The sequence below is a fragment of the Rhizobium sp. SG2393 genome, assembly GCF_042610495.1.
In the GTDB taxonomy this organism is placed as follows: domain Bacteria; phylum Pseudomonadota; class Alphaproteobacteria; order Rhizobiales; family Rhizobiaceae; genus RU20A.
The window spans coordinates 1-219,913 of sequence record NZ_JBHGAP010000004.1; the positions used below are offsets into that span (position 1 = coordinate 1).

The window sequence follows — 219,913 nt, forward strand, 5'->3', positions numbered from 1 at the left end:
TGAGAATTCAATCAAGGCCAAATCACGTCATTCTGAATCGACGAGAACTTCCCTCTCGCTATCCAGCGAAAAGGCATTCTCATTTCAAAAGACGTAACCTAACCGTAATCAATCCAGAACCCCGTAAGGTTCCGCAGACCACGCCGGCCACGTCTCTCTTTCTCTCTATCCTAACTTGTCAAAAAACAGACGGAACAAACCGTCAAGTCCAGGCAAAACCAAACCGTCGCCCCAATCATCTCAGGGCCAATCATGTCAGGTTTTCCGTGAAACCTTAGAAACGAAGAAGTCCGTCGCTAGCAGCGCCGCCGCCCTCGTTCTGTGAAGCGGTTTCTACTCACACCCACCCAACCTGTCAACGAAAACATCTCAGAAAAATGACAGAAAATCACAACACATTGTAAGAAAACAAAAAAATCAGGATTTGTCCAAACGGTAAACAAAAGGAAGGGCGAAAACAGCGCCGAAATAGAGGGAAATGGAGGATGCCGTCCCGTCACAGCACCCAGAGCGCCGTCTTTTCTTGTCTGCCGCGTTGCGGCTGCGATATGGCTTTCTCACACCAAGGAGGCGGAAGGTCATTCCCATGTTGTATCTCGACGAAACCAGGACACGCGAGGCACTCGCCTATCGGCCGCTGATCGATGCGCTGGCCCGGATGTTTGCCGGCGGCTGCGTCATGCCCGTGCGGCATCACCATGGTGTCGCGGTTCCAGGAGAAGAGGAAGCGACGCTGCTTCTGATGCCGGCCTGGGTGCCCGGCGCCTATATGGGACTGAAGATGGTCTCTGTCTTTCCGGGGAACGGAAAGCGCGGGCTGCCGGCGGTCGCAGGAACCTATCTCCTGTCGGACGGACGGACCGGGGAATTGCTGGCGATCCTCGACGGGGGAGAACTGACAGCACGCCGGACGGCCGCAGCTTCGGCGCTGGCCGGCCGCTATCTCGTCCGGCCGGGGGCGATGACCATGGTCATGGTCGGCGCGGGTCGCCTCGCGGCGCATCTCGTCGCCGCCCATGCGAGCGAGCACGCGATCACGGACGTCTCGATCTGGGCACGCGATCCCCGCAAGGCTGAGGAGACGGCGCGGACCATCGAGCTGCCCGGGGTGCGGGTCCATGTGGCGCGCGACCTGGAAGCGGCGGTGCGCGAGGCGGACATCGTCAGTGCGGCCACTCTTTCGACGGCGCCCCTCATCCAGGGTGCGTGGCTGAAGCCGGGGGCGCATGTCGATCTGGTCGGCGCCTTCAAGCGGGACATGCGGGAGACGGATGATGCCGCGGTGGCCGCCAGCACGATCTTCGTCGATACGCGCGAGGGGGTGTTGGGCGAAGGAGGCGACATTCTGCAGGCGATCACCAGCGGGGCGATCGATCGCTCGGCCATTGCTGCCGATCTGGCCGATCTTGTGACGACGCGGCATGCAGGACGCCGCGATGATGCGGAGATCACGCTGTTCAAATCCGTGGGTGCAGCGCTGGAGGATCTGGCCGCCGCCATCCTGGCCTATGAGACCGCGAAGGGCTGACGGACGCCAGACAATGTCCATGCAGAGCCATGCCGCCCCTTCCCTGCCCGACTTGCCCGTCAGCGCCGTTCTGGATGCCGTCTCGTCCGCACTCGGCGAACGGGGGCGCGCCGTGCTTTCCGCGCCGCCCGGGGCCGGCAAGACCACGCTGGTGCCGCTTCATCTCCTGCGGTGTGACTGGCTCGGGGATGGCAAGATCATCCTGCTCGAGCCGCGACGACTGGCGGCGCGGGCGGCTGCGGGTCGAATGGCAGCCCTTCTCGGCGAAACGGTCGGCGAAACGGTCGGCTATCGCATGCGGCTGGATACGCGGGTGTCCGCCCGCACGCGCATCGAGGTGGTGACCGAGGGCGTCTTTGCCCGGATGATCCTCTCCGATCCGGAGCTACAGGGCATCGGCGCCGTCATCTTCGACGAGTTTCACGAGCGGTCTCTCGACGGGGATTTCGGGCTGGCGCTCGCACTCGACGTTCAGGGCGCCTTGCGGGAGGACCTGCGCATTCTTGTGATGTCGGCGACGCTCGACGTGGAGCGGGTCTCGGCGCTGCTCGGGCAGCCGCCGGTGATCGAAAGCCAGGGACGAAGCTATCCCATCGATATCCGCTATCAGGACCGAAGCGGACTGGAACGCGTCGAGGACGCAGTGACGAAGGCGATCCTGGATGCGCTGGCGGAAGAAACCGGCTCCATCCTTGCCTTTCTGCCGGGACGGGCGGAAATCGAACGCGTGGCCGAGCGGCTGACCGGGAAGACGCGTCCTCATGAGCATGTGGTGCCGCTTTACGGCAATCTTGACATGAAGGCACAGGACGCGGCCATCCGGCCGACGGCCACGGGCACGCGCAAGGTCGTGCTGGCGACATCGATTGCGGAGACGTCGATTACCATCGACGGTGTGCGCATCGTCATTGATTCCGGCCTGCAGCGCCTGCCGGTCCATGAGCCATCGACCGGCATCACCCGGCTGGAGACCGTGAAAGTGTCGCGCGCCTCTGCCGATCAGCGGGCGGGCCGTGCCGGGCGAACGGAGCCGGGCGTTGCCATCCGCCTCTGGCATGCCGGCCAGACCGCGGCCCTGCCCGCCCATACGCCACCCGAAATCCAGGCGAGCGATCTTTCTACGCTTGCGATGGACCTGGCGGCCTGGGGCGTTACGGATCCGGGACAGCTCTCGTTCATCGATCTTCCGCCATCGGCCGCCTGGAGCGAGGCGCAGGCCTTGCTGCGGTCGCTGGGCGCGCTCGACACGGAGATGATGCTGACTGCGAAAGGCCGCCGGATGCAGGAGCTGTCGCTGCCGCCGCGGCTGGCCGCCATGGTTCTGGCGGCGCCCGCTCCCGCACTGGAAGAGGCCTGTCTGCTGGCGACCGTCATCGGCGAACAGGGGCTTGGCGGCACCAGCCTCGATCTCGACGACCGGCTTCAACGGGCGCGGCGCGATGGCGGAGATCGCGCCGAGAAGGCACGCGGGCTGGCACGGCGCATGGCCGGCGACATTCGTGCGACATCCGGACTGGGGCGCGAAAGCGGACCGCCGGTTGGAGCCGGTGCGCTTCTTCTTCATGCGTTTCCCGATCGCATCGCTCTGCAGCGGGGCGGACGGGGCCGCTTCGTGATGGCAAACGGTCGCGGCGCGGAGATCGATGCGACAGAACGGCTCTCCGGGGCGGAGATGCTCGTCATTGCCGACCTGACCGGACGGGCCGGGCGGCAGCGCATTCTGTCGGCGGCCGAAGTGTCGCGCAGTCTCGTGGAAACGGATCTCGCATCAGCAATCACGACCGATGACGTCGTGGATTTCGACATGGCGAGCCGCAGCGTGCGTGGGCGTCGTCAGCGGCGGCTCGGGGCCATCGTGCTCGATGAGGCGCCCCTGCCACGACCGAAGGGGACGGCGGCGGCTGCAGCGCTGGTCTCGGGCGTGCGCCAGATCGGCCTTGCCGCCCTGCCCTTTTCGCGCGAGGTCGGGCAGTTGCGCGACCGGATCGCCTTTCTTCATCGCGCCCAGCCGGAACTGTGGCCGGATGTATCGGATGCCGCCCTGCTGGACGGGCTGGAACAGTGGCTCGCGCCGTTCCTGCACGACATGACGAGCCTCGGCGATATTGGCGCCGGCACGCTTCGCCAGGCCCTTGTCTCGCTTCTGCCGCACGGGGCGGAGCGCGAACTGGAGCGGCAGGCGCCGACGCATTTCGAAGCGCCGACGGGGCAGAGGCATCCGATCCGCTATGACGGGGAAGAGCCGGTGCTGGCCATTCGCGTGCAGGAACTCTTCGGCCTCACCCGTCATCCCGTCATCGCGGGACGCATTCCGCTGCTGCTCGAACTGCTTTCGCCGGGCCAGCGTCCCATCCAGCTGACCCGCGATCTTCCGGGCTTCTGGGCCGGCTCCTGGAAGGATGTGCGCTCGGAGATGCGGGGCCGCTATCCGAAACATCCTTGGCCTGAGGATCCCGCACAGGCCGCACCAACGCACAGGGCGAAGCCGCGGGGGACGTGAAGACAACGCTCAAGGTGGTGCGACAGCGCGTCCCTTTACGGCCTTTGCGAAATCGCCCATGTCGATATCTTGATCTTTGGCAGTCGGCCGGCATCGGCACGAATGCTCCAGGGCGATACGGAGAGGTTCGGCATGGCGATTTTCCAGACCGGCGGCGGGGCAAGCCGGCACCGCGCGCTGCGCCTTCAGACGCTGATCCGTCTGCGCTGGCTGGCGGTTGCCGGCCAGAGCATCGCGGTTGTCTTCGTGCATGTTTGGCTCGGCTTTCCCCTGCCGCTCAGCGCCGCGGCCCTGCTGATCGGGGCGCTGGTGTGGCTCAACCTGTTCCTCACCTTCCGCTTTCCGTCCGCCCATCGCCTGAAGCCGGGGACGGCCTTTGCCCTGCTCCTCACCGACCTCGCGCAGGTGACGGCGCTGCTCTTCATGACGGGCGGGCTGGCAAATCCCTTTGCCGCGCTGGTCTGCGTGCCCGTCATCATTTCGTCCGCGCTGCAGCCCAAGCCGCACAGTATCGCACTGGCGGTGATCGCCATCATCGGCGTGACGGCGCTCGCCTTCTCGCCCTACCCCCTGCCCTGGTATCCGGGCACTGAGCTGAAGATCCCGCCGGTATTGACGGCGGGTTCCTGGCTTGCCGTGGTCTGCACCACCGGATTTGCGGCCTTCTACACCTACCGCGTCTCGGTGGAGGCAAGCCAGCTGGCGGATGCGCTGGCGGCGACGGAACTGATCCTCGAGCGAGAGAAGCATCTCTCGCAGCTCGACGGGCTGGCGGCGGCAGCGGCGCACGAACTCGGCACGCCGCTCGGCACGATTAGCGTCGTGGCGCGCGAGATGGAGCGCGAACTCGGCGCCGATCCGCGCTACGGCGAAGATGTGCACCTGCTGCGCAGCCAGAGCGAACGCTGCCGCGATATCCTGCGCCGGCTGACGACACTCTCTTCGGAGAGCGAGGACCATATGCGCATCCTGCCGCTTTCCTCGCTGATCGAAGAGGTTCTGGCGCCGCACCGGGAATTCGGGATCGATATCGAGGTTGTCGAACGTGGCGATCGCGCCAACGAGCCGATCGGGCTTCGCAATGCGGGGATTCTCTATGGCCTGGGCAATCTCATAGAGAATGCCGTCGACTACGCCGAATCGGCGGTGACCGTGACGGTGGAGCATGATCGGGAGATGGTGCGAATCACCATCGAGGACGACGGACCCGGCTTTGCGCCCGACATCCTGATCCGCATCGGTGACCCCTACGTAACGAAGCGTCAGAAGGAAGAAAGCGCCGGTGGCCTCGGGCTCGGTCTTTTCATTGCCAAGACGCTGCTGGAGCGATCCGGTGCGCGGCTGGCGTTCGAGAACAAGGCCATGGGTACAGGCGGCGCGCTCGTGCGTGTTCGTTGGCCGCGCGACCTGATGGATGCCGGGCGCGCGCGGCAATCGTGAGGCGGAACATCCCGGCCGGTGCGTCGGTTGCGCAGGGTGACATGCAGGACTAGAATTTTTCGAGCAAGATCAAGAAAGGCCCGCTGCAGCGCAGTGGAAGTCAGCCATGAACGACATTTCCGACACGACCATCCCGACAGGCATACCAGCGGGCGACGACCCGATCGGCGAGGACCGCTCGCTGCTGATCGTTGATGATGACGGTCCGTTCCTCAGGCGTCTTGCCCGTGCCATGGAAACACGCGGCTTCGTGGTCGAGGCCGCGGAATCCGTCAGCGAGGGCATTGCCCGGGCGAAGAACAACCCGCCGCGTCACGCGGTGGTAGACCTGCGGCTTGGCGATGGCAGCGGGCTTGACGTCATCGAAGCCATCCGGGCACGGCGCGATGACACGCGCATCATCATGCTGACCGGCTACGGCAACATCGCTACGGCCGTGAATGCCGTGAAGCTCGGCGCCATCGACTATCTCGCCAAGCCCGCGGACGCCGACGACGTCTACAATGCGCTGCTGCAAAGAACGGGCGAGCGGCCCGAACTGCCGGAAAACCCGATGTCGGCCGACCGCGTGCGGTGGGAGCACATCCAGCGGGTCTATGAAATGTGCGATCGCAACGTCTCGGAAACGGCGCGGCGGCTCAACATGCACCGGCGCACGCTGCAGCGCATCCTCGCCAAGCGGGCCCCCAAGTAAGAGGCGGGGCGGTCAGTCCTTGATCTGGCTGTCCCGATCACCCGACAGGATCGAGGCGAGAGCTGCCCGGTCGTGGTCCGAACGTCCGGCCGCCCACTCCGCCAGCATCAGGCGCTGGGCCGCAACGCGGGCAAACATGGAGATGACCTTCTTGCGGGTCGCGGGTGGCAAGCGGTGTTCGGGCGCGTCGCGCAGCATGTGTGCCTCGTAGCCATCCGAAAGGAAAAGGCCGCAGTCTTCCGGGAAGATCTCGGTGGGAACGCCGGCATGGGTTGCGAAGAACAGCCGGTCGCAATGCAGCCGGTAATCCGGCCATTTGCGATCGGTGCGGAAATCCTCGACTGACGTCTTGATCTCGACAATCCAGATCTCGCCCTTCGCCGACATGGTGATGAGGTCGGCGCGACGACCCGTCGGCAGCGTCAGTTCCGGCAGCAGCGCGTGACGCGATTCGGAGAGCAGACGCTGCACGCCGCGACGCACCATGAGCGCACGCTCGGACTGGCGGCCGTCGTTAAGGGGATTGTCGCTGTGGAAATTAAGGATGGTCACGGCTTTCCCTTGTTGGCCTGGCACAGGGCGCGCAAAAGCTTGCCATCGGTTTGCGGCAACGACCTGAACACTGCAAGGAACGAGGCGCTTGTTGCAAAAAAGCAAGCCCTCATATTTTTGCAGCCCCGGCGATGATCGCGCGCCCCGCAACTTCTTGCGTTCAGGTGGTTAATCGAAAATAAACCATAATCGTCGAAGGTCGGGGCACTCCCGGACAGACTTCATCCTTCTTTAAGAGACTCCCATGCGCTTCCGCAATGCACTGCTCCTGTGCGGCCTGGCGGCCAGCATCTCCCTCGCCGGCTGCTCGACCTCTTCCAATTCGTCTGCTTCCGTGAACGACGGCCAGAAGATCGCGACCAACCAGATTTTCACCAGCAATTATGGCGCTGTTGAGGATCATGGTTACGCCCTTCCGGCGATCCCGATCAGCAAGGTCAACGAGAAGTTCCACCGCCAGATCGTCGATTATGCGACGAGCGAGCGTCCCGGCACGATCATCGTCAACACGCCGAATCGTTTCCTCTACTACGTGCTGCCCGGCGGCAAGGCCGTGCGCTATGGCATCGGCGTCGGCAAGCAGGGCTTTGCCTGGGAAGGTGAGGCCTACATCGCCTGGAAGCAGGAATGGCCGACCTGGCACCCGCCGAAGGAAATGGCAGAGCGCAAGCCCGAAGTCGCCAAGTATGTGGAGAAGGGCATGGAGCCCGGCATCCGCAACCCGCTCGGTGCGCGCGCCATGTATCTCTTCAACGCCGAAGGCAAGGACACGCTGTTCCGCCTGCACGGTACGCCGGAATGGGCTTCCATCGGCACCGCCGCCTCGTCCGGCTGCATCCGCCTGATGAACCAGGATATCATCGACCTCTATTCGCGCGTCCGCCCGGGCCGCAACGCCAAGGTCATTGTCCAGCAGTAAGCTGATTGCATCGCCGACAATCAAAGGCCGCCGGAACCTCTTCCGACGGCCTTTTTATTTGGACATGGCAGGAAAGGCCGGACACGGATCGCGCCGGCCTTTTGCGTGTCAGATCAAGCGGCGTCCCTGGCCTTGCGCTCCAGGCGGCGACGATGCAGGACCGGCTCGGTGTAGCCGTTCGGCTGCTCGCGGCCCTTCAGCACGAGTTCGAGCGCGGCCTCAAAGGCGACCGAGTCTTCGAAATGACCCGCCATGGGGCGGTAGGCGGGGTCGCCGGCATTCTGGCCATCGACGACAGCGGCCATGCGCTTCATGGTCTCGACGATCTGTGCTTCCGTGACGATGCCGTGGTGCAGCCAGTTGGCCATGTGCTGGGCGGAGATGCGCAGCGTGGCGCGGTCTTCCATCAGGCCGACATTGTTGATGTCGGGAACCTTGGAGCAGCCGACCCCCTGATCGATCCAGCGCACGACATAGCCGAGGATGCCCTGGGCATTGTTGTCGAGTTCGCGCTGGACTTCCTCCGGCGTCCAGTTCGGCCGCTCGGCGACCGGGACGGAGAGGATGTCGGCGAGTTTGGCGCGCGGGCGCTTCTTCAGATCCGCCTGGACGGCGGCGACGTTGATCGTGTGGTAGTGCGTGGCATGCAGCGTGGCGGCGGTCGGGGAGGGAACCCAGGCCGTGTTGGCACCCGCCTTGGGGTGGGCCACCTTCTGCTCCAGCATCGCCGCCATCAGGTCGGGCATGGCCCACATGCCCTTGCCGATCTGGGCATGGCCGGACAGGCCGCATTCGAGGCCGATATCGACATTCCAGTTTTCATAGGCCGCGATCCAGGCCGCCTGCTTCATGTCGCCCTTGCGAATCATCGGACCGGCTTCCATCGAGGTGTGGATCTCGTCGCCGGTGCGGTCGAGGAAGCCGGTGTTGATGAAGACGACGCGCGCGCGGGCTTGGCGAATGCATTCCTTGAGGTTGACCGTCGTGCGGCGCTCCTCGTCCATGATGCCCATCTTGATGGTGTTTTCGGCCATGCCGAGGGCCTGCTCTACGCGGGTGAAGATCTCGCAGGCGAAGGCGACCTCCTCCGGACCATGCATCTTCGGCTTGACGACATACATGGAGCCGGCACGCGAGTTCATCCGCCGGCCGTTCGGGCCGATGTCGTGCAGGGCGATCAACGCCGTCACCATGGCGTCCATGATGCCTTCCGGGACATCCTTGCCCGCGGCATCCTGAATGGCCGGATTGGTCATGAGATGTCCGACATTGCGCACCAGCATCAGCGAGCGGCCCGGCAGGGTGACATCCCTGCCATCGGGGCCGGTGAGCGTCGGATCGCCGCTGAGCCTGCGGGTGAAGGTCTTTCCGTTCTTCGTGACCTCTTCCGTCAGGTCGCCCTTCATGAGGCCGAGCCAGTTGCGGTAGACGACGACCTTGTCCTCGGCATCGACGGCGGCGACGGAATCCTCGCAGTCCATGATGGCGGTGATCGCCGATTCCAGCCCGACATCGGCGATGCCGGCCGGATCATCCTTGCCGATCAGGCTGTCGGGATCGATGAAGACGAGCGTGTGCAGGCCATTGGTGCGGAAATAGAGGCGGTAGGCGGTGTCGCTTTCGCGCTTGAAGCCGACATATTGCGCGGGATCGGCAAGGCCGGTGCGGCCGGCGGCGGTATCGATGAAGAGCGCGCCATTCTCGAATTCGAAGCCCGTCGCATCGGCCCATTTGCCGCCGGCGAGCGGCAGGCTCCTGTCGAGGAAGGACTTTGCCCAGCCGACGACGCGGGCGCCGCGGGCGGTGTCGTATCCCTTCCCGGCCGGCAGATCGCCCAGCGCATCCGTGCCGTAGAGCGCATCGTAGAGCGAGCCCCAGCGGGCGTTGGCGGCATTCAGCGCATAGCGCGCATTCATGACGGGAACGACAAGCTGCGGACCGGCGATCGTGGCGATCTCGGCATCGACATTGCCGGTGGAGACGGTGAAATCAGGACCTTCCGGCAGCAGGTAGCCGATCTCCCGCAGGAAGGCCTCATAGGCCTTGAGGTCGTTCGGCGCGCCATTGTCGCGGTGCCAGGCGTCGATCCTGGCCTGCAGCGCATCGCGCCGGGCCAGGAGATCGCGGTTCTTCGGCGCGAGATCCGCGACAAGACGGCCAAAGGCTTCGAAATAGGCTTCGGGATCGACCCCCGTGCCCGGCAGCGCCTCCGAGACGAGGAAATCATGCAGCGCCGCGTCGAAACGCAGACCGTGTTTTTCGATGGTTGCCATGGCGAACTCCCGAGCCAGAATGATGTGGCGCGGAGTGTGTCATGGATCGATGACCAGTCAACCGTGCGAAAATGCGAAAAATTATCTCCGCAATGGAAACAATCAGTCGCGGGCGGCCCGGGGCCGCCCACTGGCGGTCGCGATGAAGCGGGCCTCGACCAGTTTCGGGCGACCTTCGATTTCGGGCGCGTCGATCTCTTCGAGAATATGCACCACCGGTTCCTCGGCGCCGTTGGCGATCGCGGCGGCGAGCGCCTTATGCTCCGCCAGCACGCGCGCGATGTCAAAGGCCTCATCCTGGCGGCTGGCAACCCGGCTTTCGCCGCCGCCATTGATGACGAAGATCCCTTCTTCCGGCGCGGTCACGAAGACGGTGACGGAGACGCGCACCTGTCCGACAACCGCCCCGACGGCATTGGCAACGTCGGCTTCCGGAGGGATCGCCGATTCGGCGCCGAGTTCGGCGGCAATGGCGGGGTAGTAGACGGGGGCGGAGGCCCCAAGGCCAATCAGCGGGCGATCGAGCGCGATCGAGAAGCGCACGATGCCGGGCGTGCGGGCGAGCGCGCGTTCGATGGCCGGGGACTGCGCGGGATCGACGCCGGAGACGCCGTCCTCGCCAAGACAGGAGGCGAGAATGACCTCGCAGGACTGGCGCGTCAGGCGCGCCGCGACGGCGCGGGCCAGTTCCTCCTCGCCTGCCGCGATCGGCTGGCCGCGACCATCCCTGATCCGGGCGAGAAGGCGGGCGCCAAGGCGGGCGGCATCGGCATCCCACTGGTCCTGACGTCCGAGCACATGCATGGCGTCGGATGGCGTGAAGCCAGCGATATGGACGAGACCCCGCGCCACGAGGCGATCGAGCGTCGCCCTTTGCGGCATGGTGGTCAGGAGTTCATCAAGCGGCAGCGGTGCGGTCCCGACCCGCGCATAGAGCCCCTGCTCCTGCGCGTTCAGCCCGGCCGCGACACTGTCCGGCAGACCAGTGCGCACGGCGAAGCGGCCGTCATGACGGCCGGGGAAGGTGGCCCTGATCTGTCGGTCGAGCACCTCGACCACCCCGCCGCCATGCTGGTGCGCCAGAAGACTGAGCGGCAGAAGCCGGCGCGGGCCGAGATCGATCCGCGCCGCAAGGCCACGGGCATCGATTCGCACTTCCGAATCACCGCCGAGCCCGAAGGTGCGCATGGCGACCGCTTCGACCATGGTGCGGAAGCCGCCGACAATCGCGCCCTCGGCATCGAGCCGCGGCAGACCGGCGTCGAGAACGGCGACATCGGTGGTGGTTCCGCCGATGTCGGAGACCACGGCATTGTCGAGGCCGGTGAGGTAGCGTGCCCCGACAAGGCTTGCGGCAGGGCCCGACAGGATCGTCTCGATGGGCCTCAGCCGCGCTTCGGCCGCCGCCATCAGCGCACCGTCGCCGCGCACCACCATCATCGGCGCGACGATGCCGCGGGCGGCCATGAAACCCTCGCAGGCCGCAATCAGCCGGTCGATCATCGAAACGAGACGGGCATTCAGCAGTGTCGTCAGCGCCCGGCGCGGCCCCCCGAGCTTCGAGGAGAGTTCATGACTGCAGGTAACCGGGCGGTGCGAGACCTCCCGGATACGCGCGCGCACCCTCTGCTCGTGAGCGGGATTTCGAACGGCGAAGTAGCCGGCAACCGCGAAGGAGGAGACGGTTTCCGCCAGAGCGGGCAGGGCGGCGTCAAGGGCGGCCATGTCGAGCGGTGTTTCGTGTCCATGCACATTGTGACCGCCGGCGATGAAGAGCACGGGATCGCTACCGAGCGCATCGGACAGACCGTCGCGCGCGAGATCTTCCGGGCCGAAGCCGATCATGATCAGGCCGGCACGCCCGCCCTGGCCTTCGACAAGCGCATTGGTGGCGAGCGTGGTGGAGAGCGACACGAGGCCGATGGCAGAGGGCGCGACCTGGGTGCTGGCCAGCACCGCATCCACCGCACCGGCAATGCCGACGGCGAGATCATGGCGTGTGGTCAGCGCCTTGGCCTTGGCGATCACGCCGCGCGTTTCGCTGAAGAGCACGGCATCGGTATAGGTGCCGCCGGTATCGATGCCGAGAAGAAGCTGTTCGGTCACGTCTCAGTCCACTGGAGCGCCGGCCGCTTTGGAGCCGGGAACGCGAAGATCGGTCCGGCTTTCTGCCGGTCACCGCCGGTGATATGACAGGACCCGAGGAAATGCCATGGCCGGCTGCGGCGTTCGCGTGTCGATTTTCAAGGAGAAGCCCATGCCCCGTCATCATCTTGGCTGGATCGCGGTCGCCGCATGCCTGCTGGCCCCCACAGTCTTCGCGCAGGAAAGCGACGAGGAAGAATACAAGGTTCAGCTGCCGGATGTCTCGATCTACAAGGCGATGCTGGATGCCAACAAGACGACAGGCTGGGTGCAGTTCCGGAATTTCTCCGGCAAGCAACTCGTCTATTTTACTCCATTGCAGACGATGCATTGCAGGCTGTCGGAAATCCGCTACTCGATCAACTCCGATGCGCTGGACAAACGATTTCCGCTCGGGAAATGCAATCCGCACATTCCTTTCTCCATTCCGGAAACCGATACGGTCGATTACGTCTACACCTCTTTTCCGGCGGGCAGCGTGGAGACGATTGCGGTGCAGGCGGTCTGGGATGACGGTGCTGGCAGCGAGATCGTGATCTACAAGCCCTGCGAGGGCGTGGGCGAGGCGACCTGCGCGCAGATCAAGACGATCAAGAAGCCGAAGCGGCCGACGGCCGAACCCGGTGCCGCCGCCTCTCCGGTCGATGCCGTGAATGGCGGCACCGGTGGCCGTGTCACGGCCGGGCCGTCACCTGCAGGAACAGGCCGCCCCTAGGCTGCGTCGTCAGCCGCTGCACCGGCCAGGCTTCCGTTTTCGGCGAGAGATCGAAGCGGAAGCGGTGCATGAGCACGGCAAGCGCGATGACGGCCTCCTGCAAGGCGAAGGTGGCGCCGATGCAGATGCGCGGGCCCGCGCCGAAGGGCAGGTACTGGAAGCGGTGAATGCGCTCGCGGTTCTCCGGCAGGAAGCGCTCGGGACGAAAGACGCGGGGCTCATCCCACAAAAGCGCGTGCCGGTGCAGTGTCCAGGGCATGATCAGCACGTTGACGCCCGCATCGATCTCCACAACCTCGCCATCGGGCGAGACCCAGCGATCGGCGGCAATGGCGGCGCGATTGATCGATGGTGCCGGCGGGTAGAGCCGCAGGGCCTCCTCGAAGGCGGCCCGCGTAATGGGCATGCGCTCCAGCCAGGTGACCGGGGCAGCGCTTTCGGCGAGCACGCCGTCGATCTCGGCCTCCATGCGGTCGCGATAGGCGGGCGTGTTGGCAAGGCAGTAGAGTGTCCAGGCAAGGGCCCGCGCGGTGGTTTCGTGACCCGCGCCGATGAAGGTCAGGATATTGTCGGCGATCTCCTCGCGGGACAGGCCCTGCGGCCCCTCCTGCTGCATCAGGAAGGTCAGGAAATCCTGCGGCGCGCCGGCCGGATCATCGCGCAGGCGCCTGCGGCGCATCTCCATCGTGTCCTCGACGATCCCCTGGAAGCGCTTCATGACGCGCTTACCGCCGATGCGGGTGAAACGCGGCACCCAGGCGGGTGCCAGGAGCACATCCATGGGATCGACGCGCCCCATGCGGTGCAGCAGTTCCTCGATCGCGTCTGCAAAGCCGTCTGTCTCGGTGGCAATTTCGCCCGAAAAGAGGGTTTCGGAGAGGATTTCATAGGTGAGAACCGTCATGTCCTCGGCGATATTGACCTCGAGCGGCCCGCGTTTGGCGTCTTCGTAGCGCGCCAGAAAGTTCTCGCTGCGCTCCAGCATCTGGTCGGCGAAGCCATGGGCGTGGCGCGGCGCGAAGATCGGCGCCATGGCCTTGCGCGATCGCTTCCAGACCTCGCCTTCCGCCGTCAGCAGGCCATCACGAAGGATGGGCCGGAGGATCAGCCGGCGGACGGCCGACATTTCGTAATTGGCGACGTTTTCGACCAGAATGTAGCGGATCAGGCCGGGATCGTTCACGATGATCGTGCGCTGGGTGACGAAGCGGGTGTGGATCCAGGGCAGGGTGTAGGAGGCTTCACCCCACAGTTCCAGGGGGTTTCGCCAGACCGTGCGCAGGATCTCGATGGACGACGGCGGAACGGTGCGCGGAACGGGTGCGGGCGGCTCGAAGGAAAGGCCGGCGGCGTTCGGTGCGGTGCTGGTCATTGCCATGCTGTTCAAGGGCGCTTCTCTTTCCTGCCTTTGGCGCCCTGTCTGACCGGGTCTCAGAGGAGCGCGCGAAGCTCCCGGATGCGGTCATTGACGAGCCAGCCGTAATAATTCTCTTCCGGCCATGCCGGGCTTGCAGCACCGCGATTGCGCGCGGCAAGCGCTGCGGCGCGCTGGTCAGGATTGCCGATATTGTAGAGCGTCGCCGTGATCCCGGGATTGCCGGAAATGTCCATGTGCGCAATGCGTCTGTACGCATCAATGGAACGCCGGATCGACGCCGCCATGTAGGCCAGCGAAATATCGGGATCCATGATCGCGTTGTAGACGTCGGCTGCGTCGTTCTCATCAAGGCGCGGATAGCCGGAGACACGCGCCACATCGTCGGTCATCATCAGAGCGGTCAGCGGATTGATCTGGCCCAGTCCGAAGGTTTGACCAGCAAAGAACGGCTGAAAGAAGACAGCGCTGAACCGGTTGTCCGGGAAGGACTTGCCGCCCACCACGCGACCGCGGAACGTCGTCTCCCAGATACGTTCGCGGCAGCTCCAGAGGAGATAGGAGCCTTTCGCACGGTCGCAATCGGCAAACTGCGGACGATCGACGAATTCGTCGATCTTCTCGCCGTCATAGTCGAAGCGGAAGCTGTCGCCGGCATAGGCGGCCGCCTTCACGTAGTAGGACTGAAGGCGGTCATAGGCATCCACATTGTAGGTGTGCTCGCCCACGATGGCGCCGATGATGTGGATCGGGTCGATGCCGTAGGCACTGGCCGTGGACTTGATCTTCGACATCAGCCGCTTGTCGTTGGCAAGGAGGTCGTGGACCTTGTCGTACTTCGCATCGAAGGTCGTGCGGCCGGCCTTGGTTCGGCGCGTCGAAGCACCGGGAATGGCTGGCTGCTCCACATTGCGGTTTCCATCCGGAACCTTCAGCACACCTTCGGCGGCAGCGCCAAAGGGCAGGAGGCAGACGACAGCGACGGCAATGGCAGCCTTGATGCGATGAAACATGATCTTCCCGTGACCAGTCTGGATGTCTGATGCATCCCCGCACCTCGCCGCGTTTTCGAGCGCGATGCAATCATGCGGCGGGAGGTAGAGCCAAATTCCGGCAAAGTCGAGGAAGGCCCCGTTAAGAATTCCGTGACCGGCGGCGTTTTGGCCGCCGCCGGTCACGGAAATGTCACAGGATGAAGCGCGACAGATCGGTGTTGGCGGCGAGATCGCCGACATGCGCCTTCACATAGGCCGCGTCGATCGTCACTGTCTGGCCCGGCTGGTCCGGGGCAACGAAGGAGATTTCGTCCAGCACCCGCTCCATCACCGTCTGCAGACGCCGGGCGCCGATATTCTCGACATTGGCATTCAACTGCACGGCGACGGCCGCAAGCTCGTCGATCGCATCATCGGTGAAGTCGAGCGTGACTTCCTCGGTTTCCAGAAGCGCCTTGTACTGGCGGATGAGGCTTGCCTCGGTTTCCGTCAGGATGCGGCGGAAATCGTCCTTGGTGAGAGCCTTCAGCTCGACGCGGATCGGCAGGCGGCCCTGAAGTTCCGGCAGCAGGTCCGAAGGCTTCGAGACATGGAATGCGCCCGATGCGATGAAGAGGATGTGATCGGTCTTCACCGGTCCGTATTTCGTCGCGACCGTTGTGCCTTCGACGAGCGGCAGCAGGTCGCGCTGCACGCCTTCACGTGAAACACCGGCACCGACACCCCCGTCGCGGGCGGCGATCTTGTCGATCTCGTCCAGGAAGACGATGCCGTCGTCTTCGGCAGCGCGCACGGCTTCGCGCTGGATCTGCTCATTGTCGAGCAGCTTGTCGGACTCGTCGTTGATGAGTACCTGATAGCTCTCCTTCACGGTGGTCCGCACCTTTCTGGTGCGACCGCCCATGGCCTTGCCGAACATTTCCGAGAGGTTCAGGATGCCGATATTCGCGCCGGGCATGCCGGGGATCTCGAAACCGCCGGCGGGCGAAGCGTTTTCCGCTACCTCGACGTCGATTTCCTTGTCGTCCAGCTCGTTGGCGCGCAGCTTTTTGCGGAAGCTTTCACGCGTTGCCGGGGATGCGGCCGCACCGACCAACGCGTCGAGCACGCGCTCCTCGGCATTCTGGTGCGCCTTCGCCTTCACCTCGGCGCGCTTCTTCTCGCGCACGAGGCCGATGCCGACCTCGACGAGATCGCGCACGATCTGTTCCACGTCACGACCGACATAGCCGACTTCGGTGAACTTGGTCGCCTCGACCTTGATGAAGGGGGCGCCGGCAAGCTTGGCAAGGCGCCGGGAAATCTCGGTCTTGCCCACACCGGTCGGGCCGATCATCAGGATGTTCTTCGGCATCACCTCATCGCGCAGGCTGTCGTCCAGCTGCTGGCGGCGCCAGCGATTGCGCAAGGCAATCGCGACCGCGCGCTTGGCATCCTTCTGGCCGATGATGAAACGGTCCAGCTCGGACACGATCTCGCGGGGGGAAAAATTGCTCATCTCGTTCCTTTCGTCACCATCGGACCCACCTCTCAAAGGCTGGCATCCGATGGCAGAACTCTTATTCGTCGTCCCGCCGCGCCCTCAGGCCGCGTCGAGCACTTCCATCACGATATTGCCGTTGGTGTAGACGCAGATGTCGCCGGCGATCTCCATGGCGCGTCGGGCGATCTCTTCGGCCGACTTGTCCGTGTCCATCAGCGCGCGGGCCGCGGCATAGGCGTAATTGCCGCCCGAACCGATGGCCAGCGTGCCGTGCTCGGGCTCCAGCACATCGCCATTGCCGGTGATGGCCAGCGTGATCGACTTGTCGGCGACCAGCATCATGGCTTCCAGATTGCGCAGGTACTTGTTGGTGCGCCAGTCCTTGGCAAGCTCGACGGCAGCGCGCATCAGCTGGTCGGGGTACTGTTCCAGCTTGGCCTCGAGGCGCTCGAGCAGCGTGAAGGCATCGGCCGTCGCCCCGGCAAAACCGGCGATGACATCGCCCTTGCCGATGCGGCGCACCTTGCGGGCATTGCCCTTCATCACGGTCTGGCCAAGGCTGACCTGGCCGTCGCCGGCCATGACCACCTTGCCGCCCTTGCGCACGGTGATGATGGTCGTGGCATGCATGGTTCCGTAGGGATTGTGTTCGCTCATGGTCTTTCCTCGCGGGCCTTGTTGAGCGACCCGCTCCTTTACATGTGCAGCACATGTAAGCAGGGCTGCAAGGAATGCAATGCAACCGGCCGCGCCACGTCGTCCCGCTCCTCAACCGGCTGGATATTTGCTGGTTGCCCTGTTAAGGAGCGGCAGGTTTGACGGAAGGGAAGACGATGTCGGACAGCCAGAAGAGGACGGCGAGCATCGCACGCCGCACAAACGAGACCGATGTGGCCGTGTCGATCAATATCGACGGCACCGGCACCTCGACGATCGAGACGGGGGTCGGCTTCTTCGATCACATGCTCGACCAGCTGTCGCGCCATTCCCTCATCGACATGGAGATCCGTACCAAGGGCGACCTTCATGTGGATGACCATCACACGGTCGAAGACACCGGCATCGCCATCGGACAGGCGCTTGCAAAGGCGCTTGGCGACCGCAAGGGTATCACGCGCTATGCCTCGCTCGACCTGGCCATGGACGAGACGATGACGAAGGCGGCGGTGGATGTTTCCGGCCGGCCTTTCCTCGTCTGGAACGTCACCTTCTCCTCGCCCAAGATCGGCACCTTCGACACCGAGCTCGTGCGCGAATTCTTCCAGGCGCTTGCCCAGCATGCCGGCATCACCCTGCATGTGCAGAACATCTACGGCGCCAACAACCATCATATCGCCGAGACCTGCTTCAAGGCCGTCGCCCGCGTGCTGCGCACCGCGACGGAAATCGATCCGCGCCAGGCCGGCCGCGTTCCCTCCACGAAGGGCACGCTCGCCTGAGCCCAAGGAAGGGCATGATCATGGGCCGCTATCTCGTTCTCACCCCGCCCGGCGCTGCCGACCGGAACGAGCACGCCGTCTTCATCAAGGACGGCTTTGCTCCGCTCGCCTTTCTCTTTCCGGCCATCTGGCTGCTCTTCCAGCGCGCGTGGCTGTTCGGGATCGCCGCAGCGCTTCTGCAGATCGGGCTTTGGGGCATCGCTGCAGCCCTGCAAAGGCCGGAGATCGGCCTGTTCGGCGGGCTGGCGCTCGGTCTTGTCGTCGCTTTCGAGGGTCGCGCGCTGATGGCCCGCCAGCTCGAGGCGCGTGGCTGGGCCATGCGCGCGGCGTTTACCGATGTGACGCGACAGGGCGCGGAAGCGCTGTTCTTCAGCGGCCGGCATCCTGTCGAGGCGGCATCCACCGGGCCTCAGGCAACGGTCGTGCTTCCTGCGTCTTCCGGCGGCAAGGTTCTGCCGCCCTCCACACCCGGCTTCGGCCTTTTCGGACAATACGGGGAACGCTGATGCGCGTCGCCATCATTGATTACGGTTCGGGCAACCTGCGCTCGGCCACCAAGGCCTTCGAACGCGCCGCGCGCGAGGCAGACATTTCCGCGGAGATCGAGCTGACGGACAAGGCGGACCGCGTCGCCTCCGCCGACCGGATCGTGCTGCCCGGCGTCGGCGCCTACGCCGATTGCAGGCGTGGGCTCGACGCCGTGCCCGGCATGGTCGAGGCGCTGGGCGCAGTGGTCGAGACGGCCGGCCGGCCCTTCCTCGGCATCTGCGTCGGCATGCAGCTCATGTCCTCGCGCGGGCTGGAAAAGAACGTCACGACCGGCCTCGGCTGGATCGCCGGCGATGTTGTCGAGATGACGCCTTCCGATCCCGCCCTGAAAATCCCGCAGATCGGCTGGAACACGCTGACGCTGGCACAGCCGCATCCGCTGTTTCAGGGTATCCCGACCGGGCCGGACGGGCTGCACGCCTATTTCGTGCATTCCTATCACCTCGCCGCAACGCGGCCGCAGGACGTGATCGCGACGGCCGATTATGGCGGTCCGGTGACGGCCTTCGTCACCAACGGCAACAAGGCCGGCGCACAGTTCCATCCGGAAAAGAGCCAGACGCTCGGCCTCGCCCTCATCTCGAATTTCCTGCGCTGGAAGCCCTGACATGATCCTTTTTCCCGCCATCGACCTCAAGGACGGCCAGTGCGTGCGCCTCAAACTCGGCGACATGGATCAGGCGACCGTCTACAATACGGATCCCGCCGCGCAGGCGCTCGCCTTCGAGGAACAGGGTTTCGAGTGGCTGCATGTCGTGGATCTGAACGGTGCCTTCGCTGGTGAAAGCGTCAACGGCGCAGCCGTCGATGCGATCCTGAAGGCGACAAAGAACCCGGTGCAGCTCGGCGGCGGCATCCGCACGCTCGACCATATCGAAAGCTGGCTTTCCCGCGGTCTTGCCCGCGTCATTCTCGGCACCGTTGCCGTGCGCCAGCCCGAACTGGTGATCGAGGCGTGCAAGGCCTTTCCCGGCAAAGTCGCCGTCGGCATCGACGCCAAGGGCGGCAAGGTCGCCGTCGAGGGCTGGGCGGAAGCCTCCGAACTCGGCGTCATCGAGCTTGCGAAAAAATTCGAGGGCGCAGGGGTCGCGGCAATCATCTATACCGACATCGACCGCGACGGCATCCTCGCCGGCATCAACTGGGACTCGACGCTCGCACTCGCCGCGGCCGTCTCCATCCCCGTCATCGCCTCGGGCGGCCTCGCCTCCATGGACGACATCCGCCGCCTGACGGCACCGGACGCGCGCAAGCTGGAAGGCGCCATTTCCGGCCGCGCCCTCTATGACGGGCGGATTGATCCGTCCGAGGCGCTGAGCCTGATCCGTGCAGCCCGCAAAGGAGACGCCTGATGAGCCTCAAGGCACGTGTGATCCCCTGCCTGGACGTGAAGGACGGCCGGGTGGTGAAGGGGGTCAATTTCGTTGATCTCATCGATGCAGGTGATCCCGTCGAGGCCGCGCGTGCCTATGATGCGGCGGGCGCGGACGAACTGTGCTTTCTCGACATCACCGCATCCTCCGACAATCGCGAGACGATCTTCGACGTGGTGGGGCGGACTGCCGAGCAGTGCTTCATGCCGCTGACGGTGGGCGGGGGTGTGCGGGCCGTAGGCGATATCCGAAAGCTGCTTCTGGCCGGCGCCGACAAGGTTTCGATCAACACAGCTGCGGTCAAGAACCCCGACTTCGTCGCGGAAGCCGCCGACAAGTTCGGCAACCAGTGCATCGTGGTCGCGATCGACGCCAAGCGGGTGTCGGCGGATGGCGAGGCGGATCGCTGGGAGATCTTCACCCATGGCGGGCGCCAGCCTACCGGCATTGATGCGGTCGATTTTGCCCGCAAGGTTGTCGATCTCGGTGCCGGTGAAATCCTTCTGACCTCCATGGACCGGGACGGCACCAAGATCGGTTACGATATCGGCCTGACGCGAGCCGTTGCCGACGCAATCCGCGCGCCGGTGATCGCATCCGGCGGGGTCGGATCGCTCGATCATCTCGTCGCCGGCGTGAAGGATGGGCATGCGACGGGCGTGCTCGCCGCTTCCATCTTTCATTTCGGCACCTACACCATCAGCGAGGCAAAGCGGCACATGGCAGCCAGCGGCATCGCCATGCGACTCGACTGAGGAACGACCATCATGACCGGTTTCACGCTCGACCATCTCGAGGCCATCGTTGCCGAACGGGCCACCGCTTCGCCGGAGCAATCCTGGACGGCAAAGCTGGTCGCGCAAGGGCAGGGGCGCGCGGCCAAGAAACTGGGCGAGGAGGCGGTGGAAACGGTGATCGCTGCGATCGGCGGCGACAGGGCCGAAATCGTCAGCGAGAGCGCCGACCTTCTCTATCATCTCATGGTCGTATTGAAAATTTCAGGAATTGCGTTGCAGGATGTCTATGACGAACTGGAGCGCCGCACCGGCCGTTCCGGCATAGACGAAAAAGCGAGCCGGAAAAGCTGAGACACATGCTGGCCAAAGATCCCGTTCCGGCTGACATCCCCGATCGCTACGATAACGGGACCTACTCGCCCTTCCGCTTTTTCTCGGCCGAGGAATGGGCGCGCTTCCGCGCCGATACGCCATTGACGCTGACGGAAGACGAGGTGCGGCGGCTGCGCTCGCTGAACGACCCGATCGACCTGGAGGAGGTCCGGCGCATCTATCTGTCGCTGTCGCGTCTGCTGTCGGCCCATGTCGTCTCGTCGCAGGGGCTTTTCGAGCAGCGCAAGCGCTTTCTCAACATGCCCAACGAGACGAAGACCCCCTTCGTCATCGGCATTGCCGGCTCGGTCGCCGTGGGCAAATCGACGACGGCGCGTATTCTCGCCGAGCTTCTGTCGCGCTGGCCGTCCAGCCCGAAGGTCGATCTCGTCACCACCGACGGCTTTCTGTTCCCCAATGCGGTTCTGCAGAGCCAGAACATGATGGACCGGAAGGGATTTCCGGAGAGCTACGACATCGGCGCGCTGCTGCGCTTCCTCTCCGCCATCAAGGCCGGGCAGCCGAATGTGCAGGCGCCGACCTATTCGCACCTGACCTACGACGTGCTGCCGGACCAGTTCCGGACGATCGACCGTCCCGATATCCTCATCTTCGAGGGCATCAACGTCCTACAGTCGCGCAACCTGCCGGAAGACGGCAAGATCGTGCCTATGGTTTCGGACTTCTTCGACTTCTCGATCTATATCGATGCGGACGAGGCGCTGATCCACAGCTGGTATGTGAAGCGCTTCATGCGCCTGCGCGAGACGGCCTTCCGCAATCCGGAATCCTTCTTCAATCGCTATGCAACGATTTCGGAAGAAGCAGCCCTCGCTATCGCCGAGGGGCTTTGGGCCAATATCAACCTGAAGAACCTGCGGCAGAACATTCTGCCGACGCGCCCGCGCGCCGATCTCATCATCGAGAAGGGACCGAACCACCTGACGGAGACGGTGGCGCTGCGCAAGCTCTGACGCAGGGTGTCAAACCGTGACGCGGCGGAGCGTGAGATTGATACGGCCGGTGCTTTTCAGAAGCGTCGATGTGCCCGGGTAGATGCGGTCGACTCCGTGGAAGGCGAGGCGGCTTTCACCACCGAAGACAAGCACATCGCCGCTCATGAGCCTGAGGGATACCGTTCGGCCGCCACGCTCAGCGCCGCCGATGCGGAACAGGCAGTCATCACCGAGTGAAACGGAGACAACCGGGCATTCGCGGTCCTCTTCGTCCCGGTCCTGATGCAGACCCATCTTCGCGGTTTCGGCGTAAAAATTGATGAGGCAGGCCTCCGGCGCCTTCGGCGCACCGCTCACCGCCTCCCAGAGCGTCATGAGAGAGGCGGGAATGGGCGGCCAGGGGTAGCCGTTAGCCGGGTGGAGCGGTTGATAGCGATAGCCGCGCTGTTTGTCAGTGACCCAGCCCAGCGTTCCGCAATTGGTCATGCGAACAGACATCGGCTTTCCGGTGCGGGGCATTTCCGGAACGTAGAGCGGTGCTTTCGCCACCACGGCGCGGATTTCCTCGACCAGGGATTCCTGCTGGCCGCGATCGAAATAGCCGGGCAGATGACGCACGCCCTTGGGCAGAACAAGCATGAGATCCCCTTTATGAGCCGGAGTCCGAGTGTCATGACGCGGCTACAAGGGCCGACTTGCCGATGAGACGCGCTGCCGGTTCGCAATAGAACCGGTTTCCTTGCGGAGCATACGTCGAAGCCTGGCGCCGGGATCAGTCGGCGTCGGACTTGCCCCGCAGACGCTTGATCTCGCCCCGTCCGGCCTTTTCTTTCAGCCGGCGTTCCACCGACCCTCGGGTGGGACGGGTTTTCTTGCGCGGCGGCGGGGGCGGGGCTGCGGCTTCGAGGAGGAGTTCCTTCAGCCGCTCGCGTGCGTCCTCGCGATTGCGCTCCTGGCTGCGAAAGCGGCTCGCCTCGATCATCAGCACGCCATCATTGGAAACGCGGCGCCCGCCGAGACGTGTGGCGTTGCGCTTGACGCGGTCGCTCAGGGCAGGCGACGCGGCGATGTTGAAGAAGAGCTGGACGGCAGTGGAGACCTTGTTGACGTTCTGACCGCCCGGGCCGCCGGCCAGCACGAATTGCTCGGTCAATTCCCAGCCGGCAAGGACGATGGTCTCGTTGACGTAAAGCGGTTGGCTGGCCATTTCTGCTCTCCTTCCCGTTCCTTGCCATGGAACGGATGGCGGAGAAAGACCTCTTCTTTCCACCTGCAAAGCCGCAAAACCCGGCGCGCTACGGAGCGCACCGGGTTTCACGTGAATCCTCCTCCCGAGGATCCTTTATTCGGCGGCGAGCTTCAGGCCCGGAGCCGCATCGCGGACGGAACCGTCCACGTGGCTTTCGAACTTCTCGAAGTTGCGGACGAACATATCGACCAGCTTCTTGGCCTGGGCGTCGTAGCCCGCCTTGTCAGCCCAGGTGGACCGCGGGTCGAGGATGCTGGTGTCGACGCCGGGAACAGCAACCGGAACGCGGAAGCCGAAGTTGGCATCCGTGCGGAATTCGGCAGCGGCGAGCGAACCGTCGAGGGCAGCGGTCAGCAGCGCGCGGGTCGCCTTGATCGGCATGCGGCGACCAACGCCATAGGCGCCACCAGTCCAGCCGGTGTTGACGAGCCAGCACTTGACGCCGTGCTGGGCGATCAGGGCCTTGAGCAGGTTGCCGTACTCGGCCGGATGGCGCGGCATGAAGGGCGCACCGAAGCAGGTCGAGAAGGTGGCTTCCGGTTCGGTCACGCCCTTTTCCGTACCGGCGACCTTTGCGGTGTAGCCGGAAAGGAAGTGGTACATGGCCTGTTCGGCCGTCAGTTCGGCGATCGGCGGCATGACGCCGAATGCGTCGGCCGTCAGCATGATGATCGTCTGCGGGTGACCGGCCGTTCCCGTTTCGCTGGCGTTCGGAATGAAGTCCAGCGGATAGGCGCAGCGGGTGTTTTCGGTCAGCGAGCCGTCATCGAAATCCGGTACCCGGTTTTCGTCGAGGATGACGTTCTCCATTACGGTGCCGAAGCGGCGTGTGGTGGAGAAGATTTCCGGTTCGGCTTCAGCCGACAGGCGAATTGCCTTGGCGTAGCAACCGCCTTCGAAGTTGAAGATGCCGTGTTCGCCCCAGCCGTGCTCGTCATCACCGATGAGCGTGCGCTTCGGATCGGCCGACAGCGTGGTCTTGCCGGTGCCGGAGAGGCCGAAGAAGACGGCGCTGTCGCCATCGGGGCCGACATTGGCCGAGCAATGCATGGGCATCACGCCCTTGGCCGGCAGCAAGTAGTTGAGGACGGTGAAGACCGACTTCTTCATTTCGCCGGCATAGGACGTGCCGCCGATGAGAACCAGGCCATTGACGAGATCGCAGGCGATCACGGTTTCGGTGCGGCACCCGTGGCGGGCGGGATCAGCCTTGAAGCTCGGCAGATCGATGATCGTGAGCTTCGGCGCGAAGGTTGCGAGCGCGGCGCGTTCCGGGCGGATCAGGAGGTTGCGGATGAAGAGCGAGTGCCAGGCGAATTCAGTGACGACGCGCGTCGGCAGGGCGTTGTCGGCATCGGCGCCGCCAACGAGATCCTGGACATAGAGGTTCATGCCACGGGCATGGGCCAGCATGTCATCGCGCAGGACCGCGAAATGCTCGGGCGACATCGGCTTGTTGTTGTCCCACCAGATCTGGTCTTCCGTCTCGGCGGTGCGGACGACGAACTTGTCCTTCGGCGAGCGACCGGTGTGCTGGCCGGTCACGGCGCTGAAGGCGCCATGCGCCGTCACCTTGCCTTCGCCGTTGCGGATGGCCTCTTCGTAGAGCTCCGCAGCCGCAAAGTTGTAGCGGACAGTCGAAAGGTCGCTGAAACCAATGGCCTCGAGTGTGAGAGCCGGGTTGCAGATGCCGATTTCCTCCATGGTCCCCTGTTCCTTCCGATCGGGTAAACACGTTGAATTTGAACGGGAACATAAAGTGGATTTTTAAATCCGGCAAGCGGGAATTGGCTAAAACGCGAATGATATCAGTATATTAATCGATTTAACAAAATAATCGTATTTTTTAAATCGTTTGAGTCAGACGATTCATCGCGACAACCGCAGGACACAGCGAACCGTCGAAGACCCCTTGCCACAATTTGTTCCACCTTTATCCTCATGTAACGCTTCGCCCGCTGGGGCGTCGTGCGGAGGCCTGACCCTTTCCTGCCCGCGGCGCCGCACCGGAACACACTGGATGGAGCCCGATAAGATGCAGACAATCGCCCTCGTTGACGACGACCGGAATATCCTGACGTCGGTGTCGATCGCTCTGGAAGCCGAAGGCTACAAGGTGGAGACCTATACCGATGGCGCTTCCGCGCTCGACGGCCTGCTGGCGCGCCCGCCGCATCTGGCTATCTTCGACATCAAGATGCCGCGCATGGACGGCATGGAGCTTCTGCGCCGCCTGCGTCAGAAATCAGATATCCCGGTGATCTTCCTCACCTCCAAGGACGAGGAGATCGACGAACTCTTCGGGCTGAAGATGGGCGCCGACGACTTCATCACAAAGCCGTTCTCCCAGCGCCTGCTGGTGGAGCGCGTGAAAGCCATCCTGCGCCGCTCGGCAAACCGCGAGGCTGCGGCGACCGCAACCGCGAGCGGCCAAAAGGCGGCCGACGTGCAGGCCCGTTCGCTCGAACGCGGCCAACTGGTCATGGATCAGGAGCGGCACACCTGCACCTGGAAGAACGAGCCCGTCACGCTGACCGTCACGGAGTTCCTTATCCTGCACTCGCTGGCGCAACGCCCCGGCGTTGTGAAGAGCCGTGATGCGCTGATGGACGCGGCCTATGACGAGCAGGTCTATGTCGACGACCGCACCATCGACAGCCACATCAAGCGGCTGCGCAAGAAGTTCAAGATGGTCGATACCGACTTCGACATGATCGAGACCCTCTACGGCGTCGGCTACCGCTTCCGGGAAGCGGCATAGCAAAGGGGCGGCCCGGCGGTCATTCGGCACCGGATTGGCCAGTCCGGTGCGCCGGCGCGCATATGGCGGTCTTGCATTCTGCCGGCGAAGCGCCCATCAGCACGGGAACGGCAACCCATGAAAACGGAAAGAGGGGGCGCGAAAGCCTGATTTCGCGCTGAGTTGCGGGTGGTGGACAGCGTTCAGATCAATGATGGCGAGGAGGCGGCCGGCCGGTCCGGCGCGCTTGGCCGTGGTCGTCGCTGGACGCATCCTTTCACGCTGATCCGCCGGATCTTCGGCAATGCCGTCTTTTCGAGCCTGACGCGCCGGATCGTCTTCTTCAACCTCGTCGCCCTTGTCGTTCTCGTCGGCGGCATCATGTATCTCAATCAGTTCCGCGAGGGGCTGATCGATGCGCGCGTCGAAAGCCTGCTGACGCAGGGCGAGATCATCGCGGGTGCGATCGCGGCATCTGCGTCCGTCGATACCAATTCGATCACCATCGATCCCGAAAAGCTCCTGGAACTGCAGGCCGGACAGAGCATCACGCCGCTGCCGCGCGACGAGGACCTCGATTTTCCGATCATCCAGGAGCGCGTAGCGCCGGTGCTGCGACGGCTGATTTCGCCGACACGCACCCGCGCCCGCCTTTTCGATGCAGATGCCGATCTGCTGCTCGATTCGCGCCACCTCTACAGCGGCGGCCAGGTGCTGCGCTTCGACCTGCCGCCGGTGGAGCCTGAATCGGAAAGTCTGGTCGAGCGTTTCAACACCTGGTTCAACCGGCTCCTGCAGCCGGGCAATCTGCCGCTCTACCGCGAGCCGCCGGGGGGCAGCGGCACGATCTATCCTGAAGTGATGAACGCACTGACGGGCGTGCGCGGCGCAGTCGTGCGCGTGACCGAGAAGGGCGAGCTGATCGTCTCCGTTGCCGTGCCCGTACAGCGGTTCCGCGCCGTGCTCGGTGTCTTGCTCCTGTCCACCCAGGCCGGCGACATCGACAAGATCGTCCATGCCGAGCGCCTGGCCATCATCAGGGTCTTCGGCGTGGCGGCTCTCGTCAACGTCATCCTGTCGCTGCTTCTTTCCAGCACGATCGCCAATCCGCTCCGGCGCCTGTCCGCGGCTGCCATTCGCGTCCGGCGCGGCGGGGCGAAAGTACGCGAGGAAATTCCCGACTTCTCCATTCGCCAGGACGAGATCGGAAATCTTTCCATTGCACTGCGCGACATGACGAGCGCGCTCTATGACCGGATCGACGCGATCGAGAGTTTCGCTGCCGATGTCAGCCACGAGCTGAAAAACCCGCTGACCTCGTTGCGCAGTGCGGTGGAAACCCTGCCGCTGGCCCGCTCGGACGATTCCAAGAAGCGGCTCCTCGACATCATCCAGCATGACGTGCGGCGTCTCGACCGTCTGATCAGCGATATCTCGGATGCGTCCCGCCTCGATGCCGAACTGGCGCGCAGCGATGCCAGAAGCGTGGACATGGAAACGCTGCTCGCCAATCTCATCGACATCTCGCGCCAGATCCGCAATCACAAGAAGCCTGTGCTTCTCGATTTCGTCGTGGACCGCAAGAACGATCCGAAGGCCCGGTTCGTCGTGAGCGGCTACGAGCTGCGGATCGGCCAGATCATCACCAACCTGATCGAGAACGCGCGCTCCTTTGTGCCGGAGACGGGTGGACGTATCGTGATCCGGCTGACGCGCTCCAGGAACCGCTGCATCGTGCAGGTGGAAGACAATGGTCCGGGTATCCAGGCCGAGAATATCGACCGCATCTTCGAGCGCTTCTATACGGACCGGCCGGATGGCGAGGATTTCGGCCAGAATTCCGGTCTCGGCCTGTCGATTTCGCGTCAGATCGCAGAGGCCCATGGCGGCAGCCTGAAGGCGGAAAACCTGAAGGACGACAAGACGGGCCAGATCGCGGGTGCGCGCTTCACGCTGTCCCTGCCGCTCGAGCAGCCGGCCTGAGGAGATGCCGGTGGGCGAGAGGGCGACAGAGGATAGCGGCCGGACTGTCAACATCCATGCGACCGGAATCCTGGCCGGCAAGACCGGCATCATGATCGTCGGGCATTCCGGCAGCGGCAAGTCTGCTCTTGCCTATGCCTGCCTCGTGGCCGCGCGACGCGAGGGCATGGAGAGCCTGCTCGTTGGTGATGACCGGCTGGACATCACGACGAACGGCACGGAGGCCACAATGCGCGGGCCCTCCACGATTGCCGGGCTGCTGGAGGTGCGGGGTGCCGGAATCCTGCGCTGGGATACTATCGCGCAAGCGCCTGTCACGCTGGTCGTGCGCCCTGTCGACCCTTCCCGCGACGATCGTCTGCCGCCCGACAATGAGCTTTTCGACCTTGGCCAAGGCGTTGTCCGGCCGCTGATCCGCGTGCCCCGCTTCATCGCAGAACCGCTCGCACTCATCTTCGATCTTGTGCAGCAACGCGATCAAATCTGTCGCTGAATCGCGACGGGCCCGTCCTTCCGGTCATTTTATGCCTTGCACTTCGTCTTTTCCTTGCCAAGATGGCCGCCCTGACGGTGGACGCGCTGACCGCATTGCGATATTGGCCCGCCGTCATTTTGTTGTTGCAGTTGGAGCAAACGGATCATGATCGGACTGGTGCTTGTCACCCATGGCAAGCTGGCTGAGGAGTTCCGTCATGCGCTGGAGCATGTCGTCGGCCCGCAAAAGGCGATCGTGACCGTCTGTATCGGTCCCGAAGACGACATGGACCAGCGACGCAAGGATATCCTGGATGCGGTGGCCGAAGCCGATCTCGGCAAGGGCGTGATCGTTCTCACCGACATGTTCGGCGGAACGCCCTCCAATCTCGCGATTTCCGTGATGCGGACCGGCGAGGTAGAAGTGATTGCCGGTGTCAATCTGCCGATGCTGATCAAGCTGGCCGGCGTGCGCGGTGACGGCGACATGGAACGCGCGCTCGTCGAGGCCTCCGAGGCCGGCCGCAAATATATCAACGTCGCCAGCCGCGTGCTGAGCGGAAAGTAAGGCCTGCCCTCTCACCATGAGCCTCTCGCGCGATCTCCTCATCATCAACAAGCGCGGCCTGCACGCCCGTGCCTCGGCAAAATTCGTGCAGACCGTCGAAGGCTTCGATGCGGAGATCACCGTCTCCAAGGACGGCATGAGCGTCGGCGGCACCTCCATCATGGGCCTGATGATGCTGGCGGCAAGCCCTGGCTGCACCGTGCATGTGGTTGCCAGCGGCCCGCAGGCAACGGAAGCGCTCGATGCGCTCGACGCGCTGATCGCCAATCGCTTCGGCGAGGAGATGTGAGGCGCGTTGCCAGCCGGGCGCGCTAACTGTCACATAACCATATAAAGACTTCTTTATGTCCTGATTGCCAGCTTGCGCTTTTCCTGATAGAGGAGCGCTTACGATGCCCTGATTTCCGGTGTTCCGGAGCGGGCACGAGGCTGAGCGCGGCAGATGCCCGTCAGCAGACAGTTTGGCGGCGGGCATGATGTCCCATGAGGCCGCCGCCCACATCCGGATCTGGAGATTGCAATGAGCAACACTGACTACATCGTCGCCGACATCGGTCTGGCGGATTTCGGCCGCAAGGAAATCGCGATCGCCGAGACGGAAATGCCCGGCCTGATGGCCTGCCGCGAAGAGTTTGGCGCCGCGCAGCCGCTGAAGGGGGCGCGCATCACCGGCTCGCTGCACATGACGATCCAGACGGCCGTGCTGATCGAGACGCTGGTTGCCCTCGGCGCCGAAGTTCGCTGGGCATCCTGCAACATCTTCTCGACCCAGGACCATGCCGCGGCCGCGATTGCCGCCAGCGGTGTGCCTGTTTTCGCCGTCAAGGGCGAGACGCTTGAGCAGTACTGGGAATATACCGACAAGATCTTCCAGTGGGCCGATGGCGGTCTTTCCAACATGATCTTGGACGATGGCGGCGACGCGACCATGTACATCCTGCTCGGCGCCCGCGCCGAAGCCGGCGAAGACGTGCTGTCGAGCCCCGGCTCCGAGGAGGAGGAAATCCTCGTCGCGCAGATCAAGAAGCGCCTCAAGGCTTCGCCGGGCTGGTTCACCAAGCAGCGTGACGCCATCAAGGGCGTGACGGAAGAGACCACCACCGGCGTACACCGCCTGTACGAACTGTCGAAGAAGGGGCTGCTGCCCTTCCCGGCGATCAACGTCAACGACAGCGTCACCAAGTCGAAGTTCGACAACAAGTATGGCTGCAAGGAATCGCTGGTGGACGGCATCCGCCGCGGCACCGACGTGATGATGGCCGGCAAGGTCGCAGTCGTCTGCGGTTACGGTGACGTGGGCAAGGGGTCGTCCGCCTCGCTGCGTGGCGCCGGCGCCCGCGTCAAGGTCACGGAAGTCGATCCGATCTGCGCGCTACAGGCCGCCATGGACGGTTTCGAGGTCGTTCAACTCGAAGACGTCGTGTCCACCGCCGATATCTTCATCACCACCACCGGCAACAAGGATGTCATCCGCATCGAGCATATGCGCGAGATGAAGGATATGGCGATCGTCGGCAACATCGGCCACTTCGACAACGAGATCCAGGTCGCGGCACTGCGCAATCTCAAGTGGACGAACATCAAGCCGCAGGTGGACATGATCGAGTTCCCGAAGGGCAACCGCATGATCCTTCTGTCGGAAGGCCGTCTCTTGAACCTCGGCAACGCCACCGGTCACCCGTCCTTCGTGATGTCGGCCTCGTTCTCCAACCAGGTTCTGGCGCAGATCGAGCTCTTCACCAACAATGGCGGCTACAAGAACGACGTCTACGTTCTGCCGAAGCACTTGGACGAAAAGGTTGCCCGCCTGCACCTCGCCAAGCTCGGCGCCAAGCTGACGACGCTTTCCGACGAGCAGGCCGCCTATATCGGCGTGACGGCCGAGGGCCCGTTCAAGGCCGAACACTACCGCTACTAAGTCGCTTCGCGACAGACGCAAGATCTTGTGCCGCGGCCTCGAAAGGGGCCGCGGTTTTCATTTTTGGGCTTCGATCTTCCCGGCGAATCCCCGACGAAGTATGTTTTGAGGGCTGATTCGTGACGCTTTTGGAGGTCATGGTCAGGTCGCGGCAACCGAGATGCGGCAAGACGGTTGTCGAGATGGCGAATCAATGCGCGCCCTGGCGCGGTAACGGTTTGCCCGGACGATGCGGAACGATGGCGGCACCTTCGAAACGGAGGCTGCCAGGGCGTTCCATGGAACGAAGCGGGACGGATGGTAACCTCGAGCGGCGGGGAGGCCATGCGGGCGTTGACCTGTAAACGCAGGCACGCGACCCGAACACGGGGACGACGACACGATGGCGAGCGGCATTTCCACGACCTTGCGTCGGTTTTTTCTCGGGCATCTGGCCCCGATCACGCGACGTCTGGCCTGTGGAACCTGTCTGGCACCCGTCCTAGCAGTTCCGGCGATCGCTGCCGATGATGCCGTTCGCGCGACGATGTTTCACTCCACAGAAATCGTCACATTTTCCGTCCTGATCGGTGTCATTTCCGCGGCCATGCTCTCAGCGATCTGGATGATCCGACAGCGGGGCAACATGGAGACCGAGAATCGCGAGCTGCGCGCGGTTTTGTCGGATGCGAATCACCAGATCTCTCGTTTCCAGGCTTTGATCAGCGACAAGAACCGCCGGATCGTCGTCTGGGAGGGACAGGCGAGCCGTGCCGAGTTCCTCGGCCAGCTTCCGATCGAAACCGGCGCGCCGCAGGAAAATGCCGACTTTCTGGCATTCGGTCGCTGGCTCAAGCCGCAATCGGCTTCCGAGCTCGAGCATGCGATCGAACAGCTTCGCTCGCGCGCCCAGAGCTTCGACCTTGCGATCGAGACCGGTCGCGGCCAGATCCTGGAAGCGCAAGGGCGCGTCTCCGGCTCGCAGGCTTTCGTGCGCTTCGTGGCATTGACGAATCTGCGCGAGGAACTGGCCGAACTGAAGATCGAGCGGGAAAATCTCCACGCAGCGCTGACGACCCTGCGCACGCTCTGCGACGCGATCGATCTGCCCATGTGGCAGCGCGACCGCAACGATCATCTCGTCTGGGTCAATCACGCCTTCAGCGATGCGGTGGAGGCATCCTCGCCGCAGGTCGCGATCGGCGAGGGCCGCGAGTTGCTGGCAACCGTTGCACGGGAGAAAATCCGCGCCACGACGACCTACGATGCGCCCTTCCGCGGCACGCTGTCGACTGTGGTCAAGGGCAACCGCACTTTCTACGACGTGGTTGATGCACGGTCCGCCAGCGGCACAGCGGGCATCGCGATCGATGTTTCCGCCATCGAAGCGATCCGCGAGGAACTGAAGCGTACCCTGAAAAGCCACGCCGAGACGCTTGACCATCTGGCGACACCGGTTGCGATCTTCGACGGGGACCAGCGCCTGCAATTCTACAATCAGGCCTTCCAGGCTCTCTGGAGCCTCGACATGGCGTTTCTTGAGCGCAAGCCGACGAATGGCGAGATCTTCGAGCGGCTGCGGGCGGAAAGCCAGCTGCCCGAGCTTCTGAACTGGAAACAGTGGAAGGAGCACGCGCTGTCGGTCTATCAGGCGATCGATACGCGCTCCGACATCTGGCACTTGCCAAACGGCCAGACGCTGCGCGCGTTTGCGACTGCGCGTCCGCAGGGTGGCGTGACCTGGGTTTTCGAAAATCTCACGGAAAAGGTCGATCTCGAAACGCGCTACAACACACTGCTGCGCGTCCAGGGCGAGACCATCGACCATCTGGCCGAAGGCGTGGCGGTTTTCGGTCCCGACGGGCGCATCAAGCTTTCCAACCCGGCCTTCCGCGCCCTCTGGGGCGTCAGCGAAGAGCAGATGGCACCGGGAACGCATATCAAGGCCATCGAGAAGGCCTGCGCGGTCTCCTACGACCAGCCGGATGGCTGGAAGCTCTTCAACACGGTTATCACCAGCTTCGATGACGAACGCCAGGCCTGCCAGGGCCGGCTGGAGCTGCGCACCGGGCTCATTCTGGACTTCGCGGTCATTCCCCTTCCAAACGCCCAGACCATGCTGACCTTCGTCAACACGACGGATAGCGTGCGCGTGGAACGGGCGCTGACAGAGAAGAACGAGGCGTTGAAGCTTGCAGACGCGCTGAAGAACGACTTCGTACAGCATGTCTCCTACGAATTGCGTTCGCCGCTGACCAACATCATCGGCTTTGCCGATCTTCTGAAGACGCCCGCCTTCGGCACGCTTTCGGAGCGGCAGGCGGAGTATGTCGATCATATCTCCACGTCTTCGTCGCTGCTTCTCACCATCGTCAACGACATCCTCGATCTCGCCACCGTGGATGCCGGTATCGTGGAACTCGACTATACGCGCATCGAACTCGTGGACCTTCTCGAGGAGGTCGGCCAGCAGATGGCCGACCGGCTGCAGGAAAGTGGCGTGATGCTGAGCATCGATGCGCCCACGTCCCTCGGCGCCATCACGGCGGATTACGGGCGACTGAAGCAGATCTTCCTCAAGCTCCTTGCCAATGCCGCCAATTTCGCGCCGGAAGGCAGTGTCATCCGGCTTGGATGCGGACGCGAGGGTTCGGACTTTGTGTTTACCGTTTCGGATAACGGGCCGGGCATCCCGAAAGACGTGCTCGACGTGGTCTTCGATCGCTTCGAGAGCCACGGGTCGGCCGGGGGTGCGGGACTCGGACTTTCGATCGTGCAGAGCTTCGTCAAGCTGCATCACGGATCCGTCTCGATTTCCAGCGAGGAAGGCCGCGGAACGCAGGTAACCTGCCGGATCCCCGATGGTCCTGCTGTCAGCCAGCGCATCATCGCTGCCGAATGATTACGCGCCACCTTGCAGACGAGGCCGAAACGCGGCGGTTTGGCGAAGACGTCGCCCTGGCCCTTCGGCCCGGCGACTGCCTTGCGCTCGTCGGTGATCTCGGCGCCGGAAAGTCGACCTTTGCGCGTTCCGTGATCCGCACGATTGCCGGTGATCCCGCGCTGGAGGTGCCCAGCCCCACCTTCACGCTGGTGCAGGACTACGAGCTTTCCCTGCCGATCGCGCATTTCGACTTGTACCGCATTGCCGATCCGGACGAGCTGGACGAGCTCGGCCTCGACGAGATGCTGGCGCGCGGCGCCTGCCTTGTCGAATGGCCCGAACGCGCCGCAGGCCGCCTGCCAGCGGGCAGCGTGACGCTGACCCTGATGCATGCGGGCGCGGGGCGGAACCTCACCATCGACGGCACCGGACCCGCGATGGACAGAATCGCGCGGACGCTCGAGCTGCGCGACTTCCTGCGGCGGCATGGTCTTGAGGCGGCGACGCGCCGGCCGCTCGGCGGTGACGCCTCGGCGCGCGGTTACAATTATGTCGATCTCGCATCCGGCGAGACGCGGATCCTGATGGATTCGCCGCGCGCCAAGCCCGGCCCGATCCTCCGGGAGGGAAAATACTACCAGCAACTCGCGCATATCGCCGAAGATGTCGTGCCTTTCGTGGCGATTTCCGGGTATCTGCGCCGGCAGGGCTTTCGCGCGCCGGACGTTCTGGCCGCCGATCTCGACCAGGGAATCCTGCTTCTCGAAGATCTCGGCACCGGTTCCATTCTCGACGCCGGTGGCGCGCCGATCGAAGGGCGCTATGCGGATGTCGCCCGCACGCTTGCCCTGCTGCATGCCGCCCCGCTCGAGGAAAACCTTCCCGTGCCGGACAGCCTCGTTCATGCCGTCCCGCCCTTTGATCGCGCTGCCATGCAGATCGAAGTCAGCTTGTTGACGGACTGGTTCCTGCCTTGGAAAACCGGTGGCGGGGCGCGGGCCGAAGACGCCACCGAGTTCACGGCGATCTGGGACGATCTGATCGACACGATCGCCGACGGGGAACAGCATCTTCTCCTGCGCGACGTGCATTCGCCCAACATCATTTGGCAGAGTGCGCCCGACCTCAGCGACCGTGTGGGGCTTCTCGATTTTCAGGATGCGATGATCGGGCCCACCGCTTATGACGTCGCGTCGCTGGTGCAGGATGCGCGCGTTACGATACCGGGTGACATGGGAGAGCGGTTGCTCGATGTCTATCTCGATGCCCGCCGGGACGATCACAGCTTCGATGCGGAGCGCTTCCGCCGCGACTATGCGATCATGGCAGCGCAGCGTAATTGCAAGCTGCTGGGCATCTGGGTTCGGCTGAACCAGCGCGATGGAAAGCCGGGCTACATGCGACACATGCCCCGCACGCTCGCCTATCTCGATGCCGCCACAGCGCATCCGGTTCTGGCGCCCCTGCGTGACTGGCTCGTGCGAACTGGTATTCTCGGCAGCGAATCAGATCGCTGACGAGGAATGATGACGATACGCCAAGCCATGGTCCTGGCGGCCGGACTGGGAACGCGCCTGCGCCCGATAACAGACCGCATGCCAAAGCCCCTCGTTGCCGTCGGCGGCCGACCGATGATTGACCGTGTGCTCGATCTTCTGGTCGCGGCCGGTGTCGAGACCGTTGCTGTCAACGTCCATCACCATGCCGAGCAGATGGAAGCGCATCTGGCCCGGCGTCCCGCGCCCCGAATCCTGATATCGGACGAGCGCGCCGAACTGATGAACTCGGGCGGCGGGCTGGCGAAGGGTCTCAGGCTGCTGGAGCCGGGGCCCGTTCTCGTGATGAACGCGGATCTGTTCTGGGTGGGCGAAGCCGTCGGCATGCCCTCGAATCTCGCGCGGCTGGCCGAAGCCTTTGATCCTGACGGCATGGACATGATGCTGCTCTGCGTGCCGCTGGAGCGCACGACGGGCCACAATGGCAAGAAAGACTTTGCACTCGGCCCTGACGGGCGGCTGACTCGCTATTGCGAGGGTATGGCCAATCCCGTGGTCTATGCCGGCGCCCTCGCTCTGTCGTCGCAACTCTTGGATGACGCACCTGACACAGCCTTCAATCTCAACATCTACTTTGATCGCGCTGCTGCTGCGGGTCGGCTTCATGGTCTTTTGATGACCGGCGAATGGATCACGGTGGGCACGCCCGAAGCGATCGCCGAGGCAGAAACGACAATCGCGCGCGTTGAGGCTCTCGCATGACGAGCGCGGGTGCGGGCGCCATCTTTACGATCCCGCCAGGTCTCCCGTTTCTCAAGACTTTCGCCGCTCGACTGCTTGACGGCTCCATCCTGCCGGACTTCGTGTACGATCCGGCCCGGCCGCTCGATCTGGCCGAAGCAACCATTTTCCTGCCGACCCGGCGCGCGGTGCGCGTGCTGCGTTCGGAGTTCGTCGACCTGCTTGGCGGACGCTCTGCCATCCTGCCGACCATCCGCGCGCTTGGCGAAACGGATGACGATGCCGGCTATTTTGACGCCGACCTTCCCGACACCTTCGACCTTGCCCCGCCGATCGGCGGTGCAACACGCCTGATCGAGCTGGCGCGCCTGATCCTTGCATGGCGAAATTCGCTACCAAGCCGGATTCTCGACATTCACGATGAAAGCCCGCTGATCGCACCCGTCAGCCCCGCCGACGCCCTGTGGCTCGCCAAGGATCTGGTCGCGCTCATCGACGCCATGGAAACCGAACGCTGCGACTGGCAGGCACTCGACACGCTCGACGCCGCCGATCATGCGACCTGGTGGCAGCTCACCCTGGAGTTCCTGAAGATCGCGCATGTCTACTGGCCGGAGCGCCTGAAGGAGCTGAACCGCTCGTCGCCCGCCGCCCACCGGAATGCCATTCTCTCTGTCGAGGTGAAGCGGATTGCAGCCGGGCGCATGACGGGGCCGGTCATCGTGGCGGGCTCTACGGGCTCGATCCCCGCGACAGCCGACATGATTGCCGCCATCCTGCGCTGCGACCGCGGCGCCGTCGTTCTTCCCGGTCTTGATCAGGATATGGAGGACACCGAGTGGCTGATGCTGATCGCGGCTCCCTTGGCACCGCCGGGCTCCTCAGCACGACAGATCGGCGAGCGCAGCCATCCGCAATACGGCCTTGCCAGGCTCATCCATCGCCTCGGCGTTTCCCGCACGGACGTGGTGGCGCTCGATGCGCCACCCCCGAACCTCGACCAGCGCCGCCGGATCCTGTCGCAAGCCATGTTGCCGGTCGATGCCACGGATCGCTGGAGCGCGCTGCGCGCCGGTCTCGAGCAGCGATCCGTTGCCTCAGCCTTCGCCGATGTTTCTCTCGTGGAACTGGGAAACGAGCGCGAAGAGGCGCTGGTCATTGCCATGGCGCTGCGGCTTGCGCTGGAAGAGGGCGAGGACCGTCGCGCGGCGCTGATCACACCTGACCGCGACCTCGCCCGGCGCGTTGCGGGCGAATTGAAGCGGTTTGGCATCGATGCCGACGATTCCGGTGGTCGTCCACTGGTGCTGGCCGAGCCAGGCAGCCTGATCCGCCTCGTTACCGATCTCGTGCTGCGCCGAAGGGATCGTGCCGGCCTCGCTGCCCTTCTCAAGCACCCGCTTTGCCGCCTTGGCCGTGATGACGAGGCGTTCCGGCGGGCGGCCGATGCGCTCGAACGGCTGGCGCTGCGCAATCGTCGTGGCCTGCTTTCGCTTGGTGAGCTTGGCCGGGCGGTCATGGAGGCTATCGCCGCCCACAAGAGGGATACCCATCCGCCCGCCTGGCGGCAGGGCCTTGACGACGAGGACTGCGTTGCCGCCCATGCGCTGGCGGAGGCCTTGTCTGCTGCGTTGAGCCCCCTTGCATCCGGGCCAGAACATCGCACCCTTGGGGATTGGTCCGTCGCGACAGGCGAGGTGCTCGAGGCGCTTGCCACCGATCCCATGACCGGGCTGACGCCGCTTTGGGGCTCGGAAGCCGGTGAAGAGCTTGCCAATTTGCTGCGCGAGATCTTCGAGACAGACGGCACGCTGGAAGCGGATGCGACCCAGTGGGCGGATGCGCTTGACGCTCTGCTGGCCGGCGTCATGGTAAAGCCGCGCTCCATGCGCGATCCGCATGTCTTTATCTTCGGCGCGCTGGAATCCCGTCTCCAGGACGCAGACCTGATTGTGCTCGGAGGGCTGAACGAGGGCGCGTGGCCCGGGCAGACGCGCAATGATCCCTTCCTCTCGCGCGTCATGAAAGCGGCGATTGGCCTTGAGCCGCCGGAGCGGCGTATCGGCCAGCTCGCCCATGATTTCGTCATGGCGGCCGGCGCGCCAAGGCTGATGATGACCCGCTCGCTGCGCAGCGGATCGGCACCAACAGTGGCCTCGCGGTGGCTGCAACGGCTGATCGCGGTTGGCGGCGAAGAGCTGGAGCACCAGCTGCTTGCCAATGGCGCCCGCTGGCGTGCATGGGCAACGGTGCTCGACGAACGACCGCCACAGGAACCTGCCGAACGCCCACAACCGCGTCCGGCAGCCGATCTCCAACCGCCAAGTTTCAGCTTCAGTGAAGTCGCGACACTGCGCCGCGACCCCTATGCCGTCTACGCCCGCCGCATTCTGCGGCTTCACCCGATCGATCCCTTTGCCGACGAACCGGATGCACGCGAACGCGGCGTTCTCTATCACGCCGTCTTCGACCGTGCCGTTCGCGAACAGATCGACGGCAGCCAGCCGGATGCGCGGCTGCAGCTTTCGGCCATCATTGAAGCCGCGATCGTGGAGGCGGCCTTGCCGCCCCATCTTGAGGATCTCTGGCGGGAGCGGCTGCGCGCCGTTGGCGATTCATTCCTCGACTGGCAGGCGAAGCGGGCCGGCAGCGTCGAACGCAGCCTGACGGAGGTGCGCGCCCGCTTTGACCTCGGCGCAGCCGGAGTCGCGATCACCGGCGTTGCCGACCGCATCGATCTTTTGCCGGATGGACGCGTCGACCTCATCGACTACAAGACCGGTTCGTCGCCGTCGAAGAAGGAGGCGCAGAGCCTGCTTGATCCGCAGCTGCCGCTGGAAGCAGCCGCCGTGGAGGCGGGCGGCTTTCGCGGGGTGGGGTCTCGCCGCGCACGTTCGCTCTACTATGTCCGGCTAAAACCCGGCGCGCGTTTCGAGGTGGAGCGGATCGACAGCGACCCCGGCCTCAGCCGCAGCGGCGAGCCTTTGCCGACAACAGAGGATCTTGCCAGCGATTCGCTCGCCGAACTTCGGCGTTTCGTTCTGGCGCTGCGCTCCGGCAAGGTCGGCTATGCCTCGCGTCTCGTCGTGCAGATGCAGAGTGACCAGAGCGGTCCCTATGACCATCTCGCCCGTGTCGCGGAATGGTCGACGGCGGAGCCCGGGGAGGGCGGCGGCGATGAGTGAGACGCTGACCGGAACGGGACGGATGCTGCCAAAGGATTGGCTGGACTGGACGAGCACGCAGCAGGGCCTTGCCTCCGATCCGGGGCGTTCCGCCTGGGTGTCGGCGAATGCGGGATCGGGCAAGACCCATGTCCTGACGCAGCGCGTCATTCGCCTGCTTCTCGCCGGCTGCCGTCCCTCGGCCATTCTGTGCCTGACCTATACCAAGGCCGCCGCCTCCGAAATGTCGAACCGCGTCTTCGAGCGGCTGGCGGAATGGGCGATCCTCGACGATAAGGAGCTATCGCGCCGCATCGAGGAGATCGAGCGAAAGAGGCCGGATGCAATCCAGTTGAAGGAGGCGCGGCGGCTGTTTGCACGGGCGCTGGAAACGCCTGGTGGCTTGAAGATCCAGACGATCCACGCGTTTTGCGAGGCGCTGCTGCACCAGTTTCCACTGGAAGCCAATGTCGCCGGGCATTTCTCGGTGCTGGACGACCGCGCCGCCGCCGAGTTGATGGAGGAGGCGCGGCGCAGCCTGCTTCTCGCCGGCTCCCGCCGCCGCGGCGGCCCGCTCGCGGCCGTTTTTGCCGACGTCATAGCGCTTGCCGACGAGCCGGGTCTGGAAAAGCTGCTGCAATCCTTCGTCGGGCAACGAACCGCACTTTCGGAATTTCTGACCTATGCCGAGCGCCATGGTGGCATTGATGTGGCCGTCTGCGCTGCTCTCGGCATCATGCACGGAGAAAGCGAAGAGAGCGTCGTTGCAACAACCCTTGCCGATCCCGAGCTTCTGCCACACCGGATCGAGGCGATAATCGCGCTTGCGCTCGAGCACGGCGGCAAGAAGCCACAGGAGACAGCCGCCACGCTCCAAGCCGCCCTTGCCATCCAGGCCGGACGAGCGCGCTTTGACGCACTGCTCACCGCCTTCGCCAAGGATGACGGCGAGCCCCGCGCCAATGGCAGCTTCGTCGCCAAGCCGATGGAGAAAGCGGATCCGGCGCTTTGCGCAGCCTTTCTCGCTTTGCGCGACCGCTTCGCTGCTGCGGGACAACGGCTTTCGTTGCTGGCGCTCGCTGCGGCGACCATGGCGGCGCTTCGGCTCGGCAGCCATCTGATCTCCGATTATGAGCGGCTGAAGAAGCATCGCGGCCTTCTCGACTTCGAAGACCTCGTCAATCGTGCCCGCACGCTGCTGACGCGCAGCCATATTCATGCGTGGGTGCACTACAAGCTCGACCAGGGCATCGACCACGTCCTGGTCGATGAAGCGCAGGATACGAGCCCAAGGCAGTGGGAAATCATCCGGTCGCTGACGGACGAGTTCTTCTCCGGTGCCAGCCAGCGCGCCGCCGATCGCACGCTTTTCGTGGTCGGCGACGAAAAGCAGTCCATTTACTCCTTCCAGGGCGCGCGTCCCGAGCGGTTTTCGGCCGAGCGCGGCGATGTGGCCGCGCAGATCGAGGCGGCCGGCGGCGCCTTCAGCCCGATCCGGCTGCAACTTTCCTTTCGCTCGACGGAAGCGGTCTTGAGCGCCGTGGACACCGTCTTCGCCGATCCCGCAAATGCGCGGGGACTAGCGGCCCTGAACGAGCCCGTGGTGCACGCCTCCAACCGTATCGGCCAACCGGGTGTGGTGGAGGTCTGGGACCAGCTGGTGCCGGCACCGGGCGAAAGCGAAGCGGACTGGACGGCCGCTTTCGACGCGGCACCCGAGACAGCGCCCGTCAATGTGCTGGCCCGACGGGTTGCGACGATGGTGGCCAGCTGGATCGGTCGCGAAACAGTTGCGGTCAAGGGCGTCACCCGACTCATGGAGCCAGGCGACATCATCGTTCTCGTGCGCAAGCGTGATGCCTTCGTCGCTGCGCTGACCCGCGCGCTGAAACGTTCCGACCGGGCCATTCCAGTGGCGGGAGCCGACCGACTGGTGCTGACGGGACATATTGCCGTGCAGGATCTGGTGGCGCTCGGTCGTTTCGCGCTGTTGCCCGCCGACGACCTTTCGCTTGCGGCCCTCCTGAAAAGTCCGCTCTTCAACGTCTCGGAGGAGCAACTGGCGCAGATCGCCACAACGCGCGGCGAAGGGGTCAGTCTCTGGCAGCAGCTGGCAACCATGGCGGCAGCCGATCAGGGCCTGGAAGCGATATGGCAGCGGCTTTCGGCCCTGATCGGCGAGGCGCGACGCTGCACCCCTTACGACTTCTTTGCCCGGATTCTTGGACCGCTCGGCGGACGTGCGGCCTTCCTTGCCCGGCTTGGGTCAGAGGCAAGCGACGTGCTGGACGAATTCCTGGCTTTCGCGCTCGTTGCTGAAAAGAGCCTCCCGGCCAGTCTCCAGCTTTTCCTCTCCACTTTGGAGCATGAGGCCCCGACAGTGAAGCGAGAGCTCGACAAGGGGCGCAATGAAGTCCGCATCATGACCGTGCATGCCGCCAAGGGACTGGAAGCGCCTGTCGTGTTTCTGGTCGATAGCGGCGCACAGGTGATGAGCAGCCAGCACGCACCGGCCTTGCGGCTCTTTCCCTCGGGCGATGGGCCGGAGGCACCGGCCGTGCCGATCTGGCAAGCTCCTGGCCTCAAGCATGCCATCCTCGGTGCGGATCGTGAGCGGTTGAAGGATGCGGCCGAACAGGAGTATCGCCGGCTTCTCTACGTGGGAATGACGCGGGCGGCGGACCGGCTGATCGTCTGCGGCTATCGCGGCAAGCGTGAGTTTGCCGACTTGTGGCACCAGATGGTCCGCGAGGCGCTTGCGGCGGACGGACGGTCCACGCCGACAACGTTTACGGCGGGAAGCGAGAGCTGGGAGGGGTTGCGCTGGATGGCTGCGCCATTTGCAGCAGCGCCGACACTGGGGGAACCAAAGTCATCTGTCAGTCAGGACACGGCAACCCTTCCGACCGCCTTCTTCCGCCCGCCGCCACCACGCACACGACTGCCGAGGCCACTTGCCCCCTCTGGCGCCGGAATTGCCGTCGATGCCGGCCATGAGCCACCGGTCGTGGCATCCTCGCTCTTTTCCAAGGCCAGCAACAGTGGTGGTGCCAGCCTGCTGCGCGGTGCGACCCTGCATCGTCTCCTCCAGACCTTGCCGGACATCGCTCGAGACGAGCGGCCGGCAGCGGCGGCACGCTATCTGGAGCGCGCCGTGCCGCATTGGCCTGCCGGCGTGCGGCAGCGCACGGCAGAACAGGTGCTGGCGGTCCTCGACGATCCCGCCATGGACGGGCTCTTTGCCGCGGGCAGCCGGGCGGAAGTCTCGGTCATCGGGACCTTGCGGCTCGGGCGGCGCGATTATGCGGTGTCCGGACGTCTGGACCGTCTGGCCGTTCAGGACAATCGCGTCATCATCGCCGACTTCAAGACGAACCGTGATATTCCGGACACCGAAGCGGACATTTCGCCCGGCTATGTCGCGCAGCTCGCCATCTACCGGGAAATCCTGGCTCCGCTTTATCCGGACAAGACGATCGAATGCCTGCTGGTCTACACAGGCGGACCGCGACATTTCCGGCTTTCCGAGGCGTCTCTCCAGCGCAGTCTTGATGGTCTGGCGACAAAGTGAGATAGACAGATTGAATTTCGACCGGCGGGGCATCACATGAAAGCCACGTCACCGAATAGACGCCGGACCCGCCGGCGGACGCGAGATCAAGGAGCGCATCATGGCCACCGTGAAAGTCGACAAGAACAATTTCCAGGAAGAAGTGCTGAACGCGGCCGAGCCGGTTGTGGTGGACTTCTGGGCCGAATGGTGCGGCCCTTGCAAGATGATCGCGCCGAGCCTTGAGGAAATCTCCTCGGAGTTGGCCGGCAAGGTGAAGGTTGCAAAGCTTAACATTGACGAGAACCCGGAACTGGCAGCCCAGTATGGTGTTCGGTCCATCCCGACGCTTGCCGTCTTCAAGGGTGGTGAAGTTTCCGACGTAAAGGTCGGCGCGCTGCCGAAGACCGCGCTGAGCTCCTGGATTGCCGGCGCCGCCTGATCGTCCTTCGTCAGACTGACGAGACCACGCCCGGCCTTACCGCCGGGCGTTTTCGTATGATGACGTCAGGTCGGAGGCGTCTTGTTGTCGGCAAGAACATTGCCAACGAGATAGAGCGAGCCGCCGATGAGAATGCGTGGCGCCGTCTCATCGTCATGGACAATGGCATCAATCACCTCAAGCGCTTCTTCCACGCTTGCGGCCGGAAAGGCCGTCAGGCCTGCGGCTTCGGCGTCAAGCGCCAGATTGACCGGATCGATGCCGGCATCGGAACCGCGGATCGGCACGGTGAAGACCTGTTCGGCAAGGCCCTTGAAGGCCGCGAAGTAACCGACCGGCTCCTTCGTATTGATCATACCGATGATCAGGAAGAGGGGGCGCGGATCGCGCTCCTCGAGATTGGCGAGCGTTTCGGCAATCACCTGGCCGGCGCCAGGATTGTGACCGCCATCGACCCAGAGCTCGCAGCCATCTGGCGCCACCTCGAACAAAGGACCAGCCTTCAGACGCTGCAAGCGTCCCGGCCAGCGCACACTCGTCAGGCCACGCTCGATCGCGATCTCGTCTACCGCGAAGCCTGCGGCGCGCACTGCGCGAATGGCGGCGGCGGCATTGCCATACTGGTGGCGGCCGGGAAGGCGCGGCAGCGGCAGATCCATCAAGCCGGATTCGTCCTGATAGATGAGCCGGCCAAGCTCTTCATAAGCCAGAAAATCCTGCCCGTAGACCGAAAGCGGGCAGTTGAGTCGTTCGGCGGTCGTTACCAGCACGTCGCGCGCGCCGGCTTCGTCCTGATGGCCGATCACCACCGGGCAACCGCGCTTCATGATACCCGCCTTCTCTGCGGCGATCAGTTCTACCCGGTCGCCGAGATAGGCCTGGTGATCGAGGGAGATCGGCATGATGACGGAAACGGCCGGATTCGCGATGACGTTCGTGGCGTCGAAGCGTCCACCCAGGCCAACCTCGATGACCGCGACGTCTGCCGGATGTTCGGCGAAGAGAAGGAAGGTGACGGCCGTCAGGATTTCGAAGACGGTAATTTTCTGACCACCATTGGCGTCCCCCACCCGCTTCACCGCATCAGCAAGCGTGGCATCGTCCACCAGCGCACCACCGCCTTCGGGACGGCCGAGCCGGTATCGTTCATGCCAGTTGACGAGGTGCGGCGAGGTGTGGACGTGGACGCTGAAGCCGGCGGCTTCCAGAATGGAACGGCAGAAGGCTGTCACGGACCCCTTGCCGTTGGTGCCGGCGACATGAATGACCGGCGGCAGGCGCCGCTCGGGATTTCCGAGCGCGTCCAGCAGCCGGCGGATCCGGTCCAGCGACAGATCGAAGCCCTTGGGATGGAGCCCGAGAAGCCTGTTGATTTCCGCCTCGGCCAGACTGCCGGTTGCCACGTCGCCCATATCAGAGACTTGCAGCGACGGCAGCCGGCGGGGCGGCGGTCACCGGCGCCACCTTCTTCGCCTCGACCGGCTTCTTCATCAGGATCTTCAGCATGCGGGCCAGCGTCTCCGGAATGTCGTGACGCTTGACGACCATGTCGACCATGCCATGCTCCAGCAGATATTCCGCGGTCTGGAAGCCTTCGGGCAGCTTTTCGCGGATCGTCTGCTCGATGACGCGCTTGCCGGCGAAGCAGATCTCCGCGCCCGGCTCTGCCAGGTGGACGTCTCCCAGCATGGCGTAGGAGGCGGTCACGCCACCCGTCGTCGGGTTGGTGAGGACGACGATATAGGGAAGGCCGGCTTCCTTCAGCATCTGCACCGCGACGGTGGTGCGCGGCAGCTGCATCAGCGAGAGGATGCCTTCCTGCATGCGGGCGCCGCCCGAGGCCGGGAAGATCACCAGCGGGCACTTCTCGGCGATCGCCCTTTCGAAGGCCTTGATGATCGCCTCACCGGCTGCCATGCCGAGCGAGCCGCCCATGAAATTGAACTCATGCACCACGGCGACGAGCTTAACACCCCTGACACGGCCAAGACCGGTCAGAATCGTGTCTTCGAGTTCCGTCTTGGCGCGGCTGTCGCGCAGGCGGTCGGCATATTTCTTGGAATCGCGGAAACGCAGAGGGTCCTGCGCGACCTTCGGCTGAGGCAGGGCTTCATATTCGCCGCCGTCGAAAAGGTCTTTCAGACGCGCCTTTGCCGGCATCTTCATGTGGTAGCCGGACTGCGGCACGACCCACTTGTTTTCCTCGAGATCGCGATGAAACACCATCTCGCCCGTTTCCGGGCACTTGATCCAAAGGTTCTCCGGCACATCCCGATCCGGACGACCCAGCATCGAGTTGATCTTCGGGCGAACGTAATTGGTAATCCAGTTCACGTGAAACACTCCTGAGGCCTGATGCGGTCACCGGTGCATCAGGATGTGGGTATTTATTCGGCGGCCGCAAGACGCGAAGCGCGAACGCCGCTGGCAAGACCGCGCACCAGTGCTTCGACGCCTGGCACGGTGGCTTCCGTCGCCTGCCCCTCGGCCGTCAGGCTGGAAGCGATCTGGTTGACGATCGCCGTGCCGACCACGACGCCATCCGCCGAGGCGCCGATCGCGCGGGCATGTTCCGCCGTCTTCACGCCGAAGCCGACGCAGACCGGCAGCGGCGTGTGGCGCTTGATGCGGGCGACCGCCTCGCCGATGCGCGAGGGATCCGGCAGCGCCGAACCGGTGATGCCGTTCATGGAGACATAGTAGACGAAGCCGGAGGTGTTCTTGAGAACGGTCGGCAGACGCTTGTCATCCGTCGTCGGCGTTGCCAGGCGAATGAAGTTCAGTCCCTTGGCAATGGCGGGGATGCAGAGTTCGTCATCCATTTCCGGCGGCAGATCGACGACGATCAGGCCGTCGATGCCGGCTTCGAGGGCATCGGTCACGAAGCGATCGACGCCGTAGATGTAGATGGGGTTGTAATAGCCCATCATCACGATCGGTGTTTCGGCATCCGTCTTGCGGAATTCGCGGGCCATGTCGAGCGTGCGGGCCAGCGTCTGGCCGGCTTTCAGCGCGCGCTGGCCGGCAAGCTGGATCGCCGGGCCATCGGCCATCGGATCGGAGAAGGGCATGCCGAGTTCGATGATGTCGGCACCGGCATGCGCCAGCGTGCGCATGATCTCGACCGACGTGTCGAATTCCGGGTCGCCGCCCATGAAATAGGTGACGAGCACGGGGCGACCTTCGGCAGCCACGTCGCGGAAGCGTTTGTCCATGCGAGCGGTCATGTGCTTACAGCCCCATTCCGAGAATCTTGCCGACGGTGAAGATGTCCTTGTCGCCGCGGCCACAGAGGTTCATCACGATGATCTGGTCCTTGCCCATCTTCGGCGCGCGCTTGATGACTTCAGCGAGCGCATGGCTCGGCTCGAGCGCGGGGATGATGCCCTCGATGCGGGTCAGGAGCTGGAAGGCGGCCAGCGCCTCGTCGTCCATGATCGGCACGTATTCGACGCGGCCGGCATCCTTCAGCCAGGAATGTTCCGGGCCGATGCCGGGATAATCGAGGCCGGCGGAGATGGAGTGGCCTTCCTTGATCTGGCCGTCGCCATCCTGCAGCAGGTAGGTGCGGTTGCCGTGGAGCACGCCGGGCGAACCGGCCGTCAGCGATGCGCAGTGCTCTTCACCGTCGAGACCCTTGCCGCCGGCTTCGACGCCGACGATCTTCACGCTGGGATCATCGAGGAAGGGGTGGAAGAGGCCGATCGCGTTCGAGCCACCACCGACGGCGGCGATGATCATGTCCGGCAGGCGTCCCTCGGCCGCCTGCATCTGCTCGCGGGTCTCGCGGCCGATGACCGACTGGAACTCGCGCACCATCTCCGGATAGGGATGCGGGCCGGCGGCCGTACCGATCATGTAGTAGGTGTCGTCAACATTGGTGACCCAGTCGCGCAGCGCCTCGTTCATGGCGTCCTTCAGCGTGCCCTGGCCGGCGGTCACGGGCTTTACCTCGGCACCGAGCAGCTTCATGCGGAACACGTTGGGTGCCTGCCGCTCGACATCGGTCGCGCCCATATAGACCACGCAGGGCAGGCCGAAGCGGGCGGCAACGGTGGCGGAGGCCACGCCGTGCTGTCCGGCACCGGTTTCCGCGATGATGCGGGTCTTGCCCATGCGCTTGGCAAGCAGGATCTGGCCGAGGCAATTGTTGATCTTGTGCGAGCCGGTATGGTTCAGCTCGTCGCGCTTGAAGTAGATCTTCGCGCCACCAAGCTCGGCCGTCAGGCGCTCGGCGAAATAGAGCGGGCTGGGGCGGCCGGTATAGTGCGTGTTCAGATGCTGCAGTTCGGCCTGGAATTCCGGGTCGGTCCTGGCGGTGTTCCACTTCTCCTCGAGATCGAGGATCAGCGGCATCAGCGTTTCTGCCACGAAGCGGCCGCCGAAAATGCCGAAGCGGCCGTCCTGATCGGGACCGGTGCGGAAGGAATTGGGTTTGGGTGTCTCGTTCACGTCCTGCTCCCTGACGGAACCGGCGCCTTTTCGGCCTGCCGTACCGCATCGAAAAATTGCTGCATGAGATCGAGGTCCTTCACGCCGGGGGCGCTTTCCACGGCCGAGGACAGGTCGATCGCTCTGGCCTTTGAAACGCGAAGCGCTTCGGCCACATTGTCCCTGTTGAGACCACCGGAAAGCATGTAATCGACGCCCGCGTCAAGGCGGTGGAGAATGGTCCAGTCGAAGCTGACCCCGTTGCCGCCCGGCAGATCCGAGCCGACCGGCGGCTTGGCGTCGAAGAGGAAACGATCGACGATACCGAGATAGGGATCGACGCGTTCCAGATCCTCAGCCTCGCGAATGGCGAGCGCCTTCATGACCGGAAGCCCGTAGACGGCCTTGACCGTCAGCACGCGATCGGGACTTTCCTTGCCGTGAAGCTGGAGAATGTCCGGCTTCAGGGAATAGACGATCTCGTCAAGGAAATCATTGTCCGCATCGACGGTGACGGCAACGATCTTCGCCTTCCCGCGCACGGCGTCCGCAATGCGGCCGGCATCGTCCGGCTCGATATTGCGGGGACTCCTGGGAAAGAAGATGAAGCCGACATGGGTTGCGCCGAGCGCAACGGCTTTTTCAGCCGCGTCCGTCGTTCGCAGACCGCAGATTTTCACATCCAGCTTCATGGGACGGGAAGTGACATGAAAGTGTGGCAGAGTCGAGCCAATTTCTGTCATTGCACTGTTCCGGGCGCGACCTTGCGGCGCTTTGGATGCCATCCCATATGCTCTCCAACACGGAGATTTGTCGATGCGCCTGCTTCTTGCCCTTATCCTGCCCTGGCTGCAGTTCTTCACGATCGGCCGCCCGATCGCCGGCATCATCTGCCTCATCCTGCAACTGACTTTGATCGGCTGGATTCCGGCCGCTATCTGGTCGGTCTATGCGCTCAGTCAGTACAAGACGGACCAGAAGATCCGCGACGCGCTCGGCACCCGCCGGTAAGCCCTATCGCGCGCTGCGGAAATCGATGGCGTGCAGCATGGTGCCGTTGCGCTTCAGCCAGCGGCGCGCATCCTCCATGGCGGGACACAGATCGCCGCAGATGGCCCAGAATTTCGGGCCGTGGTTCATCTCCTTCAGATGCGCCACCTCATGGGCGGCGAGATAGTCGATGATCGACGGCGGCGCCATCACGATGCGCCAGGAAAAGCTCAAGGTGCCATCCGAGGTGCAGGAGCCCCAGCGGCTACGCGTGTCCTTGTAGCGGATCGCCTTGATGCGCGCGCCGATGGTTGTCGCGTGACGCGTTGCCAGCGCATCAAGGTCGCGCTTGGCCTCGCGCTTCAGGAAGTCCGAAATGCGTCGTGCCAGGTGTTCAGGCGCTCCGCTGACATAGAGCACGGCGTCTTCCCCCTCAATTCCCGTTTCCGTCACACCGCGCACCTTGCCCGTCGGAACGATGCGGTGCGCCACGCCCCGGATGGGCAGCATGCCGCCGGGCTCGATCTGCGCTTCGCCGGAAAAGCGTGACAGACGTCCTGCCAGCCAGCCGCGGTGACGCTCGAGAAAGTTTTCGATCTCGGCATGCGACACACTCTTCGGCACCGTGAGGCGCGCGGAACGGCCGCCGGGATCCAGACGCAGCGTGATGCGGGTCGAGCGCGGATTCTGATGGATGGTGAGGGGAAGCTGGCGTCCGGCAATATCGAGCAGGCGCGTCGATGGCCCGGTAGCCGTACGATCTGCCGTGCGACGGCGCTTGGGAAGGGCAAAGAGCATGGGCCGGTTCTAGCCGATTCGAGGTTTGCGCACATCCATTCAGACATGGGCGGGCGCAGCAGGGTATCGAAATGACGATGGCGGCCTTTCGGCCGCCATCGCATCAGGTATCAGGCATCGTATGTCGCCGGCGGGGCGTTGCCGCCGGAGCGGCGCTCGCGCATGAAGCGGTCGAAGTCTTCCTGGTCCTTGGCACGGCGAAGTTCGCGCACATAGGCGTCGAAATCGGCGCGCATCTCGTCCAGCTTGCGGCGTTCCTCGTCCAGACGGGCGAGTTCGGCTTCACGCCAGTCGTCGAAGGCGACGTTACCCGTGCGGGCCTGCCAGGCACCGGCCTTCCAGTCGGCGCGACGGCCGAAGCCGCGGAAGCTGCGCATACAGCCGTCAACGGTCTCGTTGGCCTGCGACTTGAAGCCTTTGAAGCGCTCGCCGAACAGGATGTAGGCGAGCATGGCAAGGCCGAGCGGCCAGAACAGCACGAAGCCGAGCACCATCAGCGCAACGGTCGCCGGCGTCCAGTCCGGACGGATCAGGGCGGATTGATTCATGGTTGGTGTACCTCGTTTCGAAGGGGGCCGCCTCATGCGGCCCCTTGCGAACAAGGTGGGAACGGTCTCCGCCTTACACAAGACGGTTGTGTCTCAAAATCGGACAGCGGCTTGTCAGCCGGTTTTGCCGCCGCGGATGACCTGCTTTACGGGACCGGTCTTACGGACGGCATGTTCACGCTGGAAGGCTACGATGCGCGGGGCAATCTCGCGGCGGAACCGCGAGCCGTTGAAGACGCCGTAATGGCCGACATCGGGCTGGACATAGTGCATGCGCATGCTGTCGGGAATGTTGGTACAGATCGTCTGGGCGGCTTCGGTCTGGCCGACGCCGGAAATATCGTCGTTCTCGCCCTCGACCGTCAGAAGCGCGACGTTGCGGATCGCGGTCGTATCCACGCGCTCGCCGCGGTGCATCATTTCGCCCTTGGGCAGGTCATGGCGCATGAAGACGACTTCGACCGTTTGCAGGTAGAACTCTGCCGTCAGATCCATGACCGCGAGATATTCGTCGTAGAATTCGCGGTGCTTTTCGGCAGCGTCGCCATCATTCTTGACAAGATGCTCGAAGAATTCGCGGTGCGCGATCAGATGGCGGTCGAGGTTCATCGACATGAAGCCGGAGAGCTGCAGGAAGCCGGGATAGACCTGGCGCATGAAACCCGCCTGCGGCCACGGCACCGGCATGATGACGTTGTCACGAAACCATGTGATCGGCTTCTCCTTGGCGAGCTGGTTTACGGCGGTCGGCTTGATACGCGTGTCGATCGGTCCGCCCATCAGTGTCATCGAGGCGGGTGCATGGCTGTCCTTGCGTCCCTCCATCACGGCCACGGCTGCGAGAACCGGGACGGCAGGCTGGCAAACAGCGATCACATGCGTGTTCGGGCCGATGAAGCGCAGCATTTCGATGACGTAGTCGATGTAGTCATCAAGATCGAAGCCGCCCTCCGACAGCGGCACGACGCGCGCATCGATCCAGTCGGTGATGTAGATGTCGGAGTGCGGAAGCAGCGTCTCCACCGTGCCGCGCAGCAGGGTCGCATAATGCCCGGACATCGGCGCGACGATCAGCACCTTGGGATCTGCGGCGCGACCCTTCGGCAGGGCGCGCTCGAAGTGAATGAGGTTGCAGAAAGGCTGGCGCCAGACGATGCGCTCGGCCACCGGGACGGCGCGGCCATCGATTTCCGTTTCGTGCAAGCCAAATTCGGGCTTGCCGTAGCGTCGGGTCGTCCGCTCGAATACTTCGAGGCCCGCGGCGGCCGCGCGCCCGAAAGCCGTATGCGACAAGGGATTCATCGGATTGGAATAAGCAAGGCGCATGGCCTCGGAGGCAGCGCGGTAGGGCGCCATCATTGCATGGTTCAGTTCGTACAGCTGGTAGAACATAAACTGGCTCCTTGGGCGGGGTCGCGGCTGGCGCGCGGCTGTTGATCGTTCTTCCCGCTCTCACTTCCCTTTCACCAGCAGGGGTATCCCGGACCGAGTGTCCCTGGAGCTTGCTGATGCATTGCTGCTGCCGTCCCGGCGGCAACGTCCTGGTACCGTAGACCTTCGCGGCGCCGACAACAATGTAACGTTGGTCTGCCAAGCTTGCTTGGGCATGACCAGTCAACGGCGGCTCGTTGCCATTTCACCGCATCGCAGTGTGCCAAAAGCCCGTTGTGCAAGCGTAAAGAAAAATGCCCGCATTTTGTTTCACGGGAAACGGGGCGCATCACCAAAAAGCCGGGCCGGCGACCGGCGCAACGTCCCGGGATATGCTTCCCGGGATCTTGCCATTGTTGGCACTGATCAGCCGATGCTGACCATGGCCTTGATCAGACCGGAGCGCGTCTCGGCCCACTGCGGGAACGTCGCGGGAAGGGCATCGATCGTCGTGCGGTGGGTGATCAGTGCATCCGCCGACACCCGGCCATCGCGCAACGCCGCACCCACATGTTCGAAATCGACCTTCAACGCGTTACGGCTGGCGATCAGCATCATCTCGCGCTTGTGGAACTCCGGGTCGGAGAAGCGGATATCGTCCTTCACGAGGCCGACCAGAACCAGCGCGCCGCCATGGGCGACATAGGCGAAGGCCGATTCCATCGAGGCAGCGTTTCCGGTCGCGTCGTAGACCGTGTCAAAGCTCGTGGACTCGACGGCACGGTCGCCGCCAAGCCGGCGAATATCCTCGAAGCCGAAGCGCTCGCGCGCCATGTCGAGACGCTCCTGGCTGGTATCGAGGAGCGTGACGGCCTGCCCGGCAATCCGCGCAAAGAGCGCAGCCCCGAGACCGATCGGACCCGCGCCGATCACCAGAGCGCGCGTGTTTTCCGCTGCCATGGACCGACGCACGGCATGTGCCCCGATCGCCAGAAACTCGACCGTCGCGGCGGCTTCGGATGACAGGCCGAGGGCAAGCGACACATTGGCAGCCGGCAGCACGATCTCTTCACAGAAGGCGCCGTCGGTATGGACGCCGAGAACCTTGATCGCCATGCAGCAATTCGGCTTGCCGATCCGGCAGGCGTGACAGGTGCCACAGGAAATGTAGGGATTGATGATGACGGCGGCGCCGTCTTCAAGGCCGGCGGCACCCGCATTTTCCGTCACGATGCCCGATACTTCGTGGCCCATGACCCGGGGATATTGCAGGAAGGGATGCTTGCCCTGATAGATATGGTAGTCGGTTCCGCAGATCCCGACATTGGTGACGCGAATGCGCACCCAATCGCTGCCCGGCAATTCCGGTCGCGGACGGTCTTCCAGAACGAGCCGGCCCGGCTCCACGCAGACGATCGACTTCATGTTCCCTTCGCCGGCCGGCTATCCCGGACCTGCGTCCCTTTTCGTGCTTTGGAAGCCCTGCGGCGCGGCCGGCGACCGGCCGCGCCCTCACAGTGAGCCGGATTCTCAGCGCGTGCCGCGGCGGCGCAACTGGTCGAAGTAGACGATGATGATGATGAGCGCGCCGGTGATGATGCGCTGCCAGAAGGAGTTCACGTTCAACAGGTTGGCGCCGTTGTTGATCGTTGCCAGGATGAAGGCGCCGAGCAGCGGGCCGTGGACCGACCCCACCGCGCCGAACAGGCTGGTGCCGCCGATGACGGAGGAGGCGATGGCCTGGAGTTCCCAGCCTTCGGCCTGCGTCGCATTGCCGATGCCGATGCGCGAGGCCAGAAGCAGGCCGACGAAAGCCGCGCAGGTCGAAGACAGGATGTAGGCCAGGTAGATGGTGCGGTTGACGTTGACGCCGGACAGACGTGCGGCTTCGCTGTTTGAACCCACGGCGAAGAGATAGCGGCCCCAGCGGCTCATGTGCAGGAAGACATAGGCCGGGATCGCGACCACGATCACCATCCAGAACAGGCTCGGAATGCCGAGGAAATCGGCGCGCGAGAAATTCGTGAAGGCTTCGTTGCTGATCGAGATCGTCGAGCCGTTCGTCAGGAGAAGGCCGATGCCGCGCAGCGAGGTGAGCGTGGCGAGCGTGATGATGAAGGCCGGCAAGCCCATGCGCACGATACCGAACGCATGAAAAATACCGATCGCGACGCCGATGAGCAGCGTGATGACGATGGCAATCCACAGTGGCACGCCGGCCTGCAGAAGCCAGGCGACGATGACGCTGGTGAAACCGACCACAGCGCCGACCGACAGGTCGATGCCAGCGGTGATGATGACGAATGTCTGTCCGACCGCAAGGATCGCGGTCATCGCGCCCTGGCGCAGCAGGTTGCTGATATTGTTGGGCGTCCAGAAGCTGTTGGTCGATATGCCCAGCAGAAGCCACAGGAAGAGGAGCAGCCCGAGCAGCGTCAGGCCGAAGAGTATGTTCATTCCCTTTTTCGGAGCGGGGCCGGTTTCGGTCGTCTCGACGCTCATGTTCTTTCTCCCTGAAAGTTCTGCGGTTTCGCGCGGTGTCTCAGACACCGATGGCCTGCGACAGGACGTCCTCATGCGAGGCGGCGCGATAATCATGGCTGGCAACGAGCCGGCCCTGACGGAATACGTGGAGCCGGTCAGCCAGTTCGTAGACCTCCGGCAGGTAGGACGAGATCAGGATGATGCCCACGCCATTCTCGAGAAGCCGGGCAAAGAGCCGGTAGATCTCCGCCTTTGTGCCGACATCGACACCGACGGTCGGCTCATCGAAAATGAAGAGCTTCGCGCCGTGGCTCAGCCACTTGCCGATAACGATCTTCTGCTGGTTTCCGCCCGACATGGCGGAGGCAAGCACAGCGCGCGACGGGGTCTTGATCTTGAGGTCGGCGATCTGGCGCTGGGCGTTGTCGGCCTCGCGGCCGCGATTGACCACAAGGCCGGAGCTTAGGCGCTTGAAGACGGGCAGGTTGATATTGAAACCGATCGGCATGTTGAGGCAGAGCCCCTGGTCGCGCCGGCTTTCCGGAGCAAGCGCGATCCCGAGATCCATGGCCTTGCGTTCCGTGTCGACGGTGACCTTCTGGCCTTCCCAGAGGATATCGCCCGACTTCACCTTCTGTCGGCCATACAGGCCAAGGGCGAACTCGCTTCGGCCGGCACCGATCAGGCCGTAAAGACCAACGATCTCGCCTGCACGCACGGTGATCGAAATATCCTCGAAGCCGGGACCGGTAAGGCCGCGGGTCTCGACGATCGGCGCGCCAAGCGCGAAGGTTTCCTTGTGGTAGACCTGTTCGATCGAACGGTTGATCATCATGGAGATCAGTTCCGCGTCGTTGGTCTCGCCGGTGAGGCGCGTTCCGACATGGGTGCCATCGCGCAGCACTGAAATACGGTCAGCGAGCTCGAACACTTCTTCCATGCGGTGGGAAATGTAGACGATCGTCACGCCATCGGCCTGAAGCCGACGAATGAGGCGGAAGAGCTGCGCCGATTCCTGGCGCGTCAGATAGGCGGTCGGCTCGTCGAAAATGAGAAACTGCGTGCCACGCATTGCCGCGCGGGCCGTCGCCACGAGCTGCTGCTGACCGATCGTCAGGCTGGAAAGAATAACGTCGGCCGGTATGTTGAAGCCAAGATCATCCAGAACGCGCTGTGCGACGGTGGTCATGGCGCCTTTGCGCATGAGACCGCCGCGATCGATCTCATCGCCGAGGAACATATTGGCCGCAACGGAGAGATGCGGGCAAAGAACAACTTCCTGATGCACGGCATTGATGCCGCGATCGATCGCTTCCGTCGGCGAGGCGAGTTGAACGGGCTGCCCACACCAGATGATTTCGCCGGCCGTGCGGCGAATGACGCCCGTCAGAAGCTTGATCAGCGTGGACTTGCCGGCACCGTTTTCGCCGACAATCGCGTGAATTTCGCCAGACAGGAAGGTGACGGAAGCCGGCTTCAAGGCTTCGACAGCGCCGTATTTTTTCTGGAGACCCTTCAGTTCCAGGATCGGCTGCCCCTTGGGGACGGGGTGCGACGCGATGCGGATGCCTTTGGAGGGACGCTCCAGATGTGCCTCGGTTGCCATGCTCACGAACTCCTTGTCTCAGGGTGCTCCGGCACGCGGCATCGCCACGTGCCGGAGCTTTGTCCGGTCCGGTTCCGTCAGATGGCTCCGCTCACATGGACCGGAACCATCTTGCTCGGGAGGGGATCAGTTGACCTTGGGGTTCAGCAGGGCGTCGATCTTGGGATCGGCCATGTTGGCTTTCGTCACGAGGTTTGCACCCGTATCGACGAAGGCTTCGACCTTCTCGCCCTTCGAAGCGGCGAGCGCAGTCTTCACGCCGTCATAGCCCATGCGGTAGGGATCCTGGACGACGAGGCCGGCCAGAACGCCTTCCTTGAGGAAGCCGACGGTCTTTTCATCGCTGTCGAAGCCGATGACCTTGATCTTGTCGCCGAGCTTGTTTTCGGCAATCGCCTGGCCAACGCCCTGCGCCATGATCAGGTTCGAGGCGAAGACGCCGACGAGGTTCGGATTTGCGGTGATGAGGTCGGTCATCATGTTGAGACCGGTCGTTGCCTGGCCGTCAGCATACTTGTCGGCGATCACCTTCAGGCCCGGATACTTGGCCTTGACCTGCTCCATGAAGCCTTCATGGCGCTGGTCCAGCGAACCGACGCCCGGCAGGCTGGTGATGATGGCGATTTCGCCTTCTTCCTTGCCGGTCGCTTCCTTGATCGCGGCAGCGAGACCATCGGCAGCGATGCGGCCGCCCTGGACGTTGTCGGTGGTGAGGAACGAGGTAAAGGCCTTGGAGTCAGCGCTGGAGTCGATACCGATAATCGGAACGGACTTCGCAGCTTCGTCGATGGGCTTGCCAAGCGCCTTGAATTCGGTCGGCGAGATGACGACAGCCGCCGGCTTGCCGGCAACGGCGTTTTCGAGAATGCTGATCTGGCCGTTGATGTCGGCTTCGGACTGGGCACCGAGTTCCGGTACGTTCACGCCGAGATCCTTGCCGGCCGCACGAGCGCCGGCAAGCACGATCTGCCAGTAGAAGGATGTCGTGTCCTTGACGATGATCGGGATCGTGACGTCGGCCGCAAAGGACGTGACCGGCGACAGGGTCGCGAACATGGCAGCACCGGCGAGCGCAGTGAAGGCACGACGGGTTACGGAAAGCTTCTTGATGGTCATGGTGTTGTTCTCCTCCAACAGCGCCGGATGGTCTCCCAAGAACCTGAGCGTGGCGCCCCAATCAGGTTTTTATCGATAAAAAACACTTCCAGATCCGACGCTACTCCAGCATCTTTCGGATTGCAAGCCTTCCCTTGGTACGTCTCTTCCTCCCGACGACCGCGCTCCGCGCATTTGGCGAGAAGCGGGAAGCAGCAGCGATAGCGCTGCTGCGTTTGAACCAAGGCTAATCCAGCCTCCGCGAAATGCAACAGGAAAATGATATCGAAATTCTATTTCTATATCATTCGGAACATTCAATCCGTTTTTACACGCGCACAGCTTCTGTCCCGAGCTCGGGTGCAATCAGGGTATGTCCCTGATAGGCATCAAAGATCGCGGGTGAGAGTGGCGGCTCAGTGAGCGCCATGTTGCGATGCAGGCTTTCGGGCCGCGCCGTTCCCAGCAGGACGGTGGAAACCAGCGGATGCGCCAAGGGGAATTGAAGGGCAGGCGCAGCGAGCAGAAGGCCTTGGCTTTTCGCGATCGCCTCCATGGCGGCAACCTTTTCCAGGACTTCGGGCGTGGCCGGCATGTAATCGAAGTTCGCGCCGGGCGCTGCACCTGTCGCGAGGATTCCGGAGTTGAAGACGCCGCCGACAACAAGCGAGACGCCCTTCTTTTCGCAAAGGGGAATAAGCTCGGCCTCCGCTGACCGGTCGAGAAGCGTGTAGCGGCCGGCCAGCAGGATGCAGTCCAGATCGCCGTTTCGCAGCACGTCGAGGCAGACCGGCACCTCGTTGACCCCGAGCCCGAAGGCTCCGATCGTGCCGGAGGCTTTCAGTTCATCCAGCGCTTTCAGACCCGAATCGAGAAACTGCCGCAGGTGATGGGCGTTGCGCGCCGCGCCATGGGTGTAGACGCCGATATCGTGGACATAGAGAATGTCGATACGATTGAGGCCGAGGCGCGCATAGCTGAACTCGACGGAACGCATGATGCCATCATAGCTGTAGTCATAGTCGGCATCGAAGGAGAGGGGGTTCACATAGGAGTAGTCCGGTACGGTGCCATCCGGCACCGGACGCAGCAGTCGTCCAACCTTTGAAGACAGAACCACGTCGCTGCGCGGCTTGTCGCGAAGGAAATCGCCGACGCGTCGCTCTGCCAGGCCAAGTCCGTACCATGGTGCCGTGTCGAAATAGCGAATTCCGTGGTCCCAGGCGGCCTGCAGAGTCGCCATGGCAACGTCGCGCGGGCATTCGCGATAAAGACCGCCGAGCGCAGCAGTGCCGAAGCTCCACTGCGTCACCTCAAGCGCGGTCCGGCCGATACGGCGCCTTTCCATCACGATGCTACTCCTCCCTCATGCTCCGGCCTAGGACTGACTGGCGCAGCAGTTTGCCGGATTCCGGTTCACGCGTCATTCGATGACCTTGACTGGCCGGACCTCGCGCGCCCTCTCGATTTGTCTTTTATCGACAATAGACAGATCAGCGTCAATGGGTATTATGCGCAGGCAAATCGAGTTTTCGAGTGATGACGACAGGGGAGGATGTCGTGAGGTGGATGATGAAGGAGCAGCCGACGTTGCACGTGAAACACCGCTCTCCTTGGCCGTTACCGCCTCGACAGACCTTCTGAAAGACATTCCATGGCCAAGCAGAACACCGTCTTCAAGGAAGCCTATAATCGCTGTCTGTCGCTGATCGGCAGCCATGAAAGCCTGCCTTCCGAACCAGAAATCGGAACCCGGCTCGGTGTGAGCCGCACGACCGTTCGTGCGGTTCTCGCACGCATGAGCGAGGCGGGGCTGATCGCATGGGACCGTCGCCAGAAGACGGTGCTGCGCCAGCCTGTTGAGGATGATTTCTTTCCGACGGAAGAGACCGATTCGCTGTCCGAGATCATCGAGCGCAGTTTCATGCGACGGATTCTGGCCGGGGGCGCCGAGCCCGGCATGCAGATCAACGAACTGGAACTGGCGCGCGAAATCGGTATCGGCACCACGAGCGTGCGGGAATTTCTCATTCGCTTCAGCCGGTTTGGACTGATCGAGAAGCGCCCGAACAGTCACTGGATCCTCAAGGGATTCACCCGCGAATTCGCACTGGAACTTACGGAAGTCCGTGAGATGTTCGAGCTGCGCTCTGCCCTGAGCTTCGTTGCCCTGGCGGATGATCATCCTGCGTGGGAAGATCTGACCGCGATTGAAGCGGTGCATCATGCGCTGCTCGCAGATATCGACCGGCGCTACGGGGAATTTTCAGAACTCGACGAGCGTTTCCACCTTCTGGTTCAGCAGGCCTCACGCAATCGCTTCATCATCGACTTCTACGACATCATCACCATCGTCTTTCACTATCATTACCAGTGGAACAAGACGAATGCGCGGGCGCGAAACCAGCGCGCGCTGGAAGAGCACCTCGTCTACATCGACGCGCTGCGCTCGCGCGATCCCGCCCGCGCGGAAGAGGCCTGCCGGCTGCACCTGCGCTCTGCGCGCGAAACGCTTCTCCAGTCCATCCAGGAACCTTGAGCCGGCGCCCCCAGGCCGGCTTGCAGTCCATGCCCCTTCGATCGGAAACATTCATGACGACGCCTATCGTGCAATTCGGAACAAGCCGCTTCCTGCAGGCGCATGCCGACCTCTTCATCAGCGAGGCCCTTGACCTCGGCGAGGCGGCAGGCCGGATCACCATCGTCCAGACCACCGGTTCAGCGGCCCGAAGCGGCCGATTGCCGGCACTTGCCGATCCCGCCGGTTTCCCGGTCCGGGTCCGCGGGCTCGTCAACGGCCAGCCGAGCGATACCGAACTGCGCGTCACCAGTGTCGCGCGGGCGCTGTCCGCTTCCTCAGATTGGGCCGAAGTGGTGCGCATCTGCGTGGAGGAGGCCGAGATCCTGATCAGCAATACGGGCGATGCGGGCTACCAGGTCGAGACGGATGATCTTTCCACGCATCCGCCGCGGTCCTTTCCCGGCAAACTGCTCGTGCTGCTGCGCGCCCGTTTCGAGGCCGGCGGCCGCGGCCTGACGATGCTGCCCTGCGAACTGGTTCCGCGCAACGGTGAAGTGCTTTCCGCTCTCATCCTGAAGCTCGCCGCCGAGCGCTATCCCGACGACCGCGCCTTCCACAGCTGGCTGGGCTCCGGCGTGGTATGGGCAAACAGTCTTGTCGATCGCATCGTTTCCGAGCCGATCGAGCCGGCCGGCGCGATTGCCGAACCCTATGCGCTGTGGGCGATCGAGGAGCAGCCGGGCCTGAGCGTTCCTTGCCGGCATCCCGCCGTGAAACGCGTCGTGGATCTCACGCCCTATGAGAAGCTGAAGCTGCACATTCTCAATCTCGGCCATACCGTGCTCGCCGATCTCTGGCTCGCCGGGCAGCGACCGGAAGGGGAGACCGTGCGCGAAATCCTTGCCGAGCCCGATATCCGCGCGGCACTCTTGGCAATCTACAATGAGGAGGTCATTCCGGCCTTTGCGCGCATGGGCATCGAGACCGAAGCCAGATCCTATGTGGCCGAGACTCTGGAGCGCTTTGACAATCCTTTCCTGAATCACAGGCTGTCCGATATCGCCGGCAATCATCAGGAAAAGATTCGTCGCCGGATCGGTGGCCTGCGCGCCTGGAGCGGCACGCCGGCCATGCCGAAGCTCGAAGAGATCGAGCGGCGGAACGATCAGTAGCCGGATTCAGCCCCCGCAGGCACTTCGCCATCAAGGAAACGCCTGCGGTGCTCGACCAGTGCGCGCGTCAGCAGCGTCACATCGGTGCCGATCGCCATGAAGTCGGCGCCCATCTGCCGGTATCGTTCCGCTTCGCCCAGATTGCTCGTCATGATACCACGCGGCTTGCCTGCCTTTTCGATGCGCTGGAACGCATCGGCAATCATCGCGCGGACCTCCGGGCAATCCGGCTTGCCGAGATGGCCCATATCGGCGGCGAGATCGGACGGGCCGATGAAGACGCCGTCGATGCCATCGGTTGCGGCGATCGCATCGAGTGCGGCCACGCCCTTGAGGCTTTCCACCTGGACGATGAGGCAGATCTCGCGGTTGGCATTGGTCATGTAGTCGCCAATCTGGCCGAAACGGGTGGCCCGGCCAAGACTGGCGCCGACGCCGCGAATGCCTTCCGGCGGATAGCGCGTCGCGCGCACCAGGGCAGCCGCCTCTTCGGCGCTTTCAACCATGGGAATCAGGAGCGTCTGGGCGCCGGCATCAAGGATCTGCTTGATGAGCCAGGCCTCGCCTGTCGGCAGGCGAACGATCGGATGGCTGCTGCTGGCGGCGAGCGCACCGACCTGGGCCGAGAGAAGGGGGATGTCGTTCGGCCCATGCTCGCCGTCGATGAGCAGCCAGTCATAGCCGCAATGGCCGATGACTTCGGTCACATAGGGCGTGGCAAGCGCCACCCACAGGCCAAGCTGGAAACGGCGTTCGGCCAAGGCAGCCTTGAAAGGATTGATCGGGGCGGGCAAGGCGGTGTCTCCGGTGAAGCTGAACGCGGCCCCGCCCCGATGATGTCTCGTCGATCAGGCGATGCCGCCGAGGCAGACATATTTGATCTCGGTGAATTCCTCCAGCCCGTAGCGCGAACCTTCCCGCCCGAGACCGGAAAGCTTTACGCCGCCGAACGGCGCTTCCGCCGTGGAGATCAGGCCGGTGTTCACACCCACCATGCCGTATTCCAGCGCTTCGGCGACGCGGAACACGCGGGCGAGATCCTTGGCGTAGAAATAGGAGGCGAGGCCGAATTCCGTATCGTTTGCCTGCTCGATCACGTCGGCCTCATCCTTGAAGCGGAAGAGGGGGGCGACAGGACCGAAGGTTTCTTCGCGAGCGACAGCCATGGCCTTGGTGACATCGGCGATCACGGTCGCTTCGAAGAAGGTGCCGCCAAGGCTGTGACGCTTGCCGCCCTGGATCACGCGGCCGCCCTTCGACACGGCGTCGTTGACATGCTCCTCGACCTTCTCGAGCGCGTTTTCATCAATCAGCGGCCCGAGAATGACGCCTTCATCGAAACCGTTGCCGGTCTTCAGCTTGCCAACGGCCTTGGCGAGCTTGTCGGCAAAGGCCTCATAGACACCATCCTGGACATAGAGGCGGTTGGCGCAGACGCAGGTCTGGCCGTTGTTGCGGAACTTGGCGATCAGGGCGCCCTCCACAGCGGCGTCGAGATCGGCATCATCGAAGACGATGAAGGGCGCGTTGCCGCCAAGTTCGAGGCCAAGCTTCTTGATGGTCGGCGCGCACTGCTTGTAGAGCTCAGCGCCGATTTCGGTGGAGCCTGTGAAGGTCAGCTTGCGCACGGTCGGGTTTGACGTCATTTCGCCACCGATGGCAGAGGCCGAGCCAGTGATGACGCTGAAGAGGCCGGCGGGCAGGCCGGCACGTTCGGCAAGGACGCCGAGCGCGATAGCCGAGAAAGGCGTCTGTGACGCCGGCTTCAGCACCATCGCGCAGCCGGCAGCGAAGGCCGGGCCGGCCTTGCGGGTGATCATGGCATTCGGGAAGTTCCAGGGCGTGATGGCGGCGACCACACCGATCGGCTGCTTCATCACCATGATGCGCTTGTCCGGCTGGTGACCCGGGATGAGGTCACCATAGAGACGGCGGGCTTCCTCGGCGAACCACTCGATAAAGCTCGCGCCATAGACGATCTCGCTCATGGCTTCGGCCAGCGGCTTGCCCTGTTCGGCCGTGAGGATGCGGCCCAGATCCTCCTTGTTCTCGATCATCAGGTCGAACCACTTGCGCAGGATGCCGGAGCGCTCCTTGGCGGTGCGGGCAGCCCAGCCCTTCTGGGCGTTGCGGGCAGCCTCGATCGCCTCGCGGGTTTCCGCGGCGCCGAGTTTCGGGACGTGGCCGATCGTCTCACCGGTAGCCGGATTCGTGACCGCAATGCCGGAGGCGGCGTCGGCCTCGATCCAGCGACCGCCCACGAGGGCGGCCTGACGGAGAAGGGTGGGGTCCTTGAGCTGCATGGGTCTTCCTCTGGCAAGCGGCCGGATCCGGTAAGGTCCGACAGGCGTCAACAATCTTTGCAGAAATAATATAAGTTTTCTTCGCCGCGACAATGGGGGCTGTAAAAATTCGTGCGCCAAAATGAAAAGGCGCGCGCGGATCGCTCCACGCGCGCCTTCAGACCTTCAAAAGCTGCAAGGGATCAGATGTCGAGGTTTGCGACGCTGAGGGCATTTTCCTGGATGAAGTCGCGGCGCGGCTCCACCTCATCACCCATGAGGCGGGCAAACAGGCCATCGGCATCGGTGGCATCATTGATGCGCACCTGCAGCAGCGAGCGGACGTTCGGATCGAGCGTCGTTTCCCAGAGCTGTTCGGCATTCATCTCGCCGAGACCCTTGTAGCGCTGCATAGAGAGGCCCTTGCGGCCGGACGCGAAGATGGCGTCGAGCAGGCTGCGCGGACCGCTGATTTCCTGCGTGCCTTCGCGGCGCCTCAGAAGCGGCGGCGTCGCATAGATTTCCTTCAGCCGGGCCGACATCTGGTCGATATGGCGGGCATCGGAGGAGCCGAGCAGGGCATTGTCGAGCAGGGCGATTTCCGGCACGCCGCGCACCATGCGCTCGAAGCGCAGCGCGCCGCTTTCGGTGATGCGCGCAGTCCAGCCGCGCTCGGTCTCTTCGGCGATCCGGTCGAGGCGTGCCGCGACATCGGCCGCAACGGCTTCGGCTTCCGGGCCGCGGGTGATGAGATCGACATTCAGCGCGCCGGCAATCGCCGCCTGTTCGACGACCGACCGATTGTAACGGGAGTGCAGGCCGTCCACGAGGCTGCGCAGGCGCAGCGCATCGCCGATGACCTCGCGCAGATCGGCCGCAGCGCGCACTTCGCCAGTGCCGAGTTCAAGCGTCGCATCGTCGAGGCCGGCGTTGATGAGGTATTCCTCCAGCGCCTTCTCGTCCTTCAGATACTGCGCCGACTTGCCACGCGCCACCTTATAGAGCGGCGGCTGGGCGATATAGAGATGGCCGCGCTCGATCAGGTCGGGCATCTGGCGGAAGAAGAAGGTGAGCAAAAGGGTGCGGATATGGGCGCCGTCCACGTCGGCGTCCGTCATGATGATGATCTTGTGGTAGCGCAGCTTGTCCGGGTTGAACTCGTCCTTGCCGATCGACGTGCCGAGCGCGGTGATCAGCGTCCCGATTTCCTGGCTCGACAGCATCTTGTCGAAGCGGGCGCGCTCGACGTTGAGGATCTTGCCGCGCAGCGGAAGGATCGCCTGATTTTCGCGCGAACGGCCCTGCTTGGCCGAACCGCCTGCCGAATCACCCTCGACCAGGAAGAGTTCGGATTTGGCCGGATCGCGCTCGGAGCAGTCGGCGAGCTTTCCGGGGAGCGAGGAGATGTCGAGCGCACCCTTGCGCCGGGTCAGTTCGCGGGCCTTGCGGGCCGCTTCGCGGGCGGCTGCGGCTTCCACCACCTTGCCGATCAGGATCTTGGCTTCCGTCGGGTGCTCTTCCAGCCAGGTGGACAGCGCCTCGTTCACGAGATTTTCGACGACAGGACGCACTTCCGAGGAGACAAGCTTGTCCTTCGTCTGCGACGAGAACTTGGGATCCGGCACCTTCACCGAGAGAACCGCCGTCAGACCCTCGCGGCAGTCTTCGCCCTGCAGGGTCACCTTCTCCTTCTTGGAGATGCCGGAACTGTCGGCATAGGAGACGACCTGGCGCGTCAGCGCGCCACGGAAGCCGGCCATATGGGTGCCGCCATCGCGCTGGGGAATGTTGTTGGTGAAGCAGAGCACGTTCTCGTGGTAGCTGTCGTTCCACCACATGGCGACCTCGACGGTGATGCCGTCCTTCTCGCCGCGGATGGAGACGGGCCGCTGCACGAGCGGCTTCTTGGCCCGGTCGAGATATTTGACGAAGGCTTCGAGGCCGCCGTCATAGAGCATTTCCTCCGACCTGACATCGGAATGCCTGTTGTCGGTGAGCCGGATACGCACGCCTGAATTCAGGAAGGCGAGTTCGCGCAGGCGGTGCTCAAGCGTCCCGTAGTCGAATTCGGTCTTGGTAAAGGTCTCCTGGCTCGGCAGGAAGGTCACTTCCGTACCCGTTGCCGTCCCGGCTTCGCCGGTCACCTTCAGGGGACCATCGGCGACACCGTGGGTGAAGCTCATCTCATGCACCTTGCCGGCGCGGCGGATCTTCAGCTGCAGCTTGACGGACAGCGCGTTCACCACCGAGACGCCCACGCCGTGAAGACCGCCGGAGACCTTGTAGGAATTTTGGTCGAACTTCCCGCCGGCATGGAGCTGCGTCATGATGACTTCGGCCGCCGACACACCCTCTTCCTTGTGGATGTCTGTGGGAATGCCGCGGCCATTGTCCGTGACGGTCACGGAGCCGTCGGCATTCAGCGTCACCGTCACGATGTCGGCGTGGCCGGCCAGCGCCTCGTCGATCGCATTGTCCACGACTTCGTAGACCATGTGATGCAGACCGGAGCCGTCATCCGTATCGCCGATATACATGCCCGGCCGCTTGCGCACGGCATCGAGCCCCTTCAGCACCTTGATCGAATCGGCACCATATTCGGCGCCGGCACCGGTTTCGGTCGGTTGGGTATCGGTCATTCCGTTCGGTTCTTTCATCTGATCGGTCAGCGGCGAAGGCGCGTGCCGAATCAACGGTTTTTGTCAAGAAGACGCTACAGGAGATGGGCAGGAAGGATCAAACAGCTAGGCGCCGAAAGCGGCAGAAATCGGGGGATCAAGGCCGGTTTTCCGGCCTCTCTCCTTCTTCGCGCAGGATTTCGAGCATTTTCTCCACAGTCCCGGCCGAGAGCCGCGCGATGTCGCGTGCGAGCAGGTTGGCAAGCAGCGTGTGGCGCGATGAAAGCCCGCCCGTGTCGATCGTCGCCTTCGGATCGGAAAGACCGGCAACACCGAACAGATGGTCCGCATCGTCCCAGATGATGTTGAAATAGCCGGCGATGCGCTGAAGCAGGTCGAAGCTCGGGGCACCGCGGCGGCCATGTTCCAGCGCGGAGAGATAGGCCGGGGACACGCCGATGCCCGCTGCCATCTCCTTCTGCGACACACCCTTTCGGTCGCGCAGCTGACGCAGCAGCTCACCGAAGGGGGTCATCGGGACCTCCGGCCCGGCGGGCGAGGCGCACATAGAGCGCGCCGTCGCCGCCATGATTGCGGGCAGCCGGTTCGTAGGATGAGATCAGGGACCGGAATTCCGGCAGCGAGAACCACAGCGGCACCGCCCGCTTCAGCGCACCGTCGCTGCCGAAGGACGCGCCCTTTCCGGTGATGACGAGGACATGGCGAAGCCCGCGCTGATGGGCCTGCAGGAGGAAATGCAGGAGCAGGCCATGGGCTTCGCTCTGGATCAGGCCGTGAAGGTCGATGCGCGCTTCCAGCGGCAGGCGGCCCTTCTGGAGCTTCTTCTTCACCGGCCGTTCCAGCGGATGATGAAGGCGCGCGGTGTCCGGCCGGCGTGCCGTGAGAGCAACGCCACCGGCAAGCTCGGTCTTTGCAGAGGCGGCGTTTCGCGCGGCGGGCGCAGGCGCTTCCGGCTCGGCTTCTGCGGGCATCAGGGCCTGGAGAAAGGCTTCGAGCTCCGCCTTGCGTCCGGGCAGCGGATTGACCGTGCGCGCGACCTTTCCCCAGAGAACGCGATCGTCGGCGGGCGGTGTCTTGCCTTTAGCCATGGCCAAGCCGCGCCGCCGTTGCCTTCGGAAGCAGGACATAGAAATCGGCCGCGTTGCGAACCGCGCCGGCTCGCTCTCCGGCCTCGTATCCGGACCCCGTGAAGATGTCGCCCCGTGCCGGGCCGATGATGGCCGAACCGGTATCGAGCGCCAGCAGGGTACGCGCGAAGGGCTGCCCGTCATCCAGACGGGTCAGCGTTTCGCTGACGATGAAGAAGGGCGTTCCGAAGGTGTGGATGGTGCGATCGACGGCCAACGATCGATCCGGCTCGAGTGCCACCTTGGCAGCGGCGACAGGCCCCAGGGCGGCATCCTCGACAGCGGCCTCACGGAAGAAAATGTAGGATCGGTTGTGCCAGAGGATTTCGTCGACCCGCTCGGGGTGCGCCGCGAGCCAGGCGCGGATGGTCTGCATGGAAACGATTGCAGGATCCAACTCGCCCAGATCCATCAGGTGCTTCCCGATGGGCGAGAAGGCATGGCCAGCTTTCGCCGCATAGGTGATGCGCGTTATCTGGCCATCGCGAAACATCAGGCGGGCAGCGCCTTGTACATGCGCGAAGAAGACATCGACCTTCGAGCGCGCATAGGCGATTTCCAGCCCCTGTCCTTGAAGGGCGCCCTCATCGATGGCGCGCCGATCCGGATAAAGGCCGATGCTTCCGTCTGTCAGCTGGCGACCGAAGACGATGCCGGGGTCGATATCGCCGGGGCGGTTGTCTGCATCGAGATCTATCAGATCCGCCGGCCGGCGATAGAACGGGAAGCGGTATGTGTCGTCGGCAACCGCGCTCACCTCCACTTCCGGTTCATAGAAGGCGGTTACAAAGCCGCGCTTGCCGGCGGCGGGCCGAACGAGAAAGGGAACGAATGCGGATTGAAGGGCGTGGCGGGCGGCTTCGGCATTGTCCGCCGATCGGGGTATTTGTCGATAGGCCGACAAGAGGTCGTCCGCCGTCACACCCACATGGCCAGGCTTATAGGGTTTGCCGCCTCCTTCAAGGTAGAGACGACAGCGGCTCATCGTCGACAGAACAGGGGAGGGATCATCCCGATCCCATCCCGGCACATCCATCCAGGACAAGGGATGAAGCGAGTAGTCCGGCGCCGGCACCATCCATCAACCTCAGGCTTCGGATTCGGTCGCAATAAGCTTCCAGTTCGGATCGCGAGAGCGCGTATCGCGGGCAAAGGTCCAGAGATCGTTGACCTCGCCGACGGCTTCGGCATCGCCATCGATGACCTTTCCGGACTTATCGTAAGTCGCCGAAATCAGCTGGCTGGCAATTTTCAGCGTGATCGTCGCCTCGCTGCCGCGCAGGTCGGCCTGCACGATATCGGCCTTGTCGATGCCCACGAAGCTTGACTTGACGACTTCGCCGCGAGATTCGCGATCGGCGATGGCAGCGCTGAAGCCATCGAAGACTTCCTTTGACAGAAGCCCTTTCAGCGTCTTCCGATCGCCATCGGCAAAGGCCATCACGATCATCTCGTAGGCCATCCGCGCACCGGCGACGAATTCCTTCGGATTGAACGTGCTATCCACCTCCTGCAGTCGCCGGAGCTGGTCGTTCAGTTCGGAGCCGACCGGTGCGTAGGCGTCGATTGCAGCATACCGATCGACGGGCTCCCCCGCTTCATCCCGGCGCGGAAGCTGGATGACCTTGCCGGAATCGACCGTCTCAGGCGCATCGCGCTTGGCGACCGGATCGAAAGGCGGCTTCTCGTGTCCGGTACGACGGCCGAGAACGCTGCGCAGTTGCAGGAAGATGACAACCGCCGCCACCAGAAAAAACAATGTTACAAAGTCGAACGATCCCATTTCCACCCGAAGCCGATCTTAACGTTCAGTCCTGTAATCCCATATAGTCCGCTCGGCCGGTTCATTCAAATGCCGATGCCTTGATCGGCGCTCACCGGCAAAGATCTCGAAAGGATGATCATGCTTCGCTCCCTCCTCGTGCCGCTTCTGCTGCTCATGCCGGTGATCGAACTCTTCTCGATCATCTATGCCGCGGCCAAGCTCGGCTTCCTTGCAACAGTCGCCTGGCTTGTCATCGATCTTGTGGTCGGCGGACTTCTCATTCGTGCGTCCGGGCAGAGAATGAGATCGCAGCGGATGTTTTCGCTCAGCGATCGTGCCCAGATCGGCGCACTGCTGAGCAACAGCGCGATCGTGCTTTCCGGTGTGCTGATTGCCATCCCCGGCTTCGTCACAGACATTCTCGGTCTCGCCATTCTGTTTCCGCCGACACGTCATCTGCTCGCGCGGGCTCTCGTCGGAAAGGTCGTCGTGACCCGCAACGACATGCGCACCGGCTTTACCGCCGAGTTCCGGTCGACGGGAGCTGGCTATCCGCAGGACAGGGCAGAGCGCGGATTCACGCGTCCCGGGGAAGCCGGCGTTGTCGATCTCGACCCTGAAGAATTTCACCGCGAGGGCGGGTCAGACGCGTCAGGGCGACTCAACGGACCGGACAAGCCCTGACACAGCTGACGTCCGGCGGGTCGGGTTGTAAGCCTCCAGTCGAAATGATAGATGGCTGACACCATCATTCCGAGGAAGCATCTATGACCACCGATCCTTCGACAAACGGCAATGGCAGCGCTCAGGCCGCGCCGTCGCTGAACATTCTCGCCCAGTATGTGAAGGATCTATCCTTCGAAAACCCGGGCGCGCCGCGCTCGCTGCAGGCTCGCGACCGCGCGCCCGCGATCAACATCAATGTCAACGTCAATGCCAATCCGCTTTCGGAAACGGAATTTGACGTGGTGCTGACGCTGAACGCGATCGCCAAGGACGGCGACAAGGCTGTCTTCAATGTCGAGCTGACCTATGGCGGCGTGTTCCGCGTAGCCGGCTTCCCCCAGGAACACATGCTTCCGCTGCTCTTCATCGAGTGCCCGCGCCTGCTGTTCCCGTTCGCCCGCCAGATCGTGGCCGATGCCACGCGCAATGGCGGCTTCCCGCCGCTCCTCATCGACCCCATCGATTTCGGCGCGATGTTTGCCCAGCGCATGGCCGAGGAGAAGGTCCGCTCGCAGGTCGGCGAAGTCGCGAACTGATTGGCTTCATTTTCAGGTGTTATGCAAAAGGCCCGGGTCTCGCGACCCGGGCCTTTTTCGTTTCAGTGATGTCCATTGGACGGCTCAGTCACCACTTCCAAATTTTCTCCAGATGGCCTTCTCGCCCATCTTGGCGACCATCGCCGCATGGGCGGCCCGTTCTTCTTCGCCGAGACGCGGAGCCAGAGGGGTGGGGCGGGGCGGCAGCATGCCGAGATCCTCCGCATCACCTTTGGCCGCCGCTGCCTTGCGGGCTGTATTGGAGACAAGCGACAAGCCGGCCTGCCGACCCCCGATCATCTCGATATAGACTTCGGCCAGTAGCTCGGAGTCGAGAAGGGCACCGTGCTTGGCGCGGTGGGAATTGTCGATGCCAAACCGGCGGCAGAGCGCGTCAAGCGAGTTCGGCCCTTTCGGAAACTTGCGCCGCGCCATGGCAAGCGTATCGAGCACACGGTCCTGGGCTATGGGCGCGATGCCGAGGCGGGCAAACTCCGCATTGATGAAGCCCATGTCGAAGGTCGCGTTGTGGGCGACCCATCGAGCATCTCCGAAGAAGGTGATGATCTCTTCCGCCACGGCTTCGAAGCGGGGCTTGTCGGCCAGGAACTCGTCGGTGATGCCGTGAACGGCAAGCGCATCCGGATGCACCTTCCGGTCACCGGGATTAATGTAGATGTGGATCGTCCGGCCGGTCGGGAAGGAGTTGTCGAGTTCGATGCCGCCGATTTCGATGATGCGATCTTCGCGACTATCGAGACCCGTCGTTTCCGTATCGAAGATGATCTCACGCATCGTTGATCCTTCCTTCCGTTGCCGCCTGGGCGGTCAATGTCTCGATGATGCGAGCAACGGCTGCACGCGCGACATGATAGCCGAGACCGGTATCGATGACGAAATCAGCCCGACGAATCTTTTCGGCATCCGGCATCTGGCGGGCGCGGATCATCTCGAATTTTTCTTCCGTCATGCCCGGACGCGCCAGCACCCGTTCATGCTGGATCGCCGGATCGCAGGTGACGACAAGAACACGATCGACGCGATCGCGCGCGCCGACCTCGAAGAGCAGAGGCACATCCACGACGACGAGTGATGCACCCTTGATGCGTTCGCCTTCGACAAAACGCCGCTCCCGCTCGCGCACCATCGGATGAACGATCGCCTCGAGGTCGGCAAAGAGGGCAGGTTTAGCCGCGAGCAGTCGGGAGAGGGCAGCCCTGTCGACAACGCCATCGGAGACCGCGCCCGGGAATTTCATGGATATCGGTTCAACGGCATCCGTCTGATAGAGATCATGGACGATGGCATCGGCATCCGAGACCGCGATCCCGGCATCGCGGAACATCGCCGCGGTGGTCGATTTTCCCGTACCGATCGATCCTGTGAGTCCGAGAACGATCATACATGCGCCTCAAGGTCTGCCACGACGAGAGCGCGGAGTTCGGGTGTCACGACGGGCCTCTTGCCGAACCAGCGCGCGAACCCGGGCACTGCCTGGTGCAACAACATGCCGAGACCATCGACCGTCCTTAGTCCTCGATCTGCAGCCTGCCGCAGGATTGGCGTCATCAGCGGCACATAGACGATGTCTGTCACCAGCGCGGTTGCCTTCATCGCGTCCATCGGCAGCGTGGCGACGTCGGCACCGTCCATTCCCATCGACGTGGTGTTGACCAGAAAATCCGCGTCAGAGAGATGCTCGGTCATTCCCTCCAGATCGTGCGCGCTGGTGGCCGGGCCGAACCGATCCGCGAGGTCATGGGCGCGCGCTACCGTCCGGTTGAGGATACGGATGTCGCGAATGCCGCGATCACGCAGCGACTGCACCACAGCCCGGGCCGCGCCGCCGGCACCGAGAACGACCGCAGTCTTGACCTGGCTGTCCCAACCGGGGGCCTGCGCATCGAGATTGCCGACGAACCCTTCGCCGTCGGTGTTCGTGGCATGCAGGCGTCCGTCGCTCATCCAGACCGTATTGGTCGCTCCGATCTCAAGGGCGAGATCGTCCGGTTCATCGACGAGACCGAGTGCGGCTTCCTTGTGAGGAATGGTGACATTGCCGCCGACCAAGGCAAGATCGCCCTGTCTGATGCCGGCAAAGAATGCTGGCAGATCATCCGGGCTGATGTCGATGGCGCGATAGCTTCCGGGCAGATCGAGCGTCTTCAACCAATGCCCATGAATGATCGGCGAGCGGGAATGCTTGATCGGGTGACCGATGACGAAAGCGTGGTTAACAAATGTTTCACGTGAATCACGCATCGAGCAGTCCTTCCCGGCGCAGCGCCGCCAGTAGCGGAAGAAGGGGTAGGCCGACGATCGTGAAATAGTCCCCCTCGATCGCATCGAAGAGCTGCACACCTTCGGCTTCCAGTTGATAGGCTCCGACACTTTTCAGGATCCGGTCGCCGGCTTTTTCGAGATAGGCATCAATGAAAGCCGACGAAAGATTGCGCACCGTCAGGCGGGCCGAGACGACCGTTTCGAACACGACCGTCCCGTCTTTCACGAGAGCGACCGCGCTGTTGAGCTGATGGGTTTTGCCAGAGAGCGTTTCCAGATGGCTGCGTGCTTCGTCCCGGTTGGCGGGCTTGTGGAACACGCGCTCGCCCAGCGACATCGTCTGATCCGAGCCGATCACCAGGGTTGCGGGGTGCCTGGACGCCACATCCATGGCTTTCGCGCGCGCGAGATGAAGGGCGATGTCTTGCGGATTGGCTCCATCACGGTAGAGCGGCTCTTCGATCGCACGTTCGTCGATCGAGGCAGCCTCCCAACGAAAGGCCACGCCGGCATTTTCCAGAAGGGTGCGGCGGAAAGGGCTTGAGGAAGCCAGAATGAGGGGGGCGGCCATGGCTGAAGCTTTCTGTCAGCGGTAAGAAGCGGCTCGGCTGCGATCATCCCTTCAAGACCGACGCGCCGGCGATTCGGCTCTAGCGCAAGCCGGGCCTCAGGGCAACGATTGCTGCCGCCGTCTCTTCTATGGAGCGCCGCGTGACATCGATCATCGGCCAATTGTTGCGGGCGCAGAGTGCGCGGGCATATTTCAGCTCTTCGGCGATCGAGGCGCGGTCGACATAGTCCTGGCCGCGGAAGCCGGGGGTCGATCCCAGCACGCGGTTTTCGCGAACCTGCGAGATCCGCTCGGCAGAGGCCACGAGGCAGACGATCAGCGGTCTGGTTGCCTTGAAAAGGCGCTCCGGAAGTTCAATGCCGGGGACAAGCGGAATGTTGCAGGTCTTGATGCCACGGTTGGCGAGATAGATGCTGGTCGGCGTCTTCGAGGTTCGACTGATGCCGAGCAGGACCAGATCAGCCTCGTCGAAATCGGCCGGATATTGGCCGTCATCGTGATCCATGGTGAAATTCAGGGCTTCAATGCGTGCGAAGTAACCGGCATCCATCACATGCTGCGCGCCGGACCGGCGGCGCGATTGGGCTCCAAGATAGGATTGGAAGACATCGATGATGGGATCAAGCACCGCAACACAGGGCAGCCCGAGCTCGCAACAGCGGGTGGCGATGAGATCGGCAATCTCCCTGTCAACGATCGTGTAGAGGACGATGCCTGGCGCCGCGTCGATCGTGTCGAGCACCTGAAGCGCCTGCTTGCGATTGCGCACCAGAGGATACACGTGCTCGAGCGCATGAGACGCCTGAAATTGCGCGGCCGCCGCACGACCCGCCGCGATCAGTGTTTCGCCCGTTGAGTCGGAAATGAGATGCAGGTGGAAATAGCTTTTCAGATTCTCCACATGATTCTCCGCCCGTTGTGGATAGACAGGGAGAGGGGGAGGCTAGTCCGCCAGCTTTGGAAGGGGCAAGGGGAAAACCGCACTTTTGTGAACAATTGCGATTCTCGAGGCAGTTCCTGGTGGTTTTGTGGATTGTGGGAATCTTTGTGATCTGTGCGTCATGTTCTCCAACCAGTTCACAGAAGATGACGTCGCGGACTGACCTTAGTTTATTGAATTAAAAACAGAAATTTCAGTTATCCCCGTTATCCCGCTTGGAATGCCTGCGGATTTTCTCGCTATCCAGCGAGTTCGGCATAGGCGGCATTTTCGGTGGATAGGATTTAATCCTTGATACCCACAGACTCTAAGAAATAGAAAAAGGGTCAAAATCTCTTTTTCTCTTTTATAGGCAGGTGCCGGTGCGCTCTGAGGAACGATCGATCATGCGGGTTCTGGCAGGCGAGACGCTGTCGCCGCCGCCACTCTGGCTCATGAGGCAGGCAGGCCGATATCTTCCTGAATATCGGGAGACCCGGAAGCAGGCCGGGAGTTTCCTGGATCTGTGCTACAATCCTGATCTTGCAACAGAGGTCACACTGCAGCCCATTCGGCGATACGGCTTTGACGCGGCGATCCTGTTTTCCGACATCCTGGTCATTCCCGATGCGCTTGAGCGTGGCGTGCGCTTCGACGAGGGCCACGGGCCGCGGATGGAGCCGATCGACGCAGACGGCATTGCGCGGCTGGATCCTTCGAAAGGGCCGGCGCATCTTGCGCCGGTCGTTGAGACAGTTCGAAAGATTCGCTCCAGCCTGCCGCTTGAAACGACACTGCTTGGCTTTTGCGGCGCACCCTGGACCGTTGCGACTTACATGATCGCCGGTCAGGGAACACCGGATCAAGCCCCGGCGCGACTGTTCGCCTACCGCGAACCCGAAGCGTTTGCACGTCTCCTCGACATTCTCGCCGATATGTCCGCGGACTACCTGGTTTCCCAGATCGACGCCGGTGCGGATGCGGTGCAGATCTTCGATTCCTGGGCCGGCATTCTCGGGGAGGTGGAGTTCGAACGCTTTGCCGTGCGGCCTGTTCGCCGGATGATTGACAGCATTCGCGCACGCCGACCGGGTGCCCGCATCATCGCCTTTGCGAAGGGCGCTGGCACGCTGCTCAGGCATTACCGGGCAGGCACGACTGCGGATGCCATCGGGCTTGACTGGAGCGTTCCACTTGATTTTGCCCGCGAGCTGCAGCGTGAGGGAGCGGTGCAGGGCAATCTCGACCCGATGCGGGTGGTTGCGGGCGGAAACGCGCTTGACGAGGGTATCGACCGGATTCTTGACCAGCTCGGGCAGGGGCCATTGATCTTCAATCTCGGTCATGGAATCACACCGCAGGCCGATCCGGATACCGTCGGGCGTCTCGTTGCGCGCGTCCGCCAGGGACATGGCCATCATGGCTGATACCGCCAGACCGTCTTCAGGCGGAAGAGGGCAGGCGATCGCTGGCGGATTGACACTTCTCGCCGTCGCCGGAAGCCATGCCAGTGGCGGCAGCTATGATCTCTGGATCAAGGCGCTGCATGTGATGGCGGTGATTTCCTGGATGGCGGGTCTGTTCTACCTGCCGAGACTTTTCATTTATCACTGCGGCGCCGAGCTTGGCTCCGTGCAGTCCGAAACCTTCAAGGTTATGGAAGAAAAGCTCTTCCGGATCATCATGTCGCCGGCGATGGTGGTGAGCTGGATCTGCGGTCTTTATCTCGCCTGGTCAACCTTCGGGTTTTCAGGCGGATGGCTGCACGGAAAGATCCTGCTGGTCGTCCTGATGACGGGCTATCATGCCTATCTGGGAAGAGCCGTTCGGACCTTTGCGAGAGACGCCAATCGGCTGACACACCGGCAGTGGCGGATGGTCAACGAAGTGCCGACGCTTCTGATGATCGGCATTGTGCTCTTGGTGGTCGTCAAGCCCTTCTGACGATCACGCCCCATCACGAGACGGGTAGCGTCTCATTCAATTTCCGCGGGGGCCTTGCGGTTCATCCGGTGAATCGCTATTTTCCCGCATCTCATCCTTTGCGGCATGTGTTGACTTTCGAGCCTGCCCCCACTTTCCCCCCGCAAGCTCCCGACGACTGACATCGCCTGCTTTCTCCTTTGATTGAACGTGGTCCTTCATGGCTGAAATGAAGCTTCAAGAACTCAAGAATAAGACTCCGACCGATTTGCTGGCTTTTGCCGAGTCCCTGGAAGTCGAGAACGCGAGCACAATGCGCAAGCAGGAGCTCATGTTTGCCATCCTCAAGATGCTGGCGACACAGGACACGGAAATCATCGGTGAGGGTGTCGTTGAGGTTCTCCAGGATGGCTTCGGTTTCCTGCGTTCGGCCAATGCGAACTATCTGCCCGGCCCTGACGACATCTACATTTCTCCGTCGCAGATCCGTCGCTTCTCGCTGAAGACAGGCGATACGGTGGAAGGTCCGATCCGTGGTCCGAAGGAAGGCGAACGCTATTTCGCCCTTCTGAAAGTCAACACGATCAATTTCGACGATCCGGAGAAGATCCGGCACAAGGTGCATTTCGACAATCTGACGCCGCTCTACCCGAACGAGCGCTTCAAGATGGAACTGGAAGTTCCGACGTCGAAGGATCTGTCAGCGCGCGTGATGGATCTTGTCGCGCCGCTCGGCAAGGGCCAGCGTGGCCTCATCGTCGCGCCGCCGCGGACCGGTAAGACCGTTCTTCTCCAGAACATCGCCCATTCGATCACGGCCAATCATCCGGAGTGCTACCTGATCGTTCTCTTGATCGATGAACGCCCGGAAGAAGTGACCGATATGCAGCGTTCGGTGAAGGGGGAGGTCGTATCTTCCACCTTCGACGAGCCGGCGACACGTCACGTCCAGGTGGCGGAAATGGTGATCGAGAAGGCCAAGCGTCTTGTGGAACACGGGCGTGACGTCGTCATCCTGCTCGATTCGATCACGCGTCTCGGCCGTGCCTACAACACGGTCGTGCCGTCATCAGGCAAGGTTTTGACCGGTGGTGTCGACGCCAATGCGCTGCAGCGGCCGAAGCGCTTCTTCGGTGCGGCACGCAATATCGAAGAGGGTGGCTCTCTGACGATCATTGCAACGGCGCTGATCGACACCGGCAGCCGCATGGACGAAGTGATCTTTGAAGAGTTCAAGGGAACGGGCAATTCGGAAATCGTGCTTGATCGCAAGGTCGCCGACAAGCGTATCTTCCCGGCCATGGACATCCTGAAATCCGGCACGCGCAAGGAAGATCTCCTTGTGCCGCGGCAGGATCTGCAGAAGATCTTTGTTCTGCGCCGCATCCTCGCGCCGATGGGGACGACCGATGCGATCGAGTTCCTGATCGACAAGCTCAAGCAGACGAAGACGAATGGCGACTTCTTCGATTCCATGAACACGTGAAGACGGCCGATCTGCATTGACGCCAGGTCGATGTGACAGGATAGGCGAACCGGAGCGATAATCCGGCGATGACGCTGATCGATACGATCTATGCACTGTCCAGCGGCGGTCTCCCTTCGGGGGTCGCCGTTCTTCGCATGTCCGGACCTTCAGCAGACGTTGTCACGAGCGCTGTCAGCGGCCCTCTGCCACCGCCACGTGTTCTGGCAAGACGAACGATTCGTGACCGAAATGGTCTTTTGATTGACGACGCTCTCGTCGTTTACTTTCCCGCGCCCGCTTCCTTCACTGGAGAAACCTGCGTTGAATTCCACCTGCATGGCGGGCGGGCGACGGTTGCGGCTGTGCTTGATCTCCTGTCTTCTTTCGATGGTTTAAGGCATGCGGAGGCGGGCGAGTTTACGCGCCGTGCCTTGGCAAACGGCAAGATGGATCTGGCGCAAGCAGAAGGGCTTGCTGATCTCCTGTCGGCCGAGACTGAAATGCAGCGTCGGCTCGCGCAGGAACTCGCCAGCGGCAGACATTCGGCGCTCTACGATGGTTGGGCGCGTCGCCTACTCCATGCACGGGCGATGATTGAGGCGGAGCTCGATTTCGCGGACGAGGATGATGTACCGGGGAGTGTCTCGGAGAGCGTCTGGGCTGATATGGCAAATCTCGTTGTCGAGATGGAACGACATCTCGACGCTGCTGATATCTCTGAAGTGGTTCGCGACGGGTTGAAGGTTGTCATACACGGTCGTCCAAACTCCGGAAAGTCAAGTGTTATCAATGCTTTGACTGGACGTGACGTGGCGATTGTCACCGATGTTCCGGGTACGACGCGCGATGTCATCACCGCCGATCTCGTCTTGAACGGTTTCGCCATTCGCCTTTCGGACACTGCAGGTATTCGGGAGACGGAGGATGTGGTAGAAGCGGAGGGCATCCGACGTGCAATGTCCGCACTCGCTGCCGCAGATATCATCCTCAGCGTGTCCGAGACTTCCGTATACCAGGAACTCCCGTTGGCTTACCGGGGAAAATTGATTCGGGTCCGGACCAAAATCGATGTCGTTCCGGTCGCGAGAAGCGAGACCTATGATGCCGCTATCTCTGTCGTCACTGGTGCCGGAATGACGGATCTGAAACAGTTGCTGGCATCGTGCCTGCCTGATGTCACGACTTTCCAATCCGCGGCTGCACCGGCCCGCCGCCGGCACGCCGAGGGTCTGCATGACAGCGTCACTGAGATAAGAAGAGCGCTCGAGGCTAATGATCTGACTTTGGATCTGCGAAGCGAGCATCTGCGAAGGGCCGCGACAGCGATCGGGAGGGTCACTGGACGGACGGATGTTGAGGATCTCCTTGATGTGATTTTCAGTTCGTTCTGCGTCGGGAAATGAACTGCACGTTTTGCGAGTCTGGATGCATGTTTCACGTGAAACGAAAGTCACTGATATGAATAAGTCGGAATTCGATGTGATCGTGATTGGCGGAGGGCATGCCGGGACAGAAGCCGCTGCCGCCGCTGCGCGTCTCGGCGCCCGAACGGCGTTGATCACCCACAAGGCAAGTACGATTGGCACGATGTCGTGCAATCCGGCGATTGGCGGATTGGGTAAGGGCCATCTGGTCAGGGAGATCGATGCGCTCGACGGTGTTATGGGCCGAGCAGCGGATCGTTCCGGTATTCAGTTCCGCATGCTGAACCGAAGAAAGGGACCAGCGGTCTGGGGTCCCCGCACGCAGGCCGATCGTAAACTCTATCGTCTTGCGGTGCAGGAGACGTTGCATTCGATCGATGGTCTCTCGATCCTGGAGGGCGACGTCGTCAATCTTGAACCATTGACAGGGGGATTGCAGCAGTTGGTTCTCGCAGACGGCCGGCAGTTCCACGCACGGGCTGTCGTTCTGACAAGCGGCACATTCCTTTCCGGCATCATCCATATTGGTGATGTGCAGAGGCCTTCCGGGAGATGGGGAGAGGTCGCTACGAGTGGTCTGTCTGGCGTGCTCCGTGGTGCTGGCCTGCGCATGGGGCGGCTGAAGACCGGAACACCGCCGCGTTTGAATGGCGATACCATCCGGTGGTCTGACTTGGACAAGCAGGAAGCGGACGACGAGCCAATCCCGTTCTCTTTCATGACCGATAGGATCACTGTTCCGCAGATTTCCTGCGGCATTACGCGAACGACCACAGAGACACATCGCATCATCCGGGAGAATATTCATCGATCGGCCATGTATGGTGGCTTTATCTCGGGGACAGGCCCTCGATACTGCCCTTCGATCGAAGACAAGATCATGCGGTTTGGAGACCGCGACGGCCACCAGGTTTTCCTTGAGCCGGAAGGTTTGGATGATCGCACCATTTATCCGAACGGTATCTCGACGTCGCTGCCCGAGGATGTTCAGCAGGCATATGTTCGTTCCATACCTGGGCTCGAAGATGTCGAAATTCTGCAGCCGGGCTATGCGGTCGAGTATGACTATGTCGACCCTCGGGAGCTGACGCACGCCTTGGCGGTCAAGGCCTTGCCCGGTCTCTTCCTCGCAGGGCAGATCAACGGCACGACGGGGTACGAGGAGGCTGGAGCGCAGGGTCTTGTTGCGGGCTTGAATGCTGCTCGATTCGCCTGCGGAATGACGCCGCACCATTTCTCTCGTACGGATTCCTACATCGGTGTCATGATTGACGATCTCGTGACGCGGGGGGTGACGGAACCCTATCGAATGTTCACGTCACGGGCTGAGTATCGGCTGTCTCTTCGGTCTGATAACGCCGACAATCGTTTGACGCCGATTGGTATCCAGCTGGGCCTGGTCGCAGGCGAGCGTGCTGATCGCTTCACTCAGTGGACCAAGGCGCTGGAGGAGAGCCGCGCAATTCTGAGGACATTGACGACGACGCCGTCGGCGGCAGCCGCGGCTGGGCTCTCGCTCAATATGGATGGAAGAGTCCGTTCGGCGTATGATCTTTTGTCACGACCTGAGATAACGTTCGATACGCTCAGGCATGTGTGGGCAGAGATTGATTCGATACCGGAACAGTACCGTTTCGCTCTGAAGACCGAGGCACAATACTCGGTCTATCTTGAGCGGCAGCAGCGGGATATCGAGGCAGTCCGTCGCGACGAGTCGACGATGATACCGCCAGCGCTTCGCTATCAAGATTTGGCGGGCCTTTCGAACGAACTGAAGAAGAAACTCGCAAGTGTTATGCCGATGAGTTTGGCACAGGCCGCCCAGATTGAGGGAATGACCCCAGCCGCACTTGCTCTGTTGCATTTCGAGATCAAGCGCCTGGAGACGGCTGGCGCATCTTCGCTTGCGGCACAAGGATGACGAGTCACATGCAATCCTCTGCCGCATTCCGTGTTTCACGTGAAACTGAAGCCGCGCTTGATCACTACTGTGATTTGCTCCTTGATTGGCAGAAGCGCATCAATCTTGTTGGTCCTGCGACCCTATCGGATGTCCGCGAAAGACATATCGCCGACAGTCTGCGGGTCATGGAGCTTTATCAGGAACCGCTTCGGTGGGTCGATATTGGTAGCGGCGCCGGCTTTCCCGGCCTCGTAACCGGCATTGTCCTGAAGCAGTTCGGTTCGGGATGGGTTCATCTGGTGGAGAGCAACAACAAGAAGGCCGCCTTTCTTCGCAAAGTCATTCTCGATACAGGTGCTCGCGCATCCGTCCATGCTGTTCGCATTGAGCAAAGCTATGAGGCGGTCGGTGGGGTCGACGCTATATCTGCGCGGGCATTGGCTGATCTGCGAACGCTGCTGACGCTGTGCCTTCCGTGGTTGGAGCAAGGGAAATGTTTCGCTGCCTTCCATAAAGGCCGGGATTTCGCCCGTGAGGTTGTGGATGCCCGTAGTGAATTTGGTTTCGATCTGGTAAAGCATGATAGCCGCGTCGCGAACGAGTCCGTCATCCTGGAAATTCGAAACGTCGCGCGTCTCTAGCACCTCTTCTCAGACGAGATTGCCATGCTCAGGACAGCACAGCGCATCATTACCATCGCGAACCAGAAGGGCGGGGTCGGCAAGACGACCACTGCCATCAACCTCGCAACGGCTCTAGCGGCCATTGGACAGCGGGTTCTCATCGTGGATCTCGATCCGCAGGGGAATGCCAGTACCGGTCTCGGGATCCAGCGAAAAGATCGCAAGCTGTCTTCCTATGACCTGATGGCTGGTCATCGCCCTCTGGCAGATACGGTCCAGCCGACGGCCGTTCCCAATCTCTCGATCGTGCCATCGACGATGGATTTGCTTGGGCTTGAAATGGAGATTTCGAGAGAGCCAGACCGTGTTTTCCGGCTGCGCAAAGCCTTGGCAGCCAGCCTGAGCGATTTCGACTATATTCTGGTCGATTGTCCGCCGTCCTTTAACCTGCTGACGATGAACGCAATGGCGGCTGCGCATTCTGTCCTCGTGCCGTTGCAATGCGAGTTCTTTGCCCTGGAAGGTCTCAGCCAGTTGCTGGAGACCGTCGATCAGGTGCGGCGTTCGGTCAACCCGTCACTGGACATCCAAGGCATCGTGCTGACGATGTTCGACTCCCGAAATAATCTGGCCCAACAGGTCGTGACGGATGTGCGAACGTATCTGGGCGACAAGGTCTACCATACGTTGATTCCGCGGAATGTTCGCGTGTCCGAGGCGCCGTCCTATGGGAAGCCTGCTATCCTGTATGATCTGAAATGCGCAGGCAGCCAGGCCTATCTGCAACTAGCCTCGGAAGTGATCCAGCGGGAGCGGCAGCGAAAGGCTGCCTGATGCGTTTGGTTGCTATCGCTGCCGTGACGTGCTGTTGACCAGGGTTCGCTCCACGAGGAGCAAGTCGAGTGGGATGTGTCCATGAATGAAGACGGATCGAAGCGGCGTTTGGGCCGTGGTCTTGCGGCGCTGATCGGGGAAATGGATCAGCCCCTGGAGACGGGTGCGAGCCGGACTGCGCTTGCCGATCGACAGGTTCCGATCGAGTTTGTTTCCCGAAATCCGAGGAATCCACGCAAGGCGTTCAATGAGGAGGAGCTGCGGGATCTCGCTGCCTCCATCCGCCAGCATGGTATTGTCCAACCCGTCGTCGTTCGCACACTTGAAGGTGGTCGATACGAAATCATCGCCGGCGAGCGGCGGTGGCGCGCGGCGCAACTTGCAGGGCTCTCCGAGATCCCGGTGATCGTTCGCGATGTCGATGACCGCACGGCGCTGGAACTCGCGATCGTTGAGAATGTCCAGCGTTCCGATCTCAATCCGCTGGAAGAGGCTCTGGGTTATGACCAGCTCATTGCGGAGCATGGTTACACGCAGAATGATCTCGGTGAAATCATCGGAAAGAGCCGCAGTCACGTTGCCAATTCGCTGCGTCTCCTGAAGCTCCCGGAGCCGGTGCGTGACATGCTGGCTTCCGGTGACCTTTCCGCCGGACATGCCCGTGCGCTTATTCCAACATCCGATCCCGTTGCCTTGGCGCGTATGATCGTTGCCAAAGGGCTTTCGGTTCGCGATACCGAGAAGCTCGCGCAGAATGATATCAGAACGCAAGGGGCCGGGCCGCAGGCTGCCATACGGCCCGAAAAGGATTCCGATACGATCGCACTCGAGCGTACCTTGTCTGATAGTCTGGGTCTTGATGTGACCGTCAATCACAAGGCGTCGGGCGGCTTCGTTCGAATTTCCTACAAGACACTTGAGCAGCTTGAAGATATCTGCCGGCTGCTGGAGCGCCGTTGACAGGCGTTATCGGCCGGCGCGTTGCGCCTGCACCGTAATTGCAAGCAGGGTATGGAATGCGATGCTGTCCTCAAGGGCGGATTGGCTGCGTGTCTGGAAAATCGCGTTTTGAAGTCTCGTGAGATCGCGTTGCGTCGCGGCGCTGGACCAGCGCCGCAGAGCGCTCTCGACAAGTGGCTTGCGGCGAAAGTGCAGATGCCGTCCATGGCTCGCAAGCGTATCCTGGGCGCTTTTGCCTTGGGTTTCCATCTCCGTACGCATCACGTCAAGCAGTTGCATCTGTCTAAGACAAGCCTGGAGAACGAGAAAGACAGGCGTCTTCGAGGACGCGATGCGTGAAAATGCCAGTGACAGCGTATCAACGTTGCCGGTGAGCATGGCATCCACAGCGTCTTCTGCCGTGCTACTGCTGGCATCGCTGACGATCGCCGTTACATCTTCTTCCTCGATCCGCTGCGCCTGGCCGCAATAAACGCAAAGCTTCCTGACCTCGTTGCGAGAGGCGCGCCTGTCGCCTCCGAGGGCGGCCAACAAGCGCTCACGCGCTGTCGGCGAGATTGTAAGCTTTGCGTCCTTCAGTTCATGGTCGATCAACTGCGAAAGAGCACGCATGTCATCGGCATAGCAGGGAACAAGGGCAAGGGAGCGGGCTGCCTCTCCCACTTTACGTAGCGCCGCTCCCTTTTTCAGATCGCCTGCTTCGACAATCAGAAGGCAATCGGCCGGTCGTTCCTTGTCAATCAACTGGAGGGCGTCGCAGAGCCCGCGTTCGTTCATGGCATTGCGAACCCAGATGAGACGACGTCCGCCAAACAGGCCGATCGAGCGGGATTCATCGATCAGGCGGCCGGGATCGGCCGCGATCTGGGAGGCGTCCAGACGAATGAGAGAAAAACTGTCCCTGAGATCAACGCCGCTCGCCTGCGCCAGTTCTTCTGCACGCTCGGAAATCAAGCCGCGATCAGGTCCGAACAGGATTACGCCTACCGATTCGGAGCCGAAACGAGAGACTGTGCGATCAAACTCGTGCGACTTGATTTCTGGCACGGATTTATCCCTCGCATACGATATTCTAAGCCGAAGCCGCAGCGGACCTAAACACCCGACCTTCGTGGGTCAGGTCCACAGGCGCGTTAAATTCCGTGTCGTCCGGGCGCCGATCGAGGGCGTTGCATCAAGGGCGTTCCGCTGCGACCGCAGCGGAAAGATCGGCGCGAATGACTTCGGCAAGCTCCCGGGCGGCGCGGGATTCTGCATCGCGTACCGCGCGCAGCTTGGCGAACTCCTGGTTGGGCAGATCGACCAACGCGACCGCTGCACGGTTGCCGGAACGGATGGTCTTGCCGCTGGCAATTTCGATTAGGTTGAAGTCTGCCTTCACAACGACCCGGCCGGCTGCTGCGAGGTCCGTCGAGGAATCGTAGAGAACGCCCATCAGGCGGTTGGTGACAGTCAACTCCAAGCGATAGACCGGATTCGCGGGTTCGCCGGCACCGCCGGCCAGCAGGAAGATGAGGCTGTTGCGTACTTCCTGTTCGACCCTGTCGCGCGCCTCGCTGATTTCGATCGACTTCAGCGCTTCAGCGCTCTGGCCGCTGCTGGAGTAGAGAGGACGAACCTGGCAGGCGGAAAGGCCCGCAAGGCCGGTCAGGAAGACCGAGGCGAGAAGGATCCTGCCAAAGCCGCGACGGGGCCAGCGGGGCTCAGATAACGACATTGACGATCCTCTGGGGTACGACGATGATTTTCTTCGGCTTCGCGCCATTGAGCGCCGCCTGCACGGTTTCCAGCGCGAGCGCTGCCTGTTCGACCGCAGTCTGATCCGCGTCGCGGGCGATTGTCAATTCGGCGCGCTTCTTGCCGTTGACCTGTACCGGCATGGTGACGCTGTCCTCGGCAACCAGCGCCGCATCGAAAACGGGCCAGGGCGTCTCGGCAATGAGCCGGTCGTGGCCGATGAGCCGGGCTGCCTCTTCCGCCAGATGCGGCATCATCGGAGCGATGATGCCGAGCAGGATCATCACGGCATCCTTGACAGCGCTGATCGTTGCCGCGTCCGCCTTGCCGTCTGCGACCTGCGTGAGCGGCTGGGCGAGCGTGTTCACCAGTTCGTAGACGCGCGCGACGGCCTTGTTGAAGGCCAGTTTCTCGAAATCGCCTTCCACGGCCTTGAGCGTCTTGTGGGCGGCTTGGGAAACGGGAAGGGAAACGCCATCCTTAGCCGGATTCGAAGGCGCATCCTTCAGAACGTCGGCCGCCTCGGAAATCAGGCGCCAAATGCGTTGAACGAAGCGGAAAGATCCCTCGACGCCTGCCTCGGACCAGATGATGTCGCGGTCCGGCGGGGAGTCCGACAGCATGAAGAAGCGGGCTGTATCAGCACCATAGGAGCCGATGATGTCGTCGGGATCGACGACGTTCTTCTTCGACTTCGACATCTTCTCGATCGAGCCGATGACCAGTTCCTCACCGGTCGTTATATGGAAGGCGCGCCGCTTGCCGTCCACTTCCTCGAAACGCACCTCTGCGGGTGGCACCCATTCACGGGCGCTGCCGGCGCGGGCGTAGGTCTCGTGCACCACCATGCCCTGGGTGAAGAGGCCCTTGAAGGGTTCCTTCAGCCCCACATGGCCGGCTTCCCGCATGGCCCGGGTGAAGAAGCGCGAGTAGAGCAGATGCAGGATCGCATGTTCGATGCCGCCGATATATTGATCGACGGGCAGCCAGCGATCAACGACAGCCTTGTCCGTCGGCGCATCCTCCTTCGGCGCGGTGAAGCGCGCGAAATACCATGAGGAATCGACGAATGTGTCCATCGTGTCGGTTTCGCGCCGCGCTGCCTTGCCGCAGCAGGGGCAGGCGACGTTGCGCCAGGTCGGGTGACGGTCGAGCGGATTGCCCGGCTTGTCGAAGGTGACGTCGTCCGGCAGCTTCACCGGCAGATCCTGCTTGGGAACCGGCACGACACCGCAGTCCTCGCAGTGGATGACCGGGATCGGGCAGCCCCAATAGCGCTGGCGCGAAATGCCCCAGTCGCGCAGGCGGAAGTTCACCTTGCGCTCGGCCTGCGGCGCGCCCAGCAGCGTGGTCGCTTCCAGCCGGTCGGCGACCTCCCGGAAGGCGGCATCGGTGGTCAGGCCGTCCAGGAAACGCGAATTGATCATGATGCCGTCATCGGTGAAGGCGGTGTCGCCGACCGTGAAACTGTCCTTGTCCCTGCCGGCGGGCATGACGACGGGCACGACCGGCAGGCCGTATTTGCGGGCGAAATCCAGATCGCGCTGGTCGCCGGACGGGCAGCCGAAAATGGCGCCCGTGCCGTAGTCCATCAAGACGAAATTGGCCACATAGACCGGCAGTTCCCAGGCGGGATCAAAGGGATGGCGGACGCGGACACCGGTGTCGATGCCCTTCTTTTCTGCGGTCTCGAGCGCGGCCAGCGAGGTTCCGGCGCGACGGCACTCCTCGCAGAAGGCATCGACCTCGGGGGACGTGGCGGCGATGTCGCGGGCCAGCGGATGGTCGGCCGAAATTGCCAGGAACGAGGCGCCGAACAGCGTGTCGGGACGGGTGGTGTAGACGGTGATGTCCCTGTGGCCGCCTGCGGCTTCGCTGTCGGCGATTTCCCAGCGCAGCGACAGACCTTCGGAGCGGCCGATCCAGTTTTTCTGCATCAGGCGGACGCGTTCCGGCCAGTCGGTCAGGTCATCCAGCGAATCCAGAAGATCCTGGCTGAAGTCGGTAATGCGGAAGAACCACTGGGTCAGCTCACGCTGCTCCACCAGGGCGCCGGAGCGCCAGCCACGGCCGTCGATCACCTGCTCGTTGGCCAGAACCGTGTTATCAACGGGATCCCAGTTGACTTTGGACTGCTTGCGGTAGACCAGGCCCTTTTCCAGGAAATCCAGGAAGAGGTGCTGCTGGCGCTGGTAGTATTCCACGTCGCAGGTCGCGAATTCCCGGCTCCAGTCCAGCGACAGGCCCATGACCTTCAGCTGCGCCTTCATGGCCTCGATGTTCTGGTAGGTCCAGGTGCCCGGATGTACGCCGCGTTCCATGGCGGCGTTTTCGGCCGGCATGCCGAAGGCGTCCCAGCCCATGGGGTGCATGACGTTGAAGCCGCGGGCACGCTTGAAGCGGGCCACCACGTCGCCCATCGTATAGTTGCGCACATGGCCCATGTGGATGCGTCCCGACGGGTAGGGAAACATTTCGAGCACGTAGTATTTCGGGCGCGGGTCGCTGGTGTCGGTTTCGAAGACCTTGCGGGCATCCCACTCCTTCTGCCAGCGGGGTTCAGCGTCTCGGGGATTGTAGCGTTCAGAGGCCATGTCTTCGAATTCCGGAAATCGTTCAGGGCAGGCGCGTTGCGCCGCTTGGGGTCGGGGTGACCTTCACCATGAAACCGCTGGAGCGTCAAGGTTTTCAGGATGTCGGACAGGTGGCGCCACGGGCGGGAGACGATGCGGGCGGCATCGGCTTGCACGGGCCGGAGAACTGGCACGGGCCGGAGAAACAGGCTAGAGGATGCGTGCCGTGTTGCGGCCGCCAGGAGAGTCATATGGGTATCGAAGAGAACTACGTCCAGATCGTAAGCCGGATTCGCAAGGCCGAGGCGGAAGCCGATCGCGCGCAAGGCAGCGCCGGGCTGGTCGCAGTCAGCAAGACTTTCGATGCGGAGGCGATCGAGCCGGTCATTCTGGCGGGGCAACGCGTGTTTGGCGAAAACCGCGTGCAGGAGGCGCAGGGCAAATGGCCGGCGCTGAAGGAAAGGCATGCGGGGATCGAGCTGCATCTGATCGGACCGCTGCAATCCAACAAGGCGGCCGATGCGGTGGCACTGTTCGATGTGATCGAGACGGTCGATCGGGAGAAGATTGCCCGGGCACTTGCCGAGGAAGTGCGGCGGCAGGGACGGTCGCTTCGGTTCTACGTTCAGGTCAATACCGGGCTCGAGCCGCAGAAGGCGGGCATTCCACCGCAGGAAACCGTCGCCTTCGTAACGCTGTGTCGCGATCAGCTTGGCCTTTCGATCGAGGGTTTGATGTGCATTCCGCCAGCGGAGGAAAATCCGGGGCCGCACTTCGCGCTGCTGGCCGATCTTGCGGTGAAGGCGGGTGTCCAGAAGCTTTCCATGGGCATGTCCGGTGATTTCGAGACCGCCATTGCCTTCGGTGCCACCAGCGTGCGCGTCGGGTCGGCGATTTTCGGAACGCGTTGAACTCTTTTTTGAAAGCCGACGGTTGAGAGCCGGCGGCGGATTTGGCCGGTCGCCAGGATCCTCGACGCGGCGGTGTGCGAAAGGCACCGCCTGATCGGCCTGACGAGCGTTTCCAGGCAGACGGCGGCAATGGCTTGCGCCTATCCGGCTTTCGTCGGGCTTCTTCCCCCAACTGCGATTTCCTATAAGCTTCTCCTATCGGGCGAGGAGGCTTGAGGATCATGGCAGGAGAGTATCAGACCGTCTATGCGGATTGGAAACGTGCGCCCGAGGTTTTCTGGCGCGCGGCGGCGGGCGCCATCGACTGGTTCCGCGAAGGTGAGCGCGCCTTTGATGCAGAGGCCGGCGTCTACGGCCGCTGGTTCCCGGACTGGGAAACCAACACCTGCCACAACTGCATCGATCGCCACGTCGAGGCGGGTCACGGTGATCGCACCGCCATCATCTTCGACAGTCCCGTCACCGGCACGAAACGGCACATCAGCTACCGGGAGGCCCGCGACGAGATCGCTGCGATCGCCGCCGTCTTGCGGGCGAATGGCGTTGAGAAGGGTGATCGCGTCGTCATCTACATGCCGATGATCCCCGAAGCGGTCTTTTCCATGCTCGCCTGCGCGCGGCTCGGGGCTGTTCACTCCGTGGTGTTTGGCGGGTTCGCCGCGCAGGAACTCGCCACCCGCATTGACGATTCCGGTGCGCGGCTGGTGATTTCCGCGAGCTGCGGCATCGAACCGGGGCGGGTTGTCGCCTACAAGCCGCTGCTCGACCATGCAATCGAACTTTGTGCCCATCCTCCAGCCCATTGCCTTATCCTTCAACGGCCGCAATTGGCGGCGGCGATGGAGGCTGGACGCGATATCGATCTTGCTGCAGCCGTCGCCGATGCAAAGGCCCGTGGCGACGCTGCCGATTGTGTTCCCGTGCTGGCCACCGATCCCGCCTATATTCTCTACACCTCCGGAACCACCGGCCAGCCCAAGGGTGTCGTGCGCGATACCGGTGGGCATATGGTGGCGCTCGCCTGGTCGATGCAGGCCATTTACGGCATGCGCCCCGGCGAGGTTTTCTGGTCGGCTTCCGATATCGGCTGGGTCGTCGGCCATTCCTACATCGTCTATGGGCCGCTTCTTGCCGGCTGCACCACCGTTGTCTTCGAAGGAAAGCCGGTGGGAACGCCGGATGCCGGCACCTTCTGGCGAGTGATCGCGGAACATGACGTCAAGGTGCTGTTCACGGCGCCGACGGCGCTCCGCGCCATTCGCCGGGACGATCCCGAGGGCACGCATGTCGGGCGTCATGATCTCTCGCATTTTCGCGGTCTTTATCTGGCAGGCGAACGCGCCGATCCGGAGACGATCAAATGGGCGGAGCGGCTGCTCAACGTGCCGGTCATCGATCACTGGTGGCAGACGGAAACCGGCTGGGCGATTGCGGCCAATCCCGCCGGCATCGAGCGTCTGCCGGTCAAGCATGGATCACCGACCGTGCCGATGCCCGGCTATGACGTGACGGTGCTGGATGACGAAGGACATGCGGTTGCGCCGGGCACGCTTGGCAACATCGTCATCCGCCTGCCCCTGCCGCCGGCCTGCCTCGTCACCTTCTGGAACGCGGATGCGCGGTTCCGGAGCGCCTGTCTTGAGGAATTCCCCGGCTACTACAAGACGGCGGATGCCGGCTATGTGGATGCTGACGGCTATCTTTTCATCATGGCGCGCACGGATGACATCATCAATTGCGCCGGACACCGGCTTTCGACCGGCGCCATGGAGGAGGTCGTGGCGCGGCATCCGGCCGTGGCGGAATGCGCCGTCATCGGCATTCACGATACGCTGAAGGGACAGGTGCCCTGCGGCTTCCTGGTGCTGAAAGCGGGCGTCACGCAGGATCTCGCGGTGATCCGCCGTGAAGTGATTGAGCTCGTCCGTGAGGAGATCGGACCCGTGGCGGCCTTCAAGAGCGCACTCGTCGTCGCGCGTCTGCCGAAGACGCGCTCCGGCAAGATCCTGCGCGGCACCATGCAGAAGATCGCCGATGGCCTGCCATGGAAGATGCCGGCAACGATCGATGATCCCGCCATCCTCGACGAGATCGCGGGTGTGCTGCATGCAGAGGAAGCGCATCACCGCTGAGGAGATGCGGACCAGTCCGTAAAGAAAAACCGGCGCGACCTTAGGCCACGCCGGTTTTTGACTGTCTTGCGGAAGGCGCGCCTCAGTAGGCGTCGTCTTCGTCCTCGTCGTTGCGGGTCGATTTCAGCGACTTCAGCTTGGCGAAGACGGCGTCGGCGTCGATTTCCTTCTCTTCCTCGCGGTAGAAGTTAAAGTCGAGCTTCTGGGTCTTCTCGGCTGCTTCGAGCGTCGCGCCGAGCTCCTCGGCGGTCGGCAGCGGCCGGTTCTTGGCGGCGCGTTCGACCTCGAGGTCGAGGTCGATCTGGCTGCAGAGACCGAGCGTCACCGGGTCCATCGGGGTCAGGTTGGCGGCGTTCCAGTGGGTGCGCTCGCGGATCTGCTCGATGGTGGACTTGGTGGTGCCAACGAGGCGCGAGATCTGTGCGTCCTTCAGTTCCGGATGGTTGCGTACCAGCCAGAGGATGGCGTTCGGGCGGTCCTGGCGCTTGGAAACGGGCGTGTAGCGCGGGCCCTTGCGCTTGGACTCGGGAACGCGGACCTTGGGGTCGGCGAGCTTCAGCTTGTGGGCCGGGTTGCCTTCGGCGCGGGCGATCTCGTCGCGCGACAGCTGGCCGGTTGCGATCGGATCCAGACCCTTGATGCCCTGTGCCGATTCCCCGTCGGCAATCGCCTTCACTTCCAGCGGGTGCAGCTTGCAGAAGGTTGCGATCTGCTCGAAGGAAAGGGCGGTGTTGTCAACGAGCCAGACGGCGGTGGCCTTGGGCATCAGCAGTTGTTGGGCCATGGATATAGTCCTTCTGTCCGTCCGCGCCGGCGTCGCGGGACGTGGATTTGAAACCACTTGATTTCCGGGAAATGCGGTCTCTATAGCCCCATCGTCTCAAAAATGCAATTCATTCGCGCCAAATCGGCTTTTGTCTAATTGCGGTCGATATTTGAGCTGTTATGAATGCCGCAGGAGGAAGTGCTGGCCGCATTTTGTGTTGCCGGCTCAAGGTGTTCGAGGAGGAACGCATGTCAGCCAAGACCTATCCCGTGCTGAAGACGGCCAAGACGCAGGCGCTGATCGACAATGAAAAGTACCTCAAATGGTACGAGGAAAGCGTCGAGGATCCCGAGAAGTTCTGGGGCAAGCACGGCAAGCGCATCGACTGGTTCAAGCCCTATACCAAGGTGAAGAACACGTCCTTCAAGGGCAAGGTGCCGATCAAGTGGTATGAGGACGGCCTTACCAACGTTTCCTACAATTGCATCGACCGTCACCTCAAGACACATGGCGAGCAGACGGCCATCATCTGGGAAGGCGACAACCCCTACATCGACAAGAAGATCACCTATAACGAGCTCTACGAGCAGGTCTGCCGCATGGCCAACGTGCTGAAGAAGCACGGTGTCAAGAAGGGCGACCGCGTCACCATCTACATGCCGATGATCCCTGAGGCGGCCTATGCGATGCTCGCCTGCGCCCGTATCGGCGCGGTGCATTCGGTGGTGTTCGGGGGCTTTTCTCCCGATGCGCTCGCCGGTCGCATCGTGGACTGCGAATCGACCTTCGTCATTACCTGCGACGAGGGCGTGCGCGGCGGCAAGCCGGTGCCGCTGAAGGAAAACACCGATACCGCGATCGACATCGCCGCCCGGCAGCATGTGATCGTCAACAAGGTGCTCGTCGTCCGCCGCACGGGCGGCAAGACGGGCTGGGCGCCCGGCCGCGATCTCTGGTACCATCAGGAAATCGCGACGGTGAAGCCGGATTGCCCGCCGGCGAAGATGCGCGCGGAAGATCCTCTCTTCATCCTCTATACGTCCGGCTCGACCGGCAAGCCGAAGGGCGTGCTGCACACGACGGGCGGTTACCTCGTCTACGCCTCCATGACGCATGAATATGTCTTCGACTATCATGAGGGCGACGTCTACTGGTGCACGGCCGATGTCGGCTGGGTCACGGGCCATTCCTACATCGTCTACGGACCGCTTGCGAACTGCGCGACGACGCTGATGTTCGAGGGCGTGCCGAATTTCCCGGATCAGGGCCGCTTCTGGGAGGTGATCGACAAGCACAAGGTCAACATCTTCTACACGGCGCCGACGGCGATCCGCTCGCTGATGGGCGCCGGCGACCATTTCGTGAAGCGTTCGTCGCGTGCGTCTCTGCGCCTCCTCGGCTCGGTCGGCGAACCCATCAATCCGGAAGCGTGGGAATGGTATTACAATGTCGTCGGCGAGCAGAAATCGCCGATCGTCGATACCTGGTGGCAGACGGAGACCGGCGGCATCATGATCACGCCGCTGCCGGGCGCGACCGACCTGAAGCCGGGCTCGGCAACGCGTCCCTTCTTCGGCATCAAGCCCGTGCTCGTGGACAATGAGGGCAAGCTGCTGGAAGGGGCAACGGACGGCAATCTGTGCATCACCGACAGTTGGCCCGGCCAGTCGCGGTCCGTCTATGGCGATCACCACCGCTTCATCCAGACCTATTTCTCCACCTACAAGGGCATGTACTTCACCGGCGACGGCTGCCGGCGCGACGAGGACGGCTATTACTGGATCACCGGCCGCGTCGATGATGTGCTGAACGTTTCGGGCCACCGTCTCGGTACGGCGGAAGTCGAATCCGCCCTTGTGTCCCATCATCTGGTGTCGGAAGCCGCCGTGGTCGGCTATCCGCACGGCATCAAGGGGCAGGGCATCTACTGCTATGTCTCGCTGATGGCGGGAGAGGAAGGTACGGACGCGCTGCGCCAGGAGCTGGTCAAGCATGTGCGCAGCGAGATCGGTCCGATCGCAACGCCGGACAAGATCCAGTTCTCGCCGGGGCTTCCGAAGACGCGTTCCGGCAAGATCATGCGGCGCATCCTGCGCAAGATCGCCGAGGATGATTTCGGCTCGCTGGGGGATACATCGACGCTTGCCGATCCGGCCGTGGTGGACGATCTCATCGCCAACCGGCAGAACCGCAAGGCGGAGTAGGGCAGACAGACAGCATGCGAAAAGGGCGCGGACCGGATGGCCGCGCCCTTTGTCGTTCTGGCTTACTTGCAGACCTTGATCTTCTTGATCACCAGGTTGCCGTAGTAGTCCCAAGTCTTGATCTTCTTGATGTGGCAGACCGGCTGGTAGTCGTAGGAATAGTAGCCGGCCTGGGAGGGGGCGGCGAAGGAGAGAGCGGCGACGGTGGCGATGGTGGCCGAGAGAACGATCTTGCGCATGGTGTGAGGTCCCTTGATCTGGTTTGGATGAGCCCGTCTCATCCAGTGACCCGACAATCGCACGTCCCCGGCATCCACGCTGTTCCACGTGGAACACCTGTCCTGCCTCCAGCCGTGTCGCTCAGAAATCGATGGCGCGGCCGTTGATTTCCCAGTCGCCGAAGCGGGCGGGATCGGCACCGCCGCGGCCGCCGACTTCGGGCTCCATTTTCGCTTCGGCCTGCTGGCGGCGGCGGTCTTCGGCTTCCTTCAGCGCCCGTTCGGCTGCTGGTGTCAGGCGCTTTTCCGGCTTGCTGCCGGCTGGCGCATCACTTGCGATCCGGTTTTCGGTCATCGCCGCTCATCCTTCCCTTCACAGATGCCTTACCGCCCCTTGCTTGAACTCGCCGGAACGTCTTCCCATCATATATAATCGGAAAACGCGGATTGAAGCCGTATTTCGACGCGCAGCTGCGCCCGATCAAGGAGACGAACATGAACATCGCCCGCACTGCAATGTTGATCGCCTTCATGACGGCGCTCTTCATGGCTGTCGGCTTCCTGATCGGCGGGCGGGGCGGCATGATGATCGCCCTTCTTGTCGCGGCCGCCATGAACTTCTTTTCCTACTGGAATTCCGACAAGATGGTGCTCCGCATGTACGGCGCCAGGGAAGTGGATGCCCACTCCGCGCCGGAATATTACGGGATCGTGCGGGATCTGGCGCGCAATGCCAACCTGCCCATGCCGCGCGTCTATATCCTCGACAGCGCGCAGCCGAATGCCTTTGCCACCGGCCGCAATCCCGAGAATGCAGCCGTTGCCGCCTCCGTCGGGCTGCTGAATGCCCTGACCTATGAGGAGGTGGCCGGTGTGATGGCGCACGAGCTTGCCCATATCCAGAACCGCGACACGCTGACGATGACGCTGACGGCCACGCTCGCCGGCGCCATCTCCATGCTCGGCAACTTCGCCTTCTTCTTCGGCGGCAACCGCGACAACAACAATCCGCTCGGCGGCATCGGCATGCTGGTTGCGATGATCGTCGCGCTGATCGCGGCCATGCTGGTGCAGATGGCCATCAGCCGCACGCGCGAATATTCGGCCGACCGGCGCGGTGCGGAGATCTGCGGCAATCCGATGGCACTCGCCTCCGCGCTGCAGAAAATAGCCGGTGCCGCCCATGTGGTCCATAACAATGCGGCCGAGCGCAACCCGGCGACAGCTCACATGTTCATCATCAATCCGCTGTCGGGCGAGCGGATGGACAATCTTTTCTCCACCCACCCCAATACGGACAACCGCATCAGGGCGCTGGTCGCCCTGGCGCAAGAGATGGGAGCTGGCGGTTCCGGCGGCGCTGGCGTCGGACGTTCGGCCTCGACCGCAGCCCCCGGGCCTGCTACGTCGGGCCGACGCGCGCGTTCCGTTCCGACCACCGGCTTCGGACGCGGTCCTGACGAACCGCCAAAGGGCCCCTGGTCTTGATCGATGAACCCGTAAAGAAAAACAAGCGTCCGCAAGGACGGCCGTTCAACAGGAACCGTGCGAAGCCGCATGCTGCGGCGCGCGCCGTGCCGGAGCCGGAAAAGCCGGGCCTGGCGGTGCGCAAGGCGGCGGCGAAGGTGCTCTCCGCCGTCGTGGACAAGCGGACCTCGCTGGATGGCATGTTCGATGCCAAGGGCGGCAATCCCGCGATCCTTGGTCTCGATGAAGCCGATCGGGGTCTTGCGCGCGCGCTGGTCACGACGGCGCTGCGGCACCGCCGTCGCCTTGGCGTCATCCTCGACAGCCTGCTGAAGACCCCGCTGCCGGATGGTGCGCGGTCTCTCGAGCATATTCTGATGATTGGCGCAGTGCAGATTCTCTATCTGGATGTGCCCGACCACGCGGCCGTCGACCTGGCCGTCGAGCATGCCTCGTCCGATCCGCGCACGCGCCGCTTTTCCAATCTCGTCAACGCTCTTCTCAGGCGTATTGGCCGGGAGCGTGAGGATCTGCTGGCGGGGATCGCCGATGCACCCGTTCTGCCTGACTGGTTCCGGTCCCGTCTCGTGGAACAGTATGGTCCGATCACCGCAGCCGCGATTGAAGCGTCGCAGCTTGCGCCATCTGCCATTGACCTCACCGTCAAGTCGGATCCCGACGGCTGGGCGCGAAAGCTCGGGGGACGGGTCTTGCCGACCGGCTCCGTGCGGCTTCCCTCCGATGCCGGCGCCATTCCGAAGCTCGAAGGTTTCGAGGCCGGCGACTGGTGGGTACAGGATGCCGCCGCCTCGATTCCTGCGCGTCTGTTCGGCGATATCAAGGGTTTGAAGATTGTTGATCTCTGCGCGGCTCCGGGCGGAAAGACCGCGCAACTCGTCGCGGCCGGCGCGGAAGTCACTGCGCTCGACCAGTCGGCAAGCCGTCTGACACGACTGCGCGAAAACCTGTCGCGTCTTGGCCTCGCGGCGGAGACACGGCAATCCAACATGATGGATTTTGTCCCGGAGACGCTGTTTGACGGTGCGCTGCTCGATGCGCCGTGTTCCTCGACGGGCACCTGTCGGCGCCACCCCGACGTACCTTGGATCAAGGATGAAGCCGATATCGAGACGCTGGCCGATCTGCAGGAGCGGCTGCTGAGAAAGGCGTTGAGCCTTGTCCGGTCGGGCGGGATCGTCGTCTTCTCGAACTGTTCGATCGACAAGCGCGAGGGAGAAATCGTGGTGGAGCGTGTGCTGGCGGCCGATCCCTCCGTCTCCCTGCTGCCCGCCGACCGTATGCTTCTACCGGCTTTGTCAGAGGCGTTTACGGCAGAAGGGACTATCCGAACAACGCCTGATATGATCGCGGCAGATGGCGCCTCGCCCGGTGGCGTCGATGGTTTTTTCGCCGCCGTCCTGCGCCGCAATGCATAATCGTCGTTGAAAGGTTCCTGATCTTTCGGTGTAAAGACCCATTTTGCACTGCACCGGAATTGGACAGGGTGGCAAAGAGCATTCTATGCTCTGCTTCAACCAGATATTTCCGAATATCGGGCGGCAATCTCGGGCGATTGGTTCCACATGAACATTTCCAGCCGTCGAAGGCTTCTGGGCCTTTACTTCCGCGAAGGGTGGCGGCGGCTCCACCGCCGTTTCGCCCTGACGGGGATAGCGCTGCGGCGGGTTGGCTGGCGGGGCAATGTCAAGTTGCTGGTGGCGCCGACGGACCTCAGGGCCACCGATGTGCACACGGCCGAGGAAATTCTTGACGGTCAGTTTCCACTGGCCGGACGGCTGCTCGATCCCGAGGGCCTTTCGCCCTTTGAGGTCGATCTACCCTCCCGGGAGTTCGCCGTCCGCCTCCATTCTTTCGCCTGGCTTCGTCACATGCGCACCGTCAGGGGCGAGCATGTTCAGGATTGCGTGCGCCGCCTCGTCGATGACTGGATGCAGCTTCACGGGCGGGATCTCAACGCTTTGGCGTGGCAGCCGGATGTGACCGCGCAGCGCTGTATTGCTTGGCTCAGCCATTCTCCGATCATCCTCAAAGATGCGGACCATGCCTTCTATCGGCGGTTCCTGAAAAGCCTTTCGATGCAGCTGAAGTTTCTTCAAAGCATCGCCGGGCATGTTTCGGCGGCCGACGCGCGGCTGCGCATCCGCATTGCGATCGCCATGGCATCTCTGTGCATGGACACGACGCAGAAGACAATCAAGACGGCAGCCAGCCACCTGGATCGCGAGCTGGATGCGCAGATTCTTTCCGACGGAACGCACATTTCGCGCGATCCGCGCGTCATCCTGGAACTGCTTCTGGATCTTCTGCCGCTGCGCCAGACCTATGTGAACCTCGGTCACGACGCACCGCCACGGCTGGTCCCCTGCATTGACCGCATGTATCCGGCGCTGAGATTCTTTCGCCACAAAAGCGGCGATCTGGCGCTTTTCAACGGCGCGACCACGATCCTGGCCAACGAACTCGTATCGGTTCTACGCTATGACGAGACTGCCGGTGCACCGTTCCGCGAGCTTCCTGATGGCGACTATCACCGGCTTGCGGCCGAAGACACGATGATCGTGATCGATACGGGCAAGCCCCGTTCCTTGACGACCTCCCGCACTGCGCATGCTGGTTGTCTGTCTTTCGAAATGTCGTCCGGACGCTACCGTTTCATCGTCAATTCCGGTGCGCCGCGCTTTGCGGGTGAACGCTTTCGGCAGATGGCGAGGGGAACGGCCTGTCATTCGACGGTGACCATCAACGACACGTCGTCTGCGCGCTTGTCGCGGTCGGCCTTCCTCGGGCCGGTGATGCTTTCGGGCGTGAAAACAGTTTCGGCGCGCCGGGATGCCGAGCGTTCCTCAGGCTTTGACCGGATCGTTGCCACCCATGACGGCTACGCGGACGTCTATGGCGTGCTCCACCAACGCGACATCGCTCTACGGCTTTCGGGAGGTCTCGTGAGAGGCCAGGACCATTTTCAGCCGCTGGAGGGACGCAGTCTGCCGGAAACCCTGCCGGCTGTGGCGCGCTTCCACATTCACCCCGCCATCACGCTGAGGCGGCGCGGTGAAAGCGAGGTCCTGATGTCGGCGGCCGAAGGCGAGGTCTGGGCTTTCAGTTGCCGAGACGGTCTCCTCGACATCGAAGAGGACGTCTTCTTTGCCGACCCGTCCGGGATGCGCACATCGCAGCAGATAACGGTGTCCTTCGACATTGTCGAAACCCCGGAGATCCAGTGGGTGATCGCGCGGGAAGCCTGATTCGGACGGTTTCGCACCGCGGCATCCTGTGCTAACGGCACCTCCATCGTCGAAAGCCCTTTGGCTCATACAGGAGATGGCGCGATGGCCGTTCAATCCAAGAAAATTCCCGCCCCCGATCGCGTCGCCGTCAAGACGGCGCTCCTTTCCGTGTCCGACAAGACCGGCATTGTGGATGTTGCCAAGGCGCTTGCAGCGCGCGGCGTGGCGCTCGTTTCGACCGGCGGCACGCACAAGGCGCTGTCGGAGGCCGGCCTTGCAGTGCGCGACGTTTCGGAGCTGACCGGCTTTGCGGAAATCATGGATGGCCGTGTCAAGACGCTGCATCCGGGCGTGCACGGCGGCCTGCTCGGCATCCGCGACGATGCCGATCACCAGGCTGCCATGCAGGCGCACGGGATCACGCCGATCGACCTCACCATCATCAATCTCTACCCCTTCGAGGACGTCCGCGCCAAGGGCGCCGACTATCCGACGACGGTCGAGAACATCGATATCGGTGGCCCGGCCATGATCCGTGCCTCCGCCAAGAACCATGCCTACGTTACCGTCATCACCGATCCCTCGGACTACGCGACGCTGATCGCCGAACTCGATCAGGGTGGCGAGACGACGCTGGCGTTCCGCAAGCGCATGGCGGCAAAGGCCTATGCCCGCACCGCGGCCTATGACGCGACGATCTCCAACTGGTTTGCCGAGGAACTGCAGATCGATGCGCCGCGCCATCGCGTCATCGGCGGCGAATTGAAGGAGGAGATGCGCTACGGCGAGAATCCGCACCAGAAAGCGGCCTTCTACGTCACCGGCGAAAACCGGCCGGGTGTCGCAACGGCAAAGCTTCTGCAGGGCAAGCAGCTCTCCTACAACAACATCAACGACACCGACGCCGCCTTCGAGCTGGTGGCGGAGTTTCCGGGCGAGAAGGGGCCGGCCTGCGCGATCATCAAGCATGCCAACCCGTGCGGTGTCGCGACCGGCCCGAGCCTTGTCGAGGCCTACCAGCGGGCGCTTGCCTGCGACCCGGTCTCGGCCTTTGGCGGCATCATCGCGCTGAACAGACGGCTGGATGCGGCAACGGCCGAAGAAATCGTCAAGCTCTTTACGGAAGTCATCATCGCGCCTGACGTGGACGATGCGGCCCGCGCCGTCATCGCCGCCAAGCCGAACCTGCGCCTGCTCGTCACCGGCGGCCTGCCGGATCCGCGCATTCCGGGCCTTTCCGCCAAGACGGTGGCCGGCGGCCTGCTCGTCCAGACGCGTGACAACGGCATGGTCGATGATCTCGAGCTGAAGGTCGTCACGAAGCGTGCGCCGTCGGCCCAGGAACTGGAAGACATGAAGTTCGCCTTCAAGGTTGCCAAGCATGTGAAGTCGAATGCCGTCGTCTATGCCAAGGACGGCCAGACGGCGGGCATCGGCGCCGGCCAGATGAGCCGTGTCGATTCCGCCCGCATTGCCGCGCTGAAGGCCGAGGAGGCCGCCAGGGCCATGGGTCTTGCAACGCCGTTGACGAAGGGCTCCGCCGTCGCGTCGGAGGCCTTCCTGCCCTTTGCCGATGGCCTGCTGTCGGCCATTGCGGCCGGTGCCACGGCGGTCATCCAGCCCGGTGGTTCCATGCGCGATGCCGAGGTGATTGCGGCCGCCGACGATGCCGGCGTTGCCATGGTCTTTACCGGCATGCGCCACTTCCGGCACTGAGAGGCCGGATCGACAAGGCGTTACCGTCCCGGCTCAGCCGGGGCGGTGGGCCGGGTAGGGCGTGCGGATCATCATCAGGAAGCCGACGGCGAGGAAGATGACCAGCATCGCCATCCCGGCGCGGGCGGAGCCCGTTGCCGTGGTCACGAGGGCCACGGAAAGAGGCGCGGCGAAGGACGTCGCCCGTCCTGTCAGCGCGTAGATCCCGAAGTAGCGGCCGGCTTCGTCCGGCGTGATGCTGCGTGCGAGGTAGGAGCGGGCCGAGGCCTGCACCGGGCCGAAGGCGACGCCCACCAGCAGGCCGAAGAGGATGTAAGCCTTCTCGGCCGCCGTGCCGAAGAGGCCACCACTGTCGGTCGTCGGCAGCGGAATGAGGCCGAACAAGGTAAAGCCGGGGCCGGTCGAGACAATACCGACGGTGGCGATGAGGAGGCAGAAGAGGCTGCCCATCACGACGGTCTTTGATCCCAGGCGACTGTCGAGCCGGCTCGCATAGAGGCAGCCGCCGATGGCGACGACATTGAGGATGATCCCGTAGATGCCGAGTTCGAGCGTCTGCCAGGCAAACATGCCGGCCGCAAAGGTGCCGCCGAGCGCCAGCAGGCCATTGACGCCGTCTTGATAGACCATCCGGGCCACCAGAAAGCGCAGAATTCCGGGCCGTCCCTTCAGTTCACGAAAAGTGCTTTTCAGCTCCGAAATACCGGTGGTCACGGCAGCGCCGATTGGCAGGCCGCGCGCCTGATCGGGCGTGAAAAGAAACATCGGCAGGATGAAGACGAGATACCAGAGGGCGGATATCGGACCTGTCACGCGGGCATCGTCGCCCGTCGCCGGATCGAGCCCGAAAAGCGGCTCGATCCCGAGGGCCGTCTTGCCGGTTTCCGGATTGCCGGCCAGTAGGGCGACGACTGCGATCAGGACGATCATGCCGCCGAGATAGCCGAGACCCCAGGCGATGTTGGAAATGCGTCCCGCCTCCTGCGGCGGGACCAGCCGGGGCATCATGGAATCATTGAAGACGATCGAGAACTCGGCCGCGACCGAGGCGAGCACGATCATTGTCAGGGCAAAGACGAGGCTGCTGCCCGGCACTGCGAACCACAGGGCGGCGAGCGACAGGATCTGGATGACCGCGAAGCCGCCGATCCACGGTTTGCGCCGTCCCGTGGCGTCGGCGATCGAGCCGAGAACGGGCGAAAGGAGCGCGATGATGATGCCGGAGATGGTCAGCGTGTAGCTCCACGCCGCCTGACCGGCCGCGTGGTCCTCCGTCATGCGGGAGACGAGATAGGGACCGAAGATGAAGGTGGTAATGACGGTGAAGAAGGGCTGGGCAGCCCAGTCGAACATCATCCAGCCGCCAATCGCCAGGCGCGATGCACGCGGCGCTTCCGTCTTCGCTTCCACCGTCACTATCGCCGCTCCCGGTTCCGCCTGTCGCCGCTCCTTTGTGTCAGGACGCATGCTCGCGGGCAAGATCCGCGAGCAGTCCTGCGGCGACCGTCAGCTTCGACAGCGTCAGGTCGCCGCTTTCGCTGAGTGTGGCCAGTTGCTCGACGGCACGCTGCATGGCGGCCTCCGCGCCCGGCGGGCTGCTACCGGGACGCAGTTCGGCCGCCGCGAGATCGTGGCGCGCACGCGCGATGGCGACCATGCCACGTGCCACGGCCATGGCGTCGAAGGGATCGCTCGGCTGCAGGCGGTCTGCGGCCTGCAGCAGGCGGCCGATGCGCAGCCGCCCTGAAACGGCGAGATAGGCCTGGGCGACCCTGGTCAGCGGCAGGTCCGTTGCCTTTGCCAGGGCGAGGATTTCCGGCACCGAGGCGAAGAAGCCGAGTTCACCGATTTGCGTCGCGAGATCGTCCGGCACATTGCCCTCGCGCAGCGCGGCCGTCTCGCGGCTGATGACCTCCGGCCCGACGGCATCGCGGATCGGTGCGGTCAGTCTCGTGATACCGGCGCGGATGTCCTTGACCGTCGCGGCGATATCGCCATCGAACAGCCGCGCAAACAGCAGGGCGCCGGTGGTGATGCGCAGGATGCGGCGCAGGCGATGGTAGAGCCTGTTCTGTGCTGCGCCGTGGATCCGGTTGTCGAGACCATCGACCGCGTGGCGCAGCACGGAAAGGCCAAATCCCTCGTTGGCGATGATGGCCGCCCGGACGACGTCAGAAGCCGAACGTCCGGTCGCATCCATGAGTTCGCTCACGAAGGCCGGCCCGCCCCAGTTGATGACGGAATTGGTGAGGATCGTCGCAATGATTTCGCGGCGCAGGCGGTGATCGCGGATGTCGCCCGCATAGTCCTTCTGCATCTTCTGGGGGAAATAGTGGAAGAGCGTCTGCTCGAAATAGGGACCATCCGGCAGGTCGCTGTGCAGCAGGTCCTCGAAGAGCGTCAGCTTGGCGTAGGACAGCAGCACGCCGATCTCGGGGCGGGTCAGCGCCCGGCCGGTTTCGTAGCGCTCCGCAAGCGCCGCGTCGTCCGGAAGGGTTTCGACCTTGCGGTTCAGGAGCCCGGCGGATTCCAGACGGCTCATCAGGCGGCCGAGCAGCACGCGGTTGGCCGCGCCGTCCATGGCGGTCAGTGAAATCGCCAGCGACTGTTCGTAGTTGTTGCGCAGGACAAGGGCTGCGACCTCGTCCGTCATGGCCGCCAGCAGCGTGTTGCGCTTCGGCCGCGTCAGGCGGCCGCTGCGCATGGCCGAGGCCAGCGCGATCTTGATGTTGACCTCGACGTCGGAGGAGTTGACGCCGGCCGAGTTGTCGATGGCGTCGGAGTTGCAGCGTCCGCCTGCCAGCGCATAGGCGATGCGGCCTTTCTGGGTGACGCCGAGATTGGCGCCTTCGCCGATCACACGGGCGCGGACCTCGTCGGCGGTGACGCGGATCGCATCATTGGCGCGGTCGCCGGCCTCCGCATCCGTTTCGGTCGCGGCGCGGATATAGGTGCCGATGCCGCCGAACCAGAGCAGGTCCACCGGCGCCTTCAGAATGGCGTTCATGATCTCGAATGGCGTGGCCTTGGCCTTGTCGAGGCCGATGGCGGCCATGGCTTCCGGTGTCAGCGTCACGGATTTTTCCGACCGCGAGATGATCATGCCGCCCGCCGACAGCAACGAGCGATCGTAATCCTGCCAGCTCGACCGCGGGAGCGCGAAGAGGCGCTCGCGCTCCACGACCGTACGCTCCGTATCCGGTGCCGGATCGATGAAGATGTCGCGGTGATCGAAGGCGGCGACGAGGCGGATCTGGCGCGACAGCAACATGCCGTTGCCGAAGACGTCGCCGGACATGTCGCCGACGCCGGCCACGGTAAAGGGCGTCGTCTGGATGTCGATATCCATCTCGCGGAAGTGGCGCTTGACGGTTTCCCAGGCGCCGCGGGCGGTGATGCCCATCTTCTTGTGGTCGTACCCGGCCGACCCCCCCGAGGCAAAGGCGTCGTCCAGCCAGAAGTCGAGGCTCTGGGCGATGCCGTTGGCCGTGTCGGAGAAGGTCGCCGTGCCCTTGTCGGCGGCGACAACGAAATAGGGGTCGTCACCGTCATGGCGCACGGTCTCGGCAGGCGGCACGACATCGGCGCCAACGATGTTGTCGGTGACGGACAGAAGCGAGCGGATGAAGGTCTTGTAAGCTTCGGTGCCGACACGGAACACCTCGTCGCGGCTGCCGCCGGCCGGCAGCTGCTTCGGGAAGAAGCCGCCCTTGGCGCCAACGGGCACGATGACGGCATTCTTGACCTGCTGCGCCTTCACGAGGCCCAGCACTTCCGTGCGGTAGTCCTGGGCGCGATCCGACCAGCGCAGGCCGCCGCGGGCCACCTTGCCGAAGCGCAGGTGCACGCCTTCCACATCCGCGCCATAGACGAAGATTTCGCGGAACGGGCGCGGCTCCGGCAGGCCGTCGAGCGCCTTCGGGTCGAGCTTGACGGCGAGCACCACGCCGCGCCCGGCCAGATCGGCCTGGAAGAAGTTGGTGCGCAGGGTCGCATCCACAGCATTCTTGAGCCGGCGAAGAATCCGGTCCTCGTCCAGGTTCGGAACCTTGGCGAATTCCTCTTCCAGCGCGGCCTCGATCGCCTTGACCTTGCGGGAGCGGGTCTTGTCATCGAGGGTGGGGTCGAGGCGGGTGTGGAAGAGGCGGAAAAGGGCGCCTGATGTCAGCGGATATCTTCCGAGGGTATCGGCGATATAGCCCTGCGAATAGGTGATGCCGGTCTGGCGCAGATAGCGCGCATAGGTGCGGAGCACGTTGATCTCGTAGATGTCGAGACCGGAGGACTGGATCAGACGGTTGAAGGTGTCGTCTTCCACACCGCCGGTCCAGGCGGCGAGGAAGGCCTGTTCGAGCTTACGGCCGAGAAGGTCGAGATCGATGCCTGCCCCTTCACGATGCACCAGCTCCATGTCGTGCAGGACGACGAGACGCTGCGAACCATCCGTCTCGCCGAGCACCAGGTCGTAGGTCTGCTCGCTGACGACGCTGAAGCCGAGGTTTTCGAGAAGCGGCACGCGACGCGAAAGCGAGACGGCCTTCCCGGCGTGGAAAATCTTGAGCTCAACCGTATCCTGCCGTGTCGGATTGCGCCGATAGAACTGGATGCGGATCGGATCGTCCTTGCTGACGGCGCGCATGTCGGCGAGGTCGGCATAGGCCTCTGCCGGCGTGAAGGCGGCGTGATAGGCCTCGCCGGTTACAAGGCCGATGCCGTCATTGCGGGCGAGATCGGCGAAGCGGTCCGTCCAGCGGGTGACGATATCGCGCACGGCGGCTTCGAGCTTCGGCTGCGGCACGCGCGGGGTACGTCCGGCCGAGCGGCCGATGATGAAGTGAACACGCGCCAGGCCCCCTTCCGGGAAAGCCGGATAATAGGCGGAGACGCGGCCGTCATAGACCGTCTTGAGATAGGTCCCGATCTTTTCCCGCACATCCGAATCATATTGCTCGCGCGGCACGTAGACGAGAACGGAGACGAAGCGATCGAAATGGTCGACGCGGGAGAGGACGCGGATCCGGGGGCGGTCGCCGAGCTCGTTGATCTGTTCGCAGAAATTGGCGAGCAGCGGCAGCTCGATCTGGAAGAGATCGTCACGGGGATAGGATTCCAGCGTGTTGATCAGCATCTTGCCGGAATGGCTGTGCGGATCGAAGCCGAACTGGTCGATGATGCGCTGGAGCTTGAGGCGCAGCAGCGGGATTTCGGAAGCGGGACGGGTATAGGCCGTCGAGGTGAAGAGACCGACAACGCGCAGTTCGCCGATCACCTTGCCGGTCACGTCGAAGCGCTTGATGCCGACATAATCCATATAGGCGCGGCGATGGACGACGGATTTCACGTTCGCCTTGGTGACGATGAGGAAATCCGGACCATCAAGAAACGCGAGGATTTCGGGCGTGGTCAGCACCGCATCCTTGCCCTGGCGCAGCACGCGGACATCGGGGTTTGACAGGATGCCAAGACCCCGCCCTTCGCCGCGCTCCACGACGGCCGTCTCGCCGCTGCCGGAATAGGTGTATTCGCGCATGCCGAGGAAGGTGAAATTGTTGGCGCGCAGCCAGCGCAGGAAGGCGAGCGCCTCCTCCTTGTCACCCTTGCGCCGTGCCGTGCCATGGGCCTCCATGTCCTGCATTGCCTGATCGAGAAGCAGCGTCATGGCGCGCCAGTCTTCGACCGTCTCGTGCACATGGGCAAGGACCAGCTGGACCCGCGCAACGAGTGCCTCCGCCTCGGCAATCCCCAGCGGGGGCAGGTGGATCTGGATATGACTGACGCGATCGGCCGGATCACTGTTGTCTTCCGGGTCAAAAAGCGTGACCGGCCTGCCGGGCGGCGCAACCAGGATCGGGTGGACGGCGAGGTAGAGATCGCGATGGGTGGAGGTCACTTCCCCCATGACGGAATCGTAGAGAAAGGGCATGTTCCGGTCGGTGACGGAGAGGATGGAAACCGGCACTCCGTTCGGCGTCACGCCTTCGACAGTGTCGATGCGCACATCTGTCATGCCACGCTGCCAGCCTTTGATGATGCTCGCCGCGTGGTTTGCCGTTCGCGCCAGCATGTCCGGCGTATAGAGTTCCAGATCGTCATTGCTGGCGCGGCCAAACAGAATGGCCGGCGAAAGACCTGATGCCGCATCATTCCCCATTGCCTGCGTGGCCAGGTCCAGCTGCTTTTCGCGGCGCGTGTTGTTTTTCGAGCCCATGGATACTCCCCCCCATCGATTGATGCGAACCTAGCTGAGTCGCGCCGTTTGGCGATGTTTTTCACGAAAACTGCACTGACGCGTGACGTTTTTCCGGATTCTGGGTCGAAATTTGGTCATTCCGTATGAATTTTCATTGAAGGCGTGACGAAAACTGCCTGTTTCGCGAAGTCTGGCCTTAGGCGGCCCGTTGACAGCCCAGAGCGGCTGCGGGATCAAGGGTGGTCAAACGGGGCTTGAACGATGGCGGATGACGGGGCAGCAGCAAGACAGGCGAGAGCCGTGCTCTCGGTCTCAAGCCATGTGGTCCGCGGTTCTGTCGGCAACCGGGCCATGGTCTTTGCCTTCCAGACACTCGGCCTTCCCGTTTGGGATCTGCCGACCGTTGTCCTGCCCTGGCACCCCGGCCACGGGCGTTCGACGCGCAGCGTGCTGTCCACGCCGGATTTCGCGGCGATGGCGGAGGAGATTGCCGCATCGTCCTGGGCCGGCGAGATCGGCACGGTCGTTTCCGGCTATTTCGGCAGCGCCGAGCAGGTCGATGTCATCGCCGGTCTGGTGGAACAGCTGAAAGCGCGCAATCCGGCGCTTCTCTACGTCTGCGATCCGGTGATCGGCGATCAGGGCGGCATCTATGTGCCCGACGCAACGGCCGAGGCGATCCGCGACCGCCTGCTGCCGCTTGCCGATCTGACGACGCCGAACCGGTTCGAGCTTGCCTGGCTGTCCGGCGCAGATCTCGCGGACAATAGCGAGATCATGGAGGCGGCACTCGCATTGGGGCCAGCGCGGGTGCTGGTGACCTCCGCGTTCTCGATGCTCAACGGGGGGACCGGCAACCTCTTTCTCTCCGGCAGCCATGCGCTGCTGGCCGAACATCGCTATATCGATGACGCGCCCAAGGGCACCGGGGATCTGTTGACGGCGCTTTTCACGGCTCGTCTCATGGAAGGGCATTCCGAGGAGCGCTGCCTGCAGCTTGCTACGGCCGGTGTGTTCGAGATCATTGCCCGGTCGGCACGGCGGTCAGCCTCCGAAATGATGCTGGAGCAGGATGCGTCCAGCCTCATCTCGCCGATGGCCCTTGTCCAGATCCGTCACCTTGTCCATCCCGGCCGTCGGCGACGCTAAAACGCGTCGCGATCATTGCTGCGTTGCGGAAAGCCTCGAAATCTGCGTTTTGTACCCTGACGCCGTCTGAAGCGGATGATAGAGCATTTTTGGCGAACGGGATCGGCGAGAGCGCTCTATCTGTTTGTTTTCGTGCAGTCCGGACGCAAGACCGCAAATGTAGTCTGGCCGGACATGCTCAAGGACGGCCGCGTAAGGGTTTGAACGGCGAAGAGGGGTCAGGACGATGAACCGATTTCCGGAGCATCTGCTTACGGGTTACCGCAACTTCATGAGTGGCCGTTTCGCCGAGCAGCAACAGCGCTACCGGCAACTGGCCGAGACCGGCCAGACGCCGAAGGTTCTCGTCGTGGCCTGCTGCGATTCGCGCGCGGCACCCGAGACCATCTTCGATTCCGGTCCTGGCGAGCTTTTCGTCGTTCGCAATGTTGCCAATATGGTTCCGCCCTACGAGCCTGATGGCCAGTACCATTCGACCTCTGCGGCGCTGGAATTCGCGGTGCAGGCGCTGAAGGTGCAGGATATCGTCGTGATGGGCCATGGGCGCTGCGGCGGCATAAAGGCGGCGCTCGATCCCGATGCCGACCCCTTGTCGCCCGGCGACTTCATCGGCAAGTGGATGGGCCTCTTGAAGCCTGCGGCCGAGCAGATCCAGAATGCCGATGTCATGACCGCCACCGAGCGCCAGCGCGTGCTGGAGCGCGTGTCGATCCGCAACTCCATTGCCAACCTCCGAACGTTTCCGTGCGTCTCCATCCTGGAGCAGCGCGGCAAGCTGAACCTGCACGGCACCTGGTTCGATATCTCGACCGGGGAATTGTGGGTGATGGACAACAAGACCGGCGATTTCGCGCGGCCTGTTCTCTGATCGACACAAAGAAAAAGGCCAGCTGACGCCGGCCTTCTCAAGCTTTGTTTCTCTGTCCGCCGTTTCAGCGTCCGTCGATCTCGGCGGCGATGATGGCGATCGCCTGCTGGTAAACGCTCGCGGCGTTCCAGCCCTGGATGGCGGCGAAATTCGGCTGGCCGGGCTGGTAGCCGGCGCCGGCGCGCCAGCCATGGCCGCGCAGGAAGTTCGCCGTGGATGCCAGCGCGTCGGCCTTGGAGCGGACCATGTCCACATGGCCGTTGCCGTCGCCGTCCACGCCGTATTTGACAACGTTGGCGGGCAGGAACTGCGTCTGGCCGATTTCGCCATGGGCTGCGCCACGGGCAGATGGGCTCAGGTCGCCGCGGCTGACGAGCGTCAGGGCTGCATAGAGCTGGTCGGTGAAGTAGTCGGAGCGGCGGCAGTCAAACGCGAGCGTCGCCACGGCCGACATGGTGTGTTCCTTGCCCATGAAGCCGCCAAAGCCGGTTTCCATGCCCCAGATGGCGATCAGCGGACCGGCGGGCACGCCAAAGCGCTGTTCTATGTCGGCGAAGAGGGCGGCGTTCTGGGCCTTGATCTTCTTGCCACGGGAGATGATGGCCTCACCGCCGCGCTTGCGCATGAACTCATTCAGCGAGAGCCGAAAGCTCTTCTGGCCGCGGTCGGCACGGATCGTGGCGTTGGCATAGGACACGCCCGAGAAGGCAGCATCGAGGACGGACGGGTTGACCCCGCGGGACGCCGCTTCGCGCTTGAAGGACTGGACCCATTCGTTGAAGCCGGCAGACGTGTTGCCGCACTGGGCCGCAAAGCTCGTTACCGGCAACGCAAACATCGCTGCGGCCATCGCCAAGCCTGCGAGGAGGCCCGATTTCTTCTGCATGAAAAACCCCGTCAAAGTCCGATCTTTCATCGGAGGATGCCATTCCGCCAGCGTGCTGTCACCGCACGTCTGCGGCCGTTTCAGGAACAACTTTTTGATCAAGAAGGGTAAATGCACTCTTAAGTCAAACGCCCGCAGCCGATGGCGCGGGCGTTTTCTTTTCAGTCAGGCCCGATCAGGCAGCCTGCTTCTTGGCGCGGATCAGGTTGCGGTTGACCAGCAGCTCTGCAATCTGGATCGCATTCAAGGCTGCACCCTTGCGCAGGTTGTCGGAAACGACCCACATGTTGAGGCCATTTTCGACGGTTGCGTCCTCGCGGATACGCGAAATATAGGTCGCATCCTCACCGGCGCATTCGTAAGGCGTGACGTAACCGCCATTCTCGTGCTTATCGACCACGAGGCAGCCCGGAGCCTCGCGCAGGATGTCACGCGCTTCGTCTGCGGTGATTTCCTTCTCGAACTCGATATTGACGGATTCGGAGTGGCCGATGAAGACGGGAACGCGCACGGCCGTGCAGGTGACCTTGATCTTCGGGTCCAGCATCTTCTTGGTTTCGGCCAGAACCTTCCACTCTTCCTTCGTGTAGCCGTCTTCCATGAAGCTGTCGATGTGCGGGATGACGTTGAAGGCGATGCGCTTCGTAAACTTCTTCGATTCGATCGGGTCGGCGACGAAGACGGCGCGGGTCTGGTTGAAAAGCTCGTCCATGCCATCCTTGCCGGCGCCGGAGACCGACTGGTAGGTCGAGACGACGACCCGCTTGATCACCGCATGGTCGTGCAGCGGCTTCAGCGCCACGACGAGCTGGGCGGTCGAGCAATTCGGGTTCGCGATGATGTTCTTCTTGGAGAACAGCGTGATCGCATCGGGGTTCACTTCCGGAACGATCAGCGGCACTTCGGAATCGTAGCGCCAGGCCGAGGAGTTGTCGATGACGACGCAGCCCTGGGCGCCGATCTTCGGCGAATACTTGAGCGAGACGGCGCCGCCAGCCGACATCAGGCAGATGTCCGTGTCGGAGAAGTCGTAGTTTTCGAGGTTGCGGACCTTCAGCGTCTTGTCGCCGAAGGAGACTTCGGTGCCCTGCGAGCGGGCCGAGGCGAGCGCCACGACCTCATCGGCCGGGAAGCCGCGTTCGGACAGGATGTTGAGCATTTCGCGGCCGACATTTCCAGTCGCGCCCGCAACGGCAATCTTGAAACCCATGAGAAACCTCTTTCTTGACCTCTCTCCGCTTGTTTGATCCGAACCTGCGGCCAATGCAGGTTCGTTCATCCCCGGCCGGGCCGGGGAGAGAGCGGCAGGCCAGAGACGTCAGACGGTTTTCGTCGTCGTTTTGGCCGTTTTGGAGAAAACATGGAAAGGCAGACCGCCGGCATCGTGTGCCGGGTTCAGCGATGCTGCGATGTCACCGTCGAAGCAGTGCATGGGGCCTCTTCCTTTTCCGACCTGCTCCATACGCCGATTTGGAAAAGAGTCAACGTTTCTTCGACGTGATCACACGAACGAAAAAGGCGCCGCGGATTAACCGCAGCGCCTCGCATGCATCTGTATTGTATCGGCTGCGCCTCATCAGGCGGCCAGCAGTTCCTTGAAGCGGGCGAGGATCGTGTCGCCCATCTCGACCGTGCCGACCTTGCGGGCGCCTTCGGCCATGATGTCGGCGGTGCGCACGCCGCTGTTGAGCACGTCGGCAATCGCCGCTTCCAGCTTGTCGGCTTCATCGACAAGGTTGAAGGAGTAGCGCAGGCACATGGCAAAGGATGCGATCATGGCGATCGGATTGGCAGCGCCGGTGCCTGCAATGTCGGGGGCCGAGCCGTGCACGGGCTCGTAGAGCGCGCGGCGCTTGCCGGTCTTGGCGTCGGGTGCGCCGAGCGAGGCCGAGGGCAGCATGCCGAGCGAACCCGTCAGCATGGCGGCGACGTCGGAGAGCATGTCGCCGAAGAGGTTGTCGGTGACGATGACGTCGAACTGCTTGGGCCAGCGAACGAGCTGCATGCCGCCGGCATCGGCCAGCATGTGCGAGAGCTCGACATCCTGGAAGCGCGCCTTGTGGGTGGCCGTCACGACCTCGTTCCACAGAACGCCCGACTTCATGACGTTGCGCTTCTCCATGGAGCAGACCTTGTTCTTGCGGGTCCGGGCCAGTTCGAAGGCGACGGCGGCGATGCGCTCGATCTCGTAGGTGTCATAGACCTGCGTGTCGATGCCGCGCTTCTGGCCGTTGCCGAGATCGCGGATTTCCTTGGGCTCGCCGAAATAGACGCCGCCCGTCAGTTCACGCACGATGAGGATGTCGAGGCCTTCGACCACTTCGGGGCGGAGCGACGAGGCGGAGGCGAGCGCGGGATAGCAGATGGCCGGGCGCAGGTTCGCGAAGAGCTCCATATCCTTGCGCAGGCGCAAGAGGCCTGCTTCGGGGCGCACTTCATAGGGAACGGCATCCCACTTCGGACCACCGACGGCACCGAAGAGCACGGCGTCGGAGGCCATGGCCTTTTCCATGTCGGCGTCGGAAATGGCCGCGCCATGGGCATCATAGGCCGAGCCGCCGACCAGGCCTTCATCCGTCACGAAGCCGGTGCCCCGGGCCTCGTTCAGGTAGGCGATGATCTTGCGGACTTCCGCCATGGCTTCGGGACCGATGCCGTCACCCGGCAGCAGGAACAGGGAACGCGTCATGTTCATCCTCATTTTCCGGAAAGGTGGCGCGTTCTTATCGCAAGTGCGGCGGGAAACAAACATGAAATGCGGGGTCCGGAGCCTGCTTTTGCATGGCATGCCGGATGCTGTAGGAATGCAGGATGTTCACCCTTGCCGCCCCCGCGACCCACCAGGAAGAGATCAAGCGCAGCCGATTTCTCGCGCAGGCCGCACCCGTGGATGACGAGGCTGCGGCGCGCGCCTTCATCGAGCAGGTCTCGGCCGCGGATGCCAACCACAATTGTTGGGCCTGGCGGATCGGGCAGGCCTATCGCTTCAGCGATGATGGCGAGCCTTCGGGTACGGCGGGCAAGCCGATGCTGCAGGCGATCGACGGACAGGCGCTTGACGGTGTCGTCGTCGTCGTGACGCGCTGGTTCGGTGGTGTTTTGCTCGGCAGCGGCGGGCTGATGCGTGCTTATGGCGGTGCGGCGGCGAAATGCCTGCAAGGGGCGGAGAAAAGGCGGATCGTGCTGCGCCACCCGCTCACCGTCACCGTCGGCTTTTCAGATCTGGCGCGGGTGAAGGCGAGGCTCCAGAATGTCGAGGATCTGCTCGTGACGGCGGAAAGTTTCGTCGATACCGGTGCCGTATTGGATCTCGGCGTGCCGGAGGGCGGGCTTGAAAGCCTGGAGACACTGCTCACCGATCTCACCAGCGGGCGCGCGCTCATCCACCGGGAAAGATAGCGTTTTCATCGTGACCCGCGTTTGCCGGTCGCTTCGCGCTTGACGGATCACGTCGTCGCCCGCAGAGATTTGTTGCATAAAGCAACAACCGGCGGGAGGCGGCACATGTTGATCGGCATCGACTGGGGCGGGACAAAGATCGAAGGCGTTGCCATGGAGCCGGATGGCCGCGAACTCCTGCGTCTGCGGCAGGACACGCCGCGCCACGACTATGACGGCTGCATTCGCATGATCGGCGAGATGATCGGTGCGCTGGAGGAGAAGACCGGAAAGACCGGCTCCGTCGGCATTGGTATTCCCGGGTCGCTCGAGCCGAAAAGCCGGTTGGGAAAAGGCGCAAGCTCGACCTGGCTGCTCGGTCGGCCGGTGGAACACGATCTGCATGCGGCGCTGAAACGTCCGTTGCGGGTCGAAAACGACGCGGATTGTTTCGCGGCCTCCGAAGCGGTGGATGGCGCCGGTGTCGGTCACAATGTGGTCTTTGCGGTCATTCTCGGCTCCGGCGCCGGTGCCGGTATCGCGGTCGGTGGCCGCGCCCATCATGGGCCGAACAACAGTGGCGGTGAATGGGGACACAATCCGCTGCCCTTTCCGGATGTGACCGAGGTGCCGCGCCCCTGCTATTGCGGTCGGCACGGCTGTATGGAGACATGGGTCTCCGGCCGCGCATTCGAGGCGGAATATAGCCGGCATACGAATGAAGAGCTCAAGGCGCGCGCCATCATCGAGAAGATGCGGGCCGGCGACCGGCTCTGCGGGCTGTTGTGGGACCGCTACGTGGATCGCGTCGCGCGTGGCCTCGCCACTGTCGTCAATACGCTCGATCCCGATATCCTCGTCATGGGTGGCGGCATGTCGAATGTCGAGGAGCTTTACCGCGATCTGCCGCCGGCTCTTGCCAAGCGCACCTTTTCGACCGTGTTTCACACGCCGATCAAACCGGCGGTGCATGGTGACTCCAGCGGGGTGCGCGGTGCCGCCTGGCTCTGGCGGGACTGACGAGACATTTTCAAGATCAAACGAGGACCAGGAATGACCGACCCGGATATTGCAGGCCGCTACGCCCTTGCGCTCACCCTCATCCGCGAGGCCGGTGACCTCGCCAACGGCTATTTCCGGGCCCGCGGCGATCTCACCATCAAGAGCAAGGGATTTCAGGACATGGCCAGCGAGGCCGACCTGAACACCGAACTCCTGATCAAGACCCGCCTTGCCGAAGCCTATCCGCAGGACGCCTTTCTGGGTGAAGAGACCGGTGTGACGGATTTCGCGCCCGGCCAAGGCATCTGGGTGGTCGATCCGATCGATGGAACGCAACCCTTTATTTCGGGGCTGACCAGTTGGTGCGTATCGATCGGTTTCATGCGGGACGGGGCGGTGCTGTTCGGCACGGTCTACGCGCCGGCGCGCGACGAACTCTTTGCCGGCGGCAAGGACTTCCCCGCCACGCTCAACGGTACCCCGGTGGAGCGCCATCCAGCCCGCTCGATCGGCGAGGGCATTTGCGGCGTCGGCTATTCTCCGCGCCTGAAGCCTGAGGACTTCCTGCCGCTCTTCGACCGGCTGCTGAAAGCAGGCTGCATGTACTATCGCGACGGGTCCGGTGCCCTGACGCTCTGCTACGTTGCGGCTGGCCGCCTCAATGGCTTCATCGAGCCTCACATCAATTCGTGGGATTGCCTCGGCGCCATCGGCGTTCTCGAAGGGGCAGGGCTGATGCGCAGCGATTTCCTGGCCGGAGATGGGCTCATGAAAGGCAACCACCTGATCGCCGGCAATCCAGAGGTCTACGCGCAGTTGACGGCGCTCTACGGCGCGTCAGCCTGAACCCTCAACGGCGTGCGGGATTGCGGACCGGTATGTGGAGGCCGATCTTGACGTCGCGCAGCACGACATTGGTGTGCATGCGGCGGATCTGCGGGTTCTCCGACATCAACTGGGCGCTGATGTCGTCATAATGCTCGACGTCGCGGGCCGTGATGATCGCCACGAGATCCACGTCGCCGGTGACGTAGTAGACCTGCTGGATATTGTCCTGTCTTTCGGCCCAGCTGCGAAACCGGGCGAGCGCGTCGTAGTTGTCGCGCTCGATTTCCATGCCGGTGATGAAGGTCATGGGATAGTCGGTTGCCTTGCGGTCCACCACGGCAATCTCCGCCGTTATGATACTCTCGGCACGCAGGCGCTTCAGGCGGCGCTGCACGGCCGAGGCCGAAAGCCCCACCTTGTCGGCGATCGTCTCGGCCTTCATCTGGCAGTCCCGCTGCACGAGGTCGAGAATGGCGCTGTCGAACTGGTCCAGCCGGTCGGTCATGGAAGCCTCTCCGCGTGTGCCCTGATGCGGTTACGGGGCCGATTTGTGATCAAAAGCCTATGCCATGCGGCCATCCTGCACAAAAGAACGGATTGTGCTTCGATTTGAGCGCAAGGCAAAAAAATCTGCACGAAATCGGCGTCACTGCCCACTTATGGTCACGGTCTTGCGAAGAACCGGGAAAGACGATGACGGCTGCGGCCCCGATTGCGCTCGACGTGCAGAATATCCACAAGCGCTTCGGCGATGTGGAGGTGCTGAAGGGCATCTCCCTGACCGCCGGGCGGGGCGACGTCATTTCCATCATCGGTTCTTCCGGCTCCGGCAAGAGTACCTTCCTGCGCTGCATCAACCTGCTCGAAACACCCGACCAAGGCCGCATCACCGTCGGTGGCGAAGAGCTGCGCCTGAAGCCCGATCGCAAGGGCAGCCTGGAAGCCGCCGACCGCCGGCAGCTGGAGCGCCTGCGCACCGGGCTCGGCATGGTCTTCCAGAGCTTCAATCTGTGGGCGCATCGCACGATCCTCGAAAACGTGATCGAGGCGCCGATCTACGTCCAGAAGCTCGGGCGGCGCGAGGCCATCGACAAGGCGGAAGCGCTGCTGGCAAAGGTCGGGCTCTACGACAAGCGTGACGCCTATCCCGCCTTTCTCTCCGGCGGGCAGCAGCAGCGCGCGGCGATCGCGCGGGCGCTTTGCGTGGATCCCGCCGTGATGCTCTTCGACGAGCCGACTTCGGCGCTCGATCCCGAACTCGTCGGCGAGGTGCTGAAGGTGATCCGCGATCTCGCCGAGGAGGGGCGCACCATGCTGCTCGTCACGCACGAGATGGGTTTTGCCCGCGACGTGTCGAGCCATGTCATGTTTCTCGATCGCGGCGCCGTCGGCGAAGAAGGATCGCCGGCGCAGATCTTCGGAGACCCGCAGACGGTGCGCTGCCGGGATTTCACGCGCACCTTTTCCGACCGTTCATCCGGAGCCTGAGAGGCTTCCATCTCCATCGCAAAACAGGGACCACACCGATGAAACTGATTTCCGCCCTTCTTGCCGGTGCCGCCTTTCTCGCCACCGCCGCCAGTGCTGAGGCCGAAGTGCGCTTCGGCATCATGAACGAGGCCTATCCGCCCTTCTTCGCCAAGGATGCCGCCGGCAACTGGCAGGGTTGGGAAATCGACCTGATGAACGCCGTCTGCGCCGAGATGAAGGAAAGCTGCTCGGTGGTCGATGTCTCCTGGGATGGCCTGATCCCGGCACTGCAGACGAAGAAGTTCGACGTGATCTGGTCCTCCATGGGCATCACCGAAGAGCGGCTGAAGACGATCGACTTCACGGTGAAATACTACAATACGCCGAGCAAGCTGATTGCCGCCAAGGATGCCGCGCCGGGTGCGACGCCGGAGGCCGTGGCCGGCAAGACGATCGGTATCCAGGTCTCGACCGTGCAGTCGGACTATTACAAGAAGTATTTCGCCGACAAGGCTTCTGAACAGACCTATCAGACGCTCGACGAAGCCTTCCAGGATCTGGCCGCCGGACGGATCGACTACGTCTTTGGCGATGCCATTCCGCTTGCCGAGTTCCTCAAGTCCGATTTCGGCAAGGAGTGCTGCTCGGATGCCGGTGATGTGGCGGATGATCCGGCTGTTCTCGGCTCGGGTATCGGCGGTGGCCTTCGCAAGGGTGATGCCGAGCTGAAGGCAAAGCTCGATGCGGCGATCACGGCTGTGCGCGCCTCCGGAAAATATGATGAGATCTCGAAGAAGTATTTCGACTTCGACATCTACGGCAAGTAAGCGTCGGAGACCGCGATAGCGATGGCAACGGGTCCGATGACAGCATGGCAACTGCTCGCCTTCCAGCCTCCGGGCTGGGGTGGTGCGCTGCTGACCGGTGCCGTCACCACCGTCGCCATCTCGCTCTCAGCCTTTGCGATCGGCCTGGTGATCGGCCTCGCCGGTGCCGTGGGCAAACTTTCGGGAAGCCGGCCGATCGGCTTTCTCCTCGCGCTCTACACCTCCGTCATCCGTGCCGTGCCGGAGTTGATCCTGATTGTCGGCCTCTATTATGCCGGCACGGATGGCCTGAACCGGCTGTTGATGGCGCTTGGCCTGCCGCCGGTCGAGGTTAACGGTTTCGTGGCTGCCGTCGCCGTCCTCGGCTTTGTGCAAGGCGCCTATATGACGGAAGTGCTGCGTGGCGCGATCCTCGCCATCCCGATCGGGCAGATCGAGGCGGCGCGGTCTTTCGGCATGTCGCCCATGCTTCTGTTTCGCCGGGTAACGCTTCCGGCCATGCTGCCCAATGCGCTGCCGGGCATGGCGAATCTCTGGATGTCGGTCACCAAGGACAGCGCGCTCGTGGCCGTCGTCGGTTATCAGGAACTGGCGCTGACCACCCGGCTCGCAGGCGCCAACACCAAGCATTATTTCCTCTTTTTCCTCGCCGCCGCGGCGCTCTACCTCCTCATCACCCTCATCTCCAACCTCGTCTTCCACTGGCTCGAACGGCGCGTGCGCCGTGGCCAGCGGCCCATGGCCTGAGGAGGGTGAGCATGAGTTTCGACTGGCTTCAGAAATACTGGCCGCTTTTGATCGACGGCGGTCTGCAGACCATCGCCCTGCTCGTGATTTCGGTCAGTTTCGGCTTCGTGCTCGCCATCGGGCTTGCCTTTGCCATGGTGAGCGGCGGGCCGATCCTGCGCGGCCTGGCGCGCGGCTACTCGACCCTGTTTCGTGGGACGCCGCTCCTCATCCAGCTCTGGCTCTTCTACTATGGCATCGGCTCACTGCTGCCTTTGGTGCCGGGCTTGCGGCAAAGCTTTCTCTGGCCGGTTCTTCGGGAAGGTTTCTTCTTTGCGGCGCTCTCCTTTACGCTCAACTATGCAGCCTATGAGGCGGAAGTCCTGCGCGGCGCCTTGCTCTCCGTGCCGAAGGGCGAGCTGGAAGCCGGCCGTGCGCTCGGCATGAGCCGCTTTACCCTGATCCGGCGCGTCTGGTTGCCGCGGGCGATCCGCACGGCGCTGCCGACCATTGCCGGCGAGGTCGTGCTGCAATTGAAGGCAACACCGCTCGCTTTCACCGTCACGGTCATGGATCTCTATGCCGTTGCCTACAAGATCCGCCAGGACACGCTGCTGGTCTACGAGCCGCTGATCGTCGTCACCCTCTTCTATGTGGCGCTGACAGCGCTGATGACGCGCGCCTTCGGCATTGCCGAGGCGCAGGTGCCGATCCGCCGCTGAAGCGGCCGGCCCAATCCAAAGGATCCGAGATGACGAAGACCTTTACGACCCATCCTCTGCCGGCTGATGCCGGGCCCGAGACCCGGTCTCTCGATGCGGGCCTGGCGATCGATCCGGCCACCGGGGCGATTGCGCCGAATGTGTCGATGTCGGTCAACAATGTGCTGATGCCCGGCGACGGGGCCTTTTCGGCCGACGGTGTGGCCGATCTCGCCGACCTTCCCTACCTCTACGCCCGGTGGGCGAACCCGACCGTGCGCCAGCTGGAACAGCGGCTCGCCGCGCTGGAGGGCGCCGAGGATGCACTGGCGACCGCCACGGGCATGGCGGCGATTGCCGGCACGCTGCTCACCTTCCTGAAGGCGGGCGATCATCTTATCGTCTCCGATGTGTGCTATGCCGGTGCGGTGGAGCTGACGCAGCGCGTGCTGCCCGATCTCGGCATCGAGGTGACGCCGGTCAACATGGCGCGGCTTGACCGGGTGGAGGCGGCGATCCGCCCCAATACGAGGGTCATTCACTGCGAAAGCCCGGTCAACCCGATCTTGCGCATCGTCGATATCGCTGCCGTGTCGGCGCTGGCCCATCGCTACGGCGCGCTTTTGACGATCGATTCGACCTTCGCCACGCCGGTTGCCACACAGCCGCTGGCATTCGGGGCGGATCTCGTCATCCATTCGCTGACGAAGTTCATCAACGGTCACGGCGATGTTCTCGGCGGCGCCGTCATCGGCCGGCGCGATCTCGTGGCAAGGATCCGCGGGCGGGCAGGCGTCTATCTCGGCGCAACGCTGCCGGCCCAGTCCGCCTGGCTCATCCTGCGCGGTATCGACACGCTCTATCCGCGCATGCGCACGATCTGCGAGAGTGCCGCTGCGGTCGCGGCCTTTCTCGAAAACCACGCCGAGGTCGAGCGGGTCGTCTATCCCGGCCTTGCCTCGCATCCGCAGCATGCTCTGGCGGCTGGGCAGATGGCGTCCTTTGGGGGCATGATCGGCTTCCGCGCCCGTGAGCCGAAAGCGGCGGCGGCACGGCTCGCGGAGCGGCTGCGCATCGTTCACTACGCCTTCTCGCTCGGCCACCAGCGCAGCCTCGTCGTGCTGCTCGATACCGATGAGATGATGGCATCGACCTTCCGGCTCAAAGGCGAGGCGCTCGATGACTACCGCGCCGTTGCGGGCGACGGTCTGTTCCGCCTGTCGATCGGGCTGGAGACAGCGGCCGACATCATCAGAGACCTCGATCAGGCGCTGACGCGCTGACCGCTTCTTACGGAGACGACCATGGCAGATACCCTCATTCTCGACGGCGGCATGAGCCGTGAACTCGTCCGGCTCGGCGCCGAACTCAAGCAGCCGGAGTGGTCGGCGCTTGCGCTGATGAACAGTCCGGATACGGTCAGGCAGGTGCATGCGGAATTCATCGACGCCGGCGCCGATGTCGTGACCACCAATTCCTACGCGCTGGTGCCTTTCCATATCGGCGAGGAGCGCTTTGCGGCGCGCGGCGCATCTCTGATCGATCTGTCGGGACGGCTGGCACGCGAGGCGGCGGATGCGGCCGACCGCAAGGTACTGGTCGCCGGTTCCCTGCCGCCGATCTTCGGTTCCTACGAGCCGGAGAACTTCGATCCGGACCGCGTGCAGGACTATCTCGGCGTGCTCGTCGAAAACCTCGCGCCCCACGTCGACGTCTGGCTTGGCGAGACCCTGAGCCTGATCGCGGAAGGCGAGGCCGTGCGCGTGGCGATTGCCAAACATCCGAAGCCCTTCTGGATTTCCTTCACGCTGGCTGACGACGCTGCTCAGCTTGCCGGCGGCGAGCCGAAGCTGCGCTCGGGCGAAACTGTCGCGGCCGCGGCGCGCTGGGCGGCGGCTTCGGGCGCCGAGGCTCTTCTTTTCAACTGTGCCAAGCCGGAAGTCATGAAGGCTGCCGTCGAGGTGGCGCGGCGGGCCTTCGAGGCGCTGGGCGCGGATCTCCGGATCGGCGTCTATGCCAATGCTTTCGAGACGGATGCAGAAGAGAAGGCGGCCAATGAAGACCTGCACGACACACGCGCCGACCTGACCGGCGATGTCTACTCGACCTTTGCCTGTGACTGGGCGGAGGCTGGCGCCAGCATGATCGGTGGCTGCTGCGGGATCGGCGCAGAGCATATTCACCGGCTTGCAAGCCGGCTTCGCGCGGCCTGAGAGCCGTCAAGCATCTATGGCACAAAGAAAGGCCGGCGGAAGCGCGTTCTCCCGCCGGCCTTTGATATCTCAGACGATCAGCGCATCTGGCTCACGAAGCGCGTGTCGAGGTAGGACTCGACCGCCTCCGAGCCGCCTTCGGTTCCGTAGCCGGAGTCCTTCACGCCGCCGAACGGCACTTCCGGCAGCGCGAGGCCATTGTGGTTGATGGTCAGCATGCCGGCCTCGATCGTGCTGGCGAGCGTCTGGGCCGATTTCAGCGAGCCGGTGAAGGCATAGGAGGCGAGACCGAAGGGCAGGCGGTTGGCTTCGGTGATCGCTTCGTCGAGGTCCGAGAAGCGGTTGACGATGGCGAGCGGGCCGAAGGGCTCCTCGTTCATCATGCGCGCCGCTGTCGGAACGTCGGTGACGACGGTGGGCTCGAAGAAGTAGCCCTTGTTGCCGATGCGCTTGCCCCCCGTCTTCAGGGTCGCGCCGTGCGAGAGCGCGTCCTGCAGCAGGTCTTCGAGTGCCGGGATACGGCGCTCGTTGGCCAGCGGCCCCATGGTGACGTCGGCGTCGAGACCATTGCCAACCTTGATGGCCTCGGCGGCCTTGACGATGCCTTCGATGAACTGGTCGGCGACGCCGTCCTGGATCAGGTAGCGCGTCGGTGCCACGCAGATCTGGCCGGCATTGCGGAACTTGGCCATAGCGCTGACGGAGATCGCCTTTTCGATATCGGCGTCATTGGTGACGATGACGGGGGCGTGGCCGCCGAGCTCCATCGTCGCGCGCTTCATGTGCTTGCCGGCGAGGGCGGCCAGTTGCTTGCCCACCGGCGTCGAGCCGGTAAAGGAGATCTTCCGGATCACGGGGTGGGCGATCAGATATTCGGAGATTTCAGAAGGCGTGCCGTAGACGAGGTTGATGACGCCGGTAGGGATGCCGGCATCGACGAAGGCGCGGATGAGTTCGGCCGGCGAGGCCGGCGTTTCCTCCGGTGCCTTGACGATGATCGAGCAACCGGTGGCGAGAGCTGCGGAAAGCTTTCGGACGACCTGGTTGATCGGGAAGTTCCAGGGCGTGAAGGCAGCGACCGGGCCGACCGGCACCTTGATCGTCATCTGCGCGACCTCGGCGGACCGCGCCGGGATTATCTGGCCATAGGTGCGGCGACCTTCTTCGGCAAACCAGTCGATCGTGTCGGCGGCGCCAAGGATTTCGGTCTTGGACTGGGCAAGCGGCTTGCCCTGTTCGCGGGTCATCAGCCAGGCGATCGCGTCGGCCCGTTCGCGCAGCAGGTCGGCTGCCTTGCGCATCAGCTTCGAGCGCTCGAGCGGCGAGGTGTGGCGCCAGATGCGGAAGCCCTTTTCGGTCGATGCGAGGGCATCGTCCAGATCGGCTTGCCGGGCGTGGGCGAGCTTGCCGATCACCTCTTCGGTGGCGGGGTCGATGACATCGAGGGTCTCGCCGGCCCGGGCCGGACGCCATTCGCCGTTAATGTGGAGGTTCACGTCGGAATAGGTGGGCACGCTGGGGGTTCCTTTCAGTTCGGGTTCGGCGACCGAAGCGCCGCACGGGGGTGTATCCAAGGCCGCGAGATCTGCGGTAGGGCGTGAAGTGTCTAGAATGAGTCGAGGCTCGGATCGTTCCACGCCTGCGACAAGAGGTTCACACGCGTGGCGCGGTGTGTCCGGCTTTTCGAAATGTGCACCTCCTATGTGGGGAAAAGTATGACTTTTCGCAAGGCCACATGTGGCGCAATCCTGGCCGTCCTCCTGAAACGGGCTGTGAGCCGTTCCGGCATGGGGCGTAAGCCTTGACAGGGCGAGCGAAGTATTGCCCGCTGCGGACCGCAAGCCTTTCACGGGATTGCAAAAGGTTTGAAGGACGACCCGATGAGGATCGTCATGCATCGCGATGAGGACGCCTATCATGAGCTGGATCATGCCCCCGGAAACTGCCCGCCACGAGCGCACCTGGATGGCGTTCCCGCGCGAGGGCTTTACGCTGGGGGAGGGTGAAAGCTGGAAAGAGACGGGCTATCAGGCCTGGACGGACGTCGCCCATGCGATTGCCGACTTCGAGCCCGTTTCGATGGTGGTGGACCCCACGGAGATGGCACGTGCGCGGCGGATGCTCGGCAGCCATGTCGAGCTTGTGGAAGCGCCGCTCGATGAATTCTGGATGCGGGACTTCGGCCCAACCTTCGTGGTCGATCCCGAGCGCCCCGGCGTGCTCGGCGCGGTCTCCTGGGTCTTCAACGGCTGGGGCGCTCATGCCTGGGCAAGCTGGGAGAAGTCCGCGGCGATCGGGCCTCTGATTGCCTCGCATGCCGCTGCCGAGCTGGTCACGAGCCCCATCGTCAACGAGGGCGGCGGCATCCATGTGGATGGCGAGGGCACCGTGCTGGTCACCGAGACGGTGCAACTCGACCCACGCCGCAATCCGGACCTTTCCAAGGCAGATGTCGAGGCGGAGTTATCACGCACGCTCGGGGTCAGCAAGGTTATCTGGTTGCCGCGCGGGCTGACGCGCGATTACGAGGAATTCGGCACCAACGGGCACGTCGATATCGTCGCGACCTTTGCTTCGCCGGCAAAGGTCCTGCTGCATCGCCAGCCGAATGCCGCCCATCCCGATCATGCCGTGATGGCAGAGATCCGCGCGCTTCTGTCGGCCGAGACCGACGCGAAAGGGCGTCCGCTGAGCCTTCTTGACCTTGACGCCCCCGCCCTCATTGAGGACGCGCACGGTTTCGTCGATTACAGCTACGTTAACCATCTGGTGGTGAATGGCGGGGTCGTTGCCTGCGGCTTCGGTGAAGAAAGGGCGGATGCGGCAGCACGCGCGGTGCTGGAAGAGGCCTATCCGGGCCGCCGCGTGGTGACCATCGACTCGAGGCCGATCTTCGCGCGCGGCGGTGGCATTCACTGCATCACGCAACAGCAGCCGGCCCTCGCCTGAGGAGAAAGACGATGAGTGGCTTTGATGTCGTTGAGGCGTCGATCGCGACGCTGAGATCTGCTCTTGAGAGCGGCACGGTCACGAGCCTGGGGCTGGTCGAGGCCTATCTGGAACGGATCCGCCGTTTCGATGGGCCAGAGAGTGAGACGGCGCTGAATTCGATGATCGTGTTCAATCCGCAGGCGCTTGAAGAGGCGCGTGCGTCGGATGCGCGGCGGGCCCGTGGCGATGTTCTCGGGCCGCTCGATGGCATTCCCTACACGGCCAAGGACAGCTACCTCGTGAAGGGTTTGACGGCGGCTGCCGGGAGCCCGGCCTTTGCAAACCTTACGGCCATGCGCGATGCCTTCACCATCGAGCGATTGCGCGCCGGCGGCGCGATCTGCCTTGGCCTCACGAACATGCCACCCATGGCCAATGGCGGCATGCAGCGTGGACTCTACGGTCGCGCCGAGAGCCCCTATAACAAGGCCTGGCTGACGAGCGCCTTCGGCTCGGGCTCCTCGAATGGGTCCGGCACGGCAACCACCGCCTCCTTTGCCGCCTTCGGACTTGGCGAGGAGACGTGGTCCAGCGGACGGGCGCCGGCCTCCTACAATGCGCTCTGCGCCTATACGCCGTCACGCGGGGTGATTTCGGTGCGGGGCAACTGGCCGCTGGTGCCGACCATGGATGTCGTGGTGCCGCATACGCGCAGCATGGCCGATCTCTTCGAGGTGCTGGACGTGATCGTCGCCGACGACCCGGAGACGCGCGGCGATTTCTGGCGGGCCCAGCCCTGGGTCGCGTTGCCCTTCGCATCCGCTGTCCGGCCTGAAAGCTACGGCGAGTTGCAGCCCGCATCGAGGCAGGCGGCAGCGGCGCATCTGGCAGGAAAGCGGATCGGCATTCCAGCCATGTATATCAATGCCGATCCCGAGGCGGGCAGCAACCCGATCGGCGGTATTGGCGGCGCCACCGGCAAGCCGATTGTGACGCGTGCTTCTATTCTCGCCCTGTGGCACGAGGCGCGCCGCGATCTGGAAGCGGCCGGCGCGGAGGTGGTGGTCGTCGATTTTCCGGTGGTCACGCAATATGAGGCCGACCGGCCCGGCGCGCCTTCCATTGTCACGCGGGGTCTCGTCGGCCGTGACTTCATCAGCCGGGAGATCAACGACCTCTCAGCCTGGGCCTGGGATGATTTCCTGAAGGCGAATGGCGATCCGAAGCTGGACAGGCTTGCGAACGTCGATGGCGCAACGATCTTCCCGAGGCCCGCTGGCGCGCTGCCGGACCGGTACACGGGCTTTCCGGACGACATCGCGACCTATCCCGAGCAGGTCCGCCGGCAGGCCTATCAATCCTTCACGGATATCCCGACACTTGAAGAGGGGATCAAGGGGCTGGAGGAGACGCGCCGGCTGGATCTTGAGATCTGGATGGAAGGGCTTGGCCTCGACGCCGTCGTCTTTCCGGCCGTTGCGGATATCGGTGCGGCCGACATGGACGTAAACCCTGAAACAGCCGATCTCGGCTGGCGCAACGGTGTGTGGGTCGCGAACGGCAACCTGGCCATCCGGCATCTCGGCATCCCAACTGTTACAGTGCCCATGGGCACCATGGCGGATACCGGCATGCCCGTTGGCCTGACGTTTACAGGTCCCGCCTATGGCGATACGGCCCTGCTCGCGCTGGCCGCGGCCTTCGAAGCAACCGGATCGAGACGTCAGCCGCCACCGCTGACACCACGGCTTTGACAGGGCCCGCTCAAACTGAACTGGGAATGACGCCGTTGCGCTTGCTCTTATTCCTTGCAAAAACTATTTACTTACTCAGATATCGTAGTTTAGGCCAAAAAGGGTCGCGAAGAGTTGGGCAAGGCAGAGAATGCTGACGAAAAAAGGCAAGTACGGGCTGAAGGCGTTGATCGATCTCGCCAGTCTCGACCCGGGTGAAACGACGTTCGTAACGGACATTGCAGCGCGCAATACGATCCCGAAGAAATTCCTCGATACGATCCTGCTTGAGCTTCGCAATGCGGGCATGCTGCGCTCGAAGAAAGGTCCCGGCGGCGGCTATGCCCTCTCCAAGCCGGCCAGTGACATCCGCATCGGCCACGTCATTCGCGTGCTCGATGGTCCATTGGCCCCGATCCGCTGTGCCAGCCGCACGGCCTACGAGCCGTGTGACGATTGTTCGAACCCGGATGATTGCCAGGTTCGCTTGTCGATGACCGATGTGCGCGATGCCATCGCCGCCATTCTCGACACGATGACCCTGGCCGATCTCGTCGCCAAGGGACGCGAAACCCCAGCAGGTGCGGCACTCCTCGCCGGCGAATAGGCCGGCGACCGGAGATTGACCGCAGCGACCGCGCCTCGGCCTTCAGTCGAGGCGGTGGTAACGGCCGCCCTGGTAGGCGAGCGAGCGGCCCTCACCCTGGAGGACGCCGACGACACGGCCGATGACGATCACGTGGCTGTGGCGCTCGATGGCCTCTTCCAGTTCGCAATCAATGGCCGCAACAGCGTTCGACAGGAGAAGCGCGCCGCTTTCGCCGCGCTGCCAATCCGCGCCCGCATAGCGGTCCGGCCCCTTGATGCCCCCGATGCCGGCAAAGCGGTTGGCGACCTCCTCGTGTTCGGGCCCGATGATGTTGACGCTGAAGAATCCGGCGCGTTGCAGGATCGGCCATGTGGACGACGTCCGGTTCAGCGCAACCATCATGCGTGGCGGATCGACCGACAGGGCCGTTGCCGAGGTGACCGTCGCTCCGGTGAGATCGGCACCTTCACCCGTGGCAATGACGCTGACGCCGCCGGCGAGCGTTCGCAGCGCCCCCTTCAGTGCCGAGGGGTCGATTTCCGGACGGGGAAAGGCGGTCAGCGTGGCGACGGGGTCGAAGTCGCTGCGGGAAAAGGCTTGGCTCATCGCTGCATCCTGTCTGTTTTGAAGATCTGGCGAGGTGGCATTCACATCAGGAGCCGGAGGCAAGCTTGACATTGCCGCCATGGCCGCCACCGCCGAAAACCTGACGCACGCCGAAGTCGGAGCGAAGCGCGCCGACAGGGCTTTGCAGGCCGAGTTCGGGGAAAAGAAGTTCCGAGACCGTGTAGGCCTCCTCGAGATGCGGATAGCCGGACGCGATCACCGTATCGATGCCGATATCCTGATACTCGCGCAGCCGCGCAGCGACCGTCTTCGGCGAACCGACGAGCGCAGTACCGGCGCCGGAGCGGACGAGGCCGATACCCGCCCAAAGATTGGGTGAAACTTCCAGCTTGTCGCGCCGTCCGTTGTGGAGCGCCACCATGCGGGCCTGGCCGACGGAATCGGAGTTCTTCGCGAATACTTCCTGGGCTGCGGCGATGGTCTCGTCGGAAAGGCGCGAGATCAGCCGGTCGGCAGCCTCCCAGGCCTCCTCGTCCGTTTCGCGAACGATGAAGTGGAGACGGATGCCGAAGCTGACAGTGCGGCCATGGGCTGCGGCGGCCTTGCGGGCCGCGTCGACCTTCTCGGCCACCTGCGCCGGCGGTTCGCCCCAGGTGAGATACTTGTCGATAATGCCGCCGCTGAAATCGATGGCCGCGTCGGAGGAGCCGCCGAAATAGAGCGGCGGACGGGGACTCTGCACCGGCGGAAGGCCCAGCCGCGCATGGTGCGCCTGGATATACTTGCCGTCGAGATGAGCTTCGCCGCGCTCCAGAAGACCGTTGAAGACCTGGAAGAATTCGTCGGCGTGATCATAGCGCTCGTCATGCGGCAGGAAGATGCCGTCACCGGCCAGTTCCTGGGCGCTGCCGCCGACGACGATGTTGAGCAGCAGGCGGCCGTTCGAGACGCGGTCGAGCGTCGAGGCCAGGCGGGCGTAATAGGCTGGTGAAGCCGTGCCCGGGCGGACGGCCACCAGGAACTTCAGCCGTTCCGTATGGGCTGCTAGGTCGGCGGCCAGGATGAAGGATTCCTCGCAGGCGACACCGGTGGGGATCAGCACGCCGGAATAGCCGAGGCGGTCCGCGGCGCGCGCGATCTCGCGGAAATAAGCGGGATCCGCCGGCCGGGCCCGGTCATCCGAACCGAGATAGGCGCCATCCCCGGAGGAGGGGATGAACCAGAGAAAATCCAGGGGAGCGCGGGCATCCGTCATCGCATGTCATCCAGATCTGTTGAGCCGTCGCCGTCGGGCGAACCGTGAAGCGGCACCCGTCTGCCGAAACCAGCGCGATCGGGTGCGTATGCGGCAAGAATAATAATGTCTATAAATTTTATAAGGAATGATTTTCCGTTCTTTCGGCCCTGCGGAGATGGAAACAACTGTCGGCGGTGCCACCTGCGTCTTCAACCGACCGATTTCAGGGGTGCCGGTTCGTGGTCTTGTTGCACCGCCAAATGCGCGAGAAGGCCTTCGGCGACCAGCTCGGCATTTTCTGTCACTTGTGGCAGGCCCATCAGTTCGCCAAAGGTGCCGCGGGCCAGCGGGCCGGCGATGAAGAGACCTTCTACGGCTCTGCCTTTCGCCGAAATGGCGACGGATCGGGTATCGCAGGCGATGCCGAGCCCGGTGTCGCACAGCGTCAGCAGTCCTTCTGCCTCGAGGTTTGCCAGGAAGGGCTGAGACTGGAGGATGCTGCCATGGGCTGGACCGGTCGTCACCACGATGTGACGGACGGTGAGCGCGTGCGGTTCCCGGGTTCCACGCCGCCTCAACGTCACGCGCAGATCATCTCCATTGTTCTCGACCGTCCCGATCGAGGCGGCCTCCACCGTAAGGCGGCCGTTCGCGATCGCTGCTTCCAGCACGTCATCCACCTGCGGCGCGATGCGGAACCGATGCACATCCCAATAGGGCCGCAGGTGTCGGACGACCTTGCGCCGTTCGCCGACCGGGAGTGCCTGCCAGATCCGGCGTCCTTCGGCGCGCACCGCGTCGATCACCGCCTGCCAGCCAATATCGGCGGTCGCCGCCGTGCGGATCGTCTCGCGTATCCGCCGCAGGAGATGCAGTGCAGTCCGGCTGGGCGGATCGATGAAGGTGCCGAACGGCTCCTGGGCCACCCGGTTGTGGCCGCGCGAACGCAGCCCTCGACGTGAGATCGCATGGATCGGGCCGTGATGACCGGACGCGGTCAGCGAAGCGATCACGTCGGCGGAGGTCAGCCCGTTGCCGACGATCAAAACCGGATCGGCTGGCCGAATGGTTACGAGAGCATCGGCCTGTGTGGCGTCAGCGATGATGCGGGTGTCACCGGCGAAGGCCTGCAATTCGCGCGGCAGATGCGGGGCGGGATGGCTGGTGGCGATGACGATGGCGGCGGCGCTGAGGCTCGTGCCTTCCGACGTGGTGACGCGCCAGCCGTTGCCATCGTTTTTGATGGCGGTGACCGTGTCTCGCACATGGCGGATCGCGCCGGTTTCTACATAGGGTGCGATCTCGCCGGCGACATAGCGGCCGAAATCGGCGCGGCGCGCATAGGGCAGGCCGTCACGCCCCTGAAGGTGCGCGTCATCCACAGCGACGCGGTTCTCCGCCAGGAAGTCCAGGAAGCTTTCCGGCTTATCCGGATGCAGCGTCATCTTGCCGGCGGGCACGTTGATGCGGTGCGCAGGATCTGACGTGCCGTAGGCGAGGCCCGGGCCGAGGGAAGGGCGCGGCTCGAAGATCACGATGGGCAACGTCTGGCCCGCACTGCGTTTGAGGACATGCAGCGCCGTCGCCGCGCCCGTGAAGCCGCCCCCGATGATGGCGATGGTCCGGCTCTCGCTGTCTGTACCCACGGCTTGCACTCCTCTCACGCTTTGCACGAAACCGACAACGATCAGCCGGCTGCCGTGCGCAACTCCGTGACACCGCCGGCTGCCTCGCGCTCGGCGGCTTCCCGGCGCTTGACGGCCTCGATATCGCGGTAGCCATCGGCCGGATGTGTGCTCGGAAGGTAGGGCCCGTCACCGAAGAGCTTTTCGCGCAGCGTCCCTGGCTTGTAGGACGTGGGATAGGCGCCGCGCTTTTGAAGCTCGGGCACGATGTGGGCGACGATATCCTCGAAGCTGCCCGGCGTGATCGCGTAGGCGAGGTTGAAGCCGTCCACGTCCGTGTCGGCCACCCATTCCTGCAGGATATCGGCAATGCGCCCGGGCCCGCCCACGAAGACGGGGCCCATGCCGCCGATGCCGCCGAAGCGGGCGAGTTCGTCGATGGTCCAGCTCTTGTCGCCGCCTGCAATATGCTCAACGAAGGAGTGGATGGCATTCGTCTCGATGCGCTCGACCACGTCGGTCGGTGCATACTGGCCGAAATCGATGCCGCTCCAGCCGGACATGAAGGTCAGGGAGCCGTCATAGGAGACATAGGAGCGGTAGTCCTCGAATTTCTTCAGGGCCTTTTCCTCGGTCTCGTCGGTGATGACGGTGACGAGGGTGTAGATGAAGACCTTCTTGGGGTCGCGGCCGGCGGCGGCGATGCGGGCGCGGATATCGGCGACATAGGCCTTCAGCACCGACTTGGTCGGAGCCGCCACGAAGATGCACTCGGCATGCGCTGCGGCGAAGGCCTTGCCCGGTCCGGAGGCGCCGGCCTGATAAAGAACCGGGGTGCGCTGCGGGGACGGTTCGGTCAGACCGTAGCCGGGTACATCGAAATATTTGCCCTTGTGGCCGATCTCATGGACCTTTTCGGGATGCGTGAAGATCCGGTTCTGCTTGTCGCGGACCACGGCACCTTCTTCCCAGGATCCCTCCAGGAGCTTGTAAAGCACCTCTAAATATTCGGCCGCGACCTCGTAGCGGTTGTCGTGACGACGCAGGCCGGCTTGGCCGACATTCTTCGCACCGCTTTCCAGATAGGAGGTCACGATATTCCAGCCGACGCGGCCCTTCGAATGGTGGTCTGCGGTCGCGAGGCGCCGGGCGAAGGTGTAGGGGTGTTCGAACGAGGTGGATACCGTGATCCCGATGCCGAGATGGGTGGTGGCAAGCGCAATCGGTGCGGCCAGCTGCAATGGGTCGTTGACCGGCAGCTGCGCTGCCTGATGCAGGGCGTGATAATTCGAGCCCTTGTAAACATCGTAGTAGCCGACGACATCGGCGATGAAGATGCCGTCGAAAATCCCCCGCTCCAGCGTGCGGGCGAGATCCTGCCAGTATTCGAGATCCTTGTAGGTTGCCGAGCGATCTTCGGGATGCGCCCATAGACCCGGCGACTGGTGGCCGACGCAGTTCATGTCGAAGGCGTTGAAACGAATGTGGCGTGTCATACCGGTACTCCGGGTAGAGGATACCGCGAGGGGCATCATGTGGGTGCTGTCAAAGCGACAGGATAACGCCCCGTGATATCGAATACAGAAAATCTATCTTTTATATCCACTATTATGCGAAATGGCTTTTCTCGCTGTCGGCGGCCCGGTTTGGAAGAATGGCGGCCATATCCGCCCATGCTGGCGGCCCCTTCCAGTTCCAGGAGAGCCCGATGAACGCCCTGCATCTCGTCAAGACAACCGAAGTGGACGACAGCCGGTCGCAGCTTTTCGCCCGGGCCGAGGCGATTTCCGCCGATCTCGCCCGGCGCGGTGCCGCGCTTGATGCGGAGGGCAGGCCTCCCGTTGCGGAGATCGCCACCCTGAAGGCGGAAGGACTGCTCTCCGCCCTTCATCCGGCCTCGATCGGCGGCGGCGGGCTCGACTGGGTGGACGGGCTGCGTCTCGTGCGCATCCTGGCGCGTGGGGAAAGCTCGATCGGTCAGTTGCTCGGCTACCATTTCGTCAACAGCCAGTATCTCTATTGGGCAACCGAGGACACCGACCGTGCCCGGGATCTGGGTGTCGAAACCGTCTCCAAGCAGCTCTACTGGGGTGCCGCGGTCAACCCGCGTGATCCGGGCCTGACGCTGACGCGTGACGGCGACCACTACCGGCTGAACGGTCGCAAGACATTCTCGACCGGAGCCCATGTCTCGGATCGCATCAATGCGAGCGCGGCCTTCGGCGACCAGGTGGCGCAGCTCATCCTGCCCACCGACAGGCCGGGTTACGTGGCCAATGACGACTGGGACAATATCGGCCAGCGCCTGTCCGACAGCGGCAGCGTCGAGTTTCGGGATTTCCCTGTCTATGAGAGCGATTTCCTGCTGCCGCTGCAGTCACCCGGCGCCACACCCGGTGTTCTTTCCACCTTCAACACGCCGCTGATCCAGCTCGTCTTCGTCAACTTCTATCTCGGCACCGCCGAGGGCGCCCTTGCCGCGGCAACCGACTATGTGCGCACCACGACGCGTCCCTGGGTGACGTCCGGCGTGGAGCGGGCCAGCGAAGACCCCTACGTGCTGGAGCGGATCGGCGAGTTCCGCGCCGCGCTGAAAGCCACCGCAGCGCTTGCCGATGCGGCGGCCGCCAGCGTGCAGGCGGCGCTCGCCAAGGGCCGCGCGGTCACGGCGCGCGAGCGGGGCGAGGCGGCTATCGAAGCCTACGCAGCCAAGGTCAATGCGACCCATGTGTCGCTCGACGTGACAGCGCGCGTTTTCGAGTTGACGGGCGCACGCTCGACCGCGTCGCATTACCGTTTCGATCGCTATTGGCGCAATGTCCGTACCCATACGCTGCATGACCCGGTCTTCTACAAGGCGCGTGAAGTCGGCGATTTCGCCCTGAACGACCGCATCCCCGAGCCGAGCCTATACAGCTGAGCGGGCGTTCTGGCCTCATTCATCGGGCGGTTCCTCGGGACCGCCTTTTTTGCGTGTCGAATATGCCCGCTGAACGACATGACGCAAAGAGGCCCGGCACTGGCGCAGAATGATTGCCACCGGTGCCGGGCCTCTCGACTGCCTGCGTTTAGAGTGCGCCGTTTCGGGGCGGAATGATCCCGTTCAGGTGATAATTGCCGACGACATGGTACTTCCAGCGTACGGGATCGTGCAGCGTGTGGGTGCGGGCGTTGCGCCAATGGCGCTCGAGGTTCAGCCCGCGCTTCGTGGCTGCCGTGCCCGCAAGTTCGAAAAGCACATTGGTCGCGTCGATGGCGAGTTCGGTCGTCAGCACCTTGGCGGCTGCGACCGAAAGGCTGGCGGCCACGACATTGTCTTCGCTCGTCGAGATCTGTGCCAGGTCCACCTTCCGGCCGGCGCGCTCAAGGGTGGCCTCGGCGGCCTCGAGTCTGATTTGCAGTTCGCCGATCCGGGAGACTGTCAACGGGTCATCGGAGGCGCGTTCAACGCCGCTGTCGGTCCAGGGACGGGCCTTCTCCCGCACGAAGGCGATGGTTTCCTTGAGTGCTGCGCGCGCAATGCCGAGATCGATGCCAGCGTGGATGATCTGGCCGACGGCGCCGATCGTTCCCGGCCGTTCAAATCCCTTCTGGTGCTGCACGACGGCATCCGAGGTCACGTAGACGTCGCGCAGGATGGTCGTGCCGCTGCCGGTGGTGCGCTGGCCGAAGCCGTCCCAGTCATCGACGATCTCGATGCCTTCGGTGCCGCGCGGGGCAAACGCCATGGTCAGGCGATTGGCGTCATCGAGCGCGAAGATGGTGATCCAGTGGGCGAAGAGAACGCCGGTGGAATAGAACTTGCGACCGTTGATGCGAAAGCCCGCACCGTCAGCCGTGATACGGGTGTTGTAATGGCCAACGGTCTTGGTGCCGACTTCCGACAGGGCGTTGCCGAAGCGGTCGCCGGCGAGCGCGCGGCCGAAATAGAAGCGCTTCTGGTCCTCGCTACCATCGTGGCGCAAGGCTTCCAGAATGTAGAAGTGGTTCTGCGGTATCTGTCCGATGGAACTGTCGGCCTCCGACAGGATGGCCGTCACCTCGGCCAGGACGGCATTGGAAATGTCGATGCCGCCGTACTCCGGCGGAACGGTGATGCCGAGCAGGCCTGAGGCGGAGAGGCGGTCGAGCTCTTCATGCGGCAGCGCGCGCTCCAGGTCGCGGCGGCTTGCTCCGGTTTCGAATTCCGCAGCGAGCGTGCGGGCGACAGCGATCGCCTCCTCCTCGCTTTCGATGCGGTGGGCGACGGCACGGGTTTCGGCAAGCTTGATCACATTGCTCATGGTCAATTCCTTTCCGGAAAGGCCGCTCTCAGGCGCGGCCGGAGCTCTTGCGGTTGGCGAATCCGATGGCGAGGACCGAGAAGATCAGAAGTCCGGTGCCGACCTGCTGCCAGTAGAAGTTCAGACCCGAGAGCAGCAGGCCGTTTGCGACGATGCCGAGCAGGAGAACGCCGAGCACCGTGCCCGGCACGTTCGGCCGGCCGTGCCGGTCGAACGTCGTACCGATGAAGGTGGCGCCAATGGCGTTCAGCAGAAAGGCATTGCCGGAGGAGGGAATGTAGACGGTGACCGTCGAGGTGAGGATCAGGCCGACGATGGCGGCGGTCAGCGAGACCAGAATGTAGGTCGCGGCAGTGATGCTCGGCAGGCTGAGGCCGGAATAACGCACGACGCTTGCCTGCACGCCGGTGGCGATGACCGTGCGGCCGAATGCGGTGCGGGAAAGCACGACCCATGCGAAGGCAACGACCAGAAGCGTCGCGACGAGCGGCACGGGAATGCCGGCGATCGTTCCGTGACCTAGAAAGCGGAAGGCTTCGGGCACACCTGTTGGCGGCAGGTAGACGGGATTGCCGCCATTGGTCAGCAGTTGCTGCACGCTGCGCCCGACGAAGAGCGTGCCGAGCGTGGCGAGAAAGGGTGAGATGCCGATGCCGGCGATCAGTGTGGCGTTGAAGATGCCAACGAGCGCGCCTCCGGCAAGCCCGCCAAGGGCTGCTAGGGCAACCGGTTGGCCGGCAAGCACCAGGGAGACGAAGGCGAAGCTCGCAAAATCGATCGCGGTGCCGACCGACAGGTCGATACCGCCAGCCGAGACGGCAAAGGTCATGGCAATGGCGACGATGGTCAGGAGGGCGACATTGTTGACGAGTACGCTCAGCAGATTGGCGCCCGAAAGAAAACCGGGTGCGATGGCGGCAAAAAGCGCGAAGACGGCCGCAAGTGCTGCGACGAGGGCGTAGCGCCCGGCAGCCTTGCCGAGGGTGGCGGCGACAGACGGTGCGCTTTGGGACAGAGACGAGACAGCCATGTCAGATGGCCTCCTTGCGGCCGAGCAGGGTAGTGGCCGAAACCACCAGCAGGATGAGAAGCCCCTGGACGCCGCTGACCAGCGTGCTGGAAATGTTGAGCAACTGGAACCCGTTGATAAGGAAGCCGACGAAGAGGGCGGAGAGCAGCGTGCCCGTGATGGTCGGGACGAGGCGGCTGGAAAACACGCTGCCAAGCAGGGCCGTCACCACCACCGGCAACAGCATGTCGCCCGCGCCGGTCGTGCTGCCGGAGAGATAGGAGACGGAAAGGATGCCGGCGATGCCGCCTGTCAGGCCGCTGGCGAGGAAGGAGCCGGCAACGAAGGCCTTGACCGGCAGGCCGGCGGCGCGCGCCGCATCGGGAAAGGCGCCGACCGCATAGAGGCGCAGGCCGAGCGGCGTGCCTTGAACGATGGCGGCAACGACGAGCGTGAAGCCGAGCAGTACATAGGCGAGGACCGGAATGCCGAAGGGGCCGCCGGCGGATAGTGCCCCAAGGAAATCTGTGGCGGCGGGAATGACGGTGTTCTGCGTCAGCACCAGTTCGAGACCGGCGACGACATTCATCACGGCGAGCGTTGCCAGCAGCGGCACGATACCGGCAAGCGTCACGGCTGCTGCATTGACCGCGCCGATTGCCAGTCCCGTCGAAAGCGCGCCCGCGGCAGCCGCCGGATCGCTGTAGCCGGCCTGGATCAGGGCGGCATAGACGGCTGCGCTCAGCCCCATGTTGGCGGCGAGCGAGAGGTCGATGCCGCCGGTGACCACATTGGAGCCGCCGGCGATGATGACGATGGTGAGGCCGATTGCCAGCACGCCGGCGATGGCGGACTGGCCGAGCACGTTGCCGATATTGCCGACAGAGAGGAAGTACGGCGCCGTGACGGCAAAGATCAGAAAGACCCCGAGGAAGACGACGAAGGCGCCGGCGCGAAGCGCCAGCGTCGCGATGTTGCGACGGCCGGGTCGATGCGCAGTCAGTTGAGGCTCGACGGCGTCGCGGCGCGACTGCGCGATGGCGGTATCGACGGAGCTGCTCGCAGCCTGCGGGGCGGGGATGGTGGCGATATCAACCAGCATGGCGGAGGCTTTCCCTGGCGCCGGTCACGTCGGCGAGGATCTGTTCGGAGGTGCTGTCGGCTGTCCTGACCTCCCGGGCGATACGGCCGCGGAAGAAGACGAGCAGGCGGTCGGTGATGCCGCGCAACTCCTCGATGTCGGAGGAAAGCACGATGACGCCGGCGCCGCGTTCGGCCAATTCGCCGATGAGGCGGTAGATTTCCACCTTGGCGCCGATGTCGACGCCGACGGTCGGCTCGTCGAGAAGATAGATTTCAGACTGCCGGCTCAGCCATTTTGCGATCGCGACCTTCTGCTGGTTGCCACCCGACAGCGTGCCGACAAGCGCATCGATACCGTTGGTCTTGATCTGAAGCCGGCGAACGAGATCCTCCGTCGCGCTGCGTTCAGCGCGCCGGTCGATGAGGCCGCGGGAGAATCGCTTGAGGCTGGCGAGGGTGGTGTTCTCGAGCACGGAGAGCGGCAGCGCCACGCCATCGCGGCGGCGATCTTCCGGCACGAGGGCCAGACGGCGCGATGCCGCCCTCGCCGGGCTCGTCGCGGCGAGCGTCTTTCCGTTGACGGCAATCGTACCGCCGGTGGGCGTTTCCAGGCCAAATAGCGTGCGGATCACTTCCTTGGCGCCGGAGCCGACGAGGCCCGTCATGCCGAGCACTTCGCCACGCCGGAGTGTGAAGGAGACGTCGTCGTATCTGCCCGCCAGCGTGAGTTGCGAGACATCGACCAGAACCTCGCCGGGCGTCACCACGGGCTTCGGATAGAGGTCTGCGATATCGCGGTTGACCATCAGCGCGCCGATTTCTGCAGCGCTCGTATCCTTGACGGCGAGCGTCGCGACGTCGCGGCCGTTTCTGAGCACAGTGACTGTGTCGCAGAGATCGACGATTTCACCCAGATAATGGGAGATGTACAGAACGGTGATGCCCTCGGCGCTCAGCCGCCGGATCAGCCGGAAGAGCAGATCGGCCTCGCGCCGCACGAGTGCTGCAGTCGGTTCGTCGAAAACGAGAACCTTCGGGTTGGCGATCAGCGCGCGGGTGATCTGCACGATCTGCTTTTCGGCTGCCGAGAGGTCGGCAATCAGCGCGCCCTGCGGCAGGTCGAGGCCGAAATAGCGCTGCAGCGTTTCGGCCGCCTGCCGGCGCATCGCCCGGCGGTCAAGAAAGGGGGTTCCGGCAAGCCGGGGCTCCCGCCCGAGGAAGAGCGCTTCGCCGACGGTGAAGCTCGGCGTCAGCAGCCTGTCCTGGTGGATGAAGTGAATGCCGAGCGCCTCTGCGAGATGTGGCGTCAGGCGGTCCTGCGTGACGCCGTCGATCGCGATACGGCCTTCATCGGCATGGTGAAGGCCGGCGAGCAGCTTGATCAGGGTCGATTTCCCCGCGCCGTTCTGGCCGACGAGACCGTGTACGCTGCCGCGGCGGATGGTGAGATTGGCTTTCGACAGTGCCTCGGCGCCACCGAAGCGCTTGACGATGTTTTCAAACCGGATGACCGGCTGGTCGTCCTGATGGGGGTCCGGCATGGCGTCATGTCCCTCTGATAGCCCGGTTTCTGGCCGCTCGCCGCTTGTCTGGCAGGCGGTCGGCGCGGGTTTGCCGCCCCTGGCGGCACGTGCAAGGGGCGGCGCGGTCGCTCGGGAGGAGCAGTTCGCGGCTCAGCCGATGCCGAGCTTCTTGGAGACTTCGCCGACATTCTGCTTGTTGGCGAGGAGCGCCGGCACGTAGGTCTCGCGCGGCAGCGTTTCACCGGCGAGATAGCGGGCGACGTTGCGGATCGCGACGCGACCAAGCTCGGCCGGCTGCTGAGCGACGTCGGCAGCGGCCGGCGAGGCGGGGTCGGCGACGAGCTGGAGCACTTCCGGGCTGCCATCCACGCCGTAGGTCTTGATCTCGGTACGCCCGGCAGCAACGAGCGCCTGGGTTGCGCCGAGCTGCGGGATGTCCCAGGCCGACCAGATCGCCTTGATCGAACCCTTCTCCGGATACTTGGCGAGGATCGCGGTGATCTGCGTGAAGGCATCCTGCACGGTGTTAGGGATCACGTCGCGCAGCTCGGGCTGAACGATCTTCACCTTCGGGAAATACTTGGTGACGTTGACCAGCTGGTCGTAGCGAATGGCGCAGGGGGTCACGCCGTAGAAGCCGTTGAAGACCACGATGTTGCCTTCGCCGCCGATGTCGGAGACCAGCTGCAGGGCGAGATCCTTGCCGATGCCCCAGTTGTCGGAGGTGGCGTTGTTCAAGGAATTGGCCGAGCCCACGTCGATGGTGAAAACCGGGATACCCGCGTCGCGGGCCTTCTTCAGCCAGGGATCGATGACGGTCAGCGTGCCGAGCAGCTGGACGATGGCATCCGGCTTCTGCGCGATCAGCGTCTGGAGCTGCGAGACGAGCTTGCCGTCATTGCGACCGGCGTCCACCGCGATCGGCTCGCCACCCAGGCGCTTCACTTCCTCGATCTGGGCATTGTAGGCGTTGAGGTCGAAGAAGTGGTCGGTGCCGGCGGTGCTGATGCCGATGCGCTTGCCCTTGAGGGACAGCGTTTCTTCGGCAGCGGCAGTCTTCGCGCTCAGCAGGCTGGCTGCGCCGGCGGCGAAACCGGCAGCGGCCGTCAGCTTCAGGAGGTTGCGGCGGTTGACGCCGTTGGACGTGTCAGTGGTCATAATGCCCTCTCGCGTGGAATAATCTCTATAAATTAAATGGATTTACTAACCGAAGGAGGCCAGATTTTCCAATTTTGGGCGCAAGAGGAGAAAAGATTCGGTGTCCAGGGCGAGGGCGCGGAAGGGTGCCTGAGTCAGGTCTTTGCCGCGAGGAAGGTTTCGACCAGTTCGGTCCAGAAGGCGGCGCCGACGGGCAGGAGATCGTCGTTGAAATCATACGCCGGATGATGAAGCGGCTTTTCCTCGCCGGTCACGCGGCTGCCGAGGAAGAAGTAGCTGCCGGGCACTTCGCGCAGCATATAGGCGAAATCCTCGCTGCCCATGTAGGGGCGGGCAAGATCGGTGACGTTTTCGCGGCCGGCAAAGCGGGTGGCGACGTCGCGCAGGAAATCGGTTTCCGCCACATGGTTGATGGTGGCGTCGTAGCTGCGTTCGTAATTGATGGTGGCGCGCATGCCGAAGCTTGCGGCCTGCATCTCGGTAATGAGCCGAATTCGACGCTCGAGCTCATCGCGCACCTTCGGATCGAAAGAGCGGATGCCGACGACGATCTCGGCCCGTTCCGGGATGATGTTGCTGGCCGAACCGCCATGGAAGGAGCCGACTGTGATGACGGTCGGGTCCTGCGGGTCGATATTGCGGGAGACGATGGTCTGGAGCGCCATGACGATGGATGCGCCGCAGACGATGGGATCTGCGGTCTCCTGCGGCTCGGCGCCATGGCCTCCGCGGCCGTGCACGGTGATGCGCGCCTCGTCCACCGCCGCCATGATCGGGCCGGCGCGCAGGGCGAACTGTCCGAAAGGCAGGCCGGGTTCGTTGTGAAGCGCAAAGACGGCATCGCAGGGAAACTGCCGAAACAGACCTTCCTCGACCATGATCTTTGCACCGCCGACATTCTCCTCGGCGGGCTGGAAGATGAGATGGACGGTGCCCTCGAAATTGCGTCGTTCGGCGATCATGCGCGCTGCACCGAGCAGCATGGCGGTGTGACCATCGTGGCCGCAGGCGTGCATCTTGCCGGGAATGGTGCTCTGGTAGTCCTGGCCGGTCTCCTCGTGGATCGGCAGGGCGTCCATGTCCGCCCGGATGCCGATCGCCGGACCCTGGCCGTTCGTCAGCGTGGCGACGATGCCGGTGCGGGCGAGCCCTCTCGTTACCTTGTAGCCGAGCGCCTCCAGCTTCTCGGCGACGAGGGCAGAGGTGCGTTCCTCCTCCAGCCCGAGTTCCGGGTGGGCATGCAGGTCGCGGCGAATGGCGACCATTTCGGGGACGGCATTGGTGAGTTCGGGCAGTCGGGTCATGTCAGGCACCACGGGTCGGGATCCGGTTCTCGAGAGCGCGGAAGGCGACGACGAGAATGCCGGTCAGGCAAAGATAGATGGCGGCGAGCAGCAGAAGGGGCTCGTAGGTCAGGAAGGTCTCCTGTCGCACACGGGAAATCACGGCGTAAACATCGATCACGGTGATGGTGGCGACAAGGGGCGTGGATTTCAGCTGCAGCACGGTTTCGCCGGCAAGCGTGGGCAGCGCGCGGTGCACGGCCCGCGGCAGCCAGATGCGGCGGAAGAGCGTGAAACGTCCCATGCCATAGGCACGGCCGGCCTCAAGTTCCCCGGCGGGAATGCCGGCAAAGGCGCCGCGCATCACCTCGCCCTCATAGGCGGCGAAGGAGATCGTCAGGGCCGCCAGACCGTAGGGCCAGGACTGACGCAGATAGGGCCAGAGGAAGGAGGAGCGGATCTCCGGATACTGCGCGAAGATCGAGCCGAGGCCGTAATAGAGCAGCCAGAGCTGCAAGAGCAGCGGCGTGCCGCGGACCAGCGTGCAGAACAGCTGCGCCAGCCGCTTCAGCGGCCATGGTCCCGTCACCTGCACGAGCCCCAGTGGCACGGCAATCAAGAAGCCCAAGATGGCCGAGGCAAACAGCATGGCAAGCGTGACGAGGATGCCGGAACCAAGGCGGGGCAGCCAGGCCGACAGCCAGTCCCAGCGCATGGCGAGCGCCATCGTCAGGACGATGCCTGCGAAGACCAGCATGAGGACGATGCGGTGCGGCTGGAGCAGCGCCTTGAAGGAATTGCCTGCAGGTGCTGACGGCATGACGCTGGCGACGTGGTCGCGGGCATCCGGGGCGCCGGGCTCTGGCGGAACGGTCGGCAGGCGGGATGACAGGGGGTCCGTGCTCATGCCACCTCCGGGAAACCGCGCCGGGCGCGCCGCTCGATGAGGGCAATGATGGCGTTCGAGACGAGGGTGAGCATCAGGTAGAGCACACCGGCGGCGAGGAAGAACAGCATGTAGTGCTTCGTCGTGCCGGCTGCCTGCCGCGTCACCAGCGTCAGTTCGCTGAAGCCGACGACGGCGAGAAGGGCCGTGTCCTTGGTGGCGATCAGCCAGAGATTGGCGAGGCCCGGAATGGCATAGGGCAGCATGGCCGGCAGCGTCACCCGGCGGAGCATCTTCACCGGCGCCATGCCATAGGCGCGCGCCGCCTCGATCTGGCCGGCGGGAACGGCCTTGATGGCACCGCGCAGGACCTCCGTCGAATAGGCGCCCTGTACCACCCCGATCACGAAGATCCCGGCGGCGAGACCGCTGATGTCGATCGGGCCGTAGCCGACGAGTGCCAGAAGCTGGTTCACCCCGTCCGTGCCGGCGTAATAGAGCAGGAGGATGAGCACGAGCTCCGGCACGGCGCGCACGAGGGTGGTGTAGATCTCCAGGAGATCACGCGTCACCGGGCCGCCATAGAGCTTGCCGAAGGCCCCGCCGACGCCGAGCAGAAGGCCCAGCGAATAGCCGCCGACGGCGATCTGGATCGAGTTGACGAAGCCCGCCAGCAGCACGCCGCCCCAGCCGGGGGAGGAGAATGCCAGAAGGCTCCAGTTGATCAGGCTCGGGCCATCGGCCGCCATGCGCGTACATCCCTTGGAAGATGGACTTCACGAAACGGGTGGGGCCGGTTGCAACGCCGGCCCCGCACCGCTCACCCGTCACTTGCCGTAGATGTCGAAGTCGAAATACTTCTTCGAGAAGGCGTCATAGGTGCCGTTGGCGCGGATGGCCTTGATCGCGGCGTTGATCTTTTCCTTCAGCGCGGTGTCTTCCTTGCGAAGGCCAACGCCAACGCCGGCGCCGAGGATGACGGGATCATCAACGACATCGCCCTTCTTCTCGCAGCAGGCCTGACCCTGTTCGGATTTCAGGAAGGCATCGAGCGTGATCGAATCGGCCTGCACCGCGTCCAGGCGCCCGGCAGCCAGGTCCTGGTTCGCTTCGTCCTGCGTCTGGTATTCCTTGATCTCTGCGGCGGTCGAGAAATGCTTCTTGGCATAGTCGGCATGGATGGTGGAGGCCTGAACGCCCAGAACCTTGCCGGCAAGACCTTCCGGCGTCGCGTCGAAGGCCACGCCCTTGGCGCCGATCACGGCGGTCGGCGTGTTGTAGTACTTGTCGGAGAAGTCGATGGTCTTCTTGCGCTCCTCGGTAATCGACATGGACCCAATGATCATGTCGATCTTCTTGCTCGTCAGCGCCGGAATGATACCGTCCCAGGCCACCGGGGTGATCACGCAGTCGAGCTTTGCTTCGGCGCAGATCGCCTTCTGGAATTCCACTTCCCAGCCTTCCCAGTTGCCGTTGGCATCGGGCGAGGTGAAGGGCGGATAGGGTTCGGCGGCAAAGCCCACCTTCACCTGTTCGGCCTTGGCACCGGCGGTGCCGGCCATGGCTGCGACGAGCGCGAGTGCGCAGATCGTCAGAGCTTTCTTCATGGTGCATTCCTTTCGTGGGAGGGTCAGTGAATGGAGCGGATGAAGCGTTTGAGACGTTCGGATTGCGGATTGTCGAAGATGGCGTCGGGCGGGCCCTGTTCCTCGATCTTGCCTTCCGCAAGGAAGACGATGTGATTGGCGACGTTGCGCGCAAACTTCATCTCGTGGGTGACGAGCAGCATGGTGCGCTTTTCGCGCGCGAGATCGCCGATCACGTTCAGGACCTCTCCCACCAGTTCCGGGTCGAGCGCCGATGTGGGCTCGTCGAAGAGCATCACATGCGGCTGGATCGCAAGCGCCCGCGCAATGGCGGCGCGCTGTTGCTGCCCGCCGGAGAGGAAGGCGGGGTAGGCGTCGTGGCGGGCCTGAAGGCCGACGCGGGCGAGCAGTGCCTCGGCCGTCGCGTAGGCTTCGTCGCGAGGGACGCCGAGCACGTGAATCGGCACCTCGACCACATTCTGCAGAATGGTCATGTGCTGCCAGAGATTGAAGTTCTGGAACACCATGCCGAGGCGGGAGCGGATGCGCTGGATCTGCTTTCGATCGGCGGGTGTCTGGCCGCCGCGCCCGTCCGGCTTCATGCGGATCGTCTCGCCGCGGATGGCGACGGATCCGGCACTCGGCAGTTCGAGCATGTTGATGCAGCGCAGAAAGGTGGATTTTCCAGATCCGGAACCACCAATGATGGCGATCACGTCACCCTCTCGGGCGGTGAGCGAGACACCTTTGAGGACCTCGAGCGGACCGAACCGCTTGTGCAGATCCGTGACACATATGGCCTCGGCAGCGTTGGTCATGACCAGACCTCCGGCGCCGGGCCGCGCGGGTGCGCGACAGAATTCATGCGAGACCGTTCCCCTTTGGCCGTGCGGCAGTTTTTGCTCTTCACGTCGTCTTGCAAGAGGCATGGTTGCACTTGCGAGGTAATTATTCAAGTGTATAATAAGCGCAGCAGGAATTTTTTGCCCGCCGGTTCCCCGGATCGGGCTGCGCATCGACCCCATCCCAGATCGTCAGGAGCATGCATGTCCCGTTATGGTTCCCAGGAAATGTCCGCCGCTTTGAAGCGTGTCCTGATGCGCCGTCCCGGGCCCAGTCTGGCAACGGCCGACGCCGCCCGCTGGCACTACGGCCCGACGTTCAACGGGCCGCGCGCCGTCGAACAGTACGCCGCCTTTGCGCGGCTTGTGGAGGCTTCCGGCACGGAAATCCTGTGGCTGGAGGACACTGGCGACGGGCTCGCGGACGCCATGTTCACCCATGATCCCTCGTTGATGACCGATCAGGGTGCGGTGATCCTCAACATGGGCAAGCCGTTGCGTATCGGCGAGCCGGCGCTGCACGAAGCGGCCTATCGCGCTGCCGGAATTCCGATTCTCGGCCGTGTCGAGGCGCCCGGCACGGTGGAGGGCGGCGACTGCATCTGGCTCGATGCGAAGACGCTGGTGATTGGGCGCGGCGTGCGCAGCAACCAGGCGGGCATCGCCCAGGTTTCGGCCATTCTGGAGCCTCTCGGCGTCCAGGTCATCGGTTTCGACCTGCCGCTGTGGCAGGGCGAAGAGGCCTGCCTGCACCTGATGTCCGTAATGAGCCCGCTTGCCAGCGATCTTGCGCTGGTCTTTGCACCGCTTCTGCCGGCACCCTTCTACCAGCTGCTGAAGGCGCGCGGCATTCGCCTGATCGAGGCGTCGGCGGAAGAATTCCACGCCAGCAACGGCCTCAGCCTCAATGTGCTGCCGCTGAAGCCGATGGATGTCGTGATGGTGGACGGCTTCCCGCAAACGAAGGCGGCGATGGAAGCGGCCGGCTGCACGGTCTCTGTCTTTGCGGCGGATGCACTGTGCATCGCCTGCGAGGGCGGACCGACATGCCTCACGCGCCCGGTCCTCCGGGGATGACGCGGCGCAGCTTTCACCGGGCCCCGGAGGCGGAGCGGCGGCACGAGTTGATTGCCGCAACGCTCGACTGCATTTCCGAGCTCGGCCTGAAAGGTGCGACTGTCAGGGAAATCGCGGCACGCGCCGGCGTCACGGGCGGGCTCGTGCGCCACTACTTCGAGACGAAGGACCAACTGGTCGCGGCCGCCTATCGAAGCCTGATCGCTTCGCTGACGGAGAAGGCCGAAAACCTGACGGGTGATCCGGAAAGCCGGCTGCGCGATTTCATCGTGATCAACCTGACGGAGCCGGTCGCCAACAGTCGGAGCCTGTCGCTCTGGGCGGCCTTCATCAGTCAGGTGCGCAGCGACCCCGTGCTGGGCGCGGTGCATCGCGAAGGCTACCTCGCCTTTCGCGACTCGCTGCAGGGATTGATTGCCGATTTCCGCGCAATCCGTGGCCTGCCGGCCGACAGCGCGATCTGCCGGCAACAGGCGATCGCCATCAACGCGCTGATGGACGGTCTCTGGCTGGAAGGATGTCTGGCGGGCGATCTCTTCGCGGATGGCGAGCTGATAGAGATTGCCACCCAATCCATCGAGGCCTTGCTGGGCCTTTCGCTCACCGCCCGTGCGGGTGTGGCCGGCTGAAACACAAGACCTGAACAACCGGCAGACAACAGGGGAACGACATGCGCTATTCGTCCATCACCGAACGCCTCGCCGATCTCGGCTCGGGCAAATGGTCGCTTCACATCCGGGCTCGGGCCCTGGCGCGCGCCGGCGCCGACATCATCGAGCTCACCATCGGCGAGCCGGACCTGCCCACCGATCCCGCGCTGATCGCCGAATGCCAGCGTGCCATGTCCGCCGGGCGCTACCGCTATTCCAACGGACGCGGCGAGCCCGCCGTGGTTGAGGCGATTGCCGCCAAGTACCGCCGCCGGCGCGCCGATGTGACCACCGACAATGTCATGGTCTTTCCGGGTACGCAGACCGCGCTCTTTGCCGTCATGCTTGGCATTTCCGAGCCGGGGGACGGCATCCTGGTCGGGGATCCGCTTTACGCCACCTATGAGGCCGTGATCCGCTCGACCGGTGCGGAGCCGGTCTATGTGCCGTTGCGCCCGGAACATGGTTTCCACATGCAGGCGAGCGATCTCGAGCAGGCTATCACGCCGGCCTGCCGCGTTCTCCTGCTGAATACGCCGCACAACCCGACCGGCGCGACGCTGACGCGCAGCGAAATTGCGGCAATCGGCGCCGTGGCGCGCCGGCACGACCTTTGGATTGTGTGCGATGAAGTTTATGAGGAGCTGGTCTTCGGCGCCGCTTTCGCCTCGCCCTTCGATGATCCCGACCTCGCAGAACGCACGATCGTCGTGTCTTCCATCTCCAAGTCCCATGCGGCCCCCGGCTTTCGCAGCGGCTGGGCGGTGGGCCCGGCGGAGTTTACGCAGCGCCTGCTGCCGGTGTCCGAGACCATGCTGTTCGGTGTGCAGCCCTTCATTGCGGATATGACGGCCTATGCGCTGTCGAATCCGATCACGACGGCTGCGACCATGCGCCAGTCCTATCAGGCTCGCGCCGCCCGAATATTTGCCGCCCTTTCCGGGGCGAGCGGGCTTCGTCCCACCATGCCTGAGGCCGGCATGTTCATCGTTGTCGATGTGTCTGCGACCGGGCTCGACGGCGAGGCCTTTGCCTGGCGCCTGCTGGAGGAGGAGGGGGTCGCGGTCATGCCTGGCTCGTCCTTCGGCGAGCAGGCGCGGGATTTCGTGCGCATCAGCCTGACGGTGGCGGATGCGCGGATCGACGAGGCCTGCCGGCGCATCACGGCGCTGGCCGCCCAGCTCGTACCCTTGAAGGAGCGCCGTGCATGACGAACGAGACGACAAAGGCAAGGACCATGACGGTCGGCGAAGCGCTGGTCGAGCTTCTGGCCGAAAACGGCGTCGAGGTGGTGTTCGGCATTCCCGGCGTGCATACGGTCGAGCTCTATCGGGGTCTGGCGGCGTCGCCGATCCGCCACGTGACGCCCCGTCACGAGCAGGGCGCGGGCTTCATGGCGGATGGATATGCGCGCGTTTCCGGCAAGCCGGGCGTGGCCCTCGTCATCACCGGGCCGGGTCTCACGAACACGCTGACGGCGATGGCGCAGGCACGGCAGGACTCTATCCCGATCCTCGTGATTTCCGGCGTCAACCGCCGCGATTCGCTTGGGCACGGGCGCGGACTGCTCCACGAACTGCCGGACCAGCAGGCTCTGGTGAAAACGGTCGCACTCTATACGCATACGTTGCTCAATCCCGACGATCTCGGCGCCGTGGTCGACCGCGCCTTTGCGGTGCTCGGTTCGGGCCGGCCGGGACCGGTGCATATCGAGATCCCGACCGATGTCATGTCGGCACCCGTCACGCTGCCGCCGACGCTGCGGACAGCGCAGGCCACCCGGCCGCGGGCGGATGCCGAAACGCTGCAGAAGGCTGCGATCCTTGCATCCGAGGCGCGGCGGCCGGTGATTTTGTGCGGCGGCGGCGCCATTACGGCAGAGGCCGAAATTGGCATTCTGGCGGACCGCATCGGTGCGCCGGTCGTCACCACGGTCAATGCGCGTGGCATGATGGCCGGAAGTCCCCTTCGCGTGCCGGCCAGCCCCAGCCTCAAGGCCGTCAGAAACCTGCTGCGCGATGCCGATCTCGTCTTCGCCTTCGGGACCGAGATGGGGCAGACGGATTACGACATGTATGCCGATGGCGGCTTCCCGCTGCTCGACCGACTTATCCGAATCGATATCGACGCCATGCAACTGGCGCGCGGACCGCATGGGCTGATGTCCATCCTGTCGGGCGCGCGCATGGCGGCGGCAGGGATCACGAGCTTCCTTCCCGAAACCGCCGCTGAGGGCGGGGTGCAGCGCGCCCAGGCCACGCGCAAGGCTGCCATGAAGGAATTGACCGCGAAAATGCGGGCGGAAATCGCTGTTGTCGACGCCATCTATGCCACGCTGCCGGCCGCGACGATCGTGGGGGATTCCACACAGGCCGTCTATGCCGGCAATCTCTATTGCGATGCACCGCGGGCGCGCAGCTGGTTCAATTCGGCAACCGGTTTCGGTGCGCTCGGCTACGCCCCGCCGGCGGCCGTGGGAGCCGCCGTTGCGGCGGCCGAAGAGCCAGTCATCTGTCTGGTCGGCGATGGCGGCATCCAGTTCTCGCTGGCCGAGATCGGCTCGGCTGCCGATATCGGCGCGCAGGTGATCTTTCTCGTCTGGAACAACAATGGCTACCAGGAGATCGAGACTTACATGCGCGACAACGGCATCACGCCAGAGGGTGTGAAGCCGGGCGCGCCGGACTTTCTGAAGACCGCCGAGGCCTATGGCCTTCCGGCGCGGCGATTGGCCCATGTGGATGAGCTGCCCGCTGCGCTCAGGGAGGCCTCCACCCGCAAGGGGCCATCCCTGATTGAAATTCACGAGACCCGCACGGCCGGCGCGACAGCCTGACGGTTAGCGAAACCTGCGGATCGATCGGCTACGGCCGTCCAGGCATCCGGACGGCCAGTTCGCTCAGACCTTTACTTGAGACGCAGGTCGGGGTGGCGGTTCACATCCTTGTAAAGCAGGTAGCGGAAGCGGCCCGGGCCGCCCGCATAGCAGGCCTGCGGGCAGTAGGCGCGCAGCCACATGAAGTCGCCTGCCTCGACCTCCACCCAGTCCTGGTTGAGGCGGTATACGGCCTTGCCCTCCAGCACATAGAGCCCATGCTCCATGATGTGGGTTTCCATGAAGGGAATGATGGCACCGGGTTCGAAGCTGACGATGTTGATGTGCATGTCGTAGCGCACATCTGCGGGATCGAGAAAACGGATCGTGGCCCATTTGCCGTCCGTATCCGGCATGGCGTGGCATTCGCACTCGTCCTCATGGGTAAAGACCGCCGGCGGCGGCTCCAGCCCGTCCACGACCTTGAAGGCCTTGCGGATCCAGTGGAAGCGCGCGGGTTCGTCCGAGCCGTTCTTCAACGTCCAGGCGGCACCGGCCGGCAGATAGGCGAAGGAGCCTTCTCTCAGGGCGTTCGCTTTCCCGTCGAGGGTAATCGTCATCTCGCCGGATACGACGAAAATGCCAGCCTCTGCGCCCTTATCCGGTTCCGGCCGCTCACTGCCGCCACCGGGTGCGACCTCTACGATGTATTGCGCGAACGTCTCCGAGAAGCCCGTCATGGGGCGGGCGATGATCCAGGCGCGCGTGCCGTCCCAATGCGGCAGCACGCTGGTCACGATGTCGCTCATCACGCCCTTGGGAATCACTGCGTAGGCCGTTGTAAACACCGCCTTGCCCGAGAGCGTCTGGGTCTGCGGCGGCAGGCCGCCTACCTCGGAGAAATACGAACTGCGCGTCATGGGTGTGCGGCCTCCTGCTTGCTTCGACGCGTCACTCCTGCTGCGTCCGCGCAGCTATGTCAAACCCCGAGCGTGTGACATCAGGTGATCGGCAGAGGTCGCAAGGGACAGGTACGAACCATGCTGACGGCGGGGAGCGATAACCGAAACGCGACGGTGCGATGAATATTTCACTTCAAAGCTGTAAAAGACATAAAATGATCAAATGATTGGAGAGGTTAAGTAAAATATAATGGACATTTTGCCGCATTCGAATGCACTTATCTAGGCGTTGCCCCTAGAGAGTGATTTGTTCACTCGTGCTAATTGCCGAATATTAGGATCAAAGGTATTTAAGCAGTGATATCACGGTGGAGCGGTCATGGCCGAGCAGGAGTTCAGGGTTCTCCTGGCTGACGATCATCCGGTGGTAGCCGCGGGATTGCGCCTTGCAATCGGCCAGGCTCGCGGGCTGGCGCTCGTTGGTACGGCGCTCGACCCCGAGACGCTTCTTCTGATGGCAGCGAAAGAGCGGCCGGACGCGTTCATCCTGGACCTCGTTTTCGATGGCCAGTTACAGTTTGACCTCATCGAACGCTGCAGAGCGACCTATCCGGGGTCCGTGATCATCGTTTTCACTTCGCTGCCCGCCGGGCCTTATCGCCAGACGGCCATTGCGGCGGGTGCCGATGCTTTCGTGGGCAAGGATACCGATCTCGAAACGCTGGCTGGCCTCCTGCTTGAGCATCTGGGAACTCCCCGTCGCAAGCCTGGAACGGTGGCAGCGGTCTCGATCATTCCAAGCCTTGCCGATATCGGTCGCGGCATCCACTTCACCAGGCGCGAGCAGGAAGTGGCTGCCATGCTCAGTCACGGAAACTCGATCAACGATATCGCACGCGCACTCGGCATCAGCATGAAGACGGCGTCTGTCCATCGAGACAATCTGCGCATGAAACTGCAATGTCGTGACAGCAACGAACTGATCGCCCGTCTCGCCCGCCTTTACGGTGCGGCCGGAGCGTCCTGAAGGCGGAATGGTGATGGCGCACGCGCGATCCGCGATCATTGCCGCTGCCGGAATGCCGCCTCCAGCCGCGATCGCCGGATTTGCGCTGATCTACGTGTTTCTCGGCGCACTATCCCTTTCCACAGCCTATATCCAGCCGAACGCAGCGGCTGTATGGATCCCGTCCGGCTATGCGACCGGCCTTCTGATTGCCCGTGGGCGGGGTTTCTGGCCGGCGATCCTTGCCGGTTCCTTTACTGTGAACGCGATGGTGAATTTCACCAATCCGGATGGCATGGCGCTCGATCTCCTCGCAGCGCTTGCCGTGGCTGTCGGCAATACGGCTGAAGCGGTGCTGGCCGCCTTTCTGACCGAGCGTTTCGCCGATGGTAAAGGCTTTCTGAATTCTGCGCGCAGCGTACGCTATTTCCTGCTCTTCACCGTCCCGCTGCCGCCGTTGGTCAGCGCTGGGGTCGGTTTGCTGGCGAGCCATCTGGCTGCGCTTCCGGCCAAGGACAGCGAATTCGAGGTCTTTGTCACCTGGTATGTCGCCAACGCCGCGGGCATGCTGATCTTCTGCGGCATCATTGTCGGCCTTCTCGAAGGCGGCTTCTTCCGTTTCGTCCGGCATCGCCTGGGAGAATTGCTGCTGCTGGCCGGCTGTCTGATCTTCGCAAGCCAGGCGCTCTGCGGCGTCTATTTCTCGGAGGCGGTCGCGGAGTGGACCAAGCCCTACATGGTGATTCCGCTGTTGCTCTGGGCGGCGTTGCGCTTTGGAGCGTCCGGTGGGCTTGCGGCCATCGCCCTCATTACCGTCGGCGCCTCTGTCGGTGCCATGCGGGGGTTCCAGGTCTTTCCCGCCGACTCTCCCTGGCAGGCGCTGACCTTCCTGCAAATCTTCCTGGCCATGCAAGCGGTGATGATCCTGTTCATGACCGCCGCAGTGGCCGAAGCGACAAGCGCACGCGCCGAACTCGAATTGCGGGTGCGCGCCCGTACCCGCGAGGTGGAGCAGTTGCTGCGACGCGGCGAGGTGTTCGCGGCCCTCGTCGCCCATGACCTCAAAAGTCCGGTCTACGGGATCCGTAACACGTTGCGAACCTGTGTCTCGGGTCTTGCCGGCCGCCGTCTTTCCACCGAAGACCTCCTGCCGGCACTTCAGGTCATCGAGGAGACCTGCACGGCCCTCGGCGACCGGGTCGAGAGCCTTCTGTCCGCACCCTATCTGCCGGAAGAAGCCCCGGGCGCGCCGCTTGCCACTGTCATGGACAACATTGCGGCTGCCCATCGCCTCACGCTGCAGCGACGACGCGTGCGCCTCGAGACACACATACCGGCGCGCCTGATCGTGCCGCGGGCGCGGGAAGTGGAGCACATTGTCGATACACTCATCGACAATGCGGTACGCTTCTCCCAGGAGGGAGACGTGGTGACCGTTTCTGCCAGCCTTGATTCCGGCGGTATCCGCATCACGGTCGCCGACCTCGGCCCGGGCCTCCCGCCAGACCGGCTGGAACTTCTTGTGCGGCGGGATCGTCCGCCAGCTCCTCCCGGCGAATCCGGCCAGCGGCCGCGCCTTGGTCTCTATCTTGCCGCCGAGCAGGCACGCTGGATGGACGGGGCCCTGCTCTACGAACCCAACTGGCCGACGGGCGCGCGCTTCGTCCTGCATCTTCCCTATCGCCATGTCGCGTTTGGCGCGGATCCGTCCGACGCCGTTTAAGCCACACAGCCTCATGCGTCATCTGCCGCCGGTCGTCTTGCGGGCAGGGCAGTCTCAAGCAATGGCACAGGAAAATCCTCGGGTAAGAGGATCCCGGAGGTCGATGAGGACTTGCTCTTTCCATCTCGCATTTGAGTAAAAATCAATTAAATTCATTGAATTTCTGTTAAAAAACTTATCGTCTCCAGTCGAAACGTTAACGATCAGGAATCGTGATCGATCTTTTGTTCGAGCTGCTTGTCTGGGGCGGCCATTTTTATTTCGATCATTTTGGTAAACGCCTGCCCCGTGCGGCAATGCACAACAAGAATGATCGTCGTCTAGGTCATCCGCCGATTTACGGCGTCAAAACCTTATGGGATCGGTGTCAACTGGGGATATTAGAGATCGCTGGGGGATGTCGGTGTAACGTCGGTCGGAGAAGGTGGACACACGAAGCGTGCGTTCGACCTTGGCGAGCAGACAAGCATCAAAGGCCAGCCGTTTCTAATCATGACATTGCATGCGGTTGACGCCGGCGGCTTCGCCTGCGCGACCGCTCCCACGTGTGACGCTTCGGCTTCAGTCGAGGCGTCGTGCCCAAAGATTGCGTCCGCATTCGATTGAGATAGGTGATTTGATGGTCTTCCCGTTCCGCAAGCTCGCTCCGGCCTCGCTCAATCGCGCGCAGCGGCGCGCTGCCCGCAAGGGCCGTGGCTCTCCGGCCGTTTTCGAGGCGCTGGAGCAGCGACTGCTGCTGAATGCGGATGTGCTGGCGCTCGACCTTGCGGCCGCGACCGGCGACCAGGGCCGCGACATCCTGATCAAGATGACCGACCAGCAGGCAACCCAGCCTGCATCGCAGCGTATCCAGATCCTCGATCTGAAGACGGGCCAGCTTCTGGCCGATCGCGACCGGCTTTCCGTCAGCTCGCTGGCGCTCAATGTTGGGCGGGGCGACGACCGCGTCACGATCGATCGTCCGAGCTTCGGTGCGACGGCGCTTGCCATCAAACTCAACGATACGGGCGGCAAGGACCGGATCACGATCCGCAATGCCGATAACAATCCCGACGTCAACGGCGAGACGATCGTCACCGGCAATCTGGTGATCACCCAGAAGGGCTTCGATCAGATCGACACGGGCTATGGGCCGGTCGCGGCGCTGATCGACAGCGTCGTCGGCCTGGTGACCCAGCCGCAGGTGACCAAAAGCTCTGCCAAGGTCACGATCGACCTTACCGCCTTCAACGACAACGTCCTGCTGAAGGGAACCGCCGACGGCGGCCTGCAGCTCTCGTCCAAGGACGCCAAGTTCGACGCCATCTTCTTCACGATTCCCGCAAGCGAGATCGCCATCAACATGGGGATCGGCAACGACAGGCTGGAACTGGCAGACCTTCCGGATCTCAAGGGTACCAGCCTCCTCATCAGCGGCGGCGAAAGCCTTGTGGGTGGCGACGACACCGTGACGATCACGGGGTCGGTCCGCACCTCCGGCGGTGCGCTGAAGATTGCGGCCGAAACCGTGCTGATCGGCTCGGCCGTCACGGATGCCGGCGGCGGCAAGGGCTGGGTGGCCGACCAGGAATATGCAGGCCTGACCGCGACGACGACCGATGGTCGCCGTGTCACCGTCGATGTCACCACGGACAAGGCCGGGCTTGCCCGTGCGCATCTGGCTGGCGCCATCCAGGGAATTGCCGTTGGCGAGACGCTCACGGTCGCCGATCCCCGCGGGCAGGGCGGTGCGCTGACCATCAAGGTGGTCGCCAATGCGGGTGCCATCACGCTCGATACGAGCAATTCGGCCGGCAAGGCCGGCGACATCACCATTTCCGGCGCCACGATCGACGGCGGTCCCGGCAACAGCCTGCGCGCGGTCGGCAAGTCTGGCGCCGATGGCGCGGTCAGCCTCGTCAGCGATGCCGAGGTGGCGACCATCGCAAGCGCGCTGCGTCTGGCGACGCTGCCTTATGATTCCTACAACATCGCCGCAGGTGTGCGCCTGTCGGGTGTGACGATCGAGGCCGGCGACGTGACGCTGACCTCCGAGGCCATCGATGCCGGCCTTGGGCTCGACCTCCCGCCCTATATCGAGAATGCCTTCACGCTGCTGCCGGTGGTGCAGGAGCTGCTCAAGGTTTCCGTGCCGGATCTGACGAGCTTCAAGGGGATCGCGGCCTCGGTGATCCTGCGCAACGCGTCGGCCGAGACGCGCCTGCACAACGACGTGATCGTCGCTTCCGGCAATGTCGAGCTCGGTGCCAATGCGGTTGGCAAGACCGAGCTGGAGGCAGCGGCCGGCGCCGCTGCGAAGGGTGCAACAAAGAACCTGCAGGTTGCTGTCGGAATCGGCCGCGCCGGCGCCAATGCCTATGCGGCTCTCACCGGCCGATCCTCGATCATCGCGGGCGGCTCGGTGAAGCTGACGGCGGAAGGCGATGCCAGCTCCATCAGCTCCGCGACGGTCAACAACTTCGAGGGGCTTTTCGATCCCGCGACCGGCAAGGCGAACAAGAAGTATGACGGGAAGAATGTCTCGCTCGCCGTTGCCTATGCGGATACGAATCTGAAGACCCAGGCCGTGCTTGGCTCCGGCGCCAGCATCACCTCCACCGGCGGTAACGTGAATGTCGCTGCCAAGGGGACGGCGGAAAGTGCCGCCAATTCCAGCACGATCTCCTACATCCAGGGCCTGGCGGGCGTTAACCTCAGCCTCAACCTCGACAACTCCGACATCGACACGCGTATCGACGGTGCCATTACCGCTGCTGGCGGGGTTGGTAGCGGCAAGGGCAGCTTCGACGCCGACAGCAAGGTCGATGCCGCCGCCGACACGATCGAGATGAAGGGCCATGATTTCGTGACTGGCGAGCAGGTGGTCTACAAGGCCGCCGGCGACTTCGGCAGCATCCAGGGCGTCATCAAGCCGCTGGGCGGGCTGGAGGACGGCGAGACATACATGGTCATCGTCGTCGACAAGGACCATATCCAGCTCGCCAAGACGCCGGCGATCGCGCTCGATGCCAGCAATACGCTTGACGGTTCCGTCCATCGCCTGATCCGCCCCGAGGCCGTCGACATGACGTTCCGCGGCGTTGATCCCGACACGGACCTCATTCTCCTCGGCGATGATGTCTTCAAGCCCGGCGATTACGTGCGCTACCGAAATATCCAGGGCAATGCTATCGGCGGTCTGCAGGATTTCGGCGTCTACAGGGTGAAGGAAGTCACCAGCGAAGGCTTCACCCTGGCGGTTAACGACAAGGTCGTCAACGTCACGCTCAGCGGGGCGGGCAAGCATGGATTCATCCGCCAGTCTGACAACAAGGTTGTTCTCCTCAATGTCGCCGCCGTGGATGCCGGTGCCGACACCATCCGCCTTTACGACCACGGCCTCACCGACGGCCAGATCGTCAACTATGCGCCGGGCGGCGACGAGGCGATCGGCGGCCTCGAGGCGGCGGCCGAATACCAGGTCCAGCGGATCGACCAGAACAACTTCCGTCTTCTGAAGGTTGTTCGCGACCAGGCGACGCCGGAGACCTTTACGGTCGGCGGGCCGGTCGATCTGACCGGAGACGGCGGCGCGTTCAACCATTCCCTGGTCTGGCAGGGGGCTGCGACGACCTTCGATCCGAAGACGGCCGTCGATGCGACGAACCGGACGATTGCGATCAGCAACCATGGTTTCAAGACCGGCGACGTGTTCATCTATGCCACCGATGACCGGGTCAACCGGACCGTCGACATGGAAACACTCGACAGCAACGGCAATGTCGTGCGCACGACCGCAGAGGCGGGGGATATTCCGATTGCGGGGCTCACCGCCGGCCAGTCCTACTCCGTCGTCGTTGTCGATGCCAACCACATCCGACTCGTCGGCCTCGACGTGGACGCCAAGGACGCGTTGCCGATCGATATCTCCAAGGGTCGCGGCAGCGCCCACACGCTGACCAATCAGGACGAGACGCGCGGCATCGGCATCACCTCGAAGCTCGAAGCTTCCGACAAGGCCGCCAGCAAGCCGAATATCGGCAAGACGCTGTCGAAGATCACCTACAAGGCCGAGACCAACCCCGCCGTCAACGACATCTCGCCGCTCTTCCTGCTTATCAAGCAGAAGGGCGACAAGAAGATCGACAGCAAGGTCAACAAGGCGACCAAGAACGCCAAGAACAACGACATCAGCATTGCCGGCGCCCTTTCGCTCACGATCGCCAACCACAGTGCGACGACGCGCGTCGGCGTGACGGCGCGCAACGCGCTGTCCTCCGGCGCCGACATCAAGATCGACAGTGAGCTTGAGGAAAAATACGCCACGAGTGCGATTGCCAACGTCTCGGCCAAGTCCGATGATGACGGCAACACCCGCACGGCCATTGCCGCGGCGCTGAGCTTTGTCGATGCCCGCGCGGTGACGACCGTTGGCGATGGTGTGTCGCTCGATGCCGGCGGCGACATCGCCGTCACCAGCAAGGTGACCTTCCCGCGCCTGCTCAACCCGACCGATCTCATCAATCTCGATGCTTTGCGCAGCGGCGAGATCAGCGGTCTGCAGGGCCTGCGCTCCGACCTTCTCGGGGGCACCCGCCTCTTCAACACCTTCGTCACGACCCAGGCAAAGGGCGAGATCAACAAGGACGTTCGCGTCATCGCGGGTAGCTTCGGTTTCGCCGACGTCCAGTCGCGCGCCGATACGCTGATCGGCTCCGACGTTGCCGTCAACCAGAAGCGCCAGGCGAATGGCGAGACATTCGGCAAGGTGATGTTCGACGCCGTCACCGATCTGACGCTGATGTCGATTGCCGGCCAGCTGAAGTTCGCGTCCGGCGATTCCGTTCTGGAGCGTCTTCAGGACAGATCGAAGTCCAAGGCATCGATTCTGACGGATGGCACGCTGATCAACAGTGGCGGCTCCGATGGCAGCGGCGCCGGGGCGTCCGTGGTCATCGATATCGTTGAGAACACCGCCCGGACCATCGTCGGCGCCAGCACCAGGATTGCCGGCAAGGACGTTGCGGTCAGCGCCGACGAAGACCTTTTCCGGCTTGGCATCTCCGCTGCCGGCGCCAAGAATTCCGATGGCGGCACGTTCGGCCTCGCCGGCTCCGGCCAGGGTCTCGACTATACGTCTTCGGTCCTCGCCCTCGTCTTGCCCGGCAGCACCCTGGCACCGACGACGATCACTGCCGACAGCGTCAGCATCGCGGCCAATTCCCATATTCTCAACATCACCATAGCCGGCTCCCTCACCCAGGGCAGCGGTGGCACCTCCATCGGTGTGTCGGCGGCCGTCAACCTTTTCGACCGGCTGGTGCTGGCCGGTATTGGCGCCATGCCGCTCGACCGGATCGCGCCGCCGCCGCTCAGCGGCGATGCACGCGACCGTGTCGTGGTGCGTGCCGGCAGCGTCGCCGTCAACGCCAAGAGCGATGGCGGCACCTGGAGCTTTGCCGTTGCAGGCACGGTCTCGACCCCGCCGAGCGAAGGGGTCAAGACACGCAGCAACCCGTTCCCGCACGTGAACATGCAGCAGCAGTTCGCCAATGGCGGGTCGAACATCAACCCGAACTTCCAGGACGGCGCCGGCATCGGCATTTCCGGTGCGGCCGGCTGGAACGAACTCAATGGCCAGACGCTCGCGCTCATCGATGCCGGCACCATCACCGCCCAGTCGATCCTCGTGAAGGCCCTTGACGACACCGACCTGATCGCCGTCACGGGTGCGGCCTCGCTCAACCTGCGCGCCACGTCCGAAGGGGCGTCCAAGACCATGGCGGGCGTTCTGTCGATTGCCGACAGCACCGCGGTGACCCGCGCGCGCGTCTCGAATGCTGCCCTGAAGGCGGACCAGCTCGGTGTCTTCGCCGAGCGCAGCGGCACTTTCCTGACGGTCTCGATCGGCGTTTCCGCAGACCTTTCGGCGCAGGCGACGACGCTTGGCGCCGCGATTTCGTTCAACCGCTCCACCGACACGACCGAGGCGCTGCTCCAGGATATCCAGCTGACCCGACTGTCGGCCCTGCCGGTTGGCGGTGCTGTCACGGTCGATGCGAAGAATTCGACCGAAGTCATCGCGCTCGGCGGCGGAGCCAGCTTCAGCGGCAAGACCGGCCTTGGCGGCGCGGTCTCCGTCAACATGATGGACAACGGCACCCGTGCGTCCGTTATCCGCAGCGATCTGACGGCCCGCGGCGACGTGAGCGTCAATGCGCTGCAGGACAATGCGCTGCGCACGGCAACCGTCAGCGCCGGCGTGGGCGGCTCCAGCGGCGGCGTTGCCGCGGCCTTCCTCGTTTCCGTGAACCTCGTCGGCAGCCAGCAGGCCGGTGCCGCCACCAGCGCCATCATCCTCGACAGCACGGTCAACACGGCAGGCGCCGTGCGTGTCGCTGCGCGCGACGATAGTGTTCTGCAGTCGGTGGGCGGTGCGCTTGCCCTTAACCTCTCCGGTTCCGGCTTCGGCGCCGCACTCGGCTGGAACAGCGTCACCGAAACCGTCTCCGCCACCATCCGTACCTCGACCGTCACAGGTGCGTCGGTTGCCGTCAGCGCACGGGCGACCGAGCAGGACGGTCTCCTCGACGGCCGCATCTCGAGCGCGGCCATCGGTGCGGCTGCCGGCCGTGGTATCGCGGTTGGCCTGTCCGTCGCGGCCAACGAGCTTTCCGTTTCCTCGAATGCCGTTGCCGATCGCTCGACGATCACGGCCACGGCCGGCGACATCGCCGTTTCCGCTGCCGATACCAGCAGCATCAAGTCCCTGACCGGGGCTGCGGCGCTCAGTGCCGGCGGTGCGGCAGTGGGCGCTGCCCTTGCCGTCAACCTGCTCGGCGGCGGCGCGACCGCCACCGTAACGGGCGGCAGCCTGATTGCCAGCGGCCGTTCCTCGGTGACCGCCGATCTCTCCGGATCGATCACCGGCATCACCATTGGCGGCGCGCTTTCCGGCGGCTCGGCTGCCGTGGCCGGCTCGATCTCCGTCAACCAGTTGAACGGGGCAGCGCGCGCCCTCGTGCTGTCCGGCGCAACGGTCGATGGCGGCCTCGGTGTTTCCGTCGCAGCAACGGATCGCAGCCGTGCCATCACCATTGGCGGCGCGATTGCGGCCGGCAATGTCGGCGTGGGCGTCGGCGTCAGCACGGTTCTGACCCAGCGCACCGTCGAAGCGCGTACGGAAGCGGGCACCACGCTTCATTCCGCCAACGGCGCAATTCAGGTCAGCGCGGACGCAAGCCAGGCGCTCGTCGTCACCGCCGTCGGCGGCGCTGCCGGATCCAATGTCGGCGTTGCGGCCACCGCTTCGGTCACCACGCTCAACGATACAATTCTCGCGGCCATGGATGGCAAGGCAACCGCCGATCGCGGCGACGTGGCTGTTGCGGCCAACGCCCGCACGGACCTCATCGGCGTGGCCGGTGCGCTGGCCGGCGGTCAGGTCGGCGTCGGCGTCGGCACGGATGTGGGCATCCTTTCGCGCAGCGTCGAGGCCCGCATCGGACAGGGTGCCGAGGTCTCTGCTCTCGGCAACATCTCCGTGACCGCCGACGGCAAGCTCGACGTGATCTCCGCTAATGGCGCGGGCGCAGGCGGCAGTGTCGCCGTCGTCGTCAATGTCGGCGTCAATCTCGTCAACCTGCAGACGCGTGCGGTTGTCAGCGAGGATGCGGATCTCCGGGCCGGGGGGAGCATCGCCGTCACGGCAACCAACGACACCGGCATCGTGCAGGTTGCCGGCAATGTTGCGGGCGGCACGGTCTCCGTCGGTGCTGCGGCCGGCATCAGCAAGATCAATGTCACCACGAAGGCGCTGGTCAGCGCCCGGGCCGATCTGACCGCCGCCGGAAATGGCGCGGTCAATGCCGTCTCCGGTCTCGTCGATAGCGGCAAGCGCGCCGTCGCCAACCAGGGCGGCACCGTCACGACCGGCACGGCCGACGTGTCGGGCAACACGTTCACCGTGCCCGCCATCGACGGCAAGGCGCAGGTGATGGACTTCGCCACGGGCCAGGAGGTCGTCTATCTCGCGACCGGCCAGGCGCTTGGCGGCCTCGTCAGCGGTCAGCGCTACTTTGTCATCAAGACCGGTGCCAACCAGTTCAGACTCGCTGCATCGCGCGAGGATGCGGATGCCGGCCGCGCGCTTGGCATCGACACCAGCACGGTTTCGTCGGATGCCCGCCATACGTTCAGCGCGCTGAACGGCGCAGCCGACATGCCGATCGGCTCGGCCCTGCAGGGCACCAACAACGGCAAGACCGACAGCGATATCGCCGATCGCGGTCGCGGTGCGAATGCCGAAGCCAACGGCCAGACCCGCAAGGTGATCGGCCGTGCGGCCCAGAACGGCATCGTCGTGCGCGCCCTCTCCGTCAACGACATGATCGGTGTCGGGGGCAGTGCCGGCGGTGGCGGCGTTTCCGTCACGGCGGCCGGCAGCGTGCTGCTGCACCGCATCGATACGGTCGCGCGCGTCGCCGATGGCGCCAATCTCGCTGCGGCCGGCAGCATCGCCATCGATGCAGAGCGCGACTACCACGCCATCACGGTCGGCGGCGGTATCGCCGTTGCCGGCATTGTCGCGGTGGCGCCGGCCTTTACGGCGCCCGTCCTCTCCGGCCAGACAATCGCTGAAGCGTTTGGCAGCGGCAGCCTGCTTGCCGGCGGCAGTGTCGGCGTCACGGCGCACGCCAATACCGACCTTGTCTCGGTGGCGGCGGGCATCGGTGTCGGCAATTCCGCAGCCGTTGCGGCGTCCGTTGCCGTGGTTGATGTCAAGACCGAAACCCGCGCCTCTGTCGAAGGCAGCCGCACGATCGCCGGCATGGGCAACAACGCGCTCGATGCGGTGCTGGTGGAAGCCACCGACACGACCGGCGTTATCCTCGCCAGCGGCTCGCTCGCCGTCGCACCCTCGCTGATCGGTGTCGTCGCCGGTGCCGGTGCCGTCAGCGTCGCGCTGATCGACAAGACCACCACCGCCACCATTGATGGCGCTTCCATCACCACGCCCGGCGCGGTGACGGTCAATGCCACCAGCGAGGAGGATCTCGTTCTGCTCGCGGCATCCGGTGCGGCAGCGCTCGGAGCAACGCTTGCCGGCAGTGTCGGCGTCACCATCATCGACAGCGACACCTTCGCCGCCGTGCGCGGCAGTACCGTCAATGCCGGTGCGCTCTCCATCGTCGCGAAGGGCGACACGGATGTCTTCACCGTCATTGCAGGCCTCGCCATCGGCGGGACGGCCGGGCTTGGCGCCAGCGTCGATTTCGGCCGCATCACCGGCACCACCGAGGCCCTGCTCGCCGGTGGCACCGCAACGCTGACGGGCGCACTCTCCGTTCGCGCCGATGGACGCACGCATATCGACAGCAATCCCTTCGCGGCTGGTGGTGCGCTTGGCGTCGGTCTCGGCGGTGGCATCAGCATCTGGAGCGTCGGCGATGGCCTCTCCAGCAGCTACGGCAAGCAGGAAGGGAACAGCAACTACAGCCAGAATGCGCTTTCGGGCGGTGGCGGCGGGACTGTCGATGGCCAGGTCGCGGATATTCTGTCCGGCCTCGACGGCTCCATGAACAGTGGCGGCGGTGATGCCGGCAACAGCGGTGTCGATCTGCGGGACCAGGCCTATCAGCGTGCCGGCACCGCCGGTTCAACGGTCAAGGGTGCCAATCGCGGCACCGTCACCGGCTCGCGCCTTTCGGCCCTCACGGCGACGGAAGCGGCCACCGGCGCCTTTGCCAGCATCACGGACCGCGCCATGGTCCAGGCCGGCGGCGTCGTGCTGCGCGCCAGCCAACTGGTCGATGTCGATCAGCGCGCCGGCGGCTTCGGCTTCGGCTTCGGTTATGGCCTTGGTGCCGGCATCGCCATTCTCACCACCAACAGCGATACGGCCGTCACGATCGGCGACAGCGTCAAGCTCACCGGCGCCGGTGTCACCGGCAGCAGCCTTCTCGATGTCGATGCGATCTCGACCACACGCCTGCGCACCCTCGGCATTGCCGGCGCCGTGGCGGGCTTCGTTGCCCTCGGCGGCTCCGTGGCCAAGGTCTCGACCGACAATGACGCGAGCGTTTCGGTCGGCAGCAGCGCGAACATCCGCGACTTCTACGGCGCATCGCTGCGCAGCAGCGTGACCACCGACGTCCAGGTGTCCACCATTGCCGTTGCGGCCGCCATCTATGGCGGCATCGGCGCTTCGATCGTTGATGTGGACGTCACCTCCGACGCGACCGTCACCATCAGCGACGCTGCCTTCCTGCGCACCGGCGCGGGCGGTATCGAGGTTCGTGCCGACAGCAATATCGACGTCACGCCGCTTGGCAGTCTGACGCTGGTCGGTCTCGGCATTGGCGGCCTCGGCATTGCCGGCGCCTTCGCCGACGTCAATGTCGCCGCCAACACCGTCGTGGTGATCGGCCCCACCGCTCGCCTGTCGAGCGACGGGACGGTGAGCGCCAAGGCGCTTGCGGATACGATCGTCACGCTGATCGGCCGCGCCTCAGCCTTCGGTATCGTCGGTGCGGGTGCCTCCATCGTCGGCGGCCGCATCAGCGGAACCACGAGCGTGGAGGTCGGCGCGCAAGCAATCATCGACGCTGCCCGCATCGACCTGCTTGCCGAGAGCTCGGGCGGCATCACCGTCGAGGCCGAGCCGCTGACCGGCAAGGTCACCGCGGCCGGCATCGTCGGCATCGCCGTCGTCACGGCGCGCGCCAGCGTCGATCGCCGCACCGGCGTTACGGTTCGCGGCGCGCTGCGCGCGAGTGGCGCAGGTGCCGGCAGTGCCCCGGCCATCTCCGCCGTTGCCACCACCGGGCTCAACGCCAACGCCAAGGCTGCTGCTGGCGCCTATGGTCTCGTCGGCGTCTCCGGTTCGGAAGCCTATGCCTATAACACGCAGAGCGCGGACGTCACCGTCGCCGTCAATGCCGTGCCAGGCGATCCGCTGCGGGCCGAGCCTGTGCGGGCGGACACGGGCGATATCGTCATCCGTGCGAGCAGCCTGAACGGCGCCGTTGCCAGCGCCGGCGGCAACACCGGCGGTCTTGTCGCCATCAGCGAAGGCAAGGCCACCACCGGCATCGCCAACAGCGCGACCGTCTCCGTCAATGCACCCGTGATCGCCGCGACCGGGAATATCACCATCAACGCCGACTTCCAGACGGTCACCAATGCCGGATCGGTCGTCGATACCGCCGGCCTCGGTGGCAAGCCAACCGCGATCACCGAGGTTACCGTCTTCGAGACGGCGCGCGTCAACCTGGAGCAGAGCCTGTCGGCCGCCTTCGGCAGCATCAACATCACGGCCACGGGCTCGACCGTCGCGTCTGCCAATGGCAGGGCCGATTTCGGCGGCTTTGCTTCCGACGTTACCGGCCGGGCCAATCTCTTCATCGACACCGCCGTCGAGGTCATCAACAGCGCTGATCTGACCGCCGGCACGATTTCGCTTGCCGCCCGCCAGCCGACCTATGTCGCGCTCGCGCTGTCCAGCGCCAAGGCCGATGCGGTGGGCGCCAAGCTCACCAGCTTTGCCGACCTCAATGCCCGCGTCGTCGTGCGCGCGGTCTCGGATGCCAGCGCGACGCTGGCAACGCGCGAACTCTCCATGGCCGCGCTCGCCGCCGCCGGCGCACAGGTCTACGCGAAGGAGAAGACCGACGCCGCCTTCATCTCCGAAGACGTGACCCGCGAGACCAACAACGTCGATTCCACCCACGAGGTCGTGCTCAACAGCCGCATCACGATCATCCAGCCGGACGTACCCTTCGTCCTGCTCGACAAGACCGGCAAGCTGACGACGGCCGGCGGTGTGCAGGCTACCGTGACCGGTGACCGCCTGATCATCGCAGACATCTACAATACGCGTGCTTCGGCCGGCCGTATCCGCCTCGAGGCGGCGGGCCTTCAGCGCTACAACCTTGCCGAGAAGATCGGCAAGGACGATACGGTCTCGACCGTCGGCCGTGTCACCGGCAAGCCGATCGTCAATCTGCGCTCGTCGCTGACCGACATCATCATCCGCAACGAAACCGACAGGCTCCTGTCGATCGGCAACATCTATCCGGCCGGCCTCAGCGTGAACGGCATCGATTCCGTCGTCGTCATCGCGGCCGATACATCCGGCTTCTCGCTCGGCGATACGGTCTACGATACCGGTCCGACGAACATCCGCATCGAGTCGAGGGGCGACGTGGAATTCCGCGGCCGTATCGACAATGCGCGCATCGACGACAAGGATCCCTATTACGGCACGGTGTCCGTCGCCGGTCTCGGCGGCAACGATCCGGTCTATGCCGGCCGCGTGACGACGGTTGGTGACGCCCGCATCGAAGCGCAGCGCCTCACGGTCGATGCCGCTTCCATCACGGGTGCAGGCGGCGGTCTCAATCTCCTCGCAGACACCGTCTCGGCGCGGTCCTATCTCGGTGATCTCGACCTGCGCACCTCGGGCACGCTCACCGTCGAGCGGGCGGCATCCGCACGCGACCTGCGCCTGACGGCCGGCCAGTCTCTGCTCAATGCGGCGAATGGCGAGAGTGCCAGCGGCCGTGCCGTCGTGCTCAAGGCGCTGTCGGGGGATATCGGCAGCCGCGGGTCTGCATTCCGGTTCGACCAGGCGAGCACCTTCATCTTCAATCCGAATTTCGCAACCGACCTTCTGCTGGAGCCCGGTGCGGTGCTCGGTACGCTCGTCGCCGAAGCGGGTGGCTCCGCCTACCTGTCGGAAACCAATGGCGGTAGCGTGGTCGAGCGGCTGACGGCAGGCGGGACGGCTTCGCTGTCGACGGCCGCCCAGGCCACTCGCAACAACGCTATCCTGCTCCAGGAGAATGGACGTATCACCGCAGGGTCGGCAGTCGTTCTGGCGGCGGCGGGTGATGTGAAGCTCGCCGAGACCGGCAGCTTCATCACGGCGCCGAACATCACCATCGCTCTCGCCAATGTGGTCGAGGCACGGGATATCTGGATCCTCGGCGATCTCGATGATGCGGCCCGCAAGACCATCGTCGGCAACAGCAACAACAACAAGGTGACCCTGCTCGATCTGAACGGCATCACCGAAGTCCAGGGCCAGGATGGCAATGACGAGGTGATCCTCGGCCGTGGCCTGCTGACCGGCCTCACCGGCACGCTGCTCTTTGACGGTGGCGCCGGAAATGATGACCAGATCGTCCTGCGTGACGAAAGCGCCACGACAAACCGCAACATTACCGTCGATGCCGGCCTCGTCACCGGCATTGGCACAAGCGCGACGCTCGGCTTTACCAACCTCGAAATTCTGCAGTACCGGCTGGGTTCGGGTGACGACCTCGTAAAGGTGCGCTCGCTGGAGGCCGGCCTGCGCTTTGCCTTCTACATGGGGCGCGGCAATGATACCGCCATCGTCTCCGGGACGGATGGCACGCTCGACAGGATCAACGAGGTCATCAGGCTCGATGGCGGTACGGGGACAGGTGCCAAGGCGGCCGGCGAGTTCGACCGCCTCATCGTCAGCGATGCCGGCGACCGCGACAACAATGCCTTCCAGATCGGCAACAGCCGTATCATCGGCGGCGGCATGACCCGCACGCCCGGTGCGTCGAACCCGGACACGGTGCTCGACGACGACGCGGGCATCAACTACAGCAACTTTGACCGGCTCGACTTCTCCGCCGGCAGCGGCGACGATCTGATCGCCATAACCGGCGCCGACACGCTGATGCAGGTCAGCGCTGGGGCGGGTAACGATACGTTCCGGCTTGGCCCGGTCGTCGGCGAAATCGCCAATGACCTCAACCTCTTCGGCGATATCGGATCCGACACTGTCGAGGTGATCGGTGGCGACGTGACGGGCAACCGTGTCGCGCTCGGGCGTGATCAGGCCGGCCGAACCACTATAATCACGAGCAATTTCGGTGCCGTCGATCCCAACCTGACGACGCTGAACCAGATGGAGCGCGTGAAGGTCCGGATGGGCGCGGCCGGCGACCGCGTCGAGATCGACGATGTGGCGCTGCCGACCGACATCGACACGGGCGCCGGTTCGGACGACATCGTCATCCGCAATCTGACGGCCACCGGGCTTGCCACGATCCGTGGCGGTGCGGGCCGCGATACCATCACGATCATCAATACCCAGACCGATCTGGTGATCGGCGCCGAAGGGGGCGACGAGGCCAACGACAATGTGATCTTCGACCGCTCCGCCTCCACCAATGCGCTCAGTGCCCGCATCGCCGATGCCGCCAACGGCGCGGTGGCCGTCACGGGGCTTTCCACCGGCACGGTGACGCTTGCCCGCGTCGGTGCCGTGGAAGTCCGTCTCGGCAAGTCGGACGACCAGATCGAGGTTGCGACGGCCGCGAATGCCTCTGCAATCGCGCTGCTCACCGTCATCGGCAATGAAGGTGCCGATACGCTGAAGGCCACCGCGCTTGGCGGGCTGAAGCTTGATTACTACGGCGATTACGGCCCGAGCGTCCTCAATCCCGGCGGCTCGGCCATCCTCGGCACGCGCAACACGGCGGTCGTGGTGATCCCGAACGAGCCGAAGCCGAACGATTTCGTCAATCTCGGCCTGAACCAGGTGACGGCGCTGACCGTCGACAATCGCCAGAACGGCTCGGTCGCCGTCAACTGGCGCGTGCGCGAGGGACGCGAGCTCTTCGCCAGTGTCCGTGGCAGCAACTACTTCAGCATCGTCAATCTGAACGGCGCCGATTTCACCGAAATCCTCGGCGGCTCGAAGGCCGATACGCTCGACTTCCTCGTTGACCAGAACGGCAGCTTCGACGTGAAGGTCGAGAGCGACCGCGTGAAGCTCAGCACCGACGTCAACATCGTCAGCCAGGCGCAGACCAAGACGGAATATCGCAGCCTGCCGCCCTTTGCCCTGACCTTCGACGGTCTCTCCGGCCGCTATTCGGAAGTCGGCAACGATGCGCTCGATCCGGAAAAGCTCACGGGCATGCGCTTGAGAACGGAGGATCGCTCTGCCAATATTGCCGCGACCGTCGTCGGCGGCTCGCCGGCCGTGCAGGCGACCGCAGGCACCAATCTCGTCATCGAAGGCAAGAATGCCTTCGCCATGTACGGGATGACGCTGCGCAACCCGAACGCCACCTCGATGTCGCTGACCTTCAAGGCGTTTGACATCTACGGCAAGAAACTTCTGACGCAGACGATCGACCTGGCCGCCGGCGAGGTGCTCGATGCCTTCGGCGCAGGCTATTTCGATAACTTCGACCCGATCTCCAAGATCGAATGGCAGAGCCAGGGCGAGATCATCGACAATCTGATGGTGCGCCGCTATCCGGCGCTTGAGGTGGCGAGCACGAGCACGCGCACGGTTCCCAGCGCCGTCGATCTGCCGACCATCACACTCGAGGGTAATAACACGATCAACGCCTTCGGCCGCATCATCAATGATGCGACCGGCAGGGACATGCTCGAGAACTACACGATCGTGAACGTGCCGGCCGGTCAGGTCGAAATCACGATCTATGCCAATCTCGAGCTTGCTGCAGGTGCCGTCCTGAAGCCGGCGTTGGGTATGAATAGCCTCATCGATATCAAGGTTGTCGGCAACGTTACTTTGCGCGAAGGCTCAAAGATCGACGTGAGCGCGATCGGCAGCGACGGTGTTGCCGGCGGTGGCGAAGGTGGTGCCGGTGGTGCGGGAAGGCTTTCGCAGTCAAACGATCAAAGCAACATCTTCAGAAACTTGCCTGCCTTTGAAACACAGCTCGTTGCGACTGACGGAAATAATAGTATTTCTTTCGTGCGTCGTGCCGGCTTGTGGGGCTGGAATGCCGATAGTGGCTTCGAGGGAAGCGCCGGTCTGCAGGAGACCGCGAGCAATTCTGTGACGCGAGGGCCGAATCTCGGTATCAGCCAGGGCGCCCAGAGCATCTCTTCCAGCCTGTTTTCATTGCCGGATCGCGGTTTCGTTCCCGCGTATACCGGTATCGACAACCGCCTCACACCCAGCAATCCGACGAGCGGCGGGCTGAGAGGCGGTGACGGTGCCTCAGGCGCTGCCGGCGGTGCGTCTGGCGCTGCAGGCTTTGAGACATACCTCCTTTTTTCGTCTTCGGGAGGAGGTCGCGTTGAAAACTTCACGTTCGGCGGCGTTGGCGGCAACGGCTTCAACGGCGTGGCCGGCGGCGGTGGCGGTGGCGGCCTTCGGCTGGCAGCAGCTGGCCTGCTGACAATTGAGAAAACTGCGCAGTTGCTAGCGCGAGGCGGCAAGGGCAACGACAGTGTCGGCGTTGGCAACGTCGGTGGGAAAGTCCAGGTAAGACTGACCACCTACAATGCTGGAAACGGTTCGCTGCCTCTCACTCCCAATTGGGGAGGTTTTCCGAACGGCAGTGATGGCGCTGCCGGTGCCCTGGGTGCACCTGGTATTGGAGGCGCCGGCGGCACGCTGATCCTGACCGGAACAGCGATTGACGCGCCCGACGTTGCCAATGTCGATGTCTCAGCGGGCAAAGCAGGCCTTTACTACGATGAGCGCTATTTTGATCAGAGTCTGACCGATGCACAGCGGCAGGCCTTCATCTACGACAACAGCCGAAAGGCCCAGGACGGCCGTGTCGTCATTTCCTCGAACGTCGCTCTCCAGACGGTTGGTGGTCTCGACTCGCTGACCGACGATCCAAGCATCAAGGGCAGGATCGAAAAGAACGTCGCCAGCGAGAAGGCCTTTACCTTCAACCAGACGCCGTGGGGCACCCTTGCGAACATGATCGAGGTCAAGGGCCAGCCCGCGCCCTATGGCTTCCTCGACAAAAACGAAATCACTTTCGACGAAATCAACAAGGCTTCCGGTCTGAGCACGCCGGAAGGCCTCATCTCGGTGCACCGCATCCGGCTGTCATCCGAGGCGAGCCGCACTGAGCTCAAGATCGGAAAGGTTCCGTTCCGCGCCTATGAGGGTTACGACCTTCTTGTGCTGGTCAACCGGTCGGCTGACCTTCTGCTCGCGCCCACGGTCGGCTCGACGGAAAACGGGATGGCACAGGTCGCCGTGTTCACGGGGGCGGCAACCCCGACCTACATGAGGCCCGGCGATATCTGGGCGGTCTTGTGGCCGAGCGACAGCAGCGGCGACGAGGTATGGGTCCGCGCGTCCGTTGGTAGCGAAGTTCCCGCAACGAAGCTCTCGCTGACCAGTGGCCAGGCAAAGACCAGCAGCTTCACGCCATATGCCGAAGCCGACTACACCCCTCTCGCCGGCTTCTCCGCCACCACCAGCACCGGCAACTTCGTCTTCGCGGCCAGCCCGCAGGACAGCCGCATCTATGTGCTGAACGCCAACGATCTTTCCGTGCGCTCGACGGCGCTGCAGGTTAGCGGCGTGCGCGACATGGCTGTTGCCGCCAACGGCACGCGCCTTCTCGTCAGCACCGAGACCGGCATCCTGCGCTTCGACATCGGCACCGATGGTGTCCTGTCGAACAAGGTGCTGATGGTCGGCGGCTCGGCTGGCGGGCTCTTCACGGTTGCAGGCGGCAATGAATATGCCGCGATCGTGGAAAATGGTCAGGCGCCCTATTACGACCAGAACGACTGGGCCGTGCGTACCGTCACGTCCGACATCGCCTCCGGCTTCACCGCCGCCGCCAACTTCGGCGGCAAGACCTATGCGATCAGCCAGGCGGATGGTCGCCTCTACACGATCGACAGCAACAATTCCGTCGTTTCCTCGGTTGCGATCAGCGGCACGCTGCGCGACGTCGCGGTCTATGAGAGCAAGTCCCAGCTGCTTGTCGCCACGGCCGATCGCATCCTCGCCTTCGACATCGCCGCCGATGGCAGCCTCTCCAACCAGCGCCAGGTGGCTGGCCAGGAGGTCTGGACGCTGAAGGACGGCGAGGACGGCACCGTTCGCACCGTGCAGCTCGGCGACCGCCGCTACACGATCAGCAGCTCCGGCTATTCGATTACGACGATCTCCACCAACCAGACCACGGCCGCGGCCTTCCTGACATCGCTTGGCGACATTTCCGACGTCGCGATCGATCCGAATGGCCTTGCCATCCTGGTCGCCACGAACGAAGGCGTGGTGCGCTTCACGCTCGATGCCTCCGGCGCCATCACAGGCCGCAGCCTCGTTTCGCCCAACGAGCCTTTCGGCCAGTCCGGTAATGGCGATCTCGTCGTGACCTTCGACGGCTACTCCTTCCAGCGTGTCTCTGCGACGCCTGGAACCAACCAGCTGTGGCTTGGCGGCGGTACTGTGCAAAGCTTCGCGCTGACCCTGTCGGCACCGATCCGCGAACTGAGCTATGACGCGGCCAGCCGCCGCCTTGTCGTGCGCACCGATGCCGGCCTGACGGCCTACACGGTCGATGGCAGCGGCTATCCGACATCACCGACCGACATCCGCTTCAGCGAGGTTTATACCCTCAAGGCCTCGTCGGGCAGCCTGCTCGGCAGCGTCACCGCATCGAACGGCTTTATCTACGAAGTCTCCAGCAACGACCCGTTCCTGACCGTCCGTTCCGGCCAGACCGGTGCCCTGGTCAACCGGATCGCGCTCGGCTTCCAGCCTTCGGATGTGGCCACTGTCGATAGCGGCCTGTTCCTCACCGATGGAGGCGCGATTAGGCTGTACGCGCTGGGTAGCGGCGGCACCGCGTCGGATTCGGGCATACGGCTTGGCGACACCGCCTACCGGACAAGCTTCGACTACGGGCCGACGTCCTCAGATGTGGTCAAGTCGTTGACGTTCGACGGCTATACCTATCAGTTGACCCAATATGCCCTGAGGTCTTACGACCGGACTGGCAACCTCATCGAAAGCATTTTCAGCACAGGCAGAATTATCGATTTTGCCGTTGTCGAAAGCACCGGCCAACTGGTGTTTGCCGACATTAACGGACTGAACTTCCGGGATATCAGCAATGGCCGCCTTTTCAGGCCTGCCCAGCCAACGCAAATATTAGCAAATGTTTGCGCTCTGCGTGCAACACCCGGTAAGGCAGCGGTGGATGTGCTCGTGGCTACGTCGCAAGGCCCACAGTACATTAGTATCGACCTGCAAACAGGTCGGCAGAGTGTCGCCAATACAACATTCGAATTGACGAATGTTGCGGCATCCGCAGCCGGCATCTTCGCCTATAGTGCATTGGATGGACGTCTCTACGCCCTCGGAAAGTCAAAGACATACAATCCGAATGGCGGACCCTTCAGTACCGGGGACGCGAAGCCCTACAACCCGATCGGCGCGTACCATATTGATGGCGAGGTCAGCGACCTTGCTGTGAATGGCAACCAGCTTTTCGTGAGCACGGCCAGCGGCGTTATCCGCTTCACCATCGACAGCGACGGTTCGCTCCTGGAGCGCACGACGGTGTTGGCGGGCGATTTCGGGCAGCTTCAGACCGTGGCCGGGACTGCCGGCTTTGCCGCTGTCGTCAACGGTACCGTCAAGGCCTACGATGCCAACGGCGCCAATGCACGCCCGGTCTATGTCGGTGCCAACAGCACTTTCGTCGATGCCACCATGGTCGGCAACCGCATCTACGCGGTCAGTGCGACCGACAACAGCCTCTATGCTATCGACAAGACCAGTCTTGCACTGGTCACGCGGATCGATCTTTCCGAAACGCCGAAGAGCCTGGTGTTCGCCGCCGATGCGGGCAGCCTCTACGTCTCGACGGCCACCGGCCTTCTGACATTCTCCGTGGCGGGCGATGGCAGCCTCGGGGCACCGACGCGCATCGCCGCCGATATCGGCGTCATCGACGGCTCCGTCACGCTCGGAAGCCAGCGCCTGTTTGCCACCTCCACCGGCATCTGGAGCTTCACCGTCTCCGGCAGCAACCTCTCGGATGGAAAGCGGCTCGTTGCCGGCACGGCCACGGCGCTGCGCACAGCAGCCGGCCAGAGCGGCTTTGCCGCCCGCATCGACGGCAGCGATATCGTCTTTGCCGCAAACGGCACCTTCGTTCGCACCGTCACGACGGTGAGCGACTCCGCCGTCAACCAGGTCGCATCCGCCGGTGGCGGGCGCACTATCGTCTTCCAGGCCTCCAGCCAGACATTGCTGACGCTCGATGCCAACGGGCTCGTCGTCGGTATCCGCACCGCGCCGGCCGATGTGCGCGATCTCGCGGTCACCGCGGACGGTACGACGCTCTATGTGGCGACGGGGACCGGCCTTGTCCGGTATTCCATCGCTGGCAATGGAAACCTCAGCAACCGTGTGAACCTGGTTACCGGTGTGGTGACGCGTGTCGAGGCCTTGGCCGGCCAGACCGGGTTTGCCGCCGTCGTTGACGGTGTCGCGCGTGCTTACAAGGCCGACGGTTCGTTCGATCGCCGGGTCAACGGCGCCTTCCAGGGCGAGTTCTACAAGGTCGAAGGGTCCGGCACGGATCTCTATGCCGTCATGGGAACCGGCAACCGGCTGGTGCGCGTGGCTGCCGATGGCTCCTCCACCACGATCAGCACGATTGGCGGCGCTATCGCTGACCTTGCCTCCTATGCTGGCGGCATCCTCTATGCCGATGATTTCGGCATCGGCTATGTCCAGCAGTTCAATACGTTCGGCTTTATCCAGCGGGCGGTTACGGGCGTTCGCGCCATCATCACCGATCCGGCGCGCCAGTCCTATGCGGCGGTTACGGACCGTCAGGTCTTTGTGCTGCAGCCCTTCGTCAACGCGGTCCTGAAAAGCTTCGACACGACGGCGGCGAGTGCCGGTGTCGTGGTGGGCAATCCGCAGGTCGGTGCGACCGTCAACGGCCTCGCCGTTCTCGACCTCTCCGGCAATCTTGTGCGCACCATCGATGCGACCGTGCGCATCGGCGATGCCGTCGATATGGCGGGTTCGCTCTCCGGCTTCACCAATTACGGCGCAGGCCATGTGGTACGCTCGGCAACCGGCGTGACCTACCAGGTCGCCGGCGGCACGATCCGCGTCATCGGCAGCGCCGGTGCCGTCTCGCAGGTGCTCACCAACGGCCAGCTTGGCATCGACGGTATCCTGAAGCCGCGCGACGCCGTTCTGTCGGCCAATGGCGCCTTCCTGGTCGTTGCCGGCGAGGATGCGCAGGCACGTGACACGATCGTCGCCTTCGAAGTGCTGGCGGACGGTCGTCTCGGCCGCTTCGACATCACCCGCGACGGTGCCGATGCCATCGAAGGCATTCGTGGCGTGACCCGCCTCGAAGCGATTGCCGGAAACCAGATCCGCGTCGCAACCCTGATCGGAACCAATGGCCTGCTCGGCGGGCTTGCCGTGCTGCAACTGCCGGAGAGGCTGCCCGATGCGGCGGATGCCACCGTCCGCTTCGAAGGCATCGAGGCTCTCTCGGTCCGCTCGACCGGCAATGCGACCGACAATGTCACCGTTTCTGCACGGCCGATCGGCGTTGCCACACTGAGCATCGAGACGGGTGCGGGCGCCGATGCGGTCACCGTGCTGGAAGATGCGCCTTCCACGGTCATCGACACCGGCGATGGCAACGACACGGTCAAGTGGATCGACCAGACGGCCAATGGCGGCAGCACGATCGTCCGCCTTGGCGCCGGCAACGACCGAATCGTGATTACCAGTGACGGCGGCGGCCTGACCGTCGAGGGCGGCGAGGGCAAGGACACGTTCCTCGTCAGCGGCTCCAACGTGTCGTCCGGCGGCATCACGCTGCGCGGCGATGCCCCGACCGGCACGCCTGATGGTGATACGCTGCTCTATGACGCCGCCGGTAAGCCGGCCGCGATCGGCCCGATCGTCAACGGCAAGCCGGCCAGCGACGGCACGGCCTCGGTGGCCGGTGCCGGCACGGTGACCTATGCGAACATGGAAGCGGTCGATGTCGTCTCCGCACCGCAGATTGGCGGCTTCGACGCGGCCACCGGCCGCGAAGGCGAGGGCGTGACGCTCACGGTCCGCAACATCGTCGTCTTCGGTGCTGCCAATATCGACGGAACCGCGCGCTTCGACCTCAATGGCGATGCCCGTTTCGACGCCTTTGCGACGGTGCGCAACGGCCAAGCGCAGGTCACTCTCTCTTGGGAGGATCTGGTGCGGCTCGGCATCGACGACAACGGCACCTATACGGTGACCGTCGAAGTCGAAAACAGCCTCGGCCTCACATCGTCGGTCACCAGCACCCTGACGCTCGTCGAAGCGATTTCCGCCAACTTCCAGATCGCGCCGCAAGCGACGCGGGTCGGCGACACCGTCTCCATCCAGGCGCTGGTGAGCGATCCCGGCGATGACCGGACCGTGTTCTCGGTCGATTGGGGTGATGGCAGCGACGTCCAGACGTTCGTTGCGACATCCGGCCAGCCGAGCCATGTCTATACCAAGCCCGGCAGCTTCACGATCGCCATCGCCTATGGCAATGAGGACAGCGCGCTCCAGCAGATCACGGGCACGGTGACGGTGGCGCTTCCGGTCAGCCAGATCACGCTCGATGCCCGCGGCAGCGCCAGCGGCAAGGCGACGACGATTGCCGAGGGGGATGCGCTGGTGCTCAGCGCCACCGCGCCCGGCGGTCCGTCCGCAATGGTCTACCGGATCAACGGCATCGCCGTTTCCGGAAGCCCGACGGATCCGCTGGTTCTCTCCTGGAGCGACCTTGCGGCCTTCGGGATCGACCGCAGCGGCACCTATCAGGTCACGGTCACGCCGGACTATGCCGGCACGACGTTTGCCAGCCAGAGCCTTGCGCTGACCGTCACCAATACCGCGCCGACGGCCACGCTCTCAGCCATCTGGCAGGGTCCGGCCGTCGAAGGCGGCACCGTGCGTGTCGCGATCACCAATCCGACCGACGTGGCTGCTGGGGACCGCGACTTCCTCTACCGCTTCGACCTCAATGGCGACGGCGACTTCGAGGACGCCGGCGAAACGGACTTCACGGCATCCTCGACGGTGGACATCGTGATCCCGGACGATGGCGTGCGGGTGCTCAGGGCACAGATCATCAATGCCGGCGAGCCGAATGAGGTGACAACGCTTCTGGCCTCGGTGACAGCCGCCAACCTTCCGCCCGTGCTGAGGGTCGAGCAGGTCGGCACCGCGACGGAGCGCAGCCCCGTCACGCTGAAGCTTTCGGCCACCGACAAGGGCACGGATACGGTTTCGCGCTGGATCGTTGCCTGGGGCGATGGCGAAGTGAGCGAAGTTGCCGGTGCGACGGCCGAAGTCTCTCATCTCTTCGTGTCTGACGGTCAGAAGGCCGTGCAGATCACGGCCGTCGATGAGGATGGCAGCACGACGACGTCCGCGTCGATTTCCGTGGCGAATGCCGCACCGGAACTTTCCGGCCTCGGTGTCACCGCCGCGATCGAAGGTTCGCCGGTGCGCCTGACCGGCGCCGTCTCCGACGCGCCGACCGACACGGTCAGCCTCGACATCGACTGGGGCGACGGCAGCGTCGTCGAACGCCTCACGCTTGCCGCCGGCCAGGCGACCTTTGCCTTCGAGCACGTCTTTGCGCAGGACGGCGCCTACACGATCAGCGTCACGCCTCGCGATGCCCAGAACGCGGTGGGCGCGGCCGGGACGATCACGGCTGCCATCATCAACGGTGCGCCGACGATCACCCGCCTCGGCACGTTCGGCAGCGGTGTTGCCGCCGCCGCCGGTGGCTCGACGCTGGTGCAGAACCTCGCCGCCGCGCAACTGATCGACCTCAGCGATCTCGGCTCTGTCGCTTCCGTAGTGGAAGGCCGTCCGTTCACGCTGCTGGGTGCCGTCACAGATCCCGGCCTTGCGGATGCGCTGACCGTCACCATCGACTTCGGTGACGGGACGGCTCCGGTCGTCGTGGCGGTGGATCAGGCGACCCGCACCTTCGAGGTCACCCATACCTATACCGACGATCCTGCCGGTGCGGACGACACCTATACCTTGTCGGTCCGGGCCAGCGACGGCACCACGACGTCTGACCTGCGCACGCTTGCCGTGCATGTTCAGGATGCGCCGGCCACGCCGACGGCACTCAGCCTCGACAGCACCCGCATCAACGAAGGCGGCAATGTGACGCTGAGCGGCCGGATCACGGATCCCTCGCCGACCGACACGCATACGGTGACGGTCGTCTGGGGCGACGGGCAGCAGGAAACTGTTGCCATCGATCCCGCGACCAATGCCTTCAGCCTGACGCATACCTATGCGGATGACAGCCGCATTGCGCGGGCCGGCACGCTGATCAAGGATGCCGATGGCAATCCGATCCCGGCTGCCATCGACACCACGGGCAAGGTCGTGGCGGGCCAGTCTCTCGATCCGACCGGCCAGTATCTCGTCTATGCAGCCGATACGCTGCTGTCGTTCCAGCTGAAGGTGACCTTCACCGATGCGGACGGGGCGGTGAGCACCTACACGACATCGGTCGAGCAGACGGCCGACGGCAAGCCCGTCGCCAATCCGCTGGCCGTCACGGTCCTCGATGTCGCGCCCGTCATCACGGTCGCCGGTGCCGGCAGCCTGGTCGAGGGGTCGCGGATAACGCAGTCGCTTTCGGCACGGGATCCCGGCGCCGACACGGTCGTCACCTGGACGGTCAACTGGGGCGATGGTTCGCAGGCCGAGACCTATAGCGGACCGACCGCCGACATCTCGCATGTCTATGTCGATAACGGCACCTACACCGTGACAGTGATCGCCACGGACGAGGACGGCAATTCGGGCACGACCACCCGCGCGCTCGAGGTGACCAATGCCAAGCCCGTGGTCACGGCCGCGCTCGATCGCTCGACCGTTGCCGAAGGCGGCGTCGTGGTCCTGACCGGTGCGGTCTCCGACGCCGGTCTTGCGGATACGCATACGCTCAATGTCGATTGGGGTGACGGCACGTCCAGCCAGATCAACATTCCCGCCAATGACCGGACCTACCGTCTGACCCACACCTATGTGGATGACGGCCGATCCGGCACGGCCTTTGACCTCGCCGCCGTGCGCGTGACCGCAACGGACAAGGACCGGGCCACTTCCGACGCCGTTAGCCTCGGCGTCACCGTGGAGAACGTGGCCCCGACCATTGCGGCGCTGGCGCTCGACTCCGTCCGTGTCGTCGAAAACGGCGTCGTCCGCCTCACCGGCGCGATCACCGATCCGGGCCTCGCCGATACCCATACGGTGCGGATCGCCTGGGGTGACGGCAAGTCCGAGACGGTCGGCGTCGACGCCGCCACGCGCACCTTCACCGCCACCCATGTCTATCCGGATGGCGCTGCGGCCGGCACGCTGTTCACGATCTCGGCCACCGCTTCGGACGACGATCTCGGCGTGAGTGTCACGCGCGCCGTCGATGTCACCATCCTCAACGATGCACCCGACATCGTCGCCTTCGTCGTGCCGCAGGCAGCCGTCAACGAGGGCAGCGCCTTCACCGTTTCCGGCCGCTTCACCGATGATGGCCCGCTCGATACCCACAAGGTCGAGATCGCCTGGGGCGACGGGACGGTGACGCTTGCCACCGTCGATGCGGTCAACCGGACCTTTACGGCCAGCTACGCCTATGCCGACAATGCGCCGGCCGGCACGCCGGGCTACACGGTGACAGCGACCGTCACCGACAAGGACGGGGCGACCGGCATGGCTTCCCGTGTCGTGAAGGTCAACAACGTCGCGCCGGTGCTGCTGTCGCTGACCAACAGCGCGGCCGAAGTCGGCAAGGTGCTGCCCGGCGAACCGGTGAAGCTCACCGGCACCTTTGCCGATCCCGGCACCGGCGACGATCATCGCCTGACGATCGACTGGGGTGACGGCCGGACGGAGGTCGTCAACCTCACCCGTGGCGACCGCGCCTTCGCGGTCAACCACCTCTACGCCAATCCGGGCTTCTTCGACATCAAGGTCAGCCTGGCCGATGACGAGAACGCGGCTGTTTCCGGCACCACGCAGGCCAAGCTGACCGGCGTGGAACTGATCGGGCGCACGCTCGTGATCGCGGGTACGGGTGGAGCCGATACGGTGTCCGTGACGCGCCCGGCACAGACGCCGGTGCTCTACTGGTCGATGAACGAACCGGCGGGCAGCGTGCTCGTCGACAGCGCCGGAACGCGGCAGGACGGCACGGCTGTTGCCTCCGACGGCACGCCCGACCTCGGGGCCTTCGGTCCGAAGGACAGTGCGCCGACCTTCGATGCCGGCCGTTCGGTCCGCTTCGATGGCACGCGCGGCACCTATGTGGCGACGGCCGACGTGCCGGAGTTCGACCTCGTGGAAGGCTCGATCCAGCTCTGGTTCTCGGCCGATGACCTGGGCCGCGGCCAGACGCTGGTGTCGAAAAACTCCAACCGCAACATGGCGGGCGATTTCTCCATTCGCCTCAATGACAGCCGTGTGGTGGTGGAGCTTTCCGATGGCCGGACGCGCTACACGATCACATCCGAGAAGCTGGTGAACGACCAGGACTGGCGCCACCTCGCCTTTACCTTCGGCGCCAGGGGCATGCAGCTCTATCTCGACGGCGTGCTTGCCGGCAGCAATGCGTTTACCGGCGGCATCGTGGGGTCCACCGCGCCGCTGATGATCGGTGCCGACCAGCGTGACGCCAACAATGCGGGTGTCGCCGTCAACCGCCTTTCGACCAGCAATGCCTTTGCCGGCTATCTGGACGAGTTCGCGGTCTTCGGCCGCCAGCTTGATGTCAACGCCATCCGCGCCCTGCGCGCCGATGGTCCGGTGGATGGTGCGCCGCGCGGCGATGTCATCAGCGTCAAGGCCTCGTTCCTGCCGCTGGTCGGACAGCCGGAGGTGAAGACCTTCACCTTCTCTGCCGTGGATCGGATCGCCTTCTACGGTGCGGACGGCGACGACCGGATCGAGATCGATCCTGTGCTGAAGCAGCCGACCGAACTTCATGGCGGCCGCGGCAACGACTATCTTGCTGCCGGAGGTGGCGCGTCGATCATCACCGGTGACGATGGTGACGACGTGCTGATCGGCAGCCCGGACAGCGACACGCTGCTCGGCGGGGCCGGTAACGACCTCATCGACACGAATGGCGGCAGTGCCGACGTGGTCGATGGCGGCAGCGGCACCGATCGTCTGGCAAGCTCCGCCAAGCCGGTCCAGCCGTTCCTCAGCTGGACGCTGGACGAGCCGAGCGGCCGTTCCATTGGCGATGCCGGCCGGACCGGCAACACCGGTGCGCTGCAAGGGGACGCCCGACTGGGTGCCCCGGGCCGCGATGGCAGTACGGCGCTTGAAACCTCGGGGTCGAACGGCAGCTCTGCCGGCGTTTCCCACAATGCGGCCTACGAGTTGCAGACCTCGACGATCGCCTTCTGGGTCAACCCGGATCGCCTCTCGGGCTCCCAGACGCTGTTTGCCAAGGACGGTGCAGGCCGGCAGGCCGGTGACTTCCGCATCGAGCTGCAGGGCGACAAGCTCCGGGTGATCCTGGACGACGCGACGCGCAGCAATGCGGTGATCACGACTGACCGTCTGACGGTGGGGCAGTGGAGCCACGTTGCGGTCAGCGTTGGCGGGGGCTCGGTGAAGCTCTACCTCAACGGCCGTCTTGTCGGCTCGCTCAACACAAGCCAGACGCTTGCGAGCAACCGCAACACGATCGTCTTCGGCGCCTCCAACGAGGCGGCGTCGAACCGGACGGCAGCCCCGGCCGACCAGACGCGCGTCTCCTTCTTCGACGGTCGCCTGGACGACATGGCGATCTTCGGTCAGGTGCTCGACGCGGCGAAGATCCAGACGCTGGTTGCCTCCGGCCCGCAGGCCGCGGCACTGTCCAGCGCTGGCCTCGTCTCGCTGTGGCGCTTCAACGAGCATGACGGACGCCATGTGACGGAGGTGAACGCCGCTGTCGCCGATGGGGTGGTCGTGGGTTCGGGTGGGCTGCTCGGCGCCGCCGGCGCGACGATCCCCGGCGTTGCGGCCGGCACCGCGTTGCAGCTGAACGGCAACGGCTATGTGGGCATTGCCCACGACCAGAAGATGGAACTCGCCGAAGGCGCCGTCTCGCTCTGGTTCAACCCAGCCTCGACATGCGGCACCCAGGTGCTGCTCGCCAAGGATGGATCCGGCCGCAGCGACGGCAGCCTGCGCATCGCGCTTGTCGACAACAGGCTGGAGGTGAAGCTGGAGGGCTCGCAGTGCGACTTCGTGATCTGCACGGATTGCGTGGTCAAGGCCAACGAATGGCAGAACGTCGTCTTCGTCTTCGGGGACAAGGGCATGCAGCTCTACCTCAACGGCGTGCTGGTCGGTTCCAACGACCATCAGGGCGGTATTGCGGCCAACAAGGCGGCGATCATCCTCGGCGGTGCCAACAGCTGCAACGGTGCATCGAACACCGCCGTTGACCGGCAGGTCATCACCGACACGTTCGATGGCCGCCTCGATCAGCTGAACCTCTTTGCCAGCCGTCTGACGGCTGGCGAGGTGCGGACGCTTTACCAGCGCGGCGCAGCCGTCCTGGCCGAGCGCACCCGTCTTGCGCCGGCCCTGTCCGGTGCGCTCGGCGACTACCGGATCTCGACCGGATCGAACGGCGAGATGGTTCTCACCGACACGCGTCCGCAGAGTTCCTCTGTCGTGCGCGTCGGCTTCGACGGCAGCACGATCACCGACGCGGCCGGCGGTCTTTCCGCAGGCCAGATCAAGGGCTCGGCACAAGTGACCCTCGGCCGTGCCGGGGCAACGTCTGCCACGGGCTCCGCGGTCGAATTCGGCAGCGGCAAGACGAGCGCCATCGGCTTCGACAACACGGCAGCCCTCGCGCTGGATAGCGGCACCATTGCCCTGTGGTTCAAGAGCCCGTCGGTGACCGGCGTCCAGACGCTGGTCAGCAAGGGTGTCTCGGGTTCCGGCAGTGCCAATCCCTTCGCCATCCGTATCGACAACGGGCGGATCGCGGTGCAGATCGGCTCGGGCTTCGTGATGACGGACGTGGTGGTGAAGGCCGGCGACTGGGCGCATCTGGCGGTCAGCTTCGGCAAGGACGGCCTCAAGATCCATCTCAATGGCCAGGTGATGAAGTCGGTCGATTATACCGGCGGCATCGCAGGCAATGGCGATCAGCTGGTGCTCGGCGCGCAGGCCAAGCAGCAGGGCAGCTATGTCTGGTCTGCCTCGGCCCGTTGCTGGACCTGGGTCAATACGACGGCCTATACGGACGGATATGCAGGCCTCATGGACGATCTCGCGGTGTTCAAGGGTGCGCTTTCCACCGCCGACATCGCAGCGCTGGCACAGCGGGGCGCAACCGCGCTTGCGGCCCAGCTCCAGGGTCGCAACGGTCCGGATGGCGTGCTGACGCTCTCCGGCATCGAAGAAGTGCGCTTCGCGGACGGTGTCCGTGCCATCGTTGCCGGTGCCGGGGCCGAAACCCCCGCGCCGCTGACGCCGGCTGGTATCCGCAGCCTCGACACGGGCGAGACACTGGTCGTGATCGGGCCGCAGGGTGCGCGCCTGCCGCTCAGCGGCTCCTGGTCCGCACTCGGCACCGAGACGATCGGCAGCCAGACCTACCAGCGTCAGGATTTCTTCGGGATCCAGCTTCTGGTGGCGAGCACCGTGACCGTGGTTCCGGATCGCGTGGCAACGGCGGTCAAGCCGGTTTCCTACTGGTCGTTCGACCAGGCGGAGGGCCAGACGATCCGCGACCAGAGCGGCTCGAGCCGCAGCGCGGTGCTGAAAAACGGCGCAAACCTGGAGAAGCCCGGCGCACCCGATGGCAAAGCCGGTGATGCCGCGCTCGATCTCGATGCCTGCAAGTCGGACTTCGCGACGATCGCCCATGATCCGGCGCTCGCGATTGCCAGCGGCACGATCAGTCTGTGGGTGAACCCGGACAGCACCTGCGGAACGCAGACGCTGTTCTCCAAGCAGGCTCCGGGCGGTGGCGCAGGCGGGATGACGATCCAGCTCGTCGGCGAACGTCTGGAATTCCGCATGACCGGCACCGATCGCGACTATGTCGTCTCCACCGGCTCCCTCTTCCGCGCTTGCAGCTGGAGCCATCTGGCGGTGACGTTTGGCACGGGTGGCATGGAACTGTGGGTCAACGGCCAGCGCGTCGGCACCAATGCCTTTGCGGGCGGTCTGGCCAACAACACGGCCGCCGCACTGGTCGGCGCCTCCACCACGTTGACCACGACGGTTGCCTATCAGGCAAAGTCAAGCACCGGGATCCTCGGCGCGATCGGTTCGGTCTGCGGACCGTTCAACCCCTTCGTGACCTACGTGCCGGTCTACACAACGACGCAGACCTACACCAACTTCCTCGATGGCAAGATCGATGAACTGGCGGTCTACGACCAGCGGCTCACCGCCACGCAGATCCGTCAGCTGATGCAGCGCACGCCCAGCGGCGTGACCCCGCTGCCGACCGCCGACGACCTGCTGCTGCTCGCTGCGGCCGAGTAACGCCATGACGCATCCGGTGACCCTGTTCACCGGATGCGTCGATGGTCCTGAACAGGAAAGCCGGCCGTTTCCCTGGGGAGCGGCCGGCTTTTCGTTTCTCGGATGAGGGTTGTGACCGAAAGAGGTGGGCGCGGCGCGCTGCCGTTCAGCCGCCCGGTGGCGGGGTAAAGCTCACGCTGCAGCGATAGTCGCCGGGCAGCTTGCCATCGGCATTGGCGAGGCTGAGGCGCACGCCGAAGACGCCGCCGGCAGCGTTGAAGACGGGATCGACCACCTCGACCTCTGCCTCGTAGGCGCCGGTGAGGGGCGGGGCCGGATAGACGGTGGCCTTGCTGCCTTTTTGAAGCCGGCCAAAGAGGGCGGCGGGCGCGAAGGTTTCGACGCGCAGCGGATCCAGTGTCACGACGCGCAGGATCGGGTTGGAGCCGTCGGCATATTCGCCGGCGCTCAGCTTCTTCTCGATCACGACACCGTCGATGGGGCTGACGATCCGCCGCCGCTCCAGCGCAGCCTCCGAGCGGGCCAGCTCGAGCTTCACGAGGTCGCGCTCGTGATCGGAGAGTTCGGCCTGGAGCTTTGTGACGCGCTCGGCGCTGAAAAGCGGCTCGGCTTCGCGTTCGGGCATCAACTGGCGCTGGGTGAGATAGCGCGCGCGTTCGGCCTGCTTGGCGGCCGTCTCTGCCTCGGCCGTGCGCGCGCGTTTCTCGACATCGCTGCTCGCCCGCAGCCGATCGAGCACGACGGTGGCGGCCTCCATGCCGTCTTCGAGGCGCGCAATGGTCTGCCCTGCCTTGACCCGGTCGCCGCGTTCGGCCGAGACATCGGCGAGCAGACCCGGCATGGGGGCGGCGAGGCTGACGGACGCAGACGGGCGCATCACGCAGTCGAGCCGGTCGCCGAAGTCGGCCGCAGCGCCCGGGTCAGCATTCGCCACCGAGCGGCCGGGTGCGGGATCGAGCAGGAGGCGATCCAGGAAGGCATCGACATCGCCGTCGCTGCCGTTCAGGGTCGGCAGCGCATCGCCTGCGCGCGCGGCCGGTGAGGTGGCGAGCAGCAGGGCGAGGGCGAGGCAGGCGGCCGCGCTATTCCGGCGCACCGGTGAAGGATAGGGCATCGTTCCAGACCTCGTCGGATTTCTGCAGGTGGTTTCGAAGGGACAGGTGCAGCCGTTCGGCACGGCGCTGGCAGGTGCGCACCAGGCGGGCCGCCACACGCTGGCCGCCGGGCAGGTGGAGGATGGCCGCCATCAGCCGACGTTGCCAAGGCGCGGCGTAGCGCATCAGCAGATCGTCCTCCAGGGACAGGATCGCTTCCGCATGGCCCGGCTCGCCGCGGCGCGCCGAACGGCCGATCAACTGGCGATCGACACGGCGCGCCTCGTGGCGTTCGCTGACGATGACATGCAGCCCTCCGGAGGCTGCGACATCCGCCCCGAGCGGGATGTCGGCGCCGCGTCCGGCCATGTTGGTGGCGACGGTGATGCGGCCGGCGGTCCCGGCGGCATGGATCTTCTCCGCCTCATCGGCATCCTGCCGGGCACTCAGCACGGGAACCACGATGCCGCGTTCGGCAAGGGCGGCTGCGACCCTCTCGCTGGCCTCCACCGATGCCGTGCCGACCAACACGGCGGCGCCGCGCGCTGCATGGGCGGCGGCTCTCTCGGCGATTACGGCGTATTTCGCGTCGGCGCGTGCGAGGATGCGGTCAGGCGTGATGCGCCGACGCGGTGGCTTGTGCGTGGGTATCCGTGCGATCCCAAGGCCGTAGGTCCGCCGGAGTTCGGCCGCGCCTTCCGCGGCCGTGCCCGTCATGCCTGAAAGCACGAGGTAGCGGCGGAAGAAGCGCTGGTAGGTCGTTCGCGCAAGGGTGATGCGCTGGGCGGAAAGCTCGGCAAATCCCTCCTTCAGCTCCACCATCTGGTGCAGCCCGTCGGACCAGGTGCGGTCGGCCATGGTGCGGCCCGTATTGGCATCGACAATGGTGACCTTGTCGTCCTTCACGACATAATCGACATCGCGCCTGTAAAGATGCAGGGCGGCGAGGCCGAGCCGCACGAGATCTTCCCGCACCAGCCCGATCGACCAGAGCGCGCTGTCGCGCGGCGTGGCGGTCTCGTCGAGGGCTCCGGGATCATCGATCACGCGATCGGCGCCCTCATCGGTCAGCACCACCTGTCGCCGGTCCGGCAGAACGACGTAGTCGCGGCCTTCGGTGAGCGTTCGGGCGATGTCCAGCGCGCGGCGCACCTGGCACGGCGCATAGGTTGGCGGCGCCTCCCGCGACAGGATCAGCGGCGTGCGGGCCTCGTCGATCAGCACGCTGTCGGCCTCGTCCACCAGCGCAAAGCCGAGGCCCCGCAGCATCAGCGGCTTGCTCTCCGTGCCGGTCAGGCGGGCAATCTTCAGGCCCGTCTCGTCGTTGCGGCCGCGGGCCAGCCGGTCACGCAGATAGTCGAAGGCAACCTGCTTGTTGGTGCAATAGGTGATGGCGGCGCCATAGGCTGCGCGCCGGTCATCCTCCTCCGCCTCTTCGGACGCGCAGGCCGAGCTGAGGCCGAAGAGCGCGAAAAAGGGACGGGCAAATTCCGCGTCGCGCGTGGCGAGATAATCGTTGACGGTGACGACATGCACGGGGCGGGCACTCAGCGCCATCACGGCTGCCGGAAGAAGCGCCGTCAGCGTCTTGCCCTCGCCGGTCTGCATTTCGGCGACCCAGCCGCGCAGCATGGCGTATCCGCCCATCAGCTGCACATCGCGTGGCGTCAGGCCCAGCGTGCGTCGGGCACCGTCGCGCAACAGCGCGAAGGCTTCGGCAATCAGTCCAAGCGGGGCCCGCTCCGGGGCCGACAGTCTCGGACGCAGCCGCCGCAGGGCGGCCGACAGCTCGGCATCACTCATCTCGTCCGGCCGCAGCCGGGCGGCCTTGCGCGCCGTTTCCCGCGCGATGCGCAGGAGCTGCAGCCTTCGCAGGCCCATGGCCGGCCGCGCAGTCCAGGATTCGATCCGTTTCAATCCGTCCACCAGCGGCTTGCCCGGCCTCAGCGGACGTTCCGGATAGGGCCGGGCGGCGCGCGCGCGGGCTGGCGCTGCATCGGCATCGGTCTGTCTCGGCAGGGCGAAGGCGTCAGACATTGAACTCGCCCAGGAACTGCCGGCGCAGGAAGCGCCAGACGCTGTAGCCGATCGGCTCCATGCCATGATCGAAGCGGAGCAGGGCACGCAGGCCCGGCGGCAGCGGTCGCGGCACGTTCACTTCCACATCCGCCGTGTACCAGGGGTCCAGCGTCCGCTTGGGATCGGCCGGATCCATGGCGGCGGCGCCGCCGCCGCTGGTCGCCAGCGCCGGATGCGGAATATCGTGGCCTGCGGAGGGCGAGAGCCGCACCAGCCGGCCCGTCCAGGTGACGTCGGGCTGATCCACGAAGCGGAGCGCGATGGCGCCCGCCCGGCTGTGGACGAGATCGATCTGGTCCTGCGCCAAAAGCACCTGCACGCGCTGGATGCCCGGCGCCGCGACATAGCCGAAGAGGTCGCCCTTTTTTGCGTAGCGTCCCGGCAGATCGCGTGGAGAGCCGATCAGGAGTTCGCCGGGCGCGCCGGCGACAAGGGTCAGGCCGGCGGAGCGCGTGCGCAGATCGTCCATTTCCTGTACGATCCGGCGGGCCTGTTCGCGCAGGATTTCCCGGTCCGACGCTTCCTCGACGGGCAGTGCCTGGAACCGGGCACGGATTTCGGCAAGGCTGGCGAGGAGCAGATCGGCTTCCGCATCCATGAGCGGATCCTCCAGCCGGACCACCATGCGTCCGGGCTCGACGGCCGCCCCGTCGAGCGCCGGCACGACGGCAACCTCGCCCGCGGCACCGGCCCGCAGGCTGCGGCCCTCGTCCATGGTGACGACGCCCTGCTGGACGGTGGCGAGCGGCACGTTCATGCCGAAAAGAGCAAATCCGATCAGTCCCGCGGTCAGCGCACTCACGACGATCGCCCGACCGCGGTGGCGATCGAGCCGCGGGCTCATCAGCAGATAGCGAAGGCCTTTGAGCAGCGGCCAGACCAGCACGCTGCAGAGGGAGACGATGGCAAGCGCGACGCCGACGAAGAAGAACTTGTGCGCCACCACCGCCGCGATGCTGAGGGAGATGATGATGCGATAGACGAAGGAGGTGACGCCGTAGAGCACGAACCATGGCCGCTCGCCCGGCGACCGCACGGGGCTTTGAGCCGCATCGCTGCCGAAGGCGTAGCGCTCGGTGAGATAGGTGAGATATTTCGTCGCCCGCGTGCCGAGGTTCGGAATGTCGAGCCCGTCGGCCAGCATGTAATAGCCATCGAAGCGCAGCAGCGGATTGCCATTGAAAAGCAGACTGGAGACGCCGCCGATCAGCGCCACGTTGAAGGCGACGGCACGAATGACGCCGGGCTCGGCCATCACCCAGACGATCATGGCGAGCGCTGCCAGCAACAGCTCTACCATCATGCCGGCTCCGCCGACGATCACACGCTGGCGCCGGCTCGGGAAGGCCGCTGCCGCCGTTGCGTCCACATAGGGAAGCGGGATGAAGAGCAGCAGCATGACGCCCGTCTCGCGCACCTCGCCGCCGAAGACCTTGGTGGCCCAGCCGTGGCCGAGTTCGTGCAGCGCCTTGATGACGGGGTAGATCAGCAACACGATCAGGAGATTGTTCTGGCTGAGGACCCTGTCGACGACGTTTTCGGTCAGCTCCGCCCAGTGCCGCGCCGCAAGTGCCGCGCCGAAGGCGATGAGTGCAAGCCAGGCGATAAAACCCCACCAGGTGAAGAGCGGCCTGACGAGCGGCAATGTCGCGGCGAGAAACCGGTCGGGATCGAAGAGCGGAAAGCGGATCGCCAGCGGATTGCGGATGCGTTGAAGCAGGTCGTCCTGCCGCTGTTTTTCGCCGCGCCGCGCCAGTTCGTCGAGGTCCGGCGGCACGTCGCCGAGCAAAAGATCCGACTGGTGCAACTGGGCTAGAAGCTGGACGACGTCGTCCTGCGTCAGGGGCTCGGTGCTGCCGTCACCATCCTCCTCGGCCAGCACCCGCCGCCAGATGTCATCGATGGTGCGCCGACCGTTCATCAGGCCGATCACCTGCCAGGCGGCGCGGTTCAGCCTGTGGTGGCGGCCGCTCTGCCTGTCGCTCAGAACGAACCAGGTTTCGCCGCGCACGTGGTGGCGCACGATGCCGGCCTGCGGTCGCAGCCGGGGCCGCAGGGAGCCGATCCGGCTCCAGTGCTGGCTGAAAAGCTGCCGCTGGGCCATCGGCTTACCCCACCCAGCGCCAGACGGACTGGCGCACCCAGGTCACGAAACTGCGGGTCCAGGTATAAAGCAGGGTGCGGGTGTCGATAGACACATGGCCGACGCCCTGAAGTCCCGGCCGCAGCCGCTCCGTGGGCGTGCCGGGCTGAAGGCGGGCCTCGACGCGAAACACGGTCTTGCCCTCGCCGGCATGGGCGATGGGCGTGATGCGGTCGAGGGTGAAGCGGAAGGTTTCGTCAGGCAGTGCCAGGAGCCTCAGACTACCCGTCTGCCCGGTCTTGAGGTCGCCAAGCTGGTCTTCCGGAACCGCGAGGCTGACCCGGTAGGCATCGGATGGAACCACCTCGTAGAGGAGGTCTCCCCGGTTGACGGCACTGGCAAGCTGTTGCGAATGATCGCCGGAAATGACGAGGCCGTCGAAGGGGGCGCGCAGCACGACGCGGGCCAGACGCTCGTCGATGGTGCGGATCTTTGCCTCCGCCGCCGCGATCTGTGCGCGGATAATCCGCAGATTGGCGAGATCCTTGTCGGCCAGTGCCTTTTCATATTGCAGCGCCGTCTCGCGTGCTTCGGCCGACACCTTCAGCCGCTCCAGCACGAGATCGCGGTCGTCAAGGCTTGCCAGCACGTCGCCCTTGCGCACCCGGTCGCCCGGACGGGCCGGTGCGGTGGCGAGGAAGCCATCGAAGGGCACGGCGACGGCGCGCTGGACTTCACCTTCCAGCTGGACGTCCGCGGTCACCTCATAGGCTGCCGGGGTGACGGCTGCGGCACCGAGAATGCCGGCAATCAAGAGCAGAACCAGCTTGAGCGCCAGATAATCCGGTCCGAACAGGCTTTGCAGCGCCCGCCAGACGGACTGAACGGCACGCGTGGGCAGGGAACGATTGGTTTGCCACTTTTCCCAGACCGATGGCGCGAGGAGATCGGCAAGGCCGTCCGCCAAGGCGAGATCCGCTTCGGTGAAGGCCGGCCCCTTGCTGCGCTCGATGACCAGGGCGCCGCAGGTGATGGGGCCGCGCAGACGGTCCTCGACATGCAGGGGAACTGTCAGAATGGCCTGAACGCCTTCCTGTCGCGCATGGTCCTCATGGGCCAAGGTGACATTCGGATCATGAGGCGTGGCAGGCCACACGAGGATGGCGCGCTGGTCCGATGCCTCGTCCATGACGCGGGACAAACCGCGCTCCAGCGCGTGCCGCTTCGGGCCGCCCCCGCTGTGGGAGACGGCGATCACGCGCATGCCACGCCGGCGGTTCATGCCAAGGCTCGCCCGGTCCGCTCCCAGCGCCTCGGCCAGTTCCGTCGTGAGTGCCCGCGCGGCTGCGTCCATGCGCGGGCGGGACGTAAAGGCCGTCAGTAGCCGCTGGCAGGTGACGGCAAGCGCCGGTGTCGCCTCGGCAAGCCTGACCGCTTCGTCGGCCGCGACCGCCGTCAGGGGCCCAAGGCTCCATTGCAGACGGCGCAGCGCGACTCGCAGGCCGGTTTCGCGCGGGCCCGCAAGCCCGAGGCCCAGGACCACGGCACCCGTCGGCGCGCCGATCGGGCCGAAAGGCTGCGCAATGATGCTGGCTGCACCTTCGCCGCCGGCCTGGCCGACGCCGCGCTTCTCGCCAAGCGCCAACACGGCCAGACGGCGCAGGTCATCGCCTTCACCGAGGCCGTCGCCATGGCGCAACACCAGACGATCACCATTGCGGCCCCGAGACCAGATTTCAAGCTGACGGATCGGACCCGGCAGGCTCTCGGCTTCGCGCGCCAGAAAAAGCTCCGTCCAGGCCTCTGCGGCTTCGTCAAGCGTCGCTGCCGCGCCAAGCGCCTTCCACAGCCGGGATGACTGCGCGTCCGCCGCTGCGATGCCTGCTGTTTGGACAGGAACGGGCCGTCCGCCGGGATGAATGGTCATGCCTGTTGCGCCGCCAACGCTGCTCCAGATCCGCGCCCCCAGAGATGCCAAAAAGGCACCGCTGGGGACCGGCTCTTCATAAATTCTTTATTAGATCGTTAATCTAGAAAGCGCAATGGCGGGAAAATTTACTCGTCATTCAAGGTAAACGACGGGATTTTTGTTTTCGGGAAACAGGAATTCCTTCTCCTGTCAAATATCATACAGGAGAAATAGTCTACCAATACGTTGAAAGATCGTTTCCCGCAGCGACATTAACCGGCGCAATTGTCGCGCGTTGCGGTGAAATTCCACGTGAGGCATGTTAGAGCCGACGAGGTGGAAAATCAAGGAGAATTTGGGCGGTGTCGCGAAATAGGTGGATTACCTAGAAGTTAAACCTAGAAAATGCGAAGATCTCATGAAGAAATCGCCAGCATAATAGCGAATGAGGTCGCTCTGATGCCATTTAATACGTCGCCTCCTTAACCGTACCGATTGTCTGTGCGCCGTTCCACTGGACAAAGGCGCGTCAAACATTCCAAAGTGCTTGTATTGGCTTCATGCGACTGCTTATAGTCGTTGACGAAGGCTTGCCCTAAGGCGGGTCACGGACGGGCGTGTTTGAGGAGAGTTTAATGACGAAGCAGTTGCTGATTTATGAGAAGGCCGTACCCGTGGCGTTCAACCGCCACAAGGACTGGTCGATCAAGGCCGGGCGGAACTTCAAGTTCGCCGCCGACCTCAATGCGGTGCCGCTCACGGCGTCTGAGGTGACGGCGGCGGCCAGCGAATTCCCCGTCGTCTTTGCCGGCACGGACGATATCATGCCGGCCGTTGTGCTCGGTGTCCGCGGTAACGAAAATCTCTTCATTGATGCCGACGGCAACTGGACGGGCTCCTACGTTCCCGCCTTCATCCGGCGCTATCCCTTCGTCTTCGCCGGTGCCGATACGGACGAGCTGTTGACGCTGTGCATCGACGAGAGCTTCGAGGGCTGGAACCAGGAAGGCCGCGGCGAGCGTCTGTTCGATGCGGACGGCGCCCAGACCGCCTATCTCGGCGGCGTGCTGGAGTTCCTCCAGAACTACCAGCGTGACTTCGCCGTGACCCGCCGCTTCTGCAAGCTGCTGGCCGAACTGGACCTTCTGGAGCCCATGACGGCCCAGATGCGCATCCATGACCGCGCGCTTGAACTGCAGGGCTTCCAGGCCATCAAGCGCGAGAAGCTGAAGGCGCTCGGTGACGAAAAGATCCTCCAGCTCTTCCGCATGGATGGCCTTGAACTGATCTATGCCCACCTTCAGTCCATGCAGAACTTCACGAGCATGCTGAAGCGTCTGACGCCCGACGCGCTCGACGCGGCCGCCTGATCCGAGTTCGCACGACGCCTGGCCGCAACGTCACGGTTTGCGGCCAGCTTCCCTAAGGCACGTCTCCTGAACGTGTGTCGCGATTTCAGGAAAAATCATGTAAAAACAATGTTCTGCGGCATGTCCCGTGAATTCCGAATGAAGCGACATGCTGTCAACGTCCGACGGCAGCGATGGTTGGTGCCGCCATGCGGATCGCGAGGCTGAACAGGTCTTCCCGCACCTGAAGATCGACGCCGTCACTCGCAAGGCGTTCCGGGCGTCAAGGCATAGATCTCGGATCCACTGTTGCTGTAGACCCCCATGGGCGTCTTGACCGATCCGCCGCCGTTGGCGACGAGCTTGCCGCTTGTGCCGTCGGCTGACAGTGTCACTTTGTAGGTTCCCTTACCCCAGACGGCAAAGCCTCCAAGGTTTCCTGAATATTCGTAGCTCCCGGTCGTCGGACTGTCTGGCGTGAATTTCTGCGTTACGCCGCTTCCTGAAATCACAAAGGGTTTGCCGAAGTCGCATATGTTGCCCTCGCCGTGATAGGCATCTGCGCCGCCCGAAGCGAAGAAGGCTGCCCCATTGGTATCGAAATCGACCGTGGCGAGGCCGACACCGCGCTTGGAGCGCGCAACCAGGCGGACGGCCGCCTTTCTGTTTGCTTCCGCCGGCGCCGTGTAGCGAAAGCGGGCGTCCGCGCGAACCTTGCTTCCAGCCGGGTCGAGCGCCGAGCCACCTTCCAGCATGGCCACCACTGTGCCTCCCGCAGGCTGGCCGTCCAGTTTCGCCCGAGGCTTCGCAAGGATCTCGAAGGCTGTCGAGGGGGCGACCTTGCTGCGTTTCGCAGGCGTGGTTTCGGCCGTGAGCGTCACGCAATGTCCGGCCTCGATCGCCTTCTCAATGCCGCTTGCAATCTGGTCGGCGGCCGCCTCGGCAAGGCTGCGGATGCTGTCGGCCGCAGCCACATCGGCCGCGGTTGCCTCGCTGCTCATCCTGTTGACCTTGCGATCACGAACGGCCGTGTTGCCAACCCTGTTCCAGCTGACATCCACATAGCTTCCGCCCGCGCTGCCGGTTGCGGCATGCTCCACCCGTGTATTCGTCACCAGTCCGTCGCTGCGGGCGTCATCATCAAACTGGAGGATGCCATCGACAGTGACCGTGACGTTTGCGCTGCCCGTGCCGCCCTTCTTCGTTATGAAGCTCTTCGAAATGAATGTCAGGGCGATACGGCCGTCTGGCTTCGGGCACCGGTCGAAGTCGATCTTTGTCGTCATCTTTCCATGAAGACCATTCGGCAAATCGCCCTCGCCCGATTTCTCGATCGAGATATTGCCATCGGTAATCTTCGTCCCGCCGCTGTTCTGTCCGCCATCTGCCGGCTGCGTGCCGTCTGCCGGTTGCGTGCCATTGGCAACGTCCGACTGCGCAAGCATCTTCGCCAGCACACCCTCGATCAAGGACAGGCCGGGACCGTAAAGGGCAAGATCCTTGCCGGATTCACCACTGCCTTCGATCAAGATGACGGGTGGCGCGCCTCGCGCAGGATCCAGCCTCGTGCTGCTGCCGAGCGGCTCCATTCGCATCTGCGCCTGCGTAGCGGTGGTAAGAACCGCCAAGACCGAAAATCCAAGAAGGCACACACCGCCTGCAACCAAACCCCGGACCATCACCGCCTCCGCGCCTTTTTCAGGGCACGGTAAAATATCCCGAACCGAATTCAACCCCATGGTTGAAGACTTTCAAAGCCGCTCTGGCCAACGTCAGTGCAGCGTGCCTGGAACGGTTGTGTGCGGGAAGACTTCGGAGAGGCCATGTCTTGAAGGGCCGGACCTCGGGACTCGGCGGCGTCGGACCGATGCTGACAAGGATGCTTAGCCTTGGCAGGTGGCATGGGATTCAAGAGGTTGGTAGGGGTGGTCAACAAGGTTCCATGGCGGAGAGGGGGGGACTCTCCGCCAGATAGGCCCGCGATACCTGAGAAAGCTGGACTTTCTCCAACCTGCTGCTCTCATTGGCAAAATTGCGATATCCCGAGGTGTACCACACGCGATACCGCGCGCTCAAGGACCCTATTTTTCGACCTCGTGACGAGGCCTGAAACTTCCCGATCGGGGTGTTTCGGGGGCTTGGCGCCCCCTGCTTCCCGATCGGTAAGGATCATAGCGATCTATGAAAAATCTTCCTGTTCGGTAAGCCAGCATGGGAGATGATCCATGTTCAGGTCAGCACGCGAATTCGGCGCCGAAATCGGCCAGCGTCTCAAAGTCTCGCCCCAGGACATCGTCGGTCTCCTCGGCCATATCGAGCGCGACACGGCCGGCGCCCTGTCGATCGGTCAACCCCATCGACCGGGTGTCAATCTCTAGCCCGTGCCGGATGCTGCGGCGCCGGAGCGCATTCTGGATGAGCTTCCCGCAAAGCCTTTCTTGTCGGGGAGCGCGGGGTATCGATGTCTCCGCGGGCGTCCAGGAGAAGCTGCCCGTCTTCGCCGCCGTGCCGTTGGCAACTGAACCTGTCGCAGTCCGTTGTGCGCCCTGTAACGTCTTGGCGCATTCATGGGGGACATGCACCCAGACGTGTGGATGTTACGGTCATGGTACTATGTTTGCCAGGCGACATCTCAGTCGACATGGTGCCCTCGGAATGCGTGCCGAAATACGTAATGTCGGTGACGGTCTCCATGTCCGAACAGGTCATGGTGAAGCGAATACGCGGCCCCTCCACAGTCACTGAGCCCGTGCTGCAACCGTTTTCGGCATTTTGCCGATCCAGCGCCGCCTTGACATGAGCATAGTCGCCATTCGCCGTGTCGGCCTGGGAGGTGGAGATGCACTGCGTGCTCTTTTGCGATGGCATCGAGCCTGCCGAAACAGTGGTTTCCCATAGTCCGGGCTGAAGCCGCTGAGGGTCGTCGGCCCACGCGCTCGCAGGCCCGCATAAAAGCACGGCGAGATGGCCGACGCCTGAGAGTACGTAGGCAGGGATGCCTTTCATAAACGATCCTTTCTCGTTCAATGCGCGTGATCGACCGGATTGCCAGCGTTGTCGAACAGTTGCTCGCTTGCGCCGTTCTGGAGATGATAGCCTTCGGCATCGAAGGTGAAGGTGACGGAGAGCCGATAATTGTTCCGGGCTGCTTTTCCGTAGTAGTCGCAAGCGATCGAAATCACTGCTTCAGGATCGTCATCAAAAATCATGCTCCCCATCATCGGCCGGTTTTCCCGGCCTAGCCCTGTCACATTGGGAACCGTTACCCGCTTCTGCAGATCATGCGCCACATTCGCTGCAGGCGGGCATCCGCCACCAAACTCGCCGATGATCATTTCAAAGCGGCGCGGACCGTGATCGCGGCGGATGGCAAACTCGATGACACGTTCGCCAGCGGGCAAAGGCGTGCCGTCGGCGATGCAATACCAGTCAACGAATCTCGGATCGACCAGACCGTCTTCGGATGTCAGCGGGACGCACCCTCTAACCCTGCTGACGACGGTGCCTGCATAATCCTCGCTACGGGATATCGCATCGTTCACTTCTGCCGCGCTTGGGGGGGCGTCACGCCGGACAACAGGCAGAGCAGGAAACGCTGTGAGAAGAACAGAAAGTGCGAGGCCGCAAGAAATTCGTCCGCTCATTGGCTTCCATCCAGAAATTCTGACCGTCCCACAAAGTCTTGCGGAAGTCCTCGTTCCCGCAACCAGGCATCCCACGACGTCACGTCATCGGCACAGATCGGGAATTCGCCGTCGGCAGGCGAATCGTAGTGCCAACTGCCACCCCGCTTCACGAACGTCGCTTCGATCTCCAGATCCGCACCGGAAACCTCGCAGGGAAAGTCGATCGTCAATGGCGCGCCGCCGGGTCTTTGTGGATGGACGCGGGCAAAGGCATCTGAGTCGCTGACATTCATGACGGAGACAGCGAATTCGATACGGCCGGCGAAAACGCGCTGCATCGGCATCCGCAGCAGGTCCAGTATCTGACGCCTGTCGGCGGAGCCCCGCGGCGCTTCTGAAAATGGACGCAGCCCACCCGCCTCGGCTTGGAATGCAAGGCTGATCATGACGGCTATCGGCAGCAACAGACGCGCAGGAACGAGACACGATCTCATCGGCGCACCAGCTCAACCCTGCGGTTCAGTTTGCGGCCCGCCTCGTCGTCGTTCAGGGCCACAGGTGAAGACATGCCCGCGCCGAAGGGTACAAGTCGTGACTTCGGGACGCCGTAGGAGCCCGTCAGACTGTCTATCACACTCGCCGCACGGCGTTCGGACAGCGAAACATTGTATGCAAAGTCTCCCTGATTGTCAGTATGACCGACAACGAGCAGGGTGAGGTCGGGATTGGCTTTCAAAAGCTTTGCGACTTCCGCCAGCGTTGGCGCAGATTCAGTCTTGAGGTTGGCCTTGTCCGTGTCGAAATAAATCCCGTACAGCGCCACATGGCCATTGGTGACGAGACCGTCCTTCATCGCGGAGGCGTCGAGAAAGACGATCTTGTCCGTGTCGATTGGCTGAACTTCGACAATCCGCATCGCGACGATCGGAGCGGACGCGCTTTGCCCGACAAGGATCGAGACATAGACGTCGCCTTGTGGGCGTTTTAACAGAGCTAACCTATAGGCAATCCCGTCGGCGTAGCGGAAATTACGGCGGCTATCGTCGAGCAACGCGCCGAAACGATAATAGCTGGTGCTTCCGGAAATACATGCGCCATTGGCGCAGGCGTAGAGCATTTGAAATCCCTTCGCCTCGAGGCTTCGGGCGAAGTTGGCGTCAACCTCAAGGGCCGAACGGTCGGCTGGCGCCTCGTAGATAATGCGGAATGACTTTCCTTCGACCGTCAGCTTGCGTTCGTCCGGCAAGGCTTCGTCATTGAAGGATTTGGCGAGCGGGCCGTTCAAAAGATCAACGCGGTCGAATGCGACGGTCTTGTAAGAGGTAATCCTGGACCCTTCGTAACGACCGACCAAGGGGTGATCGCCAGATCCCGTGGGCTCAGTTGCCAGGCAAGCGGTCGTCCATCCGGTGAGGGCGATAAAGAAGCAGGCGATAATTTTTAGAATGCGTCTCATGGGATCGGTCTCCGGTGATCGGATCGACGTTTTTGGGGACGGGGTTATTCGATCAAACGCTGGCGTTAGCGGCCGCTGTCGTCCGGGCCTCCACTTTCGGCCGGCGTGCCTCCGGAAACGCTGCTCGGGCCGCTCATTCTGCTGGCGAAGCTCGTACGGCTTGTCGTTTCCGGCTGGGCCTCGCCACTGTTGGCGCCCTGTACGCCAGATGGACGATCATTGCCCGAACCCTCCCGATTTTCGATCGGTAGCAGGACTTTCTTGATCGGGCGCAAGGGCTTGAGGAGGGGCTGAGGCTGCTGTTCGCCGGATGGCGGTAGCGCCTTGTCTTCGCTGGCCTTCGCGCATTCTCGGGGGAACTTATGCCTTTGGGATCCCTCGATGTGGCAGGGCTCCTGCATTGACGTGCTACAGGCCGCCAACACTGCGAGAGATGCAGCAAGAAGGGCCACGCATCTTATTCTCATGATTTCCCCGCTGATGGCTGGGTTGCTGTTCGTTGCAACCGTGCTGTCAGACAGAGCGGAAAGGAGGTCTGCATTTCGTGTTACCACCTGCCGAGGCGGCGGCACCGCTCTGTCTTTTGATCGGACGAGATGTATCGCGGCCGTTCTCGCAGAAACATTCCCCCGGCGGGGAGCATGTTGAAGGTGAACACCTCGAGCACCCGTGACCAACAAGAACTCTTGCGTTGGAGGAAACTGCAGGGTCAAAATCCGGCGGAAGAGAGGAGCTCACGTGATGCGGCATGCGGACACACAGGCGTTTCACGACATCAGTCTCGTCTGTCGGGCAGGTTACGACATCGGAACCCTCACGCCCCTGCTGTGCCGTCTTGTCCGAATCTATATTGGTGCTGCAGCCGTCGGGATTTTCTGGATGGACGGTAGCGGTAAACCGGTCGGCTTCCACCATGAAGACAGCCCCGTCGGCGCGCGTGAGCTCTTCGCCAACGAGTTTGACCGGCTCTTTTGCGGACCGGACGAGATGAATGTCGCCTTTCTCTCCAATATGAAAAGTCGGCAACGTCTCGGCGTCCTTTTGGCGCCGCCGGAAAGTTACTACCGGTCCAATACGTTCAATCTTCTCGTTCGTCCAAGTGGACATCATCACACTCTTGACCTACGCGTCGATCTGGCTGGCCGCACAAGAATTGTCGTTCTGGCCTTTCGCGAACGCGGGAACCCATTCACGGCACAGGATGCCGTGCGGCTTCAGCGGATCGAGCCTGCTCTGCGGGCGGCACTGGCTGAGCCTCATGAAGAGAACTGGCTGAGGCAAGGCGACAGCGGACATTTGATCGTTGATCGTGACGGGCGGACTGTCCGCTTTCTCGACCCGCGAGGCGATGCGCTGCTGCGGGAATGCTCGCTCGTTGGCCAGGACATTCGGCTTGAAGGGGCAATTGTCTCTGCACCCCGCTTTATCGAAGACATGTGCCATGCGGAGTCAGCCGGATTGAAAATCCCAACGCGCACTCTTGCGATACCGTCAGGACAACTTGAGTTGAAATTGCAACGCCTCACAGCGCCCGCTTCGGATGATGTGAGTGCTTTCATCATCAGCCTCGAGAAACAGGTGCCGATGTCGCTCTCCGCGCTCAACCTGGTCCTCGGCGTGAAACTTTCGCCAACGCAAAAGTTGCTTGTCATCAGCGCTGCGCGCGGCACAAATAGATCCGCGGCCGCAGATGCCCTCATGCTCAGCAACGAAGCCGTGAAAAAGCATTTGGCTACCGTCTATTCGACGTTAGGCATTTGTGGATGGGAGGAGATCCCCAACCTGCTGGCGCGAAGCGTGGTTTAGACGGCTGAGCGACCCGGATGTGCCGCTGGATACCTCGTTTCGGTCAATTGCCGCACCGGCAATTATTTCCGATTTCGTCCCGTATCGGTTTCAGTGCTGCGGCCGTCGTAAGCGAACACGGCAGTCTCCGAGATCATCGTTCCCGTAGCGCGTCATGGGCGTGGCGGCTGATGGGTGAGAGGAGGTAGTCGAGGACGGTGCGCTGGCCGGTCTTGATTTCGACGGTCACCGCCATGCCCGGCTCGAGGCGGGTTTTGACGCCATCGATCAGCAGCGTCGGGTCGTCGATGTCTATTCGCGCCGTGTAGACGAGCGCGCTGGAGCGGCGGAGCGCTTCCGTGGTTGCGGCCGCATCGCGCGGGCCTGAGAGGGTATGCTGCCGCGACACGTCCGGATCTGCGTCCGCGTCGCGGGCGATGTGGGCGACGCGGCCCTCCAGCAGTCCATATCGCGTGTAGGGAAATGCATCGACCTTGATCTCTGCGAGATCGCCCGGATGGACAAAGCCGATATCCTGGTTTTCGATCACGGCCTCAATGGTGAGATGGTCGGATGAAGGCACCACTTTGAGAAGCTGCTCGCCCGCCTGGACCACGCCGCTCTCCGTATGGATGGACAGGTCTGAGATCGTGCCATCGACGGGAGAAACGACAGAGGTCCATTGAGTGCGGCGCTCGGCTTTGGCGAGTTCGCTGGCGGCTTCGGATCGCTCGCGCATGGCCTTCTGCAGGTCTGACCGCCAGTCACGCTCCGTTTCGGCGCGCAGGCGTTCGCGATCCGCCAGTTGCGCCTGCATCGCCGCTTCCGCAGCCTTCTGCTTTTCGACCATGACGCGACGCTGATTGACGAGTTCGGCCTCGGACTGGGCCGCATCGAGATAGTCGATGCGCGAGCCGAAAGCCTGGTCCGACGCCTTCTTGCGGATGGTCGTGCGCTCATGGGCAAGCGGCGCCTGCGCGTCGATCCGGGCGATCTCCGCCTCGTAGCTGACGGCATCCAGCCGTCGCGCGGCAATTTCCCGGTCGGCGGCGGCGAGTTTGGCGTCGCGGCCGGCCTTGTCGGCGCTGTAGCGGCCACGCGCGGCCTCGATAGCCTCCGGCTCGGCCGTGACGCCGGCGAAGGGATCGATGCCGGGCGCCGGGGCCGTCACGAGGGCGGTAAGCCGTGCAATGTCGAGATCGGCGCTGATGGTCGCATCGCGAAAGCGCTCGCGATCGGCACCTGCAAGCGTGCCATCCATCAGGATGAGAGGTTGACCGGCCTTCACCAGCGTTCCGTCATCCACCAGAATGCGCCGCACGGTTCCGGTTTCGAAGGCCTGAACCTCCTTGGTGCGGCCGACAGGTACCACCTTGCCCGGCGCGGTCGCGATCAGATCGACCTTGCCGATGCTGGCCCAGCCGAGGGTGGCGACGAAGATGGCGCAGATGACGCCGGATGTGACCCGCAGTGTTGGCGAGGCCGGCGTCTCCACGATTTCCAGTGCGGCCGGCAGAAAGGCGCGTTCGGTCGAAGAGAGCCCCTTTTCTCGCCGGGGAAGTGGAATGATCTGCGCCGTCGCGGAGCGCTGCGGAAGCGTTGTCATGGCGTGACCTCCACGGGCCGAAGCGCTGCAGCCGCCGGACCCTCGGACTGGATGCGCCAGAGCCTTGCATAACGACGGTTGAGCCGCATCAGCTGGTCGTGGGTCCCGCTTTCGGCGATGCGCCCCTCATCCATGACCACGATCCGGTGGGCCGCGCGCACCGTGGACAGCCGATGGGCGACGATCAGCACGGTTCGCTCACGCGTGATGGCTGCCATATTGGCCTGGATTACCGCCTCGCTTTCGTAATCGAGTGCCGAAGTGGCTTCATCCAGAATGAGGATACGGGGATTGAGGGCGAGCGCGCGGGCAATCGCGATGCGCTGGCGCTGGCCGCCGGACAGGCTCGCGCCGCGTTCGCCGATCATCGTCTCATAGCCCTCCGGCAGCGAAAGGATGAAGTCGTGGGCGCCGGCGAGCCGGGCAGCGGCGATCACCTGATCCATGCCCATGGCGGGATCGGCAATGGCGATATTTTCGCGCACCGTCCGATTGAAAAGCACGTTTTCCTGGAGAACGACGCCCATCTGCCGACGCAGCCAGGCCGGGTCTGCCAGCGCGAGATCAGTGCCGTCGATCAGCACGCGGCCGCGTTCGGGAACGAAAAGACGCTGGACGAGCTTGATGATGGTCGATTTGCCCGAGCCGGAGGCACCGACGATTCCGACGATCTCGCCAGCGGCAATGTCGATCGAGACGTCCGAGAGAATGGCGGAGGCGTCAAGCCGGTAGCGGAAGGAAACGGCCTCGAAGCGGATCGCGCCGCGGATCGGCGGCAGGCTCGATGTTGCCGATGCCACAGGTTCCGTGGGCGTGTTCAGAATATCGCCGAGGCGATCGATGGAGACGCGGGTCTGCTGGAAATCCTGCCAGAGCTGGGCAAGCCTGAGGACGGGCTGGGCCACTTGCCCGGCGATCATGTTGAAGGCCACAAGCTCGCCGATCGTCAGCTCGCCGGTGATGACCGAACGCGCGCCGAAAAACAGGATACCGACGGTGACGATGCGGGAGACCGCCTGCACCGCCTGCTGGGCAAAAGTCGAGACGCCGATGACGCCGAAGGCAGCGGTCACATAGCCTGCAAGCCCTTCCTCCCAGCGACGCTGCAAGGCAGGCTCCAGCGCCATGGCCTTGACCGTTTCGATGCCGGCAATGCTTTCCACCAGGAAGGACTGGTTCTCCGCGCCACGCCGGAATTTCTCGTCGATGCGCTGCTTGAGCATCGGGCTCGCGACCAGCGACACCAGCACGTAGAGCGGAATGGAGGCTGCGACGATCGCCGTCAGCGAAGGCGAATAGAGGTAGAGGACGCCGATGAAGATCGTCGCGAAGAAGAGATCGATGATCAGCGTCAGGGCCGATGAGGTCAGGAACTGGCGGATCTGCTCCAGCTCGCGCAGCCGCGCCACGGTGTCACCGACGCGGCGCGTGCTGAAATAGGCCATGGGCAAGGCCACGAGGTGCTGGAAGAGCCGCGCGCCAAGCTCCACGTCGATACGGTTGGCCGTATGGGCAAACAGCCAGCTGCGAATGCCGGTCAGCAGGACCTCGAAGACGGACACAAGGATGAGCCCCGTCGCCAGGACGTCGAGTGTAGAGAGCCCGCGATGCACTAGCACCTTGTCGACGACGACCTGAAAGAAGAGCGGCGCGATCAGCCCGAAAACCTGGATGAACAGCGAGGCGACGAGAACTTCGACCAGCGGCCGGCGGTATTTGGCCATGGCGGCGACAAACCAGCCGATGCCGAAGCGCCGGTCGAGCGAGAGGCGCGTCGCCCGCCGCGTCACGAGAATGAGCCTGCCGCTCCACCGTGCCGTGAAATCCTCGCGCCCGATCAGTTCGGGAGAGCCGTTCGCCGGGTCGAGCGCCAGCACCTTCTCGGCGTCAGCCTTGCCGATGACGATCCAGCCGCCGTCCGTCAGTTCGGCCAGCGCCGGCATGGGCGTGGCGGCCAGCCGCTCGTAGCGCGAGCTTATCGCCCGCGCCTTGACCGGAAAACGCCGCGCCGCGCGCAGCAGATCGGCGTCGCGGGCGGCACCGGAAACGCCATGGGCGTGCAGCATCTGGTCGGCATCGGCCGGCAGGCCGAGCAGGCTCAGGCACCAGACGAGCGCCAGAAAGTCCCGCTTGCCAGGCGGTGGGGCATCCGGTTGCGCCACTTTCGCGGATCCGTCCTCTCCCGCGACATGATCATTTTCGGACAGCATGAGCCTGCGTGTCTCCCTGTCTCAACCAAGCAGCGTCGGTCGTGGCGGCTGATAGTCGATGGTCACGCCGCCATGACCGTCGTCGCCGGCGTGGAAATTCGCAGCCGCATACTGTCCCATCAGGATCAGTGCCGTCTGCTGCTGGCCGCTGGCGACCGTCAGCGTGCCGAAGGCGCCGGAGCGGTCTTCCTGAAAGGCGAGCGTCGTGCGTTCGGCGACGAAATTGGCCAGACCGATCGACGACCTGCCGTTGAAAGGTGCATCTGCCTTGCCGCGATCGGAAAAGGCGATCGGCAAGGTGCCGCCGTTTTCGAGCAGGGAGCCGCCATCGGTAAGCGACCAGCTTTCGGCGTAACGTCCGAGGAGGTCTGCTTCCGTGGGATGCGCGAGCACGGTGCCGTCGGCAAGCGCGATATCGGTGGCGCGGCTGGTGTTGGAACCCAATAGGCCCTCGACGGAGCCGGGGCCGTCCGAAGGGCCGAGCGAAGCAACCTCATCGAAACAGACACCCTGGTTGATGACGCTCAGGCTTTGGCCGTCGCTCCAATCTACCCGGTAGCTCTTTGCCGAAAGACGCGTGATCGCACCGCCATCCAGACGAAGCACCTCACCGTCCGATGACAGGCTGTGATCGACCGCGCCGTTGATAAAGATCGAACCGTCAAGCTCGAAGCGAACCGCATTTCCCCCGATCTGCGCGGCGATCTTGTCGGTGACGCTGGCCAGATCACCCCAGCTCTTCGTCTCGATCTGGATATCGAAGGGACTTGCGGCAGAGACGGAGCGCACCATCGTGAAGCGGCCAACGGCCTGGAAATCATAGGAGAGACCCTGGAACGTCCTCATGTGGACGTCACCCAGACCGCTGCCGGGATCGTTGGCACGGGTGACGGCAAAGGATACCTGGGCCGTGTTACCGGCCACGTCCATGGCCGTCGCTGTCAGTTGATGGTCGCCCATCTGCGGTACCTGGACGGTCAGGTTCCAGCGGCCATCGGAGGTCGCCACCGTCGTGCCGAGCAGCGTCTGCGCTTCATCGAAGACCGAAACCTGACGGCCTATGTCGGCTGCCCCGATCGTGCCGGAGACGAGGATATCCGGCGAGATGGAGCGCCCGCCGCCTGTGGTGACCTGAAGGTCCGGCGCCTGGCTGTCGAGCGTGAAGGTCACCGTCGTCGGGTCCGAGCTATAGCCGAGCGCATTCGTCTCGGTGACGCTGACGGTATGCATTCCCTGCGAGAGGCCTGAAGGATCGTATGTCGTGACGGCGTGACCATCGACGTTCACAGACAGGCGGTCGGCAGAGGCGCTGGGCGTGATCGTAAGCCTGGCATCTTTCGTGATGCCATCCGCGCTCGACGTGCCCGTGTCGGCGGCCAGCGCCACGTGCGGCGCATCGGGCTTCAGCACGGGGAGCGCGGCGGCCAAGGTCGCGAATTCCGCATTCCCTGTCAGCGCGACATCGAGTACGGCATTGTCAAAGGCGAGCGTGCCCCGCGTCAGGCCGGCATTGCTGGCGGTCTGCTCGGCGGCCGCGCGCAACGTGGGATCGAGATCGGCGAGCGTGACGATTGCATGCGGGAAGGAGCGATCCGTGAAACTCGCCGTGCTCTCGCCCGCGCCGTAGGTGAAGAGGCTCGTCGCATCGGTAATGCGCCAACTGTCCGCGAAGGTCGAGTAGAGCGTTGCGCTCGAGATTGTATCGCCGAGATCGGTGCCATCGCGCAGGCGGAAATCATTCGTCGAGATGCCGTCGGCATTGCCGAGCAGACCGGAGATGTTGCGGCCGGAGCTGCCAAGCATCGGCTGAACCTCGATGACATTCGAGCCCAGCGCTGCGTAAAAGCCGTCGCCATTGCCATTCGTCACCACATAGGCCGAGCCACTGCGGGCAATGCTGCCATTGCCGACCTGGAGCGAATCGCCATCGCCGAGGTCGGTCGCGACACCGCCGATCAGGAGCGGATGGGCACTGCCGGCATAGAGCGACACGGCGACGCCATCGACAGACATGGCGACAGCCGTGTTGACGGAGGCGTTGCCGCTCCCCAAGGCTGACTGGCGCACCTGGATCTCGAAGTCAGGCCCCTTGACGAGCGTGAATTCACCCGCCGCCTGGAAATCGTAGTTTCGGCCATCAAACGTCAGAAGATGCGGGTCGCCGGTGGATCTGCCGCCTCCGCCACCCACGGACAGGCCGGAAAAGTAGCCGGCCGCGTAGTTGAGGAGCTTGACCGTCGCGATATTGCTGTCGGCCGTGCCATCATTGACCTGATATGTGAAGGTGTCCGTCCCGGTGAAGAACGCCCCGCCGGATGCCGGCGGCGGCGTGTAGGTGAAGGAGCCATCGGCGTGGAGGTCCAGCGTGCCCTTCGCCGGGCCCGCCACCAGCGTCGCGGTCAGCGGATCACCGGTCGGGCTCACGTCATTCTTCAGCACACCTTCCCGCGCGGAGACGATCAGGGGCTTTCCTAACGGCGGTGAATATCTGTCTTCGTTGGCTGTCGGGGGATAGTGGATCGACTTGAGGAAGATGTCGGATGCGTTGTTGGTGTCGTTTTGTACGAGATTGCTGGCAGCCGACCTGAACAGAAGCTTCGACCCGTCGCTCGAAAATTCGAATGCGTCATTGAAGGAGATGCCCACATTCGCGGGTTGTCCGTCGGCGCTACCGATCATCTGCATAATAGCACCGGACTGGATGTTCTTGAGATAGATGAAATCCTTGTCCAGGGATGCACCTGCGTCGGGCCGTCCGCCGGGGACTAGATTGGTGGCCTCAGAAGAGAAGGCGATATACTGGTCGTCCGGCGAAAACGTCACGTAATCGCTGTCCGCGTCCGCCAGCGTTCCATCCGCTGACGTCGATAAAACCCGTAACTCGCCCGTTGCCAGGTTTTTCAGATATACCTGTTGGAGACCGCTCTTCGGATCCGGGTCGAGTGACGGAAACGATGAAAGAAATGCAATGTACCGTCCATCATGGGAGAAAGCGTAGCTGCCGTGTGAACTTCCGGCCACGTTGGGATGACCGTTGATCATCTGCACTTGGTAACCCCCGAGCGAGAGCTCTGTCCCGTCGCTATTCGTCGTCACCCGTGTCAGCAAGCCGGTCGCCAAATTCTTGATGAAGAGGTCTGCGCCACCGTTCGTGTCATCGGGGACCATATGGGGGTCAAAGGAATAAAACGCGATTGAGCGGCCGTCCGGCGAAAACCGCGGCGTTGCATCCGGAGTGGCCAAAGCCGAACTATTCTGGGCGGTGCCCCTCATGTTTCGAGACACGATATCCGTGCTGCCGGTAATCAGATTTTTAACCATTACTTCGGCGTCTGAGATAACTATGTTTGAGTAGGCTATCTTTGTACCGTCGGGTGAAAAGGAGATCGAGCTGGACGAAGATCTATCATCGGAAATTTTTGTAATAACGTTCGTGGATAGATTTTTTACATAGAGATGCGCGCCAGTCCCATCCGGGAGCCCTGCTTCAAAGGCGATAAGATTGTCTCCGCTCGACACCGCCGCACTGTAGCCGGTAATGACGCCGCCACCCCCGAGATCTGAACCAGACACGAGCGGCGTGACCGCACCCGTGGCAAGATTCTTGCGAACGATGACTCGCTCGCGCGTGTTCCCGCCTATGATATCGTCGCGCGCAACGAAGATGACGCTCGCCTTATCTGCGCTGAAGACCGGAGACCCCATCGCTTCCGTGATCTGTCCGCCACTCGATGTGGTCGAGACGCGCACCACCTTGCCCGCATCCGAATAGACCTGCAGGTTCACCGTCGCGACATTGCCGTTGGTGGTGCCGTCATTGGCCCGATAGGTGAAGCTGTCGGCGCCGTGATAGCCGGCCGTTGGCGTATAGGTGAAGCCGCCATTGGCCGCGAGCGACAGCGTGCCGTGCTGCGGGCCGGTGATCAGGCTGGCGGTCAGCGGATCGCCATCGGCATCGGTATCGTTGGCCAGAACGCCGGCCGATGCCGCGACCGTCAGGACCTTGTCCTGCCGCATCGTGTAGGTCTCGCCAATCGAGACCGGCGCCTGATCGACCAGCAACGTCACGGTCGCGGAGGCGCTGTCAGCGGTGCCGTCATTGGCCTTGTAGGTAAAGCTGTCGGCGCCGTGAAAGCCGGTCTCGGCCGTATAGGTGAAAGCGCCGCTCGCATCGAGGTTCAGCGTGCCATGGGCGGGGCCGCTGAGCAGCACGGCATGCAGCGGATCGCCATCGATATCGACATCGTTCGCCAGCACGCCGGCACCGCCCATCTGCAGCGGTGTGCCACTGACGACCGTGAAGCTGTCGGCATTGGCGACCGGCGCATGGTTGACCGGCGCCGGATAGAGGGACGAGACATCCTTGACGAAAAGCTGGCCGTTATTGCCATCCGGTCCCGACACGAGATTGGTTGCGCCGGAATAAAAGGCGATCGATCGGCCATCCGGCGACCAGCGGCCTTCCTGCCCGCCAAAATTCGCCTGGGTGCCATCGGCGGCTGTCGAGACGCGCGTGATCGTGCCGTCGCGCAGATCCTTTACGAAGAGATCGTAAGTGTTGTTGGCGTCTCCGGGAACGAGATTGCCGGCGAGCGATGTGAACAGCAGGAAGTTGCCGTCCGGCGAGAAGGCCGTCGTCAGGTCCTGATTGGAGAACCGGTTGGCCTGAACGCCGCCCGCCGTCTGCGTCACCAATGTGACCGCTCCGGTCACGAGATCCTTCACGAAGAGATCGGCGAGGCCGTTGGTGTCGTTCGCCACCAGATTGGTCGCCTGAGACCAGAAGGCAACCTTGGTGCCATCGGCCGAGATCGAGGCGGCGAGGCTGGCAGAGTTGGCGACCGTACCGTCTGCAGCGCGCCCGACGAGCGTGAGCGCGCCGCTGCTCAGATCCTTCACATAAAAGTCGAAGCCGCCGTTGCTGTCTTCCGGGGCCAGACCGGCGTTCGTCCTGAACAACAGCTTCGTCCCATCACCGGACAGCGTCGGCGCCGTGGAGGCCTGATCGATTTGGCTCCCATTGGCGTCGGTCGAAAGGCGTGTCAGTACGCCGGTCGTCAGATCGACGGCGTAGATGTCGCGGGCGTGGTTGGTGTCGCCGGCAACCAGCGGATCGCCGGTTTCAAACAACAGCCTGTTGCCGTCCGGGAAAAACGATGGCTGGCTGTTGGCGACGCCCTGATCGGCATTCGGGCTGACGCGCGTGATCGCGCCGGTCGCGAGATCGACCACAAACAGATCAGAAAGCGCATTGCCGTCATTGAGGACGAGATTGCCGGCAACGGAGACGAAGGCGACCTTGGTGCCGTCGGGAGAGAACACCGGCAGATAGCTGCTGTCGTCGGCCTGCGCGCCGCCGGGACCGACCGAGAGCCGCGTGATCGTGCCCGTGGTCAGATCCTTGACGAACACGTCCTGACCGCCGGCATCGCCCGCCACGAGATTGTTGGCGCTGGAATCGAAGACGAGTTTCTTGCCATCCGGCGAGAAGACGGGGTCGTCGCTGCGCCCATTGCCAACCCCGCCGCCGAGCGCGCCTGTCACCAGCGTCACGCTGCCCGTCAGATCATTGGTTCCGGCCATGGTTTTGCTCCTTCCTAGTCGTGTGTGCACCGTCAGCGACCGCATGCGTGCCGGGAACAGCCGCGGGACGGATCGGGACAAGGCGCAAGAGGGGTGATGGCGTCCCGCTTGTCGGGCGCTGATTGTTGGTCTGAGGACTGATCGGGTCCATTCGGCGCGACATCCGCATCACCGCACCGCCATCATCAGCCCCATCACGATCAGGATGGGGCCGGAAACGAGATGAAGCCGGGAGAAGAGAGATTGCGGCAGATGCCGGCCGACGAGCGTCGTCAGCGTGATCAATGTCGCGTAGCATGACAGGGCGCCAAGCCCGGCCCCGCAGACAAAGGCTGTCTGTTGCAGGCCCATGTCGGTTGCCCGTGCGGTCGCGGTGGCGGCGGCAAAGCTCACATATGTGAGCGGCGTCGCGGGATTGCTCAGTGCAAGACCGGCGCCTTTCAGATAGGCGATCCCTCGGCTGCTGATCGTGGTTCGTGGTCCGACCGCCGTGCGGGCACGAAGCAGGCTTCGCAGGCCCAGAAGCGCCAGCAGCAGTCCGAGCAGCACATGCACTTTGCCGTCGATGCCCGCAAGAGGAAGAGCGATCGTCCTGGCTCCGAGCACGGCGACGGCGGCATGGAGGCAATGGCTCGTTGCCGCACCGGCGCCGCTTGCCAGACCGGAGCGTGCGCCCTGCGCCAGGCTTTGCTCCACGCATTGCAGGCTGACGGGCCCCAGGGGCAGCGCGATCGAAAGACCCAGAACCCAGGCCGACATGAACAGCTCCATGCCATCGTCTCCGGTTACGCTCCGCGGCAAAAGGCAGCCGTCCGGCCAAGGCGCGCGCAATCACCTCAACGGAGTTGTTTGAGATCCGCATGTCCACGCGACCGCCCGAAAACCAGAGGAAAAGCCCCTTGCGTTGATGTCATTGCGGCGCTGGCGCGCAGGCAGGCCTCATCATCAAGGCATCGCCGGCCAGCACCGTCGCCGCATATCGACATGCGCAACCGGGCCACGCATCACCTGTTCGGGTAGGGTCGCCAATTTCGATGGATTTTGCGGCGATTGCATCGCTAAAGTAGCGTCGGGCATCAAGGCAGGATGTGAGAATGAGGCAGTCGCAGGCGGAACTGGACGGGCTTTCCGATGTGATCGGGTCGATTTACGACACGGTGCTGGACGAGACCCTCTGGCCGCAGACCCTGCAGATGATCTGCGCCTATACGGGCGGACGGGCCTCGCGCATCTACTGGCGCGATGCCAGCAACGGGATTGGCGAAACGGTCTATTCCTGGGGGATCGACCCGGAATTCATCCGCCTGTATCGGGAGAAATTCGTCACCCTCAATCCCACCTATCCTGCCTCGATCTTCATCAAGCCCGGTGAAGTCTTCGCAAGCAGCCAACTGGTGGCGCATGACGCCTTTCAGGCCAGCCGCTTCTTTCGGGAATGGGCCGCGCCGCAAGGCTTCTTCGATGCGGCGATCTTCAACATCCAGCGTTACGAAGCAAGTGCGGCAGCCTTCACGGTTATTACAGGTGATCAGTACGGGTTGGTGGACGAACGCCTGCGCACCCGGTTGAGACGGCTGGTGCCGCATATCCAGCGTGCGACCCTCATTCGCCGGGAAATCGGCAGGCAGGAAAAGCGAGTGCGCTCGCTGGAATCGGCGCTGAATCATGTCGAAGCGGCTGTCTTCATTCTGGGGCCGGACGGCGTGGCAACGTGGACAAACCAAAGCGCCCAGACGCTTCTCGCCCGCGGGGATGTGGTGCGTGAAGGTGCGCAAGGGCTGGGCCTCGTCGATCCCGAGGCGCAGCGCCTGCTTCGCGACGCGCTTGCGGGTGGTACGGCGCAACGCGATGTTCTTTTGCACAGCTATCCCGCACTCATTAAAATGACTGATGCTGAGGGAGCGGACTGGATCGCCTATCTGATGCGGCTCGAGCCGAATTCCTCGACCCAGGCGGCCTTCGAGCAGGTTGGCCGGTCGGCGCGTGCGGCGCTCTTTATCCGCAGGGCAGAGGCCGTGCCTGCCTCCGGCATCGAGGCCTGTGCCGTCCTTTATGGGCTGACGCCGGGAGAGATGCGGGTGCTGCACGCCGCCGTCCAGACCCATACGGTTGCAGAGATGGCTGCCACCCTCGACATCTCACCCAACACCGTCAAGAAACATCTCCAGGCGATTTTCGCAAAAATGGGCGTCAGCCGCCGCGCCGCCATGATCCGCGCCGTCCTGGCCGCCCGGCAGTAACGGGCGAGCTTCACGCGCCTTTTCGAAAATACCTTCTGAAGGTGTGTTTGACGCTCAGGAAAAGACATGTAAAAACAGAATTTTACAGTCTATAGCGTGAATCCTGGATCAGGCTGGATCTCGGACTTAAGAGTGCGATCCGAAAGCTCGAAACGACAGCAAAGGCTTCCAAAATTCCCGCTCGAATGGCGCGACATGTTCTGGAAGAAATTTACAGTTTACCCAGTTGAGAAATTGCCTGAGGAAGCCCGGTGGTGTGGTTCTTTAACGATTGATTTAAGATCTTGAAATCCCTCCCATCTCCTAGCTGCAAACTATCGTAGGTGCCGGCAAAGCCCTTCCTGGTCGGGGAGCGCGGGGTATCAATTTTTTCGCGGGCGTCCAGGAGGCGCTGCCGGTCTTCGTTGGCGAGAACGGCGATAAATCCATCCCTGTCGATGGGACCCCCTCCACTCACATTCTGAAGCCGGATTCAAAACGGCTTGCAGGCAGCGTCGAGAACGAAGCGTTCTGTCTCGCTTTCACGCGCGCCTGCGGTCTTGAGGCTGCTGAGGCGACCATCGGCGTGGCTGGTCGACGCCGCTATCTTCTTGTGAAGCGCTATGACCGCTTCATCGATCCGCAAGGCGAGATTCGCCGGCTTCATCAGGAAGATCTTTGCCAGCTAACCGGACATTTCCCGTCGCAAAAATACGAGCGCTCCTCGACCGGGCGGGGCGTGACCCTGAGAATGATGTTCCAAGCCGTCAGCGACCTGGCTTCGCCTGCAGAGCGCATGACACTCCTCAATGCGGTCATCCTCAATGTGCTCATTTGCAACTCGGATTCGCACGCGAAGAACTACTCGATCCTGATCGGTGCGGGTGGGTCCGCGAAGATGGCGCCGCTCTATGACCTGATGTGCGCTGCCGTCTATCCCAACATCGACCAGAGCCTGCCTCACGGAATAGGCGGCCGGATCAGCGCCGCGGATCTGCATAAAGCCGACTGGCAGGCGTTTGCTGCCGACATTGGGTTGAGCGGGGCATCGACGGTCAGGCGCGTTGCTGAGCTGGCTGAGCTTGTCGCCGCGCGATCCGAGGACGTGGCTTCGCAAATTACTGACCTTGCAGGCGATCCGGCTCGGATTCTGCAAAGGGTCACACATCGGATCCAGAAGCGGTGTCGGCGCATTCAGGCGCAATCCCGATAATCGCCGAGACGGCAATTATTTCCGCATGCAAGGCGACTGTGGCAATGGCAGTTCGTCATCTCTGTTGGCGCTACCAGCCAATCCCTCTGACATCTACGGTTGCTACCGTCTTCCTATCAATGGTCAAATCTCCGAGCCCCTGCTTTCGCGTTAACCCGTAAGTATAGGCTGAATAATCGCATGAGTTCGTTGTTGCCGACTGGACCGTCATCCCGCGATTATGCTTCACTTCACCCGGAGCGGGAGAGGGAGCACAAATGTCGAGTGATGCCGTCAATTCGGTGATCTTAGGGCAGTGTGGTGACTGCTGCGGACATCTCTACTCTGCACCAAAGCGGACATTTGATCTCTTCCGCTAAAGCTTAACGATTTGAACCGCTTACCCATTCCGGATGACATGGGCCGCAAGTTCGTATTCCGTCAAGAGTCAGATACAAGTTACAAATCTTCTCCGCATATCCCCGGCGAGAGCGGGCTATTTCACCTCTTCCTTGCGGAAATCTGCGGCCAGTTTTTCGGCCTTGCGCGCTTCCTTCTTTCCGATCTTCGCTTCTACGGTCTCGACCTGCGCCGCGGCCTTTTCGAGACCGGATTGCTTGGCGATCAGGAACCAGCTGAGGGCCTTGGTGGCGTCTTTCGGGACGCCCTTGCCTTCGAGGTAGAGTTCGCCAAGACGATGCTGCGCTTCGTTGTAGCCTTGTCTTGCAGCCCTGGAGACCCACTCGGTGCCCATCGTCTCATTTTTCGCGAGCTGGGTCCCGTCGATCAAGAGGTTGCCGAGCTGATACTCGGCGTAGATATGACCCATTTCCGCTGCGCCGGTCAGCAGGATTTCTGCCTGACGCATGTCTTTCGGGACCACGGTTCCGGCAAGATAGTAGGCCGAGAGCTTTTCCATGGCCGGAGCGAAGCCCTGGCGTGCCGCCCGCCAGAGCCAATAGGCGGCTTTTTCCGGATTCTTGGGAACGCCAAGACCGTTCTCGTAGATGAGGGCGAGGTTGAACTCCGCGAAGACGTTCTTCTTGGCGGCGCCCAGAACGTACCAGTAGCGGGCCTCGTTCAGGTTCTTCTCGATGCCGCGCCCGTCGCGATAGACGTCGCCGAGAGAGCGGTAGGCTATCGGGAAGCCCGCTTCCGCGCCGGCGCGGTAGATCTCGCGGGCCTCGTCGTGGCGGCCCGCTGCATCAATGGCGCGGCCGTAATTCATTAGGATTCGGAGGCTGTCGGGATATTGTTGCAGCGCTTTCAGGCAGGCGGGCACGGCCCGCTCCGGCACGATCTGCTTGAAATAGACACCGACTGCGGGATCGGCAATTTCCTGCACGTGCCCCGCCTCCCGGTCGCAATCGGTCACTTCCGGATAGAGCGGATCGTCGGCGAACTCCTCATATCGCGCCGTGATCTTGTCGGGGAGCGCCGCAACATCGGCCGCGCCCTCGCGGGAGACGGCTTCAAGGCGCAGGCGGGCGAGCTTGGCAAAGACCCCGTTCGGAAATTTTTCGAGGTAATCGCGATACTGCTCCGGCGTGCCATTTTGCGGGATCGCGGTCCAGGTCGTCAGGTCGTTTGCCGCGTCGATCGTCCGGTCGCGCGCCGGCAGCGAAGCCTGCTGCTGGTCGGCCGGCGCGGCCTGCTTGCGGTCGAGGACGTCGAGCCGCAACTGGGCGATATCGGCAAACAGGCCCTGCGGGAAGGCAGAGAGATACGAGCGGTAGGAGGACGCGATGTCGGCATCGGAGGCGGACTGCCAAGCTTCGGCATCCTTGGCCGCCGCTGCCGACAGTGTCGGCTCTGCCGGAAGTGCTTCTGTGAAGAAGAAGTCCTTGGTCAGCGAGGAGTTGTCCCACGGCACCTGCTTGCCCTTGGTTTCGGTCACGACCCGCTCACGTACCCGCTTGAACACCTGCTCGATCGGTAGGCCGGGCGCGGTGATGACATCGGCAAGCGCGCGGGTGAAGGGGCTGTTGCCGTTGCTTCCGTCCGTCGCCACATCGCCGGGGGCGGTGGCAAAGGCGATGAAGCTCCCGAGCGGCCCGGTGGCCCGCGCCAGACCGCGGGTCTGCGTCGCGCCCGTTGCCGAACGGCTCGCCTTCTCCAAGGGATTGTTGCGGCAGGCGTCGAGCACGAAGACGGCGATCTTCGGCTGCACGCGGCTGATCTGCTCGGTGATGAGCTTCAGGCTGAAGGCCTCGAGCGGCAGGTCGTCGGCGCTCGTCAACTGGCTGTCGACGGGGATGAGGTAGTTCTCCTGGTCGAACTGGATACCGTGGCCGGCGTAAAAGACCAGCACGGCCGTGTCCTGATCGATCGCATCGGTGAAGGATTTGAGGCTTCGCACCATGTCCTGGCGCGTGCCGTTGGTGACCAGAAAGGTCTTGAAGCCGACGTTGCGCAGCGATTTTTCGATGAGGGCGGCATCGGCCGGCGAATTGAGAAGACGGGGAAGCTGCTGGTAGTCGCCATTGCCGATGACGAGCGCCACGCGCTTTTCCGCGGCCGAGATGGGAGCGGTCGAAAACGCGACAAGAAGGATGATGATCACCGTCCTCAGCAAAGCCGCCATCGCGCCCCTTCCTCCTCCGCCTGCCCTCCGGTGCACCGTAGCACCCAACTGACGGACCCAGTGTAAGGCGCGTGCGGCTTTGCTCACAAGGTCAAATTCGAGGCGCATCTTCGGCCCTCGCCGTGTCGCGCGGGAAGGGAAACGCCGCCAGGCGCGAATCGACGGCCATCAGGCGCCGCAGCCCTCCCGCGTCCTGACGCGCGGTCTCGAAGGCCGCGATCGCCTCGACTGCCGCCGCCTCCCAGCCCGGATCGAGCCGGCCGGGGAGGGTGAGGCCATGGCGCAGCAGATCGTAGAGTGCGCCGAGACGATTGTTTTCGTCACGGCGCAGGATGACGTCCATCCAGTGTTCCGACCACTGACGCCTGACATCGTCGGGCAGCGCCTCCACGGCGAGATAGGCATTGACCGGACGCGGGACCATGAATTTGCCGGTGACCTCGATGCCGGCCTCCAGTGCGAACTCGAGGAGCGGTCCGAGATGCAGGAGCCCGACGGAGGTGACGGTCACGTCGAGCGTCAGCCGGATCGTCGGAAAGCGTGCGGCAAGCGCCCGGACAGTCTCGACATTGGCGCGAAAGACGGCGTCGTCGAAGCCGCTGCGGATATAGGTGCCGGCCGCGTTCAGGCCGTCCACGGAGGCCTGCACATGGACGGAGCGGAAGGCCGGCCAGAGGGTCTCGACGGAGCGCTGACGGTGGCTGAGAAGGGTGAGATTGGTGTTGTAGGCGACGTCGACGCTGTCCGCCTGCCCGCTTTCCACGAGCGCCAGCATCACGCTCCAGTGCGTCTCGTCGGCGAGTGGCTCACCGCCGGCCCAGTAGAGCTGCCGCACCGCGCCGACCTTCACTGCCGCCAGCAGTTCGCCGCGCGCGGCGTCGACCGATGTGGCGCGAAAGCGCCGGTAGGCGGCGTCCCAGCTCCGCCCCTCCGTCTCGACCGCCGCGATCGCATCCTGCTGGCGGGCCTCGGCTTCGGCGGAACTGGAGGAGAGGGGTCCGCAGGTCCGGCACTTCAGATTGCAGATCGAGGTGCGATAATCGAAGGTGAAGGGGCGCAGTGTGGTGGCGCCGTCCGCGTCGGTGGCGGCGATGATCTCCGGCTCGCGTCCCGGCCAGCGTTCGGCGATCTGATCCTTCAGCGACTGGCTGCGGTTCCCGTCGCCCCGGCACAGGCGGCATCGCTCGGGCAGCGCGCCGGAGAGCATCTGGCGTCGCACGGCGCGCATCGGGGCACCGTTCCAGAAGGCTTCGAAGCTCTCGTCCCGGCGCCGCACGGCTTCGCCGCGCCGCGCCATGTCCATGCAGCACAGGCCCCGAAATCCCTGGGCATCGACATGCGCGTGTATCCACGGAACAAGGCAGAGGCTGGAGGGTGCCCGTTCCCCGCTCATGTCTCGTCCCCCGCCCGCTCGACCAGGCGTGCGATCGCATCCGCCCCGTTTTCAAAGCCGCCCCTCAACTCCATGAAAGCCCGGCAGTTCGATGCGAGCCTCTTACGAACGCTGTCGTCGAGAAGCCGGCTGACGACGTCTTCCGTTTCCGCCGCGCCGCCTGATGCCGGCAGACAGAGTGCGAGCCCGTTCTCCTCGGCAAAGCGCGCCCTGTTGATCTGCAAGTCCATGTCGCGGCCCTCGTCCGGCACAAAGAGCGTCGGAAGCGCAGCGGCGATGGCCTCGTGGAACACGTTGTAGCCGGCACGGGTGATCGCCATGTCGAAGGCCGCCGTGTAGGGGTAGGCAGGGTAGAGGCTGATGCGCCGATGCCGCGGGCCCGGATCCGTCGCGTCGGCCTCGATCAACGGCGAGACGAGCTCGACGATCTCCAGCTCCGTTTCGCGGGAAAGCCGGTCGAGGATGGCGGTGCGCCGGCCGGCCAGCGCATGACCGGCGGGCCGGGAGATCTCCAGGAGCAGCGTCGTTGCCGAGGGGGCGAGACCGAGCGCGGCACGCGCCTCGTCGCGGCCAAGCCTGTGATGCGGCTGCGTGAGCAGAACCGGCGCCACCCTTTGCACATGCTGCCGCGCGGCGACCGTTGGTCCCCTGTCGAAGGCCTCAGCAAAATCGCCCGGCTCGACGATGGTGTCGAAGTGGATGCCGGCACCGAGATAGTCCGCATGGTGATCGGGCCACATGGCGCGTCGGATCCAGATCGAGCGCAGATCCTTGCGCCGCCGCAGCACGTCGATCACCCCGTCGAAGACGAAGTTGACGTCGTAGACGAGCGCATCGGAACCGCGCGCATCGAGGAGAAGGTCGATCTCGTTGGCCAGTCGTGCGTTCCAGTGGCGCGTATCTTCGCCCGTTGCCGCATGGTGGGGCAGATAGTGGACGGCGAAGCCCGCCTCGCGCACGATGCGCGCGCTGTAGCTGAAGGTGAGAAATCCGGCGGTGTAATCCTTCAGCCGTGTTGCGATGGCCAGCTGCCGCGACAGATGCCCCTGCCCCACGCCATTGGCGCTGACGAAGAGAACATCGCGGCATCGGCGTGGCGCCTTCTCCCGCTGGGCCGGTGCCGGCGAGGGGAGTTCGCCGGCGGAAGGCGCAGGCTCCGAGGCCTCGAGCATAAAGAGCGCATTGTTGTTGAAGCCGCGCCAGGCGGCCTCGGGAATGCCGATCTCGACCAGCCGCTCCGGCGCCACGCCGCGTGTGGCATCGTAGTCCGGCGGAAGCGGCAGGGCGGCGCCGAGCGTTGTGGCGAGATCGTCGGGCGAGAAGATCCTCATGTGATCCGCCTGCCCAAAACGGCGTGTGCGCTCGTGTGACTCCAGCGGACCCTGCGCCTCGCGAAAGCCGCCGTTCATGAAGGGAATGGAAAAGATGTGCCATCCGCCTGGCTTGAGGGCGGCGTGCAGCGCGCGGGCGACCGCCCGGTAATCGCAGTCGACATGCTCCAGCACGTGATTGTGGATGACGAGATCATAGCGCGCCGCGCCGAGGCGGCCAGCATCGGTACAGAGATCCAGCCGGGCGACACCTTGGACTGGCACCTGCGCGGGCGTCCTGTCCGCCGGGTGGTAACCTCTGCCCCAGGAGGCCCTGAAAATGCCGACGAGGCAGGGTTCAGGGGCGATGTGAAGGACGGCGAGCGGTCGCGACAGAAAGCCGCCCCGCTCCAGCCGTTCGTAGAGCAGCCGGTGGCGTTCGAGGGAATCGCAGCCGAGGCAGCGCACCCCCTGGCGCAGGAAGGCGCTGCCGGCCTGCCCGTAAGTGTCGCCGAATCGCCGTCCGCCGCAGATGTTGCAGGCTGCCCCCATCGGCCGCGTCCTCAGCCCCTCGAGAACCGGCGCGGGTCCAGATCGGTCCGCACCAGCCGCGCATGATCCTCCACATACCGGGCGATGATCTCTGCCCCGTTGGTCCATTCGATGTCGGCGCAGCGCATCCGCACCGCGGCGCGCTCGCGTGCATCGATGAGTGCCTCGACCCGATCCTCGATGCAGGCCATGTCGACATCGCGTCGCGCCATCCAGCCACGACCCGTGACGTCGGCCCAGTGAGCGCGCGCGGCCTGCAGGTCCATGTCGGGGGCCTCGTTCGGGACGAAGAGGGTGGGAATGGCGCCGAGCACCTGTTCGTGAAAGGCGTTGTACCCGGCAGCCGAGACGGCGGCATCGAAGGCGAGGCTGTAGCGGAAACTCGGGAAGAGCGATGCCTGTCGATGCCTCTCGGAAAGCGGGACGAAGGCCTTCGCTTCCGGAGTGATGGGCGAGACCGTTTCGACAACAATGACGTTCGGGTGCCGCAGGAGCGCACGCACAATCCTGTCGCGCACCGCGCTCATGTCGAAATTGGCGCCCGACCCCAGTTGCACGGCGACAACGACACTCTCCTGGTCGAGGCCGAGCGCCTGGCGTGCGGCGGCACGCGGCAGGCGCCGCGCCGGATCGACATGCAGCACCGGTGGCACCCGCAAGGTCAGATGGCGCTGTTCGGCGGTCGGTCCATGATCGAATTCCTCCGCCAGCTCTCCGGGTTCGATGACCGCGTCGAAGGCCCAGGCGCAGGCAAGGAAGGGACGGTGGCATTCGCGCCAGAAGGGCCGCCGGACCCAGATCTTGAAGATGTCGGGCAGCATGGCCAGCGCATCCACCACCCCGCTGAAAACAGCTGTGGCGTCGTAGGCGAACACGCGCGGCCGAAGATGCGTCAGAAGGGCGAAGACTTCCTCGGCGAGCGCGGTGTTCCAGCTGTCAACGGGAGCGTCGATTGCGGCATGATGCGGGAGGAAATGGGACTGGAAACTCGCATCAACTGCCGCCCGCATCGCATAGGACATAGTACAGAAAACCGGTGTGAGATCGCGTTCCAGCCGTTCGGCGATCGCCAGCTGCTGGGTTATGTGGCCGACACCGATCCCGTTCGACGACATGAAGAGGACATTGCGAACTGGCAGGGGTGGCATCATTGTGCCAGCTGCAGCCGGTGGCCGGCTTTCCCCGCCCTCGGCCTCGGTCGCCGCGATCAGCCGACGCATGCGTGGTTCGTAAAGCCTCGCGTCGTGTACGGTCTCGACGAAGCGGCGCGCGATGGCGCACTGTTCGGCGTAGAGTTCGGGATCCTCGACATAGCGCGTGATGAGGCGATCGACATGGGTGGGCACGCAATAAAGCGCGGCTTTGCCGAACAGCGGCTCGAAATGCGGCGGCAGGATTACCACGAGCCCGACGGCCAGCGCTTCCAGGATCGTCCGGCCGAAGGCCTCCGACCAGTCGGGATCGTGGTAATAGACGTAGAAATCGAGGCTACCGAGGAAAGCGGCGACGCCATCCCAGGCGAAGGGCAGCAGCTCCCAGTTGGCCGGCGTTCCCCCGTATTTCTCCGTCAGGAAGTCACCCGCGCCGAGGACTCGCACGCGGTATCGAGCGCCATCGGGCGGATAGGCGCGCCATGCATCCTCCCGGCTCGGCCACTTCAGCGGATCGGGCCTGGCATGGCGCCCGATCGTCACCGGCCAGCGCGGCGCCGGGCGCGCCCGCACCGGCCAAGCATCGGCCTCGATCAGGTTCGGCCAGTCCTCGTCAAACAGGCTGGTGCGCGGCGGCAGGGAGGCGGGAAGGCTCCATCGCACCACGGGGCTGACCGGGGCCAGCACCACATCGCTGCCGAAGGCCTCGCGCGCATTTCGCACCACCTTGTCCAGATCGTACTGTCGGCGGCCGGCCGCATCCACCATCGGATGGTGGAGCACAACCACGAGGCGATCGCAGGTCGTGTGGATGCGGCAATGGGGCCGCCTCTCGATGATGGTGGGATGATGGATCTGCACCATCCATGCGTGGACCGGCATGTCCGGATCGAGCCGCTCCGTCAGGCCCTCATCGATCAGCCGGCGTAGATCGGGATGCATGGGAAAGGGCAGGCCGAGAAGGCTGCCCTTGATGGCCAGAAGCCCGGTGCGCAGGCCGGCCCGCGCGGCCGCAACGATCTCGACCGCCAGCGCCGTCGATGTGCCGCCCTCGAACCGGACATCCGCGACATAGACGACATCGAAGACGGCCGTCATGGTCCCTCGTCCCGCGCGCCGGCATCGCGTGCCAGGTCCGGCGCGGCGCGAAGATAGGTCTCGATGTTCTGCCCGTAGCTCAGCACATGCAGCGGCTTCCACTTGGCCAGGAGCAGGTCCCAGCGGCGCTCGAGATAGAGCCGCCAAGAGAGTTCACCCGCGTGGAGCTGCTGGTCGAGGGCAGGGGGTAGATATTCGAACGCGGCGCCCATGCGGCGCAGCCTCATGAAATCGAGGCTGTCGGTGACATAAACGACGCGGGAGCGCACAAAGCGGGCGTGCGTGGTGGTGACGATCTCCTCAACGTGATGGTCTGCCACGCCCAGCAGTGTGACGAGGATGACCGTGGGTGCGCCTTCGCCATCGAAGAGCGCCATGGACGCCTCGGGAGCATCCGGCCTTTCCGCGCCGCGCCGGGCCAATCGTTTGAGAAGGGCTGTCCATCGCCTCATGCCACCCGTCCTTTCCTGTCAGGCGCGCGCGTTTCCGCCGCCTCCTTGCGTCCGTCACCGAAGCCGCTCGTCTCGCCGGTGAAGCAGACCCGCAGGCGCCTTGCGCCGCGCGGCACCACAAAGGATAGGCGGATCATGCCCGCATTGGAGCTTTCGCCCGGCGGCGTCTCAACCGGTTCTGCGCGCCAGTGCACGTTCCCGGGCTCGAGGATCGCGAGCCGGAGGCTGTCCGCCCCCATCCGCAGGTATGCCGCTCCATAGCTGATCGTCGCCTGTGCCCTGCTCATGAGCTGCCAGATCACGGCAGCCTCCGCGCCGTCATGCTCGGCCCTTTTAGCTTCGACCTCGTCCGTCACCTCGACGCCCGTTTCTGTCGCGCGCACCATGCGACGCCAGCGCGTCGGGGAGGCGGGGTCGGACATTTCCAGCGTCAGGGCCACCGCCGCGCCTGTCTCCTCCTGCGCCGCAAGCTGCGCGGCGGCGTCGACACTTTGGTTCCGGCCTCCGAAAACCAGAAGGTTGTGAGCCCGCGTCCCCGTACGGAGATAGGTGAAACGCTGCCGGTTGTCGAAATAGCCCGGCAGCGCATAGGAATCGCGACCGGCGTCGATGGCGAAACGCTGGCCGCGCCATTCCAGAATGAATGACCCGAGGTCGAGATGGGCGTGGTTGACGTCGTTGCGTCCACCCTTGAACCCCACCCACCAGTCACCCGCGCGCAGGATGCCGGCGCCAGCCGTGCCATACCAGGAGAGGGAGCAGGCCGCGGCGGCTCCGGAGCCGGACTGTGTCGGTTCCCCCCTATGCGGCGGTCCCGGCCACAGGAGATCGAGGCCCGTGAGCGCGCCCGGCGCCTCCCGGTGCCACCGTGCGGCCTCCGGGTCTGCGGCAAGGCTTGCGAGCAGGCCCAGACAGTCTGGCCGCTCCCAGTCGGGCGGGGTGTCGCCAAAGTCGAAGGGGCGTCCCGAGGGCGCCAGCATATCGCGCGAAAACCGCCAGCCGGCAGCGAGATGCGGCGGCAGCCCGTCCGAGAAGCCGGCGGCGAGCAACGCGCTCTCGGCCAGCAGCGCAGCGCGCATGGCGAGCGCCCAATAGGCCACGCCCTCGGCATACCCGCCATCGTCTCCGAACGCCGAAAACCCGTTGCGCAGGCCTGCGAGCGCGGGTGCAAAAACCGGATGCAGATCGGCTACCCGCCTCCTGGTTCCATGCCGCAGGCTGAGCGCACCCAGCACCAGCGCCCCGCAGCAGACCGTGTTCCAGTTGTGAGTGGCGGATACCCAGAAGTCGCCGCGCGCAAAAGCTTCGGCGCCGGGCTGAAGGCCCTTTGCCGTGATGGCGGCGTCGAGACGGCTTTGCTCGGCCGGGGTTGCCAGGCTTCGGCACCACAAGAGCCCAAGCGCGACCGCCGCTAGCATTTCGGCGGTGTCGAGAAAATGGGCGGGGTTCCAGTCCTCGAAGGCGCAGACCGCGAGAAGCTCCTTGAGCGCGCGTCGCCGGTGACGGGTGCCGCCCTCCAGCGCATCGCCGGCGGCCAGTGTTACGACACGATCGCGCAGAAGGCGCGCCGTCGGCAGTATGACGTCGCGATCTGGCTCGCTCACCCTCTGGATCAGAGGTTGGCGATGAATATCCACGCACCGATCAATGATCGATGTTCCGGCCTCGTGAATGAAATTGCTGAATCTCTGACCTTCTCGGATTGTCTGTCTTGGAAAGGTCAGCATCCGAAATCAGTAATTGCTGGATCTGCCGGAATGGCCAGCGATGGCGTTGTTATGGGCCTTCTTCACGACTTTGCAGTCGGACTTCTTCGTGCCCACTTCACATTTTGTCGGACGGCCCGCCGAAGTCGTGCAGCCGCTCAGCAATACTGTTGCAGAAAGAGCCGTGGCGAGAAAAGTCAACCGTTTCACAATAGATGCGCGCATTGACCAACCTCGTAAGCACGGTGACTTAAATAAACCTTAAACCGGTAGTCGCGTCAAGGTATGTGTCGAGGTCCGTCTTTCTTGCTCCGGCAGAGGCACAGAAGCAAAGGGCGATCGATCATGCCGCCCTGCCCGTGCAACCCGCGCTCTATAAAGACAAGCAGATCATCGCTTCGCAACCGGTATTGTCGCGCTGGAAGAGGATCGTCTAGAAGTCGATAGCAAGACCTTCTCCGTTGGCGACCGTCAAATATAGCAAGGTTTCTAAGGAGCTACTGACATCCGTGCATCGGGTGCTGAAGACGGAGATATACGCAAAAGGATGCAGTCCAGGTCTTATCGCAGAGGCTGAAGACGATCAAAGGCGCGTCCTGGCTGGAGGGAACCCCTTTTGCCGAATATGCCGCGCAACTGTCGCGCCAGTCGGATCCGCCAATTCCCCATTTCAAGTAACGGGTGACCGGCACCATAGGCGCTCGCCACATGCCGCGGCAGGTCCCGCCGACACCTATGTGGAGCGTTTCTTGCGCAAAGTCGATCTTCCGCGTGCCCTGTATGCCCGCGAGGCGTTCACGAAAGTGCCGGTTCTGACGACACCCGAGGTAACGCCGGAACGGTCGGCGTTATTCCTGCGCGACCATCCGGGCATCATCGTCACCGATCGAGACGGTCCGCATCTTCTCATGCAAGGGGCGACGGACCAAGTAATCCCGGTCTCTTCCGTGGATGCGGGGTCCGTGATCGGCCAGTGTTTTCTGCTGCTTGCCGTGCGCGATGCCATCGTGGTGACGGAGGGCGGTCGGGCCAGGGGTATCCTGACTCGCGAAATGACATTCAGGGCAATGGCCCATTCGGACACAAACGGCTAGCGGGTCCGGCACCAAAAAAGCAGACCTGATGAAAGGTTGTAAGTGTAAATCGGCTCGGAATTTTGACCCCCTTATCGGCTTCCAATATTCGCCCCCCC

The 219,913-nt window shown here is 63.7% G+C and carries 156 protein-coding genes; 74 read left to right on the forward strand and 82 right to left on the reverse strand.

The genetic code is table 11. From position 1 onward, the window contains the following. The first annotated feature begins 586 nt into the window (after positions 1–586). The 4 genes from ACED18_RS11835 (at position 587) to ACED18_RS11850 (ending at position 6,162) form a co-directional block, all read left to right on the forward strand. The gene (locus tag ACED18_RS11835; protein WP_377292379.1) at positions 587–1,528 is read left to right on the forward strand and encodes an ornithine cyclodeaminase family protein; all 942 of its coding nucleotides are present in this window, start codon (positions 587–589) and stop codon (positions 1,526–1,528) included. Between the two features lie 13 nt (positions 1,529–1,541). Continuing rightward, entirely contained in the window at positions 1,542–4,028 is a 2,487-nt protein-coding gene (gene hrpB, locus ACED18_RS11840) for an ATP-dependent helicase HrpB (protein ID WP_377292381.1), read from the forward strand. A 132-nt stretch (positions 4,029–4,160) separates the two neighbouring features. Beyond that, the gene (locus ACED18_RS11845) at positions 4,161–5,468 is read left to right on the forward strand and encodes an ActS/PrrB/RegB family redox-sensitive histidine kinase (protein WP_377292383.1); all 1,308 of its coding nucleotides are present in this window, start codon (positions 4,161–4,163) and stop codon (positions 5,466–5,468) included. 106 nt (positions 5,469–5,574) lie between these two features. Then, on the forward strand, positions 5,575–6,162 hold the full coding sequence (locus ACED18_RS11850) for an ActR/PrrA/RegA family redox response regulator transcription factor (RefSeq protein WP_377292385.1): 588 nt from the start codon (positions 5,575–5,577) through the stop codon (positions 6,160–6,162). A 12-nt stretch (positions 6,163–6,174) separates the two neighbouring features. Here ACED18_RS11850 and ACED18_RS11855 read toward each other — a convergent pair whose 3' ends face one another. Continuing rightward, complete coding sequence (locus ACED18_RS11855; RefSeq protein ID WP_377292387.1) at positions 6,175–6,714, reverse strand: MmcB family DNA repair protein; 540 nt, start codon at positions 6,712–6,714, stop codon at positions 6,175–6,177. Positions 6,715–6,958: 244 nt separating this feature from the next. Here ACED18_RS11855 and ACED18_RS11860 point away from each other — a divergent pair, with 244 nt between their 5' ends. Further along, a complete protein-coding gene (locus ACED18_RS11860) occupies positions 6,959–7,633 on the forward strand; it encodes a L,D-transpeptidase (RefSeq protein ID WP_377292389.1) in 675 nt (224 codons plus the stop codon). A gap of 113 nt (positions 7,634–7,746) precedes the next feature. Here ACED18_RS11860 and ACED18_RS11865 read toward each other — a convergent pair whose 3' ends face one another. Together ACED18_RS11865 and ACED18_RS11870 are read right to left on the reverse strand one after the other, a co-directional pair. After that, positions 7,747–9,906: a malate synthase G gene (locus tag ACED18_RS11865; protein WP_377292391.1), complete on the reverse strand. Its 2,160-nt coding sequence runs from the start codon at positions 9,904–9,906 to the stop codon at positions 7,747–7,749. Positions 9,907–10,008: 102 nt separating this feature from the next. Then, a complete protein-coding gene (locus ACED18_RS11870; protein WP_377292393.1) occupies positions 10,009–12,012 on the reverse strand; it encodes a hydantoinase/oxoprolinase N-terminal domain-containing protein in 2,004 nt (667 codons plus the stop codon). Positions 12,013–12,163: 151 nt separating this feature from the next. Between ACED18_RS11870 and ACED18_RS11875 the strand changes: the two genes are divergently transcribed. Next, positions 12,164–12,766, forward strand: coding sequence for a hypothetical protein (locus tag ACED18_RS11875; protein WP_377292395.1), 603 nt, complete (start codon positions 12,164–12,166; stop codon positions 12,764–12,766). Here the strand turns inward: ACED18_RS11875 and ACED18_RS11880 are convergent. The 4 genes from ACED18_RS11880 to hslV form a co-directional block, all read right to left on the reverse strand. Next, the gene (locus ACED18_RS11880) at positions 12,726–14,144 is read right to left on the reverse strand and encodes a cytochrome P450 (protein ID WP_377292700.1); all 1,419 of its coding nucleotides are present in this window, start codon (positions 14,142–14,144) and stop codon (positions 12,726–12,728) included. The genes ACED18_RS11875 and ACED18_RS11880 overlap by 41 nt on opposite strands. Before the next feature lie 53 nt (positions 14,145–14,197). Continuing rightward, the gene (locus ACED18_RS11885; RefSeq protein WP_377292397.1) at positions 14,198–15,154 is read right to left on the reverse strand and encodes a DUF1402 family protein; all 957 of its coding nucleotides are present in this window, start codon (positions 15,152–15,154) and stop codon (positions 14,198–14,200) included. Positions 15,155–15,326: 172 nt separating this feature from the next. Beyond that, positions 15,327–16,634, reverse strand: a complete 1,308-nt coding sequence (gene hslU, locus ACED18_RS11890) for an ATP-dependent protease ATPase subunit HslU (RefSeq protein ID WP_377292399.1) — start codon at positions 16,632–16,634, stop codon at positions 15,327–15,329. 84 nt (positions 16,635–16,718) lie between these two features. Continuing rightward, positions 16,719–17,276, reverse strand: coding sequence for an ATP-dependent protease subunit HslV (hslV, locus tag ACED18_RS11895; RefSeq protein WP_377292401.1), 558 nt, complete (start codon positions 17,274–17,276; stop codon positions 16,719–16,721). A gap of 176 nt (positions 17,277–17,452) precedes the next feature. Between hslV and hisB the strand changes: the two genes are divergently transcribed. Genes hisB through coaA form a run of 7 tightly spaced genes read left to right on the forward strand, consistent with a single transcriptional unit; the run spans position 17,453 to position 22,063 of the window. Further along, the gene (hisB, locus tag ACED18_RS11900) at positions 17,453–18,058 is read left to right on the forward strand and encodes an imidazoleglycerol-phosphate dehydratase HisB (protein ID WP_377292403.1); all 606 of its coding nucleotides are present in this window, start codon (positions 17,453–17,455) and stop codon (positions 18,056–18,058) included. Positions 18,059–18,078: 20 nt separating this feature from the next. Further along, positions 18,079–18,564 carry a DUF2628 domain-containing protein gene (locus tag ACED18_RS11905; RefSeq protein WP_377292405.1) on the forward strand — a complete coding sequence of 162 codons (486 nt, stop codon included), beginning with the start codon at positions 18,079–18,081 and terminating at the stop codon, positions 18,562–18,564. Then, positions 18,564–19,214, forward strand: a complete 651-nt coding sequence (hisH, locus tag ACED18_RS11910; RefSeq protein ID WP_377292407.1) for an imidazole glycerol phosphate synthase subunit HisH — start codon at positions 18,564–18,566, stop codon at positions 19,212–19,214. The genes ACED18_RS11905 and hisH overlap by 1 nt, the downstream gene beginning before the upstream one ends. 1 nt (position 19,215) lies before the next feature. Continuing rightward, the gene (hisA, locus tag ACED18_RS11915; protein ID WP_377292409.1) at positions 19,216–19,959 is read left to right on the forward strand and encodes a 1-(5-phosphoribosyl)-5-[(5-phosphoribosylamino)methylideneamino]imidazole-4-carboxamide isomerase; all 744 of its coding nucleotides are present in this window, start codon (positions 19,216–19,218) and stop codon (positions 19,957–19,959) included. Next, on the forward strand, positions 19,959–20,735 hold the full coding sequence (gene hisF, locus ACED18_RS11920) for an imidazole glycerol phosphate synthase subunit HisF (RefSeq protein WP_377292411.1): 777 nt from the start codon (positions 19,959–19,961) through the stop codon (positions 20,733–20,735). Before hisA ends, hisF begins: the two co-directional genes overlap by 1 nt. Positions 20,736–20,747: 12 nt before the next feature. Beyond that, a complete protein-coding gene (locus ACED18_RS11925) occupies positions 20,748–21,068 on the forward strand; it encodes a phosphoribosyl-ATP diphosphatase (protein ID WP_377292413.1) in 321 nt (106 codons plus the stop codon). A gap of 5 nt (positions 21,069–21,073) precedes the next feature. Further along, positions 21,074–22,063: a type I pantothenate kinase gene (gene coaA, locus ACED18_RS11930; RefSeq protein ID WP_377292415.1), complete on the forward strand. Its 990-nt coding sequence runs from the start codon at positions 21,074–21,076 to the stop codon at positions 22,061–22,063. Positions 22,064–22,072: 9 nt separating this feature from the next. Here the strand turns inward: coaA and ACED18_RS11935 are convergent, their stop codons facing one another. The 3 genes from ACED18_RS11935 to ACED18_RS11945 all read right to left on the reverse strand — a co-directional run bounded on the left by ACED18_RS11935 (position 22,073) and on the right by ACED18_RS11945 (position 24,998). After that, on the reverse strand, positions 22,073–22,684 hold the full coding sequence (locus ACED18_RS11935; protein ID WP_377292417.1) for an alpha-ketoglutarate-dependent dioxygenase AlkB family protein: 612 nt from the start codon (positions 22,682–22,684) through the stop codon (positions 22,073–22,075). Between the two features lie 133 nt (positions 22,685–22,817). After that, the gene (arfB, locus tag ACED18_RS11940) at positions 22,818–23,252 is read right to left on the reverse strand and encodes an alternative ribosome rescue aminoacyl-tRNA hydrolase ArfB (protein ID WP_377292419.1); all 435 of its coding nucleotides are present in this window, start codon (positions 23,250–23,252) and stop codon (positions 22,818–22,820) included. Positions 23,253–23,387: 135 nt separating this feature from the next. After that, positions 23,388–24,998 (reverse strand): phosphoenolpyruvate carboxykinase, encoded by a 1,611-nt coding sequence (locus tag ACED18_RS11945; protein WP_377292421.1) that lies wholly within the window; start codon positions 24,996–24,998, stop codon positions 23,388–23,390. A 331-nt stretch (positions 24,999–25,329) separates the two neighbouring features. Here ACED18_RS11945 and ACED18_RS11950 point away from each other — a divergent pair, with 331 nt between their 5' ends. The 12 genes from ACED18_RS11950 to trxA all read left to right on the forward strand — a co-directional run bounded on the left by ACED18_RS11950 (position 25,330) and on the right by trxA (position 43,233). Continuing rightward, the gene (locus ACED18_RS11950) at positions 25,330–26,055 is read left to right on the forward strand and encodes a response regulator transcription factor (RefSeq protein ID WP_377292423.1); all 726 of its coding nucleotides are present in this window, start codon (positions 25,330–25,332) and stop codon (positions 26,053–26,055) included. Positions 26,056–26,241: 186 nt separating this feature from the next. Beyond that, a complete protein-coding gene (locus ACED18_RS11955) occupies positions 26,242–28,017 on the forward strand; it encodes a stimulus-sensing domain-containing protein (protein ID WP_377292702.1) in 1,776 nt (591 codons plus the stop codon). Between the two features lie 10 nt (positions 28,018–28,027). Then, the gene (locus ACED18_RS11960; RefSeq protein ID WP_377292425.1) at positions 28,028–28,510 is read left to right on the forward strand and encodes an HPr kinase/phosphorylase; all 483 of its coding nucleotides are present in this window, start codon (positions 28,028–28,030) and stop codon (positions 28,508–28,510) included. A 147-nt stretch (positions 28,511–28,657) separates the two neighbouring features. Further along, positions 28,658–29,059: a PTS sugar transporter subunit IIA gene (locus tag ACED18_RS11965; RefSeq protein ID WP_377292427.1), complete on the forward strand. Its 402-nt coding sequence runs from the start codon at positions 28,658–28,660 to the stop codon at positions 29,057–29,059. 16 nt (positions 29,060–29,075) lie between these two features. Beyond that, positions 29,076–29,348 (forward strand): HPr family phosphocarrier protein, encoded by a 273-nt coding sequence (locus ACED18_RS11970; RefSeq protein WP_377292429.1) that lies wholly within the window; start codon positions 29,076–29,078, stop codon positions 29,346–29,348. A 231-nt stretch (positions 29,349–29,579) separates the two neighbouring features. Beyond that, on the forward strand, positions 29,580–30,977 hold the full coding sequence (ahcY, locus tag ACED18_RS11975; RefSeq protein WP_377292431.1) for an adenosylhomocysteinase: 1,398 nt from the start codon (positions 29,580–29,582) through the stop codon (positions 30,975–30,977). A 382-nt stretch (positions 30,978–31,359) separates the two neighbouring features. Then, entirely contained in the window at positions 31,360–33,858 is a 2,499-nt protein-coding gene (locus ACED18_RS11980) for an ATP-binding protein (protein ID WP_377292433.1), read from the forward strand. Beyond that, positions 33,855–35,357 (forward strand): tRNA (adenosine(37)-N6)-threonylcarbamoyltransferase complex ATPase subunit type 1 TsaE, encoded by a 1,503-nt coding sequence (tsaE, locus tag ACED18_RS11985; RefSeq protein ID WP_377292435.1) that lies wholly within the window; start codon positions 33,855–33,857, stop codon positions 35,355–35,357. The genes ACED18_RS11980 and tsaE overlap by 4 nt, the downstream gene beginning before the upstream one ends. Positions 35,358–35,366: 9 nt before the next feature. After that, the gene (locus ACED18_RS11990) at positions 35,367–36,098 is read left to right on the forward strand and encodes a nucleotidyltransferase family protein (protein WP_377292437.1); all 732 of its coding nucleotides are present in this window, start codon (positions 35,367–35,369) and stop codon (positions 36,096–36,098) included. Further along, the gene (gene addB / locus ACED18_RS11995; protein WP_377292439.1) at positions 36,095–39,262 is read left to right on the forward strand and encodes a double-strand break repair protein AddB; all 3,168 of its coding nucleotides are present in this window, start codon (positions 36,095–36,097) and stop codon (positions 39,260–39,262) included. The genes ACED18_RS11990 and addB overlap by 4 nt, the downstream gene beginning before the upstream one ends. Further along, positions 39,255–42,812 (forward strand): double-strand break repair helicase AddA, encoded by a 3,558-nt coding sequence (gene addA, locus ACED18_RS12000; RefSeq protein WP_377292441.1) that lies wholly within the window; start codon positions 39,255–39,257, stop codon positions 42,810–42,812. The genes addB and addA overlap by 8 nt, the downstream gene beginning before the upstream one ends. A gap of 100 nt (positions 42,813–42,912) precedes the next feature. Then, positions 42,913–43,233, forward strand: coding sequence for a thioredoxin (gene trxA, locus ACED18_RS12005; RefSeq protein ID WP_377292443.1), 321 nt, complete (start codon positions 42,913–42,915; stop codon positions 43,231–43,233). 65 nt (positions 43,234–43,298) lie between these two features. On the opposite strand, the gene ACED18_RS12010 is transcribed toward trxA, so the two are convergent. The 5 genes from ACED18_RS12010 to ACED18_RS12030 are packed head-to-tail and all read right to left on the reverse strand — an operon-like array spanning position 43,299 to position 48,356. Continuing rightward, positions 43,299–44,645 (reverse strand): bifunctional folylpolyglutamate synthase/dihydrofolate synthase, encoded by a 1,347-nt coding sequence (locus ACED18_RS12010; protein WP_377292445.1) that lies wholly within the window; start codon positions 44,643–44,645, stop codon positions 43,299–43,301. Between the two features lies 1 nt (position 44,646). Next, complete coding sequence (gene accD, locus ACED18_RS12015) at positions 44,647–45,567, reverse strand: acetyl-CoA carboxylase, carboxyltransferase subunit beta (RefSeq protein ID WP_377292447.1); 921 nt, start codon at positions 45,565–45,567, stop codon at positions 44,647–44,649. A 53-nt stretch (positions 45,568–45,620) separates the two neighbouring features. Continuing rightward, entirely contained in the window at positions 45,621–46,460 is an 840-nt protein-coding gene (gene trpA, locus ACED18_RS12020) for a tryptophan synthase subunit alpha (RefSeq protein ID WP_377292449.1), read from the reverse strand. 4 nt (positions 46,461–46,464) lie between these two features. Next, positions 46,465–47,685, reverse strand: a complete 1,221-nt coding sequence (gene trpB / locus ACED18_RS12025; protein ID WP_377292451.1) for a tryptophan synthase subunit beta — start codon at positions 47,683–47,685, stop codon at positions 46,465–46,467. Next, a complete protein-coding gene (locus ACED18_RS12030) occupies positions 47,682–48,356 on the reverse strand; it encodes a phosphoribosylanthranilate isomerase (RefSeq protein ID WP_377292453.1) in 675 nt (224 codons plus the stop codon). Before ACED18_RS12030 ends, trpB begins: the two co-directional genes overlap by 4 nt. 124 nt (positions 48,357–48,480) lie before the next feature. Between ACED18_RS12030 and ACED18_RS12035 the strand changes: the two genes are divergently transcribed. Beyond that, positions 48,481–48,675, forward strand: coding sequence for a YqaE/Pmp3 family membrane protein (locus ACED18_RS12035; protein WP_377292455.1), 195 nt, complete (start codon positions 48,481–48,483; stop codon positions 48,673–48,675). A 3-nt stretch (positions 48,676–48,678) separates the two neighbouring features. Here the strand turns inward: ACED18_RS12035 and ACED18_RS12040 are convergent, their stop codons facing one another. From ACED18_RS12040 to ACED18_RS12075, 8 genes are all read right to left on the reverse strand, one after another. Beyond that, positions 48,679–49,452, reverse strand: coding sequence for a M48 family metallopeptidase (locus ACED18_RS12040; RefSeq protein ID WP_377292457.1), 774 nt, complete (start codon positions 49,450–49,452; stop codon positions 48,679–48,681). 110 nt (positions 49,453–49,562) lie between these two features. After that, entirely contained in the window at positions 49,563–50,000 is a 438-nt protein-coding gene (locus ACED18_RS12045; RefSeq protein ID WP_377292459.1) for a DUF2852 domain-containing protein, read from the reverse strand. Between the two features lie 114 nt (positions 50,001–50,114). Further along, complete coding sequence (phaZ, locus tag ACED18_RS12050; RefSeq protein ID WP_377292461.1) at positions 50,115–51,392, reverse strand: polyhydroxyalkanoate depolymerase; 1,278 nt, start codon at positions 51,390–51,392, stop codon at positions 50,115–50,117. Positions 51,393–51,797: 405 nt separating this feature from the next. Further along, complete coding sequence (locus tag ACED18_RS12055) at positions 51,798–52,796, reverse strand: zinc-binding alcohol dehydrogenase family protein (RefSeq protein WP_377292463.1); 999 nt, start codon at positions 52,794–52,796, stop codon at positions 51,798–51,800. Positions 52,797–52,901: 105 nt separating this feature from the next. After that, a complete protein-coding gene (locus ACED18_RS12060; protein WP_377292465.1) occupies positions 52,902–53,873 on the reverse strand; it encodes an ABC transporter permease in 972 nt (323 codons plus the stop codon). 40 nt (positions 53,874–53,913) lie between these two features. Beyond that, positions 53,914–55,461, reverse strand: coding sequence for a sugar ABC transporter ATP-binding protein (locus tag ACED18_RS12065; protein ID WP_377292467.1), 1,548 nt, complete (start codon positions 55,459–55,461; stop codon positions 53,914–53,916). Between the two features lie 126 nt (positions 55,462–55,587). Further along, positions 55,588–56,577 (reverse strand): ABC transporter substrate-binding protein, encoded by a 990-nt coding sequence (locus ACED18_RS12070; RefSeq protein WP_377292469.1) that lies wholly within the window; start codon positions 56,575–56,577, stop codon positions 55,588–55,590. Positions 56,578–56,884: 307 nt separating this feature from the next. Then, positions 56,885–57,904 (reverse strand): aldo/keto reductase, encoded by a 1,020-nt coding sequence (locus tag ACED18_RS12075; RefSeq protein WP_377292704.1) that lies wholly within the window; start codon positions 57,902–57,904, stop codon positions 56,885–56,887. 306 nt (positions 57,905–58,210) lie between these two features. Here ACED18_RS12075 and ACED18_RS12080 point away from each other — a divergent pair, with 306 nt between their 5' ends. Together ACED18_RS12080 and ACED18_RS12085 are read left to right on the forward strand one after the other, a co-directional pair. Continuing rightward, positions 58,211–59,095: an FCD domain-containing protein gene (locus tag ACED18_RS12080; RefSeq protein ID WP_377292471.1), complete on the forward strand. Its 885-nt coding sequence runs from the start codon at positions 58,211–58,213 to the stop codon at positions 59,093–59,095. Between the two features lie 53 nt (positions 59,096–59,148). Next, entirely contained in the window at positions 59,149–60,249 is a 1,101-nt protein-coding gene (locus ACED18_RS12085) for a mannitol dehydrogenase family protein (protein ID WP_377292473.1), read from the forward strand. Here ACED18_RS12085 and ACED18_RS12090 read toward each other — a convergent pair. The 7 genes from ACED18_RS12090 to ACED18_RS12120 form a co-directional block, all read right to left on the reverse strand. Then, complete coding sequence (locus ACED18_RS12090; protein WP_377292475.1) at positions 60,243–61,043, reverse strand: HpcH/HpaI aldolase/citrate lyase family protein; 801 nt, start codon at positions 61,041–61,043, stop codon at positions 60,243–60,245. The genes ACED18_RS12085 and ACED18_RS12090 overlap by 7 nt on opposite strands. Positions 61,044–61,097: 54 nt before the next feature. Next, on the reverse strand, positions 61,098–62,552 hold the full coding sequence (gabD, locus tag ACED18_RS12095; protein WP_377292477.1) for an NADP-dependent succinate-semialdehyde dehydrogenase: 1,455 nt from the start codon (positions 62,550–62,552) through the stop codon (positions 61,098–61,100). Between the two features lie 182 nt (positions 62,553–62,734). Continuing rightward, positions 62,735–65,170, reverse strand: coding sequence for a DNA topoisomerase (ATP-hydrolyzing) subunit B (gene gyrB, locus ACED18_RS12100; RefSeq protein ID WP_377292479.1), 2,436 nt, complete (start codon positions 65,168–65,170; stop codon positions 62,735–62,737). A gap of 136 nt (positions 65,171–65,306) precedes the next feature. After that, a complete protein-coding gene (locus tag ACED18_RS12105) occupies positions 65,307–65,684 on the reverse strand; it encodes a helix-turn-helix domain-containing protein (protein ID WP_377292481.1) in 378 nt (125 codons plus the stop codon). Further along, entirely contained in the window at positions 65,668–66,258 is a 591-nt protein-coding gene (locus tag ACED18_RS12110) for a Smr/MutS family protein (RefSeq protein WP_377292483.1), read from the reverse strand. Before ACED18_RS12110 ends, ACED18_RS12105 begins: the two co-directional genes overlap by 17 nt. Further along, positions 66,251–67,375, reverse strand: a complete 1,125-nt coding sequence (locus tag ACED18_RS12115) for a murein transglycosylase A (RefSeq protein WP_377292485.1) — start codon at positions 67,373–67,375, stop codon at positions 66,251–66,253. The genes ACED18_RS12110 and ACED18_RS12115 overlap by 8 nt, the downstream gene beginning before the upstream one ends. Positions 67,376–67,384: 9 nt before the next feature. Beyond that, the gene (locus tag ACED18_RS12120; RefSeq protein WP_377292706.1) at positions 67,385–68,080 is read right to left on the reverse strand and encodes a Tim44/TimA family putative adaptor protein; all 696 of its coding nucleotides are present in this window, start codon (positions 68,078–68,080) and stop codon (positions 67,385–67,387) included. A gap of 120 nt (positions 68,081–68,200) precedes the next feature. Between ACED18_RS12120 and ACED18_RS12125 the strand changes: the two genes are divergently transcribed. Together ACED18_RS12125 and secB are read left to right on the forward strand one after the other, a co-directional pair. Next, the gene (locus ACED18_RS12125) at positions 68,201–68,746 is read left to right on the forward strand and encodes an FxsA family protein (RefSeq protein ID WP_377292487.1); all 546 of its coding nucleotides are present in this window, start codon (positions 68,201–68,203) and stop codon (positions 68,744–68,746) included. 83 nt (positions 68,747–68,829) lie between these two features. Beyond that, positions 68,830–69,324, forward strand: coding sequence for a protein-export chaperone SecB (gene secB / locus ACED18_RS12130; protein WP_377292489.1), 495 nt, complete (start codon positions 68,830–68,832; stop codon positions 69,322–69,324). Positions 69,325–69,408: 84 nt separating this feature from the next. On the opposite strand, the gene dnaQ is transcribed toward secB, so the two are convergent. From dnaQ to ACED18_RS12155, 5 genes are all read right to left on the reverse strand, one after another. Continuing rightward, a complete protein-coding gene (gene dnaQ / locus ACED18_RS12135; protein ID WP_377292491.1) occupies positions 69,409–70,119 on the reverse strand; it encodes a DNA polymerase III subunit epsilon in 711 nt (236 codons plus the stop codon). After that, entirely contained in the window at positions 70,112–70,726 is a 615-nt protein-coding gene (coaE, locus tag ACED18_RS12140; RefSeq protein WP_377292493.1) for a dephospho-CoA kinase, read from the reverse strand. Before coaE ends, dnaQ begins: the two co-directional genes overlap by 8 nt. Beyond that, positions 70,723–71,586, reverse strand: coding sequence for a shikimate dehydrogenase (locus ACED18_RS12145; protein WP_377292708.1), 864 nt, complete (start codon positions 71,584–71,586; stop codon positions 70,723–70,725). Before ACED18_RS12145 ends, coaE begins: the two co-directional genes overlap by 4 nt. Further along, positions 71,579–72,178, reverse strand: a complete 600-nt coding sequence (locus tag ACED18_RS12150; protein ID WP_377292495.1) for a Maf-like protein — start codon at positions 72,176–72,178, stop codon at positions 71,579–71,581. The genes ACED18_RS12145 and ACED18_RS12150 overlap by 8 nt, the downstream gene beginning before the upstream one ends. Before the next feature lie 79 nt (positions 72,179–72,257). Then, positions 72,258–73,079, reverse strand: coding sequence for a pyruvate, water dikinase regulatory protein (locus ACED18_RS12155; protein WP_377292497.1), 822 nt, complete (start codon positions 73,077–73,079; stop codon positions 72,258–72,260). Positions 73,080–73,504: 425 nt separating this feature from the next. Between ACED18_RS12155 and hemE the strand changes: the two genes are divergently transcribed. From hemE to ACED18_RS12195, 8 genes are all read left to right on the forward strand, one after another. Continuing rightward, the gene (hemE, locus tag ACED18_RS12160; RefSeq protein WP_377292499.1) at positions 73,505–74,524 is read left to right on the forward strand and encodes a uroporphyrinogen decarboxylase; all 1,020 of its coding nucleotides are present in this window, start codon (positions 73,505–73,507) and stop codon (positions 74,522–74,524) included. After that, positions 74,517–75,041, forward strand: coding sequence for a protoporphyrinogen oxidase HemJ (gene hemJ / locus ACED18_RS12165; RefSeq protein ID WP_377292501.1), 525 nt, complete (start codon positions 74,517–74,519; stop codon positions 75,039–75,041). Before hemE ends, hemJ begins: the two co-directional genes overlap by 8 nt. Before the next feature lie 199 nt (positions 75,042–75,240). Next, on the forward strand, positions 75,241–76,506 hold the full coding sequence (gene rho, locus ACED18_RS12170; protein ID WP_149739006.1) for a transcription termination factor Rho: 1,266 nt from the start codon (positions 75,241–75,243) through the stop codon (positions 76,504–76,506). Between the two features lie 68 nt (positions 76,507–76,574). Continuing rightward, positions 76,575–77,891: a tRNA uridine-5-carboxymethylaminomethyl(34) synthesis GTPase MnmE gene (gene mnmE / locus ACED18_RS12175; protein WP_377292503.1), complete on the forward strand. Its 1,317-nt coding sequence runs from the start codon at positions 76,575–76,577 to the stop codon at positions 77,889–77,891. Positions 77,892–77,946: 55 nt separating this feature from the next. Next, complete coding sequence (gene mnmG / locus ACED18_RS12180; protein WP_377292505.1) at positions 77,947–79,833, forward strand: tRNA uridine-5-carboxymethylaminomethyl(34) synthesis enzyme MnmG; 1,887 nt, start codon at positions 77,947–77,949, stop codon at positions 79,831–79,833. An 8-nt stretch (positions 79,834–79,841) separates the two neighbouring features. After that, positions 79,842–80,456 carry a 16S rRNA (guanine(527)-N(7))-methyltransferase RsmG gene (rsmG, locus tag ACED18_RS12185; protein ID WP_377292507.1) on the forward strand — a complete coding sequence of 205 codons (615 nt, stop codon included), beginning with the start codon at positions 79,842–79,844 and terminating at the stop codon, positions 80,454–80,456. Between the two features lie 24 nt (positions 80,457–80,480). Beyond that, entirely contained in the window at positions 80,481–81,272 is a 792-nt protein-coding gene (locus ACED18_RS12190; RefSeq protein ID WP_377292509.1) for a ParA family protein, read from the forward strand. Between the two features lie 81 nt (positions 81,273–81,353). Further along, entirely contained in the window at positions 81,354–82,232 is an 879-nt protein-coding gene (locus ACED18_RS12195) for a ParB/RepB/Spo0J family partition protein (protein ID WP_377292511.1), read from the forward strand. A gap of 6 nt (positions 82,233–82,238) precedes the next feature. Here the strand turns inward: ACED18_RS12195 and holA are convergent, their stop codons facing one another. From holA to leuS, 3 genes are all read right to left on the reverse strand, one after another. Beyond that, positions 82,239–83,279, reverse strand: coding sequence for a DNA polymerase III subunit delta (holA, locus tag ACED18_RS12200; protein ID WP_377292513.1), 1,041 nt, complete (start codon positions 83,277–83,279; stop codon positions 82,239–82,241). A 127-nt stretch (positions 83,280–83,406) separates the two neighbouring features. Continuing rightward, the gene (gene lptE / locus ACED18_RS12205; RefSeq protein WP_377292515.1) at positions 83,407–83,949 is read right to left on the reverse strand and encodes an LPS assembly lipoprotein LptE; all 543 of its coding nucleotides are present in this window, start codon (positions 83,947–83,949) and stop codon (positions 83,407–83,409) included. Next, a complete protein-coding gene (leuS, locus tag ACED18_RS12210) occupies positions 83,936–86,563 on the reverse strand; it encodes a leucine--tRNA ligase (RefSeq protein ID WP_377292517.1) in 2,628 nt (875 codons plus the stop codon). Before leuS ends, lptE begins: the two co-directional genes overlap by 14 nt. Positions 86,564–86,793: 230 nt before the next feature. On the opposite strand from leuS, the gene ACED18_RS12215 reads away from it, so the two are divergent. Then, positions 86,794–87,453, forward strand: a complete 660-nt coding sequence (locus ACED18_RS12215; protein ID WP_377292519.1) for a YggS family pyridoxal phosphate-dependent enzyme — start codon at positions 86,794–86,796, stop codon at positions 87,451–87,453. 221 nt (positions 87,454–87,674) lie between these two features. Next, a complete protein-coding gene (locus ACED18_RS12220) occupies positions 87,675–89,585 on the forward strand; it encodes a propionyl-CoA synthetase (RefSeq protein ID WP_377292521.1) in 1,911 nt (636 codons plus the stop codon). Between the two features lie 82 nt (positions 89,586–89,667). On the opposite strand, the gene ACED18_RS12225 is transcribed toward ACED18_RS12220, so the two are convergent. After that, entirely contained in the window at positions 89,668–90,369 is a 702-nt protein-coding gene (locus tag ACED18_RS12225; RefSeq protein ID WP_377292523.1) for a DUF1013 domain-containing protein, read from the reverse strand. A gap of 230 nt (positions 90,370–90,599) precedes the next feature. On the opposite strand from ACED18_RS12225, the gene acs reads away from it, so the two are divergent. After that, positions 90,600–92,555, forward strand: coding sequence for an acetate--CoA ligase (gene acs, locus ACED18_RS12230; RefSeq protein ID WP_377292525.1), 1,956 nt, complete (start codon positions 90,600–90,602; stop codon positions 92,553–92,555). 62 nt (positions 92,556–92,617) lie between these two features. On the opposite strand, the gene ACED18_RS12235 is transcribed toward acs, so the two are convergent. Then, the gene (locus ACED18_RS12235; protein ID WP_377292527.1) at positions 92,618–92,794 is read right to left on the reverse strand and encodes a hypothetical protein; all 177 of its coding nucleotides are present in this window, start codon (positions 92,792–92,794) and stop codon (positions 92,618–92,620) included. A 121-nt stretch (positions 92,795–92,915) separates the two neighbouring features. Further along, positions 92,916–93,128, reverse strand: coding sequence for a DUF1674 domain-containing protein (locus tag ACED18_RS12240; protein ID WP_377292529.1), 213 nt, complete (start codon positions 93,126–93,128; stop codon positions 92,916–92,918). Between the two features lie 140 nt (positions 93,129–93,268). Between ACED18_RS12240 and htpX the strand changes: the two genes are divergently transcribed. From htpX to purH, 4 genes are all read left to right on the forward strand, one after another. Further along, positions 93,269–94,261 carry a zinc metalloprotease HtpX gene (gene htpX / locus ACED18_RS12245; RefSeq protein ID WP_377292531.1) on the forward strand — a complete coding sequence of 331 codons (993 nt, stop codon included), beginning with the start codon at positions 93,269–93,271 and terminating at the stop codon, positions 94,259–94,261. Next, entirely contained in the window at positions 94,261–95,676 is a 1,416-nt protein-coding gene (locus ACED18_RS12250; protein WP_377292710.1) for an RsmB/NOP family class I SAM-dependent RNA methyltransferase, read from the forward strand. Before htpX ends, ACED18_RS12250 begins: the two co-directional genes overlap by 1 nt. 147 nt (positions 95,677–95,823) lie before the next feature. Beyond that, the gene (locus tag ACED18_RS12255; protein ID WP_377292533.1) at positions 95,824–97,506 is read left to right on the forward strand and encodes a heparinase II/III family protein; all 1,683 of its coding nucleotides are present in this window, start codon (positions 95,824–95,826) and stop codon (positions 97,504–97,506) included. A gap of 84 nt (positions 97,507–97,590) precedes the next feature. After that, positions 97,591–99,204 carry a bifunctional phosphoribosylaminoimidazolecarboxamide formyltransferase/IMP cyclohydrolase gene (gene purH, locus ACED18_RS12260; RefSeq protein WP_377292535.1) on the forward strand — a complete coding sequence of 538 codons (1,614 nt, stop codon included), beginning with the start codon at positions 97,591–97,593 and terminating at the stop codon, positions 99,202–99,204. A gap of 33 nt (positions 99,205–99,237) precedes the next feature. On the opposite strand, the gene ACED18_RS12265 is transcribed toward purH, so the two are convergent. Next, complete coding sequence (locus tag ACED18_RS12265; RefSeq protein ID WP_377292537.1) at positions 99,238–100,620, reverse strand: MFS transporter; 1,383 nt, start codon at positions 100,618–100,620, stop codon at positions 99,238–99,240. A gap of 40 nt (positions 100,621–100,660) precedes the next feature. Then, positions 100,661–105,412, reverse strand: coding sequence for an NAD-glutamate dehydrogenase (locus tag ACED18_RS12270; protein ID WP_377292539.1), 4,752 nt, complete (start codon positions 105,410–105,412; stop codon positions 100,661–100,663). 243 nt (positions 105,413–105,655) lie between these two features. On the opposite strand from ACED18_RS12270, the gene pdxY reads away from it, so the two are divergent. Next, on the forward strand, positions 105,656–106,543 hold the full coding sequence (pdxY, locus tag ACED18_RS12275; RefSeq protein WP_377292541.1) for a pyridoxal kinase PdxY: 888 nt from the start codon (positions 105,656–105,658) through the stop codon (positions 106,541–106,543). A 226-nt stretch (positions 106,544–106,769) separates the two neighbouring features. Further along, entirely contained in the window at positions 106,770–107,411 is a 642-nt protein-coding gene (locus ACED18_RS12280) for a carbonic anhydrase (RefSeq protein ID WP_377292543.1), read from the forward strand. A gap of 64 nt (positions 107,412–107,475) precedes the next feature. Here ACED18_RS12280 and ACED18_RS12285 read toward each other — a convergent pair whose 3' ends face one another. The 3 genes from ACED18_RS12285 to leuB form a co-directional block, all read right to left on the reverse strand. After that, a complete protein-coding gene (locus tag ACED18_RS12285; protein WP_377292545.1) occupies positions 107,476–108,297 on the reverse strand; it encodes a lytic transglycosylase domain-containing protein in 822 nt (273 codons plus the stop codon). Between the two features lie 175 nt (positions 108,298–108,472). Further along, the gene (locus ACED18_RS12290) at positions 108,473–109,507 is read right to left on the reverse strand and encodes an aspartate-semialdehyde dehydrogenase (protein WP_377292547.1); all 1,035 of its coding nucleotides are present in this window, start codon (positions 109,505–109,507) and stop codon (positions 108,473–108,475) included. Between the two features lie 366 nt (positions 109,508–109,873). Continuing rightward, entirely contained in the window at positions 109,874–110,986 is a 1,113-nt protein-coding gene (gene leuB / locus ACED18_RS12295) for a 3-isopropylmalate dehydrogenase (protein ID WP_377292549.1), read from the reverse strand. Between the two features lie 122 nt (positions 110,987–111,108). On the opposite strand from leuB, the gene ACED18_RS12300 reads away from it, so the two are divergent. The 3 genes from ACED18_RS12300 (at position 111,109) to ACED18_RS12310 (ending at position 113,523) form a co-directional block, all read left to right on the forward strand. Continuing rightward, positions 111,109–111,696 carry an IMPACT family protein gene (locus tag ACED18_RS12300; protein WP_377292551.1) on the forward strand — a complete coding sequence of 196 codons (588 nt, stop codon included), beginning with the start codon at positions 111,109–111,111 and terminating at the stop codon, positions 111,694–111,696. A gap of 105 nt (positions 111,697–111,801) precedes the next feature. Continuing rightward, positions 111,802–112,695, forward strand: coding sequence for an ROK family protein (locus ACED18_RS12305; protein WP_377292553.1), 894 nt, complete (start codon positions 111,802–111,804; stop codon positions 112,693–112,695). Positions 112,696–112,728: 33 nt separating this feature from the next. After that, complete coding sequence (locus ACED18_RS12310) at positions 112,729–113,523, forward strand: inositol monophosphatase family protein (protein ID WP_377292555.1); 795 nt, start codon at positions 112,729–112,731, stop codon at positions 113,521–113,523. A gap of 4 nt (positions 113,524–113,527) precedes the next feature. On the opposite strand, the gene ACED18_RS12315 is transcribed toward ACED18_RS12310, so the two are convergent. Further along, complete coding sequence (locus tag ACED18_RS12315; protein WP_377292557.1) at positions 113,528–114,010, reverse strand: Lrp/AsnC family transcriptional regulator; 483 nt, start codon at positions 114,008–114,010, stop codon at positions 113,528–113,530. Positions 114,011–114,198: 188 nt separating this feature from the next. Here ACED18_RS12315 and ACED18_RS12320 point away from each other — a divergent pair, with 188 nt between their 5' ends. The 6 genes from ACED18_RS12320 to ACED18_RS12345 are packed head-to-tail and all read left to right on the forward strand — an operon-like array spanning position 114,199 to position 119,442. Further along, positions 114,199–114,993, forward strand: coding sequence for an ABC transporter ATP-binding protein (locus ACED18_RS12320; protein WP_377292559.1), 795 nt, complete (start codon positions 114,199–114,201; stop codon positions 114,991–114,993). A 38-nt stretch (positions 114,994–115,031) separates the two neighbouring features. Then, entirely contained in the window at positions 115,032–115,802 is a 771-nt protein-coding gene (locus tag ACED18_RS12325; RefSeq protein ID WP_377292562.1) for a transporter substrate-binding domain-containing protein, read from the forward strand. 21 nt (positions 115,803–115,823) lie between these two features. After that, positions 115,824–116,549, forward strand: a complete 726-nt coding sequence (locus ACED18_RS12330; protein WP_377292564.1) for an ABC transporter permease — start codon at positions 115,824–115,826, stop codon at positions 116,547–116,549. Between the two features lie 11 nt (positions 116,550–116,560). Beyond that, entirely contained in the window at positions 116,561–117,250 is a 690-nt protein-coding gene (locus ACED18_RS12335) for an ABC transporter permease (RefSeq protein ID WP_377292566.1), read from the forward strand. 29 nt (positions 117,251–117,279) lie between these two features. Continuing rightward, positions 117,280–118,512 (forward strand): trans-sulfuration enzyme family protein, encoded by a 1,233-nt coding sequence (locus tag ACED18_RS12340; RefSeq protein ID WP_377292568.1) that lies wholly within the window; start codon positions 117,280–117,282, stop codon positions 118,510–118,512. Between the two features lie 21 nt (positions 118,513–118,533). Further along, positions 118,534–119,442, forward strand: coding sequence for a homocysteine S-methyltransferase family protein (locus ACED18_RS12345; RefSeq protein WP_377292570.1), 909 nt, complete (start codon positions 118,534–118,536; stop codon positions 119,440–119,442). 77 nt (positions 119,443–119,519) lie between these two features. Here ACED18_RS12345 and ACED18_RS12350 read toward each other — a convergent pair whose 3' ends face one another. Next, positions 119,520–120,956: an NAD-dependent succinate-semialdehyde dehydrogenase gene (locus ACED18_RS12350; protein WP_377292572.1), complete on the reverse strand. Its 1,437-nt coding sequence runs from the start codon at positions 120,954–120,956 to the stop codon at positions 119,520–119,522. A gap of 403 nt (positions 120,957–121,359) precedes the next feature. On the opposite strand from ACED18_RS12350, the gene ACED18_RS12355 reads away from it, so the two are divergent. The 3 genes from ACED18_RS12355 to ACED18_RS12365 all read left to right on the forward strand — a co-directional run bounded on the left by ACED18_RS12355 (position 121,360) and on the right by ACED18_RS12365 (position 124,713). After that, positions 121,360–122,391, forward strand: a complete 1,032-nt coding sequence (locus tag ACED18_RS12355) for an agmatine/peptidylarginine deiminase (RefSeq protein ID WP_377292574.1) — start codon at positions 121,360–121,362, stop codon at positions 122,389–122,391. Between the two features lie 11 nt (positions 122,392–122,402). Continuing rightward, a complete protein-coding gene (locus ACED18_RS12360; RefSeq protein WP_377292576.1) occupies positions 122,403–124,127 on the forward strand; it encodes an amidase in 1,725 nt (574 codons plus the stop codon). Between the two features lie 130 nt (positions 124,128–124,257). Further along, entirely contained in the window at positions 124,258–124,713 is a 456-nt protein-coding gene (locus ACED18_RS12365) for an RrF2 family transcriptional regulator (RefSeq protein WP_377292578.1), read from the forward strand. Between the two features lie 42 nt (positions 124,714–124,755). Here ACED18_RS12365 and ACED18_RS12370 read toward each other — a convergent pair whose 3' ends face one another. The 4 genes from ACED18_RS12370 to ACED18_RS12385 form a co-directional block, all read right to left on the reverse strand. Beyond that, positions 124,756–125,301, reverse strand: coding sequence for a flavin reductase family protein (locus tag ACED18_RS12370; protein WP_377292580.1), 546 nt, complete (start codon positions 125,299–125,301; stop codon positions 124,756–124,758). A 46-nt stretch (positions 125,302–125,347) separates the two neighbouring features. Next, positions 125,348–126,517, reverse strand: a complete 1,170-nt coding sequence (gene ssuD / locus ACED18_RS12375; protein WP_377292582.1) for an FMNH2-dependent alkanesulfonate monooxygenase — start codon at positions 126,515–126,517, stop codon at positions 125,348–125,350. A gap of 191 nt (positions 126,518–126,708) precedes the next feature. Next, complete coding sequence (locus tag ACED18_RS12380) at positions 126,709–128,145, reverse strand: FAD/NAD(P)-binding protein (protein WP_377292584.1); 1,437 nt, start codon at positions 128,143–128,145, stop codon at positions 126,709–126,711. Between the two features lie 41 nt (positions 128,146–128,186). Continuing rightward, positions 128,187–129,620 carry an LLM class flavin-dependent oxidoreductase gene (locus ACED18_RS12385; protein WP_377292586.1) on the reverse strand — a complete coding sequence of 478 codons (1,434 nt, stop codon included), beginning with the start codon at positions 129,618–129,620 and terminating at the stop codon, positions 128,187–128,189. Positions 129,621–129,832: 212 nt separating this feature from the next. On the opposite strand from ACED18_RS12385, the gene ACED18_RS12390 reads away from it, so the two are divergent. Next, a complete protein-coding gene (locus ACED18_RS12390) occupies positions 129,833–131,044 on the forward strand; it encodes an acyl-CoA dehydrogenase family protein (RefSeq protein ID WP_377292588.1) in 1,212 nt (403 codons plus the stop codon). 148 nt (positions 131,045–131,192) lie between these two features. Here the strand turns inward: ACED18_RS12390 and ACED18_RS12395 are convergent, their stop codons facing one another. From ACED18_RS12395 to ACED18_RS12440, 10 genes are all read right to left on the reverse strand, one after another. Next, positions 131,193–132,407 carry an SfnB family sulfur acquisition oxidoreductase gene (locus ACED18_RS12395; protein WP_377292590.1) on the reverse strand — a complete coding sequence of 405 codons (1,215 nt, stop codon included), beginning with the start codon at positions 132,405–132,407 and terminating at the stop codon, positions 131,193–131,195. 28 nt (positions 132,408–132,435) lie between these two features. Beyond that, the gene (locus ACED18_RS12400) at positions 132,436–133,437 is read right to left on the reverse strand and encodes an ABC transporter permease (RefSeq protein ID WP_377292592.1); all 1,002 of its coding nucleotides are present in this window, start codon (positions 133,435–133,437) and stop codon (positions 132,436–132,438) included. 1 nt (position 133,438) lies between these two features. Next, the gene (locus ACED18_RS12405) at positions 133,439–134,518 is read right to left on the reverse strand and encodes an ABC transporter permease (protein ID WP_377292594.1); all 1,080 of its coding nucleotides are present in this window, start codon (positions 134,516–134,518) and stop codon (positions 133,439–133,441) included. After that, positions 134,508–136,040: a sugar ABC transporter ATP-binding protein gene (locus ACED18_RS12410; protein WP_377292596.1), complete on the reverse strand. Its 1,533-nt coding sequence runs from the start codon at positions 136,038–136,040 to the stop codon at positions 134,508–134,510. The genes ACED18_RS12405 and ACED18_RS12410 overlap by 11 nt, the downstream gene beginning before the upstream one ends. Before the next feature lie 132 nt (positions 136,041–136,172). Continuing rightward, positions 136,173–137,180: a sugar ABC transporter substrate-binding protein gene (locus tag ACED18_RS12415; protein WP_377292598.1), complete on the reverse strand. Its 1,008-nt coding sequence runs from the start codon at positions 137,178–137,180 to the stop codon at positions 136,173–136,175. Positions 137,181–137,314: 134 nt separating this feature from the next. Further along, positions 137,315–138,484 (reverse strand): M20 aminoacylase family protein, encoded by a 1,170-nt coding sequence (locus ACED18_RS12420; RefSeq protein ID WP_377292600.1) that lies wholly within the window; start codon positions 138,482–138,484, stop codon positions 137,315–137,317. 1 nt (position 138,485) lies between these two features. Next, on the reverse strand, positions 138,486–139,283 hold the full coding sequence (locus tag ACED18_RS12425) for an ABC transporter permease (RefSeq protein WP_377292712.1): 798 nt from the start codon (positions 139,281–139,283) through the stop codon (positions 138,486–138,488). Positions 139,284–139,366: 83 nt separating this feature from the next. Then, positions 139,367–140,098, reverse strand: a complete 732-nt coding sequence (locus tag ACED18_RS12430; RefSeq protein ID WP_377292602.1) for an ABC transporter permease — start codon at positions 140,096–140,098, stop codon at positions 139,367–139,369. A 78-nt stretch (positions 140,099–140,176) separates the two neighbouring features. Continuing rightward, positions 140,177–140,956 carry a transporter substrate-binding domain-containing protein gene (locus tag ACED18_RS12435; protein ID WP_377292604.1) on the reverse strand — a complete coding sequence of 260 codons (780 nt, stop codon included), beginning with the start codon at positions 140,954–140,956 and terminating at the stop codon, positions 140,177–140,179. 23 nt (positions 140,957–140,979) lie between these two features. Beyond that, the gene (locus tag ACED18_RS12440; RefSeq protein WP_377292606.1) at positions 140,980–141,753 is read right to left on the reverse strand and encodes an ABC transporter ATP-binding protein; all 774 of its coding nucleotides are present in this window, start codon (positions 141,751–141,753) and stop codon (positions 140,980–140,982) included. A gap of 228 nt (positions 141,754–141,981) precedes the next feature. Between ACED18_RS12440 and ACED18_RS12445 the strand changes: the two genes are divergently transcribed. Genes ACED18_RS12445 through ACED18_RS12460 form a run of 4 tightly spaced genes read left to right on the forward strand, consistent with a single transcriptional unit; the run spans position 141,982 to position 146,340 of the window. Continuing rightward, positions 141,982–142,854 carry a dimethylarginine dimethylaminohydrolase family protein gene (locus ACED18_RS12445; protein ID WP_377292608.1) on the forward strand — a complete coding sequence of 291 codons (873 nt, stop codon included), beginning with the start codon at positions 141,982–141,984 and terminating at the stop codon, positions 142,852–142,854. Beyond that, entirely contained in the window at positions 142,851–143,483 is a 633-nt protein-coding gene (locus ACED18_RS12450; protein ID WP_377292610.1) for a TetR family transcriptional regulator C-terminal domain-containing protein, read from the forward strand. The genes ACED18_RS12445 and ACED18_RS12450 overlap by 4 nt, the downstream gene beginning before the upstream one ends. A gap of 41 nt (positions 143,484–143,524) precedes the next feature. Beyond that, the gene (locus ACED18_RS12455; RefSeq protein ID WP_377292612.1) at positions 143,525–144,715 is read left to right on the forward strand and encodes a pyridoxal phosphate-dependent aminotransferase; all 1,191 of its coding nucleotides are present in this window, start codon (positions 143,525–143,527) and stop codon (positions 144,713–144,715) included. After that, the gene (locus tag ACED18_RS12460) at positions 144,712–146,340 is read left to right on the forward strand and encodes a 5-guanidino-2-oxopentanoate decarboxylase (protein WP_377292614.1); all 1,629 of its coding nucleotides are present in this window, start codon (positions 144,712–144,714) and stop codon (positions 146,338–146,340) included. Before ACED18_RS12455 ends, ACED18_RS12460 begins: the two co-directional genes overlap by 4 nt. Positions 146,341–146,411: 71 nt before the next feature. Here the strand turns inward: ACED18_RS12460 and ACED18_RS12465 are convergent, their stop codons facing one another. Beyond that, a complete protein-coding gene (locus ACED18_RS12465) occupies positions 146,412–147,239 on the reverse strand; it encodes a bifunctional allantoicase/(S)-ureidoglycine aminohydrolase (RefSeq protein ID WP_377292616.1) in 828 nt (275 codons plus the stop codon). 361 nt (positions 147,240–147,600) lie between these two features. Here ACED18_RS12465 and ACED18_RS12470 point away from each other — a divergent pair, with 361 nt between their 5' ends. From ACED18_RS12470 to ACED18_RS12480, 3 genes are all read left to right on the forward strand, one after another. Continuing rightward, entirely contained in the window at positions 147,601–148,248 is a 648-nt protein-coding gene (locus ACED18_RS12470) for a LuxR C-terminal-related transcriptional regulator (protein ID WP_377292618.1), read from the forward strand. A 13-nt stretch (positions 148,249–148,261) separates the two neighbouring features. Further along, the gene (locus tag ACED18_RS12475) at positions 148,262–149,950 is read left to right on the forward strand and encodes an MASE1 domain-containing protein (RefSeq protein ID WP_377292620.1); all 1,689 of its coding nucleotides are present in this window, start codon (positions 148,262–148,264) and stop codon (positions 149,948–149,950) included. A 619-nt stretch (positions 149,951–150,569) separates the two neighbouring features. Further along, positions 150,570–180,284, forward strand: a complete 29,715-nt coding sequence (locus tag ACED18_RS12480; RefSeq protein ID WP_377292622.1) for a LamG-like jellyroll fold domain-containing protein — start codon at positions 150,570–150,572, stop codon at positions 180,282–180,284. Positions 180,285–180,429: 145 nt separating this feature from the next. Here ACED18_RS12480 and ACED18_RS12485 read toward each other — a convergent pair whose 3' ends face one another. Genes ACED18_RS12485 through ACED18_RS12500 form a run of 4 tightly spaced genes read right to left on the reverse strand, consistent with a single transcriptional unit; the run spans position 180,430 to position 187,467 of the window. Then, the gene (locus ACED18_RS12485) at positions 180,430–181,398 is read right to left on the reverse strand and encodes an efflux RND transporter periplasmic adaptor subunit (RefSeq protein WP_377292624.1); all 969 of its coding nucleotides are present in this window, start codon (positions 181,396–181,398) and stop codon (positions 180,430–180,432) included. Beyond that, complete coding sequence (locus ACED18_RS12490; protein ID WP_377292626.1) at positions 181,367–183,415, reverse strand: prepilin peptidase; 2,049 nt, start codon at positions 183,413–183,415, stop codon at positions 181,367–181,369. Before ACED18_RS12490 ends, ACED18_RS12485 begins: the two co-directional genes overlap by 32 nt. After that, positions 183,408–185,561: a PqqD family peptide modification chaperone gene (locus ACED18_RS12495; RefSeq protein ID WP_377292628.1), complete on the reverse strand. Its 2,154-nt coding sequence runs from the start codon at positions 185,559–185,561 to the stop codon at positions 183,408–183,410. Before ACED18_RS12495 ends, ACED18_RS12490 begins: the two co-directional genes overlap by 8 nt. Before the next feature lie 4 nt (positions 185,562–185,565). Next, positions 185,566–187,467: an HlyD family efflux transporter periplasmic adaptor subunit gene (locus ACED18_RS12500; protein WP_377292630.1), complete on the reverse strand. Its 1,902-nt coding sequence runs from the start codon at positions 187,465–187,467 to the stop codon at positions 185,566–185,568. A gap of 617 nt (positions 187,468–188,084) precedes the next feature. Between ACED18_RS12500 and ACED18_RS12505 the strand changes: the two genes are divergently transcribed. Beyond that, a complete protein-coding gene (locus tag ACED18_RS12505; RefSeq protein ID WP_377292632.1) occupies positions 188,085–188,819 on the forward strand; it encodes a SapC family protein in 735 nt (244 codons plus the stop codon). A gap of 239 nt (positions 188,820–189,058) precedes the next feature. Here the strand turns inward: ACED18_RS12505 and ACED18_RS12510 are convergent, their stop codons facing one another. Continuing rightward, on the reverse strand, positions 189,059–190,537 hold the full coding sequence (locus tag ACED18_RS12510) for a hypothetical protein (RefSeq protein ID WP_377292634.1): 1,479 nt from the start codon (positions 190,535–190,537) through the stop codon (positions 189,059–189,061). A 486-nt stretch (positions 190,538–191,023) separates the two neighbouring features. Here ACED18_RS12510 and ACED18_RS12515 point away from each other — a divergent pair, with 486 nt between their 5' ends. Next, positions 191,024–191,176, forward strand: a complete 153-nt coding sequence (locus tag ACED18_RS12515; protein WP_377292636.1) for a hypothetical protein — start codon at positions 191,024–191,026, stop codon at positions 191,174–191,176. Positions 191,177–191,363: 187 nt separating this feature from the next. Here ACED18_RS12515 and ACED18_RS12520 read toward each other — a convergent pair whose 3' ends face one another. From ACED18_RS12520 to ACED18_RS12535, 4 genes are read right to left on the reverse strand one after another with little or no spacing between them, the layout of a single operon-like run. Then, positions 191,364–191,804: a DUF3617 domain-containing protein gene (locus ACED18_RS12520; RefSeq protein ID WP_377292638.1), complete on the reverse strand. Its 441-nt coding sequence runs from the start codon at positions 191,802–191,804 to the stop codon at positions 191,364–191,366. A gap of 17 nt (positions 191,805–191,821) precedes the next feature. Continuing rightward, positions 191,822–192,442 carry a hypothetical protein gene (locus tag ACED18_RS12525; protein WP_377292640.1) on the reverse strand — a complete coding sequence of 207 codons (621 nt, stop codon included), beginning with the start codon at positions 192,440–192,442 and terminating at the stop codon, positions 191,822–191,824. Continuing rightward, complete coding sequence (locus ACED18_RS12530) at positions 192,439–192,870, reverse strand: hypothetical protein (RefSeq protein ID WP_377292642.1); 432 nt, start codon at positions 192,868–192,870, stop codon at positions 192,439–192,441. The genes ACED18_RS12525 and ACED18_RS12530 overlap by 4 nt, the downstream gene beginning before the upstream one ends. A 44-nt stretch (positions 192,871–192,914) precedes the next feature. Continuing rightward, complete coding sequence (locus tag ACED18_RS12535) at positions 192,915–193,880, reverse strand: OmpA family protein (RefSeq protein ID WP_377292644.1); 966 nt, start codon at positions 193,878–193,880, stop codon at positions 192,915–192,917. Positions 193,881–194,621: 741 nt separating this feature from the next. Between ACED18_RS12535 and ACED18_RS12540 the strand changes: the two genes are divergently transcribed. Beyond that, complete coding sequence (locus tag ACED18_RS12540) at positions 194,622–195,686, forward strand: hypothetical protein (protein ID WP_377292646.1); 1,065 nt, start codon at positions 194,622–194,624, stop codon at positions 195,684–195,686. 133 nt (positions 195,687–195,819) lie between these two features. Here ACED18_RS12540 and ACED18_RS12545 read toward each other — a convergent pair whose 3' ends face one another. The 4 genes from ACED18_RS12545 to ACED18_RS12560 all read right to left on the reverse strand — a co-directional run bounded on the left by ACED18_RS12545 (position 195,820) and on the right by ACED18_RS12560 (position 205,835). Further along, a complete protein-coding gene (locus ACED18_RS12545; RefSeq protein ID WP_377292648.1) occupies positions 195,820–197,271 on the reverse strand; it encodes an HlyD family type I secretion periplasmic adaptor subunit in 1,452 nt (483 codons plus the stop codon). Then, complete coding sequence (locus ACED18_RS12550) at positions 197,268–199,481, reverse strand: type I secretion system permease/ATPase (protein WP_377292650.1); 2,214 nt, start codon at positions 199,479–199,481, stop codon at positions 197,268–197,270. Before ACED18_RS12550 ends, ACED18_RS12545 begins: the two co-directional genes overlap by 4 nt. Before the next feature lie 21 nt (positions 199,482–199,502). Continuing rightward, positions 199,503–205,064 (reverse strand): Ig-like domain-containing protein, encoded by a 5,562-nt coding sequence (locus ACED18_RS12555; RefSeq protein WP_377292652.1) that lies wholly within the window; start codon positions 205,062–205,064, stop codon positions 199,503–199,505. 168 nt (positions 205,065–205,232) lie between these two features. After that, on the reverse strand, positions 205,233–205,835 hold the full coding sequence (locus ACED18_RS12560; protein WP_377292654.1) for a LysE family transporter: 603 nt from the start codon (positions 205,833–205,835) through the stop codon (positions 205,233–205,235). Positions 205,836–206,158: 323 nt separating this feature from the next. Here ACED18_RS12560 and ACED18_RS12565 point away from each other — a divergent pair, with 323 nt between their 5' ends. Together ACED18_RS12565 and ACED18_RS12570 are read left to right on the forward strand one after the other, a co-directional pair. Next, a complete protein-coding gene (locus ACED18_RS12565; protein WP_377292656.1) occupies positions 206,159–207,304 on the forward strand; it encodes a LuxR C-terminal-related transcriptional regulator in 1,146 nt (381 codons plus the stop codon). A 427-nt stretch (positions 207,305–207,731) separates the two neighbouring features. Next, entirely contained in the window at positions 207,732–208,496 is a 765-nt protein-coding gene (locus ACED18_RS12570; protein ID WP_377292714.1) for a HipA domain-containing protein, read from the forward strand. A gap of 475 nt (positions 208,497–208,971) precedes the next feature. Here ACED18_RS12570 and ACED18_RS12575 read toward each other — a convergent pair whose 3' ends face one another. From ACED18_RS12575 to ACED18_RS12600, 6 genes are all read right to left on the reverse strand, one after another. Continuing rightward, positions 208,972–211,059 (reverse strand): caspase family protein, encoded by a 2,088-nt coding sequence (locus ACED18_RS12575; protein ID WP_377292658.1) that lies wholly within the window; start codon positions 211,057–211,059, stop codon positions 208,972–208,974. A gap of 91 nt (positions 211,060–211,150) precedes the next feature. Then, a complete protein-coding gene (locus ACED18_RS12580; protein ID WP_377292660.1) occupies positions 211,151–212,452 on the reverse strand; it encodes a twitch domain-containing radical SAM protein in 1,302 nt (433 codons plus the stop codon). Continuing rightward, entirely contained in the window at positions 212,449–214,314 is a 1,866-nt protein-coding gene (locus tag ACED18_RS12585) for a methyltransferase domain-containing protein (RefSeq protein WP_377292662.1), read from the reverse strand. Before ACED18_RS12585 ends, ACED18_RS12580 begins: the two co-directional genes overlap by 4 nt. A gap of 11 nt (positions 214,315–214,325) precedes the next feature. Next, positions 214,326–216,563 (reverse strand): glycosyltransferase, encoded by a 2,238-nt coding sequence (locus ACED18_RS12590; protein ID WP_377292664.1) that lies wholly within the window; start codon positions 216,561–216,563, stop codon positions 214,326–214,328. Next, complete coding sequence (locus ACED18_RS12595; protein WP_377292666.1) at positions 216,560–217,015, reverse strand: hypothetical protein; 456 nt, start codon at positions 217,013–217,015, stop codon at positions 216,560–216,562. The genes ACED18_RS12590 and ACED18_RS12595 overlap by 4 nt, the downstream gene beginning before the upstream one ends. After that, complete coding sequence (locus ACED18_RS12600) at positions 217,012–218,742, reverse strand: heparinase II/III family protein (protein ID WP_377292668.1); 1,731 nt, start codon at positions 218,740–218,742, stop codon at positions 217,012–217,014. Before ACED18_RS12600 ends, ACED18_RS12595 begins: the two co-directional genes overlap by 4 nt. A gap of 13 nt (positions 218,743–218,755) precedes the next feature. Between ACED18_RS12600 and ACED18_RS12605 the strand changes: the two genes are divergently transcribed. Both ACED18_RS12605 and ACED18_RS12610 read left to right on the forward strand, forming a co-directional pair. Further along, on the forward strand, positions 218,756–218,986 hold the full coding sequence (locus tag ACED18_RS12605; RefSeq protein ID WP_377292670.1) for a hypothetical protein: 231 nt from the start codon (positions 218,756–218,758) through the stop codon (positions 218,984–218,986). Between the two features lie 484 nt (positions 218,987–219,470). Next, on the forward strand, positions 219,471–219,815 hold the full coding sequence (locus ACED18_RS12610) for a hypothetical protein (protein ID WP_377292672.1): 345 nt from the start codon (positions 219,471–219,473) through the stop codon (positions 219,813–219,815). Positions 219,816–219,913 lie beyond the last annotated feature (98 nt).

What these genes read in the sequence shown, in the direction of transcription:
- ACED18_RS11835 (WP_377292379.1), top strand. Translation starts at nt 587, where the DNA reads ATGTTGTATCTCGACGAAACCAGGACACGCGAGGCACTCGCCTATCGG.
- hrpB (WP_377292381.1), top strand. Translation starts at nt 1,542, where the DNA reads ATGTCCATGCAGAGCCATGCCGCCCCTTCCCTGCCCGACTTGCCCGTC.
- ACED18_RS11845 (WP_377292383.1), top strand. Translation starts at nt 4,161, where the DNA reads ATGGCGATTTTCCAGACCGGCGGCGGGGCAAGCCGGCACCGCGCGCTG.
- ACED18_RS11850 (WP_377292385.1), top strand. Translation starts at nt 5,575, where the DNA reads ATGAACGACATTTCCGACACGACCATCCCGACAGGCATACCAGCGGGC.
- ACED18_RS11860 (WP_377292389.1), top strand. Translation starts at nt 6,959, where the DNA reads ATGCGCTTCCGCAATGCACTGCTCCTGTGCGGCCTGGCGGCCAGCATC.
- ACED18_RS11865 (WP_377292391.1), bottom strand. Translation starts at nt 9,906, where the DNA reads ATGGCAACCATCGAAAAACACGGTCTGCGTTTCGACGCGGCGCTGCAT.
- ACED18_RS11875 (WP_377292395.1), top strand. Translation starts at nt 12,164, where the DNA reads ATGCCCCGTCATCATCTTGGCTGGATCGCGGTCGCCGCATGCCTGCTG.
- ACED18_RS11880 (WP_377292700.1), bottom strand. Translation starts at nt 14,144, where the DNA reads ATGGCAATGACCAGCACCGCACCGAACGCCGCCGGCCTTTCCTTCGAG.
- ACED18_RS11885 (WP_377292397.1), bottom strand. Translation starts at nt 15,154, where the DNA reads ATGTTTCATCGCATCAAGGCTGCCATTGCCGTCGCTGTCGTCTGCCTC.
- hslU (WP_377292399.1), bottom strand. Translation starts at nt 16,634, where the DNA reads ATGAGCAATTTTTCCCCCCGCGAGATCGTGTCCGAGCTGGACCGTTTC.
- hslV (WP_377292401.1), bottom strand. Translation starts at nt 17,276, where the DNA reads ATGAGCGAACACAATCCCTACGGAACCATGCATGCCACGACCATCATC.
- hisB (WP_377292403.1), top strand. Translation starts at nt 17,453, where the DNA reads ATGTCGGACAGCCAGAAGAGGACGGCGAGCATCGCACGCCGCACAAAC.
- ACED18_RS11905 (WP_377292405.1), top strand. Translation starts at nt 18,079, where the DNA reads ATGGGCCGCTATCTCGTTCTCACCCCGCCCGGCGCTGCCGACCGGAAC.
- hisH (WP_377292407.1), top strand. Translation starts at nt 18,564, where the DNA reads ATGCGCGTCGCCATCATTGATTACGGTTCGGGCAACCTGCGCTCGGCC.
- hisA (WP_377292409.1), top strand. Translation starts at nt 19,216, where the DNA reads ATGATCCTTTTTCCCGCCATCGACCTCAAGGACGGCCAGTGCGTGCGC.
- hisF (WP_377292411.1), top strand. Translation starts at nt 19,959, where the DNA reads ATGAGCCTCAAGGCACGTGTGATCCCCTGCCTGGACGTGAAGGACGGC.
- ACED18_RS11925 (WP_377292413.1), top strand. Translation starts at nt 20,748, where the DNA reads ATGACCGGTTTCACGCTCGACCATCTCGAGGCCATCGTTGCCGAACGG.
- coaA (WP_377292415.1), top strand. Translation starts at nt 21,074, where the DNA reads ATGCTGGCCAAAGATCCCGTTCCGGCTGACATCCCCGATCGCTACGAT.
- ACED18_RS11935 (WP_377292417.1), bottom strand. Translation starts at nt 22,684, where the DNA reads ATGCTTGTTCTGCCCAAGGGCGTGCGTCATCTGCCCGGCTATTTCGAT.
- arfB (WP_377292419.1), bottom strand. Translation starts at nt 23,252, where the DNA reads ATGGCCAGCCAACCGCTTTACGTCAACGAGACCATCGTCCTTGCCGGC.
- ACED18_RS11945 (WP_377292421.1), bottom strand. Translation starts at nt 24,998, where the DNA reads ATGGAGGAAATCGGCATCTGCAACCCGGCTCTCACACTCGAGGCCATT.
- ACED18_RS11950 (WP_377292423.1), top strand. Translation starts at nt 25,330, where the DNA reads ATGCAGACAATCGCCCTCGTTGACGACGACCGGAATATCCTGACGTCG.
- ACED18_RS11965 (WP_377292427.1), top strand. Translation starts at nt 28,658, where the DNA reads ATGATCGGACTGGTGCTTGTCACCCATGGCAAGCTGGCTGAGGAGTTC.
- ACED18_RS11970 (WP_377292429.1), top strand. Translation starts at nt 29,076, where the DNA reads ATGAGCCTCTCGCGCGATCTCCTCATCATCAACAAGCGCGGCCTGCAC.
- ahcY (WP_377292431.1), top strand. Translation starts at nt 29,580, where the DNA reads ATGAGCAACACTGACTACATCGTCGCCGACATCGGTCTGGCGGATTTC.
- ACED18_RS11980 (WP_377292433.1), top strand. Translation starts at nt 31,360, where the DNA reads ATGGCGAGCGGCATTTCCACGACCTTGCGTCGGTTTTTTCTCGGGCAT.
- tsaE (WP_377292435.1), top strand. Translation starts at nt 33,855, where the DNA reads ATGATTACGCGCCACCTTGCAGACGAGGCCGAAACGCGGCGGTTTGGC.
- ACED18_RS11990 (WP_377292437.1), top strand. Translation starts at nt 35,367, where the DNA reads ATGACGATACGCCAAGCCATGGTCCTGGCGGCCGGACTGGGAACGCGC.
- addB (WP_377292439.1), top strand. Translation starts at nt 36,095, where the DNA reads ATGACGAGCGCGGGTGCGGGCGCCATCTTTACGATCCCGCCAGGTCTC.
- addA (WP_377292441.1), top strand. Translation starts at nt 39,255, where the DNA reads ATGAGTGAGACGCTGACCGGAACGGGACGGATGCTGCCAAAGGATTGG.
- trxA (WP_377292443.1), top strand. Translation starts at nt 42,913, where the DNA reads ATGGCCACCGTGAAAGTCGACAAGAACAATTTCCAGGAAGAAGTGCTG.
- ACED18_RS12010 (WP_377292445.1), bottom strand. Translation starts at nt 44,645, where the DNA reads ATGGGCGACGTGGCAACCGGCAGTCTGGCCGAGGCGGAAATCAACAGG.
- trpA (WP_377292449.1), bottom strand. Translation starts at nt 46,460, where the DNA reads ATGACCGCTCGCATGGACAAACGCTTCCGCGACGTGGCTGCCGAAGGT.
- ACED18_RS12030 (WP_377292453.1), bottom strand. Translation starts at nt 48,356, where the DNA reads ATGAAGCTGGATGTGAAAATCTGCGGTCTGCGAACGACGGACGCGGCT.
- ACED18_RS12035 (WP_377292455.1), top strand. Translation starts at nt 48,481, where the DNA reads ATGCGCCTGCTTCTTGCCCTTATCCTGCCCTGGCTGCAGTTCTTCACG.
- ACED18_RS12040 (WP_377292457.1), bottom strand. Translation starts at nt 49,452, where the DNA reads ATGCTCTTTGCCCTTCCCAAGCGCCGTCGCACGGCAGATCGTACGGCT.
- ACED18_RS12045 (WP_377292459.1), bottom strand. Translation starts at nt 50,000, where the DNA reads ATGAATCAATCCGCCCTGATCCGTCCGGACTGGACGCCGGCGACCGTT.
- phaZ (WP_377292461.1), bottom strand. Translation starts at nt 51,392, where the DNA reads ATGTTCTACCAGCTGTACGAACTGAACCATGCAATGATGGCGCCCTAC.
- ACED18_RS12055 (WP_377292463.1), bottom strand. Translation starts at nt 52,796, where the DNA reads ATGAAGTCGATCGTCTGCGTGGAGCCGGGCCGGCTCGTTCTGGAAGAC.
- ACED18_RS12060 (WP_377292465.1), bottom strand. Translation starts at nt 53,873, where the DNA reads ATGAGCGTCGAGACGACCGAAACCGGCCCCGCTCCGAAAAAGGGAATG.
- ACED18_RS12065 (WP_377292467.1), bottom strand. Translation starts at nt 55,461, where the DNA reads ATGGCAACCGAGGCACATCTGGAGCGTCCCTCCAAAGGCATCCGCATC.
- ACED18_RS12070 (WP_377292469.1), bottom strand. Translation starts at nt 56,577, where the DNA reads ATGACCATCAAGAAGCTTTCCGTAACCCGTCGTGCCTTCACTGCGCTC.
- ACED18_RS12075 (WP_377292704.1), bottom strand. Translation starts at nt 57,904, where the DNA reads ATGGAAAGGCGCCGTATCGGCCGGACCGCGCTTGAGGTGACGCAGTGG.
- ACED18_RS12080 (WP_377292471.1), top strand. Translation starts at nt 58,211, where the DNA reads ATGGCCAAGCAGAACACCGTCTTCAAGGAAGCCTATAATCGCTGTCTG.
- ACED18_RS12085 (WP_377292473.1), top strand. Translation starts at nt 59,149, where the DNA reads ATGACGACGCCTATCGTGCAATTCGGAACAAGCCGCTTCCTGCAGGCG.
- gabD (WP_377292477.1), bottom strand. Translation starts at nt 62,552, where the DNA reads ATGCAGCTCAAGGACCCCACCCTTCTCCGTCAGGCCGCCCTCGTGGGC.
- gyrB (WP_377292479.1), bottom strand. Translation starts at nt 65,170, where the DNA reads ATGACCGATACCCAACCGACCGAAACCGGTGCCGGCGCCGAATATGGT.
- ACED18_RS12105 (WP_377292481.1), bottom strand. Translation starts at nt 65,684, where the DNA reads ATGACCCCCTTCGGTGAGCTGCTGCGTCAGCTGCGCGACCGAAAGGGT.
- ACED18_RS12110 (WP_377292483.1), bottom strand. Translation starts at nt 66,258, where the DNA reads ATGGCTAAAGGCAAGACACCGCCCGCCGACGATCGCGTTCTCTGGGGA.
- ACED18_RS12115 (WP_377292485.1), bottom strand. Translation starts at nt 67,375, where the DNA reads ATGGTGCCGGCGCCGGACTACTCGCTTCATCCCTTGTCCTGGATGGAT.
- ACED18_RS12120 (WP_377292706.1), bottom strand. Translation starts at nt 68,080, where the DNA reads ATGGGATCGTTCGACTTTGTAACATTGTTTTTTCTGGTGGCGGCGGTT.
- ACED18_RS12125 (WP_377292487.1), top strand. Translation starts at nt 68,201, where the DNA reads ATGCTTCGCTCCCTCCTCGTGCCGCTTCTGCTGCTCATGCCGGTGATC.
- secB (WP_377292489.1), top strand. Translation starts at nt 68,830, where the DNA reads ATGACCACCGATCCTTCGACAAACGGCAATGGCAGCGCTCAGGCCGCG.
- dnaQ (WP_377292491.1), bottom strand. Translation starts at nt 70,119, where the DNA reads ATGCGTGAGATCATCTTCGATACGGAAACGACGGGTCTCGATAGTCGC.
- coaE (WP_377292493.1), bottom strand. Translation starts at nt 70,726, where the DNA reads ATGATCGTTCTCGGACTCACAGGATCGATCGGTACGGGAAAATCGACC.
- ACED18_RS12145 (WP_377292708.1), bottom strand. Translation starts at nt 71,586, where the DNA reads ATGCGTGATTCACGTGAAACATTTGTTAACCACGCTTTCGTCATCGGT.
- ACED18_RS12150 (WP_377292495.1), bottom strand. Translation starts at nt 72,178, where the DNA reads ATGGCCGCCCCCCTCATTCTGGCTTCCTCAAGCCCTTTCCGCCGCACC.
- hemE (WP_377292499.1), top strand. Translation starts at nt 73,505, where the DNA reads ATGCGGGTTCTGGCAGGCGAGACGCTGTCGCCGCCGCCACTCTGGCTC.
- hemJ (WP_377292501.1), top strand. Translation starts at nt 74,517, where the DNA reads ATGGCTGATACCGCCAGACCGTCTTCAGGCGGAAGAGGGCAGGCGATC.
- rho (WP_149739006.1), top strand. Translation starts at nt 75,241, where the DNA reads ATGGCTGAAATGAAGCTTCAAGAACTCAAGAATAAGACTCCGACCGAT.
- mnmE (WP_377292503.1), top strand. Translation starts at nt 76,575, where the DNA reads ATGACGCTGATCGATACGATCTATGCACTGTCCAGCGGCGGTCTCCCT.
- mnmG (WP_377292505.1), top strand. Translation starts at nt 77,947, where the DNA reads ATGAATAAGTCGGAATTCGATGTGATCGTGATTGGCGGAGGGCATGCC.
- rsmG (WP_377292507.1), top strand. Translation starts at nt 79,842, where the DNA reads ATGCAATCCTCTGCCGCATTCCGTGTTTCACGTGAAACTGAAGCCGCG.
- ACED18_RS12190 (WP_377292509.1), top strand. Translation starts at nt 80,481, where the DNA reads ATGCTCAGGACAGCACAGCGCATCATTACCATCGCGAACCAGAAGGGC.
- ACED18_RS12195 (WP_377292511.1), top strand. Translation starts at nt 81,354, where the DNA reads ATGAATGAAGACGGATCGAAGCGGCGTTTGGGCCGTGGTCTTGCGGCG.
- lptE (WP_377292515.1), bottom strand. Translation starts at nt 83,949, where the DNA reads ATGTCGTTATCTGAGCCCCGCTGGCCCCGTCGCGGCTTTGGCAGGATC.
- leuS (WP_377292517.1), bottom strand. Translation starts at nt 86,563, where the DNA reads ATGGCCTCTGAACGCTACAATCCCCGAGACGCTGAACCCCGCTGGCAG.
- ACED18_RS12215 (WP_377292519.1), top strand. Translation starts at nt 86,794, where the DNA reads ATGGGTATCGAAGAGAACTACGTCCAGATCGTAAGCCGGATTCGCAAG.
- ACED18_RS12220 (WP_377292521.1), top strand. Translation starts at nt 87,675, where the DNA reads ATGGCAGGAGAGTATCAGACCGTCTATGCGGATTGGAAACGTGCGCCC.
- ACED18_RS12225 (WP_377292523.1), bottom strand. Translation starts at nt 90,369, where the DNA reads ATGGCCCAACAACTGCTGATGCCCAAGGCCACCGCCGTCTGGCTCGTT.
- acs (WP_377292525.1), top strand. Translation starts at nt 90,600, where the DNA reads ATGTCAGCCAAGACCTATCCCGTGCTGAAGACGGCCAAGACGCAGGCG.
- ACED18_RS12235 (WP_377292527.1), bottom strand. Translation starts at nt 92,794, where the DNA reads ATGCGCAAGATCGTTCTCTCGGCCACCATCGCCACCGTCGCCGCTCTC.
- ACED18_RS12240 (WP_377292529.1), bottom strand. Translation starts at nt 93,128, where the DNA reads ATGACCGAAAACCGGATCGCAAGTGATGCGCCAGCCGGCAGCAAGCCG.
- htpX (WP_377292531.1), top strand. Translation starts at nt 93,269, where the DNA reads ATGAACATCGCCCGCACTGCAATGTTGATCGCCTTCATGACGGCGCTC.
- ACED18_RS12255 (WP_377292533.1), top strand. Translation starts at nt 95,824, where the DNA reads ATGAACATTTCCAGCCGTCGAAGGCTTCTGGGCCTTTACTTCCGCGAA.
- purH (WP_377292535.1), top strand. Translation starts at nt 97,591, where the DNA reads ATGGCCGTTCAATCCAAGAAAATTCCCGCCCCCGATCGCGTCGCCGTC.
- ACED18_RS12270 (WP_377292539.1), bottom strand. Translation starts at nt 105,412, where the DNA reads ATGGGCTCGAAAAACAACACGCGCCGCGAAAAGCAGCTGGACCTGGCC.
- pdxY (WP_377292541.1), top strand. Translation starts at nt 105,656, where the DNA reads ATGGCGGATGACGGGGCAGCAGCAAGACAGGCGAGAGCCGTGCTCTCG.
- ACED18_RS12280 (WP_377292543.1), top strand. Translation starts at nt 106,770, where the DNA reads ATGAACCGATTTCCGGAGCATCTGCTTACGGGTTACCGCAACTTCATG.
- ACED18_RS12285 (WP_377292545.1), bottom strand. Translation starts at nt 108,297, where the DNA reads ATGCAGAAGAAATCGGGCCTCCTCGCAGGCTTGGCGATGGCCGCAGCG.
- ACED18_RS12290 (WP_377292547.1), bottom strand. Translation starts at nt 109,507, where the DNA reads ATGGGTTTCAAGATTGCCGTTGCGGGCGCGACTGGAAATGTCGGCCGC.
- leuB (WP_377292549.1), bottom strand. Translation starts at nt 110,986, where the DNA reads ATGACGCGTTCCCTGTTCCTGCTGCCGGGTGACGGCATCGGTCCCGAA.
- ACED18_RS12300 (WP_377292551.1), top strand. Translation starts at nt 111,109, where the DNA reads ATGTTCACCCTTGCCGCCCCCGCGACCCACCAGGAAGAGATCAAGCGC.
- ACED18_RS12305 (WP_377292553.1), top strand. Translation starts at nt 111,802, where the DNA reads ATGTTGATCGGCATCGACTGGGGCGGGACAAAGATCGAAGGCGTTGCC.
- ACED18_RS12310 (WP_377292555.1), top strand. Translation starts at nt 112,729, where the DNA reads ATGACCGACCCGGATATTGCAGGCCGCTACGCCCTTGCGCTCACCCTC.
- ACED18_RS12315 (WP_377292557.1), bottom strand. Translation starts at nt 114,010, where the DNA reads ATGACCGACCGGCTGGACCAGTTCGACAGCGCCATTCTCGACCTCGTG.
- ACED18_RS12320 (WP_377292559.1), top strand. Translation starts at nt 114,199, where the DNA reads ATGACGGCTGCGGCCCCGATTGCGCTCGACGTGCAGAATATCCACAAG.
- ACED18_RS12325 (WP_377292562.1), top strand. Translation starts at nt 115,032, where the DNA reads ATGAAACTGATTTCCGCCCTTCTTGCCGGTGCCGCCTTTCTCGCCACC.
- ACED18_RS12330 (WP_377292564.1), top strand. Translation starts at nt 115,824, where the DNA reads ATGGCAACGGGTCCGATGACAGCATGGCAACTGCTCGCCTTCCAGCCT.
- ACED18_RS12335 (WP_377292566.1), top strand. Translation starts at nt 116,561, where the DNA reads ATGAGTTTCGACTGGCTTCAGAAATACTGGCCGCTTTTGATCGACGGC.
- ACED18_RS12340 (WP_377292568.1), top strand. Translation starts at nt 117,280, where the DNA reads ATGACGAAGACCTTTACGACCCATCCTCTGCCGGCTGATGCCGGGCCC.
- ACED18_RS12345 (WP_377292570.1), top strand. Translation starts at nt 118,534, where the DNA reads ATGGCAGATACCCTCATTCTCGACGGCGGCATGAGCCGTGAACTCGTC.
- ACED18_RS12355 (WP_377292574.1), top strand. Translation starts at nt 121,360, where the DNA reads ATGAGCTGGATCATGCCCCCGGAAACTGCCCGCCACGAGCGCACCTGG.
- ACED18_RS12360 (WP_377292576.1), top strand. Translation starts at nt 122,403, where the DNA reads ATGAGTGGCTTTGATGTCGTTGAGGCGTCGATCGCGACGCTGAGATCT.
- ACED18_RS12365 (WP_377292578.1), top strand. Translation starts at nt 124,258, where the DNA reads ATGCTGACGAAAAAAGGCAAGTACGGGCTGAAGGCGTTGATCGATCTC.
- ACED18_RS12370 (WP_377292580.1), bottom strand. Translation starts at nt 125,301, where the DNA reads ATGAGCCAAGCCTTTTCCCGCAGCGACTTCGACCCCGTCGCCACGCTG.
- ssuD (WP_377292582.1), bottom strand. Translation starts at nt 126,517, where the DNA reads ATGACGGATGCCCGCGCTCCCCTGGATTTTCTCTGGTTCATCCCCTCC.
- ACED18_RS12385 (WP_377292586.1), bottom strand. Translation starts at nt 129,620, where the DNA reads ATGACACGCCACATTCGTTTCAACGCCTTCGACATGAACTGCGTCGGC.
- ACED18_RS12390 (WP_377292588.1), top strand. Translation starts at nt 129,833, where the DNA reads ATGAACGCCCTGCATCTCGTCAAGACAACCGAAGTGGACGACAGCCGG.
- ACED18_RS12395 (WP_377292590.1), bottom strand. Translation starts at nt 132,407, where the DNA reads ATGAGCAATGTGATCAAGCTTGCCGAAACCCGTGCCGTCGCCCACCGC.
- ACED18_RS12400 (WP_377292592.1), bottom strand. Translation starts at nt 133,437, where the DNA reads ATGGCTGTCTCGTCTCTGTCCCAAAGCGCACCGTCTGTCGCCGCCACC.
- ACED18_RS12405 (WP_377292594.1), bottom strand. Translation starts at nt 134,518, where the DNA reads ATGCTGGTTGATATCGCCACCATCCCCGCCCCGCAGGCTGCGAGCAGC.
- ACED18_RS12410 (WP_377292596.1), bottom strand. Translation starts at nt 136,040, where the DNA reads ATGCCGGACCCCCATCAGGACGACCAGCCGGTCATCCGGTTTGAAAAC.
- ACED18_RS12415 (WP_377292598.1), bottom strand. Translation starts at nt 137,180, where the DNA reads ATGACCACTGACACGTCCAACGGCGTCAACCGCCGCAACCTCCTGAAG.
- ACED18_RS12420 (WP_377292600.1), bottom strand. Translation starts at nt 138,484, where the DNA reads ATGACCCGACTGCCCGAACTCACCAATGCCGTCCCCGAAATGGTCGCC.
- ACED18_RS12425 (WP_377292712.1), bottom strand. Translation starts at nt 139,283, where the DNA reads ATGCCGTCAGCACCTGCAGGCAATTCCTTCAAGGCGCTGCTCCAGCCG.
- ACED18_RS12430 (WP_377292602.1), bottom strand. Translation starts at nt 140,098, where the DNA reads ATGGCGGCCGATGGCCCGAGCCTGATCAACTGGAGCCTTCTGGCATTC.
- ACED18_RS12435 (WP_377292604.1), bottom strand. Translation starts at nt 140,956, where the DNA reads ATGAAGAAAGCTCTGACGATCTGCGCACTCGCGCTCGTCGCAGCCATG.
- ACED18_RS12440 (WP_377292606.1), bottom strand. Translation starts at nt 141,753, where the DNA reads ATGACCAACGCTGCCGAGGCCATATGTGTCACGGATCTGCACAAGCGG.
- ACED18_RS12445 (WP_377292608.1), top strand. Translation starts at nt 141,982, where the DNA reads ATGTCCCGTTATGGTTCCCAGGAAATGTCCGCCGCTTTGAAGCGTGTC.
- ACED18_RS12450 (WP_377292610.1), top strand. Translation starts at nt 142,851, where the DNA reads ATGACGCGGCGCAGCTTTCACCGGGCCCCGGAGGCGGAGCGGCGGCAC.
- ACED18_RS12455 (WP_377292612.1), top strand. Translation starts at nt 143,525, where the DNA reads ATGCGCTATTCGTCCATCACCGAACGCCTCGCCGATCTCGGCTCGGGC.
- ACED18_RS12460 (WP_377292614.1), top strand. Translation starts at nt 144,712, where the DNA reads ATGACGAACGAGACGACAAAGGCAAGGACCATGACGGTCGGCGAAGCG.
- ACED18_RS12465 (WP_377292616.1), bottom strand. Translation starts at nt 147,239, where the DNA reads ATGACGCGCAGTTCGTATTTCTCCGAGGTAGGCGGCCTGCCGCCGCAG.
- ACED18_RS12470 (WP_377292618.1), top strand. Translation starts at nt 147,601, where the DNA reads ATGGCCGAGCAGGAGTTCAGGGTTCTCCTGGCTGACGATCATCCGGTG.
- ACED18_RS12475 (WP_377292620.1), top strand. Translation starts at nt 148,262, where the DNA reads ATGGCGCACGCGCGATCCGCGATCATTGCCGCTGCCGGAATGCCGCCT.
- ACED18_RS12480 (WP_377292622.1), top strand. Translation starts at nt 150,570, where the DNA reads ATGGTCTTCCCGTTCCGCAAGCTCGCTCCGGCCTCGCTCAATCGCGCG.
- ACED18_RS12485 (WP_377292624.1), bottom strand. Translation starts at nt 181,398, where the DNA reads ATGCCCTATCCTTCACCGGTGCGCCGGAATAGCGCGGCCGCCTGCCTC.
- ACED18_RS12490 (WP_377292626.1), bottom strand. Translation starts at nt 183,415, where the DNA reads ATGTCTGACGCCTTCGCCCTGCCGAGACAGACCGATGCCGATGCAGCG.
- ACED18_RS12495 (WP_377292628.1), bottom strand. Translation starts at nt 185,561, where the DNA reads ATGGCCCAGCGGCAGCTTTTCAGCCAGCACTGGAGCCGGATCGGCTCC.
- ACED18_RS12500 (WP_377292630.1), bottom strand. Translation starts at nt 187,467, where the DNA reads ATGACCATTCATCCCGGCGGACGGCCCGTTCCTGTCCAAACAGCAGGC.
- ACED18_RS12505 (WP_377292632.1), top strand. Translation starts at nt 188,085, where the DNA reads ATGACGAAGCAGTTGCTGATTTATGAGAAGGCCGTACCCGTGGCGTTC.
- ACED18_RS12510 (WP_377292634.1), bottom strand. Translation starts at nt 190,537, where the DNA reads ATGGGGTTGAATTCGGTTCGGGATATTTTACCGTGCCCTGAAAAAGGC.
- ACED18_RS12515 (WP_377292636.1), top strand. Translation starts at nt 191,024, where the DNA reads ATGTTCAGGTCAGCACGCGAATTCGGCGCCGAAATCGGCCAGCGTCTC.
- ACED18_RS12520 (WP_377292638.1), bottom strand. Translation starts at nt 191,804, where the DNA reads ATGAAAGGCATCCCTGCCTACGTACTCTCAGGCGTCGGCCATCTCGCC.
- ACED18_RS12525 (WP_377292640.1), bottom strand. Translation starts at nt 192,442, where the DNA reads ATGAGCGGACGAATTTCTTGCGGCCTCGCACTTTCTGTTCTTCTCACA.
- ACED18_RS12530 (WP_377292642.1), bottom strand. Translation starts at nt 192,870, where the DNA reads ATGATCAGCCTTGCATTCCAAGCCGAGGCGGGTGGGCTGCGTCCATTT.
- ACED18_RS12535 (WP_377292644.1), bottom strand. Translation starts at nt 193,880, where the DNA reads ATGAGACGCATTCTAAAAATTATCGCCTGCTTCTTTATCGCCCTCACC.
- ACED18_RS12540 (WP_377292646.1), top strand. Translation starts at nt 194,622, where the DNA reads ATGCGGCATGCGGACACACAGGCGTTTCACGACATCAGTCTCGTCTGT.
- ACED18_RS12545 (WP_377292648.1), bottom strand. Translation starts at nt 197,271, where the DNA reads ATGACAACGCTTCCGCAGCGCTCCGCGACGGCGCAGATCATTCCACTT.
- ACED18_RS12550 (WP_377292650.1), bottom strand. Translation starts at nt 199,481, where the DNA reads ATGCTGTCCGAAAATGATCATGTCGCGGGAGAGGACGGATCCGCGAAA.
- ACED18_RS12555 (WP_377292652.1), bottom strand. Translation starts at nt 205,064, where the DNA reads ATGGCCGGAACCAATGATCTGACGGGCAGCGTGACGCTGGTGACAGGC.
- ACED18_RS12560 (WP_377292654.1), bottom strand. Translation starts at nt 205,835, where the DNA reads ATGGAGCTGTTCATGTCGGCCTGGGTTCTGGGTCTTTCGATCGCGCTG.
- ACED18_RS12565 (WP_377292656.1), top strand. Translation starts at nt 206,159, where the DNA reads ATGAGGCAGTCGCAGGCGGAACTGGACGGGCTTTCCGATGTGATCGGG.
- ACED18_RS12575 (WP_377292658.1), bottom strand. Translation starts at nt 211,059, where the DNA reads ATGGCGGCTTTGCTGAGGACGGTGATCATCATCCTTCTTGTCGCGTTT.
- ACED18_RS12580 (WP_377292660.1), bottom strand. Translation starts at nt 212,452, where the DNA reads ATGAGCGGGGAACGGGCACCCTCCAGCCTCTGCCTTGTTCCGTGGATA.
- ACED18_RS12585 (WP_377292662.1), bottom strand. Translation starts at nt 214,314, where the DNA reads ATGGGGGCAGCCTGCAACATCTGCGGCGGACGGCGATTCGGCGACACT.
- ACED18_RS12590 (WP_377292664.1), bottom strand. Translation starts at nt 216,563, where the DNA reads ATGACGGCCGTCTTCGATGTCGTCTATGTCGCGGATGTCCGGTTCGAG.
- ACED18_RS12595 (WP_377292666.1), bottom strand. Translation starts at nt 217,015, where the DNA reads ATGAGGCGATGGACAGCCCTTCTCAAACGATTGGCCCGGCGCGGCGCG.
- ACED18_RS12600 (WP_377292668.1), bottom strand. Translation starts at nt 218,742, where the DNA reads ATGCTGACCTTTCCAAGACAGACAATCCGAGAAGGTCAGAGATTCAGC.